This window comes from Paenibacillus sp. FSL R5-0810 (assembly GCF_038002285.1).
GTDB classification, from domain to species: domain Bacteria; phylum Bacillota; class Bacilli; order Paenibacillales; family Paenibacillaceae; genus Paenibacillus_AQ; species Paenibacillus_AQ lactis.
Genome location: NZ_JBBOCF010000001.1, coordinates 5,423,254 through 5,653,939, shown reverse-complemented (window position 1 = coordinate 5,653,939; position 230,686 = coordinate 5,423,254). Strand labels below are relative to the sequence as shown.

The following is a 230,686-nucleotide window of genomic DNA, read 5'->3' as shown; positions in this document are numbered from 1 at the left end:
CAAAATAAGTCCTCCCAGCATCTCGCCGTACTCGCCCAGCTTGCTGCTGACCTGACGGCCCAGCATCAAACCGAGAATCGACATCAAGCCGCCGACAACCCCGAAGGTTACAACGATCAGCGTTACATCATGCACGAACATGCCCAGCGATAATCCAACCGAGAACGAATCGATGCTGACGCTAAGCGAGAACAACAGCATACCCAGCAGTGCGGATGGATGAACGAGCTTGCCCTCGCCTCCGCGAAAAGCGTTATGGATCATATGGCCCCCGAGCAGAACCAGCAATCCGCCGGCGGCAAGCCCGGTAACCTGTCCCAGCAGCAATCCGACATAACGGCCGGCAGCCAGCCCCAGCAGGGGCATCAGCATATGAAACAGGCCGATCAGAAAGCTCATGCCCAGCATATGACGGTGGCGCAGCCCGCCTCGCAAACCGACTCCGATGCCAAGCGAAAACGCGTCTAGCCCAAGTGCAACCGCCATGAGCAGAATCGCCGCAAGCTGTCCCGATTGGACAGACGCCTCCAACATGCCCATTCCCCCAAGTCTCATGGTCTTGTACACCATATGCGGACAAGGGATAAATGATTCCTGATCGGCTTTGGAAAAAAAGGCTGCGGTTAATGATCCACGTCGATAACGCGATGTCCTGCCGCCTTCAGCAGCCGGTTCATCACCGCGGCGCCGAGGCCCTCTTCAGGGCAGGCTTCCGCAAGAATGAAGGTGGCGCCGGCCTCGTCGAACCGGCGCAGGCCGGCGTACAGCCGGCGGGCCGCTTCCTCCGGCGCGGCCTGGCGGCCGAGCGGGACCGCCACGTCCGCGCGGTAGCGACCAATGTGCTCGTCGAACGACAGCACACCGGTCACCTCGCCGCGGCGGGCGGCGGCCGCAAGCTCGGCCGCGATGCGGGCCGCTACCGCGTCGGCGTCGCGGCCCTGCACCACGCACATCGCGCCCTTCGGCGCGTAGTGCGTGTATTTCATGCCCGGCGAGCGGGGCGCCGGGCTCTCCGCCTCCCCGGCGGCGCTTGTTAGCGCCGGGTCGAGGCGCACGCTTGCCGCCACCGCGGCAAGCTGCTCGGCCGTGACGCCGCCGGGACGGAGCACCGTCACGGCACCGTCCTCGCCGGCTTGCACGACCGTCGACTCGACGCCGACCCCGGCAGGGCCGCCGTCAAGCACGCCGTCGATCGCGCCGGCCAAATCCTCCAGCACATGGCCCGCAAGCGTAGGGCTCGGCCGGCCGGAGCGGTTCGCGCTCGGCGCGGCCAGCGGGCAGCCGGCCGCGCGAATAAGCGCGAGCGCAGCCGGGTGGTCAGGCATTCGCACCGCGACCGTGTCCAGCCCCGCCGTCACACGGGACGACACGGCACCCGGCTTCACGGGCAGCACCAGCGACAGCGGGCCCGGCCAGAACGCCTTCATCAGCGCACGCTCGGTATCGTTTACCCGAAGCGCCAGGTCATCCAGCTGGGACAAATCCGATATATGCACGATCAGCGGGTTGTCCGAAGGCCTTCCCTTCGCCGCAAATATACGTTCAACCGCTTCCGTGCTTCCCGCATCGGCGCCCAACCCGTAGACCGTCTCCGTCGGGAAGGCGACAAGCCCGCCGCCTGCAAGCACCCGACCCGCTTCAAGCAGAGCCTGCTCCTCTTCCGGAGTTCGGCTGCCGGATTCCATCGATTCAATACCGATACGCCACACCTTCGTCGGTTGTGACTGCGGGTCAACAGGCTGTTCGTTATGTTCCAATTGGCGGCTGTCCTCGCGGCCGCTTGCAGTATGTTCCATTCCCTATCCCAAGCTTTCTGTTTATGAAGTATATTAACCATCAAGCACGCGCCTTGCTGGAGCTAATCCCAATGGCTTTAGAGTTGATACTTTTTGACATTTAAAAAAGCGCTTCGATTCTTCAGTCCCGTCCCGGGTCCCCACCCGGGCAGCCGGTCGCGCTAAAGAGAAAGCACTCTTCTAAATGAAAGTGTATCACACTCGACTCGAATTGAAAATCAAACGGCCTGCATGTCTTCCTACCAATCTTTCCGAATATCATCCTATGCATCCGCTAGATTATCCAAACAATCCTGCCACCCAATTCCAGATCCCGATAAACATATCCCATAAGAAAAACCGGACTTCAGGCTCGGTATCGCCCGCATTGACTGGCTCATCCGCCTGGCTCTTATCGGCTTGCGCCGAGACGGTCTGGACGCCGGCATCCGCCGGCTGCGCCGCCGCGTCTCCGCTGCCCCCGTCGATGAAGCACAGCGGCGGGAACAACACGCACCACCAGTTCTGTCCCTGTCCCTCGCCAAGCGTGATGCGCACCGCATCATAATCGCCTGCCGGATAGACCGTGCCGCCGTACAGCTTTGTCGGGAACGGTACGACGCCGAGTTCCACATTGTAGCTGTAGGTGATCCCCCGTTTTCTCAGCTCTTCGCCGACCAGCTGGCGAATTTCCGGCAGATGCCGGCTCGTCAGCGCCTTAGCTTCCTCGAGGCTCTGCGGGTTATCCAGCTGCTGAACCCATAGCTGCATTTGCTCCACGACCGCATCGCGGATTTCCCGCTTCACAAGCTGATCGGAGGGACTGTCGGAATTGGCCAAGATGCGCAGCCGGATCGATTCCTGAGGAATCGGCCCCCCCACAACAGAAGCATCAATTCGCTGACCTTCCCACACGGTAATGACCATAAACATACAGGATAAGAGCAAAATCATTTTTTTCACGATAATACGGAGGGTTTCGCTATAATGGTTCATCTTGGACAACCGCCTCTCTATCAACCGATAATCTATGATGCTATCAGTATGTCCGGCCGCCGAAGATCTAAACGTGAATCTAGCAATTTGTTTAAAAAGATGATAGAGACGCCTCTCCCCCGTTACCCTGTCAGCCCTCCAATAGGTTACTTCCCTGCCTAGGGCTAATCACAGGCTCATTTCTTGTCCTTACAAAAAATAAAAGATGCTGCCCCCTATGGACAACATCTCTTCATAAATGTATTTGTAAATTTCGGATATCCTGGTTCAAGACAGGCCATTTCGAATAGGATAGCCCCCCACCAGTGCACGATGGCTACGGCTTATGCCTGTTTCGCCACCGTCGACCGGTGCGCATGCGGATCCGGCATATCCTCCTCGATTTCCCGGCCGTGCAGCTTCACGCTCATGGCTACCCCGAGGCTCGCCATGCTGATTACGAGCGATGTTCCCCCGTAACTGATAAACGGCAATGTAATCCCTGTCAGCGGCATGAGGCCGATAAACATCCCGATATTCTCAAAGATTTGGTATAAGAACATGGACACGATCCCTATGATGAGAAACGGACCGGCACGTTCACGCGATTCGAGCGATATCAGAATCATCCGATGGATCAGAATGAAATAGAGCAGGAGCAGCACGGAAGAACCGATAAACCCGTATTCCTCCGCAATCTGCACGAAGATGGAGTCGGAATACGTATACGGTACCCGTCCCGATTGCACCGAGGTCCCCTGCATAAAGCCTTCCCCGGTCATGCCGCCGGAAGCGATCGCCAGCTTGGCATTGTGGGTGTGATAGCCGGCACCGGCGTTGTCCGTCGTCTCGGGCATCAGCCACGGATCGATCCGGTCCAGCCAGTGCGAGCGGCTCCCTTCCTTCATGAAGGCTGTAATCTCGTCATGGTAATGAATGTAAGCCTGGATTCCGCCGAAAGCGGTGCCCGCAACGAGCACCAGACCGATCAGCGCATGCGATAACTTGACATTACCAATCCACAGCAGCCCCATCAAAATGATGACGTAGCTGAGCGCATTCCCCAAGTCGTTGATGCCCATGACCAGCACGAAGGGAATAAACGCCAAGAAGCCGACCGGAATGACATCCCGGATAAAGGAAAGCTGCGATTTATTTTTCTTCACCAGTATAAAAGTCAGGAAGATAATCAAGACCAACTTAAACATTTCCGCCGGCTGCAGGCTCGTAAACCCGAGATTAATCCAGCCCTTCGAGCCGTTAAGCGTTGACCCGAAAAACATAACGTACACAAGCAGCAGCAGGCCGCCGATATAAATGTAGGTCGCGTGTTTAATGAGAACGCGGTAATCCAATAGGCTCATGCCGAAGAAAGCGATAAAGCCCGCAACGTAAAAGATGAGCATCTTAATATGGTACCCGTTCCAATCAGCCGATCCGATGGTTACGCTGTATAAGGAAGTAACGCTGATGATCATCAGCATGACAAGGACGGTTACGACAACAAAGTCTATTTTTTTAAATTTCTGAAGCATGCCTTTGATCCCCCTGTGCCGGAGCTTATCGCTCCGATGTGCCTTACCGGCCATATAACGATCTGCCCGGATAAAAAGTTTGGGCTCTCCCGGCCCATACCTGGCGCATTAGCCATCGCCCCAACAGCCTTTCAAGGATGCGGGCGGACGATAAGACAGAATACGAACCTTATGAGCACGAACGGATCATGAGCATGAGAAGCCTGCACGGGAAGCAGCGGATTTCCGCAAGTAAACCCATGATCATCATATATTGTAAAAGAATTTCCCTCCGAACACAATTTAACGGGCAATTCCCAAAACATGCCTGTCGATTCCCGCCAAATCCGGGATCGTAACGATCTCGTCCCAATGACCGGCAGCCCGCAGCATATCCGCTACATCCTGCGCCTGGCCCATGCCCAGCTCGAAGGCGATCAGTCTCGGCGGCGTCGCAAGCAGCGGGAGCTGATCCATCATCACACGGTACGGATAGAGGCCGTCGGGCCCGCCGTCCAGCGCGGTTCGCGGCTCATGATCCCGCACCTCGGGCTGAAGCTCTTCAATGTCCCTGGCCGGGATGTACGGCGGGTTGGAGACAATCATATCCGGCGCCAAGCCGGCGAACGGCTCGAGCAGATTGCCCTGCCTGAACTCCACGTCGGCTCCGAGCCGGGACGCATTACGCCGCGCAACATCCAGCGCCTGCGGCGAAATGTCGCTCGCCAGCATGCGCAGCCCTTTCGCCTCCAGCGCCAGCGTTACGGCGATGGCACCGCTGCCGGTGCCGATGTCGACGGCGGTCAGTCTTTCGCCAGGCTGCGGTGCCAGCTGGTTTCCGTACTTCAGCACGGCCTCGACAAGCAGCTCCGTTTCAGGACGCGGAATCAGAACGGCCGGCGTCACCTCGAACGATCGCCCGTAGAACTCCTGCTCCCCGATGATGTATTGCGCCGGGACGCCGTCGGCCTTCCGGTTGATGACGTCCTCGAAATCGCTGCGCTGGTCCTCGGGAAAACCGTCGCCGAGGGCCACGTAATACGCCGTGCCGGTCAGCCCCAGCACATGCTCCAGCAGCAGCTGCGCATTTCGCTGCGGCTCCAGGACCCCGACCCCGTCTAAAAAAGAAGAAGCCTCCAGAAAGGCTTCCCGTATGCTGCGCTCCGGCGTCAATGCAAATTTGTTTCGCTCCAAAGCGTTATACTCCTTTATCCATCATTTCCGCTTGCTCTGCGATGGTCAGGGCGGAAATGATCTCCTCGATTTCGCCGTTCATCACCTGATCCAGCTTATGCACGGTAAGCCCGATCCGATGGTCGGTCACCCGGCTTTGCGGGAAATTGTACGTGCGGATCCGCTCGCTTCGATCTCCGGTGCCGACCTTGCTCTTGCGCTCGCCGGCGTACTTCGCTTCCTCTTCCTGGCGCATCATGTCGTAGATGCGCGCGCGAAGCACCTGCAGCGCCTTCTCCTTGTTGGAGTTCTGGGACTTGCCGTCCTGGCACGTAGCCACAATGCCGGTCGGGATATGCGTTACGCGAACCGCCGACTTTGTGGTGTTAACGGACTGACCGCCCGCACCGCTGGAGCAGAACGTATCCACGCGGATATCCTTATCCAAAATCTCGATATCGACTTCCTCGGCTTCCGGCATGACCGCCACTGTTGAAGTGGAGGTATGGATACGACCGCCGGATTCCGTTGCCGGAATACGCTGCACCCGGTGCGCGCCGCTCTCGAATTTCATTTTGCTGTAAGCACCGCGGCCGTTGATCATGAAGATGACCTCTTTAAAACCGCCGAGGTCGTTCATGTTCACGTCCATCAGCTCAACCTTCCAGCCCTGGGAATCGGCATAACGGGTGTACATCCGGTACAGATCGGACGCGAAGAGCGCCGCCTCGTCTCCGCCGGCTGCCCCGCGAATCTCGACGATAACGTTCTTGTCGTCGTTCGGGTCCTTCGGCAGCAGCAAAATCCGGATTTTCTCCTCCAGCTCCTGTTGGCGGGCGGAGAGCTCCTCGATTTCCATTTTCACCATTTCGCGCATTTCGTCATCGAGCTTCTCACCCTGCATGGTTTTTGCAGCTTCAAGCTCTTCCATTACATTTTTATATTCAACATAAGCCTCATAAGCAGGCTGCAGATCGGATTGTTCTTTGGAATAATCCCTTAGCTTCTTGGAGTCATTCGCGACATCCGGATCGCACAGCAGCTCGCTCAGCTTCTCGTAACGGTCCGCCAGGGATTGCAATCGGTCTAACAAGGAATTCACCTCTCTTACGTAATATTCCTGATTCTAGCGCCTATCGCTCCCTCGAATATGCGAAGCGTAAACGACTGTTTATTATACCATGAAACGGCGTATTTGACTAGAAGGGCATACGCCCGGGAAACACGGGAAACGTTCCCTGCACCATATGAGATATCCGCTTGGCAAAAAGACCATGATCCCATGCATCAACTGGCATGGAGCCATGGTCTACGTATCATAATATGCTACACGTTGAAGCGGAAGTGCATGACATCGCCGTCATTGACGACATAGTCCTTCCCTTCAAGCCGGAGCTGTCCGCGCTCCTTCGCGCCGTTCATCGATCCGGCGGCAACAAGATCGTCATAGGATACGACCTCGGCCCGGATAAAGCCGCGCTCGAAATCGCTGTGGATGACGCCAGCCGCCTGAGGGGCCTTCGTGCCTTTGCGGATCGTCCATGCGCGCACCTCCTGCACGCCTGCGGTAAAGTAGGTGTACAGGCCGAGCAGGCTGTATGCCGCTTTAATGAGGCGGTTCAGGCCGGATTCCTCCAGGCCCAGCTCTTCGAGGAACATGGCCTTGTCTTCACCTTCAAGCTCGGCGATTTCGGCTTCCACCTTGGCGCTGATCGGAACGACGGCAGCATTCTCGGCAGCCGCGAACTCGCGGACCTGCTGCACGTACGGATTGCTGTCCGCGTCAGTCACGCCATCCTCGCTTACGTTGGCCGCATACAGCACCGGCTTGAGCGTCAGCAGATGCAGATCGCGGACGATCAGCTTCTCCTCATCGGACAGCTCGACGCTGCGTGCCGGCTGATCATTGTACAGGGCTTCCTTCAGACGCTCCAGCAGCTCTACTTCTTGGGCGTACTGCTTGTTGCCGCCCTTCATGTTCTTCTTCGTACGCTCGATCCGCTTCTCGACGCTGTCCAGATCCGCCAGGATCAGCTCCAGGTTGATGGTCTGGATGTCGCTCACCGGGTTGACCTTGCCGTCTACGTGGGTGATATTTTCATCCTCAAAGCATCGTACGACGTGCACGATCGCATCGACCTCGCGAATATGGGCCAGGAACTTGTTTCCGAGTCCCTCCCCTTTGCTCGCACCGCGAACCAGTCCCGCGATATCGACGAATTCGAAAGCGGTCGGAACGGTTTTATTCGGCTGCACCAGCTCAGTCAGCTTATCAAGGCGCTCATCCGGCACCTCAACGACGCCGACGTTCGGGTCAATCGTACAGAACGGGTAGTTCGCCGATTCGGCGCCCGCCTGCGTTATCGCATTAAACAATGTGGATTTGCCGACGTTCGGCAAACCGACGATCCCTGCTTTTAAAGCCATTTATATGACAACTCCTTATCAGGTTACTCTATCACTTATATGCATTTTCTTTCAGAGGCTGTGGGGGTTTGCTCCCTTAAACCTCAGGTCCAAAACAATCTTATTAATTATAGCAGATACCCGATAGAGTTCAACACGTATTGCTGCAGATATTCCCGCGTGTTCCATAACGTTTCCTGCATGGCGATCAGTCCTGTCGTTATCGACCTTGCTTTGCGGTCGTTAGAGACATTCAGAACAGACCACCTTGCTTGTCGTTACAACCCTTGCTTGCGGATCAGGCGCGTCGTTGACCTTAACGACTCGATATCTGGAGCCCCGATCCCCAGCATCGCGGTTCGAAGCTCCAGCTCCGTCTGAGCGAGGCGCCGGTCCAGCGCTTCCTCGGAATCGACGGCAGGCCCGAGCAATCCCCGCCCAAAGCCCGCCAGATCAGCGCCCAGTGCAATCGCTTTGGCGGCATCCACGCCGCTGTTGAGCCCGCCGCTGCCGATCATCGGAAAATCCGGAACAGCTTCCCGCACCTCGACGATACATTCCGCCGTCGGATTGCCCCAGTCGGCAAAGGCCTCCGCTGCGGCGCGACGTACCGGATCATTCGCCCGGAATTTCTCGACCTGGCTCCAGGAGGTGCCTCCCGCTCCCGCCACATCGATGAAAGCAACGCCCAGCTCCATCAGCATCCGGGCCGTCTCCCCGTCAATGCCCCAGCCGACTTCTTTAACCCCGACAGGAACCTCAAGGCTGCTGCACAGCTCTTCAATCCTGGAGGCAAGTCCGCCAAATCGCGTATTCCCTTCCGGCTGGAACACTTCCTGCAGGGCGTTGAGATGCAGCACCAGCATATCGGCACCCGCAATGTCGACCGCCCGGCGGCAATCATCCGTTCCGAAGCCGTAATTGAGCTGAACCGCCCCAAGGTTCGCGATGATCGGTACGCTTGGCGCCCGCTCTCTCACGCGAAAGGTCGGGGCAAGCTCTTCCTTCTCCACCGCTGCCCGGATGGAGCCGACGCCAAGCGCCCAGCCCCGGCGCTCCGCCGCTTCCGCAAGCCGCATATTAATTTCCCCGGTTGTCCGGCTCCCCCCCGTCATGGAGCTGATGAGAAACGGCGTCCGTGTTGGAATGCCAAGAAAGGAGGTGTCGAGCCTGATGTCCTCGAAGCTCACCTCAGGCAGCGCGCAATGCCGGAAGCGGTAGCGCTCAAAGCCTGAAGTAATGCCTACGGAGCCGACCTCTTCCTCCAGGCACAGCCGCACATGCTCAATCTTCCGCTCGCCGGTGGGGACATCCGGAAGCAGCCTGCCGCCGGATGACTCCAAGCCGTCTGCCCGATTACAAATTGCGGCAGGCTCCATCGTTCCGGCCCTTATTTTTTTCCATGCATTCATTTCCATAGCACCTCCTGTTTAAAAATTTTTGTGATCGATATTATGGCGGCTTGTAGGCTTGTCGAACCGATGGGTGCTCAGCCAGAACGATAAATCCGGACCGAACGAAATGCCTGTCCATACTGCGCCGCATCTGTCCGGCTTATTCGTGAATCATCACATATTAACGAGCTCCGCCCATGTTGTTATCCATATATTTCTCTTAAACGGCTGTTACACATCAGCCCAAATATTCCCTTGCACCCGAGCAACGCTACAGCAGCGGCGACATCAGCCGCGCCGCGGATTCGAGCAGCCGGGTCATGATGCGCTTCTTCCTCGTGCGGCTTCGGTCATACAGCACCGCGTGCTCCAGATCCTGCTCAAAATCGGCTACCAGCTGATTGACGCTGTCCGTATGAACGAGAAGAGCGTTCACTTCAAAATTCAGGTGAAAGCTGCGCATGTCCATATTCGCCGTTCCGATCGTGGCAACCTCTCCATCCACAATGAGCAGCTTGGAATGCATAAAGCCCTTCTCGTATTCGAATACCCGCACCCCCGCATCCAGCAAAGCCGGGAAATAGGAATGCGAGGCCAGAAACGGCAGCCACTTGTCCGGTTTCGACGGAAACAGGATCCGGACGTCAAGGCCGGACAAAGCCGCGACCCTCAGCGCCGTCAAAATATCTTCATCCGGGATAAAATAAGGCGTCGCAAGCCATACGGAATGACGTGCCGATGCGATCATGGAGAAGAAGATATGCTTGAGCGCCCGGCGCTCATTATCCGGTCCGCTGGCAATAATCTGCACGGCTCCGGAGGAGTGATCGACGAGATCCGGGGAGAAATACACCTGGTCTGTAGGCTGCTCTCCGGTCATATATTCCCAGTCCTGCAGGAACACAATTTGCAGCGTCCTGACGGCCTCGCCCCGGACCAGCATATGCGTGTCCCGCCAAAACCCGAAAACCTTGCTGCGGCTCAAATACTCGTCCCCGACATTCAAGCCGCCGATGAAGCCGACGGTACCGTCGATGACAACGATTTTCCGGTGATTGCGGTAATTGACCCGGCTCGTGAAGAATATCGCCTTCGGGCTGCCGAATACGGCTACCTTAATCCCCGCGGCTTTCATCTCCTCCAGGAAAGCGGGCGGCAGCTGCAGGCTGCCTACCGCATCGACCATGAACCGGACGGCAACCCCTTCCCTGGCCTTTCGCACCAGAATGTCCCGAATTTGGGTCCCGATGTCGTCAGGACGATAAATGTAATATTCCATATGAATATGATGCTTGGCCAGCTCCAGCTCGCGAAGCAGTGCCGCGAACGTCTCCTCTCCGTTCGTGAGCACCTTGGTATCCGAAGAGAACGAAACCGGCGCACGCCCGAGGCGGGTGGACAGCTGCAGGAGCTGCTGGTGCTCCCTTTTAAAACGGGAGATATCTTGGTTGCTGCGCCGAAGCACTTCGCTGGTATAGGCCAAGCCGTCCTTTTGCGCCTTCTTGTCATATTTTCTGCGTTTAAAATAGTTCTGTCCGAACAGAAAATAAAAAACTAGCCCTACGATCGGTACTAGTGCAAGCAGTAGAATCCAGGCCATTGTACTGGTCGGATGCCGGTTCTCCATGAAAATCATGAACCCGATCGAGACGACGGTCAGGGTCGAAAATATCCCGATGATAGTTCCTGTCGTCTTGCCGAAATAATCGATGCCAAAATAATAAAACGCGAATAATAACGCGGTAATCAGTACGGCCTGTATTCCCTTTCTCATATCCTTCTACCCCTTGCTTCATCGCTTCATCTCTCTTTTGTATGTACGATGCTGGTCAACCCATATTCTACATGATAAGTCTCGGGAACTAAAGCATGAACTAAAAAGCCCCTGTCCTCGTTAGGCCCAATAAAAAGACTATTGACAGAAGCAGCCCCGTTTGCTAAAAATATGACTAACGACCGTTAGTTAGGAGGATTGCGATGAGTGCCGCTGAGATAAAACAGTCCGCTCTGGCCCGCTTCGCCCAAGACGGCTATGAAGGAGCCTCGCTTAAACATATTGCCGATGATTGCGGAATAAAGAAGCCATCGATCTATGCTCATTTTTCCAGTAAAGAGGACCTGTTCCTGCAGGTGCTGGCCGATGTATTCGAGCGGCAGAAGCAGCGGATCGAAGACTATTTCGAGGAGCACGCCTCCCTTCCGCTGGAAGCGCAGCTGAAAGGATTTGTGGTGGATTGGCAGCAGATTTACGAACGGGATGCGGAGAGAAAGTTTTTCCTGAGAATGGTTTTTTTCCCGCCAAGCGCTCTGTATGACGATGTCATGAATCTCGTCTATCCGTTCCTGGATGAGCAGGAACAGAAGCTGTCGAGGCTTCTAGCCGCAGGCTGTCCGGTACAAGGACGGATCATTCGGCACCCTAGGCAGGCCGCCATTGCCTACCTTACCTTGCTCGACGGCATTGCCGTCGAGATGCTGTACGGCGGGGAAGCCCGCACCACTCGGCGGCTTGAAGCCGCATGGCCCGTGTATTGGTCCGGCGTGTCGAGAGAAAGATAACGATACTTCCCGATCAAACATCGGCCTGACGCTCCGGCGCGAAGTGGCACAATCCATAAAAGTTAGCGTCTTTGCGCAAAGGGAGCACTTCGTGTTAGTCAAGAAAAGGAGAGGAATCATCATGAATCGGAATTGGGTTTTTGTACTTTTGGCCGGCTTGGTCGAAATATTGTGGGTCATCGGCTTAAAACACGCTTCAAATACGTGGGAGTGGCTAGGAACCGCTCTGGCGATTGTCGCCAGTTTCTTTTTGATCATTGAGTCGGCTAAACGGCTCCCTGTGGGGACGGTATATGCGGTTTTTACCGGGATCGGCACGGCTGGAACGGTCGGCACTGAAATGCTGCTGTTCGGCGAACCCTTTAAGCTGATTAAGGTGCTGCTGATCGGAGTGCTGCTGGCCGGAGTCATCGGACTAAAGCTGGTCACCGCTGACAATGCCGAGCAAAACGGGGAGGTGAGCCGATAATGGCCTGGATCGCCCTTATTTGTGCAGGATTGCTTGAAATCGGCGGGGTGATCGGCATTAAGGGAGTGTCTCAGCGGAAGGGCTGGATCTATCTGCTGCTGATGTTCGCTTCGTTTGCAATCAGCTTCTCCCTGCTGTCGTTTGCCATGGAGAGCATCCCCATGGGTACGGCCTATGCCATCTGGACCGGAATCGGGACGGTCGGCAGCACCGTCACGGGCATGGTCCTGTTCGGCGAGCCGAAGGAATGGCGGCGTATCCTGTTCATCGCCATGATTCTGTGCTCTGCCGTCGGATTGAAGCTGATCACTTAAGCTACTTCCTTATTCGTAAATGTACGGTGGTTGCATGGGTTAGCCATTGATGCTTGCGAGCGGATGTAGCTTTTATGCGGCGGAAACAAGTCCCTTTTGAGTACTTGTGAGGCGAATATAGCCTCATGTGACGGTAACAAGTCCCTTTTGGGTTCTTGTGTGGCGAGTATAGCCTCATGTGACGGAAGTAAGTCCCTTTTAGGGACTTGTGAGGCGAGTATAGCCTCATACGGCGGAAACTAGTCCCTTTTAGGGACTTATGAGGCGGATATAGCCCCATGCAGCGGACTTTTCGGGACTTGTGAGGCGAATATAGCCTCATGCGGCGGAAGCAAGTCCCTTTTAGGGACTTGTGAGGCGAATATAGCCCCATGCGGCGGAAGCAAGTCCCTTTTAGGGACTTGTGAGGCGAATATAGCCTCATGTAGCGGAAACAAGTCCCTTTTGAGTACTTGTGAGGCGAATATAGCTCCATTGTTGCAAAATAAGCCCCTTTTGAGTACTTGTGTGGCGATTATAGCCTCATGTAGCGGAAACAAGTCCCTTTTGGGTACTTATGATGCGAATATAGCCCCATACGGCGGAAGCAGGTCCCTTATGGGTACTTGTGTGGCGAATATAGCCCCATGTGGCGGAAGCAAGTCCCTTTTGAGTACTTGTGATGCGGATATAGCCCCATGCAGCGGAAACAAGTCCCTATTCGGCATGAGTGTTGCATAAAACCTATCACAACTTTTGCTGAAGTTACTATTTCTGTAACTACCTGTATCTTTTTCATGGACAAAACAAAAAAAGGCTCCTAATTTAGAAGACGTAGCACGTTGTCCACGACCTCTAAAAAGGAGTCCAACCATGGATAACGTAACCCAAAACACTGTCGTTCGTCAACTGCTTTCTTTACTGCCTTTGGATGTACACGATCGACTCCTTCATGCCGATCGCTACGCCAAGAAGCTCACCATCAACAAAAGCATTCTCATTTTCATTCTGGCTCAGTTCAACCATTGGCAAAGCTATACCGAGATGGAAGAACAAATTTATGCACATTCTGAAATTCGGTCCATCCTCGATCTGCCCAGCATCAGCGCAGCCCAATTGTCACGGAAACTCAGCGAAATCCCGACGGAAATCTTGCACATGCTTTTTCTCCATAGCGTTGCCCGTGTCCAGAGGCTGACGTCTCACCAGCAGGGCATTTCTTCAACCATTGGACCTCTGGCACTCATTGATTCGTCGAAAATCACTCTCCCCTTGGTGCTTGGGGATTGGGCCAGAGTTTCACATACCTCCAGCGGGGTAAAGCTGCATGTGCGGCTCTTAGCCGCTTCACCCGAAGTGGTATATCCGGACGCTGTCATCCCATCGACTTTAAACGTAGGCGATCGAGCCGGGGCGGTCGAACTGGTCACCGAGCGGGCGGCAACTTATGTCATGGACCGTGGTTATGATAGCTACAAAAACATGGACAACTGGATGGAGCGCGGCATTCAATTTGTCATGCGAATGAGAGATCGCACCTCAATCCATGTTGTGGAGGAACGAGAAATTCCTCCGGGAAGCCCGATCACACGAGATGCTCTTGTGAACGTAGGTAGCGGTTGGCGCAAGATGAAGGAACGAGTCCGGCTCGTAGAGTTTTATGATGAGCAGGGGCGCTTTTATCGCCTACTTACCTCTCGACAGGACATAACGGCCGAAGAAGTAGCTCATATCTACAAATGCCGATGGCTTATTGAACTTTTCTTTAAATGGATAAAGCAGCATCTGCGCCTGAAAAAACTGCACAGCTATAAGCCGCAAGCGATATGGAACCAGATTTACCTTGCGCTGATCGCTTACGTGCTGGCACAGTATATGCAGCTACGTCTAGAAACCAAGAAAAGCGTTTGGCGTGTCCTTGAATTGTTTCGAATTCACATGTATCATCCGTGGTCCCAGTTCTTGAATGCTCTGTTTCGAGCACCTACGCGAACAACTTCTGGAAAGCCACGCGGTGCACCAAGGAAGGTACCTGAATTACGAACGAGCATTGGCATTTTTAAAACAAGCAAAGTGACTTAGGAAACGAAAATCTTGCACAAAATACATTTTATGGGAAAACGTAGCTACATTTAAGAAGGTGTTGGATCTTTGGTGTATTTCTTGAAAAAACAACTGTAAATTAATTGTTCTTATTCAGATTTCATCCAAGTGGTTGCTGATGTAAAGATTTATGCAACGCTCATGCCTATTCGGGACTTGTGAGGCGAGTATAGCCCCATGTGACTGAAACAAGTCCCTTTTGAGTACCTGTGTGGCAAATATAACCTCATACGACGCAAACAAGTACCTTTTGAGTACTTGTGAGACCGATATAGCCCTATACAGCGGAAACAAGTCCCTTTTGGATACCTGTATGGCGGAAGTAAGCCCTTATTCATAACTAGTATAAGATCTTTAAAAAGAACGGCCTTTCACGAAAGTTGAAACGGCCGTTCTTTTTCCTTTATAATCGGAAATGACCGCAAGGTCAATAACGGAACTCTCAAGTTCCCAAGTGAGGTGAAATCAGGCTTGGCTGATAAAACGGCAGATAAAAGGCAGCAAATTCTCATCACTGCGATGCAGCTGTTTTCCGCGAAGGGCGCCTCGGAAACCTCCATGCAGGAGATCGCCGAAGTATGCGGGATGTCGAAAGGCAGCCTATATTTACATTTCAAATCCAAAGAGGAATTGGAAAAGAGCATCTACGAGCATATCATCGGCCGGATCAAGGATGAGATTTTGCGGGTGGATAACGATCCGCTCCTTGAACCGAGGGAACAGCTTCGCAAGCAGGCCGAGGTGCTACTTATCCATTTCATGGAGATTCGCGAATTTCTGCTGAAGCAGTTTCACGATCAGACGGTGCCGGGAAAGCCGCCGTTTGACAAGGATAACGCCCAGCAGGAAATTGTGCAGGCATTGCAGTGGTTTAACCATAAACTTCAAGTCATCTACGGGCCTGAAGCCGCTCCCTACACGATGGAGATCGCCATGCTCATGGGCGGTATATTGGGCACCTACATCCGGTTCCTGTTCATGCCGGACTTCCACCTGAATGTGGGACAAACAGCCGAACACCTTATTCAGCTGATGGACGACGTGATGGCAAGCATGCTTCGCCGGCGGCCGAAGCCGCTTATTCCGCTGGAGGTCGTTCTGGGGCAGAAGGATCTGTGTCAGGTCGACCTGCGGTCGCCGCGTCACCCGCTTATCGTGATTAAGGCAATGAAGAATGAACTAAAGCAGCTGAAGCTTGATCACGAGCTCCGGCAAGACACCCTGGAGTCCCTCGGGATTATGGAGAAGGAACTGATCACCCTCCAGCCGAGCCGGGCGGTACTGAAGGGAATGCTCAGAAACCTTGAAGGAATCGAAGGTCTGGAAGACTTATATGAAGAGCTGAAGAATACCATCACGACCGTACTGGAAACCTACTTAGCACCTGGCGGAATGACATAGGAAGATTTGTTCAAAGCTAGAGACATAAGTTATGGAGAGGGGAGAAACCCGACGCATGAAAGGAATTATTAATTTTTCGCTGCGGAACAAATTTGCCATCTGGCTGCTAACCATCATCGTAACCTTCGCCGGACTATACAGCGGGGTGACGATGAAACAGGAAACAATCCCGGATATTAACGTGCCGTTCCTTAGCGTAACCGCTGTTTATCCGGGCGCCGCACCCGAAGGCGTTGTGGAGGAAGTTACCAAGCCGCTGGAGACGCGTCTCCGGAATATCGATGGCGTAAAGACCGTCACTTCCACCTCAATGGAGAATGCGGCAAATGTCATGGTCGAATTCGATTACGGAACCGACCTCGACAATGCGACAGCGGCCGTTCGCGAAGCCATCCAAGAGGTTCAGCTGCCGGATGAGGCCCAGAAGCCGACCATCTCGAAATTCAGCATGAGCTCGATGCCGGTGGTCTCGCTGAGTATTTCGAACAGCAATAACATGAAGCTCGACGAATTGACCCGCATTACCGAGAATGACATCGTGCCTGCTCTCGAGGATCTGGACGGCGTAGCTTCCATCCAGGTTGCCGGCCAATACGTCAATGAAGTCCAGCTGAAATTCAAGCAGGACGAAATGGATAAGCTTGGCCTCACGGAAGATACCGTGAAGCAGATCGTCCAAGCTTCCTCGCTGTACGTTCCGCTCGGCATGTTCGAGATGGATAAATCGCAAAAGGCCGTTGCGATCGACGGCGGGATCATTACCATTGATGATCTGAAGAACTTGGCGATCCCCGTTATTCCAGGCGGTGCAGGCGCGCAAGCCGGTGCAGGAGCAGGGGCTCCGAACGCAGGCGGCGCTGGTCAGCCGGGAGCTGCTGCCGGTCAAGGGGCCGGAGCAGGGGCAGGCGACCAAGGAGCTCCACAGAACGGCACGGGTGCCCAGGCAGCAACGCAGACAGGCGCAGGCGCTCAAGGTCAGGGACAAGGCGCCGCAGGTGCCCAAGGTCAGAGCCAGGGTGCCGCAGGCGCTCAGGGACAAGGCGCTCCAGGCGGACAAACCGGCGCTCCTGCCGGCATCCCTACCGTGAAGCTGAGCGAAATTGCCGATATTAACGTCATCGGCACCTCGGAATCGATCTCCCGCACCAACGGGAAGGAATCGATCGGCATTCAGATCGTCAAGTCCAATGATGCCAACACCGTTGACGTGGTCAACCTCGTGAAGGATAAGGCCGAAGAACTCGGCAAATTGTATCCGGACATGGATCTGACCATTATGCTCGACCAAGGCAAGCCGATCGAAGACTCTGTGCATACGATGCTTTTCAAAGCGTTGTACGGGGCGTTGTTCGCGGTCCTGATCATTATGATCTTCCTTCGCAATATCCGTTCGACGATTATTTCGATCATCTCGATCCCGCTGTCCCTGCTGATTGCGATTCTGTGCTTGCAGCAGATGGATATCACCCTGAATATGATGTCCCTCGGCGCGATGACCGTTGCCATCGGACGGGTTGTGGACGACTCGATCGTTGTTATTGAAAACATATACCGGCGCATGTCGCTTTCCACCGAGAAGCTTTCAGGCAGGGAGCTCATCAGCGCCGCCACCCGCGAAATGTTCGTGCCGATTATGTCCTCGACCATCGTAACGATCGCGGTATTCCTGCCGCTCACCCTGGTCAGCGGCATGGTAGGCGAACTGTTCATGCCATTCGCATTGACGATGGTATTCGCGCTGCTGGCTTCTCTCGTCGTTGCGATCACGCTCGTGCCGGCCATGGCACACAGTCTCTTCCGCAAGGGACTGAAGAACAAGCATGACCATGCGGAGAAGCCGGGCGCAATCGCCAAAGGCTATCGCTCCATCCTGAAATGGTCCTTGAATCATAAGGCCATTACCTTCCTGATGGCGGTAGCTCTGCTGGTCGGCAGCCTGTTCCTTACGAAATTCCTGGGCGTCAGCTTCATTCCGGAGCAGGAAGACAAATACGTAATGGTGACGTATTCCCCTGAGCCGGGCGTCCTGCTCGAGGATGTTGAGCAGCGTGCGCTGAAAGCCGAGAAGCTGATCATGGATCAGCCGGGCGTAGAGAAAATGCAGTATTCCATCGGGGGCAGCAATCCGCTTGGCATGGGCTCTGCTAATTCGGGATTGTTCTATATTATGTATGAATCGGACACCAAGAACTTTGAGGATGTCAAAACAGCCCTGATTGAAGACCTGACGAAGGCCGTTCCGGAAGGAACCTGGGCCAACATGGACATGGCCGGCGGCTTTGGCGGCAACCAGCTGACGGTGAACGTGTTCGGCGATTCTCTGGATCAGATCAAGCCGGTAGCCGATCAGATTGTGGAGCTCGCCAATAAGGACACCGCGACATTCGATAACGCCGAAACAAGCTTGTCCGAGGCGTTTGAGCAGTACACGCTGGTCGCTGATCAAGAGAAGCTGAGCTCGCTCGGTCTCACCGCCGGACAGCTCGCCATGAAGCTTAGCCCGGTACGCGAACGTCCGGTGCTGACAGAGGTAAACATTGAGGACAAAACCTATAATGTCTACATCGAAGCCGATACGACCACTTACAAGAGCATCAAGGAGATTGAGAACGAAACCGTAACATCCCCGCTTGGCATCGAGGTGCCGATCAAGGACGTTGCCGAAGTCGAGGAAGGAACGACTCCTGATACAATCACACGCATCGACGGTAAAATGGTTGTGACGGTAACTGCCGACATTTTGACCAATGACGTTGGAACAGCATCCAGCAACTTGGAAGCTGAAGTCGATAAGCTGGAAATTCCGGACGGCGTCTCCGTACAATTCGGCGGAGTTACGGAACAGATTAATGAAACGTTCGGGCAGCTGGGTCTCGCCATGCTGGCCGCGATCGCCATCGTGTATTTCGTTCTCGTTGTCACGTTCGGGGGCGCGCTCGCTCCGTTCGCGATTCTGTTCTCGCTGCCGTTCATCGTCATCGGGGCGATTATCGGTTTGCTGGTGACCGGCGAAACGCTTAACGTTTCCTCTCTGATGGGCGTGCTGATGCTGATCGGTATTGTCGTCACCAACGCGATCGTTCTGATTGACCGCGTGATTCACAAAGAGCGCGAAGGCCTCAGCACTCGCGAAGCGCTGCTCGAGGCAGGGGTCACCCGTCTTCGTCCAATCCTGATGACCGCACTCGCGACCATCGGCGCTCTGCTCCCGCTCGTATTCGGATGGGAGAACAGCGCAGGAATTATCTCGCGTGGACTCGGCATCACGGTAATCGGCGGCTTGATCAGCTCCACGCTGCTGACGCTTGTCGTCGTACCGATCGTGTATGAGTTCTTGATGAAATTCCGCAAGAAACAAGTTGCCGAATAAAACGGCTCGTCTATAACAAAAAGGGCACCATTCAGGTCTGCTAAGACTCGAATGATGCCCTTTTGTTCATTCTATAGCATGCTTTCGGACCGAGCGCAGCCATCCAGACTTTCACATTCGCTCCATTTTATCCGCTTGGTTAATGTACAAGCTCCGCCTCACGGGATTGCCTCCATACCTTCAGCATCCGCAAATCCTGCATAAGAAACTCTTCCAGCAAGCGGAACAATGCCCGATAAAGCGGGCTATCCGTCGAGGCCTTCATATCCTCACAGAGCGAGGGCACCCACGCCAGCAAATGCTCCTCCAAAAATTGTTCCTGTGCGGCCATCAGCTTCAGCAAGCCGTCTTCGCCATAGCAATTATTCAGCATCCGGTCGTGGAGCACCGTCATGAATTCCAACTCGATCGCCAAATGATCGTCGGCCTCTCCGTGCAGTTTGTTAAACGCGACGCCGACCGTCTCATAACACTCGGCAACATCCCGAACGCAGCCGCTCTTCGTATACTGCGATTCGGACAGCGGGCGCTGCTTGTTCCGCTCGAGCAAACGGCGGTATTCCACCCCTTCGTACTCGCAGATCTTAACCAGCTCCTCGGGTGACCGGCCGCATAAATAATTCACCAGGTCGGCTCCCCCTTGGGTGCCTTCCGCTGCTTTGCCGATCCCGCTTCCGCGGCTCCATTCCGCAATCATAGACAAGCTGGGCGAGTTGCCCATAAAATCGATCAAAAGCTCATAAACCGTCCCTCGGTTTTCCAGCCACCGGTGACAGACGTCAGGTACCTCCAATGTTTGAACAGGTGATATCGCCATTTCGAACCTCCTAATGGTAACCTCTCTTGTTGGATGTGATATCCATGACAGTATAGCTTAGATGATTGTCTATTGAAAGTGATTTGAAATGATTTCCGAAAGTTTCGGAAAATTAAGGAAACTTTCGGAAAATGAGAATGCCGCGACTTCCTGCTTCCAAGGGGAGAAAGCGGTTATCTGCAGCTTCATTATAACAGGCAATGGTAAACGCTTTCTGTGAGACCGATCACAGGCTCATGAAATCTGATCCCGGCTTGTCCTATTAAAAACAGGGCTTACCCTCATTGACTCCTGTTCGGGGAATGGCTACAATGTGACCATGTCATGCAACTAAAGGGGGATTTCAATGATTGAGCCGCTGACAGACTCCTTCGGTCGGATCCATGATTATATCCGCATCTCGGTCACCGATCGATGCAACCTGCGTTGTGTCTATTGTATGCCGGAGGAAGGAATGGAATTCCAGCCCCACGATCAGATTATGAGTTATGAAGAAATTGCAGCTGTCTTGCGCGTGCTAGCCCCCATGGGTGTATCTAAGGTTCGCTTGACCGGCGGCGAGCCGCTGGTGCGGAAAGATCTTGAATCCTTAGTCCATATGATTGCGAGCATTGATGGAATTAAAGATATATCTCTTACCACAAACGGGTTGCTACTGCCCTCCAAAGCCAAGCTTCTGAAGGAAGCGGGACTGACCCGCATCAACATTAGCCTGGATTCGCTTCAGGAGGAGAGCTACGCCCGAATCACTCGCGGCGGTAGTGTGCATAAGGTGCTGAAAGGCATCGAAGCCGCTTATGAAGCCGGACTCGACCCGATCAAATTGAACATGGTGCTGATGAAGGGCTTCAACGAGGATGAAATCCGCGACTTTATCGCCATGACGCTGGATCGCCCGCTGCATGTCCGGTTTATTGAATACATGCCGATCGGCCATGCCTCCGAGGAATGGCGGGACTCCTACCTGCCGCTTAGCCGGGTCAAGGAGGTGTGCGGCGAGGCGGGCTGGGAGGTTCGGGAGGAGAAGGGTCCTTCCGGCAACGGCCCGTCCCGCAATATGAAGGTGGCCGGCGCCGTCGGCACCTTCGGCCTGATTCATCCCGTCAGCGACCATTTCTGCGATTCATGCAACCGGCTCAGGCTGACGGCGGACGGCAACATTAAGGCCTGCCTGTATTGGTCCGACGAATTCAACGTCCGCCGGGTCATCGATGATCCGGTCGCGGTGGCGGACCTGTTCCGCAAGGCCCTGGGCGCCAAGCCCCTCAACCACGAGATGGCGCTCGCGCTCGAGAAAAAAACGCAAAGCCATACCCCGACCGTACGGCGCATGTCGCAAATCGGGGGATAATATCGAACGATAAATTTATCAACGATGGCTGCCGCACGATGCTCAGCATCGACGTTTGGACGGCAAGCCAATGACACGTCAAAGCTTTCAACATTTGCAAAAAGCCCGGCTGATATCCAATCAGCCGGGCTTTCTTTGATTCCCCTGATCTGCGCTGCCGCCTTCGGATCCATGTACGGACTTTTCGTTGATCCGGCACCAGAACATTTTCCCTCTTTTCCTTTTCCCCTTCCTTTTCCCAGAACCTGAACTTTCAGCGGCTCATCGCATCTTTTAATCCTCTGCATCCATACGACAAGCTTCCTCGTAATCCTCCGGGCGGTTCATGTTGAATACCGCTTTGCGTGGGGAGCATCCCATCAAGGCTTCCAGCTGGTCCTCCGGCACGAGCAGGGCATCCAGCTCTTCGACCCAATCGGTCATGCGCAGCTCCCCCTCCTGCAGTCTTCGCTCGAGACCAGCCGCCGTTTCCTTCCGGTACAAGGCCAGCAGCGGATGAATTCTCCCTTGGATCACCGGAATAACCGCTCCCGGCCCGGCTGCTGCCGGATCCCCTTGGCCTTGCCCAGCTTCAGCGAGACCGAGCAGCGCACCTAACAATGCCGGACTGATGAACGGCATGTCACATGCTGCGACCATATTCCATGGGCGATCGGACGCCATCAGGGCAGCATGAATCCCTGCCATCGGCCCTTGGCCGGGATAAACGTCCGGCACGCATTCCACTCCGAGATGCCGAAACGAATCCGGATCATTGGCCGATAGGAGGATTCGCCCGCAGACTTGTTCCAGGCACCGAACGGTTCGCTCAATCAGGCTTTCTCCGTTCAAGGACAAAAGCGCTTTGTTTGCCCCCATTCTACGGGAAGCCCCGCCTGCAAGAATAATGCCTGCCACCCGCTCGGACGGACTGCTGCGTCTCCACTCCCCAACCTCCATCATGTTTTGACCCCTTTCTGATATACAAGTTGACTACAGAATCCTCCAATTGGTAATTAAGTTAATTAAGGTTAAACTAACAAAAGATGGTTTGTATCCCTTTTCAATGCGTGATACATTGGAGAAGGTAAGCGGTGTGGTTATGCCGCAAACATAATGCATTCGGTTTGAAAGGAATGACCTGCTTGCGGAATATGGATAAAGATCAACCTTCTCTTACATCGCTCAAGCTGTTCAACTTCTTCATTTACGGAACGATGGTCATATTCACCGGTTTCTTTCAGCTGTATTTGCAAGATATCGGCATGAGCAAAATCGAGATCGGCAGTCTGATGGCCATAGCTCCCTTCGTGTCGATCTTCGCCAACCCCTTCTGGGGTTACTGGGGCGACCGGACAGCGAATATCAAGCGCGTGCTTCTGATGATGATGACCGGCACGCTGCTCCTGGTTCATTTTGTCTTCCAAGCGAATACGTATGCCATGATTTATATGGCCATGATTCTGTTTTATTTTTTTCAGACCCCGATGTTCTCGCAGACCAATTCGCTAATATTGACCTATATCGACGGAACCCGGCACAAATTCGGCTCTTTCCGGCTATGGGGCTCGCTCGGCTGGGCCCTGACCGCGATCGCAGCCGGCCCTGTCATTGATCAGCTTGGCTCCGGACGTATTTCCATCGTCTTCTCGATCATGCTGTTCGTGGCGGCCATCTTCATCTTCACGCTTCCCGGCGTGCAGAAGACGACCGGGTCAGCTACCGTAACGCTGAAGGGATTAAGCCAGCTGTTTTTGAATTCGTATTTTGTCTGGTTTATCGTTTTGGGCATTTTGGTATCCATCCCGAATACGGCCAACAATACGTTCATGTCGCTGTATATTTTGGAGCTTGGCGGCACGACGCAGACGGTGGGGCTGGCCATCTTCTTTTCTTCGGTGTTTGAAGTTATCATTTTCCTTGTCCTGGACCGGTTCTTGAAACGGAAGATCCATGTGCTGGTCGGCTGCCTGGCGGTCGTGAGCCTGCTCTTTGCCCTTCGCTGGCTTCTGATGGCTGAAGCGAGCAGCCCGGTTCATGTAGCCTTGATCCAGCTGCTTCACTGCGTTACCTTCGGCGGCTACTTCTATGTCGGCGTCCAGCTTACGATGCTGTTCGTCCCGAAGCCGTACCGCGCATCCGGACAAGCGATCTATACCTTAAGCTGGAGCGGGATTTCCGGCGTCGTCGGCGGTCTCGCCGGCGGCTGGATGTTTCAAAACTTCGGCGCCCAAACGATGTACCGCACCGGGATGATGCTCGCGATCATCGGCGTCATCGGCTTCGGCTGGATGTGGTACAATCTGCACAAGCACGGGTATCAGCCGCGGCAGCCCGATGAACTGCCGGACGACGCGGAGGAGGAATACTCCACCGTCTGATCCTCACACTTGTACTTTCATCTCAAGGCTTGCCCTTGGCACGGGATGTATCCTGCTGTATATGACAAGACTCGAAGACGCCGCCCAGCGGAATCTTCGAGTCTTGTTGGTTAAGGGGGGCTGTGGTAACCGTTCTGCATCACAGTGCCCTGAGATGCTTATCTTTTCGGGAGCTGGAACGAGCTCTTCAGCGAGACGACCCGGTTAAATACTGGACGCCCAGGCTGCGAATATTTCGTATCGACATTGAAGTAGCCATGACGGAAGAACTGGAATTTATCCTGCGGCTTGGCATCCTTCATATTCGGCTCCACGAACCCGTGCACGATCTGAAGCGAATTCGGGTTAATATCGTCAAGGAAGGATTTCTCCGCAGCAGCTTCCGTGCTCTCCTCCGTTTCACCGATGGCCTCCTGCGTCAGTTCCGGCTCGGCTTCAGCCTCCTCGTCCTTGAACAGCGGCTCATACAGGCGGAATTCGGCAGGCACGGCCTGGCTCGCTTCGACCCAATGGATCGTCCCCTTGACTTTACGGCCGGTAAAGCCGGTGCCGCTCTTCGTCTCCGGATCATAGGTGCAGTGTATTTCGATGACCTTCCCGTTCTCGTCCTTGATGACATCGTTGCACTTGATGAAGTAAGCATGCTTCAGACGGACCTCGTTGCCCGGGAACAGACGGAAATACTTGCTCGGAGGATTCTCCATGAAGTCCTCCTGTTCGATGTATATTTCACGGGAGAACGGAATTTGGCGGGAGCCCATTTCCGGATTTTCCGAGTTGTTCTCCGCCTCCAGCCATTCCACCTGACCTTCCGGGTAATTGGTGATCACGACCTTGAGCGGATCCAGCACCGCCATCGTCCGCGGCGCCTTCAGCTTCAGATCCTCCCGGATGAAGTGCTCCAGCATTTGACGGTCCACCGTGCCGTAAGCCTTGGAGATCCCGGTCTCATAGACGAAGCTCCGAATCGCCTCCGGCGTGTAGCCAAGCCGGCGAAGGCCGGAAATGGTCGGCATGCGCGGATCGTCCCAGCCGTCCACATACTGCTCGTCCACCAGCTGCTTCAGCTTGCGCTTGCTCGTTACGGTCTGGGCAACGTTCAGCCGTCCGAACTCATATTGGCGCGGCGTGCATTCCATCTCGCACTCGGCGACCACCCAATCATAGAACGGGCGCTGATCCTCAAATTCCAGCGAGCAGAGGGAATGGGTAACTCCTTCAATCGCATCCTCGATCGGATGGGCGAATGCATACATCGGGTAGATGCACCACTTGTCGCCCGTATTGTGATGATGCGCGTGGGATATGCGGTAAATAACCGGGTCGCGCAAATTGATGTTCGGCGATGCCATGTCGATCTTGGCGCGCAGCACCCGCTCGCCATTGCCGAATTCGCCCCGGCGCATCCGTTCGAACAGCTCCAGATTCTCTTCCACGCTGCGGTCGCGGTAAGGACTGTTTTGACCCGGCTCCGTCAGCGTGCCGCGGGTCTGCCGAATTTGGTCGGCGGTTTGATCGTCCACGTATGCCTTCCCTTTCTTAATGAGCAGCACCGCGCGATTGTACATTTCCTCGAAATAGTCCGACGCAAAGCGCAGCTCTTCCCAATCAAAGCCGAGCCACTTTACATCCTCCTTAATGGAGTTGACGTACTCGATGTCTTCCTTCACCGGATTCGTGTCGTCGAATCGAAGATGGGTCCGTCCGCCGAACTCGTCGGCCAGCGTAAAATTAATCCAGATCGCCTTGGCATGTCCGATATGCAGGTAACCGTTCGGCTCCGGCGGGAAGCGGGTGACGATCTCCTTCACCTTGCCGGACTTCAGATCTTCGGCGATGATATTTTTTATGAAGTTGGAGGGGGTGCCCCGGTGGTTCTCCACGTTGATCAACCTTTCGTCCTGTAATTTCCGTCTATCTCCTGTATAAACGTGTTTCCCTTAAATATACCTGTAATATCCCGATTGTTCAAGGAACGCGGGCGCTTCCAAGGGATAAGGCAGTCCTTTCAAATAAACCGGATATATCCGCTGGGAGCCCTTATAGCCCCTGCTGCCCAGTGGATGTGAAGCTTCGCTGGGCAAGCCAGCAAAAAGCGGGCAATCCGCGAGTAAGCCAGCGCGTCTGCCGCGGCACTACATATGCTTTGACGGGTGCGGCTTGAATGAGGTAGCATGGATACAAAAACAGCCGACAGGAGGCAATCCTTCATGAGACCGATCAAGCTTGCCAAGGAACAGCGCGATCTGCTGGTCGAAGAAGTCCGCCATTATTTCGAAACCGAGCGCGGCGAAATGATCGGCCATCTAGCTGCGGAAGGTATCTTGGACTATTTTGCGGCAACCCTGGGACCTTACATTTACAATCAGGCACTCAGCGATTGCAGGCAAGTCGTAAATGAGCGGATGATTACGCTGGAAGAAGACATTTACGCGCTGGAAAAAAACACGAACACGAAGCGAACCCGCTAAAGCAGCGGACTAGGATCAATACAAAAGAGGGAGATACGAGATGTTTGGATATGCGCTTGACGAGCACGTCGAGCTGCGTCCGCTTGCGATCGAGCATGCGCGGGCGCTGTTCGAAATCACGGACCGTTCACGGGATCGGCTGCGGAAGTGGCTTCCCTGGGTGGATTCCGTACAGGAGGTTAACGATACCGTCAACTATATAAAAGGAGCCATGAAGCAGGCTGCGGAAAACGGCGGCTTCTCCGCCGGCATCTGGGTGAGAGAAGAGCTGGCGGGAACGATCTCCTTCCATGAGATCGATTGGAACAACCGCTCCGTCGGCCTCGGCTACTGGCTTGATCAGCAATTCACCGGACAAGGGCTGATGACGAGCGCTTGCCGGGCTTTCACGGACCATGCGCTCATGCGGATGGGGCTGAACCGGGTGGAGATTCGCTGCGCAACCGCCAACCACCGCAGCCGGGCAATCCCGGAGCGGCTGGGATTCGTCCTGGAGGGCGTTATCCGCGAGGCGGAGAAGCTGCCCCAAGGCTACGTCAACCATGCCGTCTACGGCATGATTCAGAGCGAATGGAAGCGGCTAGGCTAGATTGGAATTTTATTTTATTATCGAACGGGGGCAGGACGCAGCATCCAGACATCCGGCGAATCGCCAAGGTCATGGATGGAGGCGCCTGTCCCCTTTTACTGCCTAAGTCATAGCCTGGAAACCTATCCAGTAAAACTTCGCGGACCGCTTCTAGCTTGAGGGTGCGGTCGGCAAGCTGCAGGGTGCAACGCAATCAAGCTTTCGCTGAATTAGGATTCCCTTAATTTCTCCAGCGACTTTGCGAACTGCCCCTTCAAGCTTGCAGCCAGCTCCTCCAGCTCCAGCATCCGGCTTAGCGCCTCCTCATCCTTGCGGCCTTCCTTCATCACGCGCAGCACTTCCCGCACCGTTACACCGGAGCTGCGGCGATCCAGCCGGGTCACAGGGGAATCCGCGCTAACCTCGCCTTCCTCCAGGACGCGGAAATAAAACCCGCTGTAGCCCGTGTTCAGCACCCTGGCCGGCATATCCTTCACCCCGTGCTTGTGCGACAGCTTGAAGCACGGATATCTGGGCTGGCTGACCTGCAGGACTGCTTCGCCAATCCGAAACACATCGCCGATGCATACCTGGTCCTCCAGGAGGCCTTGCAGCGTTAAATTTTCCCCGAAAGAGGCATACTGCATATCCTTGCCCAGGGATCTTCGCCAATATGGATAGTGCTCGTATGGATAAGCGCACACCGCCTTGTCCGGACCTCCATGATTCACGAGATCGGCCTGACCGTCCCCTTCGAAATTCACATTGCTTAAAAATACCGGTCCTTGCACAGGCTGCTTATAGATTCCGGTTGTCAGAGCCTTGCCCTCATAATCCACCGTGACCGGCTTCCCTACATTCAGCGAAACGATTCCCAACGTCATGGCAACTTTACCTCCGTCTATCTGATCTTTTCATCATACTATATGAGGTTGTTCAAAAAGTCATCATTTGATCACGGGGCAACTCTAAAAGGCATATTCACATCGGCGCTTGCTCAACCTCCAGAGTCCGACACGCATACCGGTTATGACGTTGCATAAGGCCTGTACGCATACCGGATATGGCAATGCGTAAGGCCGGCCGGATACAGCAAACGGCCCGGCAGCAAGCGCCGGACCGTTCATCCCAAACCGCGCCCATCGCCGGGCCGGATGCTGAGCATTCCTGATATTTTTATAAAAAGCAGCACATCCATATATCATCCACATACCGGCCATCCACATAAAACTCCCGGACCAGCCTTCCCTCTTCCCGGAAGCCGCAAGCGCGGTATAAGGATAAGGCCGCAAGATTCGAGGACAGCACCCGGAGCCTCAGCTTGGCAATACCTTCTCCACTCGCCAGCTCCTTGGCCGCCTCGATCAGCTGCAGGCCGATGCCTTGGCGCTGATAGGACGGATGGACCGCAATATTCAGCTCCATCACATGGCGATGGCTTGCCAGCCCGCTGGGAGAGCGAAAGCCGACATAACCGCATAATATATCTTCGCAAGCCGCTACCAGCTGGCTTCCGGGAGGGCAATGCAGCAGAAACTGCTCCCTCGAGGTCCAATGCAGCGGCTCGGGGGCCGTATTCCTGTTCCACACCAGATGGTCCAGCTCCATCAGCTGGGCGGCGTCCTTCATCTCCGACAAGCGGATGGTGACGATTTCCTGACTGGCTTTCACCCTAGCATCCCCTCACTTTAAACAGCGCGTACCTCTTTATTATAACAGGTGGGGGCAACCGCTGCAGGGTAAGCTCGGTATGCAACAGCCTATCCTATATCGTTCGATCCGGCCGAGAGAACAATGGCAGCGGGGACCCTATGTCCAAGCAGAACCGGAATCCCCTACACACGGTATCTCATTGTACTCATCTATAACAACGGGTAAATTTCTGTCCAAATTGCATCCATGATCTCCTGCATTCGATCTTCCCGGCTATTCACCGCGATGACCGCATCTTTGCCGGGGAGAATGATGCATAGCTGGCCGGATGCCCCATCTGCACGATAGGCATCGTGAGTGCACATCCAAAATTGGCAGCCATACCCCTGAGCCCAATCGGGGCTGCCCTGCGTATCGATCTGTTTGGAGGATGCGAATCGTATCCACGCTTCAGGCACAATCTGTTGTCCTTCCCACAATCCGCGCTGCAGCAGAAGCTGGCCAAAAATGCTGAGTTCCTCATTGCTGATAGATAAGCCCGCACATCCCAGCGTCACACCCAGCGGGGATGACTCCCAATGAACATTTTCTATACCCAAGGGCTCAAACAGGCGTGGAGTCAGATAGTCCCTTACCGTCTCGCCTGTCGCCGCCTGGAGCATAGCCGAGATCATAAACGTATCTCCACTGCTGTATGTAAACATGTCGCCCGGCGTCCGGTCAAGCGGTAGCGACATATAGTACTTAGCCCAATCCTTCTCTTTCAAGGATGCTCTTTCGTTTGCCCATAAGGGCGGCGAATCATGGCCCGAAGACATTCGAAGCAAATTGTATAGTGTGATGTTGCCGGGATCGAGAGACGGCTCCAGATTGTCAACTATCGAAGAGTTACTATTAAAAAATTCACCCAGCCGGCTGTTCAGCGCGAGCTTGCCTTCCTCAATGGCCAGGCCGACGGCCATACAAGTAAAAGATTTGCTAATGGAATGCTGAACACGCCGTTTGTCCTCCGTCAAATCGTACTTCCCCCACAGCCGGCCGTTTTGACGAACCCGCGCTGAGTGAACCTGCAATCCTCTGTCTGCGATGTAATCAATAAAGCCGGTTAATGAATGATTAGACATGGATTTACCTCCTATCCGATTAGGCATATTCGCTTCGGTCTCGTAAGACCGCAGCCCCTGAAAGGGTCTTCAGCAAGATTCATGCTCTCATCTCAGAATAACATGTTTCAACCCCAATAGAAACGTTTCAACAAACGATGATTTTTTTGCCAATACACGATTACAGGAATCCCTTGTATCCCCAATGAAATGAAAGCGTTTTCTATGGCGAAAACACACTCCATTTAGGGAAAAATATAGATTTCAGTCCTTAACTGGATCATTTCACATGAAAATTATAATTTTTAAAAACGATATTGACAAAGATTTGATGTGCAATTATGATGTTATCGAAACGATTCGATAAATCGCTTTCATAAAATAACGATCATATCTTGAATCACATCGGTAACGGAACTGACAGGTACCTTCAGCAGTCCCGCTTGGATATTGCGAATATCGGGGGATGCTTAGATCCCTCCGCCTATTTGCCTAGATCGTTCACACTTGAAAGGGGTTACTTATGGCGCATATTACGATAGAGACCGGCTCCCCCACTTTATGCATGACGACAAGCATCCATGTCGTGTCGCCCGTGGAATCAGGCAAACCGCCGGATTACACACTCTATCTTCTTCATGGAGCAGGCGATAACGCAAGTACTTGGCAGCGCCTGACTACCGTTGAGCAATACGCACATCAATACAACTGCACCGTCATTATGCCGGAGGCAAACCGAAGCTACTATACAGACATGACGTATGGGCTTAACTATTTTTATTACATTACCCAGGAGCTCCCGAAGTTTTGCAGCCGATTGTTCCAACTGAATGAGGACCGGGCCCGTACCTTTATCGCCGGCTTGTCCATGGGCGGATACGGAGCACTTAAATGTGCGTTAACTTATCCCGGACAATACGCAAAAGCCGTTTCGTTATCCGGTGTAACCGATATTCGGAAGAGGATTCACGATATGGACATGCCTGCCGGTATGGTCAAGGAAATGCAGGCCGTATTCGGTCCGGAGCTCGACATCAAGCCGGATCAGGATCTGTACAAGCTCGCGGAAACGGCACTTGCGCAGACCGGAAAGCTGCCCCCGATCCTCTGCTGCTGCGGAACGGAAGATCCCTTTATCGAGATGAACCGCGAATTTGCCGCGTACCTGAGACAAAGCGGTTCCGACTTCCACTACGTGGAAGGACCCGGAGCGCATGAATGGCGATTCTGGGAGCAGCATCTGGAAACGGCATTTGATTTTCTTTTTAACGACAAGACTCAAGAAGAGTGAGGAGATGCCACTTGAAACCTGCAGCCTTAGGGCCCACCAAGAAACCGCACGGACGCTCAAAATTCAAGAAGCTTGCGTCTGAAATCAAAAAAAACCGAATGACCTACACCCTGCTGATTCCGGGGCTTGTCTGGCTGATCATCTTCGCCTACATGCCGATGGGCGGCCTGTCCCTCGCATTCAAGGACTACAAGGCCAATCTCGGGATCCTGGGGAGCCCTTGGGTCGGATTCGAAAACTTTAAGTATGTATTCCGGGATCCGACCTTTATCGATGCCGTCTGGCGTACGCTCTACATTAACATTATCAAGCTGGCGGTCACGTTTCCGGTTCCGATCATTCTCGCACTGATCCTGAACGAGCTGCGGATGAGCCGGATGAAAAAGGCCTTCCAGACGGTGCTGACCTTCCCGCACTTCCTGTCCTGGATTATCGTCTCCGGTATTGTCATCAACGTGCTCGCTTATGACGGCCTGGTGAACAGCACCCTTGCGATACTCGGTCTGCCGACCATCAACTTCCTCGGTTCGGAAAGCAACTTCATTCCGATGATCCTGCTCACGGATATCTGGAAATCCGCCGGCTGGGGAGCGATCGTCTACCTCGCCGCCATATCCGGTATCGATCAAGACCAGTATGAATCGGCTCAAATCGACGGAGCTACACGTATGCAGCAGATGTTCCGCATTACGCTGCCTAATATTATGCCAACCGTGACGATCATGTTCATCCTTTCGGTAGGCGGACTGATGTCCTCCGGCTTCGATCAAATATTTAACCTGGCGAATGCCGCGACCAAGAACGTATCGGAAGTGCTGGACGTCTACATTTACCGGATTACGTTCCAGTCGTCAACGGACTTCTCGTTCTCTACGGCGGTCAGCTTGTTCCGGTCTCTCGTCAACATGGCGCTTCTGCTTATTGCGGACAGAGTAGCCAAAAAAATGGGCGGAGACGGTTTATTCCGTTAAGAAAGGAGTCGAAAAGAAATGAGCACCATTACTTCAAGTCCCAAGAGGACGAAGATTCGCAAGAACAAGATGAAGATGACTCTTCTCGATTATATTTTGCTGGCCGTGCTTGTCGTACTGGCTCTGCTGATCGTGATTCCGTTCTGGAATGTCATTATGATCTCGTTCTCCACGCCAAAAGAATACGCCGATAACCCGCTCATGATGCTGCCTGCTAATCCAACGCTGGAGAATTATAAAGCGCTGTTCGCCGACGGAAGCATCTTGACCGGCTACTGGAACACCTTCAAGCTCCTGATTATCGGTTTGCCGCTCAGCCTGTTCTTAACCATTACGATGGCTTATGCGCTCAGCCGGAACAAGTTTCCGGGCAAAAAGCTGATCTTTATGCTGGTCCTGTTCACCATGATCTTCAACGGCGGGATTGTTCCGCTCTATCTCATCATGAAGGCTCTGCACCTGACCGGAACGCTCTGGTCCGTTATTCTCGCAGGCAGCTTCAGCGCCTTCAACATGATTCTGATGATGAACTACTTCCAGGGGCTCCCGGAATCCTTGATGGAATCCGCCCGGCTTGATGGGGCCGGAGAATGGAAAATCCTCTTCTCCGTCGTCCTGCCGCTGGCCGCCCCGATTATTGCGACCATTACGCTGTTCTACGGCGTAGCCATTTGGAACAGCTGGTATGACGCCATGATCTTCCTGCGTAAGGCGGATCAGCTCCCGCTCCAGAACGTGCTGCGAACGATCATCGTCGAATCGCAGACCAACGCCTCCAACGCTTCAAGCGTGGATGCTGCCGGAAAGTCCAACTTCTCGACCGGTATGAAAATGGCGGCGGTATTCGTCAGTATGGTACCGATTATGTGCTTCTTCCCGATGCTTCAAAAGCATTTTGCCAAAGGGGTATTAACAGGGGCTATCAAGACCTGATTAATGCATAGATTTCAGCCAAAAAAATCTAATCATTCATGGGGGTAGAACATGAAAACGAACAAACGGCTGTCGGCTAAATCCATTCTGTTGCTGCTGCTGAGCATGAGCCTTGTGCTTGTGACCGCATGCTCGAAGGGAGACTCCTCAAGCAGCGGAGAAAGCGGGAAAGACGAGAACGGGAACTACAAAGATAAGCTGAAAATTTCCGTAGCAAGCACTGTTACGGTCAAGGACGGCGATATGGACAACGAGTTCCACAAGTACTGGATGGACAAGTACAACATCGAGTGGGATTACAACTTTGTCGAGTGGGATTCCTGGGGCGAGAAGCTCCGTCTATGGATCAACTCGGGCGATTTGCCTGATGTGGCTGTCTGGGATTATGTTCACGGCGATGCCATGAACTACATTGATCAGGGTCTCTTGTACAAATTCCCTGATGACTGGAAGGAACGCTGGCCGAACGTTGCGAAGGCTTACAGCCTGACTGGACTTGGCGATAAGCTGGAAGAACTGACTGGTGGAACTTACATTCTGCCAAGACCGGTATACTTCGAGAACAAACCAGCTGATCCGCTCACGAACCAGATTGGCGTTATCGCTATTCGCAAGGACTGGGCAGAAGCAGTCAATTTTGAACTCAAGGATGCTTACACAACGAGCGAACTCATGGAATACGCCCGTCTGGTGAAAGAGAAGGATCCGGGCAAGGTGGGATCGAAGCTCGTTCCGATTTCCTACAAGCCTGATGATGTCCTGACGAACATCATGATGCCGAACAGCGCACATTCCCGTGTGGAATCGGCGTTCTATAAAGGTGAGGACGGCAAATACAAGTGGGGTCCGGCAGATCCGGAGACACTTACCGGCCTGAAGCTGGTTCAGGAAGCATACAAGGAAGGCCTTCTGAATCCTGAATTCTATACCTGGAAGAGCAGTGAAGCCAGCAACAACTTCCGTGTGAACGGCACGGCTGCTGTCATGAGTCTCGGCGGACTGGCTTCCTACCGTCAAGACGTGGACAAAGACATGAAGAAGAACCTGAATCTGAACAGCGATGACGTTGTTCATACCGCTATCGTCCTTGGCGAAGACGGCAAGTACCGCAATCTGGAGCAGGTTAACTTCTGGTCCGCCCTGATCTTCTCGCCGGATATCAGCAAAGAGAAATTCGAGCGCGTTATGGACCTTGTTGATTTCTCCGTCACAGAAGAAGGACAAATGATTCTGAACATGGGCTTTGAAGGAACCGACTGGAAATACGGTGAGAACAAAGAATTGATCAGCCTCCTTCCCGAAGGAACGAGCGTCGGCGACAAATATCCTGGTCGCTTTGAAGGTCTTTACTTGCTTGGCGACGATTTCAGCATGATCAACCCTGCAATCAAGCAAGAATACCGTGATACGGCAGTCAAGCATTACCAGAACAAAGCGAAGTTCGGCAAGGAAGGCGGCGCGCTCGCTCTGTACGATTGGGATGTCCAGCTGTATGATTCCAAGGCTAAAAACCAGGCAACCTTCAATTACGCTGAAGAATACACCAACCTGATTCTCCAAGATGGAGATTTGGAAACGAATTGGAAGAAATGGGTTGAGAGCAAGCAATCTCTTGTACAACCCGTCTTGGATGAACTCAATAACTTAAAAAAGTAAAACAAACAGCTTCAAACTAGAGTTGGCCTGAGGCATTCGCCAGCGGTACAAGTCCTTTGAACCCGGTGTGCAGGATTTCGAATGCAGCCGGGTTCTTGACTTCTGCCCTGCTCATTCTTCTGAATGAGGAGTTTGCACAACTACATGCCCATCCATGTTTTGTGCATGCTCCTGAGAAAGGAGATAGAGACATCAGTCAACCCGTTCTCATTCTATTTATTCTCGTAGATATAAAGAAGTGGAGGGAAATACATGGACCAGAAGCAGTTAACCGACCTTTTAACAAAGATGACGCTAGAAGAAAAGATAGCACAGTTGCTGCAGCTTACATCTAATCTCCATGAAGGCACGGAAGATCAGGGTCAAATTACAGGGCCCATGGAGGAAATGGGGCTCACCACAGACATGGTCCGTGCCAGCGGTTCGGTTCTCGGTCTGTCAGGAGCCGCTTCGATCATAGCATTACAACAGAATTATATGAAGAACAGCCGTCTCGGGATTCCGCTCTTGTTTATGGCTGATGTGGTGCACGGGTTTAAGACCATCTTTCCGATCCCGCTTGCCATCGGCTGTTCCTGGGATCTCGAGCTTGCCGAGAAAAGTGCAGAAATTGCCGCACGGGAGTCCGCCGTCTCCGGCATCCATGTCACGTTCGCTCCAATGGTTGACCTGGTACGGGATCCGCGCTGGGGACGAGTCATGGAAACAACGGGCGAAGACCCGTATTTGAACAGCTTGTTCGCCAGAGCTTTTGTGCGCGGGTACCAGGGAAGCGCGCTGGCGGAGGATAACGAACGCCTGGCCGCCTGCGTCAAGCACTTTGCCGCGTACGGGGCTGCGGAGGGCGGCCGTGATTACAACACGGTGGACATGTCGGAGAGACAACTGCGCGAATATTATCTCCCTGCTTATAAGGCCGCACTGGATGAAGGCTGCGAAATGGTGATGGCCTCTTTCAATACCGTTGATGGCATTCCTGCTTCCGGCAATGAGAAGCTGATGCGCGGTATTTTGCGTGATGAGTGGGGATTTGACGGGATTCTCATATCCGACTGGGCATCCATTCGGGAAATGATCGCCCACGGGGCCGCAGAGGATGACCGTGAAGCTGCCTACCGGGCGATGCGCGCAGGCGTCGATATCGAAATGATGACCCCTTGCTACGTCCATCATCTTCCGAATTTGATCAAAAGCGGGCTCATCGATGAATCGCTGATTGATGAGGCCGTCATGCGTATTCTGCAACTGAAAAACAAGCTGGGATTGTTCGAAAATCCGTTCCGGGGAGCGGATCCGGAACGGGAGCGCGAGCTGCTCTTCTGTGACGAGCATCGCCAGGCAGCTTACGATCTGGCGGTGAAGTCCAGCGTCCTGCTAAAAAATAACGGTGTTCTTCCTCTTCAACCTGATTCCAATGTCGCTTTGATCGGCCCTTTTGCAGACCAGGAGGACATCCTCGGATGGTGGTCCTGTGTCGGCGCCAAAGAAGATGCCGTAAAGCTGGGCACGGCCATGAAAGAACGCATCAGCGGCAAGCTGACCATCACCGCCGGATGCAATTTTGACTCGATGGACGCAAAGCAGCTGGAATTGGCACTGGACGCTGCCCGTGAAGCGGATGTCATCGTTCTGGCACTCGGCGAAGAATCCGAAATGAGCGGTGAAGGCGGTTCACGCACGGATATTACGCTGCCGAAAGCGCAGCTTGAGCTGGTTCAACATCTGAAGCAGTTAAACAAGCCTATTGCTGCTGTCATCTTTAACGGCCGTCCACTGGATCTGCAAGGTATTTTCGATGAAGCGGATGCCGTGCTTGAAGCTTGGTTTCCGGGCAGCGAAGGCGGTGCAGCCATTGCCGATCTGCTGATCGGCCGCATGAATCCGTCCGGAAGGCTCACCATGTCCTTCCCGCAGTCCGTCGGTCAGGTTCCGGTTTATTACAACGTCTTTAACACAGGCCGTCCTATGGACCCTTCCAAAACCGGCGAACGCTATGTATCTAAATATATCGACAGTCCTAATGAGCCTCTGCTCCCGTTCGGCTACGGCCTGTCTTATACCACCTTTGAATTCGGTGAGCTTCAATTGTCCAGAAGCGAGATCACAGCAGATCAGCACCTTACGGCGCGGATTCGGGTGACCAATACGGGTGCAAGAACGGGTGTTGAAACCGTTCAGCTGTATATACGGGATATGACAGGCGAAGTCGTTCGGCCACTGCGCGAGCTGAAAGGGTTCCAACAGCTGAAGCTTCAACCGGGCGAGAGCAAAATCGCCGAATTCACCATTAGCGAAGATATGCTCCGTTACCATCACAGTGATCTCAGCTTTACTAGTGATCCGGGCCGCTTCCAACTGTTTGTCGGTCCTAACAGCCGGGATTGCCTGCAGGCTTCCTTTAAGCTTGTATAAATATATTACAATATCGATTTTTTAAACTACATCACAACTGCCTTGGCATAGCCGCCGGACTTGGCGGTTACTGCCAGGATAGGAGGAGTGACCTACTTTATGACAACCATTACACAGGATCTGATTCACATTCAGGCGGGCGATCTTTGCTTTAGTTTCTGGCAAAGCGGTGACTTATATAAAGCCGTAAGCGGAAATACAATGATCAATCAGCTGATCTCCAGTCCGCTGGACGGCTCCATGAACAATATCTATTTGCGAATTCACAATGAAGCGGGCATAACCAGTTATCCCCTGCTCGGTATTCATTCCTCCAGTAAAGTAAGCACGGGAAAAGGAATGATCGTCTGGGAGGGTACAGCGGAAGACGTGGAATACAAGGTTTCGTTCGTACTCCAGCCGGAGGGCATCTGGTTCTGGGATGTTCAGACCCGTGGACAAGGCCAAGTCATTGACATCATCTACGGACAGGATGTAGGAATTGCTGACATTGGAGCGGTTCGCAGCAATGAAGCTTATCTGTCCCAATATATTGATTACCGCGTCTTTGAGCACAGTGAACAGGGTTATGTGGTATGTTCCCGCCAAAACCAACCCCAAGGCGGTGCCTTCCCTTATCTCCAGCAAGGTTCACTTTCGGGAGCTTCAGCATATTCAACGGACGGCTTTCAATTCTTCGGACTTTCGTACAAGGAAACGAACACGCCGGTCTCCCTGAATCAGGAGAAACTGGCCTGTGAAGTGTACCAATATGAATTTGCCTATACCGGACTCCAGTCTGAACAGAAGACCTTGAACGGTGAAGAGCGTTTTGTATTTTATGGCCTCTTTAAAGGAGATCACCCGGCTGCTGTTGAGGAGCTTGAATACTTAACGGAGGTTCAGCAAGCTTGGCAGTCCTATGAGAATCAGACTTCCAAGCATAAGCTCGAGCCCCTCCCCGCCACTCGTCTTAAACCGTACATCGGCGAACCGCTGCAAGCGCTCGAGTTGTCCGAAGAAGAAATCAGTGCGCGTTTTCCAGTAGGCAGCAGACATCAGGAGGAGCGAAATCAGGGTAACCTGCTGGCTTTCTTCACAGATACCTATGAACATATCGTTCTGAAGCAAAAAGAAATGCTCGTTGAACGCCCGCATGGGCATATTCTGTTGAGCGGCGACAACCTGAAGCTCGGTGCTGAAGTGATGGCAACTACCTCTTTCATGTACGGCATCTTCAACTCCCATGTCGTGGTTGGCAACACGAATATGAATAAAATGATGAGCAATTCCCGCAGCGCACTCAATGTGCCAAAAACGTCGGGCCAGCGGATTTATGTAGAAAAGGACGGAACGTATCATCTGCTGACGATGCCGTCTATGTTCGAAATCGGCTTTAACTATGCTCGCTGGTACTATAAAACGGAAGACGACATGCTGATCATTACGAACTATACGGTGCTGGATGCCCCCGAAGTGCGGCTGCATGTCCGATCGGAGAATGGAATCCCGTACAATTATCTAGTCACGAATCATGTGACGATGAACGTTAATGAGTACGAAACTCCGGTACACATGACAGAAGAAGCCGGAGTGCTGACGTTCCACTCCGATACGAATCCTGTATCGGCCAAAGCTTATCCGGAATTGCAATACCGCCTTTGGGTTGACGGTGCAAAGGTAACGGTTGGAGATGAAACGACGATGGCTGACGGTGTGGCACCGGGCTCCTCTTCCCTGGTAACCCTCCGTCTGGATCGCACAAGCGATTGGACGCTTACGATCCAAGGCCTGCTGGAGGGCAAGACCATTCCAGACCGGCCGCGCAGCGCATCCGAAGAAATCATTCGTTACCGCGAATACTATCGCCGCGTCATGAACGGCTTCCATCTCTCGCGTCCCGGAGATGATGCAAATTCATTATTCAAAGTAAACGCACTAGCCTGGTGGTATACGCATAATATGTTCGTCCATTACTCGTCTCCTCACGGCTTGGAGCAATACGGAGGCGCAGCCTGGGGAACACGTGATGTCTGTCAGGGACCTGTCGAATATTTTATGGCTACACAAAAATATGAGCAGGTGAGAGATATTCTCAAAATGGTATACTGTCATCAATACGAGGATGGCGGAAACTGGCCGCAATGGTTTATGTTTGACCGGTATTTCGCCATACAGCAGGAAGAGAGCCACGGCGACATCATTGTATGGCCGCTGAAAGTACTAAGCGACTATTTAACGGTCACGCAGGATTTCAGCATCCTGGATGAACAAGTTCCTTATACTTTGAAGCATTCTTTCCAGTTCACGGAGAATAAAGCGTCGATTCTGGAGCATGCCAAAAAAGAAATCGAATATATACGCAGTCATTTTCTGCATGATACCCATCTATCCTCCTACGGAGACGGTGACTGGGACGATACCCTCCAGCCTGCCAATGCGCAGCTTAAGCAGTTTATGGTCAGCAGCTGGACAGTAGCCCTGACTTATCAAACGATGAAGCAGCTCTCTACAGCTCTGCAATCGTTTGATCAAGAACTGGCAGACACAATATCTGATATTGCAGCAAATATCGGGCAGGATTTCAAGAGGTACATGCTGAACAATGATGTTATACCTGGATTCCTCTACCTCGAGGATCCGGAACAACCTAAGCTTATGTTACACCCTGAGGACCAGGACACCGGTATACAGTACCGGCTGCTCCCCATGACCCGCAGCATGATTGCCGAACTCCTCGAACCGGAGCAAGCCCGTTCCCATTACGAGCTTATTCAGAGTACATTGCTGTTCCCGGACGGCGTGCGTCTGATGAACCGTCCAGCCTCTTATAAAGGCGGCGTTAGCACACATTTTAAGCGGGCGGAACAGGCTTCCAATTTCGGGCGCGAAGTAGGCTTACAATATGTCCATGCCCATATCCGTTACATCGAAGCGATGGCGAAGCTTGGACATGGAGAGGATGTATGGAAAGGGCTTGAAACGATTAACCCTGTCGGTATCCAAGAGGTGGTACCGAATGCGGCAATTCGCCAGAGCAATGCTTATTTCAGCAGCTCTGACGGCAAGTTCAATACCCGCTACGAGGCTCAAGAGCATTTTGATGACTTGCGCAGCGGAAAAGTGGAGGTCAAGGGCGGCTGGCGAATTTATTCCAGCGGACCGGGGATCTACATGAACCAGTTAATTTCAAACGCCCTCGGCATCCGTCAGGATCGCGGCGACCTGGTATTGGATCCGGTTATACCCGTCAGCATGGACGGACTTCATTTTGACTATGAATTCGCCGGCACCAAGGTAACCTTTATCTACCACGTTACGGGCAACAGCATCAGCCGCGTTGTGATGAACGGGACCGAGCTGACAGCTGAGCGTATCACTAACCCTTACCGAGAAGGCGGTCTACGCGTTTCCAGACAGCAATTCGAACAGATGATTCAGGGACGGAACAGGATTGAAATCTTCATGTAGTCTGCAATCCCGCCAGGGATTGGTTTATGAACGAAGGAGCGAGCAAAATTGGTAAGTATTAAGGATATCGCAAAAAAAGCCGGTGTTTCGATATCGACCGTATCTTATGCCCTCAACGGCAGCAGTAAAGTGACGGATGAGACGAGCTCTCGAATTTTGGCCATCGCTCAGGAACTGAACTATATACCGAATGCGGCAGCCAGAACGCTTAAAAAGCGAGAGTCCAAAATCATAGGCGTCTTTCTGACGGATTTCAAAGGAGAAGTGTACGGAGATCTGCTGGATGGCATGAAGGAAGTCGCCAACACGCAAGGCTATGATCTGATTGTATGCAGCGGCAAGCAGTCCCACCGAATGCTTCCCGAGCGGATGATTGACGGTGCCATTATTCTTGATCAGGCCTTCGAAAGCGAAGAGCTGCTGGAATATGCGGATCGCAATCACAAAATCGTTGTTTTAGACCGCGAGCTCGATCACAAAAACATCAATCAGGTGCTTCTAGACAATAAAGCAGGCGCTACGCTCGCTATGGAATATTTGATCGAACGCGGGCATCAGAAGATGTATATCGTTACCGGTCCGCCGGGATCCTTCGACTCCATGCAGAGAATGAAGGCCGTTAAACAGGCCCTGGACCGGGTAGATCACATCGAGTGGATCGAAATCGAGGGAGATTTCAAGAAAAGCGGCGGTGAAAAAGCGGCTAAACAAATCATAGCGGACTATAAGGATCCGGTAGCCGTATTCTGCCTAAATGATGAGATGGCCATCGGGCTTTGCAACCAAATAACCGAAAATTCTTCTCTGGTCATTGGCGAGCAGATTCATTTAATCGGCTTTGATAATATTGAGCTGACCCGCTATATGCAGCCGCGCTTGGCAACGATCGATTACTCCAAACGCAAGTGGGGGGCCCTTGCAGCCGAGCAGCTGATCAAGTTGATCGCTGGGGGTACCGTTGAGAATGAACGCATCTACGTCACCCTGGTCGAAGGCGAATCGGTTGGATACGCCGTCAAATAATTTAACAGTACTAATATAAATATCTAAAGAGGGGTGTCCCAAAAGAAAATTTGGAACCCCCACAGCAATAAAGTAGGATGGTATTCGAAAGAAATTAAGGAGCTAAGCGATTTATTCTCGCTTAGCTCCTTGTCTTTTGGCGTCGACGGAGGCATTGACGACTTGAAATTCAGCAGGCCACCCGGCCTGCTCTCTATCCAACCTTATTAGCATTCGTCTTGCTTGAAGCAATCACTTATAGCGGCAGGGTTTCCTTCGAAACGCCTCGCTGCCCGTCCACCTGTAAACGGCCGTCATCACCCAGGATGACGCTGCGGCTGATCCGGGCATGGACAACAAACGAGGCGAATGACAGCACCGCCGTGGCTGCGGCCAGCCAAGCCACCGGCGTCAATCCGCCGCCGTCATACATCGTGCCCATCGCGTACGGGCCAAGCACCCGCCCGGCTGCCCCCATTCCTCCGGCTACGCCTATGTAGAACGGGGCCGCCCGGCCGGCCCGCTCCGATATGAACGCCGGAATCGCCGGCGAGATCAGCATTTCGCCAAGGGTCGCCAGCACCATCGCCAGCACCATGCCCGGATAGCTGTGCATGGCGACGATGACAAGGTAGGCGGACAAATAGAATAAGGCGCTGACGGCCATCTGGCTGCTCTCCGTCCGGGCGAACCAGCGCTTGATCAGCTTGGTTACGGGCTGTGCCGCAAAGATCAGAATGCCGTTAAGCGTCCACAGATAGCCGTAAGCAGTCTTGGACATCCCTTCCGAAATGATGAAGGGCGACACGCCCGTGTTCCAGATGGAATTGCCGAACCAGAGAAACAGCGAGCCAAGCCCCATATAGAGGTAAATGCGCGTGTGCCCGAGAAGTGCCCATGTCCCTGGCCCTGCTGCGAGGGGCGCCCTCAGCTTCGGGTGCCGGTCTTCCTGCTGCACGGCGCCGCCATCCAGCTTGGTCAGATAGGACAAGAAGAAGATAGCGAAGCCGAGCGAGGTCACGCCGTTCAGCACAAAGCTCAAGTGATACGAAATTTCCGCCAGAAATCCGCTCATGGCGGTGCCCAGGGCAACGCCGATATTATTCGCTACATAGATCACATTAAAGAGCTCCCCGCGCCGATCGGCAAACCGGAAGCCGATAAACGCCTGGATCGCCGGCATCGATACGGCATTGCAAAAGCCGATGAAGCCCATCATCGCCACGAACAAGCCCCATAAGCCGTTAATGAACGGCAGGGTGAACAAACCCAGCGCATTCAAGAGGAGAGAGCCCACGATAAGCCGTTTCACGCCGACCCTGTGATACAAGCCCCCGCCCACCAGCTGACCGGCGATTCCTCCAAGCGATTGAATCAGGATGACGAAGCCTGCATCCTGCATGCTCCGTCCCAATTCGTCGAACACGTACATCGTGGTGAGCGGCCACATGAGCGAGCCGCCGGCCGAGGCCACGAGACTTGCCACAAGAAAACCTTTTACTTCCTTAGGGTACTGCTCCAACCATTTCATCGTCTCAATCTCCCAGCAGCCTCGCAAGCAGTATTCAGCAGTTAATGCCATGATCATTATCCAAATAAAAAAGCCCTTGGCGGGCTTGAATAGGTATCACTCGCAGGGCAATGGGCAGGATGCCACTCCCGCTTCTGCTGCAGTTTACATAACCTGTAACTTTGTGCTTGCCCAATCTCTAGTATCGCCGAAAGCGATGTAATTTCGCAAGCACATTTAGTGACGCTTTAATCGAGCAGCGAAACAGGACCGCTTCAGCTGCCCTGCTGCTCCGTTTTCCGCTCATCGCTCCGGTGCCCCCGTCTCCTCTTCGCAGGAATCCGGATTTGTACCGAGGTTCCGATGCCGACCCGGCTAAAGATGCTTACGCCATACTCGGGGCCGTAATGCAGCTTCACCCGCTCGTCGATATTCCGAATGCCGCAGCCGACATGGCTGTGATCCCCCGGATCGAAGATCTCGCGGATGCGTTCCGGCTTCATGCCCAGACCATCGTCGATGACCCGGTAGAGGATCGTGTCCCCCTCCTTCTTCACCAGCACCCGGATATGAATCCGGTCTCCGCTCCAAGCATGCTTCAGCGTATTTTCGATGAATGGCTGCAAAATCAGCTTGACGGTCTCGTAGGGCCAGATGTCCGGATCGATGTCGAAGGCAACCTCCATGCGCCTACCGTATTTCACCTTCTGGATATCCAGATAAGCCGAAGCCTGTTCGATCTCCGCGGCGATCGGGATCATCGTTCGGCCGGAATTCAGCGTCAGCCGGTAAAACTGCGCCAGCTGGACCACCATCTGCTGAAGCTTCTCCGTCTCGCCGAACTTGGCCAGCTGATTGATGGACGACAGCGTGTTATACAAGAAATGCGGATTGATCTGCGCCTGCAGCATCTCCAGCTCCGCCTCCTTCTTCTGAAGCTGGGTAAGATACACCTTATTGATAAGCGCTTCGATATCTTCCCCCATGGCGTTGAGCGCATCGGCGATCTGCGGAAATTCTCCCCGTCCCCGGTACTTGATCCGCTTGTTCAGGTTTCCTTCCCGAAAGGCGTTCAGCACGGATACGATCTTCGTAATTCGAATGGACAGATACCGGGACATGAGAAATCCCGTCAGGACGAATAGAATGACGCACGCCAAACAGATAAGAATAAAGACGGTGCGTACGCGCTTGGCCTCCTGCTCGATAATGTGAAGCGGGACCTCCGCAACGAGTCTCCAGGACTGCTGGGGAAGCTGTTCCTCCAAGACCAAAGCATTGTTCTTGGCGTCTGCCGCCGGTAGCGGGTCCATACCGGTTTTAAGACCATGGGCTTGAACGCCCCCGCCCGGTCTCCCGGAGGAATAAAGGACGTTCCCGGAGGCATCGACCACCGTCAGCGTGCTGCCTTCTCCCAGCTTCTTGTAATCTACGCTTTCGAACAACTCGGACAGGCGGACGCTGAACCGCATGATTCCCACTTCCTTGATCTCGAGCAGGTTCCCCATATCCACGATCCGCCGGATCAGCGAAATTCTGCCGTCCGTTTGATCCTCCTCGACCTGCCGCCACAGCATGGTTTTGTTGTAGCTCTCTTCAGGAAGCTCTTCATACCAGCGCTTATTATAAATGCGCTCCATATGATAGACATTGTAGGTTTGTTCACTGTAATCTTCGCGTCCTCCCCACAGCCGGTATATTTCGTCCAAGCTCTTATTATGGAAGTATACGGACAGCCTTAGATTCAGTCCGATTGCTTTGGAGGCGCTTTCCAATTTCGGGATGATGACCTTATTCATCCGGTTATAATTGTCCATCCGCTCGTCCATCCGCTTCACGCTTTGGATCAGGCTTGAGTCATTGTATAAAGTCGCGGAGGTTTGAACGATATCATCGACCTTGTAAGCCACATTATCCCGGATCTGTGCCAGCGTCCCCTGAATATTCTTCCGGGTCTGCCTCCGCATGCTCTCGTCGTACATGGTCTGGGATATATAAAAGTTCGCGGAAACCAAAAGGATAATAAACGCCAGATACGACAGCATCAGCTTGTAACCGATCGGTATGTATCCCGTCCCGCTGCCTTTGCGTTGTCCGGGTTGAAGGAATCGGCGGATCATTCGCTTTCTCTCTTTCGGTATTCCAGCGGTGTGATGCCGAATTTTTCCTTAAACTGCCTGCTGAAATAAGGAAGATACCGGTACCCCACCTGATCGGCCACTTCATAGATTTTCATGCCGGGCTGCTTTAACAGCTCGCAGGCCTTCTCCATCCGAAGCTGCACCAGCAGCTCATTGAACGTATGGCCCGATTTTTCCTTGATTAAATACCCGATATGGCTCGGTGAAAAGGAAAAATGCTGGGCGATATCCCGAATGGTGATATTTTCGCTCATATGCTCCTTGATAAAGCTGATCACGCTCCGGATGAACTTGCTGTCCTTGCTGTTTGCCTTCTCATACAGCTTCTCCGATATTTCGAACATGCGCCGGACCAGCCAGCCCCGGATATCGTTCACCGTCTCAAACTGCATCAGAATATCCAAGTGCTGCATCTCCATGCCGAGCAATTCGAACAAATCCTCATCTTTGCTGCTTAAATATTGATCAAGCTTCCAGATGATATAGCTGGACATATTGTGTACGGTAAATCGGGAACGCAGTCTCTTGACCGAATCAAACCATTTATCGAGCTCATCGCAAATCCGGACCAGCTCGTAATCCTCCATCGCTGCAAGCAGGCTCTTCATCCGTTCATCCAGCATCCGGGCATCCAGCATGGCCGGCTCGGCCCGTACATCCTCGTACTTGATCACGGTGCCCTTGCCCAAAAACATTTTGCCCTCCACCGCCTCTACGGCCTGCCTGTGCGATGCTTGAAGATCATCCGGCCCTTTAGCGGTTCCGCCGATTCCAGCGGTGACGGTTGCAGGCAATTGCCGACGGATCCGGTCAACCAAGTCCCGTACCATAGCGTCGGACTCGGCTTCCTCCAACAGCAGCGCGATCCGCTGGGAGGACAGCTTGCACCAAGTGACGATCCCGAGGGCCAATACGCTGTCCTGCACATGCTGCAAAAACTTGCGGGTCGTCTCCCGCTGCGAGGACATCCCTCCCGCCTGCTCCCACGGCAAATTGTCCAGCTCGATGACCGCTACCCGCACCGGCCAATGCATCCGGTCAAGCCCGTACGATACCATCTGTTTGGCCAGTGCTTCGCTGTCATCACTGTCCTCCCGTTCCAGCAGCCTTATCAGAATGTCGCTTTTGACAATCGGGATCATTTCCTGATAGGCCGTTTCCACTTCGCGCTGCTTGATCTCTTCATCCAAATCCCGCTTTGCTTTCAATAAAGAGGATACCAGCTCGCTATCGTTCATTGGCTTCAGAACATAGCTGTATGCCTTGAGGGATAACGCCTGCTGAACATAACTGAACTCCTGATAGCCGCTGACGAATATGATCCTGATGCTCGGCTTGCGTTCAAGCGCGATTCGGGCCAGCTCAAGCCCCGACATATAAGGCATATTTACGTCACTGACAAGAATGTCGATGTCTTCCTTCTCAATGATGTCGCATGCCGACAAGGCGTTGTTCACACTCCCCCTCACCACCATATTCAGGTCGGACCAAGGGATAAACCTCCTCATTCCCTCCAAATCAAGCTCCTCATCATCGACCAACAGAACCTTATACATGCCATCCCCCCTGTTCGAAATCGATCACAAAAGGAGGCCGCGGCGCTTCTGCGAAAGCCGCTGTGCTTTCCTGCCTGCGCCTGCGCCTGCTCCTCGCTCTTCCGTTCGTCTCTCTCTGCCTGTAAATTCCGTGATGTTTAACGCTCTCTTGCCGAAACCGGCAGTTACGTCTAACCACAAAGCTCTGTCTTTTGAAGCATCCTCCATCAAAACGGAGATATCCCAAAGAATCCACCCGCGGATTCTTTGGGACGTTGGGATAAGAATGGATAATATGTCCAGCAAGAGAAACTAGATTATTTCTGCATTTTGGCGAGGTTTTCTTGCCATTTGACCGTACGCCATTCCAGGAGCCTGTCATAACCCAGATCCATCAAGTCTTTATTGCCCTGGTCGAGGATTTTGTCGACTTCCTCGTCGCTTGCAGCCATGGACGACTTGGCATAGATCTCAAGGAACAATTCATCCACCGAAGTCCGGATAATGCCTTCCTCGGAATCGGTTGGCGGATTCAGTCCGGTAAACTCGGTCACATTCAATTGAGTCGGCCAGGTGATGGTCTGCTGATAACGTGCGACCCAGTCCTGCTCCTCAACCGGAAGGCTCTCCATGTACTTCCATTTGGCAGGGTCGATATAGCTGGTATTGCCCACGAACATCACTTTATCATTCTTGGTTTGAATCTCCGCCACTTCTTTCGGATCATAGTTCTCCGTGAAGTTCGGCTTGCCTTCTTCATCAAATCCTTTCCAGTTCTTCCCTTCCGGACCGAAGAACTGGACATTCATGCCTTCAGGTCCGGTATACCAATCAAGGAATGCAAAAATGGCTTCAGGGTCTTCGGCAGCCGTCGTGATATAAGCGGCATTCCAGCCGAAGCTGGTATACGTTCCCGGGTAAATTTTGTTCTTATCCAAACCTTCCTTCCGGATCGGCCAAATCATGAAGTAGCCGGCATTCGGATCCGTCTTGGTTAATTCCTTGTGCGCCTCGCTGGCGAAGAGCGTAGGGTTCGCCGAAGCATAGACGGCTACTCTTCCGGTCATGACCTTCTCCTTAACCTGATCCTCCGTCTGGTTGAACGCATCCTGGGAGATCAGCTTTTCCCGATACAGCTTGGAAATATATTTCTGGGCTTCGCGGAATACCGGATCGGTTAGCAGCGATGTCAGCTTGCTGTCTTTCGGAACCGCCAGCAGATTCGCGTTCAGGTTCGTGTAGCTTGCTCCTTCTCCAAACGCGGTGTACAGCACGCCCAAACCTTGTCTTTCCTGGGCCCGATGCGGCTCGAACGGCACCACTTGGTCTCCGTACTTTTCTTTTACCTTGACCAGGTAGTTGTAGAGATCGTCGGTTGTTTCCAGTTTGGGTGAACCAAGCTCCTCATAGATTTTCTTGTTCACGGCATATCCCGCATTTCCGAAAGGACGGGAGGAGTACCAGTTCGGAAAGCGGTACAGCTTGCCGTCTGCCGAACGGAGCAGGTTCAAATCATCTCCCATCCAGGTCTTCAGATTCGTGTACTTATCCAGATAATCATCATAAGGAACGAGCTTGCCGGCCTTCTCCAGCCGGTCCATGTCCGGGTGGTCCCGGTCCGTCCAGATCATGTCAGGCAGATCATCGGAGGCCATCATGGCGCTCAGCTTTTGCGTATGGGCTCCGGCAGCTTTGATCATGTCAATCTTGACCTGCTTCTCCTCGCTGAGATATTTACCGATCGGCGTGCTTTCCCATTTAGGGAAGTCGGTATCCTGGTAATGGGCGTATGCGCTGAACTGGAGCGGCTTCTCTCCCAGCACCCACTTATCTTCTGTATTTTCTTTAGGCGGTTCATTCGGCTGTTCATTGGTCTTCGGTGGATTGTTTGTTGGCGGCGGCGAGCCTTCGTTGGACTTGGTGCATCCCGTCATGACGGTAACGAGCACCAGCAGCGCCGATGCCATGACCAGGAGCGGCTTTTTCATCTTGCTCATTCTCTTAACCCCTCTCATTCTCGAATTATATATGTTCAAAGCTGTTCGCCTTAAACCGATGCCAGGATTACTCTTTCAGCGAGCCTACGAGCACGCCCTTGACAAAATACTTCTGTACGAAAGGGTACACGAGGATAATCGGAGCGGTGACCACGATCATCATCGCCATCGTCAGCGATTTCGAGCTGGTGTTCTTGGAGCTTTCGATCAACGCAAGCGCGCTGCTGTCGATAGCGGAGCTTTGCGCGGTTTTGATATTGGCGTTCAGGGTCTCCCGCAATATCGTCTGGATCGGCAGCAAATCCTCGTTGGTGATATAGATGCTTGGCAGGAACCAGTCGTTCCAGTGACCGACCGCCGTGAGCAGCGCCAAGGTCGCGATGACCGGCCCCGAGAGCGGAAGCACGATCCTGAAAAAGGTCCCCCAATTGCTGCACCCGTCAATATGCGCAGACTCTTCCAGGCCGACCGGCAGCCCTTTAAAGAACGTGCGGAAGATGATCATATTCCAGACGCTCACCATAGAAGGAATGATAAACACCAGGAACGTATCCATCAGGCCGAGGGACCGGATCAGAAGGTAGGTCGGGATCAAGCCTCCGCTAAAGTACAGGGTGAATATAAAGAAGGTCATGTAGAAGCTCCTACCATACAAATAAGAGCGGGTCATTCCGTATGCCACGATAGCCGTCATCAGAATCGAGGTGGCGGTTCCGACGACCGTCCGGGCGATCGAGATCATAAACCCGTTGATCAGACGCTCATCCTGCAGGATCACCTGGTAATTCTCCAGCGTGAATTGACGCGGCCAGAACGTGATGCCTCCTTTGGAGGTATCCACGCCGACGTTGAAGGAGATCGCCACCGCGTTCCAGAATGGATAGAGCGCTGAGAAGGCCAATAAACCAAGCAGAACGTATATGACGGCAAGCATGACCTTGTCTCCGAAGCTGATTCTTTTTAACATGCTGTACCTCCTAAGCTTGCGAATCTTACCACAGACTGTTGCCGGATCGGCGGGCCATGTAGTTGGCAATCGTCAAGAGCGTGACGCTGACGATGGCTTTGAATAGCCCGATGGCGACAGCATAGGAATAGCGGTGTGTGCCTAGCCCCACGCGGTAGACGTACGTATCGATAACATCGGACACCGGCCTCAGCACCGGATTCGTTGCGAGAAGCAGGATATCCTCAAATCCCGCATTGACCAGGTTGCCAATGGCAAGAATCATGAAAATAATGACAACCGGCATGATGGAAGGCAGCGTAATGTTGAAAATCTGCTTGAATTTGCTTGCGCCGTCGATATCGGCTGCTTCATACAGTGCCGGGTCGATCCCTGCGATGGCAGCCATAAACACAATGGAGTTGAACCCGATTTCCTTCCACACATTCGCCGAGATTAGAATCGACCAGAAATATTCCTTCATGCCGAGGAAGTTAATCGGCTCGTTGATCAAACCTACGCTTTTCAGAAGCATGTTGACGCTTCCATTCTCTGTGGACAGCATCGACATCGTCAGACCGGCCACGATGACCCAAGATAGAAAATGAGGCAAATAGGTAAGCGTCTGGACCGTCCGTTTAAAGAACATATGGCGGACTTCGTTCAGCATAAGCGCCAGCAAAATCGGTGCCGGGAAGCCGATAAAGAACTTTAGCAAACTGATGACGAGGGTATTGCGGATCAGCCGCTCAAACTCCGGCGCGTTGAAGAAGGCTTCGAAATGCTTGAAACCGACCCATGGATTCTCCCAAATTCTCGAGCCCGTAAACAGGTTGTAATCCATAAATCCGGTAATCACCCCGTACATCGGCAAATATGAGAATATGAAGACGAGGATGACTCCGGGAATGACCATAAGCTGGACATCCCATTGTTTCATGAAGCGGCGCAAGAAGCTGGAGCTGTGGATTCGGGGCCCCGGGGTAACCGTTGCCGGCCGCTGTTTCGGTGCAGATTGGGACATGTTGTTCCTCCCGCTTGAAAAATATAGTCAAGGCGCATGCGAACATCCTTGCGACACACGTTAACGCCAGCCTAAGGGCTGCGGTCTTTCGGACTTAAGGACATTCTAACCTTGGCGATGGGGTGAAACTATATAACAAACCCGCGATTTTTTATACTTCTGACGGATGATCGGTACGGACACAGCTTGAAAAAGTATAAAGTCTGCCTGCCCACGGCATAAAAAAAGATGCCGCCTAATGATAGACGGCATCTTGATCTTATCAATTACTTTTTTTGTATCGGTTAAATGGATCGTTTCAGGGCATTGCCCATCGCATTTGAAGCACTGCACCCCGCGCATTCATTTAGCTCCGTACCGCTTACGGCATTCGCGCATATTCCGATATCGGGGAGAGGCCTCCCCTTCGGCTTATGTGCGCTTGATCTCGACAACGGTCGAGAAGAAGGTTGCCCCCTCACCCATGTCTGCCAGCCTGTCCGGCGTAAGGGCATTGGCCCGCTGCTTCCGGCCCTCGCCTTCCCACCAGAGGCCTTGGCTGACCACGGTGCCCGGCAGCATCTTATCCACCACTTTGGCGCGAGCCTCGTAGGTTCCGCGATCGTTGAACACAACGATCGGATCGCCGTCGGCAATCCCGCGCTGCTCCGCATCCTCGGGATGGATCTGGAGCGTCGGCTCCTTCTCCATCTTCTGATGCTTCTCGACATTGGCAAAGGTCGAGTTCAAGAAATTGTGGTTCGGCGGGGAAATGAACATCAGCGGATACCGGTTCCCCCGTCCGCGCCGCACCCCGTCATAGCCTTCCTTCAGCGGCACATAGGTCGGCAGCGGCGGAAGCTTGGCTTCCGCCAGTCTGGCCGAATACAGCTCGATCCGTCCCGAAGGGGTCGGAAGCCGGTCCAGGAAGCTCTCGAGAGGCGTCATGTCCAGCTTGACATGGCGCTCTGCCTTCAGCCTGTCCAGGGTCACTCCGTTTAAATACGGATTATCGGGATTATCAAGCGCACGGGCAATCATCTCTTCTTCCGATTCCCGGAAGGCTTCTTCCTCAAATCCCATTGCCCGGCCGAGCAGGGAGAACAGCTCAACATTGCTCTTGCTTTCCCCCTGCGCCGGAATAACCGGCTCCTGAAGCTGAACGTATTGGTGCCAGTACGAGGCGTACAGGTCCGTGCTTTCAAAGGAGGAGGTGGCCGGCAATACGATATCCGCATACTTGGCCGTGTCCGTCATGAATAAATCGTGAACGACCGTGAACAGATCCTCCCGTGCAAAACCCTCTTTCACGCGCTCCGTATCCGGAGCAACCACCAGCGGGTTGCTGCAATAGACGAATACCGAGCGGATCGGCTTCTCGGTCATGGCCAGCGCTTCCCCGATCCGGTTCATATTAATCGTGCGCGCACCCGGGTTCGGCCGCAGATCCGGCCGTTCCAAAGCCTCGCTGTTCATGCTGTTGTAACCCCCGTTTGATTTGGCGGCCCCGCCGCCCCGCTTGAGCCACTGCCCGGTCAGCGCCGGCAGGGCCGCAATGCTCCGCACCGTCATGCCGCCGTTATCATGATGCTGCAGACCGTTGCCGATGTGAATGTAAGACACGCCGGCACGGCCGTACAGCTCGGCCAGCTTCGCCACATCGTCGGCCGGAATGCCCGTTACGGAAGACACGTATTCCGGCGTGTACGTCTTCACATGCTCCCTCAGCTCCTCATGGCCGATCGTATAACGTTCCATGAACGCCTCATCCACCAGCCCGTCCCGGAACAGGACGTGCATGATCCCGACGGCAAGCGCGGCATCCGTACCGGGATACAGCGGAATGAACCAATCCGCCCATTGGCCGGTCTGATTTTTATGAACATCGATGACGACGACCTTCGCGCCCCGCTTGCGGGCTTTTTCGGCGAGCACCACCTGATGCATGTTCGTGCTGACGATATTGCCGCCCCAGACGATGATCACATCGGCGTTCACCGTGTCTTCAGGGACCGTCCCCCCGTTGAAGCCCATGACCGATTTCCAGCCTTCGTTTCCGGCCGAATTGCAGATGGACTGCTTCAGCTTGCTGGCGCCCAGCCTGTTGAAGAAGCGGCGGTCCATGCCGTCTACGCTCAAGATGCCCATGTTCCCGTAGAAGCTGTAAGGCAGGATGCTTTCCGGACCATCCGTTTCAATCAGCGCCTTGTACCGGTCCGCGATTTCCCGGATAGCCTCGTCCCAGCTGATCCGCTTAAATAATCCGGCCCCTTTCGGGCCGGTCCGGCGCAGCGGATAGAGCACACGCTCCGGATGGTATACCCGGTGAGCCATATTGCGGACTTTATTGCAGATCGCGCCTTGCGTGATCGGATGGTCGGGGTTGCCTGTAACCTTTACGATCTTCCCGTTCTCTTTATGCAGCAGCAAGCTGCAAGTATCCGGACAATCCAGCGGGCAAACCGCCGGAAATACGCCGTGTTCCTGATGAATCAATTTGTCCTCTCCCCCTTGTGCTCCAGCCTCTTTCGTATCCCCTTATCTTAAAAAAAATCAGCCTTATCGTAAAGTCATACATTTTTTTCTAAAGATGTGATTCACCCCTCGAACTCCCGGGTATATTTCTATCAAGAGCAAGGATGAGAAACCCAGACCCTTTCTCCTCCTCGCCATATCATGGACCACTCCCAAAAATTCGCCATGCATGTATCTCCTCCCCCGAGATACGGCATGGCGAATTTACATTACGGGCGGCTCAAGAAGCGGCCGCGAATGCTCTGTTCGGCTTGCTTCTTCGATAGGAGCATCCTCTTTTATCTGCACGCCTACCTTTTCCCCTCACCGCGTTTTCTGCTTTCCCTACCGCGCTTTCAGTTTCCAAATCTTCGCATTCAGCGATTTATTGCGTAAATCTGCAAAATAATGATCCCGCGAAAGTCCGTATCCTATGTAATCGCTTACTTATGGATCATTCGGTTCCTTACTGCCGAAAATAGCGGCAAAAGGCCGTTTTACAATCGAATGCCGCAGGCGTAATATACTATTCAGATTTCAAATCCAATATAATCTCACAGTTGATTCGCCGAATTTCCAGAGAGGAAAATGGGGGAACCAAAGCGTATGCCTGCCGATGCGGCAGCCATACTATGGGGTGAATCCTGAATAACCGCGGCCGGTCCCGCGCGGCATCAGGTAGGGCGACTCTCGCGCCCGAATCCGACAGCTAACCTCGTAGGCGTTAATGGGAGGGTTGTGAACTTGTGCAAAAAACACAGGCTCTAACCTGTGTTTTTTCTATGCCAAAAATCGAAAAAATCGAAATGGAGATGCATCCCATGCCCGGCCCTTGACCATTCACCCAAGCCACATAGCTTTATGCTTTTTTGGGGAGAACGACCCAAAATCCAAATCGAATCGGTGGTGAAACACGATGCTATCTTCCATCAAGCGCTTCCTCATCGGAAGACCGCTCAAATCCAATGAATTAGGCGATCAAAAATTGAATAAAACCAAGGCCCTGGCGATTTTGTCATCCGATGCCCTGTCATCCGTCGCCTACGGCCCCGAGCAAATCCTGCTGGTGCTGATGACTGTCGGCGCGGCTGCCTATTGGTATTCCATCCCGATCGCCATCGGCGTTCTCGTCTTATTGCTGGCGCTGATCTTATCGTACAGACAGATCATCTTCTCTTATCCGCAGGGCGGTGGAGCCTATGTCGTGTCGAAACGGAATCTGGGCATGTATCCAGGCCTCGTTGCCGGAGGCTCCTTGCTCGTCGACTATATCCTAACCGTTGCGGTCAGCGTATCGGCCGGGACGGATGCGATTACGTCGGCTTTTCCCGAGCTTCGTCCCTATAACGTCGGGATCGCCGTGCTGTTCGTCCTGTTTCTTACTGTGCTGAACTTGCGGGGCGTGACGGAATCCGCCTCGATCCTGGCCTATCCGGTCTACCTGTTCGTGCTGGCCTTGTTTATTCTGATCGGCGTCGGTCTCTACGATATTGCAACCGGCCACGCTTCGCCGGACCTGCACACCAAGATCGGCACGCCCGTCGCCGGACTGAGCCTGTTTCTGCTCCTGCGGGCGTTCGCTTCAGGCAGCTCGGCGCTGACCGGGGTTGAAGCCATATCCAACGCCATCCCGAACTTCAAGGAGCCCGCGCCGAACAACGCCGCCAAAACCCTGGCCGCGATGGGCTCCCTGCTCGCCCTGTTATTTTCAGGGATCGTATTCCTGGCCTATTATTACGGGGTCAGCCCCAGCGAAGAGGTGACGGTTGTCTCCCAAATCGCCGAGCATACCTTCGGCCGGAACGCGCTGTATTATTTCATTCAGGGGACTACTGCGTTAATCCTGATCCTGGCCGCCAACACGGGGTATTCGGCATTTCCTCTGCTGGCCGTCAACCTGGCAAAGGATAAGTTCATCCCGCGAATGTTCACGGTCCGGGGGGACCGCTTGGGGTATTCCAACGGCATCATCATCCTTGGCCTTCTGTCCATCGTGCTGATCGTGGCCTTCGAGGGCAAAACCGAGCATCTGATCCCGTTGTACGCCGTCGGCGTATTCATTCCGTTTACTTTGTCGCAGACGGGAATGATGGTGAAGTGGATTCGCGAGAAGCCTCAAGGCTGGATCCCCAAGCTGGTCATTAACTCGACGGGGGCTGTTATCAGCTTTGCGGTAACGTTGATCTTTTTCTTCACGAAATTTGCCCAGGTGTGGTCGGTGCTTCTGTTTCTGCCGCTTATCATCTGGATTTTCACCCGGATTCGGAATCACTATGAGGCGGTCGCCGATCAGCTGCGGATTACGACCTGCGAGCCGGCAAAGCCGATCGAAGGCAACATCATTATCGTGCCGGTAGCCGGCATTACGCATGTGGTGGAGAACTCGCTCAATTATGCCAAATCACTGTCCGCTGACCAAATCATCGCCGTTTACGTGAACTTCGAACGGGAAGACCAGATTGCTTTCGAGGAAAAATGGAAGAAGTGGCAGCCGGACGTCCGGCTGGTGACGCTGCATTCGCCATATCGCAGCATCATCTCGCCGCTCACTAAATTCATCGACACGGTACAGCGCAAGGCCAGCGAGTCCGACTACCAGGTGACGGTCGTCATTCCACAGTTCATTCCGAAGAAGGGGTGGCACAACTTCCTGCACAATCAGTCGAGCTTGCTCATTCGCGCTCATCTGCTTTACCGGCGGGATGTTATTCTTACAACGGTTCCTTATCATTTGAAGAAATAGCTGCAGCCCGGACCCATGGCGGGGACGGGCTTTTTTCTGCCTTTGCATCCGGTTCGCTTCCCACATCCGCTCCCAAGCGGCTGATGCTGATTCTTCTGAGATGGATTGGGAAGAGACTGGTAATTACCGAAGGAAAGCGTACGCGCATGGCCGCCAACACCTTCGACATAGGCTTTTTTCTGGGGACAGGCAGCCTTAGGCTTTCAAAGCGTCTTATTTTTCTTTATAATGTCGGAATGGATGGGTCATGCATCGGGGAAATCTATCTAAATAAACATCTAGGAGACTCCATTTATGAGCTTGAAACACAATCTGCTTCGCAAGAAGCCGATTCCGCCTTTGACAGGCGGAGAAGTGCGTTCCGCATTGAAGAAACAGCTCGGCGTCATGGACTTGATCGTCCTTGGCGTCGGTTCTATCGTGGGAACGGGAATTTTCGTATTAACCGGCGTGACGGCCGCCACCCATGCCGGTCCGGGACTGATCTTGTCATTCCTCCTGGCAGGGCTGGTATGCGCCTTCTGCGCACTATGCTATGCCGAATTCGCCTCCACCGTGCCGGTAGCCGGCAGCGCGTATACGTACAGCTACTCCGCCTTTGGGGAAGGCCTCGCTTGGCTGATGGGCTGGGATTTGCTCCTGGAATACGGCTTTGCAAGCGCCCTCGTATCCAGCAGCTGGTCGGGGTATGTGCAGAGCATTCTGTCCGGGTTCAATATTCATCTTCCTGTTGCCATTACAAGTGCCTTCAATCCTGCGAAGGGCACATACGTGGATGTGCCGGCGATCGTCATCGCGCTGTTGATTACATGGATCGTATCCCGGGGTGCGAAGGAATCGACCCGGCTCAACACCATCATGGTATATCTGAAGATAGCCGTCATCGTTCTGTTCATCGGTGTCGGAGTTTTCTACGTGAAGCCGGACAACTGGACGCCGTTCCTTCCGTTCGGCATCGAAGGGGTCATGACGGGGGCGGCCATCGCCTTCCTCGCATATATCGGCTTCGACGTCATCGCCACAGCTGCGGAGGAAGTGAAGCAGCCTCAGAAAAGCCTGCCAGTCGCCATATTAGGCTCTCTGCTTATCGTTGCCATCCTATACATTGCCGTTACGGCGGTATTAACCGGCCTTGTACCGTATCATCTCTTGAACGTGAAAGACCCTGTCGCCTTCGCGCTGCTGTATATTGAGCAGGACTGGATGTCCTACTTCATCTCGCTCGGAGCCCTCGCCGGCCTGACCACCGTCCTCATGGGGGTATTGTTCGGTCAATCCCGGCTGCTGTACGCACTCGGTCGGGACGGCTTGCTCCCGAAACGGATGAGCTCGGTCAATCCGAAGACGAAGTCGCCCGTATTCAGCACTTGGGTATCCGGCATCTGCATCGCGGCGCTGTCGGGCTTCGTTCCGCTTGGAAACCTGGCGGACCTGGCCAGCATCGGCACGCTGTTCGCCTTTATTACCGTTTCTCTCGGCATCATTGTCCTGCGCAAGACGCACCCTAACCTGAAGCGGACCTTTCGCGTGCCGCTGGTTCCATGGCTGCCCTTAATCGCCACGCTCAGCTGCTTGTACCTGCTCACGACGCTGCAGCGGATCACCTGGATCGGATTCATCGTCTGGATCGGGCTCGGCATCATTATCTACGCCGTGTATGGTTACAGGCACAGCTCGCTGCGCCAAGACGCAGCACCAGACGAATCCTGACTTCGAGTGAACGTCTTGCGCGCTACCATAGATTAAACCAGCCTTGACCTCATCATTAACGAAGAGAAGAAGGGACTCTCCCGTAAGGTCCATTGACCTGGGACAGTCCCTTCTCTTTTCTTATAAGTAAGTTGTTGAGCTGAGCGCTCTAGGATTCCATCACGCCTTTAGGGGCAGCCGTCGGCCCGGCAGGCATGCCTTCAACCGGCACCTTGGCGGCGGGAAGCTTTATGCTGACGAACGAGGATACCAGGAATATGGCTCCTGCCGTGAAATATACCGCAACGATCGACGATGCCGCCATATACCATCCCGTCAGTCCGGAGCCGATCAGCAGCATGCCGGTAAAGACCGGCATCATGACGCCATTGAGACGCCCGATATATTGTTCATCAACCTGCCGCATCATCAGTGCCATCAAGACGGTTTGCGCCAGCGCCATCAGCACGCCCGTAACAAAACGCATGGCACCGGTCAGGAGCGGCCACTTCGACAGTACTTCGATGCATGTGGACACCCCCAGGAAGGCAAGACCAGCAAACAGAAGATACGAGCCTTTCACCCTCCCGGCGATGACGGCAGCAATAATCCCCCCGATCAGCATCCCTCCACCCTCAAGCGCGGTAAACCACTGCACGCTGGTCATATCCAGCATCAACCGCTCGGTGATGACAAAGATATCGAGCGGCTGGACAAGTCCCGCCCCGAGCGCCAGAAGAACATAAACCACCAAAAGCACCTTCAGCCATCCGGTACGACCGATGTAGCGGAAGCCCTCCTTCAGTTCTTCTGTAAAAGAGCTTGCAGAGTCGGCCCTATCCGCTGCTTCATCCACATGCGAGGGGAGGAATGCCAATACGGCGGCAGAGCCGGCAAATATGACAAGCAGGCCAATCAGAGACGCTTCGAGGCCGAAGGCTTGATAGATCGTCGTCCCGATCATCGGCCCTAGAATAATGAACAGCGACATGAGCGTCTGGGACAATGCCGTCGCCGACGAGACATGCTCATCCGGCAAGCAGCGCTTGATGATCTTGAACGAGGACGGCTGGGAGAATTGGGAGACAACGGCCGAGATCAGCGTCACGGCGAAGGCCGCCTGCCAATATCCTGCAAATACGACGAACAGGATGAGCAGCACGGATAAGAAACTCAGGATGTCCCCCCAAATCATCGTGCGCTTCGGCCGCCAGCGGTCGGCTAGTACGCCGCCGATAATCGAAACCAGAAAGATCGGCGCATATTCAATAACGGTCAGCAGCGATATGGCTACCGGGTTATGATGGCTTTTCTCCATAATGAAGTAGAGCAGCGCCATGTTGCGGATCCAGATGCCGATGTTCTGCAGGACATCCGAAATCGTGAGCAGTACAAATGCTTTGTTGCGAAACAGATGCTTCAATGTTCATGCCCCCTTAGATAAAACCGACTAGCCGGTTTATTTATATTCATAAAAGCACGGAGCATGCCTTCGCATGTTCCTATGCTTTAACAAAAGAAGCTTGGTCATCCGGTCAGTCCTCGGCTCGCCCAGTCATCACCCCTTGCAGAAAAATGCTGACGCCCTTCCGGTACAGCATGCGCAATTCCTCTTGTGACCGTTCATAGAACGTGGTCGACAAGCCGTCGAGAAGGGATCCGAATATAACGGATACTTCCTCGATATCCTCCGGAGAAATGATTCCTTGATCGGCACCCTCCTCCAGGATTTCCAGGTACAAGGCCCGCGGCCCCTGCAGGATCGCCAGCAATTTATTCAGCAGCGTATTGTCATTCGGCTGGTTGATGTAAAATTCCTCTGCAACCTTCGTGAGCGGGTTTTGAAAATCATCGACCATATGATCAGCGATCCCATACAGCTTCTCTTCAAAGCTTCCGTACTTCGCCTTCTTCTCGTGCCATGCTTCCATCCATTCCTGATTCTGTTTGGCAAGTAGCTGGATAAAGAGATCCTCCTTGCTGTCAAAATGGTAATAGATGCTGCCCTTGCTGGCACCGGTAAACTTGACCAATTCGTCCATGGACGTTGCCGCATATCCGCGCTGGATGAAGAGCATCTTCGCTTTCTCCAGAATAAGGTCCCGCTTCCGTTGAGCTTTCTCTGTTGCCATCGAAAAGCACTCCTTGCTACAATGAATTGCCGTTACGGACAAGGTCCTGCAGCCCTTCTTGGGTGGAACCAGAGCCCGATTTATCGCCATTGTTCAAACCAATTCGTTGACTTCAGAAAAAAACCGACTATGCGGTTTAATTTCATCCATCATACCCCAACCCTCCCGCAATGTAAAGGAAAGGCCTGAATAACTAGAACAGGAGGGCTTTCGTTTTATCGAAAACCCTCCTGTCATCGTGCTGCCTACATTCTTAACTATGATTCGTCTTATTCCAAATTCCAGACAGCTCTGTCCATCTTCATCGGATCCCCGAAGCTCAGCTGCAGACCTTTGGCATCTTTAGCTACCTCATAGGAAATTTCACCCTTCAGCTCCTCCCCGGGTGCTATGGTTCCATCGAGGGTCTGCACATCCGAGGAGATCGCCGGCGTATAGTGCACCTCCTGGTCATCTGTCAGCGCAAACGATAAGGCGGACGAAATGACCACCGGCTCGGTTCCGTTATTTTTAACGGTTAGATCGACAACCTTGAACATATTGCCATCCTGGGGCTTTTTATAATCGTCCCCTTCCGATTCCCGCAATCCGTTCAGCGTAATCACGATTCCGTAATAGTCGATCGTATCGCCGACAACGCCTGTCTCGCCGGCACTCAGCTTCTTGCCACCGTCCGGCGTAGCGGTCTGATCCTCTTGGGGCTTGGCTGAAGGGTCTTCAGCGGACCCTGAGGCATTGCCTGAATCGCCGCCTCCGCTTACGGCAGGGGGCTGTTCCGCCGGCGGAGCAGCCTGATCATTCGAGCAGGCTCCAATAAGCAGCATCGTCAGTATTGCAGCCGAAATTTTTATCATCATCGGATTCATCCTCATTCATATTACCTCCTATCGCAGTCATGGCTTGATTAGAATCTTTCCTTAATCCTGAACTTAAATAGTTTCGCCATGCATTCGCAAAATCCTGCATAAACACGAAAAAGCCCCCTGGAAAGGGGGGCTTCGAAGGGATGAGTTATACGTGCACAGGTGTCTCGGTTTGGATTTCAGGCAGCGCCTGCAATCCCGCCGTATTCAGGAAGTTCCACGGCTTGTTGTAATGCGGCTGGAAGAAGAAATCGATAAAGGCCAGCTGGTCAATCGTCATCCGGTTCTGGATGCATACCGACAGCGTGTTGATCGACTGGGTCAAGTCTGCCTTGGAAATCACTTGGGCACCGATTACGCGGCGGGTTTCCGTCTCATATACGACCTTCAATGTTACCGATTCAGACGTCGGCATAAATTCCGGACGGTAATGATCGGTGATCGTTACGGCTTCGACCTGAAGTCCTTCATCCTTAGCGGCTCCTTCCGTCAGCCCAGTGGACGCGATGTTATGCTCATAAATTTTGAGGCCCGAGGTGCCTTGCGTCCCCATATAAGGGGTGGTGTGCTTCACCAAATTGCGGGCAACCAGCGTCCCCATCCGCACGGCGTTCGTCGCCAGCGGAATGTACATCATCTTGCCTGTCGGGTTATAGAGCACCGAGCAGCAATCGCCCGCTGCATAGACATCCGGCTTATTGGTCTGCATGTACGAGTTCACAACGATGGCTCCGTTGTCGAGCATGTCGACCTGTCCTTTAAACAGCCCTGTGTTCGGACGGAAGCCGATGCAGAGGATGACCAGATCCGTTTGGATTTCTCCCTTGTCGGTAATCACCTTGTTTACTTTGCCCTCCTCTCCCTGGAAGGAGGTTACCGTCTGACCGAGTGCCAGCTCAATTCCTTTTTCCCGGAAAGAATTCTCGATCTGATCACTGAATTCACGGTCCAAATATTTGTTCAGAATGCGGTCAGCGCTGTCGATCAGCGTAACCTGCTTGCCGTTTTGCTGAAAGGCCTCGACCAGCTCGACGCCGATATACCCGGCACCTACGACGGTGATATGCTTCGCATGACGCGCTTTTTCGATAATCGTATTGGAATGGCGGTAATTCTTCGAGAGCAGGATATTGTCCAGGTCAATGCCCTCAAGTTTCGGAACGATCGGCCAAGAGCCGGTCGTAATGATCAGCTTGTCGTACGTATCGTCAAAGGTTTCGGACGTGACCAGATTGCGCACCTTAAGGGTTTTGCGGTCGGTATCAACCGATACGATCTCGTGGCGCATCTTGGTGTCGACGCCCAGCTCTTCGAGCTTTTCCGGCGAGGAATAGAATAATCCATCCGGATCCTTCACGACGCCTCCGACATACAGTGCAATGCCGCACGATAAAAAGGAAATATTGTCATTGCGTTCATAAACGGTAATCTGTGCATCTGGATACAGCTTGGCGGTATTTACAATGGCAGACGTTCCTGCATGGGTACAACCAATAACGGCAACTTTCATGGTTTTTCCTCCTCCAAAGTAAAGCTTGTATTTGTTTAAGATGATCTGTTTGGCATGGAATCATGCTTGGTAACCGTTGATGCCATTTTGATCCGATGCCCAAGCTCATTTGTGAATTAATTCACTTTTTACTATGGTTTCATTATAATGTGATTTTATTCACATTTCAATAGGCTTTTGAAATAGCCACACTTTGTTCACAAATTCACAATCTTGTTGTGACTCATTCCATTGATTCTTATGATTGCGCAAACGGCAGACTGTTATTCCGATTTTGAGACTGGATAAAAGGGAATGAACGAGCTGGCTTCAGAGCATACTAATTCGGTCGTTTCCGCCAGGTACGTTTGACACCGAAGCCAGATGTTTTGAAAGGGGCTGCACAGCAAAAAACAGGACTGCAGTGACCGGATCGTCCAGCTAGATCCCGGCACTTACAGCCCTGCTCTTCGCATTCGCAAAACTCTCGAAATCTTTAATCCAGCAGCGATTCAATTGCGCTTCTCATCGATTCAGGGGTCTCCCGCGGCTCAAACCGCTGCACGACTTGACCCTCCCGATCTACAAGAAACTTGGTGAAGTTCCAGGCAATCTCTCCGTTTCCTTCAGGACCTGGCTGCTGAGACTTCAAATATTGAAAGAGCGGATGGGCTTCTTCCCCGTTTACATCAATCTTCCCGAAAATCTTGAACGTTACGCCGTAATTCAATTGGCAGAACGATTCCGCTTCCTCGCTTGAACCCGGCTCCTGTCCTCCGAACTGGTTGCAAGGAAAGCCTAGCACCTCCAGACCTCTGGACTTGTACTGCTCATATAACTCCTGAAGCTCCCCGTACTGCGGAGTCAGCCCGCATTGGCTGGCCGTGTTCGCAATAAGCAGCACATTGCCCTTATAATCCTCAAGCGAAATGGCTTTGCCTTGTGTATCGACGGCTTGATAATCATAGATTGACATCATTCATTCCCTCCTCTATAGTGCGACCCTGTTTGGATTACGCTGATCCGGCGTGCACCATCTATTCCTCATCATACCTGAAATCATGGGGTGAAACCAAATTTCGATACCTCGGACTGATACCCAAATGAAAACATTTGTATTATGATAATTTTATATTTATCGGGGCAGGCAAAAAAACTAACAGTCTGATTCGCCGCGAAGGCTCGTCTGATTCGTCCTATCCCTTCCCGGGAATGGGATTGGATGGATGTGCCCTGCTGCAGCCGCACTGCTGCAATTTAACATGTAAGCGAGGAAAAAGCATGAAATTGTACCCAGAAATGTTTTTATCCCCTTGGCATCTCATTGTCCTCCTCTTTGTCCTAATTGCATGGGTAGGACTTATGATTGGCCGTTACGACCGGAAAACCATACTGCGCAGTACCGGCCTCACGGCTTTGGTATTTTATTTTATCGTGACGATTCCCGTGGGACTGATCACCCAAGACTCCTTGTATAAACAAGAAACGATGCAGGCGAAGCTCGATCAAAGATTCGAGGAAAAGAAGGAGAAATCCAGCCTGACGAGCGTCCAGGATCATATCATGGTTTATGTCGGAGCTTACAAAAATGATGATGGTGCCGATATTCTCGTCTATGCCGGCAATTACCACAGCAGCGAAACATTCACCGGCAATATAAAAGTTTCCGTTTACGATAAGGACAAAGAAGACGTATTTGCTAAAACTTACGAGCACGTGACGCTCGCACCCGGGGAGAAGAAGGAGCTCGACACGACATATACAAGTCAGCCGATGGATACCTACTACATCCAATACGAAGCGCAGCCCTAGGGCTGCGCTTCTTTACTTATCTCATATGGGTTGTAATGCGAATGACAACGGGCGTAACATTCACTTTGCACCGTACATCCGTTGCATCGGCGATGCGTACGGTACAGTATAGCTGCTTACGATCTATATTACAGCTGCTGGCCCTTTGACAAATCAATCTCTGATTCAGGGGTGTGCCCGGCTGGTCTGTAAAGTTCAGGCACCGGCGGCAAATTCTTGGCATCGCGGTTCTTCCGCAATCGGCGAACCCCAAGATAGATCAGACCGTATAACGGCAGAAGCATGAAGGACAATGCTAGCAGACTTCCTGACATAATATAGGAGGGGTCGGTCTCGATATCCGAGAAGTCCACAAAAAAGAATGTAAAGAGCGTAACCAAGGAAAAGATAATGATCTGCAACCATCGCATCCATTTCACCAGAATAAAGAATAGAATGCTGGAGCAGCCGAGCAGCAGAACGGAATAGGCGTAATTATTCGGATCAATCGAGCCGTTATCGGCCAGTCTTACCAGCCAAAAGCCGATGGCGAATTGAACCGGGAATACGAGCCAAGCCAGCTTGCCGACCCCGCGAAAGGCGGATTTCCTTTTTCTCAGCTCCTCCTCGTATTCCAGACGCTTCATCTCATGCTCAAGCTCTTCCAATTCGGCTTCCGTATACTCGCGATGCTGCTCCTCTTCGATTAGCTGTTCCATGTACGGACGGAAGTCACGCTCGATATTCCCGTCAAATTCCGCTGCCTTCAAATCCTCATCGCTCCGCAGCTGCTGCGGCACCGATGCATCACGGAAATCATGGATGACGAGCGAGGTAAGGTATAACGGTATATTTCTTCGGCCCATGGCCTCCAGCCAGCGGTTCGCGTCCATTGGATCCAGGAACGGAACGGCGATGGCCCGCTCCCCCATTCCGCTTCGGGCAATCAGGTACAGGACCGGCATCAATTCGAACATCGCGCTTTTTTCCATCATTTTGGTTTTCTTATAAGCATAGCTGTATTGGAGCACGTAACGGCCATAGTACATCTCCACCACATCGGTCAGGAAGACGCTCCCTTGCTCCGATTCTCCCGTAGCCGAATCCCACAGCTCGTATTCAACGCGATCCTCATACAGCGCGAATCGGTCCAGATGCGTATTGGCCCACACCTGTTTTCTCAGGCTTTTCAACAATTTGACCAACATGATCATTCCGACAGGCACGGCCAGCAAGCTAAGCCAGGTCCAGACGGAAGGCCAGCGAAGCAGAAGGATTACCGGGCCGACGATCAGCCCAAGGCCGATCAGTATGCCGATCGTATACGCCTCAAACGTCAGCACCCAGTAAAAGGGCTGCATCTTGGGCTTTTTCTGCTCATGAATCAACAGCGACATGCAGGCAACTCCTTTGTCTTCAACGATTGACTATCATCCTTTATGTATAAATGCTCTAACCTTTATAATACGGCAAAATCCTTTCCAAGAGGAGATGAATTTAGGCCCTATTTTAGGAAGCTCCATGTATATCTATCGGACAAAGATGGCGGTAAATCAAAAAAAGCCTTCCCCGGCATCACCTGCCGGAGAAGACCTATGACGCTCTTTGAAAATGCCTAAGCCTAGCGTTTCTGGGCCAGCTTGACGAGGAGATGAGCCAGCTTGTGCTGCTCCTCTGGTGTGCCCACCTTCCACAATTCCTGAAGAAGCTTCTCCTCCGAATTTCTAGGCTCTTCGTTTGCAGCCAGATAGCCGGCCACCTTTTCCGCCGCCTGGGCAAGCTGCTCCTCATTCAATCCGATGCTCTCGGCCAGCTGAATTCGCTTGTTCAAATAGGCCTGAAACGAGTCGAAATCAGCCAGGATCCGCTCCTTCTCCTTATCGTCAATCCGATCTATCGCGTCATCGACCTTACTTACATCGAGCTCACCGTTCTTGTTCACGACATGATTATGTTCAGACATGATAACGCCTCCTTGTGATTGGATTAGATAACGATCAGTTATTAACCGCAAGGCCTGCAAATGAACCACCGGATGGCGTTAACGGCCGCGCCGTCCACCGCTCCGGCCGCTCCCTCCCCGGCTGCCGGAGCCGCGGCTGCCGCCCTGGTTGGCCTGGCCCCGGGCGGAGCTGCCGCTGCGGCCTCCGGATCTTGTCGATCCACGGCCGGCACCGCCTTGGCTCTTGCTCTGCCCGCGGCTGCGCTCTTCCGCGCCTGCACGTCTCCCGCGCCCGCCGCTCTCTTCCCTGCGTGGCTGCTCCGCTCTCCCCTTGGCTTGGGAGCGGCCTCCCCGGCCATCGGCGCTGCCGCCTCCTCCCCGGGAGCTGCGGTCCGACTGGCCGCGGCGTGCCGAGCCCGTTCCGCCTTCTCTTCGCCCGCCGCCTTGCCCCCGCTCACGGTCAGACTCAAGCGAAGAGACATGTCTAGCTTTTCTCGGACGGCCGGACTCCATACCCGCATTGTCCGCGCGCTCCTCCTGGACGTTCCCCTCGTGTGCGTCATAGCGCACCCGCTTCAAGCGAAGCGAGATGCCCTCCTCGATCCGCGCCAGGTCCGAACGGTCCTTGGCAGCCATAAAGGTCACTGCCATTCCGCTGCCTCCCGCGCGCCCGGTCCGGCCGATCCGGTGGATGTAACTTTCAACATCATGGGGCATATCGTAGTTAAAAACATGGGTAACCCCTTCCACATCCAGCCCCCGGGCTGCCACGTCCGTGGCGACCAAGAGCTGAAGCTTGGCTTCCCGAAACCGTTTCATGACCGCTTCACGCTTGGCTTGGGACAGATCGCCGTGAAGCTCGTCCGATTCGTATCCGGCAGCGAGCAGGGCTTCGTTTAGAGCCGATGCCCGCCGCTTGGTACGGCAGAAGATGATGGCAAGAAACGGCCGGTAGCGCTCGATCATGGCCCGAAGGGCGTCCTGCTTGGACCGGTCGGTGCACTCGACAACCACCTGCTTGATCTGCTCCAACGGAATGGGGGATGCCCCTTTTATAACAATATCTTCAGGTTTATTCATGTAACGAGCCGCAAGCTGCTTCACCCCTGCAGGCATCGTAGCCGAGAAGAGCATCGTCTGGCGTCGGTATGGAAGGGCATCGATCAGCGCCTCCACTTCGGCCAAAAAGCCCATATGCAGCATTTGATCCGCTTCATCGAGCACGAGCATTTTAACCCCGCCGAGCTCCAGTGTGCCGCGTCGCAGATGATCCAGCAGCCTTCCCGGCGTGCCGATAATCAAATGCCGGCCGCCTTCCAGCTTGCGCAGCTGCTTCTCGACATCCTGGCCGCCGTACACGGCCAATATTTTAATCCCGTCCGGTTCCCCTGCGGTCAGCTTCCGGGCTTCCTCCGTGATTTGGAGGGCCAATTCCCGGGTTGGCGCGATGATGAGCGCTTGCGGGAAAGGACGATTCGGATCGATATGCTGCAAAATCGGGAGCATAAAGGCCAGCGTTTTGCCGGTTCCGGTCCGCGCCCGGGCAATGACATCCTTCCCTTCAAGCAGCAGCGGAATCGTCTCCTGCTGCACCGGCGTCGGTACCGCGATTCCCTGCTCCTTCAATTTTCTCACTCTCTGCTCGTCAATGCCCAGCTGTTGAAAGTTCGGCAAACGTTCCACCTCATTTAAGTATTTTTCGCTATTGAATCGTATTAAGAAACTGACAAACGACCCTGTCTTTGGTAATGTCAATATTAGAAGATTCATCCCACCACGGCAAGGAGGTGTCCCGAATGAATCCGCTCCAGCTCATAGTCACTGTACTCGTTCTGCTGATCCTGCTCACCTTGATTAACATGATGATGAATTATGTTTCAAGACGGGACGGGGAGCCGCCCGTCCCCCTTAAGAGAAAGCTGTGGCTTGTTCCGCTTCTCGCAGCCTTTATCATTGTACCGATCGAGCTGTTCTCCATCCTGTATGCACTCCTGTTCCGGGTGACCGATTCTGCGGGACAGATGCTTGCCTATAACAGCGGCGGCGTGCTGCTAAGCCTGCCCCTGCTGCTCTTGATCGGGTTTCTGATCTTTGAAGGCCTCGTGCACCCGATCATGATTACCCTGCTGCGCCTATGGCTGCGGCGGGACGCTTCCGTATACGTCAAGCAGACCGTCACCGTGATCACCGATTCGATCCTGATTTACGCACTGGCGTCGGTGATCCCTGCCGTTCCGGTCGGCAGCTGGCTCCATGCGCTCATCATCGCCGTTTTCTATCATCTCATAGAATGGGTCCTGATCGGCATTCAGGCTTGGATCCAGCAGCGTAAACGGGCCAAAGCCGCGGCCCCTGGCTAAACAGCCTTGATAAGCCCACGAGCTAGAAACGCCCCGATTTAAAGATCGAATACAGCAGCCATGCCACCATGAGCAGCGCCACGATGAACCCGACCTCGATCACCGGGAAATTCCATAGCATCATGGGCTCCCGGCTCAAGGAGGAACCGATGATAAGTCCAACCATAATGATGCTGAAGGCCAGCAAAACGATGCTGAATGAGAGCCGGTTGCTGATCTGGTCCAGCTTCCGCATCAGCTGCTGCAGCTCCGGCACGCTGATTTCCACCCGGAGCTTCCCTTTGCTGATCAAGGCCGACAGCTGCCTGGCCTGTCCGGGCAAATCCAGCAGACTTTCTGCAAGCCCCGCCAACCCGTCCAGCACCTTCCTTCCAATCCTGCGCGAATTATAGCGCTCCTTCAGCAGCTTCCGTCCGAAAGGCTCCGCCATGTCGATGATGCTGATTTCCGGATCCAGCATTTCGATGACTCCTTCCAGCGTCAGCAGCGATTTGCCGAGCAGCGTCAAATCCGGCGGGAGCATAATCCGGTGCCGCTGGGCAACGGTGAACAGGTCGGTAAGCGCCTTCCCCAAGCGCACTTGAGAGAACGGCACGTCATAATATTCGCTCCGCAGCCGATCCATATCCGACCGCAAGGCGTCCATATCGCAATCATCGGGTATGAGTCCCATCTTGGAGATCGCGCGGATCATCCCTTCCGAATTTCGGCGCATCAAAGCAATGATCAGCCCCGAAAGATGATCCCTCATGTCCTCGCTCAACTGCCCGACAAGTCCAAAATCCAGGAAGACGAGCTTTCCGTCCTCGGCGACAAGCAAATTGCCCGGATGGGGATCAGCATGGAAAAAGCCTTCGATAAAAATCTGTTGAAGCATGCCGTCTATAAGATGCTCCGCAATCTCCTTCAGGTCATAACCCTTCGCGGCCAGCTCCTGCCGGCGGCTAAGCGTAATGCCCTCCGCGAACTCCATCATCAGCACTTTCGAGGATGTATATTCCCAATATATCCGCGGAATACGGATATACTCATGGTCATCCAGCCGGGATGAAATCTTCTCCGCGTTACGTGCCTCGTGACTGTAATCCAGCTCCGCCATCATCGCTCTGGCAAATTCATCCACAATCCGGTCGACCCGGTACTGCTTCACCCAATCCCAGTGGCGCTCGGCGATCGAGATCATGTCCCGCAGGATTTCCAGATCGCGGCCGATCATCCTGGCCACACCCGGCCGCTGTACCTTGATCGCCACACGCTCGCCGCTCTTCAGCCGGCCGGCATGCACCTGTCCGATCGAAGCGGCGGCAAGCGGCTTCTCTTCAAATTCCTGCAGTACTTCATGTATCGGCATGCCCCATTCCTGCTCGATCAGCTCCCGCGCGCTGGCGGAAGAGAACGGAGGAACCCGCTCCTGCAGCTTGACCAATTCCTGGATAATATGGTCAGGCAGCAGATCCGATCTTGTGCTCGCTAATTGGCCCAGCTTCACGAATGCCGGTCCAAGATCCTCCAGCACCCTCCGAATCCGTTCCCCGAGCGTAACGGTCTCCGGCTGCTCCCTGGAGCTCCAGCGGACGGGCATCGACAGGACATGGAACAGTCCCATCTCCTCCACCATATAGCCAAAGCCATGGCGCATTAGCGCCATGGCGATTTCCCGGTAGCGTCCGGCATGCCTCATTCGGACCGCCATCTAATCCTGCTGCGGCCCTTCCAATTCCACGATTTTCCTCTCAAGGACAGCGATGCGCTGTTCCAGGCTCGCGACATCGGTTCCTTTCGGCACGTCCAGTTCGGACAGTACGCGCTGCACCTGTTCATAAATATACGTCTTGATCTGGGACTGCTCTTCCTCGCCGCGTTCAATGAGGCGATTCACCAGCGCTTTGGATTCTGTGGGCGCCAGCTCCCCGCGCTTAACCAGATCGTCCACGATTTTCTCGACTTTTTCTTTGCTGACAACGGTAAGGCCCAATCCTAACGAGATTGCTTTCTTAAAAAGATCACTCATGATTTTATCCCTCCCGATCTTGTCTGGTTCCATTATAACCGTTCGCGCTGGTAAAAACATCTATCCGCAAAGCTTCAGCACCCATGTCCTGTGAGCGCTCCCGGTTTATAGGCCGGCATTGTGAAAATTTAGATTCCAGCCGCTCCCCGGGTCAAATCCAGAGACGAACGAAGCCGTTTCGCTCTATAACTGTGCTGATGGGAAGTCGATCTTTGGATTTTGCAAAATCCCATATACTTAGAATTACCCGGATCCGGCCGTAAATATGAGAGCATGGATACCGATCTGTTAACGCCTAGTCGAGGAAAAGAAAACAGACCGACAGGGCATTGCCCCACGGTCTGCACGCTTTTCATAAGATCACTCAATCTTAATCGTCATAACGATCATCGTCATCGTCGTCATGATCATTATCGTCATGATCATCATCGTAACGGTCGTCGTGATCATCGTCATGATCGTCATCATGATCATCATCGTCGTGATCGTACTCGGACTTTACGATTTTCCCGCTCAGGGCGTTGACCTCAACTTCCATGCTGCCTTTGGAGGTCTTCACTTCAACGTCATAGATCCAGCGGTTATCGTCCTCATCCAGATCGACGTCAGTCACCGTGCCGCCTCCCGCATGCTTCAATGCAGCTGCAGCGGCCTGTCCTGCGCCGATCAAGCCGCTGGGATAACGATCGCGGTCATCATCAAAATCATCATCTCCATCATAGTGGTGGTGATATTCGAAAGTCCGCTTCCCGAGCGTTTTGCCGGTTGATGCGTCAATCCATAGCTTGGTGCCCCGATCACTTTGTTGGATGTACACCTTATAAGCGAGCTGTCCTTTATAGTGTACCAGATCGATATCTTTTACCGTTCCTTTAGCGACAGCCAGAGCAAGCTGCTCCGCCTTCTCGACACTGATCAGCTGCTTGCCCGCTTGCGCTGCAGTCGTCGTACCGGTGCTTGCACTTCCGTTCGAGCCCGCAGCCTGCACGGCATTATATCCGTATACGCCGCTTGCCGCTATAGCCACGGACAGCGCGCCGGCCCACAGTATTTTTTTCTTCATCTTGTTCTTTCCCATCGTAATTACCTCCTCATGTCTTATCGATCGTTCTCTTTACAATTTCACTATAACGCTCCAATATGAGAGCATTCAGAGAGAAAGATTAGAAAACGATGATAAATGATAAAAGAGGTTGTTCAAAAGATCGTCTTTTGATCACGAAGTGAAATCAAGAAGTATCTCGTCTGATCCATTCCCTAATCATCCCACGTTACGGTCATAATCTTGCCGGTAATGGCATGAACCTGGATCGTGGCTTCCCGCCCATCGCTCTTCTCAATTTCGACCAGATAATAACGAACGCCGTCATCCTCGCGGTATTCGATATCCTCGATCGTCCCGGGAACCTTAGCAAGCGATACCTTCTCGGCGTGCTCCCTCGTGATCATCCGCATCGGCGGATTCTCTGGTTCGGTGCCTTCGCCATCGTCAGAGTCCTCCGGGGTTCCGCCTGACCCCTCCCCATTCGGCTCCGAAGGTGGTTTACTCCCCTGGCCTTGTCCCTGACCCTCGCTCTGACCCGTCCCGCGGTTATCCGGATCAGGAGGCTCGGGCTGCTGTCCGGTCGGATCCTGATTGCCAGACCCGCCCTTTCCCTTCTCCAGCTGTTCGATCGACACAATGCTGCCTTCGCGAGCATCCACAGCCAAATCATATTTGCCTTGATCGGACACCAGCTGAACCCGGTACACATCGCCGTCCAGCGTTGTATCCGTTATCGTCCCATTTGGGTAGAGAGTTTCCACTTTACCTATAATCTCATCCTCGCTCATACGCTCGGACGAAACACTGAACGGCTTCCACAGCAGCGTACCGGCCACCACGACGACGACCAGCAGAAGACCGCCCGTCAGCATCCCCATTTGTTTTCGCATCCCAATCACCTCGGGTAGATTCTGTTCATTAACGCAAGTATACCGCAGCAAGGTTAGAAATCGATGAGAAACAAAAGGGCGTTTAACCTTGACCTCGGGTCCCCGAAGGCTGCAGCCGGATCGTGGCGGTGGTGCCGACTCCCGGCAGGCTTTCGAGCTCCAGCTCTGCCCCGATGGCCTCCGAAATCTCCTTCGCCAGCGACAAGCCGAGGCCTGCTCCGCCGGTCTTCCTGCCGCGGGCTTCATCGACCCGGTAGAAACGGTCAAACACATGCTCCAAATCTTCCTTCGATATGCCGATTCCCCGGTCAATGACCCGAATATATACCCCGGGCGGCTTCCTTCCGACTTCGATGACGATCGACTCATCGCTGTACTTGCGGGCGTTATCAAGGAGGATGAACAGCAGCTGCTTCAGCCTGCGGCTGTCCGTCCAAGCGTGCACCTCGCCTTCAGCGCGGACGTCAACCTTCCGGCTGTAGGCATCCCGGATCGCACGCGCCGATCCGTTTGCCAGCTCGGAGAGCTCCACGGATTCCATCTCGATCTTCCATGAATCCTGGTTCCTTGCCAACAGCAGCAGCTGCTCGGTCATCTCCTTCATTCGGATCGCTTCCGAATGGATCGCTTCCACCGATTCCTGAAACAGCTCCGGCCGCTCAAGCCCTCTGCGCTTCAGCAGGCTGGCATAGCTCTCGATAATCGTCAGCGGCGTCTTCAGCTCGTGCGAGGCGTTGGATACGAACTGCTCCTGCTTCTCATGATTGCTCTCGAGCAGCGTGATCATATCATTAAATGCAGCACCCATCTCCGTCAGCTCGTTCTTCGGCTGCTCCTCAAGCTCGATCCGGCGGAACCGTCCGCTCTCGCGGATATCCTTCATCGTGCGGGTCAGCGCCGTAATCGGCTGCATGATCAAGCGCCCCAGCACGCGGGTCGACACAATGATCGGAAGCAGTCCTATGGCCGTCACGGCCACAAGCACGAGACGAAGCGCCTTCAGAATATCCATCGTCGGAGCAAGCGTACGCGCAAGCTGAATATTGTTGACCGAGCCGTCCGGCCAAATTACCGGGATCGAGGCGAATGCGTACGTTTCCCCTTGAATCGTAATCACCCGCACCTGTTCCCGGGTATCATACGGCTCATCAAGGCCGTCCAGCTCCACGCCAGGTGCCGTCGTCAACCTCTCGGGGCTGCTGTTATCGGGCATGACCACCTTGATTCCGGCGCCAGCCGGAACATAGCTGCGCTGCAGGTCGGCGAGCGGCACGGATTTCGCAGCCTCCACCATATTACCGGCGATCTGTACGGCTTCGGCCTTCGTCTGCTTAAGCTGGCTATCCACCGTCAAGCGGCTGAATACGAAATAAACCAAAATATTCATGACGATCAGAATGACAGCCATAAGTACTGATGAATAGAGATGAATTCGGCTGCTCAGCTTCATGGGCTGTCCTTCAGCACATAGCCGACGCCGCGGACGGTATGAATCAGATCAGGCAGGCCGTCAAGATCGATTTTCTTACGCACATAACGTATGTAGACATCGACGACATTCGTATCGCCGTAATAATCATATCCCCATACCGCGGCCAGAATTTGCTCGCGGTTCAGCACCTGCCGTTGATTTTTGAGCAGGTAAACGAGCAGATCGAATTCGCGGGGCGTCAGCTCGATCTTCGTTCCGGCCCTGACGACCTCGCGCGTTCCTTCATGGAGCTTAAGGTCTCCCGCGGACAGCCATTCTCCTCCCGGCTCAATGTCGTTCTGGCGCGTCCCCTGAAGTCGAAGCGCTGCCCGGATTCTGGCGAGGAGCTCCTCGATCTGAAACGGCTTCGTGATATAATCGTTAGCCCCCAGATCAAGACCCGACACCTTATCCTCAACCGAGCTCTTGGCGGTGAGCAGCAGCACCGCCGTGTGCGTATCCTGGCTCCGGATGCGCCGCAGCAGCTCGATGCCGCTCATGCCCGGCAGCATGACGTCTAACAGAATCAGATCGAAGGACCCGCTTCGATATACGCTCAGCGCATCCAGTCCGTTATCCGCTTTGGCAACCTCATAGCCCTCGCTCTCCAGCTCAATTTCCAGCAGACGGGATATTTTAGCTTCATCTTCGACGATTAAAATCTTCCCGTTGTTCATTCAATCCCTCCTACCTCCTACAGGCATGCTCCGAATGATTTAGCCCGGAACGCGGGCCGCCCATTTGGCGGCCTGCGTGATGAGCCTCCGAAGCTGCGGCTGAAGGAAGCTCGGCTCATGATGGCCCGGCATGACAAAGACCACCCGGCCGATGCCGTACGTATGGCACCAAGCAGCCGGCCACTGCTGACCTTCATACTCGTAGTGCAGCAGCACCGTTTTTTCCGTAAACGGGCTAAAGGTGAAGCGATACGGCTCCTCGTCCAATACAAACGGCTCCACGCCTTCCGTAATATCATGATTGGTCTCGGCGGGAACGAAATACAGCTTATCCATCGGCGGATGGCCGTCAAACCGCGCTCCGATGAGCTGGGCCAGCTCATACCGGTTAGCCAGCGTAATGCCGTTATGAATGACAAGCAGGCCGCCGCCGCCGCTGACATAGGACAGCAGGCCCGCCGTCTGCCGGGGAGATACGCGTTCATCCCACAAGTCGCTGTAGGCGATGCACAGCTCATAGGGATACAGATTGCTCTCGTGGAGCATTTTATGATTTTCGGTGCACTGCACCGTGAACATGTCGTTTAAAAGATGTGTTACTTGTTTATCGATCCCTTGGAGCGGGTGAAACTTGGGGTGGGTATAGCTGCCTAGCAGCAGTGCTTTTCTTTTATCCATGGGGCATCCTCCTATTTACTACTTACAATATTACACACGATGGTCCATTACATGCACGAGCCTAAGACGATAGTCCGGAAGACACGCCCGTCTCCCTCCCCTATCATGCCATTAATTCGCCGATTGGGCAAAATATCGACCGAGCTCGACCATCATGCTGCCCATGCGCTCATCTTCGGGAACAAGCAGGCGCGTGATCCCTTCCTCGCGCAGCCCCTGCGCCGTTACCTTGCCGACGGCAACGGCGATCACCGGTCCGCGGAATGCCTCCAGCACCGCTTCGAGCCTGCCGTGATCCTTGGCGAAATCAGCCAGAAACCGGAATTGCGGCGCACTGGTGAACGCAACGGCATCCACCTTGCCCTGGATAATCTCGTCCACCAGCAACGAGATGTCTTCCTCCCGCGGCGGTATATGCTTATACGGCAGGATCGGCTCCACCTGAGCGCCCCGGCTCTCCAGCCATTCCACAAGCTTAGGCGCGGATTCGCCATGCAGCTGGAGGATGACGCGCTGGCCTGCCAGATCAAACGGCGCAAGCGCCCGAATGAGGCCGGATGTGCTGCCGTCATCATCTCTTACGATGGGCGTAAGCCCTCTTTTTTTCAACGCGTTCACCGTTTTGTAACCGCGCGCGGCAATGGTTGTTTGCATAAGCGTTGCATTCAACCGGTCCAAAGCGCCCATCTGCTCCGCCATATCATAGATGGCCTCAAGGCCAATGCCCGTCGTAAATATCGCCCATGGCGGTGCGGGCTCTTTAAGCCAATCCTCAATCGATTCACGCAGTACCTCATCATCCAAAAAAACCGTTCCCTGTGCCGGACGAATTAGCGGGGTTCCCCCCATCTTCTCCACCAGCTTTGCCATTTCCTCCGCTTTGCGGGGGCCGGCCAGGGCCACAACCCGATCTTTCATATGCTGTGCCATTATTTTGCCTCGCTCTCCTAGAGTGTGCAGGTTCTGCCATTTGACTCCAGTATACTGGCCCGCTCCCCAGAGCGAAAGTCACTTTGGTCTTAAACTTCAGCAGCAAGCCTTATAAAAAAGCAGCGAAGGGAATGAATCCCCTTCGCTGCTTGAACGTTCAGCTCGAAGCGCTGCAAGCCGCCCCGCTCCTCCTATAGCTAGCTGCTAAACCTTGAAACGCCGGACCAGCTCCTGAAGCTCCTCCGCCTGCTGGCTCAAATCCGTCGCCGATGCGCTTACCTCTTCCATCGAGGCAAGCTGCTCCTCGGAAGCGGCTGATATGGATTGCGTCCGTCCGGACGTCTGCTCCGAAATATTGCGAATCGCATCAATAGCCGTTCTCGCTTGATTCGCATCGCCCGCCAGCTGACGCGCAGCCTCGGCGGTTTCGCTTACTTGCCCGGTCACCTTGTGAACCGCCTTCTTAATGCGGGAGAAGGAGCGTCCGGTCAGGTCAGCCGCGCCGACGCCTTCGGAAACGTTCTCCTGAGCCGATGCCATTACCGCATTCGTCCGCTTCACCTCTTGCAAAATGGCGGCGATGAGATCGGCGATATGCTGTGCCGATGCCTCGGAGCGATGCGCCAGGCTGCGAATTTCCGCAGCCACGACAGCAAAGCCTCTGCCGTGTTCTCCCGCTCTCGATGCTTCAATCGAGGCATTAAGCGCAAGCAGGCTCGTCTGCTTGGCAATCTCTCCAATCGTCCCGACAATGCCGCGAATCTGCTCCGACCGCTCGGACAGCTGGCTGATGACGCCGCCGAGCTCTTCCATCGAATGGTTGATGTCCTGCATCGTAGCCGCGGCCGTGATCACGGCCGTATTCCCTTCCTGGGCCAGCTCTTCCGTCTGGTTCATGGCCCCTCTCATAACCTCGAGGAGAGAGGCAATGGAATCGGCATGCTGCGAGACTTGATTCATCCGCTTTACGATTTCCTCCACGGCGAAGAGCTGGCTCTCGCTGCCTGCCGCCACCTCCTGAATAGAGGAGGTCACATGCTGAACCGCCGCGGTATTTTGCATCGCGTTAGCCGATAGTTCCTCCGACGATGCAGACACATTCTCCGTCATTCCCATGACGCCATGCACCATTTCACGCAGATTATCCACCATGACCTGGAAATGGTCGGCCAATTCCCCGATTTCGTCCCGCTTGAATCCGTTCATCCGATAGGTCAGATCCCCATCGCTGATCACCTCGGTAGCCTTGCTCAGCTTGCGGATCGGCTTCAGCACCGAGCGGATATTCCATAAGGCCAGCGCAAACGCGCCAAGAAGCGACAACGCCATCACCAATGCCATCGTATTCCGGATGCCGCGAACGGAATCTTCTACCTCCGAGAAATACATCGTACCGGCAATCTTCCATCCGGTCCTTTCATTGGTAAGGTAATTCAATTGCTTATCCTCGCCGTTATGCTCGTAATGGAAGTGCCCTTCCGGCTCCTCATACAAGCGGGATATCCAAGCCTCTTGCGCCAATGCGTCCGTCCCTGCCGCGTATTCCGGGTGGAATAAATAGTTTTGCTCCTGATCCAGCACCATGGTATAGCCTTCGCGTCCAACCTTGACTTCAACCAGATCACGGATTTGGGTAAGGTTCAAATCAATGCCGACCACGCCGGATCCGTCTGGAAGCATCTGCGCAATCGTCACAACGATCATCGATCCGGCCTGTGATGCATACGGCGTCGTAATAATCGGTTCGCCCTTGGCGGTGATGGCCAGCTTGTACCACTCGCTCTGTCTCGGGTCAAATCCTTCAGGAAGCTCCTCTGTAGAGGCTCTCAAAATGCCGCCCCGGGCTGTCCCGGCAAAAATATCGACCGTTTCGGGGTGCAGCCCCAAATATTGCCGCAGCACCGCAGCGAGTCCTGTTTCGCTGCCCGATGCCAGCTCCTGATCGACCGCGGCCCCTTTGATCTTCCCGCTGAAATAGCTCAGGTCATGAATCTTATTTTCGATCGTCTGGTTGATGACATCATTCGCCGTCTCCACGCTGCGCGATGCGCTGCGCAAAATTTCCTCCTCCACGGTATGACTTGCATCGCGATAAGTAATATAACCGATCGCAAAGCTTGGAACGAGCAGCACCACAAGAAACGTGATGATCATGTTTCGCCGCAGCCGGTTGGTTCTCTTTGTCTTCATATGGTTCCTGTCCTTTCAATCCGCAGGGAGAACGCTCCCTCGTAACTAAAATCTTCCCTTCAACTTATCGGCATCCGGTAAAGGAATCGTTACATCCTACATGTGGTAATTATTTACAATTGAGATTGGGAGACTTGAGTTGGACTATGGTCCTCCGTGCGAGCGGCGGGTTACGGACAAGCGAAGCGGTCCTTGAAACACCCTGTTTGAAGCGGCTCACGGTTGACCTCAAGAAATTGGGATAACGGCAAGATGAGAAACGATTCATGCTAGAGCGTTCTCCTCCCAAGGAAGGAGCGATCCTCCCGGCAAGATCCGAAACGATACGCTAGCGCCCCTTAACTAAAAAAGAGGCGCCCCAAAGATCTCATGATCTTATCGGCACCTCTTTATATATGATGGCTTCACGGCCTGCACAGCGGAAGAAGCAGACCGTTAGGCTCTGGCTCTTTGGCGGACAATCGACCAAGAAGTTATTCCGTAATGCCTTCCTTCGTTAAAGACGCGGTTTATACAGACTCCGGCTTATTTGCTGCCGGAATGAAGCCGCTCAGATCTACGCCGAGTCCCTCGGCCAGTCTGGCTCCGTATTCGGCATCCGCCCGGTAGAAGTTGCATACGGCCCGCAGCTGGATGTCCTGCTTCACCTGGCTCAGATCGGCAATCAGGTTGCGGAGCAGATTGTCTTTCTGCTGCTGGGTGAAGGAGCGGTACAGCTCTCCGGCTTGGGTGAAATCGTCCGTCTTCTCGATACGCTGGCGAACGACATGACCGCTAAGCGGCGCTTCGCTCTCCTGAACGGATGGATCCTCGACCGGTCCGGTCGTATAGCTGTTCGGCTCGTAGTTGACCGGAGACGGATCCTGCTTGACGTTCATCAGGCCGTCGCGCTGATGGTTGCGCACCGGTGCATACGGACAGTTGATCGGAATTTGCAGGTAGTTGGCGCCAAGCCGGTGACGCTGCGTATCCGGATAGGAGAACAGACGTCCTTGAAGGAGCTTATCCTCCGACGGCTCAATGCCGGGAACCAGCGCGCTTGGCGAGAAAGCGGCCTGCTCAACTTCCGCGAAGAAATTTTGCGGATTGCGGTTCAAGGTCATGGTGCCTACCGTAATGAACGGGAAGCGATCCTCCGGCCATACCTTCGTTGGATCCAGGGGATCAAAAGGCAAATCGTCCATCTCGTCCGGCGACATCAATTGCACCACCAGACGCCATTTCGGAAAGTCGCCTTGCTCGATATGCTCGCGCAGATCCCGCGTAGCATGGTTGAAATCCTTGCCCTGCACTTCAACCAGCTCATCCGCATCCAGGGTTCGTACCCCTTGCTGCGATTCCCACTTATATTTCACATAAGTCACTTTGCCTTCGCTGTTGACCCATTTGAATGCATGCACGCTGAATCCGTCCAGCTCACGGTAGTTGGCCGGCGTTCCATGATCGGAGAACACCCAGGTCATCATATGCGTGGATTCCGGGGACAGCGTCATGAAATCCCAATACCGTCCGGGCTCTTGAATGTTGCTGTCCGGAGACGGCTTCAAGGAGTGGACCATATCAGGGAATTTGATCGCATCCCGGATAAAGAAGACAGGGATATGATTACCAACGATATCGTAGTTGCCTTCCTCCGTGTAGAACTTCACGGCAAAGCCGCGCGGGTCTCGTGCCGTTTCCGGGGAACCTGTTCCATGGATGACGGTAGAGAATCGAACGAAGACCGGCGTCTCCTGCCCGATCTCCTGCAGGAAGGCCGCTTTGGTGTACGGCTTCATGTCATTCTCCACAACGAAGATGCCATGCGCCCCGGCTCCGCGGGCGTGAACGACGCGCTCCGGAATCCGTTCACGGTCAAAATGCGCGATCTTTTCAATCAGATGATAATCCTCCAGCAGCGTAGGACCGCGGCGGCCCGCCGTCTTCGAATTCTGATTGTCTCCTACGGGAGCTCCTTGGTTCGTTGTCAATCTATCCATGCGGAAAACCTCCATCATTTCTATAATTGATTTTAGACTGAATCTAAATCTATGAAATGATTGTATCATCCCGGAATTTGTCCGGTCATGAGTGTCGCATGAGCCTTCAATGAGCGTTGCGTGATTGACCAATGAGCATTCATGTTCATTCGATGAAGTTCTTATGAATGATCCGTGAGCAAAAAAAAGGAGGAGGTTAGTCCGCCAAGCGGTAACCTACTCCACGTACCGTCGCGATATAGCGTGGTGCTCCCGCATTATCGCTCAGCTTCTTGCGCAAGCTCTTGATATGCACGTCAACTACATTGCTGCCGCCCATAAAATCCGTGTCCCAAATCTTGCTCATCAGTTCCTCGCGGGTGCAGACGGCCCCCTTGCTATCCATTAGCAGCAGAAGCAGCATGTACTCCGTCTTGGTGAGATGTATCGGAGCTTGCCCGCGATGAACCGTCATTTTATCCCGATCAATGGTCAGATCCTTAAATACGAGACCTTTAGCTTCCTCATCACCGGCAGGAGCGGAGACGGGGGCGAACAGGCGGATCGTCCGCTGCACTTGGTACATCATCGTATCCTTGGAGCGAGCCGGCCAGACCATCAGCTCCTCGTTCATCAGACTAGCGCCGGCATTGCTCATAAGCTCCTCGCCAACAAGATAGAGGACCGGGATCGAAGGATGCTCCGGCAGCAGCAGCTCCCGTTCTTTGCTGAAGGCAGCCATGTCCCTGCAGCCGGTCATGTCCGCAATGATCAATCCGGTGTTCAGAGCCGTTTGGAGACGCGGCTCCCACTTCCGGAACATCATCACCTCGAAGCAGTTCTCCGTCAGCGTCATGAACATTTCATGAACCCGTCCAGGTGACCGGCTTAACAGCGCCGCGCGCATCGTCGTAGGACAAGCATCGCCGATCGCCATACCCGCTCCCGGATGCTGGTACAGGCTGGTCGTCTTCCAGTCCGGAAACGAATATACAGTCGCCATCTCCATTATTTCTTCCGTTTGGTTTGACATTCTGGACACACCCCCCCGAATACAACGTGAGCATGATGGATGACGTAGCTGGTTTCGCTTGCTACGGTGTCCGCCCAATCCTTAGGCACCTCCGTCATGACCTCGTCGACTTTGCCGCACACTTCGCAAATGATATGCTGATGCTCATCCGTCCGGGCATCGTACCGGCTTGCGCTTTCGCCAAGCTTCAGCTCCCGGATCAGCTGCTTATCCGTCAAATAGCGCAAGGAGTTATAGACCGTCCCATACGCAAGATTATATCCTTTCTCCACCAGGCGGTTCATGATCTCCGCAGCCGTCGGATGGTCATGCGACTCCCGCAGCACATCATATACCGCTTGGCGCTGTGTGGTTAGATTTAATGATTTCAAGGTATTCACCCTTTTAATTTATTTTTAGATCAAGTATAAATCTTATTTTGGTCAGGGTCAACCTTATCGAGATACTCAATTGCTGGTAATCTTTATGTTTTCTTAAGAATCCATTTACAATTCCTTTAGCTCGTGCGGTTACACTGGTTTATATCAATTTTCGGTACATATCCGCTAAAAAGGAGACGATCCATCCGTCATGGCAACGGTATCCAAGCCGCGTTTCTCTTCTTCAAGGCAGAGCGCTGATAACTCTTTGCCGTATCGTTCCCCGCGTCGGTCGAAGCCGGCGGAAAGACGTAAGGGACAAGCCGGCATGGCTCTGTGGTTCCTGGGTCTTTGCGTCAGCCTGCTCTTCTTTTACATTGTAAAAGTCTTCATTCCGCCTGCGATCGAGGCCCGTTCGGCCATTCTCATCCATGCCGAGACCGGAAGGGTGCTGTATGCCCAGCGGGCCGATCTTCCGCTTCCACCTGCAAGCATGGCCAAGATGATGACCGAGCTCATGGTCATGGATGCCGTCTCTTCAGGACGGCATGATTGGAACGAGACGGTAGCCGTCAGCCGTTATGCCGAAAAAGCTCCCGGCTCCCAAGTCGGCATGAAGTCCGGGGAGACCTATACGCTTAGAGAAATGTTAGAAGCGCTGATTATTCATTCGGCTAATGATGCCGCCATCGCCATCGCCGAGCATCTAGCCGGAAGCGAGCGCGAATTCGTCGATAGCATGAACCGCCGCGCTAGGGAGATCGGCCTGTCAGGACGGACGGTATTTGCCAATGCATCCGGTCTTACCGCCAAAGATTTGAGCGGCTTTCCCGAAGCGGCCTCCGAAGGCGAGACGGTCATGACGGCAAGGGATGCAGCCATGCTCGCCAGGTGGCTGCTTCAGAACTATCCCGATGTGGTGGAGGTGACGAGCAAGCGCGACCTTTCGATCCCGCAGAAGGGAATCTCGCTGCACACGACCAATCTGATGCTTCCCGGCGAGCCGTATGCCTATGACGGCAGCGACGGCTTTAAGACCGGATACACCCGCTCCGCCGGCTATTGCTTCACCGGAACAGCGGCCCGGAACGGGGTCCGGCTTATCTCCGTCGTTCTTGGAACCGGCCATGCCGAACAGAGATTTACGGAGACTCAGAAGCTGATGGATTACGGATTCAGACGGCAAAACGCAATATTAGGCCTTTTTTCCATCCATATTTAGGGTAAACTGTTGCTAGGAGATACGACGCCGACCGAATACCTGCCTTAGGGGCAGCGACTCCATCGACGGAATGGTACATATATAGGATGAGCTGCCGTATCTAATGTGGATTTACTGGAGGATTCAAACGTGAGAAGCGTATTAATCGTTGACGATGACAAGGAAATATCGGGATTGATCTCGATCTACCTGGAGAATGAAGGATACCGGGTGATTCAAGCGCATGACGGGGAAGAAGCGCTGCTTGAGCTGAAGCTGCATCAGGGATCGGTGGATCTCGTCATCTTGGATGTTATGATGCCAAAACTGAACGGGATCGACACATGCCGCAAAATCAGGGAGACCTCGTCCATCCCGATTCTGATGCTGAGCGCCAAGAGCGAGGATATGGACAAAATATTAGGCCTGATGACCGGCGCCGACGACTATATGATCAAGCCTTTCAATCCGCTGGAGCTGACCACGCGCGTGAAAAGCTTGATCCGCCGCTCCACCCAATACAACACGGGGCTCGCCCAGATGGACAGCGACCGCCTGCAAATCGACGGCCTGGATATCAACCGCACGACCCATGAGGTCAAAGCGAACGGCCGACCGGTCACCTTGACCGCCAGGGAGTTCGACATTCTGTACCTGCTCGCCCGTCAGCCGGGAAGAATCTTCAGCGCCGAAGACATCTTTCAGCAGGTGTGGAAGGAGAAATATTATGTCTCCAACAATACCGTCATGGTCCATATCAGCAACCTGCGGGACAAGCTGGAGAAGGAGCTCGGCTACAAGCTCATCCAGACCGTGTGGGGCGTAGGGTACAAAATCCATGCATAAGCTGCAGTGGAAGATCATCACCCTGTTCTTTGTGAGCGGGGCTTTGACGTTGTCCATCCTGTTCGGCTTCCAAAAAATCATGCAGGTGATCGGCCGGGAATACTGGCGGGAGCCTTGGGTAACCTCGCTGTTCAACATCAGCCGCAGGCTGGAAAATATGTTCGGCTTTCCCGTCGCTGCCACCATCATCGGGATCATCATCTTCATTTTTGTCGTGCTGCTCATGAGCCAGAGCACCATACGGCAGATCAATCAATTGATGCAGGGCACGGAGCGGCTGGCGCGCGGAGAGCTCGATCAGGAGATTAAGGTAAGCTCCGGGGACGAACTCGGCCAGATGGCCCTCCAAATCAACCAGATGGCCAAGCAGCTCAAGCTGTCCCTGGAGGAAGAACGGATGGCCGTCCAGTCCAAGAACGAGCTGATCAGCAATGTGTCCCACGACCTCCGCACGCCGCTGACCTCAATCATCGGCTATTTGCGATTAGTCAACGAAGACCGCTACAAGGACGAGGTCGAGCTCCGCTACTATACCGATATCGCCTATAGTAAGTCTTTGCGGCTCGGCAGGCTGGTCAACGATCTGTTCGAATATACCCGGATCGGTTATTCGCCTGTGAATCGTACCGATATTAACCTGGTTGAGCTGCTGGGCCAGCTGGCAGTCGACTTTTCATTAACCGGGCAAACCGTGAGGGGAGACGTGCAGGTACAGTTTACGCCTTCCGAGGAGAAGATCAGCCTCTCCGCCGACGGCGACAAGCTGATGCGAATCTTCGAGAACCTGCTGTCGAACGCGGTACGCCACGGCAAAGATGCCGGGAGGGTCGACCTGAAAGCGTTCCGGGACGGAAAGAGTGCCGTCGTTCAGGTGATCAATTACGGACCCCCTATTCCGCAGCATGCCCTCTCCCACCTGTTTGAACGGTTTTATCGGGCGGATGAATCCCGTACGGACCAGACCGGAGGCTCCGGTCTGGGGCTTGCCATCGTGAAATCGATCGTGGAGGCCCATGAGGGAAGCATCGAGGTGACCAGCAATACGGATCAGACCATGTTCGAAGTGCGCCTCCCTCTAAACGGTAGCTGAAAGCCACAAAATTTGGATTTTGTTCGACAGAATAATCTATTTTCCGATAAAATAGGGATGACTGTCCTTATCGCTCTGGGCGCATTTGTTCAGGGTTACGTGAAAGGAATGACTCCCTTACATGATCAACATCCTGTTTACCAACTTCTGTATTCTCGTAACTTTTCTATACGTATCGGGCCTGCTGTCCAGGCAATACGTAACGGGCTTCGATTCGCCCTCCCGCTCCGTTAAACTCTGCGGCGGGGTGCTCTTTGGAATCTACGGGATCATTCTGATGTATTACTCATTTCCGATCGATCCGAGATTTTTCGCCGATTTACGACATCTCGCCATCATTGTGATCGCCAGCTATCTCGGGTGGCTCCCGTCCCTGATTGCCGGATTGTTAATGGCCGTCGGGCGTGTGCTGCTCTTTGGCATGACCGGTTACTCCGCTGTAGCAGGCGCCGGAATGCTGGTGATTGGTATGATCTGCGGGCTTATCTCGTTAGCCCGATGGGACCGCCTGACTAAAATGATGACCATGTCCATCGCGAGCATGCTCGTGCTGTTCTTTGTGATTGCGTCGAACATTCCGGATCGCGATAAAGTGTTCAGCGTATTTACCCAACACCTGATTATCTCCCTGCTGGCCACGCTGGTCATCTACATGCTGACCGAGTATATCCATACATCCAATAAGCTGTTTCTTCAATTGAAAAAATACGCCGAAACCGATTATTTGACCAGCCTGAACAATCTCCGTCAATTTGAGCAGCTGCTGTCCGAGCGCTTTCTGGAAGCCCAGCATTTCAGCGAACGTCTGGGGGTGCTCATGATCGATATTGACCATTTCAAAAAAATAAACGACACCTACGGCCATGCGGCCGGAGATGCCGTTCTGCAGCAGCTGAGCAAGGTGCTGAAGGATAACGCCCGCTCGTTCGACGAGGTTTCCCGCAACGGCGGGGAGGAGTTCTCGGTCCTCGTCCCGGAAGCCACCATCGCCGAGACGACGGCCCTAGCCGAACGGATCCGGGCCGCGGTGGAGCGTCACGCCTTCACGCTCGATGATGGCACGAAGCTGCATATCACGATATCGATCGGCGTTGCGGTCCATCCGGACACGATACGCTCCAGGGAAGCCCGCCAGCTGATGGAGCAGGCCGACCAAGAGCTGTACCGGGCCAAAAACAACGGGCGGAACCGCGTGTGTTCCGCCCCCGAAATCCATGACTATATGCTGAGTTAAGCGTTACTAAGGATGTCCTCGATCGCGGACAGCGTATCCGGCGTCAGCTTGATGCCGGATGCTTTGACGTTCTCCTCCACCTGCTCGGGACGGCTTGCGCCGACGAGCGCGCTGGATACGTTGTCCTGGCGCAAAATCCACGCCAAAGCCAGCTGACCGACGGTGATGCCGAGCTCGTCCGCGATGCGCCCAAGCGATTGCACCTTCCGAATGCGGTCCTCGCTGATCTTGAGGCGATCCGCTCCCAGCTTGGACGCCCGGCTCTCTTCAGGCACATCCTGCTTGGCGTTGTACTTGCCCGTGAGCACCCCTTGAGCGAGCGGGGAATATACGACCTGGCCGATGCCTTTCTTCTCGCCGAGCGGAATGATTTCTTCCTCGATCTTGCGCTCGAACATGTTATACAGCGGCTGGTTCACCACAATCCGGTCCAGCAGGTAACGGTCGGCGATCGCCAGAGCGGCTTCCATCTGGGCGGCCGTCCACATGCTGACCCCGACATAGAGCACCTTCCCTTGCCGAACGAGGTCGTCGAGCGCCCGCAGCGTTTCTTCAAGCGGCGTCTCCTCGTGAAACCGGTGGCAGTAGTAAATATCAACGTAATCGGTGCCAAGACGCTTCAGGCTTGCATGGCACTGCTCCATAATGTGCTTGCGGGATAACCCCTGATCGTTGGGCCCGTCGCCCATTTTGCCGAATACCTTCGTTGCCAGCACGTAGGATTCACGCGGGAATGCTCGCAATGTCTCGCCTACGACGACTTCGGCCGCTCCCTGCGCGTACACATTTGCCGTATCAAAAAAGTTCACGCCGAGGCCGTAGGCGGTCTGAATCGACTTCACCGCATTATCACGCTCTACATACCCGCCGTACGTGAGCCAGCTTCCAAGACTGATTTCGCTTACCTTCAGTCCGCTTCCGCCCAATCTTCGAAATTCCATATCCAAGCCTCCTCTTCTACAGAGATTGATGCCTACATCCGTATTGTACCATTTTCCGGTACGCTAGAGGGAGGGAATCCCTGCTTACCGTTTGTAGCCGGTGGACTTGATTGTCATTTTGACATGAACATTGAACTTGGCCCTCGGGTAAATTTCAGCCCACTTCTCCATTTCGGTATCGTTATTCCAGTGGGTACCCCCGTATCGCAGCCCGAAGCCCAAGGGATCCAGTCCCGTCTTCTGGATCTTCTCCAGCAGCTTGGTAATCGACTCGGTCAGGTCCTTGTTGAACTCCTTCTCAATTTTGCGGAGTCCTGCAGGGGTCATCGGCGCCTTATCCTCTTTCTCCTCCAGGATGGCCGTGATGCTGACCTTATAATCGATGGTCTCCGCTCCCTCTTTGGATTCGTTGATTTTATAGCGGCTTCGGGTCCGGTCCGTGTTCACCTCGAACAATTCCCCTTCGATTTTAATACCGAAGTTGGTGCTTAAGTGCCGTTGGTCCAGCAAGTTATACAGCCTTGTCTCATCCCGCGTCAAGATCGTCTTCACCCGGCTCTTGTCCAATAAGGCAACCTTGTCAATGTTCAAAATCTCCTTCCCGGTCGCTTCAATGACCGGCATGACGGGATCCTCCCCGGTTTCCGTCATCCGCCTGCTTAAATCGAAGGAGTACGTCTTTGCAATGAAAGGCGATTCTGTCCCATCCTCGCTAAGCGCCAGAAAAATAGCGTTCCCGGCGATCCGCTCCGTCGCGGGCTGCACCTTCAGGACCGCCTCGGCCGTCGGAATGGCAACGGCCGGATACATCAGGAGCTGCATATCCCGCCTTCGGACGGTCCAGTCCTGAATTTTGCCGATATCCTGCCGGGCATACGCCTCCCCGTACAAGACCCCTTTGCAATGACCGAAGTCCAGCTCCTTGTCCACTTTGGACTTCGCCTCCCGGATCGCCTCCGCGATGCTGGTGGATTCCTGCGTAATCAGCACGGTTTTGACGTCCCCCGATTTCGGATCGCCTGTAGGGATCGCGATTTTAAAGCTGAACCGGTTCATGTCCGGATTCGTCTCCGAGACGTCGATGCCGATCGCTACGACGAAGAGCCGAAGATCGATATCCCGAAATTCGCACCCGCCGAGCATCATAATCGAACCGCAGATAAGGAGCGTATACCACGTTTTCAAGGATTTCACGCCCTCCTCCTCCTTCCTCTTCTTATTGCGGCGTAGATCAAAAGAATGACGAGCAGGATTTCACCCGCAAACCGGACGTCCAGGAACACAATCGCCATATCATTGAGCGTATACTGATTGATAACCGTGGCCAGCACGAAAATAACGACGGCGAAAAGGGCCAGAACCCACCACTCCGCCTTCCGTTTCTTAGGCAGCAGCGAGGGCTTCTCGCCTTCCAGCTTAAATCCTCCCAGAACCAGCTCTTTCCCCACATGCCAGTGGATAATCGAGTTCATCAGAGACAGGATCATATAGACGACAAAGAACACATAGATCATCCGCTCAATAATAAAATACCGGATTCGGAGCGCATCGACCGTCGAGAAAGCGGGATAGACATGCTCGCCTGCTCCATTGGCTCCCAGAATCCCGATCGGCCCAAAGAGCGATATGAACAGAGATACGATGCTTACCAGGATGATCGAGAACATGTACCTGACTTTGAATCGGCGGAAGATCCGGTTGAAGACCACCATGTTGATGTAGCCGGTATAAATATAAGTCGCTGCGGCTACAGTGCGGTAATTCGGCATATTCCAGGCGTAAGTCATAATTTGCCTTACGGAATCCCAGCTGAAATACGGATTACTGTAGACTCTCCAAGCCATATAGGCAATCAGCGGCATCGTTATGTACAGCACCATTTCCAGCGCGTAGAGCAGCGATTCCGAATCCAGCCTTGCGCTTAGACCGACAACGACGAGAAATCCGGTCAGAACGATATAAGGCGATACGTCCGGGCTGATGTAGCGGGACGTGATATCCATGAAACTAATCAGCGTAATTGCGCTGGAAAAGTACCATCCCAGTCCATACAATACCAACAGCAAACCCGAAATCCAAACCGGAAACACCGAATGGAAGATTTCCGGCAGCCCTTCTCCCGGAAATCGTTGTAGTATCTTGGCGAAGACATACATCAGGATCGATCCGGCCGGGACCGCGATCAGGATGGACATCAGCACTCCGTCGAACCGGTCCTGGATCAGGATGCGAGGCACATAGTTGATCAGGTTGATCGAAGCATTGAGCAGAAAGAGATAGTAGAAGTATTTGTTCCTAACCACTCTGCTGATCTCCCTTCCTTCTCCACTCGATCGCAAACATCTTCAGATACGGCTTACCGAAGGAGCGCAGACTGGTCAGGTACATGATCAGCGAGACGATCCCAAGGACGATGCCGACCAGGCCGAAGAAGGTGGATAGGACAATGAATAAGTATTTAGTAACGCGGATCCCCATGCTCATCATCGTAATTGGAATCACGAAGTTCGTAATAGCCACCGCCGCAACGAGAATAATCATGACGTTGCTGACCAGGCCGGCTTCCGTAGCGGCCGTGCCCAAGATAAGACCGCCTACCGTTGTGGCCGACTGGCTGACCGCTTTCGGAAGGCGGACGCTCGCCTCGACGAGAAATTCCATCGCCAGCAGCATGAAGATGACCTCGAAGGAGGACGGATAGGGTACCGTTGCCCGGCTTCCCGCAATCAGCAGCGTAATCTGCATCTTCAGAATTTCCGGATTGTACGATGTAAAAGCTACGTACAAACTCGGCATCATGACCGTAATGAACAGGGCGATATACCGGATAGCCTTCAGGAACCAGCCAATGGGCGGCAGCTGGGTCTTGTCGTCCATCGCCGTGAAGAAATCATTAAAGATGGCCGGGAGCACTAAGACGTACCCGGTGGAGTCCATAAGCACGCATATCTTCCCCTGCGATATGTTCAGCACGGCCCGGTCCGGACGCTCGGTGAGCATCAATGTCGGAAACAGCCGCAATTTCGGATGCATCGTATGCCGCTCAATCTCAGAAGCAGACTGAATGATATCCGTCTTGAGCTCGGATAGCCGCTTCTTCAGCTCCTTCAGCACCGAGTGATCTACTTTCGCTTCGTCATACATAATAATGAGCCGGGTTTGGGAGATCCGACCGACCGTCATGAACTCCGTCTTTAAGTCCGTCGTCTGATAACGGTGACGGATCAAGTTGAGATTCACCTCGATATTTTCCGTAAAGGAATCGTCCGGTCCCTGCATTACATTCTCCGTGCTTGCCGGTTGGACGGGTCCAGCATTGACCAGCACGGCATCGAGCAGCAGCACCCGGTCGCGGATGAAGATCGCAACGCAGCCTCTAAGCATATTGCGCAGCAGCTCCTGCTTATCCCTAGGCTCCAGGCTTGACGGGAACGACCGGATAAATCGCTCGAACAGCTCCATGGAGTTCAGCTCGTAGAATCGGTTGATCAAATTGTCGTTAACTAGGATGGGGTCGCACATACTTTTGAGATAGATGAGATGCGCATGCCCTTCCTCATTCTTCAGCTCACGCTGCTCAACATCCCCGATATTCTTCAACTGCTCCTGCAGGCATTTCCTTGCTTCTTCGGCTTGCAGCTTTTGGTCGGTGGCCATGATCGATCCCTCCTTTATCATTGACAAGCAAACCGCTCATGTCCTTCTATTTTCTGTACAAATGTCCCAAATTATTAACAATCAACCAGAAAAGTTTGCCGGGATTCGCAAGCTTCGGGAAAGCACCCTATTTTTCACGCCGGTCTTCTCGTTTCTAATTGGTCTATTGTGGTAATAATGGGGACAAGCGTATTGGAGAAACAGCAGCTGAAATTATAGAGAGACTAAAGGAGGAATCCAGATGAACCCATCGGGCACATCTTATCATCAATTGCCCCGGTATCCGGAATCGCTGTGGAGAGCAACGACCGAGCTCCCTTCCTTTCCGCGGCTCGCGGAGGATATTGAAACGGACGTCGCGGTAGTCGGCGCAGGCATAACGGGCATTACGACCGCCTATTTGCTCGCAAAGGCCGGGAAGGATGTCGTACTTCTTGAGGCGGGGAAAATCTTCAACGGAACGACCGGTTATACGACCGCGAAGGTTACGGCTCAGCACGGACAGATCTACCATGAGCTGATCCAGCATTTTGGAGAGGAACAGGCGCGCCTCTATTATGAAGCGAACCGGGAAGCCATTGAGTTTATAAGAGATATCGTAGGCGGAGAGGAAGACAAGTTCGGACTGAAGCTGGAGGATGCCTACATCTATACAGAGCAGGATGGCAAAACGCTCGAGAAGCTGGAGCAGGAATACCGGGCATACGAGAAGCTGGACATTCCAGGCGAATGGACGGATCGGCTTCCATTGCCGATTCCGGTAACAGGAGCTGTGAAAATGCCGGGACAATACCGGTTCCATCCCCTGCACTATGTCAAGCATCTGACCGAGGAGTTTCTGAAGCTTGGCGGGCGCATTTATGAAAATACGACCATTGGAGGAAAGATTGAGACCGATGGTCCGCTGTCGCTGCAGACCAAACGGGGCAATCATCGCATCACGTGCAAATACGCGGTGTCCGCCTCGCATTTCCCTTTTCATGACGGCAAGGGCCTCTATTTCTCCAGGCTGCACGTCGAACGTTCCTATGCCATTGCGGTTAAGCCGGAGACCGCGTATCCGGGCGGCATGTATTTGAGCGTGGACAATCCGACCCGTTCCCTTCGGTCCGCATCGTACCAGGGCGAAGAGCTCGTCATTGTCGGCGGGGAGAATCATGCGACAGGCCGCAGCATCTGTACCCATCAGCATTATGAGAACCTGGAGGTGTTCGCAGGAAATCTGCTGGGGGCAATCTCCATCCCTTACCGCTGGTCCGCACAGGATTTGATCACGCTGGATAATGTCCCGTATATCGGGCCGATCACAGCGGACGAGGACCGAATCCTGGTAGCAACGGGATACCGGAAGTGGGGCATGACGACAAGCACGCTAGCGGCCCACATCATCAGCGATCACATCCTTGAAGCCGACAACCGGTACGCCGAATTATTCAGCCCATCCCGGTTTAAGGCGGATCCGTCCATTAAAACCTTTATCGTTCAAAATGCGGCCGTTGCGAAGGATCTGGTGTCCGGCAAAGTGGATATGTCCGATGCGGATATGTCCACGCTTCAGAACGGAGAAGGCGCCGTGGTCCGCCATAACGGGCAGCGCGCAGGCGCTTATAAGGACGAAGAGGGCAAACTGTTTCTGGTGGACACCACCTGCACGCATATGGGCTGCGAAGTAGAGTGGAACGAGGGCGAGCGTTCCTGGGACTGTCCTTGTCATGGTTCCAGATACGGCTATAACGGCGAAGTACTGGAGGGACCGGCGACTGAGCCGCTCAAGCAGCTGGACCCGGAGAGCTGATCCATAACGCAGAACCAGATGGATAAGCAGGCTCAACGCTGGCTAGGTCATTTGCAGTTGATGGGGCAAATGGCTGTCTGTCCATGTGTTGCGTTCTGTTTTTCTCATTCAAAAGCATGCAAAAAAGGCACCCCTTACGGGTGCCTTCATGTATTTGTAAGACGTCCAGCATGGAATTTCGGCCGACGACAGTTCAGCATGAATTAGGCGCTAACGGTTGCCGGTTCTTCCCGATATGCCTCGAGCGATTGATCCACGATAACCTTCACCAGGGACGGATCCACGTCGCTTATCCAAGGCATCGCAAGATTCCAGGCATTCTCCTCAATTTGCCGCAGGATCCGCATGTCTTCCCATTCATCAACCGATGAATCCAGCAGATCGCACAGCTCGGATAATTGGCCGTCCATCGAATGACCCAGTTCATGCGCGAAGACGACAGCATAATAAGCGTACACCTGTTCAAGCGATCCGAACAATTGCAGGCACTGCTGGCGAATGACCTCCGTATACATGGTCACGCTGTGATCGCCTATGGCATATTTCCCTCCGACTAACCGGCCCCCCGGGAAATAGCCGTCCAGCTGTACGGTAACGCTGCTGCCCGACCGACGTAGAAGCTCTTGCGTAATGCGGTTCAGTTCAGACTTATTCAATAATGATCATGGCTCCCTTAAAAAGTATAAACAACATTATAGTAGAACCCTATGAAATTGCAACAAGAAATATGCTGTTCAGCTTGCTGTTACGGGCTTTTTCGCCGGCTTCCATGCCTATAAAAATCATCCCGCTTCGGGCTGATCGCTGAACTGGCTGTTGTACAGGTCCGCATAAAAGCCGCCTTGCGACAGAAGCTCATCATGCGTCCCTTGTTCGATAATGCTGCCCTTGTTCATCACCAGAATGAGGTCCGCATCCCGAATCGTCGACAGCCGGTGTGCGATAACGAAGCTGGTCCGATTCTTCATCAGCTCCTTCATCGCCTTCTGGATATACAGCTCCGTCCGCGTATCGACGCTGCTTGTCGCCTCATCCAGAATCAGAATGGCCGGATTGGCCAGAATCGCCCGCGCAATCGTCAGAAGCTGCTTCTGCCCTTGCGAGATGTTGGATGCCTCCTCGTTCAGCACCGTGTCATACCCGTCCGGCAGCGTCCGGATAAAGTGGTCCGCATGCGCGGCCTCCGCCGCCCGTATGATCTCTTCTTCGGTTGCGCCTTCGCGGCCGTATCCGATATTATCCCGGATCGTGCCGTTAAAGAGCCATGTGTCCTGAAGCACCATTCCGAACAAGCTTCTCAAGTCGCTTCGCTTCATGGAGGCAATATCCTTGCCGTCGATCATAATGCGGCCGCCGTTAACCTCATAGAAGCGCATCAGCAGATTGATCAGCGTTGTCTTCCCGGCTCCCGTCGGGCCGACAATCGCGACGGTCTGGCCCTGCCGGACATTCACGTTCATATCTTCGATAAGCAGCTGATCCTCCTTGTACCCGAAGCTGACATGCTCGAAGGACACGTCCCCGCGAGGATGCCGGAGCACGGCAGGTGTGGATGATTCGGCCACTTCCTCCTCTTCGTCCAGCACCTCGAATACCCGCTCCGCCGAAGCAATCGTCGATTGAATGACATTCGCAATATTCGCCAGCTGTGTAATCGGCTGCGTAAACTGGCGCGAATATTGAATGAACGCCTGAATGTCCCCGATCTTGATCGCCTGTCGGGTAACGAGCACCCCGCCGACAACGCTCACGATCACGTAGCCGATGTTCCCAACAAACCCCATCAGCGGCATAATCGTGCCTGATATGAACTGCGCGCGCCATCCGGCCTCATACAGCTTGTCGTTGACCTCATCAAACCGCTCCACCGACTGGCGCTCCCGGCCGAATGCCTTCACGACCTTGTGGCCGGTGTACATCTCCTCGACATGGCCGTTCAGCTGCCCCAGATGCTTCTGCTGGGCTACAAAATGCTTCTGCGACCGCTTGGCCACCATCATCGTCACGATCACGCTGAGCGGCAGCGTCAGAATGACGACGAGCGTCAGCAGCGGACTGATGGTCAGCATCATCACGATCACCCCGAGCAGCGTGACGGCCGAGGTAATCATCTGCGTCAAGCTCTGCTGCAGCGTGCCGGCAATGTTGTCCATGTCGTTGGTTACCCTGCTGAGCGTCTCCCCGTGGGTACGGGCATCAAAATATTTAAGCGGCAAACGGCCGAGCTTATCGTATACCGCCTTCCGCAGATCGTATACCGTTCTCTGCGCTACGCCAGCCATTACATACTGCTGGACGTAGGCGAACAAAGAGCTGAGGAGGTACAGCCCGGCCAGCCACAGCAGGATGCGCTGGATCGCAGCGAAGTCAATGCCCGCTCCCGGTTCGCCTTTCATTTTCGCCAGGAAGCCTTCAAACAGGATCGTGGTCGCATCGCCCAGAATCTTCGGGCTTACGATGCCAAAGATCGTGCTCAGCATCGCCGCAGCCAGAACGATCAGCAGCTTGCCGGTGTGCGGCTTCAGATAGGTCGTCAGTCTCCGGAAGGTTCCCTTGAAGTCCTTGGCTTTCTCCGCAGGCATGCCCGGGCCGTGCGGGCCGCCGAAGGGACCGCCGCCATGACCTCTTGGATGTCCTCCGCGCTTCTTCTCGCTCATGCGATCTCCTCCTCCGAAAGCTGGGAAATGACAATCTCGCGGTACACTTCGCTCGTATTCATGAGCTCCTCATGGGTGCCCATGCCCGCGATCCGCCCCTCATCCAGCACAATAATCCGATCGGCATCCATCACCGTGCTGACCCGCTGAGCGACGATCAGGACGGTGGCGTCACCGGTCTCCTCCCTTAATGCTGCACGTAGCTTCGCGTCCGTCTTGAAGTCCAGCGCCGAGAAGCTGTCGTCGAAAATATAGATTTCCGGCCGGCGCACGAGTGCCCGGGCAATCGAAAGACGCTGCTTCTGTCCGCCTGACACATTGCTGCCTCCCTGCGAAATCTCGGCATCATAAGCGCCTTCCATCGCTTCGATGAAGTCGGCGGCCTGGGCAACCTTCGCCGCGTGCCGGATCTCCTCGTCCGTCGCGTCCTCTTTACCGTAGCGGATGTTATCCGCGATGCTGCCCGTGAACAGGAGCGCCTTCTGCGGAACGAATCCGATCCGCTGCCGGAGCTCTTCCTGCCGCATCTCCCGGATATCGGTTCCATTGACGAGAATACGCCCTGAAGTTACGTCATAGAAACGCGGGATCAGGCTGATCAAGGTCGATTTGCCGGATCCGGTTCCGCCGATAATGGCCGTTACTTCACCCGGTCCCGTACGGAAGGAGAGATTCGATACCGCCGGCTCCTCCGCTCCGGGATAGAAGAACGTAACATCCTGGAACTCGACAGCGGCCTTCTGAAGCCCCGGCTTTCCAGGCTCTTTCGGATCATGAATGTCCGACTGCATATGGAGCACTTCGTTGATCCGGACGGCGGACGCTTGCGCGCGCGGAATCATGACGAACATGACCGACAGCATAATGAGCGAGAACATGATCATCATGGCATATTGAAGAAACGCCATCAGATCGCCGACCTTCATATGGGCATCGTTGATGCGATGCGCCCCGAACCAGACGATCGCAATCGTCGCAAAGTTCATGACCAGCATCATGACCGGCATCATCGCCCCCATGATTTTGTTCACCTTGATCGAGGTCGCCGTCAAATCCTCATTCGCATCGTTGAAGCGCACGGTTTCATGCGCGGCACGGTTGAAGGAACGGATGACCCGGATCCCCGTCAGATTCTCCCGCACCACGCGGCTCAGCGTATCGATCTTGACCTGAATCGCTTTAAAGAGCGGAATTCCCTGCTTCGCAATAAGGAAGATCGCCAGTGCGAGAATCGGCAGCACGGCGAGGAGAACGGTGGTCAGGCCCGGATCCCTCGAAATGGCCATGACGATGCCCCCGATGCACATCATCGGCGCAATCGCCATCATGCGCAGGATCATGATCGTTACCTGCTGAACTTGCGTAATGTCATTCGTCGTACGGGTAATAAGCGATGCGGTTCCGATCTTGTCAAACTCCTGGAGCGTAAAATTCTCAACATGAGAGAACACGCGGCCCCGCACAATACGTCCGAACCCTGAAGCCGCTTTGGACGCCAAATAACTGGCTGCGATCGCGCAGACCATTCCTCCGGAGGCGACCAGAAGCATAACGCCTCCCACCCGCCAAATATATGGCACATTGCCAAGCGTGATGCCTTTATCTACAATGTCCGCCATCAAGGTCGGCAGATACAAATCCGATAAGCATTGAAAGAATGTAAACAATAGGACCAGCAGCACCGCAGTCCGGTACGGTCTCATATAACGAAACAGCTTAAGCAAAGCGAACCACCCCCTGATCGTGACTTATGTTTCCTGCGATCGTTGTTGCTCCTGATAATGGTATACCTTCATGAGGAGGTCCGCGAGTTTAACGCTGTCCTCTTCGCCAAGATATTCGACCAGGCCGTTAAAACGGCTTGCGACGTCTTGATACACCTGCTGAACGACCTGGACCCCCTCCGCAGTTAGCTTCACGCGGACAGCCCGGCGATCGTTCTCATCCATCACCCGCTCGACGAGTCCTTTCCCCTCCAGACCGTTGATGAACTGCGTGATGGTTGGAGAGGTGACATTCATCATGCTGCTGATCTCCGACACCTTCATGCCGGGCCCGCCAAGCCTGTTAAAATGCATAAGACCCATCAGCACACGGACTTCACCCGGTGTGTAGCCCGAAATCATGTGCCGATCCCACTCCTGCTTGTGAAACATACGAATGCTGTGCAGAAGCCTTCCGGCAATACTGTCGTCAGGCAGTCTCCCTGGGTGATGACAGCCTTCCGGCGAGTCCGGGTCTCTCCCGGCTTGATGACGCTTATGTAAATCTGGATGAAATTCCTGTGACATCGTCCACCTCCTGCGCATAAAACCGTAACCATCCGGCCGGGATGGCCGGGCGGTTACAATCCAAGCATGCAACGAATTAGTTAGCCTGCCTATTAATTAGGCAACCTAAATATAATCCCTGGCGAAGATCGATGTCAAGTTCAGTTCAACCCGCAGCTCCCATGAAGGCCCGAGTTACTCATCCATCAGCTCGAAATACGATCCGGCATGCGCGTTACGGCTCCTGGCCGCATGCTTTCCGCCAGGCTTCTTGCCTTGCTTCTTCTGGCGCCGCGTGTTGGCCTGTTCCTTGCGGGCCTGATGGGCCAGCTCTCTCTCGGTTTTTCTATAATTCGCGTACCGATCGGCATCCAGCGTCCCAGCCTGGAGTGCCTCCTGGACCGCGCATCCATCCTCCTTCTCATGCCGGCAGTCGTGAAATCTGCACTGCGCCGCGAGCGAGGAGATGTCTGCGAATGCCGCCTCCCAGCCATCCTCCGATTCCCACAGCTGAAGCTCCCGCATGCCCGGCGTATCAACCATGATCGCCCCGCCCGGCAGCACAAACAGTTCGCGGTGCGTCGTCGTATGACGTCCTCTGGCGTCCTCTTCGCGGATACCCTGAACCCGCTGAACGTCTTGGCCGGACAGCCAGTTCAGCAAGGTCGATTTTCCGGCGCCCGACGAGCCCGTTACGGCCACCGTCGTGCCAGGGGTCAAATAGCCCTGCAGCTGCTCCTTTCCCTGATCCAGCAGCGAGCTGACGGCGTGAACCGGCACCCCCGGAGCCGCAGCTTCGACGAGGGCGGCATGCGATTCCGGAGAATCGCATAAATCCGCCTTGGTCAGCAGCACGACCGGCTGGGCTCCGCTCTCCCACACGGCGATCAAGTAACGCTCGATTTTGCGGATATTAAAATCCTTATTAAGCGCATTGACGATAAATACGGTGTCGATGTTGGCGGCAATGACCTGTTCGTCCGGCACGCTCCCGGCCTCCCTGCGGGAAAACGCCGACTTGCGCGGCAGCAGCTGGTGAATCACCGCCCTCGGTTCGCCCTGCAAGGGCTCCACCATAACCCAATCGCCGACAGCCGGGAAATCGCTCTTGCTGGCTGCCTCATATTCATATTTTCCCGTTACGGCGGCCGTCATCTCTCCATCTGGCGTGACGATCCGGTATTGCTTCGAAAATTGGGCGACGATGCGCGCAGGCACCAGGCGTTTGTCCCGCTGGATCGATTGGAGCGCTTCCTTCGCCGCCCGGTCCCAATCTTCATTCCATCCATAGTCGTTTAATGGCTTCATGTTTTGATTTGTCAAAATGGTTGTTTTCTCCTTATCTTGTTTAGGTTTAGGTGTTTCTGAACAACAAAAAAACCGCAGAATCATATTCTGCGGTCCATCTTGAATACAGCCTAAGAAAGACGCCCTCCCGGCCAAACGGGCTAAAAAATCCCCGTTTATGCCGGTGACGTTAAACCTATGCATATACCAAAAAGACCCGCAGAATACCAATCACGGTCTCCTGAGGGTCTTAATCTTAGCGAATCATGCAAGGAGCAGTCCTTAAACCTTTAGCGCCCCAAGCCTATTCAACTTATCGATAACCCGTTCGAGGAGACCTAGCGCCGACAATTTGTCATCATTCATATACATCATCATGGTCATCAGCCTCCTTGTGCTCGTAAATATATCCGTATTATAGATTCCGCCGCAGCGGCTGTCAACTTTTTCCTGACGCTTGTACCGCGCTCGGGCTAAATCCGCTTATAATGCCGCCATTCCTCTGGCAAGAGCATGCTGTACTGCCGGTTAAGAAACCGGTCATCAACCAGCGTCAGCGTGCCGGTGTCATGCTCGGAGCGGATCAAGCGGCCTCCGGCCTGCAGCACCTTGTTCATGCCGGGGTATACATAAGCATAGTCATAGCCCCTTTTGCCGGTACGGTCGAAGTAATCCTTGATAATATCATTCTCGAAGGACAACTGCGGCAGCCCTACGCCTACAACCACAACGCTGGAAAGCCGCTCTCCCTTCAGATCAATGCCTTCCGAGAAAATGCCGCCCATCACCGCGAAGCCGATCAGCGGCTCCGCGGCATCGGCCTGAAAGGCCCCGAGGAAGTTCTCCCGCTCCTCCTCACTCATGCCATGGCCCTGAAGCAGCGTCCGCCATCCGGGATTGCTCTCGGTAAACGCCTTGTGAATATCCTGCATATAGGGATAGGACGGCAGAAAGATCAGCGTATTGACCGGCTTCTCCCGGACCAGCTCGCTCAGCATGCGCACGATCGCATCCTTGCTCTGCTCGCGGTCCTTGTATCGGGTCGAAAGCGGCAAGATCCTCACATCCAGCTGCTCCCGGGAAAAAGGCGACGGAATGGACAGGCTGTAATCCTCCTCTTCCGCCCCCAGCATATCCCGGTAATAACCGAGGGGCATCAGGGTCGCCGAGAAAAAGACGGCCGACCGGTAGTTCTTGCCCGCCTTCTGCAGCAAATCGGACGGATCCAGACAGAACAGCTTCAAATACACCTCGCTTTGACTGATCTCGGCGTACGTGACGAAGCGGTCGTCATAAAGCTTGGAGATCCGCAAATATCCCTGCGCGGCAAAATAGCACTCCAAGAGCGCATCCGCCTCTTCGCCGCTCTTCCCGGTCATCAGCTCGGCCTCGGCCTGCAGAACGAAATCCTCCAGCAGCTCGTCCATCATTTCCGGCTGCTGCGAGCCGACGAACCGCTCCTCCTCCCCGCTGACCTTGCGAATGACGATAAACCGGTTATTGACCCGCTTCGCGGCATGGTACAATCCCGGATTACTTTCTTTATACGCCCGCTGAATGTCGAGGAAAGCCGATTTGTACAGCTCGGCCGAGAACATCCCGCGCGCCCGGTCCACCAGATTATGCGCTTCGTCGATCAGGAGAACGCTGCGCTTCTTCACTTCCTCGGGCATCCGTTTAAAGGATACTCTCGGATCAAAAACATAGTTATAGTCGCAGATCACGACATCGGCCGCATACGAGGCATCCAGGGAAAATTCGAACGGGCAGACCTGATGCTTCCGCGCATACGTCTCAATGACCGACCGGGTGATCAGCGTTTCGTTGCCCAGCAGATCCAGAAGCGCGGCATTGATCCGGTCGTAGTAGCCTTCCGAGAAGATACAGCCCTCCTGACCGCAGCCTTCGGCCTCGCTGAAGCAGATCTTATCCTTAGCGGTCAGCGTGACGGCATGCGTATGCAGTCCCTGGCGTTCCATCAGAGCCATGGCCTCCTCCGCTGCCGTACGGGTAATCGTCTTCGCCGTCAAATAAAAGATGCGCGACAGCAGGCCCTCGCCGATCGCCTTTACCGACGGGAACAAGGTCGATATCGTTTTGCCGATGCCGGTCGGCGCTTTGGCGAACAGCCGCCGGCCCTCTTCAATGGTTTTATAGACCGAGCCCGCCAGCTTGCGCTGTCCCTCCCGGTAAGCCGGAAACGGAAACGCCAGGCTCTTGATGCTTCGGTCCCGCTGCTCCGCATGATCCCGGAGCAGACGGGCATAAGGGGCGTAAGCGGCTATAACTTCTTCGACGAAGGTCACCAGCTCATCGATGCTGAAGCTGCGTTCAAACTGCTTTCGCTCGCCGCTCGGCACCTGGAAGTACGTCAGTCTGACCTCCATCGTTTCGATATCATGCTGCTTCGCATACATATAGGCGTACATCTTCGCCTGCGCCCAGTGTACGGGATAGCTGTCCTCCTCGATTTGGGAAAGGTCTCCCGAGGTCGACTTGATCTCATCAATCATGATCCGATCATCCTTCCGGATCAATCCGTCGCATCGTCCCTCTACGACAAACAGCAGCTCCTCATATGCAATTTCGGCCTCCAGCTGGACCTCTTTCTGGTCGTTCTCTCCGTATTCGCGCTGAACCTGCTGATGCGCCCTTGTCCCTTCCGTGAGGGAAGCAGCGCTGCGGAACCCCGAAACGATGCTACCGCTGCGAAATACATACTCCACCAGCGGCCTAACGGATATTTGTATCGTATGCGGCATGTCGGTCTCCTTCGCTCCCATAGTGTTTGGTGCTGTAATTATACCAAACATCCGTTCCTCACAGGTAGCGAGATGCACCGATTTAAGGTTGGCCAACCGAATGGAAACCGATGTGTGACGGAAGTGACGGATACGCTGTAAAATCCTCTTTTCCGGAACTCGTCTAAGCTCCCAGCGTGCGGTGATCGCGTCACAATGACGGCAGCCGACCCTATGCCGGACACTTGCGCTCATGCCAAAAAGCGCAGTCCCTCCAAGCGGAAAGGACTGCGCGCAATATGCAGCCGGATCGAAAATGCCAGCCAATTTTTTCTTGAGTTACGGCGCTTTCTTCTGCATTTGGTCCAGGCTCTTAAACTCGTACCCGCGGCTGCGGGCCTCATCGATAATCCGGCCGAGCGCCTCCGTGTTATCTTTGGAGATCGAGTGCAGCAGAATGACGGCCCCCGGATGCAGCTGTGCCGTTACCTTATCAAAGGCGTATTGGGCGCCCCGCTGGGATTTCACATCCCAATCCATATACGCGAGCGACCAGAATACGTTGGTATATCCGAGCTGCTTGCTTACCGCAAGGGAACGCTCGTCAAAAATGCCGCGCGGCGTGCGCAAATACTTCATCTCCTGCTGTCCGGTAACGCGGGCCACTTCCTTCTTCACCCGCTCCAGCTCCTCCGTCAGCTTCTCCGCGGAAATCGTGGTTACGTCCGGATGATTCCAGGAGTGGTTGCCGATAATATGCCCTTCCGTCGCCATCCGCTTGAGCAAATCCTCCTGCGTTTTCACATAATGCCCTGTAACAAAAAAGGTAGCCGGTACCTTCTTCTCCTTGAGCGTATCCAAAATACGAGCGGTATACCCGTTCTCGTACCCGTTATCGAACGTAAGGTACAATTCTTTCTGGCTGGCATCGCCCATAAAGATGGCATCGTATTTTTGCAGCAGCTCCTTAAAGCCTTCTTGATCGATCGAAGGTAGCTGACCGTTGACGCTTCTCTTAAAACCGAAATGAAATGGACCGCTGCCGGCCGCAGCTGCTGCCGGAACTGCCAGGGCCGCTGACAGAAGCACGGCAAGGGCAATTCCAAGCAGCCATGCCGGCCGAAGAGCATTGCGCTTCTTCATTCCTGTTCTCTCCTTCTTGAATGTGGTGTTGGGATCCTAATCCCCCATGGCAAGGCATGCTAAGGGGTCATACACCCTACTATCCCACAAACCGGAGCAAACTATGTGCCGTGGCATGCCAGCCAGGCTGCCACATACCGTCACCCTCGCCGGACGGCTCTCGAAAATTAGATGACCTCCACCGTGCAGCCTTTACGATGGCTCTCCGCGGCATATTCGATCATCCGGATCACATCCCGCGCCTCTTCCGGCCGAACAGGCAAAGGACCGCCCTCGAGAATCGCTTCCGCCAAGCCCTGATAGAATGCCTGGTACCGCCCGGGCAGCGTCTCGATCTCGCCTTGAACCGCGAGGCCGCTCAGCTCCGTTGACAGCTCGCCGTACATATCCGGCTGATCCTCTCCCCAGCCGGCATCCCCCGGCCGCATGCCTTGCTTCAATTGACCTTCCTGGGGATCCATGCCGTATTTCAAGAAGCTTCCCTTGTCGCCATGAAGCTCGAATTTCGGCCCGGCTTGCCGGACCAGGGAACCGGCGTGCAGGATGACGCGATGGGATGGATAGCCCAGCACCAGATGGAAGTAATCATGCGCCTGGGAGCCCTCGCGCTCCTGCCGTAGATCCGCCCACAGGGTCCGGGGCTTGCCGAACAGGAAGAGCGCCTGATCAATCAGATGAGAGCCTAGATCATACAGGATCCCGGAGCCGGGCAGCGCCTGCTCTCTCCAGCGTTCCAGCTGCGGATCGGGGCGGTAGCGGCTGAACTGCGATTGATAGATAGTCAGCTTGCCGAGCGCGCCGGTCTCAAGGAGATTGCGGACGGTTAAGAAGTCATTGTCCCAGCGGCGGTTATGGTATACCGTCAGCAGCACGCCTCTCTCGGCAGCCAGCGCAATCAGCCGGTCCGCTTCCTCCGAGGTTACGGTAAACGGCTTTTCCACCACAACATGCTTCCCCGCCTCAATCGCAAGCTTGGCGTATTCATAATGCGTTGTATTCGGACTCGTGATGATGACGAGCTGAACTTCCGGATCCGCCAGCAGCTCATCCACGCTGTCGACCACTTCGGTATCCGGCAAGTCCCGATGCACCTTGTCAGGATCCGACGACACGACGGTCCGTACATTAAAATCCGGCACGCTTCGAAGAATCGGTGCATGAAACACCGAGCCGGATAACCCATAACCGATGATTCCCGTCTGTATTGCCATAACGCATATGCCCCCTTTTCATTAGTACTAGGTTCTAATTCGAGATTTGCCGGGTCGATTCCTTGCGCACCTCCTAAATTCCATGAAAAACCAGGGAACGCATCACGCCAAAAGCCGCCCTCCACGATTCCTCGTGCGAAGACGGCTTCTTGTGCTTATTCGCTTTCGCGTAATAAAACCAAATCGTTACGATAGGTTGCTGTCCGCTTAGTAAGGATCCGCCTCGTGGCCCATGCGCTCGGCATCCTCCACCGCTTGATCCCGCGCGCTTTCTGCGGCGCCTGCCTTCTTCTTGGCGTCCAATCCTTCCCTCACCCGACGGCCGTAATCCTCGTCGGCGTTCGTAAAGTATTCCACCATTTTATCCTGAATGCGGACGTCGCACTGAATCAGCGCATTAACCAAGTTGTTGATCAGATCGTCGCGCTCCCAATCCTCGAACGCTCTGTACGTATCGCCCGCCTGCTTGAAGTCGAGCGTCCGGTCCAGCTTCTCGCGGACCAGGCTGGCATCGTAATGCGGCTGATGCGGCTTTGCGGTCTGCGACGCCTCCTTCAGGCCGTCCGTCATCGACGGTTCATAGTCGACATGCGGGCTTTGCCCTGGGGCCTTATCGACGAAGTAAGACATTTGCCCGCCGCGCTGGTTCGTCGCCACCCGCTTCTTCGGCGCGTTAATCGGCAGCTGGAGGTAGTTCGTTCCTACCCGATACCGCTGCGTGTCGGAATACGAAAAGGTCCGTCCTTGAAGAAGCTTGTCGTCGGAGAAGTCGAGGCCGTCCACGAGCACGCCCGTCCCGAATGCCGCTTGCTCCACCTCGTTATAGTAATTTTCCGGATTGCGGTTCAGCACCATTTTGCCGACCTTCAGGAACGGGAACTGGTCCTGCGGCCACAGCTTGGTCGGGTCAAGCGGATCGAACTCCAGCTCCGGATGCTCATCGTCGGTCATGATCTGGACGCACAGCTCCCACTCCGGATAGTCCCCGCGCTCAATCGCTTCATACAGATCCTGCGTCGCATGGCTGTCGTTCACGGCCTGGATTTTGTTCGCTTCCTCTTGCGTTAAGTTTTTGATCCCCTGCTTGAGCGGCTCCCAGTGATATTTCACCAGCACGGCTTGGCCCTCGGCGTTCACCCATTTATATGTATTGACGCCGGAGCCCTGCATTTGCCGGTAGTTGGCGGGGATTCCCCATGGAGAATAGACGAAGGTAATCATGTGCGTGGCTTCCGGTGAGCGGGATACGAAATCGAACATCCCCACCGGTCCCGGAACGTTGGATACCGGATCCGGTCTGAACGCGTGCACCATGTCCGGAAACTTGAGCGGGTCGCGAATGAAAAATATTTTCAAATTGTTGCCGACCAGATCCCAGTTGCCCTCCTCCGTGTAAAACTTGACGGCAAAGCCGCGCGGATCTCGAAGCGTCTCCGGGGAACCGGCGCCGTGAATGACGGTCGAGAATCGGACGAACACAGGCGTACGCTTTCCCTCCACCTGGAAGAGCTTCGCGCGCGTATACTTGGATACCGGCTCGTCACCCACCTTGCCATAAGCCTCGAAATACCCGTGCGCTCCTGCCCCTCGGGCGTGGACGACCCGCTCGGGAATTTTCTCCCGGTCGAAATGCGTGATTTTCTCCAAAAAATGATAGTTCTCCAGCGTCATCGGTCCACGGTTGCCGACGGTTCTTACGTTCTGGTTATCCGAGATCGGATGCCCCTGCCGGTTCGTAAGCGTGTCCTCGCGCTCGGTTTCCCCGCGGTTCTGGTCATAGCTCCGGCGTCCGTCTTCAACCTGCTTTCCTGCTTCAAACTCCTGATCGCTCACGGATTTCATTCCTCCTTGGATATATCGCTTGCTAATGGCTTTCCTTACTAGAGGTTGTTCAAAAAGCCGTCTTTTGATCACGAAGCGAATCAAGAGGGAAAAACCGGCTTTTTGAACTCACACTAATATGGATATTATGTCCAAGGCCTGAAAATGTATGAAAGGATCGAAAGGTTTGATAGGGCGGCCCACACCGGCGCTACCGGCCCTCTTCCAATCCATGGAAATATGCTGAGCGCTCCGGCAAATCACCGAATGCTACTCCTTCTCCCCTAGCAGCCCGCGCGTAAATGCAATCCACTCCCGCACCGCAAAGGACAAGTAACGGTCCTTCCGCCAGATCATCCCGAGCTGCCACGGAATCGAAGGATTGTCCAGCGGAATAATGGAGACGCGCGAGGAATCGATCTCCTTGCAGATCGTTTCAGGCAGAAGCGCGATCCCCAAATTTGCCGCCACCATCCCGCTGATCAGGTCCCACTGCGAGCTTTCATATACGACACGCGGCTCGAACCCGGCCTCCACGCATTCGCGGATAATCCGGTCATGCAGCGTGAAATCCTCCCGGAACAAAACGAACGGTTCCTCTGCAAGCTCCTTCAAATTCACGCTGTCCCTGCCGGCGAGCCGATGGGACGGATGCACGAGCAAATTCAGCTTCTCCTTAACAAAGGAATAATAGTGAAACACCTCTTCATTTACCGGAAGCACCGCCACGCCGATATCCGTCTGGCCGCTCTCCACGTCGGCCTCCACCTTCTTCGCCCCGTCTTCGATCAGCTGAATCGTGATTTTCGGGTAGCTCTTATGGAACTGACCGATCACTTCGGGGAAAAAGCTTGACCCGACCATCGGCGGCAGACCGATCCGCAGATGCCCGCGCCGAAGATTCATCAGATCCTCCAGCTCCGCGGACACGCGCTGAAAGGCCTCTACCATCTGCTGCGCCTGCTGGTACATGATATGCCCGGCATCCGTCAGCTCAATCCGCTTGCCTGCCCGGTGGAATAGCGTGACCCCCCACTCGTCCTCCATATTCCGGATCGTCTTGCTGATGGTCGGCTGCGTGATATAAAGCTTCTCCGCCGCCTTCGTAAAGCTCTGATTTCTCGCAACCTCAAGAAAATACTGCAGCTGCCGTATATCCATTCGCGCATTACCTCCATGCTCGTATGTATAGATATATTTTGTGTGTATAGATAAATGGAATAGTTGGCATTCGATATATGCATTTTACCTATGAAAGCAATCGCTGTAAAATTTCATTAAAATGAAAGTGCAAAAAGTCGGTTTTTCAGCACCGAGAAGGTTGGATGAAGTTAGGGACTGAGGAGCGGAGCGTACGTTTTGGGTACGTGAGCCCCGGGAGCCCGGCTGAATTCAAGATTCGATGCCGAGCTACTTCGTGACTCACTTCGTGATCAAAAAACGACTTTTTGAACAACCTCTTAAAACATGAAAACAAGGAGGCGGAGGCCGGTCATGAAAAACATCATCAAGGGAAGCCTGCAAGTGGCCGGTTTCATGCTGCTGTCGATTCTGATGAGTCAGCTTGCCAAACTGGCCCATATTCCGATACCCGGAAGCATCCTCGGCATCGCCGTGGTCTTCATTCTCCTCGAAACGGGCGTCCTGAAGCTGGAGTGGATTGAACTCGGCGCCAATTGGCTCCTTGCCGAGCTCCTGCTCTTCTTCATTCCCGCCGCAGTCGGGGTCATGAATTATTTCACCGTACTTGAAGCCGACGGATTCCGGATTCTGGCCGTCGTCCTGCTCAGCACCGTTCTCGTCATGGCGGGCTCGGGATTGACGGCAACCTTAATTTCTTCAAGAAAGGAGCGTAAATCATCATGACAACTTTGCTATCCGTCCTGACGGGTTTGCTGCTGACCATCGGCATCTATGCCGGAGCCAAGCGATTATACCGCCGTGTGCCGAAGGTCTATCTGTCCCCGCTCCTTATTACTCCGCTGCTTATTATTGTGATCTTGACCCAGTCGGGCATATCCTATGATGCATATAATGAAGGTGCGAAGTGGATCAGTAAACTGCTGGAGCCGGCAACCGTCGCATTTGCCGTCCCGCTGTACAAAAACTTTCAAACCCTTAAGCGCCATGCGGCTGAAATTATATGCGGCGTCGCAGCCGGTTCCGTGCTTGCCATGGTGTCCTCCGGCATGCTGGCCAAATGGATGCATCTGAGCAGCCCGCTTGCCACAAGCCTGATTCCGCGCTCGATCACGACACCCATAGCCATGAATGTGTCCGAGGTCATCGGCGGCTTGCCCAGCATGACCGCCGTATTCGTCATCATGACCGGCATTCTCGGCTCCATGGTCGGGCCCTCGATTATGCGGATCTTCCGGATTCGGGGAGATATCGCACGCGGAATTTTGTTCGGGACCGCGGCACATGGGACCGGGACTTCAAAGGCGTTCGAATTCAGCTCGCTGTCCGGAACCATTTCCAGCATCTCCATGATCATGGCGGCGCTGTTTACCCTCGGTGCCGCGCCGATGATGATGGCATTTTTACACTAGAAGAGCTTTACTTCGATAAAATCGGCCTCGGGCCGGTTTTTTCATTGTTTAATTTCGGTTGTTATGCGAAGAATATGGACTTACTTTAACTCTTTGACAACCTCCTTCGAAGAGGTCATAATAAATTCTGTTCATAACTTTTGTAAAATTTATGGGTTAATTAGTTGTAAACGCAGCTGTCGGCAAGCCGCGTTTAACTCTGCTCTTAGCCGCTAAGGTATCGTATAGGCGGTACGAAGAACGCGCTTTGCACCGGACTGATCAGAGAGCATCATCAACATCGTAAAATCTGCATGTGCGACATGAAAGGAAGGCGATACAGGTGTTTTCCATCTCACGGTTTCGTTTAACCATTACGAAGCCATTTATATTTTTCTCCGTCATTATGCTGCTTAAGAGCTACTTGGCCTGGGTCGTCATATTTGACGATGTGCTTCCGTGGAGGCCGCTGATTACGGAGATCCCCTTTATCTGGCTCGTGTTCAGCTTGATTGAGTGGTTTGCCTCCAAGCGCAAGCTGGCTGTCTACATGGGCGTCAACCTGTTGTTGACCGCCATTTTCTTCGCGGCCATCATGTATTATAAATATTACGGCGTTATCGTCACTTATCATGCACTAGAGCAGGTGAACCAAGTCACTGCGGTGAGCAACAGCGTATTTTCGCTCATGGATCCGTACTACCTGCTGATCTTCACCGACATTATCGTATTGTTCGTGCTCCTTTGGCGCAGCGACCGCGTCAAGAACTGGAAGAACCGGCACACCAAGAAGGAGAAGCGGAAGTTTGCGCCGATTATGTTCGTGCTCTCCCTGATGCTCTGCCTCTTCCAGATTATGCCGAACCGGGCAAGCATGAACGAAATCGTGAAGGCACAGGAAATGGGCATCCTGAATTATGAAGCGTACACCATTTTCCAGCAGGAGAATAAAAAGCTCGAGGATGCCAAGGCGATTACACAGGCTCGAATCAACGAACTAAAGGGCCTTCAGCCCGCCGAGAAGCCTGTGTTATCCGGCGCAGCCAAGGGCAAGAACCTGATCATCATTCAAATGGAATCCTTTCAGAATTTCCTGATCGATTTGAAGATTGACGGCAAGGAAATTACGCCGAACATGAATAAGCTCGCCCGTGAGAGCCTGTACTTCCCGAACTTCTTCCAGAACGTTGGACAGGGCAACACCTCGGATGCCGAGTTTGTTGTCAACACGTCCTTCTACATTCCTCCGCGGGGAGCGGCGACGCAGCATTATGCGGACCGGGTTCTTCCGAGCCTGCCGAGACTGATGCAAAGCCAAGGCTACGATACGGCAACCTTCCATACGAATGTGGTGGAATTCTGGAACCGCGGCGAGCTGTACAAGGCGCTTGGGTTCAACCGTTATTACGATAAAGCCTTCTTCGGGGAGGATGATAAGCTGTTCTTCGGCGCATCGGATGACGCGCTGTATACCAAAACGGCGGCCGAGCTGGAGAAGATGCACGAGACGGGCAAGCCGTTCTATACGCAGATCATATCGATGTCGGCCCACCATCCGTTTACCATTCCGGAAGAGAAATACCGGATGACGCTGCCGGAGCGGTATGAAGGCACCTTCGTCGGCGACTATATCCGTGCGCAAAACTATGCGGATGACGCCCTCGGCAAATTCATCGAGCAGCTGAAGAAGGACGGCATATGGGACGACAGCCTGATTGTCGTCTACGGCGACCATCTCGGTCTGCCGATTTATTCCTTGGACAACAAGGATAAAGAGCTGATGCAGGAGATTTACGGCCGGGAGTACACATCAGCCGATATGATAAACATCCCGCTCATGATTCACGGCAATGGTCTGGAGCCGGCCGTGAAGGAGCAAGTCGGCGGGCAGATCGATCTGCTGCCGACCATTGCGAACCTGCTTGGCGCTCCGCTCGATGACCAGCTTCACTTCGGTCAGGACCTGCTGAACCATGCGGACAGCAATCTGCTGCCGGAGCGGTACTATCTGCCGTCCGGGACGTTCATCAACAATACGACCATGTACATCCCGGGGATCGGCTTCGAGGATGGCACCAAGCATCCGCTGCCTCATCAAGATAAGGCGTCCACCCAAGCTTCGCGGGAAGAGTTCGAACGCGCCCTGCAGCTCCTCCATCTGTCCGACAGTTATGTCAGACAGCTCCCGCTCCATAAATAATAACAAGGCATGCAAGGACCTCACCCGTCTGTTTGGGTGAGGTCCTTTTTTCTTCGACAGATGCCGCCAAGGCAATCCTGAAGCGGACTTTCATCGGCTTAACCAACTGACATTTGACATAGTGGCACACTTTTTCTTATGATGTATAACAATATACCTTGTTTTAAATATGATGATCGTGGTGAAATTAGGTACAACAACGAGATTCATTGAATCATATGAACGCATTTCAGCCATATATTTGTTAGAGCAAATCGATTACGAATTCTAGGAGTGACGATCCGACTTGGACCCCATACGAAGGATAAACAGAATTATATGTTCCGCTCTTGGCTTCATGCTGCTCTCTTACGTTACGCCCGCGCTCGGCGAGGATCTGTCAGATTCCGTTATTGCCCAGCAAGGGATGGAGGCGCCCGAAGGAGCATATCCAGCCCCGGCCCCCGTGCCCAAAAGCCCGGATCCCGTCCGGCTAATGCTGGAGCTGCCTCGCCATGAGTCTCTGCTTTCCTTGAATGACGTTACATGCTCCACTGAAACCGATATGTTCCTGATCCTCAAGCACATGATGCTCGAACCTTTGAAGTTCCGGTCGAATTATGTTGACAGCCATGTATAGTTGACACTGGTTATTTAAAAACTAATTCAGATCAGAAAGAAAAAGGATGTGTTTTGTTTGGATGACAATATTGGCCTAAATATATTTCTTGTTGTATTATTAATCGCCGCTACAGCTTTCTTCGTTATGACGGAATTTGCCATCATCAGGCTTCGTCCCAGCCGGGTCGACCAATTGGTCATGGAAGGGCGTAAAGGCGCGCTCGCGGTTAAAAAGGTGACGTCCAACCTCGACGGCTACCTGTCGGCGTGTCAGCTCGGGATTACGATCACCGCGCTCGGCCTCGGTTGGCTCGGGGAACCGACCATCGAGAAGATTCTGCATCCGGTATTCGATAATTTCGCGATTCCGGCCGCCATATCTTCGTTGATCTCGTTCCTGCTCGCGTTCATCATCATGACATATATTCACGTCGTGATCGGCGAGCTTGCGCCGAAGACCATCGCGATCAATAAAGCCGAAGCCGTTACGTTCTTGTGCGCGACACCGATTATCTGGTTTAACCGCATCATGTATCCGTTCATCTGGCTTCTGAACGGCTCGGCGAATAAAATCGTCCGCCTGTTCGGCATGCACCCTGCAAGCGAGCATGAAGAGGCTCACTCCGAGGAAGAGCTGCGCATGATTCTAAGCGACAGCTATGAGAGCGGCAAGATCAACCAGGCCGAATACGGCTACGTTAGCCGGATCTTCGCCTTCGACGATATGCTCGCCAAGGAAATCATGGTGCCCCGCACCGATATGATCTGCCTCTATGTCGATAAGCCGCTGGCTGCGAACCTGCAGATCATCAAGCGTGAGCAGTATACCCGTTTCCCGGTCGTCCGGGGAGATAAGGACCAGATTGTCGGTACGATTAACACCAAGCAGTTCTTCCTGGAGTTCGACGACAATTCGAACATGGACCTGACCAAGCTGATTCATCCGGCGATGACGGTATCCGAAGCGATTCCGATCAAGAAGCTGCTGCGGAAGATGCAGCTGGAAGGCACGCATATGGCTATCCTGATCGATGAATACGGCGGCACGTCCGGGATGATCACCATCGAGGACATTCTGGAAGAGATCGTCGGTGAAATCCGCGACGAATTCGACGAGGATGAAGAACGCGAGCTCATCCAGCCCGAGCCGAACCGCATTATCGCGGACGGCAAGGTGCCGATCAACCGGATCAATGATCTGCTGCACACCGACCTGTCCACGGACGATCTGGACACGATCGGCGGCTGGCTGTACGGACACAACTCGGAGCTGTCCAAGGGCGACATCTGGACATACGAGAACTTGACCTTCACCGTCTTGGAGAAGAAAACGCATCGCTATACGAAGCTTCAAATCGTCAAAGAGGTTGCCGAGGAATCGATGCAGGAAGCATCGGCGGCTTTAGCCGGAGAACGTGATTCCTAATCGTGAGTCCTTAGGCATAGATGATAGATACAACCGCCGTACAGGCCCCAGTGGGCCGGTACGGCGGTTTTTATCTGTGCACGCAACAATGGAGCCTAACGGGTATCCCTGATATGCATCACATAGGATGGCGATTGTCCATTTTACTGCTTTAATAAGTTACTCCAACGCTGTAATATAGAAAATAACATTTCTCACTTACGGGAGGCGGCATATTATGAATCGTCAAATTGCCATCATCGGGAGCAGCGGCGGCAATCTGTATAATTTGGGCGGCAAGGAGCCCCGCAAACTGCTGGACGAAATCCTGGTGCAGATGGAGAGCGCGGGGCTGTCGTGCGGGGCGCTGCAGTTCATTGCTGCGGGGGTTTCCATGGATGCTGCCAAGGAGACCACACCTGCGGCGCTCTACAGCTGGAGCTCTTCGCAGGGAGCACCTGTCATAATCGCTGAGGGCACTCTGCAGCAGGTCAATCAAGCCGCAGAGCGGCTGGACCGGGAAATTGCCGAGCAGATTGAGCTCGGAGAGATAGACGGAGTCATCGTCATGAGCGCTGACCCGGAGGGCAGCAACCGCCATGCGGTGGAGGCCTGCGCCAAATACAAGCTGCCGGTGACCGGAACCGGCGGCACCTCGATGGCGATGATTCAGGCGAAAGGCGTGCATGTGATTGCAGCTTCCGGCACGACGGGAACGACGAACCGGACCCGTGCCGTTACGTTCGTCACTTCGCTAAGCAAGCATTGGCGGATTCCGTACCGCCCGGTGATCGGCACAGCCCAGGCATCTTCTTCCTCTTCCGGTTCGGGAAGCAGCGCATCGCCCTGGCGCAGAATTAATATTCGCGGCATGATGATGGCATCGCTCCCCGGCTTTATCGGGATGGCATTGGTGCTGGCTGTGAGTAAAATCCCCGGCTTATCGGCATTATCCGAGGTATTCGACCTGATGATCAAAGCGCTGCCGGTCATCCTTGCCGCTATCGCAGCCAAGCAGGTGTCCGAGCTGGACGAGGTATCGATCGTGGCCGGTATCGTTGCCGGCATCCTGTCCGTAGAGGGAGGCATCATCGGGGGCATCATCGGGGGGATCGGCGCCGGGATCATCGTCCATTACCTGTTCCGTAAATGCGTGGAATGGCGCTTCCCCGCCACAACGGTCAATATCGTCGCCGGTGGCATTTCCGGTCTTATTGCCGGGCTGATCGTCTACTTCCTTATTGCGCCGATTGCGCTCAGCGCGGGTGAAGGCATCCGCACGCTGATCGAAACGCTCGTCTCCTGGAGCCCGGTCATGGCGGGGCTGATTGCCGGCCTGCTCATCTGGCCTGCCATCATCGGCGGCGTATACCATGCCGCCATCCTCCCTATTGTTCTGCTGGAAATGGAGACGACGAGCAATAGCTTCCTGGGTGCCGTCGACATGGTGGGCCTGGTGATGGTATCGGCAGGAATCACGCTGGCCAACATGATCGCCCCCCGCGACAAGGGAGAAGCGGCGGTTGCGGCGCCGGGATTCGCCATGAATATGGGCTTCGGCACATTCGTTGAAGCCGCGTATCCCTTCATGTTCTCGAACAAGCTGGTTTTTGCAGGCGCGATTGCTTCAGCCGGTCTCGGCGGCATGCTGGTCGGACTGTTCGGCGTTCGGGGAACGGCCTACGTGCCTTCCTTTGTCGGTCCGATCACATCCAACAACACGTTCGGCTTCCTGATCTCAATGCTGGCGAGCCTGCTCTGCTCTTTCTTGATCACCTTCTTCGTTAACAAAATGTACGTCTACCGGAGCGCCAAGGGCACGATCGGCATGTAATGTAATAGGCAAGCGAGGCGTTACGGCGCTTCGGGCTTAGAATTACGGTAACACTCCATAAAACGGCCTGGGGGGGCATCCTCGAGGCCGTTCTTTATTCGACAGAGAGAGCTTTTTCTGTACAGACTCGTGTCGCATCTTGGAATCACTCTACCAACACTGGTAAAATAGGAGATACGGCCTTCAACATTTAAACGGCTTTATCTAGCCATGGGGCAACTCTAAGCGCCTGCAACAGTTCCTTAACCGGTTCCGTGCAGACGCTCGGATTAGAAAGAGGGGATAATTGACACAATGACGATGATCGGTATTGATCTTGGGACGACAAACAGCCTTGCGGCTTATTGGGCCGAGGACCGGGCGGCAATCATCCCGAACGTGCTCGGAGAGCACCTCACACCTTCGGTCGTAAGCGTTGACGACAACGGGGAGATTTTGGTCGGCCGGGTTGCGCAGGAGCGGCTTATCACGCATCCGCAAGCGACGGCAGCAACGTTCAAACGATTTATGGGGACAGAAAAAACCTACGCGCTCGGCCCTCACACCTTCACGCCGGAAGAGCTCTCATCCTTCATCATCAAAGCGCTGAAGGCCGATGCCGAAGCTTATTTGGGCGAGACGGTGACGGAAGCCGTCATCAGCGTTCCCGCCTACTTCAACGATACCCAGCGCAAGGCAACGAAGACGGCCGCGGAATTGGCCGGTCTCAAGGTGGAGCGGCTCATCAGCGAGCCGACGGCTGCGGCGGTTGCCTATGGATTGCACCAGGAGAGCCCCGAAACGAAATTTCTCGTATTCGACCTGGGCGGCGGCACATTCGATGTATCCATACTGGAATTGTTCGAAGGCATCATGGATGTGAAATCCATTGCCGGCGATAACTTTCTGGGGGGCGAGGATTTTACGGAGCTCCTCTTTACGCACTTTTTACATACGCATGACTTGAATGCCGAAGATCTCAGTGCCAAAACGAGATCGCTGATCTATAAGCAGGCCGAAATGTGCAAGCTGGCCTTCGGCCAGGATAACGAAGCCAAGATGACCGTCCCTGCCGAGACCGGCAGCTTGGAGCTGCGCATAAGCCGGACGGAATTTGAAAAGCTTGCCCAGCCGCTTCTGCTCCGTCTGCGCCAGCCGATCGAGCGTGCGCTGCGGGACGCTTCCCTTACACCTTCCGAATTGGACGCCATTATTCTCATCGGCGGAGCTACGCGCATGCCGCTGATTCGCAGCGTCATTGGCAGGATGTTCGGCCGGATGCCTTACAGCAACATCCATCCCGATGAGACGGTTGCGATCGGTGCGGCGATCCAAACGGCGCTGAAGCAGCGCAACCAAGCGCTCGAAGAGATGATTTTAACGGATGTGTGCCCGTATACCCTCGGTACCAGCGTTGTGCGGGAGATGGGAGGCGGCCAATATTCAACAGGGCATTTCCTCCCGATTATCGAACGGAACACGCCGATACCGATCAGCCGGGTCGAGCGCCTCTACACGATTTCCGATAATCAGCGGCAAATGACCGTCGATGTGTATCAAGGGGAGAGCCGGCGCGTGGAGAACAACATTAAGCTCGGTGAGCTCCGGATCAAAATTCCGCCGGCCCCGGCGGGGGAGCAGAGCATTGACGTACGCTATACGTATGATATCAACGGCATTTTGGAGGTCGAGGTCATCAGCGTGGCAACCGGCGAGAAAAAAAGAGCGGTCATCGAAAGCAACGCCGGCTCCATGACCAAGGAGCAGATCGAGGCTCGGCTTGCCGAGCTGAAGGATATCAAGATCCATCCCCGGGATCGTACGGAGAACAGGCTGCTGATCGCAAGAGGCGAGCGGCTGTACGAGGAATCGCTGGGCGACCGCCGAGAGATGATTGCCCGGCTGATTCAGCAGTTCGAGATGCAGCTGCAGACGCAAAATGAGCAAGTGGTTAAACAGGCCTCCGAAGCGCTCAAGGAGCAGCTGGATCAGCTCGAAAGGTGGATGGATTTGACATGAGTGTATGGGACATTTTGGGGATCGAAGCAACCGGAGATACATCAGCCATCAAAAGAGCCTATGCGAAAAAGCTGAGACTCCACCACCCGGAGGATGACCCGGAGGGCTATCAGCGCCTTCGCGAGGCTTATGATTCCGCGCTTACGATGGCGCCTTACGTTGAGCCGGAGAAGGATGAGCGCCTGGATTTCGATGAGCCAGCCGCTTACGATGGCGGCCAGACGGCGCTCTCTGGCGGCGAGCTTTGGACGGGTGAAGAAAAAGACGATTACCCCGCATCCGGACGATCTCCGGCTGCTTCCGATTATTACAGAGAACCGCTTCACCACGCCCGCGAGCCGATTCCGCAGGACCCGATTGAGCAGTTCATCGATGAGATCGACGAAATTTATGAGAATTTCCAGGCGCGCATCAATCCCGAGGCCTGGGAGGACGCGCTTAACCGGGACATCGTGTGGGATGTGCAGCGGAGCGGGGAACTGCAGTACGAACTGATGGACTTTCTGGAGGATCATCGCCATCTCCCCCGCCCGGTATGGCAGCGGCTTGACGACATGTTCCACTTCACGGAGAACAAGGAAGACCTGCTGGGGGAATACCCCGATTCGCTCATCGGATATATCATGAGCCAAATTAACGGTACCTCCGAGCTGCGGTACGAGTGCTTTAAGGAGCATCCTGTTAAGGATATCGATATCGAGCAGTATCTCGATCTGAGGGAACAGGGACAGTACATGTTGAAGGAAGGCGAGCTGGAAGAAGCCCTCGACGATTTAACCCGCGCCAACGAGATATATCCTCATGATCCCGACCTTCAGCTTATGCTCGGTAAATGCCATGCGCGGACCGGCAACCTGACCGCCGCGGACGAATGCTTCGGTCAAGCCATCCGGCTGGCGCCGGAGGAGCTTGATGGATATTGGCACCGTGCCCAGATCCGGTTCGAGCAGGCGGATTACTCGTCCGCATTGAGCGACCTTGAGAAGGTGCTGGGCCAAGAGCCGGAAAATACCGATGCGCTCTGCCTGAAAGGACGATGTTATATAGGACTTGAGGAGATAGATCAGGCACGGGATATCTTGAAACAGTCCAATCAGCTCGAGAATCCCCATATTCACTCGTATATCTACCTGTGCATGGCGTCCAACAAGCATAAATACGGCCGGAGACACATCACAGCCGCTGACCGGTGGCGGTCATGGAGAAGCAATCTGTTATTCGATACGCTCATGGTGCTCCGCTTAAGCTGGCTCTACATTCTGGTTTATCTGGCTCTGCAAATATTCTTCGACCTGCACCCGGTATATACGTGGCTATTGATTGCCGTCATCCTGTGGAACACCTGGAAGGCCATCAAAGTGCATTGGGTGCTTGCAACCTAGAAAGGAGGCATTCGCATCATGGAAGGATTCAGCCGCAAGCACAAGAAAAGAATCGAGCTCTACCTCCGCTGCTTGTCCAGCGTTTGTATCGATAGCATGCTGGGCTATTATTATATTCCTTATGAATTTCATCCCTCGGAGCGCTGGCTGCGAAAAGGCGTGATGAAAAAAGCGCTGGCCGACTGGAAGATCACGGACGCGGCCTCCCTCAAGGAGCGTATCGATTTTTTGCTAAACGACGGCCACTGCCAGGAATACCTGGACATTCATAACCGTTTGTCCGCCCTAACCCTCAAGGCACGCGAGCGTTATCTCGAGGACGCCAAAGACGATCCCGATTACAAAAAAATGATCGTTGTCGGCAAATGGATGGGGATGCTGCCTTCGGCCGATATCGCCGCATTAGGCGGGGGCTGGGCCATCCTTCTTAGCCGGATCGGACGGATCTATCGCTTCCTGAGCGAAGAGGAGGCCTGGGAGATCAAACAAAAGGCAGCGGCCCTCCTACAGCAGCATTACCGCAGCTGGGACGAATATCTTACCGCCTTTGCGGCCGGCACGCATTTTATCAAAGAGGATATCGCAATGAAGTACTCCCACCATGTTATAAGCAGAGCCAGCAACATCCTCGGGGGCAGCAAGCTTGCCTACAATAAGGTGCCTTGGGATCTAAGCCTGCTACCGGACAAGCACGCTTCGGCCAGCATGTCGGCCTCAGTCTGACTGAACCTGGGTAACTGACGCTTGCGCTTGCGCGAACAAAGGCGGGAAACTCCCCTATCACGAAATAAACAAAAGCCAGGACAGACCGAATAAAGGCTCTGCCTGGCTTTTTCAATTCTACAATTTACGGAGCTCGATGTCCGAAGTGCCCGTGATCCGCGAAATGTCGAACTCCCTGAACTGATACGTCGGCGTCGCATCTTGCAAGGCGCCACTCCCCTTCTCCAGCTTCGCTGCATTGGCGGGCGTGTTCAGTTTTGCCGGATAATACTCGATCTGAAGATCGGTCTTGCCCGGAACCGTAACTCCGGGCAGCTGCTTGACCAGCTCCAGAATGCGCTCCTTCTCTTGGTCCAGGCTGCCCTCCGCAACATCGGCAAACACCACGATGTCTACATTCTGGCTAACCGGCTCGCCGCTGCAGGAATCCAGCTTGTCGTATTCCCGCACCACCTGCTTCATATTGCAGCTCACCCAGGCCTGAACGAAAGCGCCGTCCGGATACAGCCGGTCGATGACCGGCTCCGCCTTGTCACGAAGCTGCGCCCCCCATACACGATTGAGGTAGGTTTCACCGGATGGGACCGGCGGGCTGCCGTCGGTGCTGTCCAGCGTGAATTCCAGCTCAGGAGCTCCTTCGGGAATCGCCGTAAGATTGTATGATCCGACAGCCCATGTATAGTCCATCTTGGTGACCTTGAACGGCTCGCCGTATTTTTGCTCCAAATAATGTTCGGCGGCTTCCCGAACAACCTGCTTCTCCGCAGCCGACTTGGTAAACGGGGCGGTTCCCTCCGTGTAACCGACATACACGGATCCGGCAAGCAAGAGGAGGCCGATCACCGTGCGCGCGGCGATGGCACCTGGTGAAGACAGCTGCCGCTGCCGTTTCTGCTCCAGCCACGTTTTTTTCGGCGACCGGTAGTTAAAATAAATAATCGTAATCACGATGCCCGCAATATGCAGCGCAAGTGCGGCCGGCAGCGCCAAAAAGCCGAGAAAGCCGAGCGTCAGCAGCAGAAAATAAAGCACAGCTCCCTGCAGCGCCATAAGCAGCGCCCCGGTAATGATCAGCATCGGGGTCCCGATGTAGAATAGGCCGAGGCCTGTAAAGATCACGGAAAGCACCACCGCGGTCAGCTGATGTTTCTTCACTGGTCATCCCTCCTTTTTTAAAAAAATTCCGCCCCATCCATCCGTCGAAGCTTTATTATAACAGCCGCTCCCCCGTTAGAGAAACAAAAACCCATCCACCTCGCGGGTGCATGGGTTGATTGGCCTTCACAGCATCCTGCTTATTCCTTCGGATGAATCATCTCTTCCGGCCGCACGATCCGGTCAAATTCCTCTGCCGTCAGCAGACCGCTCGCCAGCGCAGCTTCCCGAAGGGTCGTGCCCTCTTGATGCGCGCGTTTAGCGATCGCGGCCGCATTCTCGTATCCGATATGCGGATTGAGCGCCGTCACCAGCATCAGCGACCGCTCCATATTGCCGCGAATGACTTCGAGATTCGCTTCGATGCCGACCGCGCAGTTCCGGTCAAACGAATCCATCGCATTCGACAGCAGGCGTGCCGATTGCAGGAAGTTATAGATGATCACCGGCTTGAATACGTTCAGCTCGAAATTGCCCTGGCTTGCCGCGAACCCGATCGTTGCATCGTTCCCCATCACCTGGCATACCACCATCGTAAGCGCCTCGCTCTGGGTCGGATTTACTTTGCCCGGCATAATCGAGCTTCCCGGCTCGTTGGCCGGTATGGTCAGCTCCCCGATGCCGGAGCGGGGCCCGCTCGCCAGCCAGCGCACGTCATTGGCGATCTTCATCAGATCGGCAGCCAGCGCCTTGAGCGCTCCGTGCGCAAAGACCACTTCGTCATGGCTTGTCAGCGAGTGGAATTTATTGCTGGCAGAGGTGTAGCTTTTGCCGATCTGCAGGCTGATTTCCGCCGCGGTCATCTCGCCGAATTTCGGATGGGCGTTGATGCCCGTACCGACGGCCGTTCCGCCGATCGCCAGCTCCCGCAGCGGCTCGATCGAAGAAGCGACCATAAGCTCGCATTTCTCAAGCATACGGTGCCAGCCGCTGATTTCCTGCCCCAGCGTAAGCGGCGTGGCATCCTGAAGATGCGTGCGGCCGATTTTAATGAGATCCTTGTACTCCTCGCTCTTCTCTTTCAGCGTCTTCTTGAGCCGTTGAAGCGACGGCAGCACGCTGTCCTCCAAGGCGATAACGGCCGCCATATGCATCGCCGTCGGGAAGGTGTCGTTGGAGCTTTGGGATTTATTCACGTCATCGTTGGGGTGAATGCGCTGGTCGCTGCCTTTTTCCTGAAGCAGCTGGTTCCCCCGGTTCGCGATAACCTCGTTCACGTTCATATTGGACTGCGTGCCGCTGCCTGTCTGCCAAACGACAAGGGGAAAATGCTCATCATGCTTGCCTTCAATGATTTCATCGGCCGCGACGGTAATGGCCCAGACCTTGTCTTCATTCAGCTTGCCGAGCTTGCCGTTGACAATCGCGGCGCTCTTCTTCAACACGGCGAACGCCCGGATAATCTCCTTCGGCATCGTTTCCGTTCCGATCCGGAAATTTTCGGAGCTGCGCTGCGTTTGGGCGGCCCAGAGCTTATCGGCAGGCACCTTCACCTCACCTAGCGTATCCTTCTCAATACGGTATTCCATCTTGTCTTCCTCCTTTGGCATTCTTCATTCAGCATAAAACGCTTTATAGAGGTTGTTCAAAAAGTAGTCTTTTGATCACGAAGTGAATCAAGAAGTAACTCGGCATCGAATCTTGAATTCAGCCGGGCCTAAGCAGATGCTTCCGAAGCATGTTTCCTGCGGAAACATTTCAGTGCTCACGTACCCAAAACAGCAGATGCTTTCGAAGGCGTTTTCTGCGAAAACGTGTAGCTCCACTCCTGACGTCCCTAGCTTCATCCAACCTAAAGCGTTTTGAAAAAACGCACTTCGGAAGGATAAGCTTCGGTGCTGAAAAACCGACTTTTTGAACTCCTATTTATACTCCATCTCCCCTATTATGGCACAGTCTGGCGCTGGAGAAAAATGCCGCGGCATGGAGAAGCGTAATGAGAGTACGGGTGAGGATTGCAGACGGCGGGGCGAAGAGAGCTGAAGCACGAAGGAGGATTGCAAACGACGTGGAAAAAAGGCGGACTAGCGATTCATGCCAGCCATTCAAACCAGCGCCCATGACCGTCGGCTCTAAGGATGGTCTGTTCGCTCGATATGCCGCCGACAATAAAGTCGGCATGGAGATCACCATCCCACATATTGTTGTACACATGGACGATGTCGCGTTGTTTACCGATCGTGCTCAGATGATGGAGCAGCCGATGTTTGTTATCCTCGGGAATCTGGTTGGCTACATGCGTATGAAAGACGCATACGACGGCCTCTCCGGGAATGTCCCTCACAAGATCGGGCAGCAGCTCCGTCCCGTCCCCTTCTATAAACCGAATATCAGACCGGCTCTTAAGAAGAGCTGCGGCCTGCTCGAGCATCGATACCCGGCGGGGGTTGCCCGGCCAGATGAGCGCCCGTAGCCACAATACATCCTCCGCGCTGTGCACATCGTTCACGTGAAGATCGATCCCCATCCGGTAGACGACCGGGGGACTGGAAGAGAGCAGAAACGGGGCCTTCCCGCCCCTGATCTCGGAATCGATGCGAACGGCGGACTCCTTCTTGCCGTATACCTCCTGGCCGCCGTAAGCATAGCTGTACTGATCCCACAGCAGCTGCAGTCCGGCGCTGCACCCCAGCTCTACAAGGGCAAGCGGCTTCCGAACCTTGGCATACACGGAGCAGAACACCGGAAAAAGATACGCGCAGCGCCGGACCTCGTTCGTCTGCACCCGCTTGCTTCGGAGGATCCCTATAATCTCCTCCCTATGCTCCAGCACAAATGTCCGAAAATGCGGATAGCTTGCCTCCATTTCCTTCGGCTCCTCCGCGAGCCCCGGATAGTAGGCGCTAAGCGCCGCCCCCTTGCCCTTCAGCAGCAAGTACTGAACCGCGCCGAACAGCAGATTGGGCACCGGCTGTCCGGGCGAAGCCTGGGCAGCTATCGCCAAAACCTCCGCATCGCCGGCGATCTGCCGCGCCAAATGCGCGTACAAATCGCTGGCTCCCGGAAATTCCTTATCGGCAAAATGCTGAAATACCCTCACCAGCCGCTCCTGATCCATATGTCACTCTCCTAACAAAAAAGTTATAGACCGGTCTAAGACCATGTTACATCTTTCCAGCCGCGCTTTGGATTGCGATCTTTTATCGGTCCGATAAGAGAAACAATGGAATGGTTCAGGACCTATTCCGATTATGCGCCGGGGCGGTCCAGCCGATACAGCCCGCGATACCTTGGGTAGCGCTCCATCAGCTCGTCGTGCGTACCGCGCATGACGACTTTCCCTTGCTCCAAGAACAGGATCTCATCCATCTGCTCGACGCCGACGAGATGATGGGTCACCCAGATCAGCGTCCGGTCCTGAAGGCTGGAGAAAATGGTAGAAAGCAGCTCGCGCTCCGTTCTGGGATCCAGCCCGACCGTCGGTTCGTCAAGGATAACGACCGGACTCTTCTGCAGCAGAATGCGGGCAAGGGCCACTCGCTGGCGTTCTCCTCCTGAAAAACGCTGCCCTGCTTCCTGCATGCGGGTATGGAGGCCGTCCGGAAGGGAATCGACCAGCGTAGTTAGCTGGGCCATCGCAGCGGCCTGCCGGATATCCTCTTCCGTGGCATCCGGTCGTCCGAGCCGGATATTGTTTGCCAGCGTGGTGTCGAACAGATGAGGGCTCTGATTCAGGACGGAAATCACGGACGAGATATTGTCGCCAAAACGCGCTGCATCCGTGCCGCCGATCGTGACCGTGCCCGATGAGGGTGCCAAGACGCCCTGGATAAGCTGCAGCAGGGTCGATTTGCCGGCTCCTGAACGTCCGATGACCGCCACCTTGGCTCCGGCGGGAACGTCAAGGGAAATGTCCCGGAGCGCGTCTGTACCGTTGTCCAAACAGCCTGATGCTGTCGCGCCTGCCCAACGTGCCGAATGTGCTGCATCTGTCGCTTCTGGTTGATATGCCGCATCTGCCGGATCTGGTGAGTGTGCTGTTGTTGAATATGCTGCTTCTGCCGCATCTGGCGAAGGTGCTGCTGGTGAATGTGCTGAGTGTGCTGCATCAGTCCCATTTGCATCGTATTGAAACGAGACGGCCTCCACCTTTATATGTGCGCCGCTACGAATCACGGCATCCACTTCGCCCCGGCTCAATGACAGCTGCTCCCGATATCCAGTGGTGGTGGAGCCCTCTCCATGCCCGATGGCCTTCAGTCTCTGAACCGATTGACCGTACAGCGGAATCCGCTCTACCGCCTCGGACACCGGCAGAAAAGCGTCCATCAGTGGAAACACCGCAAGCACCATCGCCGCGATCAGCGTAACGTCCAGTGAACCGCCCGCATACTCCTTGCCAGCTACATACACGACCGTGACGACCGTTACCGCAACGACCGTCTGCCCGATGAAGCCGCGCAGCCGCGCCCACCGCTTGAGCGCCCGGTCGGTCCGGTCCACCTCGGCTTCATCCTCCTCGTATCCCGTCAGAAACTGCTGCTGCCGGCCGCTGACGTACCATTCATGCATGCCAAGCACCGCATCGGTCAGCTTCTGGTACAGCCGGTTCCTTGCCTGCTTCATCTCCCGGTTCTTCCGCTTCGTCAGCAGCAGGGAAATGAGCGGCAGCACGAATACCAGAACGGCCACATACAAGGCCAGCAGAAGAGCAAATCCCGGATCGAATCGTCCAGCGGCCGCAATCACGCCGGCATATAGGACCAGCGCCACGAACGACGGAAATACCGTGCGGATGTAGACGTCCTGCAAGTATTCAATGTCATCGGAGAGCACGCACAGGAGATCGCCGGTCCGGTAGCGGGAAGTTAACCGGAGTGCCTGAGGCTCCAGAATCCGGTACAGCCTCAGCCGCATCTGGGACAGGATACGGAGAATCGTATCATGCCCCACAAGGCGCTCCGCATAATGCAGGACGGCGCGTCCGATCCCGAATGTACGGACACCTACCGTCGGCACGTACACCATCAGAATGTTCTCCGGACGGAGCGCGGATTTGGAGATTAAATACCCGGACGTAAACATCAGCATGCACGCAAACAGAACGGTAAGCACGCCGAGCATGGCAATCAGCAGAAAGCGCCAGAAATTTGCCGTCACATAAGGCCGAAACCACGATTCCTGCTTCATCCGATTCCCTCCATCTGCGAAGTTATCAACCCGTAATACACGCCCTTCAATTGCATGAGCTCCTCATGGGTTCCCGTCTCTGCGACACGCCCCCGGTGGAGCACGATGATAACATCCATATCCCGCATCCAGTGCAGTCTGTGCGTAGCAAGGAATACCCACTTGTCCCGGAATATGGACAGCATCGTCTCTTTCAGCTCATATTCCGTCTCGATGTCAAGATGGGCCGTCGGCTCATCCAGCAGCAGCACCTGCCGCCCGCCGAGCAGCGCTCTCGCCAAGGCGACGCGCTGGGCCTGCCCGCCGCTTAAGGCTCGCCCTCCAGCTCCAATCATTTCATGAAGTCCATTCGGCAGCGCGCGCACAAGGTCAATCAGTCCCGCCGCCTCAACAGCGGCCCGTACGTCCGCGTCAGAAGCATCCGGCGCATAGAACCGCACATTACCCTCAAGCGTACTGCTGAACAAATACGGATGCTGCGGCATATACGTCACTCCGCTTCGCCATGCCTCGCGGTTCCCGTCCTCCAGCGTCACGCCGTTCAGTCTGATCTCTCCTGCGGTAGGAGCCGCAAAGCCGCCAAGGAGATCGATCAGCGAGGATTTGCCAGCTCCGCTCTCCCCCACGATCCCGATCCTGCCCTTGCCCGGAATCCGGAAGCTGACGTCCTCCAGAGAAGCCGGCCCGTGCTCTTCATGCCGCAGGCCGACACCGGACAGCTCCAGCATGCTGCAATCATCCCATCGAAATACAGCCGGCGTTTTTCCGCGGTTTGTCGAACTATCCTTAATTTTAAGTATCGGGGCCGAGAGAGGCGTTCCGATTTTACGTGCCGTATCCGTTGTCGCCGCATGCGGTGCATCGGCTGTCATCCCCATTGCGGTATTGATTGTCGCGGCGGTGGCCGCGTTGGTCGCTCGGGCGATGGCCGTGTCGGTTGTCATCGGCACCGTTCCTTCAGCATCGGCAGCTGCATCCGCTGTGTGTATCCAACCTGCACCGCCGACAGCCTCACCAACACCCGAATGGGCCACAGCGGCTTCGCCGAAGCCATCTGCGCCCGTATACCGAGCAGTCTCCGCCGCTTCCGGCTTGCCGGTCTCCTCGGCCCGCGATGCCCGAATGATCGACTGCATCGCTTCCCCCGCCTGCTTGCCGTCCAGCGTCGCATGGAAATCGGCGCCGACCATCCGCACCGGAAGGAAGTACTCCGGCGCGAGAATCAGAACCAGCAGCGCCGGCAGCAGCTCGATACTTCCGTTTATGAGCCGCAGACCAAGGTTGACCGCAACGGACGCAACGGACAGCATGGTGAAGAAGTCCAGCGCGAAGGAGGACAGAAAGGCCACGCGCAATGTGCGCATGGTCGCTTTCCGGTAATCTTCGCTGACCTGCCGAATGCTGCCGCTGTGCTTGCGGCTCTGGCCTAGAAATTTCAGCGTCATAAGCCCCCTGAGCGAGTCGACGAAATGATTGGACAGCATCCGGTAAGAATCCAGCTGCCGCTCAGTCTGCTTCCTTGCAGCGAGGCCGACAAGAATCAGGAAGGCAATCAGAATCGGCATGGTCACGAGCAAAATAATGCCCGAAATCCGGTCGGTCATGAATACGTACAGCCATACCAGCGCAGGAGTTATGCCCGCGCCCATCATCCGGGGGATGGTCAGCTCCGCATATTTGCGGAACTTGCCGATGCCCTCCAGCACAAGCGTAACCACATTGCCCGTTCCTTCCTTCCGGATCAGCGCCGGCCCTCTCCGGAAGAGCACGCCGAGCAGCTCCTTACGAAGGCTTGTGCCGGTCTGCTCCGCAAAGCGCTGCGCAATCCCTTGCTGGATGGCTCCGACCCCGTGCCGCAGCAGAAAAGCAAGCAGAAACAGGGCAATGGTTCCTCCCTGCTCCTGCAGCGAGGCCCCCGCGAACAGCGCGGAAACCGTCTCTGCAAGCCATTTGGCCTGCAGGAGGATGGCCATGCTCTGTGCCAGGGTACATACGGCGACCAGTAGAAACGTCGTCTTGGCGCCACGGTAACCCAGCAGATCTTTTCCCATCAGTATTCCAGATGCTCCTTCTCATGTACCCGTTTGTGGAAAACGAAGTAACTCCAGATTTGATAACCCAAGACGAAAGGCAGCAGCGTGACGGCCACGATGGTCATCACCTTCAGCGAATACGGGCCGGAAGCCGCATTATAGATCGTCAGATCGAACGCCTGGCTGATAGAGCTGATCATGACCCGCGGGAACAATCCCGCGAACACGGAGGTTACCGTAAGAGCGATCACGGCGCCGGTCATCCCGAACGCCCAGCCATCCCGCTTGAGGCTCATGAAATATCCGCCGAGCAGGAAGGCCAGCAGCGCCAGCCCCAGCAGAACGGCGATCAGGCCGCCCCGGCGCTCGAACACGTCCGTCATGAAATACGTCATGACGCCGAATGCCGCGAACAGTCCCGCAACCGGAAGCAGCAGCTTCCGTGCCATGGAGCGTGCGCGCTCTTGCAAGTCCGAGGTCGTGCGAAGCGTCGTGAACATCAAGCCGTGCAGCAGGCACAGCAGCGTCATCGTCAGCCCGCCAACCACCGTATAGGCATTGACGATATCGAAGAAACCGGCGTGCATTTCCATTGCTTCGTTAATCGGCAGCCCCTGGATCAGGCAGGCAAATACGACGCCGAGCAGGAACGGAGGCAGCACGCTGCCTGTGAAAATGGCGCCGTCCCATACCCTTTTCCAGCGGGCATTCCCCACCTTCCCCCGGAACTCAAAGGCTACGCCGCGGCCGATCAAGGCCAGCAGGAGGAAGACAAGCGGAATGTAGAACCCGCTGAACAAGGTCGCGTACCAGTTCGGGAACGCCGCGAACATCGCGCCCCCTGCCGTTAGCAGCCATACCTCGTTCGCGTCCCAGAACGGGCCGATGGAATTGATGAGCACGCGGCGCTCCGTGTCGCTTTTGGCCAGAAGCTGCGTGGACATCCCAACGCCGAAATCAAAGCCCTCGAGAAAAAAGAACCCGATAAACAATACCGCAACCAGCACAAACCATACTTCATTAAGAGACAGCATTGTAGCCCTCCTTGTTAAACGGATCGCTTGCGTGGCGGTGGTCCGCCTCCTCCGCATACGGCCCTTTCTTAATCACCTTGACGAACAGATAGGCCATGACAGCCGCCAGCACCGCGTAAATCGCCGTAAACACGATCAGCGAGAACAGAATCGACCCGGCGCTGACATTCGGCGAAATGCTGTTCTCCGTCGTAATGAGCCCGAACACCGTCCACGGCTGGCGCCCGATTTCCGTCATAATCCAGCCCGAGCTGTTCGCTATGATCGGCAGGGAGATGCCAATCAGCATCATGCTCAGGAACCACTTCCCGGCCTGTTCGACCTTTTTGCGCAGCATCAGCCAAGCACCGTACAGACCAAGCAGAATCATGGCCGTTCCGGCCGCCACCATAATCCGGAAGCTCCAGAAGGTCGTGCGCACCGGAGGAATATAATCGCCCGGGCCGTATTCCTGCTCGTACTGGGACTGCAGCTCTTTCATCCCGATCACTTCGCCGCTAAATTTGCTGTAAGACAGGAAGCTGAGCAAATACGGGACTTTGAATTCCGCCGAGTTCTCCTGCTTATCCGGATCGATCGACGCAAAGACCGTCCACGGCGCCGGGTCCTCGCTCGTTTCCCACAGGCCCTCCGCAGCAGCCATCTTCATCGGCTGAGTCTGCACGAGGTACTGCGCCTGCTGGTGGCCGAACACCGCAACCAGAATGGAGGTAATCAGGCCAACCACAATCGCGAGGTTGAACGATCTTTTGAAAAAGTCCAGGTCCTGCTTCTTCATCAGCTTATACGCGCTCACCCCGGCTACGAGGAAAGCGCCGGTAGCCAGCGCCCCGAAAATCGTATGCGGGAACTCCACCAGCAGCTGACCGTTCGTGATCAGCGCGAAAAAGTCGTTCATCTCCGCCCGACCGTTGTTGATCTCGAATCCGACCGGACGCTGCATGAACGAGTTGGCGGCCAGAATCCAGAACGCCGACATCAAGGTGCCGAAGGACACCAGCCAGATGCTCAGCAGATGGACCTTCTTCGAAAGCCGGTCCCAGCCGAAGATCCACAGGCCGATGAACGTCGATTCGAGGAAAAAGGCCAGCAGTGCCTCGATCGCCAGCGGCGCGCCAAACACGTCCCCGACGAACCGGGAATAATCGGACCAGTTCATGCCGAACTGGAATTCCTGCAGAATCCCCGTCACTACGCCGACCGCAAAGTTAATGAGAAACAGCTTGCCCCAGAATTTGGCCATCCGTTTATACACGTCCTGGCCTTTGACAACGTACATCGTCTCCATGACGGCGATCAGAAACGCCAACCCGATGGAGATCGGTACGAAAATAAAGTGAAAAATAGTTGTCGATGCGAACTGTATTCGCGCCAGCATCACCGGATCCATAACATACCCCTTCCTTTAGCTCACGTCATCATTTTAAATTTGATTCTTTTGGTATTGTCGCAGACTGGAGCAGGCAGGATTGTGATTAACATCACAATATCGGAGTCGAAAACGGATAAAAAGTTATAAATTTGTGACAAAAATCACGAAGTCCCGAACTTAAAAGGGACAGGCCCGCCATCCCTGGTGAGCCTGCCCCTTGTATACTATACCACGTGCCTCTCCCGGCGCGCGTCGTTCCTCATCACTGCTGCACGACCCTCGTCGTTATTGCTCGTACGATGCGGCATGCAGATCATTGCATTAGCTTGTACATTTTATTGAACCGGACCCACCTCAGTCTCGATCAGCTTAAACTCTATCACATCCGCAATCCCGCGGTTCGTGATGCGGATTTCCGGAATGACCGGGAGCGCGATGAGGGAGAAGGTCATGAACGGCGCGTTGATGAAGCAGCCAAGCTCCTTCCACGCATCCTCCAGCGCCGCCACCTCCTCGGCCACGACTTCCACCGGGCGGTCAGCCAGAAGGCCGGCAATCGGCATTGCCACCTTCGCCAGCACCTTCCCGTCCCGGACGACGATCATGCCGCCGCCGCAAGCCGCCAGCTCGTTGGCGGCAAATGCCATATCGTCCACATTCGTGCCCATCACCAGCAGGTTGTGGCTGTCATGGGCCACGGTCGAAGCGACCGCACCCGACTTCAGACCGAAGCCGCTCGCGAACCCTAGCGAGATTTGCCCGGTTCCGCGGTGACGCTCGATGCAAGCAAGCTGCACGACGTCCTGCTCCAGGTCCGGCCGGATGATACCGTCCTCCACCGGGAGAACCGCCGTCATTTTAGCTGTACGGGCACTGTTCTCAATGACGCGCACGACATTGACTTCCGTTCGCGCAGCCGAACCCGATTTGCTGCGGAGCAGGAAATCTTCCGGGGTGAGGGCCCGGGCTAGACGCACCGATTGATAAGCCTTCTCCGGATATTGGTAGGACGGAAACTCCACCACGAGGCGGCCGTTCTCCGCAACGACCTCGCCATCGGCAATGACGACCGATGGAACCATGCGCTTCAAATCGTCAATGAGCAGGATGTCCGCCGATTTCCCCGGCGAGACGCTGCCAAGGTCCAGCTCCATTCCGAAATAGCGCGCAACGTTGATCGTGCCCATTTGAATCGCGGTTACGGGGTCAACCCCTTCTTCCATCGCCCGCCGCACGATATGGTTCATATGGCCGAGCCGCACCAGCGTCTGCGGGTATACATCGTCGGTAATGAGCGACATGTTGTCCGTGCGCACCTTATCCTCGGTCACCACTTTGATGACCTCCTTGATGTCCTGCCATGCCGAACCCTCGCGGATCATCAGATGCATCCCGAGCCTAACCTTCTCCAGCGCCTGTTCCCGTGTCACCGTCTCGTGGTCGGAGCTAACCCCTGTAGCCAAATAAGCCTGAAGCATTCGGTCATCCTCAGCCGGAAAATGTCCGGTTACCGTCTTGCCCGCACGCAGCGTTGCTTCAATCTCTCCGAGCATCGTCGGATCGCCGTTCACGACGCCTGGGAAGTTCATTACTTCACCGAGGCCTGCCGTGCCGGGCCAGGTCAGCCCCTCTTCGATATCGGATACGCCAAGCTGGGCGCCGCCATCCTCCAGATCGAATGTTGCGGGGACGCAGGAAGGAATGGTCGTGAATACCTTCAGCGGCAGCTGCTGACCTTCCTCATGCATCCAGCGCACGCCTTCCATGCCGAACACGTTGGCAATCTCGTGCGGATCCATATAGATACCGGTCGTTCCGCTTACGATGGCCGCCTTGGCAAATTCGGTCACCGTCAGCATCGTGGATTCGACGTGCATATGGCCATCAAGCAGTCCCGGCGTAATATACCGCCCTTTGCCATCAATCACTTTCGTGCCCTCGCCGATGGTATGATCCGCATTGCCGATATAGGCAATGCGCCCGGCTGCAACCGCCACGTCCATATTCGCTTGAAGCTCGCCCGTAAATACGTTGACCAGCGTGCCGTTCTTGATCACCAGCTCGGCTGGCGACTGCCCCAAAGCAACCTGTCCCAGCTGCCGGCTGACCTCGTATCGTTTATGTCTTTTGCTTGAACTCATGATGATTGCACGCTCCCCTTTTTTATGATGAAACGGTATTTAAATCAAAATCGATCCGCTGATAACACGCCAAACAACCCGGACAGCGTCTCTCGCCCGGGTTGCCTGTACTATATCCATAGAGGAAGAGAACTCCCGTGCGCCAGCAAACTTGCTATCTAGTCTGTACATCAACCTACCCGTTAAAACGTGCCGGGTTCCTTTTGGGGTTGATTGGACTGCCCTGCTTCTATGCGTTGCCGGAGCTATCGCTTGGGGGATGGAATTCTCAACCTTTATGTAGTCAAGTTATTTACGGTAACCTGGTAGAAACGCCAGGGCCCTATTCCCCGGCATATACATCAAAGATTAGATTTTGAACAATCATTACCTTCCATTCGACTTTTCGTTTTATTATATTGTATGAATTATAATCCTCCTGCCCGAGAAGTCAAGCCAATAGAAGGAACTGCACTTCGACGGCACTGCCCGATCACACCAGCTTCTGTCCCATTCTCTGCACACGCTCAAGCCATCGCTTTCTTGCAGTCTCGGGCATTGTGCGAAGCTGCGTGATGTTCGTTGAGCGGACAGTGCCTACCCCGCAGAACTTCAAAATGGAGCGCTTCATCATCTGATGCCCCGGTTGTCCAAGATAGAAGCGATAGTAGACATACGGCGAATCCATCGTGACGATCAAACGAGCCGTTTTTCCTCTAAGAAGCTGCTCCGGCAAAGGCGAGTTCCGACGGTACTTAAACGCGAATCCCGGCAAAAAAACCCTGTCGATGAACCCTTTGAGCAGGGCCGGCATGCCGCCCCACCAATTCGGGTACACAAATACCAGATGATCCGCCCAGGCAATCAGCTTCTGCGCCTCTTGCAGATCAGGCTCCAGCAATTGATTTCCCTTATAGCCGCCGGACAGGTTCAGATCAAAATCCAAATGCGCAAGCACCAACACCTGCACCTCCGCCCCCGATTGGGTTGCCCCCTGTGCATAGAGCGTGGCCAGCTGACTGCAATAGCTATTTTCAATGGGATTGCCTTGAATGATTAAAACCTTCTTCATACACATCTTCCTTTCACGGAAAGGGTTTTAGTTAGCAAATACTAACCATAGGACAAAAAAAGAAAAGATCACACCTGACCTCTTCCCCAACCTGTTAATGCCAATACATGTGCCGTCACTTCAGGTGCCAACGGCGCCAGCGGTTCTTCAAGCTCCCCTTGCATCGTTGAGTTCGCAAGCTGGCTGAATGCACCGATGATCAGCACAGCGGCTAATCGCGTATTCTGCGGCGGAATTTCCCGTTGCTGCACCGCCTGATCAAGCAGCTCATGCAGCGCATCCAGCGGCTGACGTCCCCTGCTCTTGACAACCTCCGTAAACAGCTCATGATGCTGGGACAATAACAGCAAGCCGTATTTATCCTCGTCATATGACTCCAGTACACGGGTTACAAGATCCGATATCCGATCTGCGAATGATCCCGGCCGGGAAACGTAGTCATCCACCAAACGCGTATAACTGCCGCAATATTCACCAAACGCCTCTGCGGCAACGGCATCCTTGTTCGTAAAATGCTTATAGATCGCGGCATCCGTCACGCCTGCCGCCGCTCCGATCTCCTTCACCGATACGCCATCCACGCCCTTCTCGGCAAAAAGCTTCATGGCAGCTTGCAGAATTTCCTTCTTCTTACTATCGAAATGAGGTTTTCTTTTCATGTCTCATATGATAAGTGAACGCTAACCAAATTGCAATAGCATGTGCAAAAAAAGCTCCCCATAACCCGAGGGAGCCTCTCTGTTCATTTTTAGATTTCGCCTAAGCATAAAGTATTTTGAGGCCAATTCAATCCCGTGGCCTTGTTACGGAGTCCTCTCAACTCAAGCTAAGCACCTGCTTCGATCGGAGACGCCTTTGACTTTTTGGCGTACAGCATCATCAGCGGAATGCTGACGGCAAACGCCCCCGCAACAAGCAGGAACGGAATGCGCGGATCGATGCCATAAGCCCAGCCTCCGATCACGCCGGAAGGCGTAATCACGATCAGGATAAGCACCTGGAGCAGCGCGAATATTTTAGCCCGGTTATCGTCATCAATGGCATTCGCAACCGCCGTTTCAAGATACGGATAGGTCATCATCGTTCCAACCGCCGCGATGATCGTGCTTACGCTGAGCACGACAAGGTCGCCCTCCGGGGCGATGACGAGAACGACGTTCGCAAACACCGAAATGATGAATCCCCAGACCATCGTCCGGTTCACTTTGGACTCACTGATCCGCGGCATGATCCATCTCATGAACATCAGCATGATGATGGAGGAGAATGCCGGAAAGACGGAAATCAATCCGCTGCCGAGATGCAAATATTCCACCATAAAAATAGAGACATAGGTCGTCTTCACGGTCATCTGAAAGTTAAACAGAATATAAACGCCGAAGATGATCAGCAGGAGCGGGCTTTTCAGCATGCCCTTCATGACGGATATATAGTCGACCATGCCTTCGCGCAGGCTCATGGACTTTGTCTCCTTCATCTTGCGGTAGCCGATCTCCGTCTCCCGGGTCGCATAATGCCTGCCGATGAATTGAATCGTCATCAGGATACAGGCCAGCACGAACATGATCCGCACTCCAGGCACCAACGAGAAGTGATACACCAGCAATCCCCCGAGTGGGGCGAACAAGCCCCCTACTACGCTGATCAGCTGCAGCAGCGTAAACACATACGTCCGCTCCTTAGGGGCCGTGTCTTCAACAAGCAGGCAATAAAACGCCGTATGGGGCACTTTTTGAAAACCGTTGATTACAGCCGCGATGACAAAGAACCAGAAGTTTTGCGAGACGGCCCATAGCAGCGTAGCGATGCTCCAGCTGAGCACGTCGAAATAGAGCAGCGCACGCTTGCGGCCCATCCGGTCCGTAAGATAGCCGCTAAGAAACGAGGAAAGCACTTGGACGAGCAGGCCGATCGAGGTGATCCAGCCGATTCCCGTCTCGGTTACGCCAAGCTGGTACATAAAGATGGAGCTGTACGTCGCAAACATGCTGTAGGGAATCAGGAACAGCGGTTCATAGACGAGACAGCCCCTGGCATTACCGGTTAATTGCCGAAAAGAAGTTGAGCCCATGGATGTCCTCCGGTCGATAGATAGTAAGCAAATGAAATCATTTCCAGGCTATTATAGCGCACCAAGGATCGCAGCGGGTGGATTTTTTTGCAGCTATCCGGCCGAGATCGGCAATCCCGCATTCAGGCGTGCAACCCTAGTTATAGAGCCGATTCCTGCCGGCATCCGCTCTCACTTTCCCCTCGAATCCTTGCCGGTATCGGGCTCATCCCCGTCTCCCTGCCCAGCCTCAGGCAGCAGTACGGTAATGGTCGTGCCCCGACCCAGCTCGGACCAGATGCCTACCTTGCCTGCATGAGCCTCCACGATGGCCTTCGCAATGCTCATCCCGAGACCCGAGCCGTCCACGCTCTCCTCCGTGTTCGTTCCGCGGTAATACCGCTCGAACAGGTTAGCCTTCGTCTCCTCGTCCATGCCGTTGCCCTGATCCGCGACGATGATTGCGGCACCGCCAGGCCGGCTTTCGACCCGAACCTCGATCTTGACCCCTTCCGGATTATGCTTGACCGCATTGATAATCAGGTTATCCATGAGGCGCTGCAGCCACTTCGCATTACCGTTCACGAGCAGCGGCGTTTCCCCGCCGATATAGGTAAAGGTCGCTTCATTCAGCGTGGCATCGTTCACGTATTTCAGCACACAGCGGCGGACCAGCTCATTCAGATCGAGCGGGATAAGCTCCTGCGGGCGGATCGTGCTCTTGAGGCGGAACACGAGCGAGAAATCGTCGATCAGTTCCAGCATATAATCCCCTTTTTCCCGGATGACGGTGCCCATCTCCCGCAGCTCCTCCGCACTCCAATCATTCGGAGCGCTTTCCAGCATGTAACCGTAACCCTGAATGGAGGAGAGCGGAGTACGCAGATCATGCGATATCCCCGACATCCATTCCTCCCGGTTCCGTTCCAGACGTTCGCGTTCCCGTTCAGCCTCTGCCAGCTGCTCGGCCATCCGGTAAAAAGAATGGATCACTTCCTTGTACAGCTTATATCGCATGCGAAGCTTGCCGTTCTTGCGGAAGACCCGTTTGCGGTCTTTCGGCGTCAGCACTTCTTCATACGCTCCGCTGCCCATCCGCTCGAACCAGCCGGTAAAGAGCAGTAACGGGCGACTGTAACGATAGCCGTGCCAGATCGCAATGGCGAGCGAGAGAAGCAGCACGCTCATCATGGCCCACAGGGCGACGCGTATCAGCTCGTTCATCATCGGCCGTTTCCCCAGCGCTTCATCCTGCGGGGTATGGTAGATCCAGGTGTTGCCGCTGTTCTTGTCCCGAAATACGGCAATATGCGTCGAATAGGTACCCGGCTGCTCCTGCATGGCGATGATCTCCAACGGGTGGTACTCCGACTTATCTCCGGCGCCTTCCCCGAGCGACTGCACGATACGGCCTTCCCCGTCAATGATATGGAGGTAGCCGCCTGCGCCGCCAAGCTTCCCTTGCAGCTCCCTTTCGAATTCAGGGTCGACAAGCCCGTCCTTCTCATAAGCGGCCACCCAGTCCAGGAGCTGGTCCGATCCGGCATCGACCCGACCTGCCAGGAACAGCAGCGGTTCTTTATAGAACAGGTCCATCTGCCAGTCCATCGTATATTTGCCGAGCCTCCGTTCTTCCTTTATGGCGAGCAGGGTGCTGACGGAGTACTCGCTTGGAACATCCGAAGGGGTATTCGTGGCATGAATGACGTTCCCTTCCATATCGACGACCTGAAGCCACATGCCGCTCTCCTGCAGCAGCACCTTCCAATGCTCCTCCAGCTGAACGCTCCCCTTCTCCGCAACGGTTTCCCCGACGATGCTGTCCAGCACCCCTGCCGGGAAGTTCCGCTTGATCTCCTCGTTGCTGATATGACTAATAAGGAAAAACATCAGCACGATGATAAAACAGAACATGAATGCCGAGAATGCAATCAATTGATAGGTAAAATGAAAGGCAAGCCTTCTTCGCAGTCTCATCGGCCGCTCTCCTTGACGAGCTTATAGCCGAGTCCCCGAACCGTAAGCAGATACTGCGGGTTGCTCGGATCCTCCTCGATCCGCTCCCGGATGCGCCGGATATGCACCATCACGGTATTGTCCTCGCCCATGCCGTCAATGCCCCATACCGCTTCGTACAGCTGGGATTTGGAGAAGACGACGCCGGGATGCTTGCAGAAATACAGCAGCAGCTGGAACACCTGCGCCGGACACGGCACCGGTTCCCCAAGGACCGTCAGCTCGCCGGCAGCCTCATCCACTCTAAACCGGCCGAAATCCCAGGAGCTTCGAATAACGGCCGGACTGACTGCCGCATTCGTTCCGATGCCGCCGCGCCGCAGCCGCGCTTTGATCCGGGCCGCAATCTCCAGCGGATTAAACGGCTTGGTCACATAATCGTCCCCGCCCATGGCAAAGCCGGTGAGCACGTCAAGATCCGAAGCCTTGGCTGTAAGAAACAGGATGTGCGGACTTCCGTAGGCACGCAGCTGAGGACACAGATCAAAGCCCGTGCCGTCGGGCAGCATGACGTCCAGCAGCACGAAGTCCGCGCCATGTGCAGCGATTTCCCGAAGGGCCTCCTTGCAGCTGGCGGCCGTGTATATCCGGTTGAAGCCTTCTTTGCGCAGCACCATCTGGAGCATTTTCACGATCGAAGGCTCATCATCTACTATTAAAATTCGTGTATTGTCCATAATTCTCACCCGTACATTATGCTAGCACAGCAACCTTAACAGGAGTTAAACAAATGCCGGAGGCGTTAAGAAAAAGTTAGGTTGCCGTTTCCTTTATATTCAAGTGCAATGGCTATACTTATGGCTAAGAGGTGATGATGTGTGAGTACACATAAACGTTCAACGGTCGTCGACGCGATTCGCGGGTTAAGCCTGGCGGGCATTCTGATGGCCAATATGCTCATTTTTCAATACGGCATGTTCGGAAAGGATGAGCTGCATTTCTTCCAGCCCTCCGCGCTGGATACGATCAGCCACAATATCCTGAAGGTATTCGTGGAAGGCAGCTTCATGCCGATCTTTACCTTCCTGTTCGGCTACAGCATGGTGATGATGAGGGAGAGCCTTACAGCCAAAGGCCTGAAATACGGACGCAGCTTCTCCCGCCGCTCTGTGCTGCTGATCGGACTCGGTCTGCTGCACTCGACCTTTATTTGGGAAGGCGACATTCTATTGTTCTATGGGGGAATCGGCTTCTTTCTGCTCCTGTTCGTGAAACGCAAGGCGAAGACGCTGCTGATCTGGGGAATTATTCTGCTGGCCCTCATGACGGCCCTTGGATACGGCTCCATGGAACCGACTCCGGAAGACGCCTCCCGAATGGAAGCCTATGTGACCAAATCAATCGAGGTCTACGGCAGCGGCAGCTTTGGTGAAATCATGGATTTTCGGTCAAACGAGGAGATGCCGCTCAATCTGCCAGATTGGCTGATGCTCCTTGTGGTCCTGATCGCTCCGCTTATGAGCGCCCCGATGTTCCTGTTCGGCATGGCGGCGGCCAAACGGCGACGCTTCCTCCATCCGTCCATGGAAATCCGGCTGTATATCCGGTGGGCGCTGCTCATTCCCGTCGGCCTTGCGCTGAAGACCGCCGGCGTAATGCTGGGCACGACGCATGAATGGAACGGCATCTTCATGATGCTTGGCGGCCCGCTGCTGGCTCTAGGGTATATTTACTTGTTTGCTTCGTTATACGCCTTCTCATCAAGGCAATCGGTCGTGATCCGGGCATTCGAGGCGGTGGGCCGCATGTCGCTGACCAACTATTTGACGCAGAGCGTCGTCTGCGTGCTCATCTTCTACGGATTCGGACTCGGCTTGTTCGGCAAGCTCGGCGTGCTGCAAGGGGCGCTTTTGGCGATCGGCATCTATGCGGTGCTGGCAGCAGGCAGTCTGCTGTGGCTGAAGCGATTCCGCAGCGGTCCCGTGGAGAGACTGCTCCGGATGGGCACCTATTGGTCCTGGAGCGGCCGGCCCAAGACCAAGGCCGCTCCGGCTCCGGCCATCGATACGCCGGGCGAGGGGCCGGCGGCAACGTAAGCATCAGGGGTACAAGAGGCAGCCCGCTCGGCCCGCCTCACCTGCACCGGCTCCCCCAAGATGAAATCGGTCCGTCCGTTCCTGTATAATGGACATACGTTAGAGGAACAGGATGAATGAAAAGGAGGATGCGGCATGCTGGTTGTGACCAACTCGATTAAAGTGAAGCCCGGCCACGGCAAGGAGATCGCACAGCGATTCGCTGAGGCCAAAGGGGTTCAGGAAATTGAAGGATTCGTGCGGATGGAGGTATGGCATGAAGCCAAGGAAGGCGCCGAAGCCGAGGAACTGAAGGTATCTACCGTTTGGGAGGATGAGGAAGCATTCAAGCGCTGGACGTCCAGCGAATCGTTCCGCCAATCCCACGGTCAGGGCCGTAACGAGAATATATTAGGCGCTTCCCTGAATAAATACGAGCTGCTGATTAGCCATTCCAAGTAAGGCAGCGAAAAACGGAAGGCACGTAAAATTGGTTTAAAAGATAAAGGCCTCGGCGCACGTCTCCAAGAATGTGCGCCGGGCGACAGATTGTGCGAAACACAATTAGATCCAGCTGCAGGCATATCGGGGAAGCTCTCCCTTTGCCTGTCAGCTGGATTCTTATTTTTATAGGGACTGTTACCCCAGCCAGTTCCCGCCGCCATCAAAATCACCAAATACAATGACGTCCGAATGGTTATATTAAGCAGGACACGCTTGTTATCTCATATTTTGATGCAAAGGAGCCGAATCATTAATGGAAAGCACCCATGATTTCGTAGAAAAAATGAATGAGAATGCGGAGAAAGCCCGCCGCAACAAAAACAACGGCAAAGGGACGCCTAGCGACAAACTCCCGACGAAGCAGCACGGGACAAAAAAATGAAGCCGGCCTCGTCCGCGATCCCGTCAAGATCGCGGATGAACCGTCTCCACCGATACCGTCCCGCCTGCACACCGGTTTCTTACTATAAGCTCGCGGAAGCCTGCTTCAGCAGGGCAGAAAGCGCCTGCTCATCCACATCCTGTCCTTGGGCAATTTTCATCGTTTTCCGCTCCGGCGGTCCATCAAATGTATCCTCCGGCCATGCCAATCCCTCCGCGTTAAAAATCGTAAAGCTCACCGCGCTCTTGGCAACGCTGATCACGGCCGCGTATTTTCCGTTTTTCAAGAAATGCGGCTTTTTGTACTGCATCCGTTCCTGAACCTCCGGGATCGCGTTGTGGACAAGCTCCCTGAGATTCGTACTCAACTCGATCTTCCAGGCATCGCCTAATGCTTCGATGTAATCGGACACTTCTTGGTTTTGGTTCATTTTTTACAGCTCCCTCTATGTCACTGGATAATGGGCTCACGCTGCAGTAATGCTGCGAAGGCATGTATCCTAAGCACATGCGATCATGTCAAAACGCCAAACACGCTACCGACAAGCTTTATGCTCACTCACTAGGTATGACCGGTATCTTGGAGATCCACGTTCTTATGCCTAGCCCTGCTTCACCAGCTGCCACGTCATGCCGAACCGGTCCACGAGCTCGCCGTAATAGAAATTCCCCCATGGCTGAAGGGCAAACGGATATTTCTCCACGCCTCCGGCGCTCAGGTTACGGTAAGCGGTGCGTGCAGCCTCCTCGTCATCAAACGATAGCGACAGTCCCATATTAGCGCTCAGTTCCGCATCTTGAAAGGCATCCGACATGATTAACGTATTCCCTCCCGCCAGTGTCATCGATAGATGCATCACTTTATCCTTGCTCGATTCCGGCGTGCCCGGAGCGTCCCCGAAGGTAGACAACGCATGGATTTCTCCTCCGACCGCTTCGATATAGAACGCGGCTTGTGCTCTCGCGTCACCGGAAATAATAAATGGAATCAATTGTGCTTGCATATTCTTCATCCTCTTTTCATTTGTTTTTTAATAAGATGTTAGGCAAGTACGTAAAGTGTTCCTACGATCGCTGTTGCTCCCAAATTTCTTAATCTGATGAATTCATATTAGGGTAGAAATTCGGTCGCAAAGGCGACCACTAAGCTTATGCTTCCGATGTAGCTTTCATTTAGAAAGCTTTAGACTTCTTCGGAATCACTTTACTCCCTTGCTAATATCTCATTTTTTTGTTCATCTTATATAAGTGACGAACGGCCATCGCCCAAATCGACATCCACTCGAAATTTTTTCGAAAAATTTTTTGTATGGGAGAGAGCCCACCGTTATTCGCCGCTTGACGCGCATTCCGCGGCACGGCTAAGCAATAATTGCTTCTCCCGCTGGTTATCGGTCAGCGAAGCGGCTCGCTTGAATTCTTGGCATGCCTCATCCAGCCGACCCAGCTTGAACAGCAAATCTCCTCTGACGCTTGGCAGAAGATGGTATCCTTTCAGAGACGGCTCGGCTTGTAAAATGTCCACGATCTCAAGCCCGATCTCCGGCCCGAACGCCATGGAAAGCGCGACCGCCCGGTTCAATTCCACAATCGGGGAAGGGGAGACCTGAGCGAGCGCCTCATACAAGGCCGAAATCCGGATCCAGTCGGTATCCTCGGCCTTCGGCGCACCCGCATGGCAGGCGGAGATCGCGGCCTGGATCGCATACGGACCGGTCATGCCGCCCAGCTGCTCCACCCGCTCCAGCGCGGCAAAACCGCGCCGGATCAGCAGGTAGTCCCATAGTCCCCGGTTCTGATCCATGAGCAGAACCGGCTCGCCGCGTTGATCCACCCGGGCCTTGAAGCGGGAAGCCTGAAATTCCATTAACGCCACCAAGCCGTGGACCTCCGGCTCCGCGGGCGCAATCTCGGCCAGAATCCGTCCGATGCGAAGCGCCTCCTGGCACAGGAGCGGCCTTATCCACTGGCTGCCCGATGTCGCGGCATATCCTTCGTTGAACATTAGATAAATGACCTCAAGCACCGACGAAAGCCGCGGTTTAAGCTCCGGACCTTGCGGAATTTCGAACGCCACCCGGGTCGCGGACAGCGTCCGCTTGGCACGGACGATCCGCTGCGCGACGGTTGCCTCGGAAGTCAGGTAGGCATGGGCGATCTCGGCCGTCGTGAGCCCGCCAAGAAGGCGCAGGGTCAGGGCGACCCGCGCCTCCGGCGAGAGGACCGGGTGGCAGGTCATGAAGATCAGCCGCAGCAGATCATCCCCCACCTCGCCGGGTTCCGGCACATCCGGCTCGGAATCGGCCCACGGCTCCTGCTCCCGGCCAATCAGCTCATACTTCCGATCGCGCAGCTTGTTTCGACGAAGCATGTCCAGCGCTTTACGCTTGGCCACGGTCATCAGCCAGCCGCCCGGATTCTCCGGCATTCCCGTCTCCGGCCACCGTTCCAGTGCGGTCACGAGCGCGTCCTGCGCCAGGTCCTCCGCCAGTCCGATATCGCGCACCATTCGAGTCAAATGGGCAATAATCCGGGAGGACTCAATTCTCCAGATTGCGTCTATTGTACGATGTGTGTCCATGGATCCCTCTATCGCTTCTGCCGCTCGATATGCTCACGCATCTCATATTGCTGGGCCTGGGATTCGGGATCCTCCGTCAATTCAGTCGGCTCGAACACCTGCCGAAGCTCGATCTGCCCCGCGCCATACCCGTGAGGGTCCGGCATGCGCATCGCCCACTCGATCGCCTCTTCCCGCGATTTCACTTCGATCAACGTATAGCCGGCGATCAGTTCCTTGGCCTCGGTGAAGGGCCCGTCCGTCACCTTCGGTTTCCCTCCTGGCTCCGGATACGAAATCCGGATCGCGCCTGAGCTTGGATGCAGTCCGTCCGCTGCGAGCAGCACGCCGGCCCGGGCCAGCTCCATGTTGTACCTCATCATGGCGTCAAGCTGCTCCTTGCTCGGCAGCACACCCGCCTCGGAATCCTCGGTTGCTTTTACAATCATCATAAATCTCATGGGAAGTTCCCTCCTGTTATCAAATAGGACCTCGAAATCGGGCCTTTACTAGTTCAACGAACAACCGACTAGGGAATCGACATGGCAAAAACATTTTTTAGAGAAAAAAATCAACTATCAACCATTTCGTGAGTAAACGGAGGATTCCTTTTATAAAAAAGACAGCTAGAGAGATTTATTGCTCGGCGACATTGTCACGTAAAAGGGGCCTCCCGCTGGGAGTCCCCTTTGTCATATCAAAAAATATCCATGCTCAAATACCGTTCGCCCGTATCCGGCGCAATGCAGACGACCCGCTTTCCTTCGCCCAGCCGCTCGGCGACGCGCATTGCGGCGAATACCGAAGCGCCGGAGGACGGCCCCACAAGGATCCCCTCCTTGCGGGCCAAGTCCCTGGCCGTCTGCAGCGCATCCTCGTCCGCAATCTGAATAATTTCATTATAAATGCCGGTATTCAGGATCTTTGGCACGAACCCCGGACTCGTCCCCACCAGCTTATGAGGACCCGGCTGCCCGCCGGAAAGCACAGGAGACCCTTTGGGTTCCACGACCGCAATATGCAGGTCCGGCAGATGCCTCCGCAGCTCCTCGCCCGTGCCCGTTACCGTTCCGCCGGTGCCGGCCGTAGCGACAAACGCATCCAACCGTCCTTGGGTCTGCTGCAGAATTTCCGGGGCAGTCGTGACGCGATGAATATCCGGATTGGCTGCATTCTCAAACTGCTGCGGAATGAAGCTCCCGGGGATCTGCTCCCGCAGCTCAAGGGCCTTCGCAATCGAACCCGGCATGCGCTCGCTGCTCGGCGTCAGGACAACCTCGGCCCCGTAGGCCTTTAGCAAATTGATCCGTTCCTTGGACATATTATCCGGCATAATGAGGATGGCGCGATAGCCTTTAGCAGCGGCGATCATGGCAAGCCCGATGCCGGTATTTCCGCTGGTCGGCTCGATTATGGTGCCGCCGGGCTTAAGCAGGCCCTGCGTTTCCGCCGTATGGATCAAATTGTAAGCGGCCCGGTCCTTCACGCTGCCGGACGGGTTGAATTTCTCCAGCTTCACATAGATCTCGGCCGCCCCTGGCGGCGCGAGACGCTGAAGCTTTACCATCGGCGTCTCCCCGATCATATCGGCAACGCTGTTATAAATGTTGGCCATGATGCTTCATACTCCTTATATGTTCAAAAATTATATTCAAAAATAATTTTACCGCGGTTTCTGCCATCCATTTATCTAATAAAGGTAATAAGCTTACTCGGATTATAGGAGAGTTTCCTCTCGCTTGTCAATGAAGCTGTCTGCTGAGAACGTCCATACCGGACAGCCGCCAAGCCCGCTTTATGGTATGCTGTTCATGAGATTATCCCGATCGGGGATCCGTAATCGCCATACGGCCCCTTGTTTGATCACGGATAAGAGGAAACCTTGTTCACATATGTGGCAACTATAACGAACCGAAGATGGTATATAGCCATTGTACAATAGAGGAGGCGCAAGAAAGCGTGAATACCCCGCTGTCACTGCAACACCAGCCGATCCTCCTGCTGGATCGGACCGACGATTTGAATTCAGATGATGTGCTGCTCCATTTTGCATTGGATGAGCTGTTATGCCGGCAGGCCGGAAGCGGCGGTCCTGCCATGTGCCATATGTGGCGCCACCCGAGGGCTTTTGTGCTGGGCGCGCGGGACAGCCGTCTTCCGCAAGCGCCCGAAGGAGAAGCATGGCTCCGCTCCCTCGGCTACGACACCGCCGTCCGCCACTCCGGCGGCGCAGCCGTGCCGCTGGACCCCGGCGTCGTCAATGTGTCCCTGATCGTTCCCTTTCAATCGGCCGGCCCGGCACCGGACTTTCATCAGGACTTCGAGCTGATGGTTGCGCTGATCCGCCAAGCGCTTCAAGGCACGGAACGGCAAATAGACACCGGCGAAATCGCAGGCGCCTTTTGCCCGGGAACGTTCGACTTAAGCATCGACGGCCTTAAATTTTGCGGCATCGCCCAGCGGCGGCAGCGGAAGGCTTTCATTGTCCAGGCTTTCGTTATCGCGGAGGGGTCCGGCAGCGAGCGTGCCCGGCTCGTGCGTGCCTTTTACGATATCGCAGCCGCAGGCGCCGACCCGAAGCTGTACCCGGTCGTGGAGGATACCAGCACCGCCAGTCTGGAGCAGCTGACGGGGATCGGCACGGGCGAAGACGCCGTACACCGCTTTGTCGACGATATGCGGAAGGTGATTCGGAGTTGGCAGGCGGATCAGGATTTGACCGAAGCCGCCGCCTCATTCGCCATGCCGGAGGCCGAGAGCATCCGTACGATGGCCATGCAGATGCGTCAGCGGTATCAGCGAACAGAATAACTTTCTTTTTACAAAAAATTAAAAGCGGTCATCATCCAACTCCCTCCCAATCCGGCAGGGAGTATTCGGCATGCCTGCTCCTCATCCGCTCGAGGCGAACGATAGCTTCCTCCCATCCCCTCTTTAATCCCGCCGCAGCTCGCTTACCTCCTTTTGATATTTCCGCACCCGAAATTACTTCTATTTTACAAATCCCCCATGAACGATGATATGGACTTAACATTTCCAGCTTACACTTGTCCTATCGAACATTTAATCATGAGGGGTGGATTAGTTTGAGTAAAACGATGGACCGCAAAACCTTCCTGTCTTATCTGGGCACCGGCGCAACCGCGCTTGCAGCTGCTTCCGCCGGCTTAGGCGTTCTGGAGGGCAAAGCTTCCGCGATGTCGGGAACGGCCAATCATCTGTTCGGATTCAAAACAAACCGCGTCAGCGGATATTTCGATCCGATCGAGCCTACCAAGGCCGACGAGCTCGTCCTGCCTAGAAATTTCAAATACGACGTCATTGCCGCATTCGACGACGTGATCAATCCGGCCGGCGAAAAATTCGGCTCCGGCTGCGATTACAACGCCTTTTTCCCGATCAACGGGTCCAATGTCCGCGGTTTGCTGGTCAATAACCATGAATATTCCACCATCTTCTCGATCGGCCCGGTGAAAGACGGCAAAATGACGGCCGAACAAATCGAGAAAAACTTGTATTATCAAGGCATGTCGGTGATCGAGGTGTACCGCGACGAGAAGGGGGTATGGAAGATGGACACATCCTCCAAGCATGCCCGCCGCATTAACGGTTTCACCAAATTCGACATTACCGGCCCGGCGCGCGGCATTCCGGCGCTGAAGGGTGCAACGACGGCAACCGGCACGTTCGCCAACTGCTCCGGAGGCGTAACCCTCTGGAATACGGTGCTGTCCTGCGAAGAGAATTTCGAGGAAACCGCAAGCATCTCGGGATTGCCGGAAACCCATTACGGCTGGGTCGTCGAGGTCGATCCATTCGATAAATCCTTCCTTAAAAAGCATACGGCGCTCGGAAGATTCAACCACGAGAATACGGCAATGGGTCTTGCGAAAGACGGCCGGGTCGTGGTCTACATGGGTGATGACAAGAAGGATGCCTGCGTGTATAAATTCATCAGCAACGGCAAATACGACAAGAGCAAGGGACGCGCCAACTCCGCCCTGCTGGAGGACGGCACGCTCTACGTAGCCAACCTGAAATCCGGCAAATGGCAGCCGGTCACGCTGGAAGAGGTGCTGAAGGCGGCAGCCGACGCGCCGGAGGTTAAAGGCAAGTTCAAGTCCCAAGGCGATGTCGTCACGTATTGCCAGGAAGCCGCCCGCCTCGTAGGCGGAACGCCGACGGACCGTCCGGAGGATATCGAAATTTCGCCGTTCGACAATACCGTCTTCGTCTGCCATACGAACAATGACAACCACGGCAATATTCATGGCCATATTACGCGGATCTTCGAAGCCGGGAACGATCTGGCAGCGCTCGAGTTCGATTTTGAAATCTTCGCGGCAGGCGGCCGGCAATCGGGCTTCAGCTCCCCGGACAACCTGGCGTTCGATTCCAACGGCGATCTGTGGGTCGTGACGGACATCTCCAGCAGCAGCCAAAATAAAGGCGTGCATAAATCCTTCATGAATAACGGACTGTTCGTTATTCCAACGAGCGGACCGGATCAAGGCAAAGCGCTGCAGTTCGCCTCCGGCCCGGTGGAATGCGAGCTGACAGGCCCGTTCTTCTCGCCGGACGAGCAGACGCTCTTCCTGTCCGTACAGCATCCGGGCGAGAACACGGAGGATCTGAGCAAGCCGACCAGCACCTGGCCGCACCGCTCGGGAGAGAACATGGCGCGCTGCGCAGTAGTCGCCATCAGCGGCTTCAAGCTGGACTAATCTCAACTATAGATAGGAGCGATAGTCATGCCGTTTGGCAATATCGGAATCGGTGGCTTAATCTTGATTTTAATTATCGCCTTGATCATCTTCGGGCCTTCCAAGCTACCTGAGCTGGGACGGGCATTCGGCAGAACCCTAAGCGAATTCAAAGGCGCAACCCGGGGCTTGGTGAACGGGGATGAAGAGAATGAGGACGGAAAGAAAGACGATGCTCCTAAAGCGGCTGCTGCAGCGGGCAAGCAAGGCAGCTAACCCGAACGACCAGAGCGCGATCGAGCATCTTGAGGAAATGCGGAGGCGCCTGATCCGCACCCTGATCGCGTTTCTCGTTGCGATGGTGGCCGCCTTCATCTACGTCGAAGAGATTTACCGCTGGCTGGTTCGGGATATGGACGAGAAGCTTGTGCTTCTCGGTCCTTCCGAGGTCATGTGGGTCTACATGATCATCGCCGGCGTCGTGGCGCTGGCCGTCACGCTTCCGGTTGCGGCCTATCAGGTCTGGAAGTTCGTGCAGCCGGCGCTGCCGGATGGCGCCCAGCGCTCCGCGCTGCTCCTCATCCCGGTCATTAGCGTGCTGTTCATTGTCGGGCTCGTCTTCGGCTACTTCGTGCTGTTTCCGATGGTGCTGCAGTTCATGCAGCGGATGGCGGAAGGCCAATTCGAGACGATGTACACGGCTCAGCGGTATTTCACCTTCATGATTCATATGACCGTCCCGTTCGGATTCCTGTTCGAAATGCCGGCCATTGTCGTATTTCTTACCAAGCTTGGCATCGTGAATCCGCTTCGGCTGGCCAAGATGCGCAAGGCAGCCTACTTTCTGCTCTGCATCGTAGCCGTAACGATCACACCGCCGGATATCATGTCCGACCTGATCGTGATCGTCCCGCTGTTTCTGCTGTATGAGATCAGCGTATCGATCTCCAAAGTCGTTTACCGCAAGCAGCTGCAATTATCGCCTGCAAGCGGAGGCACATCCTGATCCTTCAGCTCCCCCTTGAAGGATGATACCCATGGAACCCGCGAATCTGCTCCCTTACCTAAGTAAGCGGCAGACTCGCGGTTTTTTTCGTATTCGCTCCGCCCAGACAAGTTTATTTTCCCCTTTCTCTGCAGCTTCTGGAAAGAATCCATCAAAACTTTTAAATGATGCATTGATTTATGAGGCAAGTTCTCCTAGTATTTTTAATAGATCATTTAACGGCTCGGCAATCCGGCAATTGCTTCGCTGTCTTTATGATAGCGCTATCACGGTGCTATTAAATAACGGGAGGCCTGCAAATATGAAATGGAATCACTTCAAGTCCAAGCTTTTGGTTAAGTATACACTCTCATATATATCCATTTTCCTGATCCCTCTTGTTATTTTGACCGTCATCATTTATCACAACGCCGTTAAAACCTTACGTTCGGAAATTGAGCAGACCAACGTCAATCAGCTGACCCAGGCCAAAACAGTCATCGACGACCGTATGAAGGAGCTGCAGGATATCGCATTCCGTATCGCCTACGACGAACAGTTGACGCGTTATTGGACGCACCATCCGTATTACAGCCGGGAATCGATTGGCGCCCTGGTCAAATATAAAGCCACCAGCTCGATTATCGATGAGCTGTTCCTGTTCTTTCGCGGGGATAATAATATCTATTCTTCCCAAGGTCTGGAGAACCTCGACGTGTTCACCGGCCGCTACAAATTCAACACCTGGAACAAGGAGGATCTGATCCGGGACTTGAATACCGTGCGCCTCCCGACGATGCGCCCGGCGGAGCAGGTCATCCAGGGCACCCGGGGGCAGAAATCCATGCTGGCCTATCTTGTGCCGATCGCCCCGAACAACACCCCTGCCCATGGAACCGTCATGTATTTGATCCATGAATCCAATTTGACGGGCTTGATCGATTCCATCTTGACCGATTACCATGGCATGACCTATATATTCGATAATAACGGCCAGGTGCTGGCCGCCAATCATCACGGTGACACCATTACGAAGAACGACGTAAAAGCTCTGTTTCAATTGGAGCCCGGTACGCACAGCCTGTCCCTGAACGGAGAGACCCATTCGGTGGTTTCCGTCAAATCGGATGACGGCTGGACGTATGTTACGGCTATGCCCAGCAGCCAGTTTTTCAGCCGCATCGTCCACATTCGGACCTTTGTTGTATTGGTGTTCTCGTTCGTTGTCATCATGGGTACCGTCCTTGCGATTTTACTGGCCCGGAGGCAGTACCACCCGATCTCCGATCTGATGGAGTTCGTGCGCTTGAGAAATGTCCGCAGCCTCTCCGAGCCCCCCTCCCAGACCAACGAGCTGGACTGGATCAAGAAGACGCTGCATGACTACAGCAAGCGCGTTGACCTTCAGGAGCCTTACGCGCGCAACCATATTCTGCTGATGCTGCTGAAGCACGGACATACCGGGGAATTGCCGTCCGACCTGAAGGAGCAGCTCGGCATCCGCTTCAACCGCTCCCATTATTTCGTCGTTACGATGGGCTGGGAGACGCATGCCCTGCCCGAGGCGGATCCATCAGGCGGCTGGCCGCTGATGCAGCTGATGAACGAGGTCGAGCTGCCGGAGCTGACCGCCCATGCGTACGGAGTGGAGCTGCCGCAGCCTGACCGGCTTGCACTCATCGTCGGATTCAATGCCGATACCGGGCATGAGGCCAGCCTGAACGGCATCATGGAAGCGATCGTGGAGGCGCTCCGGTCGATGGTTATGGAGCACGCCGGCAGCCCGCCTGTCATCGGGACCGGCAACCGCTACAGTCATCCGGAGCAGCTGAACCAGTCCTACATTGAGGCTTCCACCGCATTTGAGGCCTCCATGCTTCACGGTCAGGGCAGCACCACCTTCTTCCATGCGCTCTCCGGAGCGAAGGATTCCTCCTCCTTCTGGGTGCCGAAGGACGTGCTTCTTAAGCTTGATCAGAGCTTGAAGCAGGGCAGCTACGACGTGGCTGCCCGGATGATCTCCACCGCGCTGGACAGCTTGAAGGAGGAAATGCCTTCGGTTCCGCTGCTGCGCTGCATCTGCTTCGACATTTTGAATACGCTGCTGAAGACGGCCTCGGAGCTCGGCATGCACCATGTCGTTCAAGAGCTTCCGAGAATCACCTCGTACGACTCCCTGGAGGACCTGGAGAAGAAGCTCGCCGGTCTCGCCGCCGACATCTGTACCCATGTCGAGGCGAAGAGCGAGACGGAAGAAAGCTCCTTGATGGACGAAATCGTAAGCTATATCGATGCGAACTATTCGGATTATGACCTTAGCCTGGGAACGATCTCATCGAAATTTTCGATCTCCTCGTCCTATTTCAGCCGCTCCTTCAAGGAGAAGGTCGGGGTGAACTTCACCCAATATATCTGGCAGAAACGGATGGACGAAGTCATCCGGCAGCTACTGCATACGTCCGATCCGTTGAAGGACATTATTTCGCGGGTCGGCTACCTGGATACGCCGAACTTCATCCGCAAATTCAAGAAGGAAACCGGCTATACGCCGGGACAATACCGCAAAATGCACAGCCAGAATGGAAGTGCCGACGCCTCGGATGATGAGGATGAGGAATATATCGGGTAGCCGGTTGCTGCCTGCATGCACTACAAACAAAACCTCCCCTGAAGCTCGTAAGCTTAGGGGAGGTTTTGTTTGTGCTCATATGTCCAAAGAACCATCCAGGTATCCCTGGATTCGCAACGCGCACATTGGGCATGTGCCGTCTATCTTGGTATTACGGAGCCTTCTGTACGGCCTATTCGATTGCTCGGGAACGGGCCGATTATTTGCTCCCCAGGCCTTGATGCATCGCATCCAGCAAGCGTCCGGTCTTGTCGCAGCCGTATTCCCAGAACATGATGCCCGCCAGGCCCTCGTCCCGGACATAGCCGCATTTGCGGCCGATCGACTCTTCATCGTCGTAGGAAATCAGACTTGAGCCGTTAAACAGAAACGGTGCGCACGCCTCGTCGTCCCAGTACCGGACATAGCCGTTCTTGTCGATGTAATCGGCGGCAAGCTCGGCGTAGCCTGGCCCGTAGCCGCCCGTGGTACCGGCCATCTGGTGCAGACCCCGGTTGCGGTCCGGAACCTCGCGCCACATCCGGGAATAGAACGCTGCCCCGATCACGATTTTCTCCTTCGGCACGCCGGCGCGCACGAACAGGTTCACGGAAGCATCGACGCTGATCCGGAACAGATCGCCGGACGGCGCATACAGATTCGTATGATGCCCGGTGAGGATCTGAAAGCCGCCGCGCATGTCATACGTCATCAGCTGGACGAAGTCCAGATACTGCTGGACCTGATCCATCTCTGTGCCATCCACATAATATTGGTCGGCTCCCGCCGCGATCGTCAGCAGATAATGGCGGCCATCGCGCTCGCCCTTGGCATCCAGCGCTTCGCGGATCGCCTTCAGCAGCAGCGTGAAATTCCGCTTATCGTCCGGGCTCGAAGCAATGCCGGCTTCGCCGTAGCAAGGATATTCCCAATCAAGATCAATCCCGTCAAACGGATGCGATTCCAGCACCCGGACGGCCGAAGCCGCCATGCGGCTTCTTCCTTCTTCGGTGGAGGCCGCTTCGGAGAATCCCCCTGCGCTCCAGCCGCCGACGGACAGGAGCACCGTAAGGCTGGGATGATCCCGCTTCATGGCATGCAGAACCTCCGCGTTCTTCAAATGCTCCGTCGTAATTTCATCATTCCGAACATGGCCGAAAGCCACGTTCAGATGGGTCAGCTTCAATAAATCCTCCCGCTTCATTTCCGGAAGAACGGCATCAACGGCATAGCCTGCCACAATATATTGCTTCATGTCCCTTCGCCCTCCAGCTCTCCATTTTAAGAGGTTATTCCCGATAGTATGCGCAGCGCTTCCTTGCCCGTGCCGATCTTATACCCCGAAGCCGTATACCGGATTTGATCCTGGCTGTCCAAGACGAACAGATGCGGAAATCCGGCTTCGCGGGCCGGCGAATTCGAGATGAAATCAGGCAAGGCCGAGTAGCTTGCATCACGTGCAAACACCGTTCTCCGCGCCAGCTTCGGATAGCTGGCAGGATCGAACGAGGCCGTCCATTCCTTATCTCCGATCACTAGGACAATCGGAACGTTGAGCTGATCCAGCGGCTCCGCCAGCTCGCTCAATTCGCGGAGCAAATGCTTTGTCGGCTCGCGCTCCGGCTCAATCCAAGCGGCAATCGCACCCTTTGCCCCCAATAGGTCTCCCAGAAGCGCAGCCTTTCCATCAAGCAGGGCCAGCCCATGCTCGCGCGTAAGTGTGCCCAGCACCGGAATTTCTTCCCGGGTATCGCGGAACGTCAGGGAGACCGTAGCGGTCCCGTCCGCACGGACGGTAAAATAAGTGCAGCGCACTCGAACCGTGCCGTCCTTGAGACGGACGCCGGTCGTTAAGCGATAAGCCCCTGCCTCGACCTCGAACGGATCATCATATACGTTAGACATGCCGTATGGATAAATCAGCGTTTTATACACGCCATTCGTAAGGCGGGCGAGCGAAAAGTTCTCGCCGTAGGAGGCGGACGGCGCGTCCTGTCCGGCATTCGAATCCTTTAACAGACGCAAGAGACCCCATCCGCCGGCTTCCCGATTCGCCTCACGATCGGCGCTGCCGGCAGCGTCCGGCTGCAGCGAAGCCTCTTCCCAAGCGCCGTTATGCCAATACTGCGGCTTCTGCTCGCTCGGGTGCAGCCGCGCCGGGATGCCCAAGCTGCGGCAGACGGCGACGAACAGAATGTCCAGCGACTCCGAATCGCCCTTCCGCAATCGGAAGGTGCCTGCCGGGTTGCCTTTCCCCTTCAGATTAGGAAGGTCCTCCCACAGCTCGAAGCCATCCGCCAGGCGGTCTGCAAGCTTCGCCGGCGTTTCTCGGAAGGCTGCGATCTCTTCAGGAGTAAAGGTCCCCTGGAACAAACGGCGATACGGCACGAGCATTTCAAACGATACGCGCGGACAGAGAATGTATGGGACGAACAGCTCCTCCGCCCAGCTCCCTTGATGCTCCATCGCACCGGTCAAATGATCGTTCAGCGTAGGCCGGAAGGTATCGATCAAGTCCTTTTCGTTCAGAGATTCCAAGAGCCGCAGCGGCCACTCGCCAAACTCCCCAGACTGCTCTTCAAGGAAAGCGGCAATCTCTCTGCTGTTGCCCCGGGCTTTATGCAGGACGTCCCACACCCGCTCCGGCGGCAGCCCGAGTCCGCGGGCGATGCTCTCCGCCTCCTCGGCTTTCAGGAAGGTATCCTCGTATTCGGTCCGGATCCTCGTCCCTTCCTCCAAGCGGCGGTTATGTCGTTCCAGCTCCTCCTCGGACGGCTGTTCATCGGCATCCCCCTGAGCTTCGGGAGGAGGAACCATATCGAAATCAACGGTACCGACCGGCTGCGCGGCTTCGGCGACCACGATTTGCACCTGCTCTCCGTCCCCGGCGCCCAGCTTATGCTCGCCCCAAGCGCCGTCTTTCACGACACGGATCAGCACGTCGCCATAGCCTGTCTTGAACGAAGCTTCCCCCTGCTCATTGGTCGGCAGAATCGCAATCGGATACAGCTCCGCCATGTTATACAGCTCGAAACGCACTTCGGCGCCGGCCACCGGTGCCCCGTTGTTATCCTTGACTTTGACATGGATCGTGCGTGTTCTTGCATAATTCTCGAGCAGATTGATTTCGGTGAACCACTTATCGGCCAGCGTAATATCCTCCGGTCCCGGATAATCGGCGAAAATCCGGGTGTTAATCAGCATCGCCCGCCGTGCGGGCGGACTGAACCAGCCTTGATTCAGGCGGGCTTCCGGCTCGCATGCGCCGATGTAATACCACTGCCCGTCGGCCCATGCCTCCACCCAGGCATGATTGCTGTCGCAATGGGCCCAGCGCGGCGTATATACCTGACGGGCCGGGATGCCGATGCTGCGCAGGGCGGCTACCGCGAGCGTGGATTCCTCGCCGCAGCGTCCGCGCGCGTTCCGGATCATCGTCAGCGGCGATATCGTCCGCAGGTCGCTCCCGATGTACGTTGCCTTCTCATGGCACCAGTAATTGGTCTCGAGAATGGCATCCTTCATCGATAACCGCGAAGTTCGCTCTGCCAGCGCATCATATAGAATGCCGCGGGAATCCTCGATATTTTCCGTGTTGACGCGGTAAGGCAGCACGAAGTGCAGGAATAGATGATCCGGCACTCGATTTCCCCAAGGCACCTGCTTTCGGATCGCCAGCGTCCGGCGCACATGGCTGAGGAACAGCTCCCCGTCGTAATCGGCCATGTCATTCACCGGCATGTAGGCGTATAGATACTTCAAAGCCCACGTTTCCTCTTCGGTCAGCTCTTGGTCAAATATGCCGAACAGCTCCTGCTTTCTGGCCTCACCCAGGATCAGCTTCTCTTTGAATTTCGCCTCGATGGTCTCCCGCATATCGGGTTCCAATGAAAATGCGGAGGTTTGAATGGTCATATCGGCTTTCACTCCTTCCACAGCTTCCCGTCTTCCCGTATACAGATCACGGCGCTGCCGTCCGAGGACGGTGCGGTGATCTGGAACAGGCCGCGGGTCGTTTCGATGACGGGCTCGATGCTCCATGAATCCTCGCCCATCAGCAGCTTCAAATCCTTTGTGAATTCGCCATGCCCTTCGTAATAATTGCGCTCGCGGTAATAGAGCTTGCGGAGCTCCCATTTGATCCGCTCGTCTTTTGGCAATTCAAAGCCCGAGCCCGCTTCGCCCTCCGCGAAGACGACGTAGCCCCACAGCTCCGGATAATGCATATTGATGATGCCCATCGGCGACCAGACCCAGTTGTCCTCCGGGTATGGCTTGCCTGTCTCCGGATTGAGCACCTTGCGGTATTCGCCGTCCTGCACCTCTGTCCGCCATTCCACGCGGGAGAAGTTAACGCGCCAGAATTCACCCGGCACCGGCGGACGCCCCTCCTTCGCGCATTCCCGCAGACTGCTCCAAGGCATCGCCACTTCCACGCTCCACTTCCGGTTATCCGCCCCGGGACGGTTCAGCTCTCCGTCGATATGCACGGCGGTCTTTAGCCCTGCGATATCCCAGCCGTTGACCGGAGGCCCGCCGTCCCGGTACGGCTTGACCAGCAGCAGATCCCATACGGTATTCAGCGCATTGATTTCGAACTCGTAATATTGATGACTATCCCCGTCCGGATCGATAAAAATCTCAAAATCATTGTCGTAAAAGATCACCGAGTCCCGCTCGGTCAGCGTTGCCCAGATCTGATCCTCGATCAGCTCCGCCGCGAAGTAGAAATACTCGTCATCCCACAGCATTTTGACCCGGGTCCGCTTTTCGGGCTTCGGCCTAAGATCCCCCTCGATATCCACGAAATCCTCGGTCCATTCCGCCGCTTCCCAGAACGGCTTATCGATCCGTCCATCCAGCTCAAGGGGCTCCTTCGCACGACGGCATATGTAATGTTTCGGAGCATATTCGATCTGCGGCTCCGGCACTCCGCTTCGGTTCATTTCATTCCCTCCGTTTGACCCGGGAGGAGGCGCCGGCTGCATAACCCGCCCTCCCGGCGATTGTTTAGTTATGGGTGACAACGGCTCCGGAGCCGCCGTACATCTCCAGCTCTTCGTCAAACTCAAGTTTCAGCACCGTTACCTGTTCATGAGCATCTTCCGGAGTCATATGGATCCAGGTCGTTCCCGGAATGTTGAACCATGGCACCCCGCCATGAATTTCGTGGGTCAGCTCCTTGCCCGAATGCAGCACCGTAATCCTCTTGATCGGGTTGCAAAGACCTTTCAGGCATACATTCTCCTTCGGATCGTCATAGACGAACAGGTACAGCGTCTTGCGGTCTTTCGAAATGGTGCTTCCCCCCAGATAATAACGGGTCATGATGCCTTCCCCGGTTCCGAATACGGCCTCTTCATGCGTCCGGATCCAGTCGCCCAGACCGAGCAGAATGTCCTCCTGCCGCTTGTCGATCGTGCCGTCTTCCCGCGGGCCGATATCGAGCAGCATATTGCCGCCCATCGAAATGCAATCGCAGAACATCCGAATGATCTGATTCAGCGATTTGTACTTGTGATCCGTCGGCACGTAGCCCCAGGATGTATTGATGGTCGTGCAGAATTCCCACGGCCCCTCCGGCCTCGTGATCGGAATGCCCTGCTCCGGCGTCTTGTAATCGCCATGCCCCTGAAGCCTTGAATTGATGATCAGATCCGGATTAAAGGACTTTAAATAATCCTTGAATGCCGGCAGGTTCCACTGCTCGGCGCTGCGCTCCCAGTCCCCGTCGAACCACAGCAGGTCCACCTTCCCGTAATTCGTCAGAATCTCGCGCAGCTGCTGATTGTTAAATTCAAGGAACCTCTGCCACCTCTCCTCATCCTGAACGCCGTCCACCGGGCTAGAGAACCGGTTGACGCTCCCGAGGTCTTCCGGAACGCGGCCTCCTTCATACACGGTCGGATAGTCCGGATGCGACCAGTCGATCAGCGAATAATACATCCCGAGCCGAAGCCCCCGCTTCGTCACTGCTTCGGCATATTCCTTGATAATATCCCGCTTCGCAGGCGTCCGCTTGACCACATTCAAGTCGCTGTACTGCGTATCCCACAATGCAACGCCGTCATGGTGCTTTGTCGTCAGCACCGCATATTTCGCGCCGGATTTCTCGATCAGATCCGCCCAAGCCTCGGCATCGAATTTCGATGCCGTAAAGCCGTCCAGCTGTTTCATATAATCCTCATAGCTGATCCTTCCGTTATAGAAGGACCAGGATTCGGAGACCCCGTCCACCGCGTAGATGCCGTAGTGGATAAAGATCCCCAGCTTCGCCTCCTCAAACCATGGCTGCATATTGTCCGCACCTTTCCACGATGTACTTGTAGCTTTCTTAAGCTTCCCGAGCTGTCGGCCTATCCCTTAACGGATCCGGAACACATGAGCGATCGGTGCCGCCCCATGCAGCTCCCGTTCCGGCAGCCGTACCGCGATTCCGTTCTCCGTCCGGCGGTAATCCAGCATCTCCTGGCCGCCGATCAGGTCGATACGGTTCGGCTCTGTCTGAAGCGGAAGATGCACTTCCCCGGCAACCTCCTCCTGCTCGTCCTTGTACAGATAGAAGGCGTACGTTGTGTCCCCTTTTTGAGTAAAATGCACGTTCTGTACGGAATACGGCTCGCAGGTCCGCGTACCATAGATGGCATCGCCGTATACCTTCAGCCATTCGCCCATGCCCTTCATCCGTGAGATCGCCGTCTCCGGCAGCCTTCCGTCCGGCTGGGGCCCGATGTTGAGCGCCAGATTGCCGCCCTTGGCCACGATCTCCACGAGCAGATGGATCAGCTGGCGCACCGATTTATAACGGTCCTCATACCGGAAGGAGAACGACGTTCCCATCGTGATGCAGCTCTCCCAAGGAACGTGCAGGGCACGCTCAGGCAGCGTCTGCTCCGGCGTAATGAGATTCTCGTAAGGTCCGCCGACCGTCCGGTCCGCCGACAGAAGCCACGGCTGAATCTCGCGCGCTTTCTCCACGACCTCGCCCAGCCGGATGTTCTGATCCCGATAATCATTCACCCAGCCGGCGTCAAGCCACAGCACGTCAATCCGGCCATACCTTGTCATGAGCTCCATGATTTGCTGATGCGTAAATTGGACGAATTGCTCCCATAACCAAGGGTATTCCTTCGGATTATAGCTAGGCCCCCGCGACGTGAAGCTGCCGGCTTCCATGCCGGGCGCCCAGTAGTAAGGCGTATGCCAATCGGCTTTGGAGAAGTAGGCGGAGATGCCAAGCCCCCTTGCCCGGAACGCATCGAACAGGTTCTTGGTGATATCGGCGTATTTATGCCGATGAAACGGACATTCCGGGCCCGTGATCCGGTAGTCGGTCGTATGGGTATCCCACATGCAGAAGCCGTCATGATGCTTCGTCGTAAAATTCAAATACTTGAAGCCGTTATCGGCGGCCAGGTCTGCCCACAGGTCCGGCTGGAAACGCAGCGGGTTGAACGTTTTATTCAAGTCAAAATACTGCCGCTTAAGCTCCTCCGAATCGATATCCCAGTCAATCCCGTCACGCGACCATTCCGCATCCTTATCGCTCAGCGCCCAGGATTCAACGAGCCCCAGCTGGGAATAAGGGCCCCAGTGCATCATGAGCCCCAGCTTCTGGTCCTTAAACCATTCAAGACGCTCCAGCAGCAGCGGATCCTCCGGCTTGACCCATTTGTCTTCACTGCTGTAATTGTGGACGCCTGCCTCCACGACCGGCTGCTCTTCTTCGATCAGCTTGTTCTCCGACATGTTAATACCTCCAAGTAGGTTGATTTTTCTTGACCGGGCGATTCGCTTCGGGCGGTCCGCAAGCCTCTCGCCGGTTTCGCCGCATTCCTCATTCATCCGTTTAAAAATAAGAGCCAACCCCCGGTCTGAAAGCCTAGACCGGGATATGTTGGCCTTTTGTTGTTCTTGTTATAGATCTTTATTTATTGGTGTTCCAGCGGTCGTAAGCGCCTTGGTACAGCTCGACGATGCGGTCGCCGCCCATCTTCTTAACCTGCGCTACATACTTATCCCAATTTTCAAGCGGCTCTTGACCCGTGATGAACTTCGCTTCCATCTGCTTGACGTAAGTGTCCAGGTCGGACATCAACGCCGTAGCCTCGCTTTGCTCCTCATTGGTCAAATATACGTTAGGGAATGGAGCTTTGCCGATCGGCACCAGCTTCTCTTGGTTTTGCTGATCGATCCACTCATCAAATTCCGTACGCAGGCCTTTCGCCACTTCAGGATCGTTGATGCCCGGCGTCAGAATGCCGTAGTTTGGCGTGATTTTACCGCGGTATTCCTCACGGTCGCCGCCATCCGGAACAGGAAGCCATTCTTTCACGCGGTTCTCTTTATCCTTGAACTTCCAGAGCACGCCTTCAGGTCCTTGATTGAACAGCGTCGAACCTTCATAGCTGTAGAGGTAGTCGATCCAGCGCATGGTCGCTTCAGGCGCAGGGTTTTTGCTGGAAATCGCGAACGTTCCTCTTGCCGACATGCCCGGATGCTTGCCGTATACCGGAGATCCTTCGATTTCGCTCTTCACCGGCGTCATGAGCGGATGCTCGGTGCTAGGCTCTCCACCCAGGGTGAAGTACGGATGATAATCGTTGAATAATGCGAGCTGATTGTTTTCGCCTTTGGCTTTTTTCTGGTCTGCCGTCTGGGAGAAGGTTTCGTGATCCAGCAGCTCTTCCTTCCATAGACGGTTCATGAAAGTCAGGTAGCCCTTATAGCCTTCTTCTTGGAAAGGATAATGCACCTTTCCTTCCTTGTCGGCATAGATGCCTTCGTTGTACATGCCCCAGAAGCCGAAGAAGTACATCCGCAGGTCATCCAGCTTGACGGAAGTCAGCGGAATCTCGTCCTTCTTGCCGTTGCCGTTCGGATCCTCTTCCTTCACGCGCTTCAGGAACGTATACAGCTCTTCGGTCGTTTTCGGCTCGCTGACGTTGAGCGCTTTTAGGAACTTGCCGTTATACCACATCGGTCCGCGGTACCATACCGCTGCGGTATCGATAAACGGCAGTGCATACATATGGCCGTCCGGTGTCGTAAATGATTTGCGCACATCCGGATGCGCATCCAGAACCTTCTTGATGTTCGGGGCATAGCCTTCATCAATGTATTTCTCAAGCGGAATCAGGATGCCTTGACTGCCGTAAGTTACCTGCTCAGCCGGCTTCAAATCCGCAGCGTAAAACATATCCGGGAGATCACCGCTTGCAAACACCAGGTTCTTCTTCGTCTCGAAGCTGTCGATCGGCGAGAGCTGATACTCCAGCTTGATGTTCGTCAATTTCTCCATCTCTTGCAGGACAGGCATCGTCTTCCAGTCCGCCACCCCGGCATCCTGGGACATGACCGTCAGCGTAATCGGCTCATCGACGATCGGGAAGCCTTCCTTCTTGACCTCCGTGCTGCTGGACGTTCCGGAAGGTGCGGCAGAACCGCCGTCTCCCTTAGGCGAACCACAGGCTGCAAGCATGGCTGCCGACAAGGTAAGACAGAGTAAAACGGATGATGCCTTACGAAGCTTCTTCATAACAACAACTCCCCTTTTTTGGTGTAGATTATGGTTTAAGATCAGCCCTTTACAGAACCAATCATAACACCCTGCACAAAGTAACGCTGAAGGAATGGGTAGATGACAATAACTGGCACCGTCGCGACGATGATGACGGCATATTTGACCAGTGCGGCGATTTCGGCCTTCGAGTTCATGGCGGCAGCCGATGAAATGTCGATGGCTCCTCCGCCTTGGGCCGCCATCTCCTGCAGAACCAGAATTTGGCGCAGGAAGAGCTGCAGCGGATACTTCGCCGCATCGTTCAGATAGATCATGGCGCTGAAATAGCTGTTCCAGTGCCCGACGCCATAGAAGAGCGCCATGACGGCGATGATTGGCATCGACAGCGGCAGCACGATTTTGATGAACAACCGGAAATTCGTACATCCGTCGATATGAGCGGCTTCCTGCAGCTCCTTCGGAATGGTCGACTGGAAGAACGTCCGTGCAACGATAATGTTCCAGATCGAAGCGGCTCCCGGCAAAATGAGCGCCCACATGCTGTTGATCATGCCGAGATCCTTGACGAGCAGGTAGCTCGGAACGAGGCCCCCGCCGAAAAACATCGTGACCAAGAACATCGCCATGAAGAATCCACGGCCTACAAAGTCGCTCCGGCTGAGCGCGTAAGCGGCCGGCAGCGTGACAAGCAGGTTGACCGCCGTTCCGATCACGGTATAAATAATGGTGTTCTTGTAGCCGATCCAGATATTCTGGTTCTCGAACACCCGAGCATAGCCCTCGAAGGTAATTCCTTTAGGGAACAGCCACATTTCGCCCGAGGCGACGGCCTTCGGATCGCTGATCGATGCGCTGACGATATACAGCAGCGGGTACAGAACAATGACCAACGCGATCGTTAAGTACAGATAGTTGCAAAATAGAAACAGTTTATCTCCGTTGCTTTCTTTAACTCCGGATGCCATGCGTAATTCCTCCTTCTACCACAGACTGTTTTCGCTGGTGCGCCGCGCAATTTGGTTGACCGTGAGCAGCAGAATCGCATTGACCACGGAGTTGAACAAGCCGACGGCTGTTGAGAAGCTGTACTGCGCATCCACCAAACCGGAGCGATAAACGAAGGTCGAGATGACATCGGACGACTCCATATTAAGCGGGTTCTGGAGAAGCAGGATTTTCTCGAAGCCGACGCCCAGGATGCTTCCCATATTCAAAATCAGCAATATCGTAATGGTCGGAACGATCGCCGGAAGATTGATGTGCAGAATCCGCTTGAACCGGCTGGCACCGTCGACGACGGCAGCCTCATGCAGCTGCGGGTCCACGCCCGACAAGGCTGCCAGGTAGATGATCGTTCCCCAGCCCGTGCTCTGCCAAACCCCGGACAGCACGTACACCGTCTTAAACCAGGCAGGGTCGGTCAAAAATTGGGGCGGTGTGAATCCAAGAAACTCCACCAGATTGACAATCATGCCCGTCGAAGGCGTCAAGAAGGTAATAATCATACCGGACATGACGACCACCGAAATAAAATGCGGTGCATAAGTTACCGTCTGTACCGTCCGTTTGAAGAACGAGTCCCTCACCTCATTAAAGGCAAGCGCCAGAATGATCGGCAGCGGGAATCCTATAGCAAGCTCGTACAAGCTGATGCTCAGCGTGTTCCAGAGCAGGTCCCAGAAATAATAAGAATTAAAGAAGCGAACGAAGTGGTCGAATCCGACCCACGGGCTTCCCGTTATCCCTAATGTCGGGATGAAGTTTTTAAAGGCGATTTGTATCCCGTACATCGGCCCGTAATGGAATATCAGAAAGTACAGAAATGCGGGGGCGATAAACAGGTACAGCTCCCAGTTTCGGACCATCCTCCTCCATAAGGTATTTTTCTTGCGGCTTGCCGTTGTGTTAACCGATATGCTCTGCGACAGGGCGGTGTGGCCATCTTGCTGCATCGGTTTCTCCCTCCTCTTCTAATGGAAATCCGGTCAATTTAAGAGGTTGTTCAAAAAGCCGCCTTCTGATCTCGAAGCCAATCAAAGTGCTGATAAACCGACTTTTTGAACGCTCGCTTTAAGGATAAGCACCCCTGTTCAAATGTAAGGAAAGAGGTTCCTTGAGCACACTTCCTCATCTGCGGGTTTGCCGCACCGGAAAATGTTAACGCTTACATCCCAAGTGTATGGACTGCGTACCGATCCGTAAATATGTCATTTTCAATGGTCGTTGTAAGCGGCTACAATCGTTGATCCTACGCGGTTTTGGTCGTTTTTGCGCAGCTTGTCATTGTCATTTCGGCCAAGGAAAACATGTTGATTTTGACCGCAGCCAACGCTTTGGCATACTGTGCAAACGATTCGCGCTGTCTTGACAGATGCTGGATAGGAACGCTAAGCTTCAAAAAAACAGCCGTATCGCAAATCTCACATATTTTATTGAAACGAGGTTGAAACTCATGACGGAATCCCCTTGGATTTTAGCCGGATATGCGGGACGCAAGGTTCTCTCCGAGGTTACGGCAGAGGACGCGCTGCGACTCACCCATCTGAATGTAGCTTTTGCCCACATCCGGGAAGGCGCCATTTCGTACCCCCATCCGGAGACTGCCGATGAAATCCGCCGGCTGAAATCGGTTAACCCTAAGCTTCAGGTTCTGCTGTCGGTCGGCGGCTGGGGCTCCAGCGGCTTCTCCGAGGCAGCCGCCTCGCCGGAAGCAAGGGTACGCCTTAGCGAATCCGCTAATGAAATTTTGGAGAATTACCCTTTTGACGGAATCGACCTGGACTGGGAGTATCCCTGCTATTCCGTTGCGGGCACCTCCGCTTCGCCTGACGACAAGCGGAATTTCACGCTGCTGCTTCAGGCGCTCAGAGAGTCTCTGGACCGGTTCGGGCGGGAGAAGCACCGCCGCTATATGCTGACCATTGCCGCAGGAGCCGATCAGTATTATATAGATGGAACTGAGATCGACCTCATCCACCCCTTTCTGGATTTCATACAGCTGATGACCTACGACATGCGGGGCGGCTTCCAGACGTACACCGGGCACCACGCGAATCTGTATACGTCCACCGGCGATCTGTTCCGGATCAGTGCGGACGCCTCGGTCCGATTATTCACCGCGGCGGGGGTGCCGCGCGAGAAAATCGTCATCGGAGCTGCCTTCTATTCGAGACGATGGAACAACGTGCCAAACGTAAACAACGGATATCTCCAGGTCGCTCCGGCCTCAGGCGGTTACGGTCCGACTTATACGGAGCTTGCGGCTCAATATTTGAACAATCCCGCCTTCACACGGCATTGGGACGACGAGGCGAAGGCCCCTTACCTGTTCGACGGCAGCAGCTTCATCAGCTACGATGATCCCGAGTCGTTAACGCATAAATGCCATTACGTAAAGGAGCAGCGGCTTGCAGGGATCATGTTCTGGGAATACAGCTGCGATGGGACACGCAGCCTGCTGGATGCGATGCATAAGGCGCTCGTTCTTGAATGATCGCCCTCTCTCAAAGCCCCCCTTTCTCTAAATGGATTGTCTTCAGTTACGGCCTGTTTCTCTTATTTGGAGAAGCAGGCTGTTCTTCGTTCGTGTGATTACACAGATGCAGAATGATTAGATGTGTAATGTTTTATAACATCAAATTGCCATCTGTTCAAATCTGTGCTTGTTGCTTGTTTTCATTCTAGGGGACCCCCCTCTTCGCGTAAATATGTCGTTTTAATCGAGATGAAATGCTGAAATCCCCTTGATACAACTAGGTTTATTCCGCATGATATGTTGATTTTGTCCTGTACGTCCAAATCCATGCACAAGGTTTACATCACCGTTCACACATAAAAAAGCCGCTCCCTTTTGTTGGGGCGGCCTTTAAACAATCCATTTTCTATCACGAATATTACGTTTCATGTTATATATATTAACTCATTTTGCTGTTCTTCGATCATCATTGGTGACGTCACCGAAGAATCGGATCGAGTACAGCGCACACAGTCCCACAATCGTGTAAACGATCCGCGAGCCTGCAGAGCTCTGTCCGCCGAACAATGCGGCGACCAGATCGTATTGAAACAAGCCGACCAGCAGCCAGTTGATGCCGCCAATGATCAGCAGCAAGAGCGCAATGGTATTCCACGTTCTCATCGTCTTCCCCCCTTATATGAACCGAATGTTGATGAACATCTTGAATCGCATGCTATATAAGATGAACGATTGAACGGGATGCAGGGCAAGTGCGCTAAAATTCTCCTGCAAATCGCTGCTGCTCCGACCTCATTCTTTTGGTTCATTCTATATAGTTCTAGTAGTTTTAGTATCTAGTTTTAACCTTTTCTTGGCATTGTAATCATCCAAGCGCAAAAAAACATCCTCCGTAAAGAAGGATGCTGCGATATCCTGCGATATCAGGATGTTGCAATGAAGGTCACTCTTTGGATTTTTGCAAAATCCTCATGTAAATGACTTATTGATTTTCGCGATCGATGGAAGAACCGCTTACGTATATTTTAGAACATTCCCTGTCTGCTCCTAAGCAGCTCGAGAAATACTTCCACGGCTTTCGTATGATAGGGAGTCTTCTGTGAAATGAGGGAGAAGCGGCGAATCACGGGCCTCCCGTTCGGCTTCAGCATATGGAGGGTGCCGAGCTGAAGCTCCTTGCGAACCACAAATCGTGACAGCAGCGTGACGCCTAAGCCTGCTTCGACTGATTCCTTGATCAGCTGTGTGCTGCCGAATTCAACCACATGCCGGGGATGAAAGCCGCTAGCAGCGAACATTCGCTCCGTCGCCTCGCGGGTGCCTGAGCCCTGCTCGCGCAAGATCCACGTCTCCGTTTGAAGCTCCGCCAGCGGGATTTCAGACCACGGGTCATAGCGCTGCCCGCGCGGAACGACAACGACCATTTCGTCCTCGGCGAACGCCTCAATATGCAGCCGCTCGTCCTGATAATCTCCCTCGACGATACCGACATCCGCCTCGTGCCGCAGGATCATTTCCGCCACTTCGGCCGTGTTTCCGATGGTGATGGTAGGACGGATTAACGGATACTGCTGTCTCAAGGAAGCGATCATCCGGGGGAGCAGATACTCGCCGAAGGTATAGCTGGATCCGATCGACAAATCGCCGCTTGCCCGATGCATCACATCATCCACAAGGGTGTTCATGCGCGTATATAACCCCAGGATCTCCTTCGCGTGATGATATACGATCTCTCCCGCTTTATTCAGTCGAACATATTTATTGCTCCGATCCAGCAGCCGCGTCCCCAGGGAACGCTCCAATGCCCGGATATATTGACTTACCGCAGGCTGCGTCATAAGCAGCTCCTCCGCTGCCCGGGTAAAGTTCCCTTTCTCAACGACGGTCACAAATACCTCTAACGCCTGATCCATTTCCTCGCCCTCTTCCTCCCTATACATTCGTTTATGTTGGACAGCTCCATATTATCATAATCAAATACTTATCATTACTATTATTATGATTTATTTTTCTTATTTAATAAAGTGGGATACGATAGGTTCAGACCAACCGAACAAACCGGAGGTTATGACTTATGGCTGAACCTGCGCATTCCCAATCGCAAGCCGCCAAGACCGGCCCTGCAGCAGCCCCGAAGACCCCGTCGATGACGGCTGTCATCGGCGGCATCGCATTTACGCTGGCCATCGCCCTCATCGGCTTAGCGCTCGCAAACCTTCCAGGTCTTCGCTATCTCGGCCAGTTGGCTTGGGCGATCCTGATTGCCGCCGTGTACCGCCAGATTCGCGGCTATCCGGAGGCGCTGCGGCCCGGAATCCAATTTACGGCCAAGCGGCTTCTTCGTCTGGCCATTATATTGTATGGGTTAAAGCTGAATATCGGCATCGTATGGCAACAAGGCCTTGGGCTCATGCTGAGGGATGTCATCAGCGTTGTGTTTGCCATCGCCGTGACACTGCTCATCGCCAAGCGGCTTAAGGCGGATATGTCCCTGTCCCTGCTGCTTGGGATTGGAACAGGCGTATGCGGGGCGGCTGCCATTGCAGCCGTATCGCCCATCGTGCAAGCCAAGGAAAAGGATACCGCGCTTGGGGCAGGGATGATTGCCTTTGTCGGTACGATTGCTGCCATTCTCTATACCTTGATACAGCCGTTACTGCCCTTATCCGATGCCCAGTTCGGAATCTGGTCGGGCGTAAGCCTTCACGAAATCGCTCATGTAGCGCTTGCGGGAGCATCCGCCGGCGAGGAAGCCTTGACGCTCGCCCTGCTCGCCAAGCTTGGCCGTGTTTTCCTGCTCCTGCCCCTGAGCGTCGTCCTGGTGCTCTGGATGAAGCGAACGCATCCGAATGAAAGCAAGGCCAGACCGGAGTTTCCCTGGTTTCTCATCGGCTTTATGGCAGCAAGCATGCTGGGCAGTTGGGAGTATACCGGACAGCCGATGATTCCCCTTCCGCTCAAGGATGCGTTGTCGCAAATCGCCTCCTTTCTGCTGGCGATGGCGATGGTAGGCCTCGGATTGAATGTTCATGTCAAAGATTTGCGCAGAGCCTGGAGACCGCTGCTGGCCATGGCCATAGCGACGATCCTGTTGGTCCTGCTGACTTACATGTTGGTTTGAATACACCTGCTCCCGCTGTCTGGGAAGGCAATGTCTGCCGGCGGAAGCAGGTGGAATCCGTAGGCTGCGCCGCCGGAATCGTCAGGAACACCGGCAATTTCGAGCGTGTTGGAGAGTCTGGAAATCCTCGCGTCCCATGACCCGTGCGGCCCCGTTATCATCCGGGGCCGCACGTTTTTTTATACGCAAATTCGTTGTGTCTCGCCGTTTTGCTCGTCTGTTCCATGCCATATTCGGGAACAATTGAACTGTGGTTTAACACGGTATGCTCCCCGGGTATGGTTTATGGATATGGATAGCTATACCCTGTATGACATAAACGCAAGCCATCTTTACAGAGGAGATGAACGCAAGAATGCAGCGAAATCATACGATGATGCAATTTTTCGAATGGCATGTCGCCCCTGACGGAAAGCATTGGAAACGTCTGAAGGAAGCGGCGCCCGAGCTCAGCAAGGCGGGCGTCGATACGGTATGGATCCCACCGGTGACCAAAGCGCTATCGGCGGAAGATAACGGCTACGGTGCGTATGATCTGTACGATCTGGGGGAGTTTGATCAAAAGGGCACCGTACGTACGAAATACGGCATGAAGCAGGAATTGATCGATGCCATCGCGGCCTGCCACAAGTACGGGATCGCCGTCTATGTGGATCTCGTGATGAATCATAAGGCCGGAGCGGACGAAACCGAGCGATTCCATGTGGTGCAGGTCGATGAAATGGACCGGACCAAGGAAATATCGAAGCCCTTCGAGATTGAGGGCTGGACGAAATTCACGTTCCCTGGCCGGGGCGGCAAGTACTCCTCTTTCCAGTGGAATTTTCATCATTTCAACGGGACCGACTACGATGCGGGTAGAAAGCGCGCCGGCATATACCGCATTCTCGGCGAGAACAAATCGTGGAACGAGAAGGTGGATCATGAATTCGGCAACTATGACTATCTGATGTTCGCCAATATCGATTACAGCCATCCCGAGGTCCGCAAAGAGATGATCGGATGGGGTCAGTGGCTCGTCGATACCCTGCAATGCAGCGGCTTCCGGCTGGACGCGATCAAGCATATCAACCATGATTTCATCAAGGAATTTGCAACAGCCATGAAGAAGAAACGAGGAGAGGACTTCTACATCGTCGGGGAGTTTTGGAATCCGGAGCTTCAGGCGTGCCGAAGCTTCCTTGATCGGGTAGATTACAAGATCGATCTGTTTGACGTATCGCTCCACTATAAGCTTCATGCTGCGGCCAAAGGCGGGCGTTCCTTCGACCTGCGGACGATCTTCGACGATACGCTGGTGCAATCCCATCCAATGAATGCCGTTACGTTCGTCGACAATCATGACTCCCAGCCCCACGAATCACTGGAATCCTGGGTGGAGGACTGGTTCAAGCAGAGCGCTTATGCCTTGATCCTGCTTCGGAAGGACGGCTACCCCGTCGTCTTCTACGGTGATTATTACGGCATCGGCGGGGAGCATTCACTTCCGGGCAAGAAGGAATCCATCGACCCGCTCCTGTATGCCCGGGCTCACCTCGCGTATGGCGAGCAGGATGATTATTTCGACCATCCCAACACGATCGGCTGGGTTCGAAGGGGGCTGCCGGAAGCCAAGCACTCCGGATGCGCGGTCGTTATGGCAAACGGGGATCCCGGCGAAAAACGCATGTATGTCGGCACCCACCGCGCTGGTGAAGAGTGGATGGATCTGACTGGCAACCGGGATGAGCGCGTTACGATCGGGAGCGACGGCTTTGGCGTCTTTCCTGTACACGGCGGCAGCGTATCGGTATGGGCACGGAATACGGACCATCAAAATTGAAGGGCTCCTAACGCGACTCTCCTTGATTGGTTCGGATGATGCACAACAAAAAAACCGGAAGCATCGAATTCGCATATCGCCATGCATCGATTGCAGGCATTTAGGCGAATCATGATCGACTTCCGGTTTTTTTCTCGTAATTGAAGCTCGGCCAGCACGCTCTTAAAGCCTCTAGCCTCTCACCTGGAAACGGCGGCGCAGGCCTTCTGCGAGCAGATTAAATGTCACAATGGCAATCATCATCGCACACGCAGGATAGAATACATACTCAAACTTGCCGAGGAATATATCCGTGCGGTGTCTGGCCAGAATGGTCGCCCAGTTCAGCCCTGTCTCAACGAATTCCATCGTATAATAATCGACTTCCTTCCACTCATGCCCCAGAAAAATGTTTACAATCGCAAGCTGGCCGAGAAGGAGCAAAACCTTGCCCATGTCGAGACAGAAATTGACGATCATCTCCGGAAACATGATGGGAACGTAATAGTTCTTTGTCAGCGTTCTGGTACGGAGCCCCAGTGCGGTGCTCGCTTCCATGTACGGCTCCCTGGACATTTTATAAGCCTGCTCCTGAACGGTGACGGCCACACGTCCGACCTCCACGCTAGCCAGGATCAGAATAGCCCAGGCCAGCCGGTGCTGGGCAAACAGGAGGAACGGAAGCGCCAGCAGCAGCGCCGATGCGAATACCGGCGGCATATAGGAGAACAGCTGATTCCAAAACGTGATCAGCCGGTGGCAAAACCCTGTTTTCCTTCGGGCCATGATCCCCAGCGGAATCGCGATAATGTACCTGACGGCCGCTATGGCCAGGACAAACAGGATCGTTTCCTTCGCGCCGACAACCAATCGGCTTAGATTATCGACCCCTTCCTTGTCCGTGCCGAGCAGGTTTTTGGACGATGGTTTAAAGGCAGGCAGCACGAGCTTCTCTTCACCGTTCTTCATGACCCACCGGGATCGCTCTTTGCTCAAATCCGCGTCGATAAACGGAAGATGGGGGCCGACGAACGCTACAAACACCAAGAAAGCAAGCAATGTGCCTCCGAGCCATAGAGGGATATTTTTCAAGTCCGGCTACCTCCATTCATTTCTTTATCTAGGATCGAAATATTTGCGGGCTGAATGACTAATCCACTGCACGACCAGGAAGAGCAGCATGAAGAAAAAAGCGATGCCGATAATGACGCCCGGTTCATATTCGGGACCCGTACCCGTGTAGGGGTTGAAATCCAGCGCCTGGAACAGCCTCCAGGCTGCGCCCGGATAGTTCCGGTAATACTCGACCACCAGCAAATTCGATAGAATGAATACGAGCAGACCCGGAAGATGCGTCAAGATCGCCGCGATGCCGTTGCGGAGCATGTGCTTGTACACCACGGCCCTGTCGCTGAGCCCCTTGGCCTTTGCCAACAGGATGTACATCTTTCCTTCCTGGGCAAGAAGCGAAGCGGAGGTCACTCTGGCGATAAAAAAGATGGGATAGATCGAGACCAGAAGGGCGGGCAGCGCGAACGCCTCCCAGCCTTCCACGGCAAAATAGCGGACGGCCGGCACATGCTTGACCAGAAACCACTGCACAAACAGCATGAGGAAAAAATCAGGTATGGACTGGAACAGCCATGTTGTCCAATGGCCGAGCACATTGAATTTCGTCTTGGACAGCTTGTAGTCTGCAACCCCTTTCAAAATCCCGACGACAAACCCGATTAAAAGCGCCGAGACGATGACCAGCAGGCTCATACCGACGGCGACCAATGCCGCTGCCTCTGCCGTCTGCCCCTTATATCGCGACGGTCCGAGGCTTCCGTGCTCGATGATCTGGCGGAAGAAATCGCCTATATATGTAAGGTACCGGTTCATGTCGAATGAGGGATCCGCTACAACCTTATGACCATCCAATGAAATATTGATGTCTCGGGGAATCAGGACGATCAGGACAATGAAGCTAAAGGCCAGCAGGCTGATGATCGTCGATTTGAGCATTTGCGTTTTCAAATTCATATCGGCCTCCTAAGTGTCCTCGTAATACGGAAATTCATTCATATGCTTAATTGGTTATTCTACTACTACCATAATTCTCCTAGTTTAGTCCAGTAAAAAATTACATATTTTTACTCTCTTATATGTTGCTAGACTCGCGATGGAGGTGTATTGCCTGCAGCAATGTTGAACGGTAATCAGCGTCGACGCTCGGACGACAAGCCATAACGCGATCGGTACTGCGAAGAAGTTGCAATGCTTCCCGATAGCATATAATCTGGTTGCATAACCCAAGTGCGATGAAGGAGGTTTACCGGATGACCATTTATGATTACGAGGTAACGACAATCACCGGCGAACGCGAGAAGCTCGAGAAATATCGGGGTCATGTGCTGTTAATCGTAAATACGGCGACCAAATGCGGATTCGCTCCTCAATTCAGCGGGCTGGAGAAGCTGCATCAAACGTACCGCGACCAGGGACTGGCCGTGCTCGGCTTCCCCAGCAGCCAGTTTATGAACCAGGAGCTCGAGGACAATGCATCGATCGAGGAAGCGTGCAAATTGAATCACGGGGTGACCTTCCCCCTTTTCTCCAAAATCGATGTAAACGGCACCGATGCCCATCCGCTGTATAAGCATCTGACCCAACAAGCACCAGGCGTGCTCGGCAGTAAATCCATCAAATGGAACTTCACCAAATTCCTTGTGGACCGGGAGGGGAAGGTCGTCAAGCGGTTCGCCCCGGCCGATACGCCCGAGAAAATCGAAGAGCATATCAAGAAGCTTTTACAGGCGTAGACTAGGGAAATATCGCAGAAAAATGCAGCAGACCTCCTGAATCTCTCCCCTCTCCCTGAACTGATAAAAGTTATACTTTTCTATGACTGAAAAAAAAGACGCCTCCCGAAGGGCAGAATAAATGCCTCTTCGGGTGACGCCCTATCTATGGGATCTACTGTTCCATTAACCGTTTCCGCACGCTCCATGGTTGTCGTCCAAGCGTTGACGCTGATCATCGTGCAGCAGTCATCATTACACCGCGCGCCGGGCTCGGGCCTGCCAGTCGAATCCGGCATTTACACCAGGCTCGCTTCTTCCCGGATCCACACGGCCATCTCGTTCTCCCCGCGATTCCCCCACAGATAATACGGAATTGCCTTTAATGTGGCCGATTTCGCCTGCCGCGGCGCTGCCCGGTACAATTCTCCGTTCCAGGACTCCGCCTCTTCCCGCCAGCCGGCTCCCTCGATGACAACGGCGCCTCCCGGCAAATCCGCCTCGAATCGCGACGTTAATTTCGGATCAGCCGCCAGGGTAACGGCCGAGATTGGCGCGCCATTATCGACGCTCTCCCAGCAGTATACAAGCGGTCCCCGCTGAATGGCCGCTTTGCCGGCATTCGCACGAACCAGCGGATGGGCTCTTACCTGAAGAATGTCGAGCGAGAGCGCAAGCTCCAGCATATCGCCCGAAGCCCAGGCTCGGGTAATGTACGCATAGCCTTCCCGGATCAAGCCTGTCGCCTTCAGCTCCTCTCCATTCACACGGATGACGGCTTGGCCTCGGCACCACCCCGGGATGCGCAGTGCCAGCGTCCATTCCGCCGTCTGCGGCGATTCAATGGTAAACGTGACGTTCCCGCTCCACGGAAGCTCGCTGGTCTGCTTGACCTTTACGGCGTTTCCGCGAAGGGACACCGCTGCCTCACCGCCGATGTAAAGATGGGCAAACAACGTATCCTCATTCGAGGTATATACGTATTCGCCGAGTGAGGTCAGCAGTCTCGCCACATTCGGCGGACAGCAGGCGCATGCGAACCAGCCCGGCCGGACCGGCTTCACATGATGCTTGCCCGGATTATGACGGCAGGCATCCGGCCACACCTCGAGCGGATTCACGTAGAAGAAATGGGTCCCGTCCTGCGCCATGCTGCCGATTACCGTATTGTACAGCGCCCGTTCCATCACGTCTGCATACTCGGATTTCGGCGACAGCTCCAGCATCCGCCGGGCGAAGAAGATCAGTCCAATCGAAGCGCAGGTCTCCGCATAGACGGTATCGTTCGGAAGATCGTAATCGATCGTAAACGCCTCGCCGTGGTGGGTCGAGCCGATCCCCCCGGTAATGTACATTTGTTTATGGACGATGTTGTCCCACAGATTCTCGCATGCCTCCATTAGCGATGCATCTCCGGTGCGGGCTGCCAAATCGGCCATGGCAGTATACATATAGACGGCACGCACCGAGTGGCCCACCGCCACCTTCTGCTCCCTGACCGGCAGATGGCTCTGATGATAAGAAAGATGGGGAGCTCCGGATACCGAAGCATAGAAGGAGCTTTTTCCGCGCTGTTCCCACTCTTGATGGAAAAAATGCGGCTCCCGCCCCCGCTCGTCGATAAAGTATTCGGCTAGCCGCACATACTTCTCCTCATGGGTAGCCTCATACAATTTCACAAGGGCAAGCTCAATCTCCTGGTGACCGTCAAAGCCATGGATTTTGCCCTCTTCCGGTCCGAATACCGTATCGATATAATCGGCGAACCGGCAGGCCACATCCAGCAGCTTCCGTTTGCCGGTTGCACGGTAGTGGGCCACCGCAGCTTCGATCAGATGCCCGGCGCAGTACAGCTCATGGCAGTCCGTTAGGTTGGTCCAGCGTTTAGTTGGCTCTTTTACCGTAAAATACGTATTCAAATAGCCGTCCGGCTGCTGGGCATCGGCAATCAGGTCAATCAGCTCGTCCACCTGCTGCTCCAGCTTCGGATCAGGGCGAATGGCCAGGGAATAGGCCGCAGCCTCCAGCCATTTGGCCACATCGCTGTCCTGAAATACCATGCCTTTATATTCACCCTGCTCCCTGCCGGCGGCGATGCGGAAGTTGGCGACCGCGTGACTCGGCTCCACCCCCGGAATCCGGTCATGAAGCGCCTCGTATTGATAAGGGATGACCACTTCCCTTACCAGCCGGATATAGCGGGACCAGAAGGGATCGTTCAGCTTGACCTGTTGAAGCGGCACCGCAGCGGATCGTTCCGTTACAACTTTCATCGGATAATCACTCCTTGGGATCGTATTGTTGCCTCGACACCTCCCATTCTACGTTTTATGATAGGATGAAAGCGATAAAGGATATGACCCAGTTTTTTATACGATTTCACACATGCATTGAGGTGATTGAGCTGGCCGATTCGAATATTCTATCCATTCCATCCCTGCCCCCGCCCTACTACCTTGAATCCGGTTCAACCTTGTATGCCGCAGGGGATCAGCACCCGAATCGGAGAAATCTTGGCGTATATGATCTCATCCTCGTGCGAAGCGGCTGTCTGTACCTCGGCGAGGAGGAGGAGCAGTGGGAGCTGCACGCGGGAGATCTGGTCATCCTGCTGCCGGATGCCTATCACTATGCGGTGCAGGCATGCAGGGAGGAGACTTATTTTTACTGGCTGCATTTTCAAGCGGCAGCGGATAGTCCCACACATTCAGGCAGCATTTCACACAGCATATTCCTGCCGAAGCTGGCTCATGTCCCATACCCGGATCAAGCCTATCAGCTGTTCGAATCGCTCCACCTCCTCGCGACGGAGCCGCGCTCCATTGCCTTATGGAGGGAGCAGTCGCTGTTTATCGAGCTCATGCAGCTGCTGGACCAGTCAAGGGCCGGGCAGGAGCAATCCCGTGCACGCAAGGTGGCCGAACAAATCGAATCGTTCATCAAAATGCATTACCGGGAACCGATCAGCAATGGCCGTCTATCCGAGAGTCTTCATTTTCACTACAATTACCTGACGCGCTGCATGAAGGAATCCCACGGGGTGACGCCGTCCGAATACCTGCTGCAGTATCGCCTGGATCAAGCGAAAAGGCTGCTGCTGACCACCCGTTGGCCCGTGTCCCGCATCGCCGAGCATGTCGGCTTCCAGTACCCTCCCTATTTCACGCGCCGATTCTCGGCACGCTTTGGCATATCCCCGTTGCAATACAGGAAGCAGTATACCGAATAGGGGGGATAGCTGATCGATGTGAGATTGGATTACATATTGGATGAGCCATTGAATTGCAAGTGGGGCACGTAAAATGGTCCTTCGGTCGCCCTCATCCTCTATAAATCACACTAAAAAACTGCCCGGGCTAAGCGCCCGGGCGGTTCTGTGGCATTCAAATCACATGAAGGTTCCTATGGAAAGGCCAAGCCTGGGGCTAAAATGCCTACGTCGCATGTCAGCACATCCGGCGGCTTTGAGGCTGCAAAGAATTGCGGAAAGAAGCTCCTTCTCGCACAAGCTTAGAGGCAATATTAAGCTTCAGCCGGAAGATCCAGCTGCCACGATACGCCGAACTTGTCCACGATCCAGCCGAATTTGCGGCTAAAGCCGTAATTGCCCAGCGGCATCAACGGTCCTCCGCCGTCCAGCAATAGGCTATACAGCCGATCGATCTCCTCGTCCGAATCGCAGGTCAGATAGATGGAGAACGAAGGCGTGAACGTAAAGTCATGCTTCACGTTGCTGTCGATGCACATGAAGGGCTGTCCCTTCAAGGTAAAGACGGCGTGCATGACGCTTCCTTCTTCTCCCGGCTGTCCGGGACCGTACCGCGTGATGCTCGTGATCTCCGAATCCTCAATCAAGGACGTATAGAACGTCATCGCTTCCTCCGCATTCCCTTGAAACATCAAAAACGGCGTCGCTTTGTTCATCATTCAAACCCCTCTTCTTATCGAATGGATAACATCGGTTAAAGCAGCTGGCGGTCTTTTCAAACGCCCATCCTTGCCCTATTTCTCAATTTGCGCGTGGTGGGAAAACTCCAACCATCAGGTCTTTATGAAGGAAATTCGATCGTACCCGTCTCCAAGAGCTGCTTCAGCCCTCCAAACATCAGGCTCCAGCCGTGTTCCGAAGAGCTGTTGTATTCATTTAGCGCCCGCTCCACGTCCTCGGCGGTCCAACCTTCCTCATGCGGCACAACGATCACCTGCGTAAACGTCATCTCGCAGCCTTCCTCAACCGGCTTCAGCTCGACGGTGACGATATCCTCGGTATCGCTGAATTGCGGCATTCTGAAGGTGAAGACCAGCCTGCGGGGCGGATCGATCTCCCGATATTCTCCGATCGCCCGGTAATCCTTCCCTCCGCGATGGTCGACTATCTCCCAAGTGCCGCCGACATGAGGCTCGTTTCTGGCAATCTTATTGGTCGCCTCCATCGTAAATAGCCACTTCCGCATCATCTCCGGATTCAGCCAGGCGTCAAACACCCGCTCGGGGCTCACTTGAAATATGCGCTTCATGACCAGAGTCGTTGTCGAAGCATTCTCCATAGCTGGAACTCATCCTTTCTGCATTCAAAATCATCAGGTCTTCCTGTTACCATCGTTACCCCCTCGAGCGAGGTGCAACCCTTTAATGCTCCTCCTTCTTCGCTTTATAGAGCTCGCGCTCCAGCGCGTCGAACTGTTGCGTCCAGAAGCGCTCATAGAATCGAAGCCATTCAAGCGCCCTGGCCATGACATCCCCATTGAGCCGGCAGGTATGGATCCGGCCCTGAACCGTTCGTTCCAGCAGGCCGGAGCGCTCCAGCACCTTAATATGCTTGGAAGCGGCGGCCAGCGACATGTCGAAGGGCTCGGCCAGCTCGGACACCGTCCGTTCCCGCGAAGCGATCATCCGAACCATCTGTCTCCGGGTCGGATCGGCCAGCGCGTGAAAGATATGATCCAATTGTTTCTCATCATTATGTTCAACCATATGGTTAACTATAGGGGATCGCAAATTAAAAGTCAACCATTTGGTTGAATATATATCGTAAAAATATGAGCTGTCTCTTCAACCCGATTCGTCCAGCGATGCCGGAAGAACGAAGCCTTTTACTTTCATATGAGCCAAGCACCGCGCGCTGACACCCACGCACGGTGCGGTTTATCTGGCAGCCCTCTGGACCGCCGCTTGAGGAATGTTTCGAGATATAAAGAGGAGAGTATCTTAAGAACCTAAAAGCCCGTTAAGCATACGTCCGAGCTCCTCATAGCTGGTCGCCACATGATGGGGCTTATGCTCCGATTCAGGCTCAACCCCGCGGTGATTAAACCAAATGACATGCCAGCCGGCCGCCAGGGCGCCGACCACGTCATTGCGCCAGGAATCTCCGATATAATAACAGTGTTCCGGCATGGTCCCCGTCCTCTCGTTCACGTGACGGAAGATCCGGGCATCCGGCTTGTCCCATCCGACCGCCCCGGATACGAATATGCGCTCCTGCGGAATCAGATCCCCCAGCATCATGGCCGTAATTTTGTTCATCTGATGGTCTGCCGGCCCGTTCGTTATTAACCCTACAAGATGCCCGGCATCCTTCAATGTCTGAAGCAGCTCGCGAGCGCCATCGAACATGGTAATCTCATATTGCCGTCCTAGATACGCCCGCTGAACCGCTTCGGCTTCCTCACGGGTCAGCTGTATCCCGAACTCCGCCAAGGCCAGCTGAAAGCGGCGGGTTCTCATATCCTCAACCGCGTCCCCGTAAGCCGCCGTACCGGCCCCTCCAAGCTCTTCGGACAACCGGTCGCTGTAATACCGCATCCGGTGGTAGGCCTTTTCATAAGGGAAGGACTCCCCGGGCTGCACAATCGCTCGCAGCGCATCCCGAAACGGTGCCAAATGGTCGTATAACGTATCATCTACATCAAAGAAAATCCCTTTCCGTTCTGATTGCCCAGTCATGCTCATCCCTCTTCCTATCATCGGGTCGCTTGTCTCTATCGGGATCATGCATCCACATCAATATGGTATGCTTGCCGGTAAAATCATCTGTGACCGGTTCCCTGCCACCCTGATCTTCTAATTCCTCTATTGTACATGCTGGACCTCCTGTCACACCACCCCACCCGGGCCGCCAGCTGCTTAAGGCCATGTCCCCCTCCTTTAGGGATGAACCCCTGTTTACCAACGGCGCGCCCCACTCCCCGCTCCATCTGTAAATATGTTCCTCCGCTATGATAAGATAGTTACAAACGCATGAGCAGCCAGTTCCATCGAGAAACGAAAAAGGAGATGAATCGCTTATGACCAAGGACTTGACCGAAATATGGCAAGGGGACTCCGTTCCCGAAGGCAACCGTGTCAGCAACGTGGAGCGCTTTAGCGGCTTCGAAGACACCTATGACCGGCACCGCCTGGAGGCGCCGGAGGAGGTCGTTACCCTGCTCACCGGATATCTGAGCCGCAGACCTTCGCTTGTCGTCGATCTGGGCTGCGGGACCGGATTGTCGTCTTTTGTATGGAAGGACGCTGTGGACCGGATTATCGGCGTTGAGCCTAACGATGATATGCGGGGAAAGGCTCTCGCCAAATTGCAGTCCCTCACGAAGCAGGGGGCTGACGGCCATGCTCAATCGGGCGCCATTACCTTCGTCTCCGGCTATTCGAATCAGCTGGCGCTGCCGGATGGGGCTGCGGACATCATTACCTGCTCCCAGTCCTTTCACTGGATGGAGCCTGCCAGTACGCTGAAGGAGGCCGCACGCGTGCTGCGCGAGGAGGGCGTATTCGCCGCCTACGACTGTGACTGGCCGCCCAGCCTCACCTGGAGAATCGAGCATGCTTATCATGAGCTGATCCGGCTGGCCGATGACATCATCGACCGCCGCGTCAATCCGGAGGACCAGGCATACAAAGGGGATAAAAACGAGCATTTGAAGCATATCCGGGAGAGCGGACTGTTCCGGTTCTCCAAGGAAATCGTTTTCCATCACGTCGAGCCGTTTACCGCAGACCGTTACACCGGGCTTGCCGTCAGCCAAGGCGACATCCAAACCGTCTTCAAGTTAAATCAACCCGAGCTTCACGAGAAGATCGCGTCATTCCAAGCGATGGTGAAGGAGTATTTCCAGGAACGAACCCTTCCGCTCATGCTCAGCTACCGCATGCGAATCGGCATTAAATAACCTGGGCAGCATGACAGCAGCAGGGGCAGCCTCTCCCGTAAGAAGAAGCTGCCCCTGCTGTTGTTAACATATCAGGTCGTCCGGGCGAGGACGAACATCGTGCAGGAAGTCATCACTAAAGTGCGCACCGGGAGTTGCGCACGGTTGCTAGGCTAAATTCAAACGGAATGCCAATCCAGCCGGTCAACCGGCCAGGATCATCACCGGTTCATCGCCTGCATCAGGCGGATGATATTCTCCGAGGTTCTCTCCACATTCCGCCGCCCGCCTGCCAGCGCCTCCTCCAATGTGGAAGCGCCGGGCATAATTCCGAATATCGCATCAATTCCCAGGTCGTACAGGATCTCCGCTCCGTCGCCGACCCGACCAGCCAGCGCCACGACCGGCTTGCCGTGCCGTTTCGCAACCTTGGCAACGCCAAGCGGCGTTTTGCCGTACTGCGTCTGGGAGTCCATCGCACCTTCTCCGGTCCATACCATGTCGGCCTGCCGGATCCTATTCTCCAGTCCGGTGAAATCGATAACCATATCGATCCCCTTCCTTAGCGTCCCGTTCAGGAAGGCCATCAAACCTCCGCCCAGTCCGCCCGCGGCCCCGGCACCCGGTACGTCCGCAATATCCTTGCCGAGCTCCTGCTTAATCACCTCGGCATAATGACGGAGATTGCGATCTAAAATTCGGATCATATCCGGAGTCGCCCCTTTCTGAGGCCCAAACACGCTGGAGGCCCCCGTCTCCCCGCAAAGCGGGTTCGTGACGTCACAAGCAACCTCCACCTGCACATCCTGAAGACGGGAATCGAAGCCCGACAAGTCAACCCTAGCAAGGCGCCCCAGCTCCCCTCCGCCATAGTCAAGCTCCTTGCCTTCCGCATCCAGCAGTCTGCCGCCCAGCGCCTGCACCACTCCGGCTCCGCCATCATTCGTAGCACTGCCGCCGATGCCGACCAGCAGCTTGCGGATTCCGTGGCCCAGGCAGGCTCTGATCAGCTCCCCCGTCCCGTAGGTCGTCGCCGCCAGCGGATTCCGCTCCGCCGGCGGCACGAGATGAATCCCGCTGGCACTGGCCATTTCGAGGATGCCGGTGCTGCCGTCGCCGGAAATGCCGTACGAGGCCATTACCGGATGCCCCATCGGACCCGTCACCCTTCGGGTATAAACCGTACCACCTGTCGCATCCACAAGGGATTGCATCGTTCCTTCTCCGCCGTCCGCCATAGGCACATGAATGCAGGTGACATCCGGACTTCCCTTCTTGATGCCGTGTTCCATCGCTTCACATACTTCCTTGGCTGTCAAACTCTCTTTGAAAGAGTCAGGCGCCAGCACAATGACATAGTCCCGTTTCACGTTATCCCCTGCCAATCCTCATAATTTCAAGTCTCTTTGTCGCTTCAGGCGTCTTTTGATTGTTCCGGTCATGAATCCCCTTAGTCCTTTTCAACCTGCTTCCCGCGTTCGGATCTCGTCCGGGGCGACATGAGCGATCGTCTGCATGATCTCGAACTGTCCCCTCGAGCTGGTTCTGCGTGCCAGCAGCGTGCCGAGGATGCCGCCGGCGAACCCGATCGGAATCGAGACGATCCCCGGATGCTTCAGCGGAAATATCGCCTCGGCCCGGATCCAGCCCGTAACCGGGTCCATGACGTTCGGGCCGATCGCGATGAGCGCAAGGGACGATACCAGCCCGCAGGTAATGCTCGCCATCGCGCCGAAGGCGTTAAAGCCGCGCCAGAATAGGGTGAACAGCAGCACGGGCAAGTTCGCCGAGGCCGCAACCGCGAAGGCAAACGAAACAAGGAAGGCGACATTCAGCTTCTGCGCTCCGAGCGCGAGCACAATGGAAGCCGCGCCGACCACGATCGCAGACAGCTTGGCCACCTTCATTTGCTGCGCCTCGCTCGCCTGCCCGCTGCGGAAAATGCTGCTGTACACATCATGGGCAAAGGCCGATGAGGCGGTGAGCACGAGACCGGAGATCACGGCCAAAATCGTGGCGAACGCGACCGCCGATACGAATGCCATGAGAAACTCGCCCCCGAGTGCGCTGGCCAGCAGCGGAATCGCCAGCTCCACCCGCTCCGACAGCGCGGACCAATCCACGAAGGCAGCCGCCCCGAAGCCGAGGAAGATCGTCATCACGTAGAAGATGCTGATCGTCACGGTCGCCGTCTTCACCGACAGCCGAACCGCGCGCGGATCCCTAACCGTATAAAAGCGGGCAATGATGTGCGGTAGTCCGGCCGTGCCCAGTACCAGCGCCATGTTGAATGAGATCATATCCAGCGGGTGATCAAACATATTCCCCGGCTTCAGGAACTGTTCCTTGAGCGGTGTTCCATGCTCCATGGAGGCAAACAGCCCCAACAGATCCCAATCAAACCGTGACAGCACGATAAGGCTGATCATTAGCGTGCTGCTCACCAGCAGAATAGACTTCACGATCTGCACCCAGGAGGTTGCAAGCATGCCGCCGAAGGTGACATATACGGTCATCAGACCGCCGACAAGCACGATGGCCCATGAGGTCTCCAGGCCGAACAGCAAATGGACAAGCCAGCCTGCGCCGACCAACTGAGCAATCATATAAAAGACCGTGATCATCAGGTTATTGAGCGCGATTAATCCGCGCAGCCGTCTCTCTCTGAACCGGACCGCAACCGCATCCGCCATCGTATACCGGCCCAAATTATGAAGCGGCTCGGCGATGAGGTATTGCACAATCACATAGGAGGCCAGAAATCCGATCGAATAGAAAAATCCGTCAAAGCCGTACACCGCAATCGAGCCCGCAATGCCTAGAAAGGACGCGGCGCTTATATAGTCGCCCGAGATGGCCAGCCCGTTCTGGAGGCCGTTCAGCCGGTTGCCTGCCGCGTAGAAATCGTTCGTGCTGGTTGTCCTTCCCGCAGCGTAATACGTCATCATAAGCGTCCCGATGACGATCGCCAGAAAAAAAACGATGCCGGATATGTTCACGTACCAGGCCTCCTTATTCATATACGCTTAAGCTCCTTCTATCATTTTACGATAAGATGACAAAAAAAGGGTGATCCTCCTGCTAAAATGCAGATAGAAGACCACCCATTTTTGAAATCTGAGCCCATATGAAGTACAATCGGCGCTGCTTATGCGCCCGTATTCGCCTTCACCAGCACTTCGGCATACTTCGCATCGTCCTTGGAGGAGGATAGGAATGTGCCGACGTAGGCGGCCAGGAATCCGAGCGGAATGGAGACAATGCCCGGATTGCTCATCGGGAACAGCGGCTCCCCGATCAGAATGGCCTTGCCCGCCGGATCCCATATATTCGGGCTGAGCGCGACGAGGATAACCGTGCTGATCAGTCCGGTCAGCATGCCGGTGATCGCGCCGGCCGTATTGAACCTTTTCCAGAATACCGTGAACAGGATAACCGGCAGGTTCGCGCTGGCCGCGACCGCAAAAGCAAGCGAGACGAGGAACGCGACGTTCATCTTCTGCGCAAACAGGGCCAGCAGGATCGAGACGACGGATACGCCGATCGAGGCATAACGCGCCATCTTGAGCTGCTCCTTCTCCGATGCGCTTCCGCGGCGCAGGATTTGCCCGTAGAAGTCGTGGGCGAACGCCGATGCCGCCGACAGCACGAGGCCGGTTACGACCGCGAGGATCGTAGCGAAGGCAACGGCCGAGATGAGGGCGAACAAGAAGTCGCCGCCGATGACCTTGGCCAGCAGCGGGGCGGCCATGTTGCCCGCATTGTCGACTGCGGTAATATCGGACGCCCCGACGAAGGCAGCAGCACCGAAGCCGAGGAAAATCGTCATCACGTAGAAGATACCGATGATCCATGTGGCGTAGACGACGGAGCTGCGAGCCGTCTTCGCGTCTCTGACGGTGAAGAAACGGATCAAAATATGCGGCAATCCGGCCGTGCCGAGCACGAGCGCCAGGTTCAGCGAGAGCGTCTCAAGCGGGATTTTGTACTTGTTGCCGGGATTCAGGAAGGCCTCCTTCAGCGGTGTGGCCGTCTTCATATGCTCGAACATATTCGTCAGGCTGAAGTCGAATTTCGCAAATACGATGATCGAGATGATGAAGGTTCCGGCCATCAGCAGCACCGCTTTGGAGATCTGCACCCAGCTGGTGGCATGCATGCCTCCGAACACGACATAGATGGTCATCAGCACGCCGACGATCAGTACGGACGTCACGTAGTCCAGACCGAGCAGCAGCTTAATCAGCGCCCCCGCGCCGACCAGCTGCGCAATCATATAGAAGATGGAGATCGAGATCGTGTTGAGCGCAGCGACGCCGCGTACCTTCTTGTCTGCAAAGCGGGCGGCGATCATATCCGCTACGGTATACTTGCCCAGATTCCGAAGCGGTTCGGCCACAAGGTACAACACGACCAGATAAGCGACCAGGAAGCCGATACTATAGAAGAAGCCGTCGAAGCCGACCAGCGCGATCGAGCCGGCGATGCCGAGGAAGGATGCCGCCGACATGTAGTCCCCGGCGATGGCCGTGCCGTTCTGCCAGCCCTTGAGTCCTCCTCCCGCCGTGTAGAAATCGCTCGTATTGGTCGTCTTTTTGGCAGCGAAATACGTAATGACAAGCGTCAGCAGCACAATACCGCAAAACAAAGCAATCGCCATATGCCTATGCCCCCATATCCTTTTTGATCTCATCGGCAATTCGGTCGAACTGCGAAGCCTTGCGGGAGTATAGGATGCACAAGACCCAAGTCATGATGAACTGCGCGAACGCAAACACCCAGGCCCACGTGATCGGTCCTACGGCCGGACGATTCAGCACGTCGGTGTATGACGTAAGAATCGGCAATGCGAAATAAAACAGCAGGAAAAATACCGTCATCGGGACAATGAATCGTTTCTTGCGGGAGAGCAGCGTTTTGAATTTGTCCGAGTGCCATACTTCCGTATAGCCTTTTTCCTTCGCTTCCATTACTTTCCCCTCCATCCATGGCGGAAATTCGGATTAACCTGCGCCTTTTCGATTGTAAGCGCTTTAAATCGATTATATACGGCAGCCGCGGCTCCTACTACCGCTCCTGCGCAAAGCGTCGGATGAGCTGCGCGAAACGCCGAATTTGCCGTCTGGAAAGTGTCGTTTACCACCGCTTTCCAGACGGCAAATTCACATTCGTGAAGCGTTAGCCGATACAGGGGGGGGGGAATTGGCTCAGCGTGATCGAACACGTATTCAGCTGACGCCAAGGGGAAGCATTCCCGTATCAGATGCATTCTACCGACGCAGGTGAAAACGACTGCATTGAGTGTGTGCTGCCGACGCAGGGGGAAGTGACTGCATGGAGCGCGTGCTGCCGTCGCCCAGAGAAGCAACTCTGCATCGAAATGCATTCTGCCCTAACACTGGGGACGGAACGCTCCATGAGTCCGGGTGGCGTTAGAGGTCTACGCTTTTCGCAGCAGCCGGAATAAATCCTTAGCCGCCTCTCTGGATAGCGGGATCACCGTCCGCAACTCGTCTTTCATGACAATGTTATAAGCCCCGTTCGTCCAGGGCGACAGCTCGGCAATGCGGTTCACGTTCACCAGATAGCTCCGGTGCGGCCGAAAGAACGAATAGCCGGTCAGTCGCTCTTCCAGCTCCTGCAAGGTCTGCTTGCTCATGATCCGCTGTCCTTCCGCCGTGTGAATGGCGACGATCCGCTCTTCCCTAACGGCGTAAAGAATCGCCTCGGGATCGACCAGCACATGCTTGTCGCCGTCGTCCAGCAGCAGCAATCCGCTCATTTTGCCGGCCTTGGCTTCCGGCGGCTGCAGACCCCCCGGTCGTGCATGGACGGCTGCAGGCACAGTCGCGCCTGACAGTCCCTGACTTCCGGCATACCTGGCGCGGATCCGCTCGAGCGATTCCTTAAAGCGGATATGACTGTATGGCTTCAGCAAATAATCGATCGCATTCAGGCCGAATGCCTCAACGGCATATTCGTCATAAGCGGTCGTGAACACGATAAGCGGCGAGTGCGGCGAGGCTTTGAGCATCCGCGCAGCCTGCAGGCCTTCCAGCTCCGGCATATGGACATCGAGGAATACGACATCGGGCTGCCACTGCGCAGCGAGCTCCAGCAGCTCCCTTCCGCTAGCCGCATAAGGCAGCATCTCGATATCCGGCTCCTGCTCGAGCAAATAGGCCAGCTCTTCCCTTGCCAGCCGTTCATCTTCAGCGATCATCACTTTAATTCGCTTCACGGCAACGACTCCCTTCCAATACGCTGCAGGGGATGCGGAACGATATGCGCAATCCGCCCTCCGCAACATTTTCGATGATAAGCCTGGCTTCCCGGCCGTACATTCCCATAAGCCGCTGATTGATATTGTAAATGCCGATTCCCGTCCCGCCGCTCTCGTGAAGCGGCCGTTCTCCGAGACGCTCAAGCAAGACCGGCGATATGCCTGAGCCGTTGTCCTCCAGCAGGACGACAGCCATATCCCCGTCGCGCCTGAGCGTGAGCTTAATGAGACCGCCGCTGGCCGTATTGCGCAGGCCGTGCTTGATGCTGTTCTCGGCCAGCATTTGCAGCGTGGCGGGCGGTATTTGCAGCTCCTCGAGTCCCGGCTCAAGCGCGCAATGAAAATTGAACTGGTCCTCGAACCGGATCTGAATAATGTCCAGGTAGGCACGCAAGAGCTCCATTTCCTCGCGGACCGTCGTGGCACGCGAGGCCATTAGCTTGGCATTCAGACGCATGAACGCGCCCAGCTGCATCGTCGCATGCCTCGCCAGCTGCGGGTCCGAGCGAATCAGGGAGTGAATCGCATTCAACGTATTATACAGAAAATGCGGGTGGATCTGGGCTTGGAGCAGCTTCAGCTCCGCCTCTTTCATGAGCTTGGCCATATTCTCGTGGGAGGTGGCGCCAAGCTGATAAGAGATCAGCTGGCCCAGCCCCCGGGCCATCGCCAGCTCGACCCGCCCGATATCCTGAGGCCGCTTGAAGTACAGCTGGATGACGCCGACGATCTGGCTTCCTTCCAGCATCGGGACGAGGATCGCGGCGCCGAGCGACGGATGCTGCGGCTGGATATCCTCGGCATGATCCACTACGTGGAGCTCGCCGGTTGCGATCACTTTTTTCGCCATAGAGGAGCTGATCTCTTCTCCTGGCTCAATGGTCCGGCTGGCCGCCCCCGCATGGGCAAGGAGCCGCTCGGTGTCGGTGACCGCGACGGCGGTCGTTGTCTTGAGCTCCCTTAGCAGCAGATCGGCCACCGCCTGTGCCGTCCGGTACGTCAATCCTTGCTTCAGATGAGGAAGGGCTGCTTCGGCGATGTGAAGCGCCTTCTCCGTCTCGTACGCCGCGGCCCGTTCCTCTTCGGCAAGCGCCACCCGCAGCATCGTCGTGAACACGGCGATCGAGATGCTGTTCGTCAGTACCATCGGCAGACCGATCAGATTTACGAGCTCGATCGCCTTTAGGGAATCTTCAGCACAGATCAGGATGACACCCATGAACAGCACCTCGGCAAACATGCCGACAAACAGCGCCTTCGCCGGGGAGACCACCCGCTCCTGCGCGAAGAAGCGGGCGACGCCGCCGGCAAGCACGCCGATCAGCGGTGCCGTAATGGCACCTGCCAGTCCTGTATAGCCGCCCATATAGAGAAGATGCGCTCCCGCCAGAAGACCTCCGCCGAAGCCGACTCGGGGACCGCCCATCAATCCTCCGATCACAACGCCGACCAGGGCGGCATGGGCCAGCGCCTGATCCTTCGTCAGAGGCATCAGCCAAAAGGAGGTGCTGATGCCCCCCTCCTCCACAACTACCCCGGCATACGTGCCTAGAATGCCGAAGAGCCCGAAGAGGCAGGAGTAAAACACGCTTTGAACGCCCGATATCCCCTTCCGATCGAGTAATTGGCGGAACAGCGGAATTCGGGTCAATATAAAGGCAAGGATGAGCAGCATGCCCATCCGTTCGAACAGATGGAGCGCAAGCTCCTGCATAGGAACCTCCCTCTCCCCGCGTAAAATACGGCTTATGCTTCAGCTACTTAGCCTCATTTTGATGTCTGGTTATGGTTACATGATTGGTTACGGTTATGAATGAATTCGATTCCATTCCCACGCGAATGCGTTTTCAATTGATGCATGATGATTATAAGGCACAGGTTGCAGAGAAGACAATAAAAAGGAATATATGAAGCGAATGGCAAAATGATAAAGGGCTGCTCTTGTCTGGTGAAAGGCAAAACAAATGCAAGATAAGGGGGAAGTGAAATGAAGAAAAGATACTTACTAAAGTGGATTATAATAACTACCGTACTTGTACTGATTTCAAACCTGCTCCAATTTGTTGTATCCAACCGAGTTGGTGGGGACAAACTGCCTGTAACTTCTCAACCGATCCACGACAATAACAATAGCTACAATATATTTACGGATTATTCGAGTCGTATTCAAAGCACGTATAGATTGTTATTGGAGCTAGAAAATGATAAGTATAGTAAACCAAATGATGCCTTCTTATTGTCACAGGGATTTTTAATAGGAAACAGTACTGATTACTATTCAAATTTAGAAGTGTTAATCCAAGGTTTGGACAGCAATGATTATAATCATGAGCTTCATAACATTGTTGAAACGAATAAAAATTTGCAAACGATGATCTATAAATTAAACAGATATTTCTTTACTCAACGGAATAACGCAAAACTCCCTGAGAACTGGGAAGAGATAAAAGAATTACTCGCGAAAATAAGCACTCAATTAACTTCAGAATCTACAAAAGATGTGAGTCTGTATAATATTACGAGCTATCCTAAGGAATTTGTTACGAAATCCGAATACACGACTGCTATTTCAACTTTAACCAAAGATATCTTTAAGGTTATTGATTTAATTGATAATTAGGATCCTCCCCAAAAAAAAAGCAGCTAAGGCCTTCGTCCTCGTTAACATGTGCGATAAAGCTTGAAATCCATTGTGAGATCCCTGGGGATCGAACATTCTATCTTTTTAAATTGGATCAGGCAATATGAGCATCATGGTGAAATAAATGGTTGATTTGGGCACGAGTTCAATTCATTCCACGTTGGCCGGCAAAAATCCGCTGCGTGATCACGCAAAAAATTCGGCGTGCTTCCCCCCCGGAATCGTTGGGGAATACGGATTTCCTCCTCATCTAAGCCCTCTATAATAAGGAACATAAACAGCCATTGAATTGGTATCCTTATGTGGAGGGTTATTCTTATGCCTAAAATGCCGTCAACGTTCTATCAGAAAATTATTCATTTCTTCAATTTGTCTGATCCTGATTATGTCCGTTTCGTACGCTCATACGAAGCCAAGACGAAGAAGCACATTGCGTTCTATCTGTTCCTTGGCCTTCTCCCCGGTCTGATCGCGTACTTGTTCACCTTTCCGTTGCGTGAGCCGATCATGAAGTGGACGGGTCTATCCTCTGTTTATGTACAGTTTATTGCTCTCGTCGTGATGTCGATCGGATGGCATATGCTCTTTCCTTTTTTGATGCTCCGCTTCAAAGACGGGCTGTCGTTCAAACAGTCCCTTGTTTACCTTGGTTTTGGAAAATTCGATCTGAAGGGCATACTGACCGTTCTGCCCCTCTTGACTGTGCTGTTCACAATACTTTCGCTGCCTTACATGAGATATGTGTATACACCGCTGTTTGACTGGTTGAACGGGTTTTCTGCGCTTCATATGGGAGAATGGCATATTTTCAACCAGGGATATTACGATTTCCCCTTACCGCTGCTTCTGATCGGCCTTGTCGGCAATTTCATCGGGGAAGAAATTTATTTCCGTGGCTATCTGCTGCGTAAAGTGGGACGCTTAAAGTTTGACTGGCTGTGGATCTCCTTCATTTTCTATTTCTACCACATGTGGCAGGCTCCCATCAACTGGGCCCTCTTGCCTCTGGCAATCGTTACTCCATTCGAAATTTTAGTCAAGCTGCGGAAAAATATTTATGTAGCCATCCTGTTCCATCTGTTCACCAACTTTTTGTGGGGAGCCATTACACTCTATCTGGTAGGGGTGTGACGCAAACAAACCTGTTTGTCGTTCATCCACAGCAAAAAAGATAGTACAATGGCAGCAAGGGGGTTGCAGCTTGTCGACTATTCTGCGGAAATACAACTGGGTCGTATACGGAACGGCCTTTTTATACCTTGTTGTAGCGGCCTATATCCATGTCGCTACGCTCCAAAATCCATATACCGGTTTATTGTTCCGCGAGGATCGTGGCGCATGGATCGTATCATCCGTCGATCATGCAGGCCATGCAGCGCAATGGGGCGTTCGTATCGGCGATCAGCTCGTCGCGATGGATGGCAAAGCACCCATTGATATGATCGAGCTCGGCAGCCAGTCATACTTGAAGCAATCGGGGACGCTTCTGTTCGTGCGTGATGGACTGGACACGATTGAAATGCGTAATAGCGCAAAATCATCAGACGTGTACAAGGGGTTGTTCACCGGTTGCGCGGAGCTGGCGCTGCTTGCCATCGGACTGGTGGCTTACCGGAAAAAGCCCGAGTCACATATGGTCCGTCGATTTTATGCGCTGAATGTATCCATGGCAGCGACACTGCTGTCCGTATACTCGACGGAGACCACGCTGACCGGATGGATTATGCCGATGGTGGCGAGCTGGTTGCCTTACCTGTTGTTGGCTTTTTTCATCTCTTTCGTATTCCGATCTGTTCCCCGGTGGATCGGCCTGGTGCTGGCCTTATACCGTGTGATGGCCGCATTGTTCGCCGCGTATGCCCTGATCATCTTCTCACTAGGCGTTATTCCAGGTTGGACCCGGAGCGTCATCCATATGGGGCTGTTCGCAACATTTCTAGCTATTTTCGCTATTGCGGCTGCCTATTGGAAAGCGATGGACCGAGCCGAGAAAAACAGCCTGCTCACGTTTGCGGCCGCGCTGGCCTTCAGTCTCTTGCCCTATTTGTTCTTGTGTGCGCTGCCCGATCTGCTGTGGGGTGAATTTATGACGCCCCCGGATACGGCATTGACCGGCCTCGTGATCCTCCCGGCTTCCGTATTATCGCTATTGGCACGACAGAAGCTGGTCGACATGCGCTTCTATCTTCCACGACTGGCCATACACAGCTTGTATATCGGGCTGATGCTCATTTTGATCGCTGCTCTCATTCGCAGCAGCGCTTCCAAAACAACGCTTGTGCTATGCAGCGCATTCCTTATCCTTGTGCTGATGCACCAGATGAGCATCAACAGCATCAAGCGACAACGGGAGCGGCGTGAAGACCGGCTTGACCGACAACGGCTGGAGATGTCAATCCGGCTTGCAGAACACCGCAATAGCCGCGACCTGCTGCGCATGCCAGCAGAGCTTGTCCATAGCGTAACGGAAATAGAGGGGTTGTGCTTTGTCTGGAATCGTGATACTGAAGCCGTCATCTACGGAACGGGGAGGTTTGCGGAAATCACGGAATTCGCCGATGCAGGCAAGCCAATTCCGCGGGAGGCGCTGTCAGGACACGGTTTCGAACAGGTGCTGGACCTTGTTGTCCAACCCGGCGAACCGATCATAGGCTATTTGGGATTAGGCGCGAAAAAAAACCGAACCGTTTTCACCTCGGAGGAGCTCGGGTTAATCGATAAGGTGAGACGGGAAACCGTTCGTTTGCTGACGAACACTGCCCTGCTTGATGAGCTGCGTCAAGCACGCGGCACATTGACCGGGGATCAATCCGAATACCGTCTAGTGGAAGCGCAAGAAGCGAAGCAGGTTCGAACGTCATACTATTTGCATGACCATGTTTTGCAAAACCTTATTTTTCTCTCCCGCGATCTGGAAGAATTGCATGATACGCAACAATGCAGCAAGCAGCACACAGCAATCTGGTTGAAATGTCTCTACGATACACAGCGCGACATCCGCCTGCTCTGTGATGATTTGTATCCACATATCGTCGATCAAGCGGGACTGGGTGACGCTCTGCGCTGGCTGATGCGTACGATTAAAGAGAATGGCGGGCCGACGACTAATCTCGTGAATGGGCTGCCGGAAACGCTATCTCCGTTATACAAGATCACATTGTTTCGTATTGTGCGGGAGCTTGCAAACAATGCGTTAAAACACGCCAAGGCGGACAATCTGACTATACGTTTATGGGAAACCCATGACGCGGTCCACTGTCAAATCAAAGATGACGGCATCGGAATAGATCCGGTTGCTGCAGGCGGGCGCGGATTCGGGCTCGCCACGATCGGAAGCCAGGTTGCACAATTCAAGGGTGATATCGATATTGACTCGGCAACCGGGCGCGGGACAAACGTCCACGTTTGGCTGCCGAAGCAGGAAGGGAGTTCAAACCATGGAGCAGCCCATCAAGGTGGTACTGCTGGATGACCATCCACTAGTCATGGAGGGGTTGAAAAATCGACTTGAGCGGGAATCAGATATTCGTGTAGCCGGAACATTCAATGACCCTCGCGAACTATTGTCTCAAATCGCATTGCTGCATCCGGATGTCGTCGTTATTGATATCTCGATGCCAGGCATGAACGGATTCGAGGTGCTGGAGGAGCTAAAACGAACTTATGGCACTTCAGTCAAGCTGATCGTATTATCGGGATACGAGTACGACGAATATGTACATAAAGCTTTTGAGATCGGCGTGCATGCCTATTTGTCCAAGCAAGCGACCTACCCGCAAATCATGAATGCCATTCGGCAGAGCCTGCTCGGTCACCGGTTGGTATCGGAGCGGATGACTGCTCTCCCCAGAACCGACCAGTTGACGCCGACGGAACGGGAGGTGTTAAAACACATCGCGTTAGAGAAAACGAACAAGGAAATTGCAACGGCGTTGTTGATGAGTCAACGGACGGTTGAATACCACATGACGGCCATTAACCGGAAACTCGGTGTCAAGACGAGGATTGGTGCGGTTTCCAAGGGCTATGAGCTGGGTTTGCTGGAGCGGCTGCATGATGGGGAAAAGTGAACATTCCGGTGGATTCTTATACACCGCGCTTTATTTTAAAGAGCCCAGCTCACCGCATAACGGACCATTTTCGGATCACCTGGTTGATGACCTCCGAGAGCAGCAACCCGAGCGCGATGGCGCCAGAGATCATAAAGGCCTGTGCCCCCAGCTGCACGGCCTGATCGAACTGATTCTCCGCCACATGCCGGAGGGCATTGTAGGCAACCCCGCCCGGTACGAGCGGTATAATGCCCGATACGCTGAAGACGATGATCGGGGTCTTGTACTTCTTCGCAAAAAAGTGGCTGATCATCGTGACGCAGAAGGCCGCCACCACCGTGGCCGTCACCGGCTTGACCGCCATATCCTGGAGCAAAATATAGAGCAGCCAGCCCACCATTCCGGCAAAGCCGCATTGCAGCAGCGCTTTCCGCGGCGCGTTGAAGATCATGCCGAAGGCGGCGGAAGCGATAAAGCTCGTCACGAGCTGCTGGATATAAAAGCCGATCACGGCCATCCTCCTCTACCCTATGTTTTTTGACTAAAACCACCGATCCGGGATGTCCCACATCCCTCAGCTAGAATGAAAGCGTGAACGCCACGCCCGCTCCGATGGCAAACGACGTAACGAAGGCCTCCGCCCCCTTGGACAAGCCCGAAATCAGGTGCCCGGCCATCAAATCACGAATCGCATTCGTGATGAGCAGCCCGGGCACAAGCGGCATAACCGAGCTGATAATGATCGTATCCAGCTCCTGCCCGATCCCGAGATTGACCAGCCATACCGAGACGATGCCAATGACAAGCGCACCCGAAAATTCCGCAAAGAACCGAACCGGAATGACCCGGTGCATCACCACAAAGCAAGTAAAACCAAGCCCTCCGGCTACCGCAGCCGGTAGGAAGTCGGCCCAAATGCCGCGGAACATGATCAAGAAGCAGCCGCTGGCGACGGCCGAGAGCAGGATCAGCAGCCAGTTGGGATAGATGGACGGTTCTTGCTCGATCTGCTGAAGAGCCTGATACGCTTCTTCAATCGTCAATTCACCCAGGCTTATTTTTCGCGACACACTGTTGACCTTTTCAATCTTGTCCAAATTCGTGGTCCGGTCGGAAATCCGGATCAAGCGCGTAATATGCTGCGGTTCCTCCACGGAAAAGATGATGCCCGTCGGCGTCATATAGCTGTGGCTGTTCGTAACACCGAACGAGGCGGCGATCCGCATCATGGTGTCCTCCACCCGGTATGTCTCCGCTCCGCTCTGCAGCATGATTTTTCCTGCCAACAGGCAGACCTTGATGATGTCATGCTCCCGCTTCAATGATTCGTTCAATCCCAATCCTCCTGATGACAGCTTCCGATTCAACACGGTATGCCCCTATTATAGTATCATTGCCTCGATAAAGCATAGGATATGCTTTAAAGCATCGCCGCGGACAACAGACGGGCTTCCACCGCAACTGCTCGGGGCAGTGTTCGTTTCAATCTCGCACCATGGCCTGGTAACTGGAGACTACCCCCGGTGGCCTCTAAAAAGAAGTCTTCCCCCGATCACATCTTGACAAATGATTCCATCCTCCATATAATCACCTTAGTTGAATATCCAACGTTGGATATTGGATTCTGGATGATCTCTTATTTTCCGCCCTTATATTACAAGGAGTCTCAATTCATTCGAAAGAAGTGAACGACATGACCAATTTGATTCTGCTCTCATTCCTCCGCCAGCGTCCCATGCACGGATATGAGATCCAGCAGCTCATTCAGAGCAGCCGCATGGACTTGTGGACGAATATTTTGTCCGGCTCGATCTATTACGCGCTGAATAAAATGGAGCAGGACGGCCTCATTGTGGCCACCGCGGAGGAGCGCACCGGCGCCCGGCTTCGTAAAATATACAGCATTACGGACGCGGGGGAAGAGCTGTTCCAGCAGATGATCCGCGAAACGCTGACCCTGCCCCCGCACTCGGTCAAATCGGACTTCTCCCTCGGTCTCATCTGGATCGAGAGCATTCCGAAGCCGGAGGCGCTGGAGCTGCTGGAGCAAAATTTGCGGCAGGTCGAGGAATCGCTCGCCCAGTGGCGTTCAGGCAAGGAGATCAAGGGACAATACGGGCTCTCCAAGATCGCCATGGCCACCTTCGATAACGCCATCTCGCTGCTCGAGCAGGATGCCGCCTTTCTCCGAAACATCATGGACTTATTGCAGGAATAAGTGCCTCAGGATAGCTGCAGTTCAGACTGCGGCTTTCATTCACGGCATATATCCAACATTGGATAAATAACATTGGTTAATATAAGGAGGATGTAGATGATGCATACGAAAACCTTGATTCAAGCCTCGGGATTGACGAAAAGCTACGGCTCCCGCACCGTCGTAGACGGCGTGGATCTGGCTATCCGGGAAGGGGAGGTGCTGGCCATCATCGGGCCGAACGGAGCAGGAAAGTCTACGACGCTGGATCTGGTCCTTCAGCTCCGCCGTCCGGATGCCGGACGCGTGCTGTACTGGACGCAGGAGCCCGCGCGCCATATCGGGCTGCAGCTGCAGTCGACCCCGTTCTTTCCCGGCTTCACCGCGCTCGAGAACCTGCGGATGTTCGCAGCCTTCTACGGCCTGCGTCTCCCGGACTCGGAGCTGATGCGCCAGCTGAGCCGCTGCGGTCTGGAGGAGGCCGCGAGAACCGATGCGCTGCGGCTCTCCGGGGGCCAGCAGAAACGGCTCGCGATCGCCATGGCCCTGGTGCACGGGCCGAAGCTGATCGTGCTGGATGAGCCGACGGCCGCACTTGACCCTCGGGCACGCCGGGACATTCGGGAGCTTATTCGCTCGCTGGCCGAATCCGGCGCATCCATCGTCTTCACGTCCCATGACATGGAGGAGGTGCATAAGCTGGCGGGCCGGCTGGTGCTCATCAGCGGCGGAAGGGTCCGGGCCTCCGGCACCCCGGAGGAGCTGCTGGACCGTTACCAGGTCGATAGCCTGGAGGAGCTGTACATCCGGCTGACGGATGCGGATGCACAACCAACGTGAACGAACCTGGCAAGAGCGGGAGCGGCTAATGTCCCTCTCTTCTATGGCTTCTCGCGCCGAAACGAAAACCAAAAAGGAGGAATTTCTATGCTTACCATCATGAACACCATGCTGCGGGCACTCTTCCGCGATACCCACACCCTTGTCTGGAACATTGTCTTTCCCATTGCCATGCTGGCGGGGCTAGGGCTTTATTTTAACGACGGAGCTTATTCGTACCGCCTGCTGAGCGGTGTGCTCACGACCAATATCCTGTTCGGAGCAACGATGGTTACGGCCTTTAACGTGATGGCTCAGCGCAACCGGGGCGTCTACAAGCTGCTGCGCGCCACCCCGTTCCGTACCGCCTCGTTCGTCGCTGCGATGACAGGCTCCCGCACCGTGCTGGCGCTCCTCGTCAGTGCATGCGTAACCTTGATGAGCGTTGTGCTCCTTGGAGTGAAGCTGAATCTGCTCAGCCTGGCGCTGATGCTGACTGTCCTGCTGATCGGTACCGTGTGCTTTACCGCGCTCGGCTTTCTGGCCGCTAACCTGTCAAAGGACGAAGGCAATGTCAACATGATCTCCAACCTGATCAGCTTTCCGATGCTGTTCACCAGCGAGGCTTTCTACTCCCTGGACCATGCTCCGCAATGGGTCGTTACCATTGGCCATCTGCAGCCGTTTCACTATCTGGTGGAAGCCATGGGCATCGCCGTTCATCCTGAAGGGAATGCTTCCGGACTCTGGCTGCCGCTCGCCACCCTGATCGGATTTACAATTCTGTGCCTCGGGGCGGCCGTCTTGACCTTCCGCTGGGACGCAGATCAGCCTCCCTTCTGGAAGAAGCGGCAGGCCGGGCAGCAGGCGGCCTCGATGTAATGTTTCGCGTGCTGCCCCTTGTATAAAAGTGGCCTCTTGCGGTATACTGTACAACAATATCAGCATCAGGCCGATGAAGAGCATCCAACTCGGAGGCGTTTTCGCCAAGGGAACCGGGCAGCCGATCGATTGTAAGGTGCACCGTCCCCTAAGTTAACCGGGTCCGCCCGTTACTGCGGAATCAAGAGGATTGAATGAGGGCCCGCGGCATTGTTATACGCGCAGGTACGGTTCAATCAATTTGGGTGGCACCGCGAGCGCTTAAGCGTCCCTCGTCCCATATGGACTAGGACGCTTTTTTATTTTTCAATATGAAAAGGAGCGCGGTTAACCATGATGGACATGAAATGGATTCGGCAAAGCAAAGAAGCACAGGAGGAATTGCAGCGGGTAGCAGACCAGAAAGGGATCGCCCTGTCGGTGGAAAAACTGCTTGAGCTGGATGACAAGCGGCGGGCGCTGCTGCTGTCGGTGGAAGAGCTGCGCCAGCAGCGGAACGCGCTGTCGGAGGAGATCAGCCTCTTGATGCGTCAGGGCAGCAGAGAAGCGGCCGAACAAACGAAGCAGCAGGTCAAAACGATCAACGAGCGCCTGAGCGGCCAGGAGGCGCAGTTCCGCGAGGTTGAGGCCATATATCAGGAGCTTCTCCTGCTCATCCCGAATATCGTCTCGCCGGATACGCCGGTCGGTGCTTCGGATCAGGACAACGTGGAGGTCAGACGCGTAGGCGCGCCTCCTGCATTTGATTTTGAATATAAAGACCATGTCGCGCTTGGAGAGCTCCACGGCATGATCGACATCCCTCGCGGGGTGAAAACCGCCGGCACCCGGAGCTACTACTTGACGGGTATGGGCGCCCTGCTTCATCGAGCGGTGCAGCAGCTTGCGATCGATATGCTTGTTGAAAAGGGCTTTACCCTGATGGATGTGCCGCTGACCGTACGGACGGAGGCTATGCAAAACACCGCCTTCTTCCCGCTCGGCCAGGATCAGGCATTCCGGATTGCCGAGGAAGACAAATGGCTCGTCGGCACCTCGGAGGTCCCGCTGGTATCGTACTACAGCGGCGAAACCGTCGACGTATCGCAGCCGATCCGCCTGGCGGCCGCATCGATGTGCTTCCGCAGCGAGGTCGGCTCGGGCGGCCGGGACGTCTACGGTCTTTATCGCGTGCACCAGTTCGCGAAGGTCGAGCAGGTCGTATTGTGCGAGGCGAACGTGGAGACGTCGGAGCGGCTTCTTCAGGAGATCACGGCCAATGCCGAGGAGCTGATGGGCAAGCTGGAGCTCCCGTACCGGGTCGTTGCCGTCTGCACCGGCGATATGTCGCAGAAGACGTATAAGCAGTACGACATTGAGACATGGATGCCGAGCCGCGGGGCCTATGGCGAGACCCATTCGTCGTCGAACCTGCTCGACTTCCAGGCCCGGCGCTCGAACATCCGCTACCGGGATGCGGAAGGCAAGCTTCGCCACTGCCACACCTTGAATAACACCGCCGTCGCTTCGCCCCGCATTCTGATCCCGCTGCTGGAGAACCACCAGCTGGCGGACGGCTCGATCCGTATTCCGAAGGCGCTGCAGCCTTATATGAACGGGCTCGAGCGAATTGAAGCTCCGGCTGGCTTCGGCTTGGAGGAGTAAACTATAGATCCAGCGCAGAAAAAAGCAAATTCTGCTTCCCTCTAAGGGAATCGTAATCACGCATAAGAGGTGCCCCATAAGATTAGCAGATCTTGGGGGCACCTCTTTGGATTATGGAAAGAGCCCCCGCGATTCATTCCGCAGTCGCTGCTGCATGATGTTTATCGTCGATGCTTGGACGAGTCGCCATTGGGCTTGTCTCGTTATACTACTGCCACTCCATCTCCTTAACGATTACCATCCAAGGCTGTCAATCAGCGAAAATATAGCGCTGAATCGCCTTGGCAACGCCGTCCCGCGCATTCGTGTCCGTCTGCGCATCGGCAATCGCCTTCAGCTCCTCATCCGCGTTCCCCATGGCAATGCCAAGTCCGGCTGCCCGGATTAGACGGTAATCGTTCATGTTATCACCGATAGCCATCACTTCGCGCATATCGATACCAAGCCTGCTGCAAATCGTACGCACGCCTGATTCCTTCGATATGCCGCGAGGGGAAATCTCCACATTGACGGCTGCCGAACGGGAAATTTCAATCGTATCGATCTCGGAGGCAAGCTCCCGCAGCTTCGAAATGACCGACAGATCAGGATGATGCATGCCGAATTTCATCCATCGCCGCTCAAACATCTCCTCCGTCCAGTTTTTGCGATTCGTAAGGCTCTCCACGCTGTATCCCCAGAAATGGGCGTCCGCCTCCAGCGCCAGCCGGTGCAGCTGTCGAATTTCTTCCGGCTTCAAAAAATGCCGCTCGCACAGCTGCTCCCTTCCCGTCCACAGCTCGGCTCCGTTCAGCAGTACCATCGGGCCGTTCAATCCCAGACTGTTCCAAAGGTCGATGACGGTCTGCATCCCCCTTCCGGTTGAGAAAATCACCATGACGCCGGAATCAACCGCCTTTTGAATCCAATACCGGGTCGTATCGGTCACGATTCCTTCTTCATTTAACGTCGTGCCGTCCAGATCAAGTGCCAGCATTTTGTAATTTGCCATAGGCCATTCCCCTTGCTCTCCTGGATAATTTAAAGATCTTCTTTTTGAATCGATGTAATGATGTAATGATAAGAAGTTCGTTAACGTCCCTGGCATTCCTTTATATTTTTAGTTTCAAATTTGAGAAAAGTCAGCCTCAATCGATCAATCGGAATGCCCGAATCGGATTATCAATAGCTTCGGAGCCTCGTCGGGTCCTGTTTTGGAATCCGCTAACCCGGCAATCATTCCCTTGCATATTTTTCTTATCAATTAACTAGGTATATAATGATGGTTATATAGGGAATCCGGTGACTGGGTATACCATACTTATCCGCGGTCATCCTCGGTGCCCTATCGTCAGGAAGCCAGGATGCCCGTCTCTATATAATCTTGCCGTGCTCTGCACGAAGAAGGAGGCAACCAACATGTCTGAATCCGATCTTCATCATACAGAACCAAGAACGGTGAGCGATATTCCGATCTCGATCCTGGATCTCGCCCCGATTACCGCTGGCAGCACTGCAGCACAGTCGCTCAAAAATACGCTCGACCTCGCCCAGCACGCCGAGCGATGGGGCTACAACCGCTACTGGCTGGCCGAGCACCATAACATGCCGGGCATCGCCAGCTCCGCGACCTCGGTCGTCATCGGCCACGTGGCCGGCGGAACGAACACAATTCGCGTCGGGTCGGGCGGCATTATGCTGCCGAACCATGCGCCGCTGGTCATCGCCGAGCAGTTCGGCACGCTCGAATCGCTCTACCCGGGCCGGATCGATCTCGGGCTAGGCCGGGCACCGGGCTCGGATCAGCTTACCTCCCGGGCGCTGCGGCGCGGCCCCGGCAGCGATGGGCAGGATTTCCCGGACCGCCTCGGCGAGCTGCGGACCTATTTCAAGCCCATCTCCGGCTCGTCCATGCGGGTCCGGGCAATACCGGGCGAAGGGCTCGACATCCCGATCTGGCTGCTGGGCTCCAGCGGCTTCAGCGCACAGCTGGCGGGACAGCTCGGGCTTCCGTTCTCCTTCGCGAGCCACTTCGCGCCGGATTACCTTATGCCGGCGCTCGACCTGTACCGCTCCACCTTCCGCCCGTCGGAGGAGCTTAGCAAGCCTTACGCGATGATCGGCGTGAACGTCATCTGCGCCGATACCGACGAGGAAGCCCAGCGGCTGGCGACATCGCCGTATCAGCAGTTCCTGAACATCATCCGGGGCCGTACCGGCCAGCTCAGCCCGCCGGTCGACAGCATGGATGATCTGTGGAACCTGCAGGAGCAGGCGATCGTGAAGCGGCAGCTCAGCTTCTCCGCCATCGGCAGCCCGGCTACCGTCCGCGCGCAGCTGGAGGAGTTCCAGCGCATGACTCAAGCGGATGAAATAATTGTAGCCGCCGCGATCTATGATCACAAGGCGCGTCTCCGGTCCTACGAGCTGTTGGCAGACGCCGTCGGCCTGAGTAAGCGCTAAGCGAATCATTCCACTGGATAAGACCTACCCAGCGTTGTTATACGCGGGTAGGTCTTTTTTTAATGCACACGAAATCACACACAAATATGCACGAAAAAGTCATAGATGGGGCATAATTAATTTAATATAAACCAGCCAGCCATCTTACCATGAACTGTGACCCGATTTGTGGACAGTTTGAAATAAACCGCCTAGAGCTTAGCTAGCAAGCAGATGACCTCTGAATTCATCGGGGGTCATCTTTTTTAATGTCCACTGGTATCGTTCTGAGTTGTAGTAGCTTATGTACTCCTTCACTCGCACCCTCACTTCATCAATAGTTTGGCAATCGCTAAAATCAACGTCGTCTTTCAAGTGACCGAAGAATGATTCCATCGGGGCGTTGTCCCAGCAATTGCCTTTGCGCGACATCGACTGCTTAAATCCTGCCTTAGCAATGAGAAGACGGGTTTTAGGATGCGTGTAGTGCATCCCTTGGTCGGAGTGCAGAATCGCTTCTGGATGAATGTTTCCATCTAATCGCTCTAAAAGACGCTGTAGCGTCCGCTCGACAATTGGAAGCTCGAGTGTTGCTGCCACGCTGTCGGCAAGGATCTGCCTGGTCGCCCCGTCCTTCACGCAGGAAAGGTATGCCCAGTGTCCGCTTCCATAGCGCAAATAAGTGATGTCAGTGAGAAACACTTTCTCAGGTTCGCCTTGGTCAAACTTTCGCTCCAGCAGGTTCGGACACGTCTTGTGCTCTTGAGTTGCCTTAGCCATCTTGCGGTAGGGGTTCGCCTGACGGATTACGGCTACCAAGCCTGCCTTTTTCATAAGCCGGCGAATCTTCTTGTGGTTCATGACAACGCCGCTTATCTGTTCCAGCCGCATCTTAATCACAAGCGCACCTGCTTTGCCGCGGAGCGCGTCAAAGTGCTGCTTGATGAGAAGGATGTCCTGCTCGTCGGCGGCAGCACGAAGTTGACGATCTTCTTCCGTCCCCAGCCACCTGTAATAGCCGCTTGGACTTACTTCCACGAGCTCGCATAGATAGCGTGTCATTCGTTTCAGGCCATATGCCCGAATGGTGCGATTTATGATCTCATAGCGCTCGGAGGGCGTCAGCGTTTCTTCTTCTGCCGATCGAGCGCTTCGAGCTTTTTTAGCATGTCCACTTGAGCTTCAAGCAGTTTGATCTGGGCCTTAGCCCGTTTCAATTCTTCTTCGGCTGACAACTGACCAGTTGGCTTGCGCCCTGTACTGCCCTTACCGCGCCGCTCTGTAGCCAAACCTTCCTCACCGTACAGTTCGAAGGTTTCACGCCACCGTTTTAAGCTGTCCTTGGGCTTCTTATGACCAATAACGTCCAGGTCGAAGCCGGCACGAATAAAGATTTCTGAAGGTGTCTGCCCCTGCTTGTAGGCTTTCAGCGCCTCCAGCTTGAATGCAGGTGTGTATGTAATGGCCGCCTCGGTCACATGGTGTACGTTTGGATTCTCCTCCAGCTTCCTCATTTGCTCCTCGGTAAAGAGCACCCGTTTCAACTTCCCCATTCTCGTATCACTCCTCGTCACATACCTTGATTAAAACACAAATGACCCACAAGAAGTCACTTTTTTCAAAGTGTCCATCTTATGGGTCACAGTTCACCATGCCAGGACCACACCCCGGCGCACAAGGTGAGGTTCGCTTGGTGTATAAAGCCCAAAAAAGCCAGCCCGCCGTTGAATCCGGCTGACTGGCCTTGCATATTGAAACCCTGTGTTACAGCGTCAACCCGCCGTCGATCGTCACGAGCGAGCCCGTCATATAACTGGACCCCGGTGAAGCCATAAACGCAACCACGTTCGCGATTTCGTCGGCCTCGGCCGCACGCCCCATCCGCATGTCAGGGATCTCCTCAGGCACATAGCCGCTCACTTCGAAGGACTTCGCCACGGCTGCCGTCAACGGTGTCTGCACGCCGCCCGGACAGATCGCGTTCACGCGAATGCCCTTCTTCACATATTCGAGTGCCGCGGATTTCGTCAAGCCGACGACCGCATGCTTGCTTGCCGAATAAGCTCCAGCACTGTGCTCGCTGCGGATGCCCGCCGTCGAAGCCGTATTCAGAATATGGCCGCTGCCCTGCTCTTTCATGACCTTCAGCACGTATTTCATGCCGAGGAAGCAGCCCTTCACATTAACGGACATTTGACGATCGAATTCGCTCTCCTCGATATCATCGAGCATGGAGAACTTCTGTATAATCCCCGCATTGTTGAAGAAAAAGTCAATTCGGCCGTAGGTTTCGACAGCTTTATTTACGTAGTTCTGCACATCCTCGCTCTTGGACACGTCGGCCTGTACGAAAATGCCGTCTCCGCCTTGTTCCTTAATCATACGGAGCGTTTCTTCCCCAGCCTCCTTGTTGAAATCAACCAGGACGACGGCTGCGCCGTTCTTTGCCAGCTTCAGGCTGCTCGCTCTCCCGATTCCGCTGGCCGCGCCGGTGATGACTGCAATCTGTTGATGATCGGACATGGAACAACACTCCCTTTATGAAGATATGAATGAACGCTATATATCAAGGACCAATATTCAATGATCTACAAAAGTCTTCTTAAAATTCCTGGGTACCCGTGTATCTGACAGTGATCCATTCGTTATATCCGATCATGGGACTGACCGAACATGAGAGATCCCCGGTTACTTCGCGTAATATCCGCCGTCGATCGGGAGCTCGATGCCCGTAATGTAAGAGGATTCGTCCGAAGCCAGGAACAAGGCGCCATTCGCGATATCCTCCGGTTTGCCGAGGCGTGGAAGCGGAGTCTGCGATTGGAACCACTGCATCATCTGCTCGTTCTTGAACAGATCGATCGTCATCGGCGTTTCGATGTAACCCGGATGGATCGAGTTGCAGCGGATGTTATGCTGTGCAAAATCGACGGCGGTCGCCTTGGTCAGCATGCGCACGGCGCCTTTGCTTGCGGTGTAAGGTCCCGCGCCGCTGCCGCCCGTCAGGCCGGCTATGGAGGAAATGTTGATGATGGAGCCGCCGCCGGCTTCGATCATATGCGGGATGACGTACTTTTGGCCGAGGAAAATGCTCGTCACGTTAATCGACATCGTCTTCTCCCAGCCTTCAACCGTCAAATCCATGAACGGGGTTGCGTTCGAGATGCCGGCATTGTTGACCAAAATATCAATCTTGCCGTACTTCCTCACGGTTTCGTCCACGACGCGGATCCAATCTTCCTCCGAAGCGACATTTTGCTTGAAGCCGATGGCTTCGCCGCCGCTGGCTTGGATCTCGGCCACGACCTCCTGGATTTTATCCTCCTGCAGGTCGGTGATCGCTACCTTCGCGCCCTCTTTCGCAAACAGCAAGGCATCCGCCTTTCCCATACCGCCGGCCGCACCTGTGATGATCGCTACTTTATTGTCCAGTCTTCCCATATTGGATGACCTCCTGATTGTTATTTGCCGTCCCTGTTTCCGGACGGGTTCATCTTGAGCTGAAAATGGTCAATCATCTTCGCATAAGCGGAGATCAGCAAATCCAGCTCCTCTTCGGTATAATCCGACCACAATCCTTCGTTCAGCTCCCGGTATTTCTCCACCATGCGGGCTTCCATCTCACGGCCACGTTCCGTGATTCTCAGATAGACCTGCCGCCGGTCGGCTTCGGATGTGACACGTTCAATGAGTCCCTTACTCACCAGCTTGTTGCTAAGATTGGTGATCGAAGGCAAAGTCACGTTCAGCACGCTCGCAAAATAGGAGCTTGTCTGGTCGCCTTCATTAGCCAGCGTCTGCAGCACGTAATATTGAGGTCCTGTCAGATCGCTGTCCAGTATTTGGGCATAGCTGGCCACAAGCGTCATCATCTGGCGGGACACCATGTGGGACAGCTGCTCCTTCTTATCCAGCTTTGATCACCCCGATCAGGAATAGTCGAATACATATATCACGATATTAAATAGTTAAAAGCTTTTAACAATTAAATTGTATACCCTTTCACTCCGTTCGTCAACTGTCCCGCAGCTGTATCATATGGGGGCTTTCCCTATTCCTCCCTATTTCATACGACCTCGCTCCCGGCACAAAAAAATCTCTATAAAAAGGCCTTCTAAGTATATCCAGCTGCTCGTCAAATATAATTTCAGGGCGTACAAAAAAAGACACCACCATATGGTGATGTCTCGCTTTACCCTGCCGGCTCCATCCGGGCATTGGCGGTTAGCTTCCGCAGCTGTTCCAGTGTGATCCGGTCCACGAATCTTGAAAATTTCTCTTTCTTCTTACCCTGCTCCTGAAAAATCGCAATCAAGCTCCGTATCATCGGAACAAGCTCCTCTGCTTCCAGGCCGGCATGCAGCTGCTTGGCCAGCAAAGCCTTTAGGCCCCGCGGTTCTCCGCCGACATACATATCGTACTTATCCCGCATTTTGATGACGGCGATATCCTTCAGCAGCGGTTCGCTCGTGCCGAGCGCGCAGCCTGCATATCCGATCCTGAGCGGCGAGGGTACCGGATGCCCGGCAATCGCTTCATCAAGGGCCCGGGCTACGTCCAGGCCCGCTTCCTCTGCCCCCCTGCAGAAATGGCAGGCGATCAGACTTTTGGTGACGAAGCCGGAAGGGTGAACCTGGAGTCCGGCTGCCCTTAACAGGCGCTGAGCCTCTTCCATCTGTTCCTCCTCCATCTCGATATACAGCTGTTTGAAGCCTGTCATTTCGATACGGGCATCCTCGCCGACGACGCTGCCCAGGACGGCCAGCTGTTCGGGACGGAACATCGTTCCGCCCACCTCAAACCCTGGCGTTACGGCAAACTTCCGCATACTCATGTGAACACTCCCATTTTGTTCAATTGATCGTATGGCCCCCGCAAACGCTATCTATCTTCAAGCCTTCGATGTCGGGGTTATACTTTCATGCGCTGCAAACGGAGGGCATTGAGTACAACCGATACCGAGCTAAGCGCCATTGCCGCCCCGGCGACCCAAGGGGCCAGCAGGCCGATCGCGGCAATCGGAATTCCCAGCGAATTGTAGCCGAGCGCCCAGAACAGGTTTTGGCGGATATTGCTCATCGTTTTGCGGCTCATATAAATGGCGTCCGGAATGCTGTTCAGATCGCCCTTCATGAGGGTAACGTCCGCCGCCTCCATCGCCACGTCGGTTCCCGTACCGATCGCCATGCCGATATCGGCTACGGCCAGAGCAGGAGCATCATTGATGCCGTCGCCGACCATGGCGACTTTCTTGCCCTGCTGCTGAAGCTTCTTCACTTCATCGGCCTTGCCTTCCGGCAGCACTTCGGCCAGGACATGGTCGATGCCGACCTGCTTCGCAATCGCCTGCGCGGTTCGCTCATTGTCGCCTGTCATCATGATCACTTCAATGCCCATATCCTTCAATCTTGCAACCGCTGCGCGGGACGTTTCCTTAATCGTATCCGCGACGGCGACGAGTCCGGCATACTTGCCGTCGATCGCTGCCAGCATCGCGGTCTTGCCCTCGGTCTCCAGCTCCGACATCCGGGCGAGAATCGATTCCACCGGGATCTGATGCTTCGCCATCAGCTTGCGCGTTCCGACCAGCACCTCATGGCCGTCCACGCTTGCATAGATACCGTACCCCGGAATCGCTTCGAACTCCTGTGCTGCCGGGAGCGCAATCCCTTTTGCTTCAATTCCGGCTACGATCGCTTCTGCCAGCGGATGCTCCGAGCTCTTCTCGGCAGCGCCGACCAGGCGCAGGAATGCTTCCTCTTCAAAATCATGCGCTTGAACATCGGTCAGCTCCGGTTTGCCCTTGGTTACCGTTCCGGTTTTATCCAGAACAATCGTGTCCATCTTATGCGTCGCTTCCAAATGCTCCCCGCCCTTGAACAGTACGCCAAGCTCTGCCGCACGGCCCGATCCGGCCATAATGGAGGTCGGTGTGGCTAAACCGAGGGCACATGGGCAAGCGATAACGAGGATCGCAATCGCGATTTCGAGCGAATTCGCAAAGTTGCCTGGTGTTACCCAGAAGTACCATATGAGAAAAGCTGCGATTGCAATACCGACCACGATCGGTACGAAAATGCCGGAGATGACGTCGGCCACCCGCTGAATCGGCGCCTTCGACCCTTGAGCTTCCTCAACCACCTTGATAATTTGGGCGAGAGCGGTCTCTTTGCCCACCTTGGAGGCCTCGAACTTCAGACGTCCGTTTTTGTTAATCGTAGCTCCGATGACCGTATCTCCGGCCTTCTTCTCGACCGGAATGCTCTCCCCGGTCAGCATGGACTCGTCGACCGCCGACATGCCTTCGATCACCCGGCCGTCGACCGGGATCTTCTCTCCCGGCTTAACGACGACGATATCTCCAACCATGACCTGTTCAACCGGTACGGTCGTTTCCTGACCGTCTCGGATAACGACGGCCGTTTTGGCCTGCAGACCCATCAGCGTCTTGATCGCTTCCGAGGTTCTGCCCTTGGCCAGGGATTCAAACAGCTTCCCGAGAATGACGAGCGTGATCAAAACGGCACTCGTTTCATAATACATCGCCGGGCCGTGATGCACGCTTCCGCCCGCTGCAGCCCAGCCAATCGTCAGGTACAAGCTGTAGAAATAAGCAGCCGATGTACCGAGAGCTACGAGAACGTCCATGTTGGCGCTCTTGTTGCGAAGGGCTTTATATGCTCCTACATAGAACTGCTTACCGATATAGAACTGAACCGGGGTAGCAAGCGCGAGCTGGAACCATGGGTTCATGAAGAGCTCCGGCATCCAGATCCATGAGGTAAAGGAGAAATGGGTCACCATGGCCCACAGCAGCGGCAGTGACAGGATGGCCGATATGATCAGCTTGCGTTTCTGCTTGGCAATGGCTTCCTTGCGGTGGCTCTCCTGATCGGGCGCCTCCTGCTTGGATACAGCCTGGTACCCCAGCTTTTCTACACGCTGCTGAATGTCGCTGATCGATACTTCCGCAGGGTTAAATTCCACCCGGGCCGTCTCCAGTGCAAAGTTGACATTAGCCTGGGTTACGCCCGGCATCTTGCCGACCACCTTCTCGATCTTCGATGCGCAAGCTGCGCAGTACATGCCAACCAGCTGAAAATCAACGGTTTCCTTTGCCGTGCCATAGCCGAGCTTCTGGATCTTCTCCTCCATCTCCTTGACCGAAACGACCGCCGGATCATAGGTTACGGAGGCCTTCTCCAGCGCAAAGTTCACGTTGGCGTCTTGGACGCCTTCCATTTTGCTTAGCCCCTTCTCAATCCGGTTCGCGCAGGCCGCACATGTCATGCCGGTCAACTGCAGCGATGCCTTCTTCTGCTCTTGAACTGCTCCTGTTCCCATCGTCTTACACCCCTCTTCCGTCGTCTTCAGCCCTTAGGCTACCGTGTACCCCTGTTCTTCGATGATTCCTTTGATATCTTCGAGGCTGAACTTGCCGGCATCATAGTTCACCGATACGGTGCCCGCCTTCAAATCCACGCTCCCGGAAATCCCCTGCTCCTTCAATGCGCCCTCGATCGAATTTACGCAGTGCATGCAGGACATGCCTTCAACTTTCAATGTTACCTGTTCCATTCTTCATCGCTCCTTAATGGTTTATTTAAAATGCTTCGGCCTTTCGATCATTTCATCATTTCGCTGCAGGCCGTTATGACGTGTTGTTTGTGTTTCTGATGTTAGTATACCCCCCTACCCTATATTTAGTCAACAGTGAATTTCATCTTTTTTGAAAAAATTGTCCGCACCGTAATGATCAGGCTTGCGCCTCTTTACGGGCAGGCTTGTCCCTTTTATATCTAACATCCTCGAATGAAGCTTTTTTTATTCCGAACGTGCTGTAAGGCTAGAGCATTCTTACATTAGGACGGAGCACCGGGCGTAAGGGTCCCTCCGGGGCTTCTAAACTATAGAGCCTGCCGCCCGAAATCGGGCAGCAGGCTCTTTGTTCGTTCGTATGCTGAAGCTGTGCATTCGATTTGCGAAGGCCAGCTTTTTTCAATATCATTAAGCAGCTTAGCAAGCACGGGACACACCTTGAATTCATAAACAGGCCCTCGCTTACTTCATCAGCTTGTTCATCGTTGTCAGCAATTCGGTAATGACGTCATCGTCGCCTTCCTGCAGGCGCTCGACCACGCAGCTCTTCATATGGTGCTCCAGCAGCAGCCTGCCCACGCCGTTCAATGCCGATTGAATGGAGGAGATCTGGTTCAATACGTCATCACAATACGTATCCTTCTCAATCAAGCCCTTCACCCCGCGAATTTGCCCCTCGATCCGATTCAATCGGCTAATGAGGTTGTTTTTCGTTTTCTCGGAATGATGGCTTTTCCGCTCACTCGTTACCGCGCAGGCTTCATGTGTATGGCTTTCGGTTGTCATCCCATTCCCCTCCTTCATCATGACCATGGATCTTTTTTTCAATCTATTCATATCCATAGTATATCATATAGCCCCCCACCCTATAAAGCCCGAGAATCCGCAGGTCTTTTTTCGATGGAGACACGCCTATTTGGAGACGTCTTTATGTAATCTACCCCTATCATATAACAAAACCTGTGCTTGGTTCATTACGTTATTGTTATAAACCGTCTCTATAATCTTAGTTTATGAAGGCCGGCATCCGTTCATACAGGCTTATGACAGCATCTTCTTTTACATGCCCGCTGTGTACCCCGAGTGCAGACACCACTGCACAGATGAACCTGGACCGCACGAAAAAAGAGTAGATCCTCCTTCGCACCGGGTGATCTACTCCCTCTTCCAAGCGGAGCCGCTCGCGTAAGAGCGGCTCCTTCTTAATTATAAGTCGGGACCTCCTGCGACAGTCCGAGTTGAAGCCTTCCATCCTCTATACTTTTTAATGGACGCTGTGCCTTTCCTAACCCATCCATACCATTGTATAGATAAGGAAGCTCCCCCTGCTCTAGCCCATTCCTTTAAAAGATAGTACGCCCCTTCTCATCCGGCACGCCGGACTTGCGGAAGAAATACGTGTTGATGACATCCCGCCAGTGCTTGGCATGCTCTGCCTGTTCGGCCAGCCTCGCGGCCACCTGGGCATGCTGCGCCGGATCGATTCGCCCTTCTAGGGATGCCCATTCCGCTAGGAGCTCTGCCGCTGCATCCGCACCTTCAAAATGGGTGTCATAAATATGCTGAATCACCGTTTTCCCCGACTTCAGGCGGTGCGAGTACGGCACATGGTGGAAGAACAGCAGCACCTCGTCGGGACAGTCCTCCAGCGTCTCGTACCTGCGCGCATTCGGCTCGAAATACTGGGCCGTATAACCCGTCCCCGTAGCAGCCGTACGGTCGACCCCGATGCCGTCCCGGTCCGCAAAATGGTATGTCCCCCACCTGGAATACTCGTATCCGTCCACGTCCGGCCCGTAATGGGTATGCGGCGTCACCATCCAGCCGACCCCGAGCGGGGACGTATAGCTTTCATAGATCGGCCAAGATTTCATCAGCATGCCGCAGACAGTCTTTATAACGGCCTCGTCGTTGCCGAAGGTCAGCCTGGTCCATTCCTCCGCAATCTCCTCCGAGGTCAGATCAGGATTCCAGATCAGCCGTCCGTAGCCGTACAGATTGGCCTGCGCCAGCGTATGTCCCGTCCAGTTCTCGCCATCTCCGATGTTGGATACGGCCGCAATCCCGCTTAGCTTCATGCCGTGAAGCGAACCGGACACGATCCGTTTCACATACGAGCCCTGCCCGTCCGCGTGCGTATCAAAGTCCAGCACGTCCTTCCATTGCGGAACGAGATAGCAGACATGGCGCTGCTGCCCGGTATATTCCTGCGTCACCTGGAATTCCAGCACCTGGTTCGTATGCTTCATGCTGCCGAACAGCGGGGATACCGGTTCCCGGACCTGAAAATCCATCGGCCCGTTCTTAATCTGCAGCAGCACATTGTCCATGAACCGGCCGTCAAGCGGCGTGAAATGATCGTAAGCCGCCTTGGCACGGTCCGTACTCCGATCCCGCCAATCCTGCATGCAGTTATAGACGAAGCAGCGCCAAATCACGATTCCGCCATGGGGCTTCAGCGCTTCGGCAAGCATATTGGCGCCGTCGGCATGGTCGCGCCCGTAAGCGAACGGCCCCGGCCGGTGTTCCGAATCGGCCTTTACCAGGAATCCGCCGAAGTCCGGAATATGGCTGTAAATCTCATCCGCGGCAGCCCTCCACCACCGCCGTACGTCTTCATTCAGCGGATCGGAAGTGCCAACGCCGCCGATATGAAGCGGAGCCGCAAAGTTAATGCTCAAATACAGCGTGATGCCGTACTTGCGAAATACACTTGCGATTTGGGCCACCTGAGGCAAATATTCCCGGGTGATGAACCGCGTTTCAATCTCATGCACGTTCACATTATTGATCGAAATTGCATTGATGCCGACGGAAGACAGCAGCCTTGCATAGTCCTTGACGCGCGTAAGATCCTCCGTGAAGCGCCCATCCCGGTAAAAGATCGAACGCCCCGCGTAGCCCCGCTCGATCGAGCCGTCCGCATTATCCCATTGATTGATCATCCGGAGCCGGTTAACCGGCTCCTCGGTCACGTTCCATGCCGTTAACGGCTCGTGTGCGGCGACAAGCCGCAGCAAATGAAATACGCCGTACAGCAAACCTTTCTCCGAGCCGCCGATCAGGATCACTCGCTCCTGCAGACTATCCCCCAGATACTGAAGGCGGAAGCCTTCAGGTCCCAGCTTTCCGGGAGCGCTGTTGTCCCCTTCTTCCAGGTCCTGCACGTTATCGGCGGCAGGCTGCACCCGCAGCTGAAGGCCGCGGGGTATCCCTTCGTTCGATGCCAGTTGAGGCATCTCGTTGCCCAGCAACAATAGCTCCGGCTCGATGTCCAGCAGGGATCGGCATCCGCTGCGAAGCTCCTCAATGGCCGAATCCAGAAGCTCGGATCGCCTTCCCTCCAAGGAGATCGTGCCGAGAACCCGGCGGTAAGCCTCCCGAAGCTCCGCATCCTGGATCGGCGAATACTGAAGCCAGGCTCGATATAATGTACTGTTCATATTCCTTGTTCCTCCTTCGTCCTGCTCTTTATGCCAAACGACTGCTTTTTACTAATCAACAAACCAAATACCGGCCACCATAAACGACATCAAGGCAGAGTGAAACCAATACTAAACCCGAGATTATTCGTGGATTTGAAAATAGCGCTCCGCGTTGCGATAGCATATATCCTGGATGATGCCCCCGATATAGTCATAGTCCGCCGGCAGCTCCCCCTCCTTGATCCAGTCCCCGAACAGGCGGCAAAGGACGCGCCGGAAATATTCATGCCTTGGGAACGACATGAAGCTGCGCGAGTCCGTCAGCATGCCGACAAAGGTGCTGATCAGGCCCATAGAGGACAGAGCGGTCAGCTGCTTCAGCATGCCCTCCTTCTGATCATGGAACCACCAGGCAGAGCCGAGCTGAAGCTTCCCTTCGACGCCGGCCGATTGAAAATTGCCGATTGTGGTGGCAATCATCTCGTAATGGGAGGAGTACAGGCTGTAAACGATAGTCTTCGGGAGCCGGTCGTCCTTGTCAAGCTCGCTCAAAAATCCGTTAAGACTCGCCGCCAGATGAAAGTCCAGGATGGAATCATACCCGCTGTCCTTCCCGAGCTTAGCCAGCATGCGGGCGTTGTTGTTCCGGGATGCTCCGATATGAAGCTGCATGGCCCAGCCCAAGTCATGGTACATCACAGCAAGCCGAAGCAGCGTATAGGTTCGGTACTTCGCCTCCTCCTGTTCTGAGATCGGGTCCCCTGCCATGGCCTTGGCATAAATGGCCGCTGCCTCTTGTTCGCTGGCAGGCTCATACGGAAATGCGCCGAAGCCGTGATCGGACAGCCGGCAGCCGTGATCATGGAAGTACTGAATCCGCAGCTTAAGTGCTTCAAGCAATTCTTCATAGGTATCTACCGCATGATTCGCCGCCTCCCCGAGCTGCCGGATATATCCTGCAAAATCGGCATGCGTCAGGTCAAGGACCCGATCCGGACGAAAAGCCGGCGCCACGACCGCGGTAATCTCCGGATTGCGCTGAATACGGCGATGAAATTCCAAGGAGTCGGCCGGATCGTCCGTCGTGCACGCTACCTTCACCTTGAAGCGGGCAAGGATGCCTCCAGCCGTTAGGGAAGGGTCCTTCAGCTTCTCGTTGCACGCATGCCAGATCTTCATCGCATTATCCTCAGACAGCCGCTCCTGAATGCCGAAATACCTCGCCAGCTCCAGATGGGTCCAATGATAGAGCGGATTTCCGACGAGCTTTGGAACGCAGCGCGCCCAAGCCGTGAATTTCTCCTCGGGCGGCGCGCTGCCCGTAATCAGCTCTTCTTCAACACCGAGCCAGCGCATCGCCCTCCATTTGTAGTGATCTCCTTCAAGCCAAATCTCGGCCAGATTTCCGAATTGGCGGTTGTCCGCGATATCCTTCGGGCTTAAATGATTGTGATAGTCGTACAGCGGCATGCTCTCCGCATAATCATAGTACAGCTTCCTGGCGCTATTGCTGTTAAGCAGCAGATTATCGATATCCAAACGGCTCATCTTTCCGATCCCTCCGTTCAAAATTTTCGTTTTCCGTTCCATACTACCATACTTGTATGGTAGTATGGAATATATAAGCCTGGCGGATCTGGAGGAGGATTCCGGCGGCTAATGATGAGCCGCGTGATTCAGCCGTCCTGACATTGCGTTCCTCAGGTAAAGTACAATGGCAAGCCAGGCTCAAGCGCTTATCATTGATTATTTTATTCAACAACCACATTCGTAAAGGCGGTGCAGCAATGCGTATGGTATTTCGGTGGTTCGGCGAAGGCAACGACACGGTCTCGCTGGATCATATCAGGCAAATTCCCGGCGTAGAAGGAATCGTCTGGTCGCTCCATGATATCCCGGCCGGCGAGGAATGGCCGATGGAGCGGATTGAGGAAGTCCGGGACCAGGCAAGCGCGTTCGGACTTCATATTGACGTTGTGGAAAGCGTGAATGTGCACGAGGATATCAAGCTCGGCCTCCCGTCACGCGATCGGTACATCGCCAATTACATCCGTACGATTGAAAAATTGGGCCAGGTCGGCGTCAAAGTCATCTGCTACAATTTCATGCCGATCTTTGATTGGGCGCGAACCGATATGTTTAAAGCAGCGCCTGACGGATCGACGGCACTCTTCTTCGAAAAAGCCAAGATCCACGGCATCGATCCAATGGAGCTTGTAAGAACGATCACGCAGAACAGCTCTCTTACCATGCCGGGATGGGAACCGGAGCGGCTGGCTCACCTGGCCTCTTTGTTCGAGGCTTATCGCGGGGTAACGGAGGAGGATCTGTGGAGCAATCTGGAGTATTTCCTGAAAGCGGTCGTTCCGGTGGCCGAAGCCAACGGCATTCGAATGGCTATTCATCCCGACGATCCGCCTTGGTCCATCTTTGGCCTGCCCCGGATTATCACCAGCCAGGAGAACCTTCGCAGACTCCTGAGCCTGTACGACAGTCCGGCGAACAGCCTCACCTTGTGCAGCGGCTCGCTCGGCGCGAATCCGGATAACGATATCGTCTCGATGATTCATGAATTCCATGACCGGATACCGTTCGCGCATATCCGCAATGTTCGCGTCTTTGATAACGGCGACTTCATTGAGACCTCCCATCGGACGCAGGACGGGACGGTTGATATCACCGGCATCGTCCAGGCCTATCACGAAACCGGATTTACCGGTTATGCCAGACCCGATCACGGACGGCATATTTGGGGCGAGCAATGCCGGCCGGGTTACGGGCTGTATGACCGGGCACTGGGCATTATGTATTTGTGGGGGCTGTGGGATGCGTACACCAGGAAGAGCCAGGATCAAGCCTCCAAAGTGAAGGAGGCTGTTCAATGAGCGGATTCAGTAACGGTATGCCGGAATCAGCCGGATCCGGTCAAGGCGCGGTCGGATCTGCACGCCAAGAGCACATCGCCCTTCCCATCCACCCGTCCATCCATGGCAAAACCGCGGTTATTACCGGCGGATCCGGAGTATTATGCCGAGCCATGGCGCTAGAGCTTGGACGTCAGGGAGCGAAGGTCGCCGTCCTGAACCGCACGGTGGAGAAGGGTCAGCAGGTTGCAGACGAGATCACCGCGGCTGGCGGAACCGCGATAGCGGTCTCCTGCGACGTAACGGATCCCGAAAGCGTACGTCAGGCGGAGAAGGCTGTTCGCACAGCATTCGGCCCGTGCGATATCCTGATTAACGGAGCCGGCGGCAACAGGAAGGATGCCAATACAACGAATGAAACCTTCCGTCCCGAAGATGAGGGTCAGCCCGATGTCACCACATTCTTCGGGCTCAGCGTGCCCGGCTTCCGCAGCGTCTTTGACTTGAACTTCATCGGTACGCTGATTCCGACGCAGATCTTCGCGGAGGGCATGGTCGGACGGCCGGGAGCGGTGGTGCTGAATATTTCGTCGATGAGCGCACCAAGCCCGATGACGAAGGTACCCGCCTATAGCGCCGCTAAAGCCGCGGTCAACAATTTCACCCAATGGCTGGCGGTCCATCTTGCAGATGCCGGTATCCGCGTGAATGCAATTGCGCCGGGCTTCTTCCTGACCGAGCAGAACCGTAATTTGCTGACGAACAGCGACGGTTCGCTGACGGAGCGTTCTCATAAGATCATTTCCCACACGCCCATGAGACGGTTCGGCGTGCCGGAGGATCTCCTCGGGACGCTGCTATGGCTTGTGGATGATCAGGCTTCGGGTTTTGTCACAGGAACGGTTATCCCGGTGGACGGCGGCTTTATGGCTTATTCTGGCGTATGAAACAAAACGCAGCCCCTTGGGCTGCGTTTTTTGCGCTATGCGTGGCTTTATGGTTGTCGCCTAATGCGTTGCGGCTTTATTCGCAGTGCGTATTGCGTTATGGCTTAATGCATTGTGGTTTTATGCATTGTGGTTTTATGCATTGTGGTTTATGCATTGTGCCTACCTGCGTTGCATTTAGCATTCTGGCAATCTACACTTTCTGCGTTTTCGATCCCGTGATGGTCAGATCCCCCATCTGCATCTTTTTCTCGATGCTTCGGACAAACTCAAGCTCGGTTACACAGGCTTTTTCAGGCTCCGCAACTCCACTTCATGCAGAATTATAGAACTGTCTCCGGCTTGAAGAATGCCGGCAAATACTTCTTGTTCGCTTCCAGCATCTCATCCAGCAGCTTCTTCGCTACGGTGACGGAAGGCACGAGCGGATGATGCACCAGCGCCTGCAATGCGATGCCGCGATCGCCGGTGATGGCGGCTTCAATCGTCAATTGCTCATACACTTTCACGGCATGCATCAGGCCCTTCACGTGGGAAGGAACCTTTTGCGGGGCGAGCGGAATCGGGCCCTGGCCGGTTACGACACAGTTGACCTCGATGCTTGCGTCCGCCGGCAAGAAATCGTAGATGTTCCCGTTGGCTACGTTCAGCGTCTGAATATCATGGCGGTCATTATAAATCGATGTCATCAGATTGACCGCCGCTTCGGAATAGTAAGCTCCGCCCCGCTGCTCCAGCTGCTTCGGCTTCTCTGCCAGGTTCTCATCCTTATAGAGCTCGAACAGCTCCTCTTCCACCCGGCTGACGACATCCGCGCGGGTGCCATCCTTCTCTAGGGATGCCAGCATGTCTGCGAACATCGTGTCCGTCATATAGAAATACTTCAGATAATAGGTCGGAATGGCCTGGAGCGAACGAATAAAATCCGCATCCCAGCCGAAGGTCGGCACGTTCTTGGCCGTGTAGGATTTGCCTCCGTCCAGAAGCTCCGGCATCTTCTCCTCCCCGTTCACGATCGCCGAGGTTACCCAGTGCAAATGGTTAATGCCGACGAATTCGGCCAGCACCTCTTTTTCCGATACGCCATACTCTTTCGCGAGGAATTTTTGGAAGTTGATCGGCGAATTGCACAGGCCGACGGTTTTCACCTTGCTGTGCTTGAGCACAGCCTCGGTCACGATTCCGGCCGGGTTGGTGAAGTTCAGCATCCACGCATTCGGCGCCAGCTCCTCGATGTCCCGGCAGATGTCCAGAATGACCGGAACCGTACGCAGCGCTTTCATCATCCCTCCCGGACCGGTCGTCTCCTGGCCGATAACGCCGTTCATAATCGGGATATGCTCATCCAGCTTGCGGGCGGCCAGCAAGCCGACACGCATCTGGGTCGTAACGAAATCCGCGCCTTCAATCGCCTGCCGGCGGTCCAGCGTCAAATGAACCTCGATGGGAAGACCCGCCTGCTGCACCATGCGTTTGGCCAAATTCCCTACGATCTCCAGCTTATGCTTGCCTTCTTCAATATCCACGAACCACAGTTCGCGAATCGGCATTTGCTCGAAGTTGCGGATAAAGCCTTCCACAATCTCCGGCGTGTAGGAGGAGCCTCCCCCGATTACCGCTATTTTCAAACCTGCTGCCATATGAATCCCTCCAAGGTAAATATCAGATCAAAACGCAACGTTTTCCCGGCATCCGGTCAAATTGTCATACTCAGGCTCACGAAACAGCCGTTTCTTCAAACGTGAATGCCTTGAGCTTGGCTTCGGTCTGCGAATCTATGGTCCGCCCGTCTGCATCCATCGCACAGAGCAGCGCTCCGGCTACCGGATCGGATGTCAGCCTTACGCACCGGGCGTAAGGCGCCCGGACGGCCACAACCCGTTCTATCGCATCCGTAAGGATCGAGCTGTTCGGACGGTTGAGCACGCTCCCGATATACACAATATCGAATGCTTCATCGGACATGCCCAGCCGCCGGATCAGCGTGCAAACGGCATTGCCCAGTTCCTCGCCTTCGGTCTGAAGAATTCGGGTCGCGACTTCATCGCCGGCTTCTGCCGCCTTGAACAAGGTCTTGACCAGGGTCGGCGGAACGGAGATCCGTCCGTAGAGGACATCCTCGTACATCGGCTCAACCGAGGCGTACCCCATCTGCTCCAGCACGAGCGAAGTCAGCATGGTGGCAGGTCCCCGCTCATCCCAAGCGCGAACCACCGCCCGGAAGGCCAGCGTAGCAAAACCGGATCCGCCGGCGTATCCGTCGCCGTAGAGGAATCCGAAGCCGCCGTACTGCAGCTCCGCCCCCTCGCGGTTCCGGGCTGCGCTGTTAAAGCCGGTGCCGCAGATCAGTGCCGCACCATAAGGCCGGCTCGTTCCGGCCCGCATGCCGATGATCGTATCGCAGGCGATATCATGCCGTCGGTAACCCAAAGCCCCGATCATGGGGCGCAGGATTTCGTAGTCGGCTTCCCGATCCGCGCCGGCCAGGCCGAAATACGCGTATTCGATGTCGTCCTTGGATACGCCGGCCTCCCGAAGAGCGCTGTTGCAGGCCTCCTCGATATTGCGCGCCGCCTGCTCCCGGTTAATCTGGTGATTCCCGTTCCCGGATGCCCCCTTGCCAACAATGTTGCCTTGATCGTCGCAGATGACGGCATGGGTCTTGCTCCCGCCGGCATCCACTCCCAGATACAAACTCATGGACATTCACTCCTAGACGCCGAACCATTTGGCGTTATGTGATGGTATATGTTTAAGATACCGCTTCCATAAGCGCCCCTTCTACTGTTATACACCCGAGGAGTGATACGATCTTACTGTTTCTCTGCACTGTGCGATAAACGAGGGAGCGGGCTGCCGACAGAGGCACGCTCCCGGATGTCGCTGGGCGATGCGCCAATATGCTGCTTGAACAGCCGGTTGAAGTTGGAGAGATTGCGGAATCCGCAGGTCTGCGCGATCTCGATAATCTTCGCATCCGTTGTTTCCAATAGATGCACCGCGTGAGTCAAGCGAAGCTGAATCAGGTAATGATGCGGGGATGTGCCGACAGCCTGATGGAACAACGCGCTGAATCGGGAAGGGCTCAGATGCGTCATATCCGACAGCTCCTTCAAGGTCCATCCGTAATCCAGGTGAAGCTCCATCGTCCGAAGCACTTCCTTCAGGGCATGCATGCCCCTTCCCTTAATCGGCCGGTCCTCCGCAAGCGGTGCCGACAGATGCCGGTTCGCCAGGCTCAGAAAGCGAATAAGGTCCGAGCGGATCAGACTCATATAGGAGGTGCCTTGAGCTCTGTGCTCCTCCATCATGCTCATAAGCAGCCGGGCCATTTCAGGGCGAATCGGGGATTCCCGGTCTACCATCCCCAAGGAGCGGAACGGGTTCATCAGTTCGGGATCGAACTTCAAATCCAGCGAAAGCAGCGAAGGATCGAACATAATGACGTCCATGATCAGATTATCCGTCTCATAGGCGCGGTGGAGCGCGTTACTATTGATGAATACGATGTCTCCTTCTTGAAACGACAGCTTCATCCCGTTGATCAAAATAAAGCCCGTGCCGCTTCGGATATGATTAAGCTCCAGCGCATGGTGCCAATGCAGCCGCTGTGCGCCGACAAATATGCCGCGTGTCGTCGATGCGGTAAAAGGAAAAGCGGCATTCGAAAAATCAATGGCGTCCGGAACAACGCCCTGCGGACGTTCCACCATTCATGCACCTCCAGCGAGTCGTTATCGTCATTTTGTAAAAAAATCACGGCCAATCCCTATCGTTCTCCATATCGTATCATGCTCGCCGGGCAAACGAAAACAGGCAGCGCCCAAGCAGCGCTGCCCTTTGCCCGAATTCGGATGATAACTCCCGCTTCTCCTCCAAAACCTTCGCTTCTATGCCTCTATTCGATGGGCAGCCGCTTTCTTCGCGTTCCTTGCCGATCCCTGTGCTTCGCACCCATTCCTCTTTCGTTCCCCGTCCGTCACTGGAACCTTTACCATATCGCTACGCACCTATCCGAACCCTCATCTCGAAAATACATTGAAATTTTCTCATCGAAAGTCTCGTTAAGAATCTCTCTGGCACGTACTTATCCGATCCTCGTCGAGACACTCCGTTCCAATAACGCAAGCTGCTCGGGCAGCCGAACCACCTCGCCCAACAGGATGAGCGCAGGGTTACCCAGTTTCACCGCCTTTGCCAGGTCATGCATATTCTCGAGCGTGCAAATGAAGGTGCGCTGGCGGCTCGTTGTCCCCTGCTCAATGAGCGCGACAGGCGTCGATCCCGCTTTGCCGTGCTGCAGCAGCTGCTCTCGGATATACGGCAGCTGGCTGACACCCATGTAGATCGCCAGCGTATCCACCCCGTGCGCCAACAAATCCCACCGGACAGGCGAGCCATCCTCGTGGCAGCGGCTGCCCGTTACGCAGGCGAAGGAAGCGGCCAGGCCGCGGTGCGTCAGCGGGATCGAGGCTGAAGCCGCCGCTCCGACGGCGGACGTAATTCCCGGAACGACCTCATAAGGAATGCCGGCTGCCGCCAGTGCCAGCGCCTCCTCCCCGCCGCGTCCGAAAACGAAGGGATCTCCGCCCTTCAGCCTCACCACCCGCTTCCCTTGCATCGCATAGGCGACAAGACGCCGGTTGATGTCTTCCTGAGAGGCCGCATGCCGGCCCGGCGCCTTGCCGCAATAGATGCGCTCAGCTTCATGCGGCGCGTCCTCCAGCAGCTCTTCATTGACGAGGCGGTCATACAGAATGACCTCAGCCTGCCGGATTCGTTTCATCGCCTTTACCGTAATCAACTCCGGGTCTCCCGGTCCCGCTCCGACGATACTGACCATCCCCAATGCCCGCACGGCCTGCACCTCCTGTCTCTTTTTCTGATTTAGCGTTCGTTCAGCGTGCTTACATCACGATATAAATCGAGCCGCTCGTGCCGTCAATTTCCGTCCGGTACGTCGTTACGCAGCCATCGTCAGGTTCATAGACCCGGCCGCTCGCCAGATCGATCTTCCAGTCATGCAGCGGGCAGTGCACCGCCGTTCCGCATACCATGCCTTCCGACAGCTTCCCGCCCTTATGAGGACAGCGGTTCTCGACGGCCTTGACGCTGCCGTCGCTCAGCCTGAATACCGCGATTTCCGTATCCTCGATCCGGAAGGTACGCGCCCCCTTCGCATCGATTTCCGCCAAACTTGCCACCCGAATTTTGCTCATGATCTTCTCGCCCCCAAACCTTCACCGGTTCCCGCTTCCGCCAGTGGCATGAAGTTCTTGCGAAGCTCCGGATTATCTATGATTTCTTTCCAAGGATCAGTGGTGTAGCTGAGCGTTTCCTCGATCCGGGATACGAGCGCAAGACGCTCCTCACGGCTTTCCAGCGCCGCCTTCACCTCATCCAGGCCAATCCGCTCGATCCAAACGGAGGTGCGCTCGTTCCAGTTCGCTGTCTCGCGGTAATACTGGAGATAAGCGCCGGTCCATTCCATCACGTCCTCCTCGGTCTTCACCGTGCACAGCAGCTCCGATTCCCGAACCTTAACGCCGCCATTGCCGCCGACATAGATCTCCCAGCCGCCGTCGATCGCCACGACGCCCAGATCCTTAATGGTGGCTTCGGCGCAGTTACGAGGACAGCCGGATACGGCAAGCTTTACTTTAGCCGGCGTATTGAGCCGCTCGAAAGCCTTCTCCATCTGGATCCCCATGCCGATCGAATCCTGGGTGCCGAATCGGCAGAAGGTCGAGCCCACGCAGGTCTTTACGGTGCGGAGCGCCTTGCCGTAAGCGTGTCCGGAAGGCATATCGAGCTCCTCCCAAATCTTCGGCAGGTCTTCCTTTTTTACGCCCAGCAGATCGAGCCGCTGCCCGCCCGTAAATTTGACCATGGGCACATCGTATTTCTCGGCGACGGCTGCAATCCGCTTCAGATCCGCCGGCGACGTTACCCCGCCATATACCCGCGGAACGACGGAATACGTGCCGTCTTTCTGGATGTTGGCGTGAAACCGCTCGTTCGTAAACCGGGATTCCTTCTCGTCCTTATACTCGGACGGCCACAGCATCCCCAAATAGTAGTTGAGCGCCGGACGGCATTTCGAGCAACCTTCCGGCTCATTCCAGCCCAGGACGTTCATCACTTCCTTCACGCTGACCAGGTGCATCTCCTTGATCTTTTCGATTATTTCATCGCGGTCCATCGTCGTGCAGCCGCAAATGCCTTCCTTCACCGGCTCGCCGGCCCCTTCACCGCCGTAGATCGACAGCAATCCTTCAACTTCCGGCCTGCAGCCGCCGCAGGAGCCGGATGCCTTGGTACAAGCCTTGATCTTGCCCACCGTGCTGCACCCGTCCGCGATGGCCTCCATGATTCGCCCCTTCGTCACGCCGTTGCAGCCGCATATGATCTCGTCGACGGAATACGCCTCGAGCCTTGCCAGCGGCGATGCGGAAGTTTGCCCGGCCGGGTAGCCAAGCAGCAATTCCTTCTCGCGCCCGGTGACGGATTCCCCGCTCTTGATCAAGGAAAACAGCGAGGTCCCATCCGATGTGTCCCCGAATAGAACGGCGCCGATCATGCGCTCTCCCTTCATGACAATCTTCTTGTACACGCCCTCGATATCATCCTGATACCGTAGGGATCGCGTATCCGGGGCATCATTGAACATGCCGGCGGAAAATACATCGACACCCGAAACCTTCAGCTTCGTGGACGTTACGGAGCCTGCGTAACCGGAGGTTTCGACGCCGGCCAAGTGCTTGGCAAGCACGGCCCCTTGCTCATACAGAGGGGCCACCAGTCCATAAGCGATCCCCCGGTGCTCGGCACACTCTCCAACTGCATAGATGCCGGGAACGCTCGTCTCCAGAAAATCATTTACGACGATGCCGCGGTTCACCTGCAGCCCGGCCGACTTGGCCAGCTCGACGTTGGGCAGAATCCCGACCGCCATAACGATCAGATCGGCCTGAAGCCGGCTGCCATCGGAAAATTCCAATCCGTCTGCGCGGCGTTTGCCGGTAATGGCCGCCGTCTGTTTCTCAAGAAGGAAGCTCATTCCCTGCGCTTCAAGCTCGCGCTGCAGCATTTCCGAAGCCGGCGGATCCAGCTGACGTTCCATCAAATACTTGTTCAGATGAACGACCGTCACGTCCATGCCCAGATTCAGCAATCCCCGTGCCGCCTCGAGTCCGAGCAGCCCGCCGCCGATGACGGCTGCCTTCTTGTATTTTTTCGAAGCCTCGATCATCATTTCGCAGTCATGGATATCACGGAAGCCGATCACGCCTTCCTTGCGCACGCCCGGCAGCGGAAGCATGAACGGATTCGAGCCGGTTGCGATAATCAGCTTGTCGTAGTCGGAAACGACGCCGGATGCCGATACGACCTTGCGGTGTACGGTATCGATCGATGCGACGGCATCCCCCGTAAAAAGCCGGATGCCGTTTTCCGCATACCAGTCACGGTCATTAATGATGATGTCCTTCATGTCCGTGCCCCCGGCCAGCACCTTCGACAGCATAATCCGGTTATAGTTCGGATGAGGCTCTGCGCCAAACACGGTCATGTCATAAGCCCCCGGCGCCAACTTCAACACATGCTCAATCGTTCGTACGCCCGCCATCCCGTTGCCGACCAGCACCAATTTCTCAGGTTTGTTCATCACGATTTCCTCTCCTCTTCGGGTATGTTCAGGTTTTCGCCTAACAACATAAAAAGCCTGACCGCCGCAATCGCAAGAGATCCATCTCTCTTGTCGTTTGAGGCGAAGTCAGGCTTCGTTGCCGCTTCGAACGGATACACCGTTGTATCCGTGACTTACGATTTTCGTTTTATTGTCCTTAACTATATAAGACGCATTTCACTATGTCAATATTCATGACACAATTTAGCCACAAAATAATTTTATCATGGAACATGTAAACTTTTATTACGTTTATGATCGAAGCAGAGAATATCCGTTATATCGGTATTTCTTTGAACTAAATCAGGGTTCCATCGACCAAACAATGTAAATTTTCCGAACATTACGGGAAGATTTCCTCTTTATGAAAAATTGAAAATGCGTTATCATCATAAAAACACCCCATTTTCAATTACGAAATCCGGTTTGTTTCAAGCACAAACTCACTGTTTGTGTAATATTTTATAACATAAATGATAGACATACGTTTATAAGCTTTCGTATAGGAGGGATTCCTTAGATGCGCCGCTTACTCCTTATTCACGAACACGTCGCCCATGCTTCCAAACCGAACCAAGCTTCAGCCGAGGCCAGCGCCGTTGCCGAGGAGAACCTGAGCGAGGGCGGCTATCATGTATATACGGCCTGTTCAGCTGCGGATCTCCCGCGCTGCATCCACGAGGTCGATGCGGCTGTCGTCCATCTGCCGATCGCCAAGATCGCAGGATGGCAAAGGAATCTGGAAAAGCTGAGGCCCGTCCCTATGCTTTGGTGGTGCAGTTCTTACTCAGGCACGTCCTCCGCTGATTATTGCCAAGATGACGCTCCGATTGACGGGATTCTGACTCCTTCCATGAGCCCATCCGAGCTTCATTGGGCCCTCCATGTCGGGGCAAAGCAATTTCTCGACCGGCAGCAGTGGCACACCGAGCGGCAGCAGCTGCGTTCCAAGCTGGAGGAACGGAAATGGATCGATATGGCCAAGGGTATCCTGAGCGACATCAACCGGATCTCCGAGGCAGAGGCCTATGATATGCTCCGGCGCAAAGCCATGAACGAACGAAAGCGGATCGTGGATGTCGCCACCTCCATCGTCAAGGCGCACCAGCAGCTGAAAGCATGATACAAGAATGGAGGTTGAAGAAGAATGACGATGATCAAGTTGCTGAAGGAAGTCGGACGGGGAAAACGGGGCTCTCGGGATTTGAATTATAACGAGGCCGTCTCTGCTGCCGAATGGATTCTGGAAGACAAGGCTACCCCTGCCCAAATCGGCGCCTTCTTTATGGCCGAACGAATGAAGATGGAAAGCGTGGAGGAATTGGAGGCCTTCATCAAGGCCCTGCGTGACCGATCTTTCCGTAAAGCGGTCCATGCCGGACTCGATTGCGCAGGACCTTATGACGGCAGAAAGACGTCCTTCTACGCCTCGTTTCCGACTGCCTTTCTGCTCGCAGCCGCCGGGCTGCCGGTTACGCTGCACGGCAGCGCTTCGCTGCCCCCGAAATGGGGAATTACGGTAAACGACCTATTGCTGTGCAAAGGGATTGATCCCGCCAGCATTACGCCCGAGCAGTCCATTCTGGCCGCCCAGCTCACTGGCGTGCTGTTCGCGGATGCCGAGCAGTGGTGTCCTCCCCTGGGCTCCATCCGCCCGATCCGCGAGGAGATCGGCATGCGCACGATCCTGAACACCGCCGAGAAGCTGATCGACTTCTCCCACTCGCCCTACCTCGTGTACGGCGTCTATCACAACACCGTCTTCGACCGGATGTCACAGCTACTCCAAAACCTTCGTTACCGTAAGGCACTGATCGTACAAGGGGCCGAGGGCTCGGAGGATCTGCATATCCATCGGGCGACCCGCGTACAGCTGGTGCACCAAGGGCATTCCGAGCTTCATCTGATCGACCCCGAGCTGTTCGGCCTCGAGGCTCAGCTTCCGGAGATCGAGTGGACCGCGGAGGAGCAGCTGCGGGTGACCGAGGAAGTTTTGCAGGGTAAGGGGCACATCGCGTTTACGAACCAGGTCCTCCTTAACGCTGCTGTAAGGCTTCATCTCTGCGAGCGCGCCGCTTCCGTAGAAGAAGGGCTGTACACCCTCAAATCCCTGCTCGACAACAGGCTGGCATGGTACGTCTACGACCGGTGGCTGCGTACACTGCTGGAGCATCCGGCGCAAGGGTCCGCTTCATCGATCAGATAACGAAAACGATCAGGCCCGATCCCATTTGTTCTGCAAAAGGGCCACCCGCAATCCTTATCTCCCCTTTCGGAAGACAACTAAAAAAGGACTGCAGCCAGGCCTATATCATGATGAAGGCCATAAAGCTGCAGTCCTTAAACTGCTGAATAAAAAACTGTCGTCTCTAATTAGGAATGCTCCGCCGCATCCGCCAGCGGCAGCTCGATTACCCAATCGAACGGATCTTCAAGGATGCCGCGCTGGATGCCGGTAATTGCGTCATAAACCCGGCTCGACAGCTCCCCGGTAACGCCTTGCCCGATCACCAGCTTCTCATCCTGCCATTCCAAAGACCCGATCGGCGAGATCACCGCGGCCGTTCCGGTGCCAAACGCCTCAACCAGCGTTCCGCTGCGGTGTGCGTCAATGATTTCATCGATGGAAATGGCCCGTTCCTCTACCGGAATCCCCCAATGCTGGAGCAGCTGAATGACCGAGCTGCGGGTCACTCCGTCCAGGATACTTCCGTTCAGCGCCGGCGTAATGACCGTATCGCCCAGCTTGAAGAATACGTTCATGCTGCCGACTTCCTCGATGTACTTCCGATGCACGCCGTCCAGCCAGAGCACTTGGGAATAGCCCTTCGCCGTAGCTTCGTCCTGTGCTTTCAAGCCTGCTGCATAGTTGCCTGCGGTCTTGGCATTGCCTACGCCTCCTACTACGGCACGAACGTATTTCGGCTCCACATAAATGCCGACCGGATTGATGCCTTCCGCATAGTATGAGCCGACCACCGACAGAATGATCATGAATTTGTATTGAAGGGATGGGGCCACGCCCAGCACCGGCTCGGTTGCGATAACGAACGGCCGGATATAGAGCGAAGTACCGGGCTCGGAAGGAATCCAGTCCCGATCAACGAGAACGATCTGCTTCAGAGCCTCAAGCACCAGCTCTTCGTCCAGATCCGGAATGCTGAGTCGGCGGTTGGACAAGTTGAGGCGCTCGATATTTTTGTTAGGACGGAACATCAGAATCCGGCGATCCTCGGTCAGATATGCCTTCAATCCTTCGAACACCGTCTGCCCGTAATGGAACACCTTGGCCGCAGGATCCAGCTGAATAGGCTGATACGGAACGATCCGCGGATCATGCCACCCTTTCTTCGCATCATAATCCAATATAAACATATGGTCGGTAAAGACCGTGCCGAAAGCCTGGTTGTGATGGGCCGGCTTCGGTTTTGGGGACGACGTCAATTCAACGGGTATCGTGTAAGTCATTATGCATACATCTCCTTATCTGCAAGCGTTATTAGTTGAATCATATCAATCGATACCCTATATTAAAAGTATCTGATTTATAGGGATACCATACCTTTTAAGTATAGAGAGGGGCCACTTGAATCCATGGATATTCGCCAGCTCCGTTATTTCCTGACAATTGCCCAGGAAGGCCAGATCACCCGCGCAGCTAAACAGCTGAATATGGAGCAGCCTCCCCTCAGCCGGCAGCTGAAGCTGATGGAAGAGGAGCTTGGCGTCACGCTGTTCGAGCGCAGCGGCAAGCAGCTTCGGCTGACCCATGCCGGCGAGCTCCTGCAACAACGGGCCGACTCGCTGCTTAATCAATTCAACGAGACGCTGACGGAGGTGAAGGAACTTCATGCCGGCATCCGCGGCATGCTGTCCATCGGCGCGGTCGTTTCCTGCATCTCGCTGCTGCCCCAGCGCATCCATTCCTTCCGGCAAACATATCCCGAGGTCACCTTCAAAATCCGGGAAGGCGACCATTCCCTGCTGGCCGACCAGCTGGATCAGCGCCATATCGAGCTTGCGGTGACCCGCCTCCCGTTCGAATCGCGCTTTGATCCGGAACGTTATGCCGTGCTGCCCTTGCCCTCCGATCCGTTCGTTGCCGTTCTCCCCGGCAGCTGGGAATGCGGGCCGACGCGAGGGCAAATCTCAATGCGTGAGCTGGCAGAGCATCCGTTCCTGTCGCTAAAGACCGACCAGACCAAAGGCATGCATGAGCGGGTCATCCAGGAATTCAACCGCAGCGGCCATCCGCCGCGCGTCATATGCGAATGCTCCAGCGTCGCGATCATCGTGGCATTGGTCGCCGAAGGGATCGGCGCCACGATTTTGCCGGAATCGGTCATGTCCTCCTTCGCCATCCCCAACATCCGGACAATGACCATACTCAGCGCCGATTTCCAATCCGATGTCGGAATTGTCTGGCTCAAAGATCATGTGCTATCCAATCGCGCCCGACATTTTCTGAACACTTTTATAGAATAACATTATTGGAGGCGTATCGTCTTCTCCATGTTTATCCGGTGCCGCGCCAATGATCCGCAGCCCGGACGGCCCCCGCTCTGCCTGTACACCCTTCATGCACGAAAATTTAATGACTGATCAAGCCAAACAGGGAGAGCTGTTACGCTCAATATAACATCCTCCCCGTTTATTCACCGCCGGAGAACGCGATTTCCGCAATTGTTCCGCAGCTTGTAAAGCCGATATTGCGGTATACTCGATTCGAATCAGAATTGGCTTGATCCGCATACAGCATCGGTGTAAGACCCTCCCGGTTCAGAAGCAGACCAAGCTCAGCTACAAGGACGCTGGCATACCCCTTCTTCCACTCTTCCTTCGGCGTATAGACGGCGTTAATGCCTTGAACGCCTCCCATCCAAGCGCTTCATCTCATCCATGGGCACCAGCCTCTCCAGCATCATTCGCCACCCTCTCCTCTCATTCCGGGCCGATAAACGACAAAAAGACCCCGTCCCCATAGGGACGGAGCCTTGCTCCGCGTTACCACCCTGATTCGCGCCGGCTCTTTCCGGCACGCACTCTTCGCCATCATCCATCAATGATGCCCCATGGATAACGGCAGGGAACTCCCGGATCAGCTTCACGTCATGGACAGTCGGCTGATCTGCTCCGAGGTGATGGCCTGTTCATCGCCGCTTCCGCTGCTTCGCACCCACCAGCAGCTCTCTGATTCGAAGCATCCATACGATGCCGGCGTCCTCTTCAGCGCATTTGTTCGAAAATTTTATTCAGTTTAATCCGTTTGCGTTAAGCTGTCAAGGCTGAAATTCGTCCATCAACCCGCCGTTTTATGCAAATCCAGTCTATTTGTTGGTGAACCGAAAGACCAGCATTTCTCCTTTTTCCGGATGGACGCCATCCAGTTCGGAGTATTTTCCACCTGTATACGTATTCAGCGTCTTGCGCCAAAAAATCTGCGTGCTCATATTCCGTTCCGTCGGGTTGGTCTGAAGCTCCCACGCGCCTTGGAACTGATCGAACACAAGCTCAGCTGCTCGCCGCGCTACACCTTGTCTTCGATAAGTCCGAAGCACGAAAAAATCGCTTAAGTAATATTGAATATTGGGCGACGGAACCTGCGGCGGTGTAGAAACCAGCGCGAAACCGGCGGCAATGTCATCCACTGTGATCAGATAAGGAAAGAGAACCGACGGCTGCTCCCACCACACGTCCAGCAGTTTGCTCTGCTCGCTCAAGGTCGGCACATCCCCCTTCTCAAACACTCCATATCGGTTAGGATGGATCCCCCATATTTCAGCGATGTCATGCAAGTACAGCGGATAGAGGTTGTGCAGAATAAATGACTGTTCTTTCGGGCATAAACGCACTTCAATATTCAAGATCAATCCCCTCCCTAATCAATCATTTCAAGCAGGTTAAAATCCCGGTGAGTATGTTTAGAATAACATATTTCCCAGACCAAGATATCGACAAGTATGTAAATTTCGTTACGCATGCCATACAGGGCTGCGGATTGCTCTCCGAAAGTCAAAGCCGCCTCACGATCATTATATGACAGACAGCCTTTCCAAATATTTCTTGATCAACCTATAAATATCCTGCACGCATCCGACAGCGATTTAATTGGATTCTTAGGATCACAATCCCTCTCGGGCATCCGCTACATATATAAGCAGAGAACCTCTCTCTATAAGGTTGTCATAAATTCACAGGATTATGAGCACTCCACATCCCCTCCGGCAAAGCCCAAAAAAAAAGAGCCAACCGAATCTCATCGGCCGGCTCCTTGCTCCAATCTGCCCTCGCGGCAGCATGGATGGGAGAGGATTCCCTCAATCACTTCTTGCGTATTAGGTCAGTCCCAGCATGTTACGTGCCATCGCAAGCACTTCTTCCTGTTCCGTCAGCAACGCAAATTGTCCGACAGCCACCGGATACGCCGCGTATTGCTCTACGATATGGTCGTACATCCGCGGCCACACCTTCCCGCCGGCTTGCTCGTATCGCTCCAGCAGCAGCTTCAGGTTATCCTCGCCGTGAACGGCATAGTACAGAATGAAATCCTTGCCCGGGTTCGTCACTTCAGCCTCTGTCCAATCCAAAAGCCCGGTAACTTGAACCTGGCTGTCGATTAAAATATGCGGAGGATGGAGGTCGCCATGGACAAGCGACGAATGGCCCGGCCAATAGGAGTCATCACCGATCCATTTCTGCCAGCGGTCCCACAGCGCCGCGGATACTCCCAGGCGGCTTCGCACCTCCTCCATATTCCGCGCCATCTCTTCCCGGGCTTCCTGCGGACTCTTCACCCGGAGGCCGGCTGCCCGAGCATCCTCGTGATCGATGCCGTGGAGAGCTGCCAGCGCCTGTGCCAGCGAATCGACGAATCGCTCGCCCGGCTGCACAGGATCCATGTTCCACGCATACCCTTCTGCACCGACAGATGCGGCAGGCTGACCGCTAAGCAGCGGATAAGCGATAAGCTCTGGCGTGTAGATCCGCCAATCCGGTACGGCAACCGGCAGACGGGGCTGAATCAGCTTAAGCACCCGAGCCTCATTGTCCGCCCGTTCGAGCACATCTCCACGCCGCGGCTTACGCAGTACCCAAGACACACCTTCGGCATCCTCGGCAATGCCGACCAGAAAATCCATGCCGGATTCATTCATTTCGATGCCGTCAGGGCTCAGTTCCACCCCGTGCTCCCCTGCGATCGCCACCATGTCCCGGATAATTTCGGTATAATCCTGAGAATGAGCTGTTGTCATATAAAAACGCCTCCTTGATATCGTTATCACCCTCGCAAGCTTCTTGAGTCAAACAACAAAAAAGCACAGGCAATCATCACCTGTGCTCAGCGTAATCGACAATGGGGCGCTTGCTTCCGCCACGATCCCCTATGTCCGAGTGCACGAAAATAACCCCATCCCGGAAGACAGTAAAGGACACAGCAAATCATCCCCCACCTGCTTCGGATAGTCTTAATTTATTCGTCACTCATGACTATGGGTTACGTAAAATTGGCAGACCCATCCCGATTACCCTGCTTGAGCAGCAGGCCTCTTCATCGCGTATTCCATTAGCCGCGAAAAGATCTCAATCGGGAATAATCCAACACACGTAACCCTCCGTTCATCCTAAGTTGCATTTAGAATAACAGATTGGAGCAGGCAATACAAGGGATGATTTGGATTTAATCATTCTTTCCCTGCTATGTAGTTAGAGGATAGCCAATTCTCTCCAAGCCCGCTTCAGTCCGGTTGGGACCAACGGATTTCCTTCGTCCATCAACAGCCGCCCCCGCGGTCAGCTCGCCTTATGCGAGGAATTCAGCTCGGCAACCGGCGGGACCGCGGGTTTCTTTTGCGCCAGACACAACGCCAGTCCCGTAAACAGGAAACCGCCGGCAATGTTGCCAAGCGTCACGGGAATTTGATTCCATAGCCACCAATCCCCCAGACTAACGCCCGCTCCCATCAGCATGCCGGTCGGAATGACGAACAGATTGACTACTGCGTGCTCAAACCCTTGACCGAAGAAAATCACAATCGGCAGCCACATGGCGGCAATCTTGCCGCCTGTGCTCCGGGAGGCGTTAGCCATGACAGCCCCCAGGCACACCATCCAGTTGCACAGCATCGCCTTCACAAACACCGTTCCCATCCCTGCCCAGCCTAGCGAAGCATAACCAATCGTCTTCGCTTCAGCAGCGCCCCGTATAAGGTCAATAACGCCGCCCTCTTGTACATGCCCGAACTGTGTCACCGCCGCGTAATAGAGCAGCCCATAGAATACCGAGCCGATAAGGTGCCCGATAAATACCCACGTCCAGCTGGCAAGCATCCGCAAGGCCGTCGTTTTCCTTTCCATAACCGCGAGCGGAATGAGGGCGAAGTTGCCCGTAACCAGCTCCAGTCCAAGCAGCACGATGATGACGAACCCGGCGGGAAACAACAAGGCACCCGCCATGCCGATCCCCGTCTGGGCCGTTGCCGTAAAGGCCAGCGTCGTGGCAAATCCAAGCAAGGCTCCGCCCAAAAATCCCCGCAGCAGCATTTGCTCAACGGTCAGCTGCGATTTACTCGTCCCCGCTTGAATCATGGCTTCTACTACTTGATCCGGCTTTACATAGGACATGGTATCCCCCTCCTTCTGGGTGTATGGAACTGAACTGCCGCCCCCCATTACCACTTTTTATAAGTCAGAAACTTTCCGTTTAACGTGACGACCACCCGGTCTCCCTTCGGATCCTCCACACGCTGTATATCCATCTCATAGTCGATCGCAGACATGATGCCGTCGCCGAATTTCTCGTGGATCAAGTCCTTGATCGCCGGTCCGTACACCAGCAAGATTTCATAGAAGCGATATATCAGCGGGTCCGTCGGAGGCATAGGCACCGTCGTTCCACGGTATGGAATAACGGTCAAAGCCGCAACCGCCTCCGGATCCAGCCCAAGCAAATCCCCGACCTTGGCACTCTCTTCATTCGTCAGCGTCCCCTGTCCCAGCAGCGCCGTTGCCGTCCAGGCCTCCGAACGGTCGATTACGCTTGCGATATCGATCCACTTTAACCCCAATTTGCGTTTGGCCTCCACGATTCGTCTTGTGACCTCGGCTCTCTCCATGCATCCTCTCTCCTTTGTAAAAAGTAGTCTTACTCTCTACTGATCGATAAAAAATGAATTAATGTCATGTTTTCGTACGTACAATATGAAAATCTGGTCTAATTATACGAATTTTGTTTATTATAAGTCAATAAAATTAACATTAATTATGATTTTTATAAGACCATTTCAGTAAATAGATTAATTGGCGTCATATTAAATAACATAATCACAATAAAAAAATGGCATCCTCTTCAGGACGCCATCCATCTTCATTTCATAATCGCTGCAACAGAATACTGTTTTCGAATCAAGCCTCCACCTGCGCATGCTCTTTACAGAACGCAGTGAGCTCCTCCTCTTCTTCCGGCTCCATATCAAAATCAAGATACCGATCGGTCGTTCGCTCGTAGAAATCGTATTTTACAATTCGGGAATCAGCCCCGTCTTTGAGAAAGATCACCCGCAGGTAAACTCCCTGTTCAGAATAAAGCTCGTCCTCCTCCGGCACGTCCAGATCGCATACGAACTCATATCGCTGCCCTGCCAGGATCCCGAACGGATCTTGAATCAACTCTACGCTGTATTCCTTAATCGTCAGCATTAAATC

At 54.5% G+C, this 230,686-nt stretch carries 186 protein-coding genes and 2 riboswitches (1 of these 188 cut by a window edge); of the genes, 62 read left to right on the top strand and 124 right to left on the bottom strand.

Features of this window, described 5'->3' with window-relative positions:
• From MKX76_RS25010 to cls, 9 genes are all read right to left on the bottom strand, one after another.
• A protein-coding gene (locus tag MKX76_RS25010; RefSeq protein ID WP_007128790.1) for a manganese efflux pump MntP crosses the window boundary here: on the bottom strand, positions 1–534 show its 5' portion. It extends 30 nt beyond the left edge of the window; the window shows 534 of its 564 coding nt (coding positions 1–534); its start codon is at positions 532–534; the stop codon falls past the left edge of the window.
• An 89-nt stretch (positions 535–623) separates the two neighbouring features.
• Entirely contained in the window at positions 624–1,685 is a 1,062-nt protein-coding gene (locus tag MKX76_RS25005; RefSeq protein ID WP_040738351.1) for an L-threonylcarbamoyladenylate synthase, read from the bottom strand.
• A gap of 390 nt (positions 1,686–2,075) precedes the next feature.
• Complete coding sequence (spoIIR, locus tag MKX76_RS25000; protein WP_144877966.1) at positions 2,076–2,771, bottom strand: stage II sporulation protein R; 696 nt, start codon at positions 2,769–2,771, stop codon at positions 2,076–2,078.
• 323 nt (positions 2,772–3,094) lie between these two features.
• Positions 3,095–4,285, bottom strand: coding sequence for an FtsW/RodA/SpoVE family cell cycle protein (locus tag MKX76_RS24995; RefSeq protein ID WP_007128793.1), 1,191 nt, complete (start codon positions 4,283–4,285; stop codon positions 3,095–3,097).
• Positions 4,286–4,567: 282 nt separating this feature from the next.
• Complete coding sequence (gene prmC, locus MKX76_RS24990) at positions 4,568–5,458, bottom strand: peptide chain release factor N(5)-glutamine methyltransferase (protein ID WP_007128794.1); 891 nt, start codon at positions 5,456–5,458, stop codon at positions 4,568–4,570.
• Positions 5,459–5,462: 4 nt separating this feature from the next.
• Positions 5,463–6,530, bottom strand: coding sequence for a peptide chain release factor 1 (gene prfA, locus MKX76_RS24985; protein WP_007128795.1), 1,068 nt, complete (start codon positions 6,528–6,530; stop codon positions 5,463–5,465).
• A gap of 233 nt (positions 6,531–6,763) precedes the next feature.
• Positions 6,764–7,864 carry a redox-regulated ATPase YchF gene (ychF, locus tag MKX76_RS24980; RefSeq protein ID WP_007128796.1) on the bottom strand — a complete coding sequence of 367 codons (1,101 nt, stop codon included), beginning with the start codon at positions 7,862–7,864 and terminating at the stop codon, positions 6,764–6,766.
• A 257-nt stretch (positions 7,865–8,121) separates the two neighbouring features.
• The gene (fni, locus tag MKX76_RS24975; protein WP_373872054.1) at positions 8,122–9,222 is read right to left on the bottom strand and encodes a type 2 isopentenyl-diphosphate Delta-isomerase; all 1,101 of its coding nucleotides are present in this window, start codon (positions 9,220–9,222) and stop codon (positions 8,122–8,124) included.
• 286 nt (positions 9,223–9,508) lie between these two features.
• Positions 9,509–11,011 (bottom strand): cardiolipin synthase, encoded by a 1,503-nt coding sequence (gene cls / locus MKX76_RS24970; RefSeq protein WP_007128798.1) that lies wholly within the window; start codon positions 11,009–11,011, stop codon positions 9,509–9,511.
• Positions 11,012–11,214: 203 nt separating this feature from the next.
• Between cls and MKX76_RS24965 the strand changes: the two genes are divergently transcribed.
• The 6 genes from MKX76_RS24965 (at position 11,215) to MKX76_RS24940 (ending at position 19,432) form a co-directional block, all read left to right on the top strand.
• Entirely contained in the window at positions 11,215–11,796 is a 582-nt protein-coding gene (locus MKX76_RS24965) for a TetR/AcrR family transcriptional regulator (protein ID WP_028405655.1), read from the top strand.
• A gap of 121 nt (positions 11,797–11,917) precedes the next feature.
• Positions 11,918–12,265 (top strand): DMT family transporter, encoded by a 348-nt coding sequence (locus MKX76_RS24960; protein ID WP_007128800.1) that lies wholly within the window; start codon positions 11,918–11,920, stop codon positions 12,263–12,265.
• Positions 12,265–12,579 (top strand): DMT family transporter, encoded by a 315-nt coding sequence (locus MKX76_RS24955; protein ID WP_007128801.1) that lies wholly within the window; start codon positions 12,265–12,267, stop codon positions 12,577–12,579. The genes MKX76_RS24960 and MKX76_RS24955 overlap by 1 nt, the downstream gene beginning before the upstream one ends.
• A gap of 852 nt (positions 12,580–13,431) precedes the next feature.
• Positions 13,432–14,640, top strand: coding sequence for an IS4 family transposase (locus tag MKX76_RS24950; RefSeq protein ID WP_341034768.1), 1,209 nt, complete (start codon positions 13,432–13,434; stop codon positions 14,638–14,640).
• 492 nt (positions 14,641–15,132) lie between these two features.
• Positions 15,133–16,062, top strand: a complete 930-nt coding sequence (locus MKX76_RS24945; protein ID WP_007128803.1) for a TetR/AcrR family transcriptional regulator — start codon at positions 15,133–15,135, stop codon at positions 16,060–16,062.
• A 55-nt stretch (positions 16,063–16,117) separates the two neighbouring features.
• Positions 16,118–19,432 carry an efflux RND transporter permease subunit gene (locus tag MKX76_RS24940; protein WP_210094007.1) on the top strand — a complete coding sequence of 1,105 codons (3,315 nt, stop codon included), beginning with the start codon at positions 16,118–16,120 and terminating at the stop codon, positions 19,430–19,432.
• Between the two features lie 139 nt (positions 19,433–19,571).
• On the opposite strand, the gene MKX76_RS24935 is transcribed toward MKX76_RS24940, so the two are convergent.
• Positions 19,572–20,249 (bottom strand): TorD/DmsD family molecular chaperone, encoded by a 678-nt coding sequence (locus MKX76_RS24935; protein ID WP_210094008.1) that lies wholly within the window; start codon positions 20,247–20,249, stop codon positions 19,572–19,574.
• 346 nt (positions 20,250–20,595) lie between these two features.
• Here MKX76_RS24935 and moaA point away from each other — a divergent pair, with 346 nt between their 5' ends.
• Positions 20,596–21,600: a GTP 3',8-cyclase MoaA gene (moaA, locus tag MKX76_RS24930; protein WP_341034767.1), complete on the top strand. Its 1,005-nt coding sequence runs from the start codon at positions 20,596–20,598 to the stop codon at positions 21,598–21,600.
• 273 nt (positions 21,601–21,873) lie between these two features.
• Here the strand turns inward: moaA and mobA are convergent, their stop codons facing one another.
• Positions 21,874–22,542, bottom strand: coding sequence for a molybdenum cofactor guanylyltransferase (gene mobA / locus MKX76_RS24925; protein ID WP_210094009.1), 669 nt, complete (start codon positions 22,540–22,542; stop codon positions 21,874–21,876).
• 182 nt (positions 22,543–22,724) lie between these two features.
• Between mobA and MKX76_RS24920 the strand changes: the two genes are divergently transcribed.
• The gene (locus MKX76_RS24920) at positions 22,725–23,960 is read left to right on the top strand and encodes an MFS transporter (protein WP_432806739.1); all 1,236 of its coding nucleotides are present in this window, start codon (positions 22,725–22,727) and stop codon (positions 23,958–23,960) included.
• A gap of 158 nt (positions 23,961–24,118) precedes the next feature.
• Here MKX76_RS24920 and MKX76_RS24915 read toward each other — a convergent pair whose 3' ends face one another.
• Positions 24,119–25,852, bottom strand: a complete 1,734-nt coding sequence (locus tag MKX76_RS24915; RefSeq protein WP_210094010.1) for a glutamine--tRNA ligase/YqeY domain fusion protein — start codon at positions 25,850–25,852, stop codon at positions 24,119–24,121.
• Positions 25,853–26,170: 318 nt separating this feature from the next.
• On the opposite strand from MKX76_RS24915, the gene MKX76_RS24910 reads away from it, so the two are divergent.
• Positions 26,171–26,431: a DUF2164 domain-containing protein gene (locus MKX76_RS24910; RefSeq protein WP_210094011.1), complete on the top strand. Its 261-nt coding sequence runs from the start codon at positions 26,171–26,173 to the stop codon at positions 26,429–26,431.
• Between the two features lie 40 nt (positions 26,432–26,471).
• Positions 26,472–27,020, top strand: a complete 549-nt coding sequence (locus MKX76_RS24905; protein ID WP_007128811.1) for a GNAT family N-acetyltransferase — start codon at positions 26,472–26,474, stop codon at positions 27,018–27,020.
• A 209-nt stretch (positions 27,021–27,229) separates the two neighbouring features.
• Here MKX76_RS24905 and MKX76_RS24900 read toward each other — a convergent pair whose 3' ends face one another.
• The 3 genes from MKX76_RS24900 to MKX76_RS24890 all read right to left on the bottom strand — a co-directional run bounded on the left by MKX76_RS24900 (position 27,230) and on the right by MKX76_RS24890 (position 29,776).
• Positions 27,230–27,883, bottom strand: coding sequence for an MOSC domain-containing protein (locus tag MKX76_RS24900; protein ID WP_210094012.1), 654 nt, complete (start codon positions 27,881–27,883; stop codon positions 27,230–27,232).
• Positions 27,884–28,175: 292 nt separating this feature from the next.
• Positions 28,176–28,670 carry a GNAT family N-acetyltransferase gene (locus MKX76_RS24895; RefSeq protein ID WP_210094013.1) on the bottom strand — a complete coding sequence of 165 codons (495 nt, stop codon included), beginning with the start codon at positions 28,668–28,670 and terminating at the stop codon, positions 28,176–28,178.
• 191 nt (positions 28,671–28,861) lie between these two features.
• A complete protein-coding gene (locus tag MKX76_RS24890; protein ID WP_210094014.1) occupies positions 28,862–29,776 on the bottom strand; it encodes a serine hydrolase domain-containing protein in 915 nt (304 codons plus the stop codon).
• 502 nt (positions 29,777–30,278) lie between these two features.
• On the opposite strand from MKX76_RS24890, the gene MKX76_RS24885 reads away from it, so the two are divergent.
• From MKX76_RS24885 to MKX76_RS24855, 7 genes are all read left to right on the top strand, one after another.
• Positions 30,279–31,046, top strand: a complete 768-nt coding sequence (locus MKX76_RS24885) for an alpha/beta hydrolase (RefSeq protein ID WP_210094015.1) — start codon at positions 30,279–30,281, stop codon at positions 31,044–31,046.
• An 11-nt stretch (positions 31,047–31,057) separates the two neighbouring features.
• Entirely contained in the window at positions 31,058–32,017 is a 960-nt protein-coding gene (locus MKX76_RS24880) for an ABC transporter permease (RefSeq protein ID WP_007128816.1), read from the top strand.
• Positions 32,018–32,035: 18 nt separating this feature from the next.
• Positions 32,036–32,950 (top strand): carbohydrate ABC transporter permease, encoded by a 915-nt coding sequence (locus tag MKX76_RS24875; protein WP_007128817.1) that lies wholly within the window; start codon positions 32,036–32,038, stop codon positions 32,948–32,950.
• 51 nt (positions 32,951–33,001) lie between these two features.
• Positions 33,002–34,606, top strand: a complete 1,605-nt coding sequence (locus MKX76_RS24870) for an extracellular solute-binding protein (protein ID WP_007128818.1) — start codon at positions 33,002–33,004, stop codon at positions 34,604–34,606.
• 252 nt (positions 34,607–34,858) lie between these two features.
• On the top strand, positions 34,859–37,018 hold the full coding sequence (locus tag MKX76_RS24865) for a glycoside hydrolase family 3 N-terminal domain-containing protein (RefSeq protein WP_007128819.1): 2,160 nt from the start codon (positions 34,859–34,861) through the stop codon (positions 37,016–37,018).
• A gap of 99 nt (positions 37,019–37,117) precedes the next feature.
• Entirely contained in the window at positions 37,118–40,468 is a 3,351-nt protein-coding gene (locus tag MKX76_RS24860) for a GH36-type glycosyl hydrolase domain-containing protein (protein ID WP_007128820.1), read from the top strand.
• 48 nt (positions 40,469–40,516) lie between these two features.
• Positions 40,517–41,491: a LacI family DNA-binding transcriptional regulator gene (locus MKX76_RS24855; protein WP_341034765.1), complete on the top strand. Its 975-nt coding sequence runs from the start codon at positions 40,517–40,519 to the stop codon at positions 41,489–41,491.
• 235 nt (positions 41,492–41,726) lie between these two features.
• On the opposite strand, the gene MKX76_RS24850 is transcribed toward MKX76_RS24855, so the two are convergent.
• The 7 genes from MKX76_RS24850 to MKX76_RS24820 form a co-directional block, all read right to left on the bottom strand.
• The gene (locus MKX76_RS24850) at positions 41,727–43,001 is read right to left on the bottom strand and encodes an MFS transporter (protein ID WP_007128822.1); all 1,275 of its coding nucleotides are present in this window, start codon (positions 42,999–43,001) and stop codon (positions 41,727–41,729) included.
• A 254-nt stretch (positions 43,002–43,255) separates the two neighbouring features.
• Complete coding sequence (locus MKX76_RS24845; RefSeq protein ID WP_007128823.1) at positions 43,256–45,100, bottom strand: cache domain-containing sensor histidine kinase; 1,845 nt, start codon at positions 45,098–45,100, stop codon at positions 43,256–43,258.
• On the bottom strand, positions 45,097–46,677 hold the full coding sequence (locus MKX76_RS24840; protein WP_007128824.1) for a response regulator transcription factor: 1,581 nt from the start codon (positions 46,675–46,677) through the stop codon (positions 45,097–45,099). The genes MKX76_RS24845 and MKX76_RS24840 overlap by 4 nt, the downstream gene beginning before the upstream one ends.
• A 296-nt stretch (positions 46,678–46,973) precedes the next feature.
• The gene (locus MKX76_RS24835; protein WP_007128825.1) at positions 46,974–48,653 is read right to left on the bottom strand and encodes an extracellular solute-binding protein; all 1,680 of its coding nucleotides are present in this window, start codon (positions 48,651–48,653) and stop codon (positions 46,974–46,976) included.
• A gap of 67 nt (positions 48,654–48,720) precedes the next feature.
• Positions 48,721–49,620 carry a carbohydrate ABC transporter permease gene (locus MKX76_RS24830; protein ID WP_144877950.1) on the bottom strand — a complete coding sequence of 300 codons (900 nt, stop codon included), beginning with the start codon at positions 49,618–49,620 and terminating at the stop codon, positions 48,721–48,723.
• Between the two features lie 25 nt (positions 49,621–49,645).
• The gene (locus tag MKX76_RS24825) at positions 49,646–50,623 is read right to left on the bottom strand and encodes an ABC transporter permease (protein WP_007128827.1); all 978 of its coding nucleotides are present in this window, start codon (positions 50,621–50,623) and stop codon (positions 49,646–49,648) included.
• Positions 50,624–51,034: 411 nt separating this feature from the next.
• A complete protein-coding gene (locus tag MKX76_RS24820) occupies positions 51,035–53,098 on the bottom strand; it encodes a molybdopterin-containing oxidoreductase family protein (protein ID WP_144877949.1) in 2,064 nt (687 codons plus the stop codon).
• A 574-nt stretch (positions 53,099–53,672) separates the two neighbouring features.
• Positions 53,673–53,855, top strand: a riboswitch (cyclic di-AMP (ydaO/yuaA leader).
• A gap of 177 nt (positions 53,856–54,032) precedes the next feature.
• Here MKX76_RS24820 and MKX76_RS24815 point away from each other — a divergent pair.
• Both MKX76_RS24815 and MKX76_RS24810 read left to right on the top strand, forming a co-directional pair.
• Positions 54,033–55,859 carry an APC family permease gene (locus MKX76_RS24815; RefSeq protein WP_144877948.1) on the top strand — a complete coding sequence of 609 codons (1,827 nt, stop codon included), beginning with the start codon at positions 54,033–54,035 and terminating at the stop codon, positions 55,857–55,859.
• Between the two features lie 294 nt (positions 55,860–56,153).
• On the top strand, positions 56,154–57,569 hold the full coding sequence (locus MKX76_RS24810) for an amino acid permease (protein ID WP_144877947.1): 1,416 nt from the start codon (positions 56,154–56,156) through the stop codon (positions 57,567–57,569).
• Between the two features lie 148 nt (positions 57,570–57,717).
• Here MKX76_RS24810 and MKX76_RS24805 read toward each other — a convergent pair whose 3' ends face one another.
• The 5 genes from MKX76_RS24805 to MKX76_RS24785 form a co-directional block, all read right to left on the bottom strand.
• Complete coding sequence (locus tag MKX76_RS24805; protein WP_144877946.1) at positions 57,718–58,971, bottom strand: MFS transporter; 1,254 nt, start codon at positions 58,969–58,971, stop codon at positions 57,718–57,720.
• A gap of 112 nt (positions 58,972–59,083) precedes the next feature.
• The gene (locus tag MKX76_RS24800; protein WP_144877945.1) at positions 59,084–59,680 is read right to left on the bottom strand and encodes a TetR/AcrR family transcriptional regulator; all 597 of its coding nucleotides are present in this window, start codon (positions 59,678–59,680) and stop codon (positions 59,084–59,086) included.
• A gap of 269 nt (positions 59,681–59,949) precedes the next feature.
• The gene (locus MKX76_RS24795) at positions 59,950–60,552 is read right to left on the bottom strand and encodes a DUF4352 domain-containing protein (protein WP_007128834.1); all 603 of its coding nucleotides are present in this window, start codon (positions 60,550–60,552) and stop codon (positions 59,950–59,952) included.
• A gap of 139 nt (positions 60,553–60,691) precedes the next feature.
• Positions 60,692–62,053: an FAD-dependent oxidoreductase gene (locus tag MKX76_RS24790; protein ID WP_144877944.1), complete on the bottom strand. Its 1,362-nt coding sequence runs from the start codon at positions 62,051–62,053 to the stop codon at positions 60,692–60,694.
• Between the two features lie 475 nt (positions 62,054–62,528).
• Entirely contained in the window at positions 62,529–63,008 is a 480-nt protein-coding gene (locus MKX76_RS24785; protein WP_007128836.1) for a glutathione peroxidase, read from the bottom strand.
• 305 nt (positions 63,009–63,313) lie between these two features.
• Here MKX76_RS24785 and MKX76_RS24780 point away from each other — a divergent pair, with 305 nt between their 5' ends.
• Positions 63,314–63,844, top strand: coding sequence for a hypothetical protein (locus tag MKX76_RS24780; protein WP_144877943.1), 531 nt, complete (start codon positions 63,314–63,316; stop codon positions 63,842–63,844).
• 128 nt (positions 63,845–63,972) lie between these two features.
• Here the strand turns inward: MKX76_RS24780 and MKX76_RS24775 are convergent, their stop codons facing one another.
• The 3 genes from MKX76_RS24775 to MKX76_RS24765 all read right to left on the bottom strand — a co-directional run bounded on the left by MKX76_RS24775 (position 63,973) and on the right by MKX76_RS24765 (position 67,439).
• Positions 63,973–65,220: a hypothetical protein gene (locus tag MKX76_RS24775; RefSeq protein WP_144877942.1), complete on the bottom strand. Its 1,248-nt coding sequence runs from the start codon at positions 65,218–65,220 to the stop codon at positions 63,973–63,975.
• Between the two features lie 224 nt (positions 65,221–65,444).
• Positions 65,445–65,786: a DUF3243 domain-containing protein gene (locus tag MKX76_RS24770; protein WP_007128839.1), complete on the bottom strand. Its 342-nt coding sequence runs from the start codon at positions 65,784–65,786 to the stop codon at positions 65,445–65,447.
• Between the two features lie 78 nt (positions 65,787–65,864).
• Positions 65,865–67,439 (bottom strand): DEAD/DEAH box helicase, encoded by a 1,575-nt coding sequence (locus tag MKX76_RS24765; protein ID WP_007128840.1) that lies wholly within the window; start codon positions 67,437–67,439, stop codon positions 65,865–65,867.
• Positions 67,440–67,561: 122 nt separating this feature from the next.
• Between MKX76_RS24765 and MKX76_RS24760 the strand changes: the two genes are divergently transcribed.
• The gene (locus tag MKX76_RS24760) at positions 67,562–68,125 is read left to right on the top strand and encodes a hypothetical protein (protein WP_007128841.1); all 564 of its coding nucleotides are present in this window, start codon (positions 67,562–67,564) and stop codon (positions 68,123–68,125) included.
• 22 nt (positions 68,126–68,147) lie between these two features.
• On the opposite strand, the gene MKX76_RS24755 is transcribed toward MKX76_RS24760, so the two are convergent.
• The 12 genes from MKX76_RS24755 to MKX76_RS24700 all read right to left on the bottom strand — a co-directional run bounded on the left by MKX76_RS24755 (position 68,148) and on the right by MKX76_RS24700 (position 81,379).
• Entirely contained in the window at positions 68,148–69,818 is a 1,671-nt protein-coding gene (locus MKX76_RS24755) for an ABC1 kinase family protein (protein ID WP_028404110.1), read from the bottom strand.
• Positions 69,819–70,136, bottom strand: coding sequence for a phasin family protein (locus MKX76_RS24750; RefSeq protein ID WP_007128843.1), 318 nt, complete (start codon positions 70,134–70,136; stop codon positions 69,819–69,821).
• A 370-nt stretch (positions 70,137–70,506) separates the two neighbouring features.
• Positions 70,507–71,214 carry a PepSY domain-containing protein gene (locus tag MKX76_RS24745; RefSeq protein WP_144877941.1) on the bottom strand — a complete coding sequence of 236 codons (708 nt, stop codon included), beginning with the start codon at positions 71,212–71,214 and terminating at the stop codon, positions 70,507–70,509.
• A gap of 179 nt (positions 71,215–71,393) precedes the next feature.
• The gene (locus tag MKX76_RS24740) at positions 71,394–72,071 is read right to left on the bottom strand and encodes a PepSY domain-containing protein (RefSeq protein WP_144877940.1); all 678 of its coding nucleotides are present in this window, start codon (positions 72,069–72,071) and stop codon (positions 71,394–71,396) included.
• Positions 72,072–72,153: 82 nt separating this feature from the next.
• A complete protein-coding gene (locus tag MKX76_RS24735) occupies positions 72,154–73,521 on the bottom strand; it encodes a sensor histidine kinase (protein WP_144877939.1) in 1,368 nt (455 codons plus the stop codon).
• Positions 73,518–74,219: a response regulator transcription factor gene (locus tag MKX76_RS24730; protein ID WP_007128847.1), complete on the bottom strand. Its 702-nt coding sequence runs from the start codon at positions 74,217–74,219 to the stop codon at positions 73,518–73,520. The genes MKX76_RS24735 and MKX76_RS24730 overlap by 4 nt, the downstream gene beginning before the upstream one ends.
• A gap of 39 nt (positions 74,220–74,258) precedes the next feature.
• Positions 74,259–74,897 (bottom strand): ThuA domain-containing protein, encoded by a 639-nt coding sequence (locus MKX76_RS24725; protein ID WP_007128848.1) that lies wholly within the window; start codon positions 74,895–74,897, stop codon positions 74,259–74,261.
• A gap of 111 nt (positions 74,898–75,008) precedes the next feature.
• Positions 75,009–75,827 carry a uroporphyrinogen-III synthase gene (locus tag MKX76_RS24720; RefSeq protein WP_144877938.1) on the bottom strand — a complete coding sequence of 273 codons (819 nt, stop codon included), beginning with the start codon at positions 75,825–75,827 and terminating at the stop codon, positions 75,009–75,011.
• Between the two features lie 204 nt (positions 75,828–76,031).
• A complete protein-coding gene (locus MKX76_RS24715; RefSeq protein ID WP_144877937.1) occupies positions 76,032–78,017 on the bottom strand; it encodes a methyl-accepting chemotaxis protein in 1,986 nt (661 codons plus the stop codon).
• 509 nt (positions 78,018–78,526) lie between these two features.
• On the bottom strand, positions 78,527–79,996 hold the full coding sequence (locus MKX76_RS24710) for a catalase (RefSeq protein WP_007128851.1): 1,470 nt from the start codon (positions 79,994–79,996) through the stop codon (positions 78,527–78,529).
• Between the two features lie 196 nt (positions 79,997–80,192).
• Positions 80,193–81,008 (bottom strand): winged helix family transcriptional regulator, encoded by an 816-nt coding sequence (locus MKX76_RS24705; RefSeq protein ID WP_007128852.1) that lies wholly within the window; start codon positions 81,006–81,008, stop codon positions 80,193–80,195.
• Complete coding sequence (locus MKX76_RS24700; protein WP_007128853.1) at positions 80,984–81,379, bottom strand: Fur family transcriptional regulator; 396 nt, start codon at positions 81,377–81,379, stop codon at positions 80,984–80,986. The genes MKX76_RS24705 and MKX76_RS24700 overlap by 25 nt, the downstream gene beginning before the upstream one ends.
• Positions 81,380–81,578: 199 nt before the next feature.
• On the opposite strand from MKX76_RS24700, the gene MKX76_RS24695 reads away from it, so the two are divergent.
• The 4 genes from MKX76_RS24695 (at position 81,579) to MKX76_RS24680 (ending at position 85,738) form a co-directional block, all read left to right on the top strand.
• Positions 81,579–82,589, top strand: a complete 1,011-nt coding sequence (locus MKX76_RS24695) for a D-alanyl-D-alanine carboxypeptidase family protein (RefSeq protein WP_144877936.1) — start codon at positions 81,579–81,581, stop codon at positions 82,587–82,589.
• A gap of 129 nt (positions 82,590–82,718) precedes the next feature.
• Positions 82,719–83,414 (top strand): response regulator transcription factor, encoded by a 696-nt coding sequence (locus tag MKX76_RS24690; RefSeq protein ID WP_007128855.1) that lies wholly within the window; start codon positions 82,719–82,721, stop codon positions 83,412–83,414.
• Positions 83,407–84,504, top strand: coding sequence for a sensor histidine kinase (locus tag MKX76_RS24685; protein WP_007128856.1), 1,098 nt, complete (start codon positions 83,407–83,409; stop codon positions 84,502–84,504). Before MKX76_RS24690 ends, MKX76_RS24685 begins: the two co-directional genes overlap by 8 nt.
• Before the next feature lie 121 nt (positions 84,505–84,625).
• Positions 84,626–85,738: a GGDEF domain-containing protein gene (locus MKX76_RS24680; protein ID WP_007128857.1), complete on the top strand. Its 1,113-nt coding sequence runs from the start codon at positions 84,626–84,628 to the stop codon at positions 85,736–85,738.
• Here the strand turns inward: MKX76_RS24680 and MKX76_RS24675 are convergent.
• The 4 genes from MKX76_RS24675 to MKX76_RS24660 all read right to left on the bottom strand — a co-directional run bounded on the left by MKX76_RS24675 (position 85,735) and on the right by MKX76_RS24660 (position 90,336).
• Positions 85,735–86,679: an aldo/keto reductase family protein gene (locus tag MKX76_RS24675; RefSeq protein ID WP_007128858.1), complete on the bottom strand. Its 945-nt coding sequence runs from the start codon at positions 86,677–86,679 to the stop codon at positions 85,735–85,737. The two genes, MKX76_RS24680 and MKX76_RS24675, sit on opposite strands and share 4 nt — an antisense overlap.
• Positions 86,680–86,763: 84 nt before the next feature.
• Complete coding sequence (locus tag MKX76_RS24670) at positions 86,764–87,873, bottom strand: Ger(x)C family spore germination protein (RefSeq protein WP_007128859.1); 1,110 nt, start codon at positions 87,871–87,873, stop codon at positions 86,764–86,766.
• On the bottom strand, positions 87,870–88,982 hold the full coding sequence (locus MKX76_RS24665; RefSeq protein WP_340898552.1) for a GerAB/ArcD/ProY family transporter: 1,113 nt from the start codon (positions 88,980–88,982) through the stop codon (positions 87,870–87,872). Before MKX76_RS24665 ends, MKX76_RS24670 begins: the two co-directional genes overlap by 4 nt.
• Positions 88,975–90,336, bottom strand: a complete 1,362-nt coding sequence (locus MKX76_RS24660) for a spore germination protein (protein WP_341034764.1) — start codon at positions 90,334–90,336, stop codon at positions 88,975–88,977. Before MKX76_RS24660 ends, MKX76_RS24665 begins: the two co-directional genes overlap by 8 nt.
• Before the next feature lie 241 nt (positions 90,337–90,577).
• Here MKX76_RS24660 and MKX76_RS24655 point away from each other — a divergent pair, with 241 nt between their 5' ends.
• The gene (locus MKX76_RS24655; protein ID WP_340898547.1) at positions 90,578–92,131 is read left to right on the top strand and encodes an FAD-dependent oxidoreductase; all 1,554 of its coding nucleotides are present in this window, start codon (positions 90,578–90,580) and stop codon (positions 92,129–92,131) included.
• A gap of 203 nt (positions 92,132–92,334) precedes the next feature.
• Here MKX76_RS24655 and MKX76_RS24650 read toward each other — a convergent pair whose 3' ends face one another.
• From MKX76_RS24650 to cidR, 10 genes are all read right to left on the bottom strand, one after another.
• The gene (locus MKX76_RS24650) at positions 92,335–92,787 is read right to left on the bottom strand and encodes a hypothetical protein (protein WP_007128863.1); all 453 of its coding nucleotides are present in this window, start codon (positions 92,785–92,787) and stop codon (positions 92,335–92,337) included.
• Positions 92,788–92,913: 126 nt separating this feature from the next.
• On the bottom strand, positions 92,914–94,788 hold the full coding sequence (locus MKX76_RS24645; protein WP_340898544.1) for an ABC transporter ATP-binding protein: 1,875 nt from the start codon (positions 94,786–94,788) through the stop codon (positions 92,914–92,916).
• Positions 94,785–96,512: an ABC transporter ATP-binding protein gene (locus MKX76_RS24640; protein ID WP_341034763.1), complete on the bottom strand. Its 1,728-nt coding sequence runs from the start codon at positions 96,510–96,512 to the stop codon at positions 94,785–94,787. The genes MKX76_RS24645 and MKX76_RS24640 overlap by 4 nt, the downstream gene beginning before the upstream one ends.
• Before the next feature lie 24 nt (positions 96,513–96,536).
• Complete coding sequence (locus tag MKX76_RS24635) at positions 96,537–97,079, bottom strand: MarR family winged helix-turn-helix transcriptional regulator (protein ID WP_007128866.1); 543 nt, start codon at positions 97,077–97,079, stop codon at positions 96,537–96,539.
• 174 nt (positions 97,080–97,253) lie between these two features.
• Positions 97,254–98,381: a ribosome small subunit-dependent GTPase A gene (rsgA, locus tag MKX76_RS24630; protein WP_034272399.1), complete on the bottom strand. Its 1,128-nt coding sequence runs from the start codon at positions 98,379–98,381 to the stop codon at positions 97,254–97,256.
• A 437-nt stretch (positions 98,382–98,818) separates the two neighbouring features.
• Positions 98,819–101,107 carry an ATP-dependent DNA helicase gene (locus MKX76_RS24625; protein WP_341034762.1) on the bottom strand — a complete coding sequence of 763 codons (2,289 nt, stop codon included), beginning with the start codon at positions 101,105–101,107 and terminating at the stop codon, positions 98,819–98,821.
• Between the two features lie 318 nt (positions 101,108–101,425).
• Complete coding sequence (pdaA, locus tag MKX76_RS24620) at positions 101,426–102,229, bottom strand: delta-lactam-biosynthetic de-N-acetylase (RefSeq protein WP_007128870.1); 804 nt, start codon at positions 102,227–102,229, stop codon at positions 101,426–101,428.
• Between the two features lie 167 nt (positions 102,230–102,396).
• Positions 102,397–103,440 (bottom strand): oxidoreductase, encoded by a 1,044-nt coding sequence (locus tag MKX76_RS24615; protein WP_007128871.1) that lies wholly within the window; start codon positions 103,438–103,440, stop codon positions 102,397–102,399.
• 207 nt (positions 103,441–103,647) lie between these two features.
• Complete coding sequence (locus tag MKX76_RS24610; protein WP_050954007.1) at positions 103,648–105,282, bottom strand: catalase; 1,635 nt, start codon at positions 105,280–105,282, stop codon at positions 103,648–103,650.
• Positions 105,283–105,531: 249 nt separating this feature from the next.
• Positions 105,532–106,422 (bottom strand): cidABC operon transcriptional activator CidR, encoded by an 891-nt coding sequence (cidR, locus tag MKX76_RS24605; RefSeq protein WP_144879034.1) that lies wholly within the window; start codon positions 106,420–106,422, stop codon positions 105,532–105,534.
• A 333-nt stretch (positions 106,423–106,755) separates the two neighbouring features.
• On the opposite strand from cidR, the gene MKX76_RS24600 reads away from it, so the two are divergent.
• The 8 genes from MKX76_RS24600 (at position 106,756) to MKX76_RS24565 (ending at position 117,934) form a co-directional block, all read left to right on the top strand.
• Entirely contained in the window at positions 106,756–107,127 is a 372-nt protein-coding gene (locus MKX76_RS24600; RefSeq protein WP_007128874.1) for a CidA/LrgA family protein, read from the top strand.
• Positions 107,124–107,813: a CidB/LrgB family autolysis modulator gene (locus MKX76_RS24595; RefSeq protein ID WP_007128875.1), complete on the top strand. Its 690-nt coding sequence runs from the start codon at positions 107,124–107,126 to the stop codon at positions 107,811–107,813. Before MKX76_RS24600 ends, MKX76_RS24595 begins: the two co-directional genes overlap by 4 nt.
• Positions 107,814–108,135: 322 nt before the next feature.
• Positions 108,136–109,992 (top strand): LTA synthase family protein, encoded by a 1,857-nt coding sequence (locus MKX76_RS24590; RefSeq protein ID WP_007128876.1) that lies wholly within the window; start codon positions 108,136–108,138, stop codon positions 109,990–109,992.
• A gap of 676 nt (positions 109,993–110,668) precedes the next feature.
• Positions 110,669–112,018, top strand: a complete 1,350-nt coding sequence (locus MKX76_RS24585) for a hemolysin family protein (RefSeq protein ID WP_210094035.1) — start codon at positions 110,669–110,671, stop codon at positions 112,016–112,018.
• Between the two features lie 217 nt (positions 112,019–112,235).
• Positions 112,236–113,831, top strand: coding sequence for a PTS sugar transporter (locus MKX76_RS24580; RefSeq protein WP_341034761.1), 1,596 nt, complete (start codon positions 112,236–112,238; stop codon positions 113,829–113,831).
• Between the two features lie 294 nt (positions 113,832–114,125).
• Complete coding sequence (locus MKX76_RS24575) at positions 114,126–115,829, top strand: molecular chaperone HscC (protein ID WP_341034760.1); 1,704 nt, start codon at positions 114,126–114,128, stop codon at positions 115,827–115,829.
• Positions 115,826–117,211, top strand: a complete 1,386-nt coding sequence (locus MKX76_RS24570; RefSeq protein WP_341034759.1) for a tetratricopeptide repeat protein — start codon at positions 115,826–115,828, stop codon at positions 117,209–117,211. Before MKX76_RS24575 ends, MKX76_RS24570 begins: the two co-directional genes overlap by 4 nt.
• Positions 117,212–117,229: 18 nt before the next feature.
• Positions 117,230–117,934, top strand: a complete 705-nt coding sequence (locus tag MKX76_RS24565) for a DUF1266 domain-containing protein (protein ID WP_007128882.1) — start codon at positions 117,230–117,232, stop codon at positions 117,932–117,934.
• A 117-nt stretch (positions 117,935–118,051) separates the two neighbouring features.
• On the opposite strand, the gene MKX76_RS24560 is transcribed toward MKX76_RS24565, so the two are convergent.
• The 13 genes from MKX76_RS24560 to MKX76_RS24500 all read right to left on the bottom strand — a co-directional run bounded on the left by MKX76_RS24560 (position 118,052) and on the right by MKX76_RS24500 (position 136,593).
• Positions 118,052–119,089, bottom strand: a complete 1,038-nt coding sequence (locus MKX76_RS24560) for a hypothetical protein (protein ID WP_210094039.1) — start codon at positions 119,087–119,089, stop codon at positions 118,052–118,054.
• A 140-nt stretch (positions 119,090–119,229) separates the two neighbouring features.
• Positions 119,230–120,618: a class II fumarate hydratase gene (fumC, locus tag MKX76_RS24555; RefSeq protein WP_210094040.1), complete on the bottom strand. Its 1,389-nt coding sequence runs from the start codon at positions 120,616–120,618 to the stop codon at positions 119,230–119,232.
• A gap of 503 nt (positions 120,619–121,121) precedes the next feature.
• Positions 121,122–122,147 (bottom strand): DUF2332 domain-containing protein, encoded by a 1,026-nt coding sequence (locus MKX76_RS24550; protein WP_341034758.1) that lies wholly within the window; start codon positions 122,145–122,147, stop codon positions 121,122–121,124.
• 131 nt (positions 122,148–122,278) lie between these two features.
• On the bottom strand, positions 122,279–124,219 hold the full coding sequence (locus MKX76_RS24545; protein WP_341034757.1) for an amino acid ABC transporter ATP-binding/permease protein: 1,941 nt from the start codon (positions 124,217–124,219) through the stop codon (positions 122,279–122,281).
• Positions 124,216–126,270 (bottom strand): ABC transporter ATP-binding protein/permease, encoded by a 2,055-nt coding sequence (locus tag MKX76_RS24540; RefSeq protein WP_341034756.1) that lies wholly within the window; start codon positions 126,268–126,270, stop codon positions 124,216–124,218. Before MKX76_RS24540 ends, MKX76_RS24545 begins: the two co-directional genes overlap by 4 nt.
• Positions 126,270–127,286: a cytochrome d ubiquinol oxidase subunit II gene (gene cydB, locus MKX76_RS24535; protein ID WP_341034755.1), complete on the bottom strand. Its 1,017-nt coding sequence runs from the start codon at positions 127,284–127,286 to the stop codon at positions 126,270–126,272. Before cydB ends, MKX76_RS24540 begins: the two co-directional genes overlap by 1 nt.
• Positions 127,273–128,676: a cytochrome ubiquinol oxidase subunit I gene (locus MKX76_RS24530; protein WP_251535789.1), complete on the bottom strand. Its 1,404-nt coding sequence runs from the start codon at positions 128,674–128,676 to the stop codon at positions 127,273–127,275. The genes cydB and MKX76_RS24530 overlap by 14 nt, the downstream gene beginning before the upstream one ends.
• A 317-nt stretch (positions 128,677–128,993) precedes the next feature.
• Positions 128,994–130,799 (bottom strand): adenine deaminase, encoded by a 1,806-nt coding sequence (gene ade, locus MKX76_RS24525; RefSeq protein WP_341034754.1) that lies wholly within the window; start codon positions 130,797–130,799, stop codon positions 128,994–128,996.
• 260 nt (positions 130,800–131,059) lie between these two features.
• A riboswitch (purine riboswitch) is annotated at positions 131,060–131,161 on the bottom strand.
• 110 nt (positions 131,162–131,271) lie between these two features.
• Positions 131,272–131,850, bottom strand: a complete 579-nt coding sequence (locus MKX76_RS24520; RefSeq protein WP_341034753.1) for an NAD(P)H-dependent oxidoreductase — start codon at positions 131,848–131,850, stop codon at positions 131,272–131,274.
• 68 nt (positions 131,851–131,918) lie between these two features.
• A complete protein-coding gene (locus MKX76_RS24515) occupies positions 131,919–132,509 on the bottom strand; it encodes a TetR/AcrR family transcriptional regulator (protein WP_341034752.1) in 591 nt (196 codons plus the stop codon).
• A 167-nt stretch (positions 132,510–132,676) separates the two neighbouring features.
• A complete protein-coding gene (locus tag MKX76_RS24510; RefSeq protein ID WP_341034751.1) occupies positions 132,677–133,921 on the bottom strand; it encodes an MFS transporter in 1,245 nt (414 codons plus the stop codon).
• Positions 133,922–134,092: 171 nt separating this feature from the next.
• Positions 134,093–135,877: a sensor histidine kinase gene (locus tag MKX76_RS24505; RefSeq protein WP_007128892.1), complete on the bottom strand. Its 1,785-nt coding sequence runs from the start codon at positions 135,875–135,877 to the stop codon at positions 134,093–134,095.
• On the bottom strand, positions 135,874–136,593 hold the full coding sequence (locus tag MKX76_RS24500) for a response regulator transcription factor (RefSeq protein WP_040738309.1): 720 nt from the start codon (positions 136,591–136,593) through the stop codon (positions 135,874–135,876). The genes MKX76_RS24505 and MKX76_RS24500 overlap by 4 nt, the downstream gene beginning before the upstream one ends.
• A 141-nt stretch (positions 136,594–136,734) precedes the next feature.
• Here MKX76_RS24500 and MKX76_RS24495 point away from each other — a divergent pair, with 141 nt between their 5' ends.
• The 3 genes from MKX76_RS24495 to MKX76_RS24485 all read left to right on the top strand — a co-directional run bounded on the left by MKX76_RS24495 (position 136,735) and on the right by MKX76_RS24485 (position 138,817).
• Positions 136,735–137,952: a DUF418 domain-containing protein gene (locus MKX76_RS24495; protein WP_007128894.1), complete on the top strand. Its 1,218-nt coding sequence runs from the start codon at positions 136,735–136,737 to the stop codon at positions 137,950–137,952.
• A 135-nt stretch (positions 137,953–138,087) separates the two neighbouring features.
• Positions 138,088–138,393, top strand: a complete 306-nt coding sequence (locus MKX76_RS24490) for an antibiotic biosynthesis monooxygenase (RefSeq protein WP_007128895.1) — start codon at positions 138,088–138,090, stop codon at positions 138,391–138,393.
• Positions 138,394–138,688: 295 nt separating this feature from the next.
• On the top strand, positions 138,689–138,817 hold the full coding sequence (locus MKX76_RS24485) for a DUF4023 family protein (protein WP_007128896.1): 129 nt from the start codon (positions 138,689–138,691) through the stop codon (positions 138,815–138,817).
• A gap of 82 nt (positions 138,818–138,899) precedes the next feature.
• Here MKX76_RS24485 and MKX76_RS24480 read toward each other — a convergent pair whose 3' ends face one another.
• The 5 genes from MKX76_RS24480 to cysK form a co-directional block, all read right to left on the bottom strand.
• Positions 138,900–139,247, bottom strand: coding sequence for a DUF1801 domain-containing protein (locus MKX76_RS24480; protein WP_007128897.1), 348 nt, complete (start codon positions 139,245–139,247; stop codon positions 138,900–138,902).
• Positions 139,248–139,418: 171 nt separating this feature from the next.
• The gene (locus MKX76_RS24475; protein ID WP_007128898.1) at positions 139,419–139,820 is read right to left on the bottom strand and encodes a VOC family protein; all 402 of its coding nucleotides are present in this window, start codon (positions 139,818–139,820) and stop codon (positions 139,419–139,421) included.
• A 323-nt stretch (positions 139,821–140,143) separates the two neighbouring features.
• Positions 140,144–141,397, bottom strand: a complete 1,254-nt coding sequence (locus MKX76_RS24470) for an RNA polymerase sigma factor (RefSeq protein ID WP_007128899.1) — start codon at positions 141,395–141,397, stop codon at positions 140,144–140,146.
• 8 nt (positions 141,398–141,405) lie between these two features.
• Positions 141,406–141,837 carry a YciI family protein gene (locus tag MKX76_RS24465; protein WP_007128900.1) on the bottom strand — a complete coding sequence of 144 codons (432 nt, stop codon included), beginning with the start codon at positions 141,835–141,837 and terminating at the stop codon, positions 141,406–141,408.
• Between the two features lie 236 nt (positions 141,838–142,073).
• Positions 142,074–142,991 carry a cysteine synthase A gene (cysK, locus tag MKX76_RS24460; RefSeq protein ID WP_341034750.1) on the bottom strand — a complete coding sequence of 306 codons (918 nt, stop codon included), beginning with the start codon at positions 142,989–142,991 and terminating at the stop codon, positions 142,074–142,076.
• Between the two features lie 344 nt (positions 142,992–143,335).
• Between cysK and MKX76_RS24455 the strand changes: the two genes are divergently transcribed.
• The 5 genes from MKX76_RS24455 (at position 143,336) to MKX76_RS24435 (ending at position 149,693) form a co-directional block, all read left to right on the top strand.
• The gene (locus tag MKX76_RS24455; RefSeq protein ID WP_341034749.1) at positions 143,336–144,187 is read left to right on the top strand and encodes a lipoate--protein ligase family protein; all 852 of its coding nucleotides are present in this window, start codon (positions 143,336–143,338) and stop codon (positions 144,185–144,187) included.
• Between the two features lie 287 nt (positions 144,188–144,474).
• On the top strand, positions 144,475–146,100 hold the full coding sequence (locus MKX76_RS24450; RefSeq protein ID WP_144879900.1) for a PhoX family protein: 1,626 nt from the start codon (positions 144,475–144,477) through the stop codon (positions 146,098–146,100).
• 27 nt (positions 146,101–146,127) lie between these two features.
• Positions 146,128–146,355: a twin-arginine translocase TatA/TatE family subunit gene (gene tatA, locus MKX76_RS24445; RefSeq protein ID WP_007128904.1), complete on the top strand. Its 228-nt coding sequence runs from the start codon at positions 146,128–146,130 to the stop codon at positions 146,353–146,355.
• A complete protein-coding gene (gene tatC, locus MKX76_RS24440) occupies positions 146,291–147,085 on the top strand; it encodes a twin-arginine translocase subunit TatC (RefSeq protein ID WP_260843065.1) in 795 nt (264 codons plus the stop codon). The genes tatA and tatC overlap by 65 nt, the downstream gene beginning before the upstream one ends.
• A 301-nt stretch (positions 147,086–147,386) precedes the next feature.
• Positions 147,387–149,693, top strand: a complete 2,307-nt coding sequence (locus MKX76_RS24435) for a helix-turn-helix domain-containing protein (protein ID WP_144879836.1) — start codon at positions 147,387–147,389, stop codon at positions 149,691–149,693.
• Positions 149,694–149,892: 199 nt separating this feature from the next.
• Here MKX76_RS24435 and MKX76_RS24430 read toward each other — a convergent pair whose 3' ends face one another.
• From MKX76_RS24430 to MKX76_RS24395, 8 genes are all read right to left on the bottom strand, one after another.
• Positions 149,893–150,927, bottom strand: a complete 1,035-nt coding sequence (locus tag MKX76_RS24430; RefSeq protein ID WP_144879837.1) for a glycoside hydrolase family 18 protein — start codon at positions 150,925–150,927, stop codon at positions 149,893–149,895.
• 26 nt (positions 150,928–150,953) lie between these two features.
• Positions 150,954–153,587 (bottom strand): transglutaminase domain-containing protein, encoded by a 2,634-nt coding sequence (locus tag MKX76_RS24425; protein ID WP_144879838.1) that lies wholly within the window; start codon positions 153,585–153,587, stop codon positions 150,954–150,956.
• 8 nt (positions 153,588–153,595) lie between these two features.
• Positions 153,596–154,618 carry a carbohydrate-binding family 9-like protein gene (locus MKX76_RS24420; protein WP_144879839.1) on the bottom strand — a complete coding sequence of 341 codons (1,023 nt, stop codon included), beginning with the start codon at positions 154,616–154,618 and terminating at the stop codon, positions 153,596–153,598.
• A 64-nt stretch (positions 154,619–154,682) separates the two neighbouring features.
• The gene (locus tag MKX76_RS24415) at positions 154,683–155,969 is read right to left on the bottom strand and encodes an alpha-L-fucosidase (protein ID WP_144879840.1); all 1,287 of its coding nucleotides are present in this window, start codon (positions 155,967–155,969) and stop codon (positions 154,683–154,685) included.
• Between the two features lie 66 nt (positions 155,970–156,035).
• Positions 156,036–157,421 (bottom strand): alpha-L-fucosidase, encoded by a 1,386-nt coding sequence (locus MKX76_RS24410; RefSeq protein WP_144879841.1) that lies wholly within the window; start codon positions 157,419–157,421, stop codon positions 156,036–156,038.
• A gap of 178 nt (positions 157,422–157,599) precedes the next feature.
• The gene (locus MKX76_RS24405; RefSeq protein WP_007128912.1) at positions 157,600–159,210 is read right to left on the bottom strand and encodes an extracellular solute-binding protein; all 1,611 of its coding nucleotides are present in this window, start codon (positions 159,208–159,210) and stop codon (positions 157,600–157,602) included.
• A 41-nt stretch (positions 159,211–159,251) separates the two neighbouring features.
• A complete protein-coding gene (locus tag MKX76_RS24400; protein WP_007128913.1) occupies positions 159,252–160,160 on the bottom strand; it encodes a carbohydrate ABC transporter permease in 909 nt (302 codons plus the stop codon).
• 15 nt (positions 160,161–160,175) lie between these two features.
• A complete protein-coding gene (locus tag MKX76_RS24395) occupies positions 160,176–161,147 on the bottom strand; it encodes an ABC transporter permease (RefSeq protein ID WP_007128914.1) in 972 nt (323 codons plus the stop codon).
• Between the two features lie 500 nt (positions 161,148–161,647).
• Here MKX76_RS24395 and MKX76_RS24390 point away from each other — a divergent pair, with 500 nt between their 5' ends.
• The gene (locus tag MKX76_RS24390) at positions 161,648–162,688 is read left to right on the top strand and encodes a glycoside hydrolase family 18 protein (RefSeq protein ID WP_251535791.1); all 1,041 of its coding nucleotides are present in this window, start codon (positions 161,648–161,650) and stop codon (positions 162,686–162,688) included.
• 426 nt (positions 162,689–163,114) lie between these two features.
• Here MKX76_RS24390 and MKX76_RS24385 read toward each other — a convergent pair whose 3' ends face one another.
• Together MKX76_RS24385 and MKX76_RS24380 are read right to left on the bottom strand one after the other, a co-directional pair.
• Positions 163,115–163,333 (bottom strand): DUF378 domain-containing protein, encoded by a 219-nt coding sequence (locus MKX76_RS24385; protein WP_007128916.1) that lies wholly within the window; start codon positions 163,331–163,333, stop codon positions 163,115–163,117.
• 362 nt (positions 163,334–163,695) lie between these two features.
• Positions 163,696–164,583 carry a LysR family transcriptional regulator gene (locus tag MKX76_RS24380; protein ID WP_007128917.1) on the bottom strand — a complete coding sequence of 296 codons (888 nt, stop codon included), beginning with the start codon at positions 164,581–164,583 and terminating at the stop codon, positions 163,696–163,698.
• Positions 164,584–164,744: 161 nt separating this feature from the next.
• On the opposite strand from MKX76_RS24380, the gene MKX76_RS24375 reads away from it, so the two are divergent.
• Positions 164,745–165,791 (top strand): YeiH family protein, encoded by a 1,047-nt coding sequence (locus MKX76_RS24375; protein WP_341034747.1) that lies wholly within the window; start codon positions 164,745–164,747, stop codon positions 165,789–165,791.
• Positions 165,792–166,146: 355 nt separating this feature from the next.
• Positions 166,147–167,613 (top strand): alpha-amylase, encoded by a 1,467-nt coding sequence (locus tag MKX76_RS24370; RefSeq protein ID WP_210094050.1) that lies wholly within the window; start codon positions 166,147–166,149, stop codon positions 167,611–167,613.
• Positions 167,614–167,784: 171 nt separating this feature from the next.
• Here the strand turns inward: MKX76_RS24370 and MKX76_RS24365 are convergent, their stop codons facing one another.
• Together MKX76_RS24365 and MKX76_RS24360 are read right to left on the bottom strand one after the other, a co-directional pair.
• Positions 167,785–168,684, bottom strand: coding sequence for an ABC transporter permease subunit (locus MKX76_RS24365; protein WP_007128920.1), 900 nt, complete (start codon positions 168,682–168,684; stop codon positions 167,785–167,787).
• A gap of 24 nt (positions 168,685–168,708) precedes the next feature.
• A complete protein-coding gene (locus MKX76_RS24360; protein WP_007128921.1) occupies positions 168,709–169,617 on the bottom strand; it encodes an ABC transporter permease subunit in 909 nt (302 codons plus the stop codon).
• 296 nt (positions 169,618–169,913) lie between these two features.
• Between MKX76_RS24360 and MKX76_RS24355 the strand changes: the two genes are divergently transcribed.
• A complete protein-coding gene (locus MKX76_RS24355) occupies positions 169,914–170,396 on the top strand; it encodes a glutathione peroxidase (protein WP_210094051.1) in 483 nt (160 codons plus the stop codon).
• A gap of 278 nt (positions 170,397–170,674) precedes the next feature.
• On the opposite strand, the gene MKX76_RS24350 is transcribed toward MKX76_RS24355, so the two are convergent.
• On the bottom strand, positions 170,675–172,648 hold the full coding sequence (locus tag MKX76_RS24350; RefSeq protein ID WP_341034745.1) for a glycoside hydrolase family 127 protein: 1,974 nt from the start codon (positions 172,646–172,648) through the stop codon (positions 170,675–170,677).
• An 83-nt stretch (positions 172,649–172,731) separates the two neighbouring features.
• On the opposite strand from MKX76_RS24350, the gene MKX76_RS24345 reads away from it, so the two are divergent.
• Positions 172,732–173,604: a helix-turn-helix transcriptional regulator gene (locus tag MKX76_RS24345; protein ID WP_232239221.1), complete on the top strand. Its 873-nt coding sequence runs from the start codon at positions 172,732–172,734 to the stop codon at positions 173,602–173,604.
• Positions 173,605–173,897: 293 nt separating this feature from the next.
• Here the strand turns inward: MKX76_RS24345 and MKX76_RS24340 are convergent, their stop codons facing one another.
• From MKX76_RS24340 to MKX76_RS24325, 4 genes are all read right to left on the bottom strand, one after another.
• Positions 173,898–174,299, bottom strand: coding sequence for a VOC family protein (locus tag MKX76_RS24340; RefSeq protein WP_028404052.1), 402 nt, complete (start codon positions 174,297–174,299; stop codon positions 173,898–173,900).
• A 125-nt stretch (positions 174,300–174,424) separates the two neighbouring features.
• On the bottom strand, positions 174,425–174,922 hold the full coding sequence (locus MKX76_RS24335; RefSeq protein WP_007128926.1) for an SRPBCC family protein: 498 nt from the start codon (positions 174,920–174,922) through the stop codon (positions 174,425–174,427).
• 82 nt (positions 174,923–175,004) lie between these two features.
• Positions 175,005–175,322, bottom strand: a complete 318-nt coding sequence (locus MKX76_RS24330) for an ArsR/SmtB family transcription factor (protein ID WP_244152668.1) — start codon at positions 175,320–175,322, stop codon at positions 175,005–175,007.
• Between the two features lie 261 nt (positions 175,323–175,583).
• Positions 175,584–176,321, bottom strand: coding sequence for an HAD family hydrolase (locus MKX76_RS24325; protein WP_210094053.1), 738 nt, complete (start codon positions 176,319–176,321; stop codon positions 175,584–175,586).
• Positions 176,322–176,662: 341 nt separating this feature from the next.
• Here MKX76_RS24325 and MKX76_RS24320 point away from each other — a divergent pair, with 341 nt between their 5' ends.
• Positions 176,663–177,544: a class I SAM-dependent methyltransferase gene (locus MKX76_RS24320; protein WP_341034744.1), complete on the top strand. Its 882-nt coding sequence runs from the start codon at positions 176,663–176,665 to the stop codon at positions 177,542–177,544.
• Positions 177,545–177,744: 200 nt separating this feature from the next.
• Here the strand turns inward: MKX76_RS24320 and MKX76_RS24315 are convergent, their stop codons facing one another.
• The 6 genes from MKX76_RS24315 to MKX76_RS24290 all read right to left on the bottom strand — a co-directional run bounded on the left by MKX76_RS24315 (position 177,745) and on the right by MKX76_RS24290 (position 185,520).
• A complete protein-coding gene (locus tag MKX76_RS24315) occupies positions 177,745–178,893 on the bottom strand; it encodes a glycerate kinase (protein WP_210094055.1) in 1,149 nt (382 codons plus the stop codon).
• A gap of 90 nt (positions 178,894–178,983) precedes the next feature.
• Positions 178,984–180,543, bottom strand: coding sequence for a solute symporter family protein (locus tag MKX76_RS24310; RefSeq protein ID WP_007128932.1), 1,560 nt, complete (start codon positions 180,541–180,543; stop codon positions 178,984–178,986).
• Between the two features lie 128 nt (positions 180,544–180,671).
• Positions 180,672–182,183 carry a solute symporter family protein gene (locus MKX76_RS24305; RefSeq protein ID WP_007128933.1) on the bottom strand — a complete coding sequence of 504 codons (1,512 nt, stop codon included), beginning with the start codon at positions 182,181–182,183 and terminating at the stop codon, positions 180,672–180,674.
• Positions 182,184–182,187: 4 nt separating this feature from the next.
• On the bottom strand, positions 182,188–182,493 hold the full coding sequence (locus tag MKX76_RS24300; protein WP_007128934.1) for a DUF485 domain-containing protein: 306 nt from the start codon (positions 182,491–182,493) through the stop codon (positions 182,188–182,190).
• A gap of 470 nt (positions 182,494–182,963) precedes the next feature.
• Positions 182,964–183,764 (bottom strand): LytR/AlgR family response regulator transcription factor, encoded by an 801-nt coding sequence (locus tag MKX76_RS24295; RefSeq protein WP_007128935.1) that lies wholly within the window; start codon positions 183,762–183,764, stop codon positions 182,964–182,966.
• Positions 183,751–185,520: a LytS/YhcK type 5TM receptor domain-containing protein gene (locus tag MKX76_RS24290; protein WP_341034743.1), complete on the bottom strand. Its 1,770-nt coding sequence runs from the start codon at positions 185,518–185,520 to the stop codon at positions 183,751–183,753. Before MKX76_RS24290 ends, MKX76_RS24295 begins: the two co-directional genes overlap by 14 nt.
• Positions 185,521–185,793: 273 nt before the next feature.
• Between MKX76_RS24290 and MKX76_RS24285 the strand changes: the two genes are divergently transcribed.
• The 4 genes from MKX76_RS24285 (at position 185,794) to MKX76_RS24270 (ending at position 190,517) form a co-directional block, all read left to right on the top strand.
• The gene (locus MKX76_RS24285) at positions 185,794–186,426 is read left to right on the top strand and encodes a hypothetical protein (protein WP_144878593.1); all 633 of its coding nucleotides are present in this window, start codon (positions 185,794–185,796) and stop codon (positions 186,424–186,426) included.
• A 339-nt stretch (positions 186,427–186,765) separates the two neighbouring features.
• Positions 186,766–187,578, top strand: a complete 813-nt coding sequence (locus MKX76_RS24280) for a CPBP family intramembrane glutamic endopeptidase (RefSeq protein WP_341034742.1) — start codon at positions 186,766–186,768, stop codon at positions 187,576–187,578.
• Positions 187,579–187,648: 70 nt separating this feature from the next.
• The gene (locus MKX76_RS24275; RefSeq protein WP_341034741.1) at positions 187,649–189,919 is read left to right on the top strand and encodes an ATP-binding protein; all 2,271 of its coding nucleotides are present in this window, start codon (positions 187,649–187,651) and stop codon (positions 189,917–189,919) included.
• Positions 189,885–190,517 carry a response regulator transcription factor gene (locus tag MKX76_RS24270; protein WP_341034740.1) on the top strand — a complete coding sequence of 211 codons (633 nt, stop codon included), beginning with the start codon at positions 189,885–189,887 and terminating at the stop codon, positions 190,515–190,517. The genes MKX76_RS24275 and MKX76_RS24270 overlap by 35 nt, the downstream gene beginning before the upstream one ends.
• Positions 190,518–190,566: 49 nt before the next feature.
• Here MKX76_RS24270 and MKX76_RS24265 read toward each other — a convergent pair whose 3' ends face one another.
• Complete coding sequence (locus MKX76_RS24265) at positions 190,567–191,016, bottom strand: threonine/serine exporter family protein (protein WP_034272385.1); 450 nt, start codon at positions 191,014–191,016, stop codon at positions 190,567–190,569.
• Positions 191,017–191,077: 61 nt separating this feature from the next.
• Complete coding sequence (locus tag MKX76_RS24260; protein ID WP_144878589.1) at positions 191,078–191,833, bottom strand: threonine/serine exporter family protein; 756 nt, start codon at positions 191,831–191,833, stop codon at positions 191,078–191,080.
• Between the two features lie 359 nt (positions 191,834–192,192).
• Here MKX76_RS24260 and MKX76_RS24255 point away from each other — a divergent pair, with 359 nt between their 5' ends.
• The 4 genes from MKX76_RS24255 (at position 192,193) to serS (ending at position 196,041) form a co-directional block, all read left to right on the top strand.
• Positions 192,193–192,717, top strand: coding sequence for a PadR family transcriptional regulator (locus MKX76_RS24255; RefSeq protein WP_007128943.1), 525 nt, complete (start codon positions 192,193–192,195; stop codon positions 192,715–192,717).
• A 96-nt stretch (positions 192,718–192,813) separates the two neighbouring features.
• Positions 192,814–193,536: an ABC transporter ATP-binding protein gene (locus MKX76_RS24250; RefSeq protein ID WP_340898461.1), complete on the top strand. Its 723-nt coding sequence runs from the start codon at positions 192,814–192,816 to the stop codon at positions 193,534–193,536.
• A gap of 87 nt (positions 193,537–193,623) precedes the next feature.
• The gene (locus MKX76_RS24245) at positions 193,624–194,397 is read left to right on the top strand and encodes an ABC transporter permease (protein WP_341034739.1); all 774 of its coding nucleotides are present in this window, start codon (positions 193,624–193,626) and stop codon (positions 194,395–194,397) included.
• 333 nt (positions 194,398–194,730) lie between these two features.
• Positions 194,731–196,041, top strand: a complete 1,311-nt coding sequence (gene serS, locus MKX76_RS24240) for a serine--tRNA ligase (protein ID WP_340898457.1) — start codon at positions 194,731–194,733, stop codon at positions 196,039–196,041.
• A 250-nt stretch (positions 196,042–196,291) separates the two neighbouring features.
• On the opposite strand, the gene MKX76_RS24235 is transcribed toward serS, so the two are convergent.
• Positions 196,292–197,032 (bottom strand): HAD family hydrolase, encoded by a 741-nt coding sequence (locus MKX76_RS24235; protein WP_340898452.1) that lies wholly within the window; start codon positions 197,030–197,032, stop codon positions 196,292–196,294.
• A gap of 407 nt (positions 197,033–197,439) precedes the next feature.
• Here MKX76_RS24235 and MKX76_RS24230 point away from each other — a divergent pair, with 407 nt between their 5' ends.
• A complete protein-coding gene (locus MKX76_RS24230) occupies positions 197,440–198,483 on the top strand; it encodes an LLM class flavin-dependent oxidoreductase (RefSeq protein ID WP_210094060.1) in 1,044 nt (347 codons plus the stop codon).
• Positions 198,484–198,681: 198 nt separating this feature from the next.
• On the opposite strand, the gene MKX76_RS24225 is transcribed toward MKX76_RS24230, so the two are convergent.
• The 11 genes from MKX76_RS24225 to uxaC all read right to left on the bottom strand — a co-directional run bounded on the left by MKX76_RS24225 (position 198,682) and on the right by uxaC (position 211,034).
• Positions 198,682–199,548, bottom strand: coding sequence for an IS3 family transposase (locus MKX76_RS24225; protein WP_244152659.1), 867 nt, complete (start codon positions 199,546–199,548; stop codon positions 198,682–198,684).
• A gap of 35 nt (positions 199,549–199,583) precedes the next feature.
• Positions 199,584–200,015, bottom strand: a complete 432-nt coding sequence (locus MKX76_RS24220) for an HTH domain-containing protein (RefSeq protein ID WP_007127449.1) — start codon at positions 200,013–200,015, stop codon at positions 199,584–199,586.
• 211 nt (positions 200,016–200,226) lie between these two features.
• Positions 200,227–200,985, bottom strand: coding sequence for an SDR family NAD(P)-dependent oxidoreductase (locus tag MKX76_RS24215; protein WP_210094061.1), 759 nt, complete (start codon positions 200,983–200,985; stop codon positions 200,227–200,229).
• A 165-nt stretch (positions 200,986–201,150) separates the two neighbouring features.
• Positions 201,151–201,903, bottom strand: coding sequence for an SDR family NAD(P)-dependent oxidoreductase (locus MKX76_RS24210; protein WP_007128950.1), 753 nt, complete (start codon positions 201,901–201,903; stop codon positions 201,151–201,153).
• A gap of 20 nt (positions 201,904–201,923) precedes the next feature.
• On the bottom strand, positions 201,924–202,349 hold the full coding sequence (locus tag MKX76_RS24205; RefSeq protein ID WP_007128951.1) for a MarR family winged helix-turn-helix transcriptional regulator: 426 nt from the start codon (positions 202,347–202,349) through the stop codon (positions 201,924–201,926).
• 305 nt (positions 202,350–202,654) lie between these two features.
• Positions 202,655–203,296 (bottom strand): nitrite reductase, encoded by a 642-nt coding sequence (locus MKX76_RS24200; RefSeq protein WP_251535802.1) that lies wholly within the window; start codon positions 203,294–203,296, stop codon positions 202,655–202,657.
• 77 nt (positions 203,297–203,373) lie between these two features.
• Positions 203,374–205,806: a heavy metal translocating P-type ATPase gene (locus MKX76_RS24195; protein WP_341034738.1), complete on the bottom strand. Its 2,433-nt coding sequence runs from the start codon at positions 205,804–205,806 to the stop codon at positions 203,374–203,376.
• Between the two features lie 33 nt (positions 205,807–205,839).
• On the bottom strand, positions 205,840–206,040 hold the full coding sequence (locus MKX76_RS24190; RefSeq protein ID WP_007128954.1) for a cation transporter: 201 nt from the start codon (positions 206,038–206,040) through the stop codon (positions 205,840–205,842).
• 483 nt (positions 206,041–206,523) lie between these two features.
• Positions 206,524–206,847, bottom strand: a complete 324-nt coding sequence (locus tag MKX76_RS24185) for a metal-sensitive transcriptional regulator (protein ID WP_007128955.1) — start codon at positions 206,845–206,847, stop codon at positions 206,524–206,526.
• A 557-nt stretch (positions 206,848–207,404) separates the two neighbouring features.
• Complete coding sequence (locus tag MKX76_RS24180) at positions 207,405–209,504, bottom strand: alpha-glucuronidase family glycosyl hydrolase (RefSeq protein WP_251535804.1); 2,100 nt, start codon at positions 209,502–209,504, stop codon at positions 207,405–207,407.
• Between the two features lie 123 nt (positions 209,505–209,627).
• Entirely contained in the window at positions 209,628–211,034 is a 1,407-nt protein-coding gene (gene uxaC, locus MKX76_RS24175; RefSeq protein ID WP_007128957.1) for a glucuronate isomerase, read from the bottom strand.
• A 239-nt stretch (positions 211,035–211,273) separates the two neighbouring features.
• Here uxaC and uxuA point away from each other — a divergent pair, with 239 nt between their 5' ends.
• Complete coding sequence (gene uxuA, locus MKX76_RS24170) at positions 211,274–212,371, top strand: mannonate dehydratase (protein WP_028404028.1); 1,098 nt, start codon at positions 211,274–211,276, stop codon at positions 212,369–212,371.
• Between the two features lie 17 nt (positions 212,372–212,388).
• The gene (locus MKX76_RS24165) at positions 212,389–213,297 is read left to right on the top strand and encodes an SDR family oxidoreductase (protein ID WP_244869258.1); all 909 of its coding nucleotides are present in this window, start codon (positions 212,389–212,391) and stop codon (positions 213,295–213,297) included.
• 323 nt (positions 213,298–213,620) lie between these two features.
• Here the strand turns inward: MKX76_RS24165 and MKX76_RS24160 are convergent, their stop codons facing one another.
• From MKX76_RS24160 to nirB, 6 genes are all read right to left on the bottom strand, one after another.
• A complete protein-coding gene (locus MKX76_RS24160; protein ID WP_144878576.1) occupies positions 213,621–214,937 on the bottom strand; it encodes a 6-phospho-beta-glucosidase in 1,317 nt (438 codons plus the stop codon).
• 76 nt (positions 214,938–215,013) lie between these two features.
• Positions 215,014–215,997 (bottom strand): N-acetylglucosamine kinase, encoded by a 984-nt coding sequence (locus MKX76_RS24155; protein WP_028404025.1) that lies wholly within the window; start codon positions 215,995–215,997, stop codon positions 215,014–215,016.
• 113 nt (positions 215,998–216,110) lie between these two features.
• On the bottom strand, positions 216,111–217,010 hold the full coding sequence (locus tag MKX76_RS24150) for an AraC family transcriptional regulator (RefSeq protein WP_028404024.1): 900 nt from the start codon (positions 217,008–217,010) through the stop codon (positions 216,111–216,113).
• 374 nt (positions 217,011–217,384) lie between these two features.
• Positions 217,385–218,140 (bottom strand): uroporphyrinogen-III C-methyltransferase, encoded by a 756-nt coding sequence (gene cobA, locus MKX76_RS24145; RefSeq protein WP_034272406.1) that lies wholly within the window; start codon positions 218,138–218,140, stop codon positions 217,385–217,387.
• Positions 218,141–218,204: 64 nt separating this feature from the next.
• Complete coding sequence (gene nirD, locus MKX76_RS24140) at positions 218,205–218,516, bottom strand: nitrite reductase small subunit NirD (RefSeq protein WP_007128964.1); 312 nt, start codon at positions 218,514–218,516, stop codon at positions 218,205–218,207.
• Positions 218,513–220,963: a nitrite reductase large subunit NirB gene (gene nirB / locus MKX76_RS24135; protein ID WP_034272380.1), complete on the bottom strand. Its 2,451-nt coding sequence runs from the start codon at positions 220,961–220,963 to the stop codon at positions 218,513–218,515. Before nirB ends, nirD begins: the two co-directional genes overlap by 4 nt.
• Before the next feature lie 541 nt (positions 220,964–221,504).
• Here nirB and MKX76_RS24130 point away from each other — a divergent pair.
• Positions 221,505–222,107 carry an ANTAR domain-containing response regulator gene (locus MKX76_RS24130; RefSeq protein ID WP_007128966.1) on the top strand — a complete coding sequence of 201 codons (603 nt, stop codon included), beginning with the start codon at positions 221,505–221,507 and terminating at the stop codon, positions 222,105–222,107.
• Positions 222,108–222,131: 24 nt separating this feature from the next.
• Entirely contained in the window at positions 222,132–223,190 is a 1,059-nt protein-coding gene (locus MKX76_RS24125; RefSeq protein WP_028404022.1) for an anthranilate phosphoribosyltransferase, read from the top strand.
• A gap of 167 nt (positions 223,191–223,357) precedes the next feature.
• Here the strand turns inward: MKX76_RS24125 and MKX76_RS24120 are convergent, their stop codons facing one another.
• Entirely contained in the window at positions 223,358–224,452 is a 1,095-nt protein-coding gene (locus MKX76_RS24120) for a branched-chain amino acid aminotransferase (RefSeq protein WP_341034737.1), read from the bottom strand.
• Positions 224,453–224,578: 126 nt separating this feature from the next.
• Between MKX76_RS24120 and MKX76_RS24115 the strand changes: the two genes are divergently transcribed.
• Positions 224,579–225,469, top strand: a complete 891-nt coding sequence (locus MKX76_RS24115) for a LysR family transcriptional regulator (RefSeq protein ID WP_007128969.1) — start codon at positions 224,579–224,581, stop codon at positions 225,467–225,469.
• A gap of 166 nt (positions 225,470–225,635) precedes the next feature.
• Here MKX76_RS24115 and MKX76_RS24110 read toward each other — a convergent pair whose 3' ends face one another.
• The 6 genes from MKX76_RS24110 to MKX76_RS24085 all read right to left on the bottom strand — a co-directional run bounded on the left by MKX76_RS24110 (position 225,636) and on the right by MKX76_RS24085 (position 230,680).
• A complete protein-coding gene (locus tag MKX76_RS24110) occupies positions 225,636–225,863 on the bottom strand; it encodes a GNAT family N-acetyltransferase (RefSeq protein ID WP_007128970.1) in 228 nt (75 codons plus the stop codon).
• Positions 225,864–226,311: 448 nt separating this feature from the next.
• On the bottom strand, positions 226,312–226,848 hold the full coding sequence (locus tag MKX76_RS24105) for a GNAT family N-acetyltransferase (protein ID WP_007128971.1): 537 nt from the start codon (positions 226,846–226,848) through the stop codon (positions 226,312–226,314).
• A 471-nt stretch (positions 226,849–227,319) separates the two neighbouring features.
• Positions 227,320–228,237 carry a macrolide 2'-phosphotransferase gene (locus MKX76_RS24100; RefSeq protein WP_213616142.1) on the bottom strand — a complete coding sequence of 306 codons (918 nt, stop codon included), beginning with the start codon at positions 228,235–228,237 and terminating at the stop codon, positions 227,320–227,322.
• A gap of 538 nt (positions 228,238–228,775) precedes the next feature.
• The gene (locus tag MKX76_RS24095; RefSeq protein ID WP_210094067.1) at positions 228,776–229,606 is read right to left on the bottom strand and encodes a formate/nitrite transporter family protein; all 831 of its coding nucleotides are present in this window, start codon (positions 229,604–229,606) and stop codon (positions 228,776–228,778) included.
• A 47-nt stretch (positions 229,607–229,653) separates the two neighbouring features.
• Complete coding sequence (gene cynS, locus MKX76_RS24090; protein ID WP_007128974.1) at positions 229,654–230,097, bottom strand: cyanase; 444 nt, start codon at positions 230,095–230,097, stop codon at positions 229,654–229,656.
• 289 nt (positions 230,098–230,386) lie between these two features.
• A complete protein-coding gene (locus MKX76_RS24085) occupies positions 230,387–230,680 on the bottom strand; it encodes a DUF6509 family protein (RefSeq protein WP_007128975.1) in 294 nt (97 codons plus the stop codon).
• Positions 230,681–230,686 lie beyond the last annotated feature (6 nt).

What these genes read in the sequence shown, in the direction of transcription:
- MKX76_RS24675 (WP_007128858.1), bottom strand. Translation starts at nt 86,679, where the DNA reads ATGGAATTTCGAAGATTGGGCGGAAGCGGACTGAAGGTAAGCGAAATC.
- MKX76_RS24510 (WP_341034751.1), bottom strand. Translation starts at nt 133,921, where the DNA reads ATGGGCTCAACTTCTTTTCGGCAATTAACCGGTAATGCCAGGGGCTGT.
- MKX76_RS24155 (WP_028404025.1), bottom strand. Translation starts at nt 215,997, where the DNA reads ATGAGTTTGTATCTGGGAGTGGATGCCGGCGGGAGCAAGACCCATGCC.
- MKX76_RS24410 (WP_144879841.1), bottom strand. Translation starts at nt 157,421, where the DNA reads ATGTCGGAGAACAAGCTGATCGAAGAAGAGCAGCCGGTCGTGGAGGCA.
- fumC (WP_210094040.1), bottom strand. Translation starts at nt 120,618, where the DNA reads ATGGAATACCGTATTGAGAAGGATACGCTAGGTGAGGTGAAGGTGCCT.
- MKX76_RS24250 (WP_340898461.1), top strand. Translation starts at nt 192,814, where the DNA reads ATGATGCATACGAAAACCTTGATTCAAGCCTCGGGATTGACGAAAAGC.
- MKX76_RS24995 (WP_007128793.1), bottom strand. Translation starts at nt 4,285, where the DNA reads ATGCTTCAGAAATTTAAAAAAATAGACTTTGTTGTCGTAACCGTCCTT.
- MKX76_RS24955 (WP_007128801.1), top strand. Translation starts at nt 12,265, where the DNA reads ATGGCCTGGATCGCCCTTATTTGTGCAGGATTGCTTGAAATCGGCGGG.
- MKX76_RS24760 (WP_007128841.1), top strand. Translation starts at nt 67,562, where the DNA reads ATGAATCCGCTCCAGCTCATAGTCACTGTACTCGTTCTGCTGATCCTG.
- MKX76_RS24345 (WP_232239221.1), top strand. Translation starts at nt 172,732, where the DNA reads ATGACCCAGTTTTTTATACGATTTCACACATGCATTGAGGTGATTGAG.
- MKX76_RS24430 (WP_144879837.1), bottom strand. Translation starts at nt 150,927, where the DNA reads ATGAAGCAATATATTGTGGCAGGCTATGCCGTTGATGCCGTTCTTCCG.
- MKX76_RS24395 (WP_007128914.1), bottom strand. Translation starts at nt 161,147, where the DNA reads ATGCAGCAAGATGGCCACACCGCCCTGTCGCAGAGCATATCGGTTAAC.
- mobA (WP_210094009.1), bottom strand. Translation starts at nt 22,542, where the DNA reads ATGATGGAGGTTGGGGAGTGGAGACGCAGCAGTCCGTCCGAGCGGGTG.
- MKX76_RS24610 (WP_050954007.1), bottom strand. Translation starts at nt 105,282, where the DNA reads ATGAAATCCGTGAGCGATCAGGAGTTTGAAGCAGGAAAGCAGGTTGAA.
- MKX76_RS24815 (WP_144877948.1), top strand. Translation starts at nt 54,033, where the DNA reads ATGCTATCTTCCATCAAGCGCTTCCTCATCGGAAGACCGCTCAAATCC.
- MKX76_RS24725 (WP_007128848.1), bottom strand. Translation starts at nt 74,897, where the DNA reads ATGGATAAAAGAAAAGCACTGCTGCTAGGCAGCTATACCCACCCCAAG.
- MKX76_RS24465 (WP_007128900.1), bottom strand. Translation starts at nt 141,837, where the DNA reads ATGAGATTTATGATGATTGTAAAAGCAACCGAGGATTCCGAGGCGGGT.
- MKX76_RS24680 (WP_007128857.1), top strand. Translation starts at nt 84,626, where the DNA reads ATGATCAACATCCTGTTTACCAACTTCTGTATTCTCGTAACTTTTCTA.
- MKX76_RS24740 (WP_144877940.1), bottom strand. Translation starts at nt 72,071, where the DNA reads ATGCGAAAACAAATGGGGATGCTGACGGGCGGTCTTCTGCTGGTCGTC.
- spoIIR (WP_144877966.1), bottom strand. Translation starts at nt 2,771, where the DNA reads ATGAACCATTATAGCGAAACCCTCCGTATTATCGTGAAAAAAATGATT.
- MKX76_RS24470 (WP_007128899.1), bottom strand. Translation starts at nt 141,397, where the DNA reads ATGGACACACATCGTACAATAGACGCAATCTGGAGAATTGAGTCCTCC.
- MKX76_RS24885 (WP_210094015.1), top strand. Translation starts at nt 30,279, where the DNA reads ATGGCGCATATTACGATAGAGACCGGCTCCCCCACTTTATGCATGACG.
- MKX76_RS24325 (WP_210094053.1), bottom strand. Translation starts at nt 176,321, where the DNA reads ATGACTGGGCAATCAGAACGGAAAGGGATTTTCTTTGATGTAGATGAT.
- MKX76_RS24285 (WP_144878593.1), top strand. Translation starts at nt 185,794, where the DNA reads ATGAAGAAAAGATACTTACTAAAGTGGATTATAATAACTACCGTACTT.
- MKX76_RS24095 (WP_210094067.1), bottom strand. Translation starts at nt 229,606, where the DNA reads ATGTCCTATGTAAAGCCGGATCAAGTAGTAGAAGCCATGATTCAAGCG.
- MKX76_RS24390 (WP_251535791.1), top strand. Translation starts at nt 161,648, where the DNA reads ATGACGGAATCCCCTTGGATTTTAGCCGGATATGCGGGACGCAAGGTT.
- MKX76_RS24515 (WP_341034752.1), bottom strand. Translation starts at nt 132,509, where the DNA reads ATGAAAAGAAAACCTCATTTCGATAGTAAGAAGAAGGAAATTCTGCAA.
- MKX76_RS24565 (WP_007128882.1), top strand. Translation starts at nt 117,230, where the DNA reads ATGGAAGGATTCAGCCGCAAGCACAAGAAAAGAATCGAGCTCTACCTC.
- MKX76_RS24255 (WP_007128943.1), top strand. Translation starts at nt 192,193, where the DNA reads ATGACCAATTTGATTCTGCTCTCATTCCTCCGCCAGCGTCCCATGCAC.
- MKX76_RS24205 (WP_007128951.1), bottom strand. Translation starts at nt 202,349, where the DNA reads ATGGTGTCCCGCCAGATGATGACGCTTGTGGCCAGCTATGCCCAAATA.
- MKX76_RS24750 (WP_007128843.1), bottom strand. Translation starts at nt 70,136, where the DNA reads ATGAGTGATCTTTTTAAGAAAGCAATCTCGTTAGGATTGGGCCTTACC.
- MKX76_RS24780 (WP_144877943.1), top strand. Translation starts at nt 63,314, where the DNA reads ATGAAATTGTACCCAGAAATGTTTTTATCCCCTTGGCATCTCATTGTC.
- MKX76_RS24800 (WP_144877945.1), bottom strand. Translation starts at nt 59,680, where the DNA reads ATGGCAACAGAGAAAGCTCAACGGAAGCGGGACCTTATTCTGGAGAAA.
- MKX76_RS24570 (WP_341034759.1), top strand. Translation starts at nt 115,826, where the DNA reads ATGAGTGTATGGGACATTTTGGGGATCGAAGCAACCGGAGATACATCA.
- MKX76_RS24125 (WP_028404022.1), top strand. Translation starts at nt 222,132, where the DNA reads ATGACGATGATCAAGTTGCTGAAGGAAGTCGGACGGGGAAAACGGGGC.
- MKX76_RS24490 (WP_007128895.1), top strand. Translation starts at nt 138,088, where the DNA reads ATGCTGGTTGTGACCAACTCGATTAAAGTGAAGCCCGGCCACGGCAAG.
- MKX76_RS24845 (WP_007128823.1), bottom strand. Translation starts at nt 45,100, where the DNA reads ATGATCCGCCGATTCCTTCAACCCGGACAACGCAAAGGCAGCGGGACG.
- fni (WP_373872054.1), bottom strand. Translation starts at nt 9,222, where the DNA reads ATGGAGCCTGCCGCAATTTGTAATCGGGCAGACGGCTTGGAGTCATCC.
- MKX76_RS24100 (WP_213616142.1), bottom strand. Translation starts at nt 228,237, where the DNA reads ATGACAACAGCTCATTCTCAGGATTATACCGAAATTATCCGGGACATG.
- MKX76_RS25005 (WP_040738351.1), bottom strand. Translation starts at nt 1,685, where the DNA reads ATGGAATCCGGCAGCCGAACTCCGGAAGAGGAGCAGGCTCTGCTTGAA.
- MKX76_RS24770 (WP_007128839.1), bottom strand. Translation starts at nt 65,786, where the DNA reads ATGTCTGAACATAATCATGTCGTGAACAAGAACGGTGAGCTCGATGTA.
- MKX76_RS24215 (WP_210094061.1), bottom strand. Translation starts at nt 200,985, where the DNA reads ATGTCCGATCATCAACAGATTGCAGTCATCACCGGCGCGGCCAGCGGA.
- MKX76_RS24160 (WP_144878576.1), bottom strand. Translation starts at nt 214,937, where the DNA reads ATGGCAGCAGGTTTGAAAATAGCGGTAATCGGGGGAGGCTCCTCCTAC.
- MKX76_RS24165 (WP_244869258.1), top strand. Translation starts at nt 212,389, where the DNA reads ATGCCGGAATCAGCCGGATCCGGTCAAGGCGCGGTCGGATCTGCACGC.
- MKX76_RS24210 (WP_007128950.1), bottom strand. Translation starts at nt 201,903, where the DNA reads ATGGGAAGACTGGACAATAAAGTAGCGATCATCACAGGTGCGGCCGGC.
- MKX76_RS24865 (WP_007128819.1), top strand. Translation starts at nt 34,859, where the DNA reads ATGGACCAGAAGCAGTTAACCGACCTTTTAACAAAGATGACGCTAGAA.
- MKX76_RS24130 (WP_007128966.1), top strand. Translation starts at nt 221,505, where the DNA reads ATGCGCCGCTTACTCCTTATTCACGAACACGTCGCCCATGCTTCCAAA.
- MKX76_RS24870 (WP_007128818.1), top strand. Translation starts at nt 33,002, where the DNA reads ATGAAAACGAACAAACGGCTGTCGGCTAAATCCATTCTGTTGCTGCTG.
- ade (WP_341034754.1), bottom strand. Translation starts at nt 130,799, where the DNA reads ATGAGTTCAAGCAAAAGACATAAACGATACGAGGTCAGCCGGCAGCTG.
- MKX76_RS24935 (WP_210094008.1), bottom strand. Translation starts at nt 20,249, where the DNA reads ATGGCGATATCACCTGTTCAAACATTGGAGGTACCTGACGTCTGTCAC.
- MKX76_RS24385 (WP_007128916.1), bottom strand. Translation starts at nt 163,333, where the DNA reads ATGAGAACGTGGAATACCATTGCGCTCTTGCTGCTGATCATTGGCGGC.
- MKX76_RS24475 (WP_007128898.1), bottom strand. Translation starts at nt 139,820, where the DNA reads ATGCAAGCACAATTGATTCCATTTATTATTTCCGGTGACGCGAGAGCA.
- MKX76_RS24965 (WP_028405655.1), top strand. Translation starts at nt 11,215, where the DNA reads ATGAGTGCCGCTGAGATAAAACAGTCCGCTCTGGCCCGCTTCGCCCAA.
- MKX76_RS24305 (WP_007128933.1), bottom strand. Translation starts at nt 182,183, where the DNA reads ATGGCGATTGCTTTGTTTTGCGGTATTGTGCTGCTGACGCTTGTCATT.
- tatA (WP_007128904.1), top strand. Translation starts at nt 146,128, where the DNA reads ATGCCGTTTGGCAATATCGGAATCGGTGGCTTAATCTTGATTTTAATT.
- MKX76_RS24835 (WP_007128825.1), bottom strand. Translation starts at nt 48,653, where the DNA reads ATGAGCAAGATGAAAAAGCCGCTCCTGGTCATGGCATCGGCGCTGCTG.
- nirD (WP_007128964.1), bottom strand. Translation starts at nt 218,516, where the DNA reads ATGAGCAAAATTCGGGTGGCAAGTTTGGCGGAAATCGATGCGAAGGGG.
- MKX76_RS24705 (WP_007128852.1), bottom strand. Translation starts at nt 81,008, where the DNA reads ATGTCAAACCAAACGGAAGAAATAATGGAGATGGCGACTGTATATTCG.
- MKX76_RS24220 (WP_007127449.1), bottom strand. Translation starts at nt 200,015, where the DNA reads ATGGGGAAGTTGAAACGGGTGCTCTTTACCGAGGAGCAAATGAGGAAG.
- uxuA (WP_028404028.1), top strand. Translation starts at nt 211,274, where the DNA reads ATGCGTATGGTATTTCGGTGGTTCGGCGAAGGCAACGACACGGTCTCG.
- MKX76_RS24500 (WP_040738309.1), bottom strand. Translation starts at nt 136,593, where the DNA reads ATGGACAATACACGAATTTTAATAGTAGATGATGAGCCTTCGATCGTG.
- MKX76_RS24310 (WP_007128932.1), bottom strand. Translation starts at nt 180,543, where the DNA reads ATGAATAAGGAGGCCTGGTACGTGAACATATCCGGCATCGTTTTTTTT.
- MKX76_RS24540 (WP_341034756.1), bottom strand. Translation starts at nt 126,270, where the DNA reads ATGGGAAAAGATCTGCTGGGTTACCGTGGCGCCAAGACGACGTTTCTA.
- MKX76_RS24580 (WP_341034761.1), top strand. Translation starts at nt 112,236, where the DNA reads ATGAATCGTCAAATTGCCATCATCGGGAGCAGCGGCGGCAATCTGTAT.
- cidR (WP_144879034.1), bottom strand. Translation starts at nt 106,422, where the DNA reads ATGGATATACGGCAGCTGCAGTATTTTCTTGAGGTTGCGAGAAATCAG.
- uxaC (WP_007128957.1), bottom strand. Translation starts at nt 211,034, where the DNA reads ATGAGCCGTTTGGATATCGATAATCTGCTGCTTAACAGCAATAGCGCC.
- MKX76_RS24575 (WP_341034760.1), top strand. Translation starts at nt 114,126, where the DNA reads ATGACGATGATCGGTATTGATCTTGGGACGACAAACAGCCTTGCGGCT.
- MKX76_RS24530 (WP_251535789.1), bottom strand. Translation starts at nt 128,676, where the DNA reads ATGGATCCGGTGATGCTGGCGCGAATACAGTTCGCATCGACAACTATT.
- MKX76_RS24480 (WP_007128897.1), bottom strand. Translation starts at nt 139,247, where the DNA reads ATGAACCAAAACCAAGAAGTGTCCGATTACATCGAAGCATTAGGCGAT.
- ychF (WP_007128796.1), bottom strand. Translation starts at nt 7,864, where the DNA reads ATGGCTTTAAAAGCAGGGATCGTCGGTTTGCCGAACGTCGGCAAATCC.
- MKX76_RS24405 (WP_007128912.1), bottom strand. Translation starts at nt 159,210, where the DNA reads ATGAAGAAGCTTCGTAAGGCATCATCCGTTTTACTCTGTCTTACCTTG.
- cobA (WP_034272406.1), bottom strand. Translation starts at nt 218,140, where the DNA reads ATGGTCAGTATCGTCGGAGCGGGACCGGGAGACCCGGAGTTGATTACG.
- MKX76_RS24635 (WP_007128866.1), bottom strand. Translation starts at nt 97,079, where the DNA reads ATGTCACAGGAATTTCATCCAGATTTACATAAGCGTCATCAAGCCGGG.
- MKX76_RS24875 (WP_007128817.1), top strand. Translation starts at nt 32,036, where the DNA reads ATGAGCACCATTACTTCAAGTCCCAAGAGGACGAAGATTCGCAAGAAC.
- MKX76_RS24960 (WP_007128800.1), top strand. Translation starts at nt 11,918, where the DNA reads ATGAATCGGAATTGGGTTTTTGTACTTTTGGCCGGCTTGGTCGAAATA.
- MKX76_RS24840 (WP_007128824.1), bottom strand. Translation starts at nt 46,677, where the DNA reads ATGTATAAGGTTCTGTTGGTCGATGATGAGGAGCTTGATTTGGAGGGA.
- MKX76_RS24420 (WP_144879839.1), bottom strand. Translation starts at nt 154,618, where the DNA reads ATGAACCGAAGCGGAGTGCCGGAGCCGCAGATCGAATATGCTCCGAAA.
- MKX76_RS24795 (WP_007128834.1), bottom strand. Translation starts at nt 60,552, where the DNA reads ATGAGGATGAATCCGATGATGATAAAAATTTCGGCTGCAATACTGACG.
- MKX76_RS24900 (WP_210094012.1), bottom strand. Translation starts at nt 27,883, where the DNA reads ATGACGTTGGGAATCGTTTCGCTGAATGTAGGGAAGCCGGTCACGGTG.
- MKX76_RS24905 (WP_007128811.1), top strand. Translation starts at nt 26,472, where the DNA reads ATGTTTGGATATGCGCTTGACGAGCACGTCGAGCTGCGTCCGCTTGCG.
- MKX76_RS24660 (WP_341034764.1), bottom strand. Translation starts at nt 90,336, where the DNA reads ATGGCCACCGACCAAAAGCTGCAAGCCGAAGAAGCAAGGAAATGCCTG.
- MKX76_RS24595 (WP_007128875.1), top strand. Translation starts at nt 107,124, where the DNA reads ATGACAACTTTGCTATCCGTCCTGACGGGTTTGCTGCTGACCATCGGC.
- MKX76_RS24600 (WP_007128874.1), top strand. Translation starts at nt 106,756, where the DNA reads ATGAAAAACATCATCAAGGGAAGCCTGCAAGTGGCCGGTTTCATGCTG.
- MKX76_RS24425 (WP_144879838.1), bottom strand. Translation starts at nt 153,587, where the DNA reads ATGACCATTCAAACCTCCGCATTTTCATTGGAACCCGATATGCGGGAG.
- MKX76_RS24190 (WP_007128954.1), bottom strand. Translation starts at nt 206,040, where the DNA reads ATGGAACAGGTAACATTGAAAGTTGAAGGCATGTCCTGCATGCACTGC.
- MKX76_RS24940 (WP_210094007.1), top strand. Translation starts at nt 16,118, where the DNA reads ATGAAAGGAATTATTAATTTTTCGCTGCGGAACAAATTTGCCATCTGG.
- MKX76_RS24370 (WP_210094050.1), top strand. Translation starts at nt 166,147, where the DNA reads ATGCAGCGAAATCATACGATGATGCAATTTTTCGAATGGCATGTCGCC.
- MKX76_RS24280 (WP_341034742.1), top strand. Translation starts at nt 186,766, where the DNA reads ATGCCTAAAATGCCGTCAACGTTCTATCAGAAAATTATTCATTTCTTC.
- MKX76_RS24485 (WP_007128896.1), top strand. Translation starts at nt 138,689, where the DNA reads ATGGAAAGCACCCATGATTTCGTAGAAAAAATGAATGAGAATGCGGAG.
- MKX76_RS24235 (WP_340898452.1), bottom strand. Translation starts at nt 197,032, where the DNA reads ATGGCAAATTACAAAATGCTGGCACTTGATCTGGACGGCACGACGTTA.
- MKX76_RS24110 (WP_007128970.1), bottom strand. Translation starts at nt 225,863, where the DNA reads ATGGGAGGCGTTCAAGGCATTAACGCCGTCTATACGCCGAAGGAAGAG.
- MKX76_RS24150 (WP_028404024.1), bottom strand. Translation starts at nt 217,010, where the DNA reads ATGGTGGAACGTCCGCAGGGCGTTGTTCCGGACGCCATTGATTTTTCG.
- nirB (WP_034272380.1), bottom strand. Translation starts at nt 220,963, where the DNA reads ATGAACAAACCTGAGAAATTGGTGCTGGTCGGCAACGGGATGGCGGGC.
- MKX76_RS24340 (WP_028404052.1), bottom strand. Translation starts at nt 174,299, where the DNA reads ATGAACAAAGCGACGCCGTTTTTGATGTTTCAAGGGAATGCGGAGGAA.
- MKX76_RS24785 (WP_007128836.1), bottom strand. Translation starts at nt 63,008, where the DNA reads ATGTCAATCTATGATTATCAAGCCGTCGATACACAAGGCAAAGCCATT.
- MKX76_RS24120 (WP_341034737.1), bottom strand. Translation starts at nt 224,452, where the DNA reads ATGACTTACACGATACCCGTTGAATTGACGTCGTCCCCAAAACCGAAG.
- MKX76_RS24830 (WP_144877950.1), bottom strand. Translation starts at nt 49,620, where the DNA reads ATGTTAAAAAGAATCAGCTTCGGAGACAAGGTCATGCTTGCCGTCATA.
- MKX76_RS24685 (WP_007128856.1), top strand. Translation starts at nt 83,407, where the DNA reads ATGCATAAGCTGCAGTGGAAGATCATCACCCTGTTCTTTGTGAGCGGG.
- MKX76_RS24850 (WP_007128822.1), bottom strand. Translation starts at nt 43,001, where the DNA reads ATGAAATGGTTGGAGCAGTACCCTAAGGAAGTAAAAGGTTTTCTTGTG.
- MKX76_RS24645 (WP_340898544.1), bottom strand. Translation starts at nt 94,788, where the DNA reads ATGAGCGAGAAGAAGCGCGGAGGACATCCAAGAGGTCATGGCGGCGGT.
- MKX76_RS24335 (WP_007128926.1), bottom strand. Translation starts at nt 174,922, where the DNA reads ATGGAGAATGCTTCGACAACGACTCTGGTCATGAAGCGCATATTTCAA.
- MKX76_RS24270 (WP_341034740.1), top strand. Translation starts at nt 189,885, where the DNA reads ATGGAGCAGCCCATCAAGGTGGTACTGCTGGATGACCATCCACTAGTC.
- MKX76_RS24695 (WP_144877936.1), top strand. Translation starts at nt 81,579, where the DNA reads ATGGCAACGGTATCCAAGCCGCGTTTCTCTTCTTCAAGGCAGAGCGCT.
- MKX76_RS24720 (WP_144877938.1), bottom strand. Translation starts at nt 75,827, where the DNA reads ATGGCACAGCATATGAAAGATCGGGTTGTGGCCCTGGCCGGCCCCCGC.
- MKX76_RS24400 (WP_007128913.1), bottom strand. Translation starts at nt 160,160, where the DNA reads ATGGCATCCGGAGTTAAAGAAAGCAACGGAGATAAACTGTTTCTATTT.
- MKX76_RS24655 (WP_340898547.1), top strand. Translation starts at nt 90,578, where the DNA reads ATGAACCCATCGGGCACATCTTATCATCAATTGCCCCGGTATCCGGAA.
- MKX76_RS24085 (WP_007128975.1), bottom strand. Translation starts at nt 230,680, where the DNA reads ATGCTGACGATTAAGGAATACAGCGTAGAGTTGATTCAAGATCCGTTC.
- MKX76_RS24550 (WP_341034758.1), bottom strand. Translation starts at nt 122,147, where the DNA reads ATGGATCAGGAGCGGCTGGTGAGGGTATTTCAGCATTTTGCCGATAAG.
- cls (WP_007128798.1), bottom strand. Translation starts at nt 11,011, where the DNA reads ATGAGAAAGGGAATACAGGCCGTACTGATTACCGCGTTATTATTCGCG.
- MKX76_RS24435 (WP_144879836.1), top strand. Translation starts at nt 147,387, where the DNA reads ATGAAATGGAATCACTTCAAGTCCAAGCTTTTGGTTAAGTATACACTC.
- serS (WP_340898457.1), top strand. Translation starts at nt 194,731, where the DNA reads ATGATGGACATGAAATGGATTCGGCAAAGCAAAGAAGCACAGGAGGAA.
- MKX76_RS24505 (WP_007128892.1), bottom strand. Translation starts at nt 135,877, where the DNA reads ATGAGACTGCGAAGAAGGCTTGCCTTTCATTTTACCTATCAATTGATT.
- pdaA (WP_007128870.1), bottom strand. Translation starts at nt 102,229, where the DNA reads ATGAAGAAGCGCAATGCTCTTCGGCCGGCATGGCTGCTTGGAATTGCC.
- MKX76_RS24415 (WP_144879840.1), bottom strand. Translation starts at nt 155,969, where the DNA reads ATGCAGCCATGGTTTGAGGAGGCGAAGCTGGGGATCTTTATCCACTAC.
- MKX76_RS24545 (WP_341034757.1), bottom strand. Translation starts at nt 124,219, where the DNA reads ATGAAGCAGGAATCGTGGTTTCGGCCTTATGTGACGGCAAATTTCTGG.
- MKX76_RS24195 (WP_341034738.1), bottom strand. Translation starts at nt 205,806, where the DNA reads ATGGGAACAGGAGCAGTTCAAGAGCAGAAGAAGGCATCGCTGCAGTTG.
- tatC (WP_260843065.1), top strand. Translation starts at nt 146,291, where the DNA reads ATGAGGACGGAAAGAAAGACGATGCTCCTAAAGCGGCTGCTGCAGCGG.
- MKX76_RS24745 (WP_144877941.1), bottom strand. Translation starts at nt 71,214, where the DNA reads ATGGGAAAGAACAAGATGAAGAAAAAAATACTGTGGGCCGGCGCGCTG.
- MKX76_RS24230 (WP_210094060.1), top strand. Translation starts at nt 197,440, where the DNA reads ATGTCTGAATCCGATCTTCATCATACAGAACCAAGAACGGTGAGCGAT.
- MKX76_RS24290 (WP_341034743.1), bottom strand. Translation starts at nt 185,520, where the DNA reads ATGCAGGAGCTTGCGCTCCATCTGTTCGAACGGATGGGCATGCTGCTC.
- MKX76_RS24115 (WP_007128969.1), top strand. Translation starts at nt 224,579, where the DNA reads ATGGATATTCGCCAGCTCCGTTATTTCCTGACAATTGCCCAGGAAGGC.
- MKX76_RS24775 (WP_144877942.1), bottom strand. Translation starts at nt 65,220, where the DNA reads ATGTCGCTGTTGATTCATGAGCAGAAAAAGCCCAAGATGCAGCCCTTT.
- MKX76_RS24180 (WP_251535804.1), bottom strand. Translation starts at nt 209,504, where the DNA reads ATGAACAGTACATTATATCGAGCCTGGCTTCAGTATTCGCCGATCCAG.
- MKX76_RS24265 (WP_034272385.1), bottom strand. Translation starts at nt 191,016, where the DNA reads ATGGCCGTGATCGGCTTTTATATCCAGCAGCTCGTGACGAGCTTTATC.
- MKX76_RS24245 (WP_341034739.1), top strand. Translation starts at nt 193,624, where the DNA reads ATGCTTACCATCATGAACACCATGCTGCGGGCACTCTTCCGCGATACC.
- MKX76_RS24735 (WP_144877939.1), bottom strand. Translation starts at nt 73,521, where the DNA reads ATGAAGCTGAGCAGCCGAATTCATCTCTATTCATCAGTACTTATGGCT.
- MKX76_RS24300 (WP_007128934.1), bottom strand. Translation starts at nt 182,493, where the DNA reads ATGGAAGCGAAGGAAAAAGGCTATACGGAAGTATGGCACTCGGACAAA.
- MKX76_RS24355 (WP_210094051.1), top strand. Translation starts at nt 169,914, where the DNA reads ATGACCATTTATGATTACGAGGTAACGACAATCACCGGCGAACGCGAG.
- MKX76_RS24360 (WP_007128921.1), bottom strand. Translation starts at nt 169,617, where the DNA reads ATGAATTTGAAAACGCAAATGCTCAAATCGACGATCATCAGCCTGCTG.
- MKX76_RS24375 (WP_341034747.1), top strand. Translation starts at nt 164,745, where the DNA reads ATGGCTGAACCTGCGCATTCCCAATCGCAAGCCGCCAAGACCGGCCCT.
- cydB (WP_341034755.1), bottom strand. Translation starts at nt 127,286, where the DNA reads ATGCTGTCTCTTAATGAAGTATGGTTTGTGCTGGTTGCGGTATTGTTT.
- MKX76_RS24790 (WP_144877944.1), bottom strand. Translation starts at nt 62,053, where the DNA reads ATGAAAGTTGCCGTTATTGGTTGTACCCATGCAGGAACGTCTGCCATT.
- MKX76_RS24715 (WP_144877937.1), bottom strand. Translation starts at nt 78,017, where the DNA reads ATGAAGACAAAGAGAACCAACCGGCTGCGGCGAAACATGATCATCACG.
- MKX76_RS24380 (WP_007128917.1), bottom strand. Translation starts at nt 164,583, where the DNA reads ATGGATCAGGCGTTAGAGGTATTTGTGACCGTCGTTGAGAAAGGGAAC.
- MKX76_RS24810 (WP_144877947.1), top strand. Translation starts at nt 56,154, where the DNA reads ATGAGCTTGAAACACAATCTGCTTCGCAAGAAGCCGATTCCGCCTTTG.
- MKX76_RS24950 (WP_341034768.1), top strand. Translation starts at nt 13,432, where the DNA reads ATGGATAACGTAACCCAAAACACTGTCGTTCGTCAACTGCTTTCTTTA.
- MKX76_RS24615 (WP_007128871.1), bottom strand. Translation starts at nt 103,440, where the DNA reads ATGGCAATACAGACGGGAATCATCGGTTATGGGTTATCCGGCTCGGTG.
- MKX76_RS24200 (WP_251535802.1), bottom strand. Translation starts at nt 203,296, where the DNA reads ATGAGTATGCGGAAGTTTGCCGTAACGCCAGGGTTTGAGGTGGGCGGA.
- MKX76_RS24910 (WP_210094011.1), top strand. Translation starts at nt 26,171, where the DNA reads ATGAGACCGATCAAGCTTGCCAAGGAACAGCGCGATCTGCTGGTCGAA.
- MKX76_RS24825 (WP_007128827.1), bottom strand. Translation starts at nt 50,623, where the DNA reads ATGTCCCAATCTGCACCGAAACAGCGGCCGGCAACGGTTACCCCGGGG.
- MKX76_RS24730 (WP_007128847.1), bottom strand. Translation starts at nt 74,219, where the DNA reads ATGAACAACGGGAAGATTTTAATCGTCGAAGATGAAGCTAAAATATCC.
- MKX76_RS24755 (WP_028404110.1), bottom strand. Translation starts at nt 69,818, where the DNA reads ATGGCGGTCCGAATGAGGCATGCCGGACGCTACCGGGAAATCGCCATG.
- MKX76_RS24625 (WP_341034762.1), bottom strand. Translation starts at nt 101,107, where the DNA reads ATGCCGCATACGATACAAATATCCGTTAGGCCGCTGGTGGAGTATGTA.
- MKX76_RS24520 (WP_341034753.1), bottom strand. Translation starts at nt 131,850, where the DNA reads ATGAAGAAGGTTTTAATCATTCAAGGCAATCCCATTGAAAATAGCTAT.
- MKX76_RS24450 (WP_144879900.1), top strand. Translation starts at nt 144,475, where the DNA reads ATGGACCGCAAAACCTTCCTGTCTTATCTGGGCACCGGCGCAACCGCG.
- MKX76_RS24185 (WP_007128955.1), bottom strand. Translation starts at nt 206,847, where the DNA reads ATGACAACCGAAAGCCATACACATGAAGCCTGCGCGGTAACGAGTGAG.
- cynS (WP_007128974.1), bottom strand. Translation starts at nt 230,097, where the DNA reads ATGGAGAGAGCCGAGGTCACAAGACGAATCGTGGAGGCCAAACGCAAA.
- MKX76_RS24350 (WP_341034745.1), bottom strand. Translation starts at nt 172,648, where the DNA reads ATGAAAGTTGTAACGGAACGATCCGCTGCGGTGCCGCTTCAACAGGTC.
- MKX76_RS24890 (WP_210094014.1), bottom strand. Translation starts at nt 29,776, where the DNA reads ATGTCTAATCATTCATTAACCGGCTTTATTGATTACATCGCAGACAGA.
- MKX76_RS24710 (WP_007128851.1), bottom strand. Translation starts at nt 79,996, where the DNA reads ATGGATAGATTGACAACGAACCAAGGAGCTCCCGTAGGAGACAATCAG.
- moaA (WP_341034767.1), top strand. Translation starts at nt 20,596, where the DNA reads ATGATTGAGCCGCTGACAGACTCCTTCGGTCGGATCCATGATTATATC.
- MKX76_RS24860 (WP_007128820.1), top strand. Translation starts at nt 37,118, where the DNA reads ATGACAACCATTACACAGGATCTGATTCACATTCAGGCGGGCGATCTT.
- MKX76_RS24320 (WP_341034744.1), top strand. Translation starts at nt 176,663, where the DNA reads ATGACCAAGGACTTGACCGAAATATGGCAAGGGGACTCCGTTCCCGAA.
- cysK (WP_341034750.1), bottom strand. Translation starts at nt 142,991, where the DNA reads ATGGCCAACATTTATAACAGCGTTGCCGATATGATCGGGGAGACGCCG.